206 protein-coding genes and 5 pseudogenes (2 of these 211 cut by a window edge) are annotated in these 226964 nt (G+C 60.3%); 117 read left to right on the forward strand and 94 right to left on the reverse strand.

The features are described 5' to 3' along the window. Window positions 1–1419 carry the 5' portion of a cardiolipin synthase gene (gene cls / locus AB4N47_RS23215; protein WP_460154355.1) on the reverse strand. Its footprint begins 21 nt before the window's first position, so the window shows 1419 of its 1440 coding nt (coding positions 1–1419); the start codon lies at window positions 1417–1419; its stop codon lies off the left edge, out of view. Window positions 1420–1550: 131 nt separating this feature from the next. On the opposite strand from cls, the gene AB4N47_RS23220 reads away from it, so the two are divergent. Next, entirely contained in the window at window positions 1551–2069 is a 519-nt protein-coding gene (locus AB4N47_RS23220) for a DUF3617 domain-containing protein (protein WP_016772436.1), read from the forward strand. 83 nt (window positions 2070–2152) lie between these two features. On the opposite strand, the gene AB4N47_RS23225 is transcribed toward AB4N47_RS23220, so the two are convergent. The 5 genes from AB4N47_RS23225 to AB4N47_RS23245 all read right to left on the reverse strand — a co-directional run bounded on the left by AB4N47_RS23225 (window position 2153) and on the right by AB4N47_RS23245 (window position 5931). Continuing rightward, entirely contained in the window at window positions 2153–3028 is an 876-nt protein-coding gene (locus AB4N47_RS23225) for a metal ABC transporter substrate-binding protein (RefSeq protein WP_130903159.1), read from the reverse strand. A gap of 11 nt (window positions 3029–3039) precedes the next feature. Next, window positions 3040–3909, reverse strand: a complete 870-nt coding sequence (locus AB4N47_RS23230; protein WP_024014863.1) for a metal ABC transporter permease — start codon at window positions 3907–3909, stop codon at window positions 3040–3042. After that, window positions 3909–4577, reverse strand: coding sequence for a metal ABC transporter ATP-binding protein (locus tag AB4N47_RS23235; protein ID WP_341638218.1), 669 nt, complete (start codon window positions 4575–4577; stop codon window positions 3909–3911). The genes AB4N47_RS23230 and AB4N47_RS23235 overlap by 1 nt, the downstream gene beginning before the upstream one ends. Next, window positions 4574–5470: a GTP cyclohydrolase FolE2 gene (folE2, locus tag AB4N47_RS23240; protein WP_123441888.1), complete on the reverse strand. Its 897-nt coding sequence runs from the start codon at window positions 5468–5470 to the stop codon at window positions 4574–4576. The genes AB4N47_RS23235 and folE2 overlap by 4 nt, the downstream gene beginning before the upstream one ends. Window positions 5471–5553: 83 nt before the next feature. Further along, window positions 5554–5931, reverse strand: a complete 378-nt coding sequence (locus AB4N47_RS23245) for a glutamine synthetase (protein WP_341638217.1) — start codon at window positions 5929–5931, stop codon at window positions 5554–5556. Window positions 5932–6140: 209 nt separating this feature from the next. Between AB4N47_RS23245 and zigA the strand changes: the two genes are divergently transcribed. Beyond that, window positions 6141–7346, forward strand: a complete 1206-nt coding sequence (zigA, locus tag AB4N47_RS23250) for a zinc metallochaperone GTPase ZigA (RefSeq protein ID WP_460154356.1) — start codon at window positions 6141–6143, stop codon at window positions 7344–7346. Next, a complete protein-coding gene (locus AB4N47_RS23255; RefSeq protein ID WP_341638215.1) occupies window positions 7346–7996 on the forward strand; it encodes a DUF1826 domain-containing protein in 651 nt (216 codons plus the stop codon). The genes zigA and AB4N47_RS23255 overlap by 1 nt, the downstream gene beginning before the upstream one ends. Window positions 7997–7999: 3 nt before the next feature. Here AB4N47_RS23255 and AB4N47_RS23260 read toward each other — a convergent pair whose 3' ends face one another. Continuing rightward, window positions 8000–8356: an NADH:ubiquinone oxidoreductase gene (locus AB4N47_RS23260; RefSeq protein WP_341638214.1), complete on the reverse strand. Its 357-nt coding sequence runs from the start codon at window positions 8354–8356 to the stop codon at window positions 8000–8002. Window positions 8357–8396: 40 nt separating this feature from the next. On the opposite strand from AB4N47_RS23260, the gene AB4N47_RS23265 reads away from it, so the two are divergent. Beyond that, window positions 8397–9368 carry a CobW family GTP-binding protein gene (locus AB4N47_RS23265; RefSeq protein ID WP_341638213.1) on the forward strand — a complete coding sequence of 324 codons (972 nt, stop codon included), beginning with the start codon at window positions 8397–8399 and terminating at the stop codon, window positions 9366–9368. 68 nt (window positions 9369–9436) lie between these two features. On the opposite strand, the gene AB4N47_RS23270 is transcribed toward AB4N47_RS23265, so the two are convergent. Beyond that, window positions 9437–9850: a DUF3301 domain-containing protein gene (locus AB4N47_RS23270; RefSeq protein WP_038861179.1), complete on the reverse strand. Its 414-nt coding sequence runs from the start codon at window positions 9848–9850 to the stop codon at window positions 9437–9439. A gap of 117 nt (window positions 9851–9967) precedes the next feature. Here AB4N47_RS23270 and pdxY point away from each other — a divergent pair, with 117 nt between their 5' ends. Continuing rightward, window positions 9968–10840, forward strand: coding sequence for a pyridoxal kinase PdxY (gene pdxY / locus AB4N47_RS23275; RefSeq protein WP_042608042.1), 873 nt, complete (start codon window positions 9968–9970; stop codon window positions 10838–10840). Between the two features lie 105 nt (window positions 10841–10945). Here the strand turns inward: pdxY and AB4N47_RS23280 are convergent, their stop codons facing one another. Continuing rightward, window positions 10946–11428, reverse strand: coding sequence for an acyl-CoA thioesterase (locus AB4N47_RS23280; protein ID WP_016772447.1), 483 nt, complete (start codon window positions 11426–11428; stop codon window positions 10946–10948). Window positions 11429–11706: 278 nt separating this feature from the next. Here AB4N47_RS23280 and AB4N47_RS23285 point away from each other — a divergent pair, with 278 nt between their 5' ends. Beyond that, window positions 11707–13470: a cation:proton antiporter gene (locus AB4N47_RS23285; protein WP_110599748.1), complete on the forward strand. Its 1764-nt coding sequence runs from the start codon at window positions 11707–11709 to the stop codon at window positions 13468–13470. Between the two features lie 21 nt (window positions 13471–13491). Here the strand turns inward: AB4N47_RS23285 and AB4N47_RS23290 are convergent, their stop codons facing one another. From AB4N47_RS23290 to uvrD, 3 genes are all read right to left on the reverse strand, one after another. After that, window positions 13492–13899 (reverse strand): SMI1/KNR4 family protein, encoded by a 408-nt coding sequence (locus AB4N47_RS23290; RefSeq protein ID WP_038359443.1) that lies wholly within the window; start codon window positions 13897–13899, stop codon window positions 13492–13494. Between the two features lie 136 nt (window positions 13900–14035). Then, window positions 14036–14911 carry a Tim44 domain-containing protein gene (locus tag AB4N47_RS23295; protein ID WP_122506273.1) on the reverse strand — a complete coding sequence of 292 codons (876 nt, stop codon included), beginning with the start codon at window positions 14909–14911 and terminating at the stop codon, window positions 14036–14038. A gap of 239 nt (window positions 14912–15150) precedes the next feature. Next, window positions 15151–17334 carry a DNA helicase II gene (gene uvrD, locus AB4N47_RS23300; protein WP_016772450.1) on the reverse strand — a complete coding sequence of 728 codons (2184 nt, stop codon included), beginning with the start codon at window positions 17332–17334 and terminating at the stop codon, window positions 15151–15153. A gap of 256 nt (window positions 17335–17590) precedes the next feature. On the opposite strand from uvrD, the gene AB4N47_RS23305 reads away from it, so the two are divergent. The 3 genes from AB4N47_RS23305 (at window position 17591) to AB4N47_RS23315 (ending at window position 21893) form a co-directional block, all read left to right on the forward strand. Beyond that, complete coding sequence (locus AB4N47_RS23305; RefSeq protein ID WP_341638212.1) at window positions 17591–20464, forward strand: EAL domain-containing protein; 2874 nt, start codon at window positions 17591–17593, stop codon at window positions 20462–20464. A gap of 127 nt (window positions 20465–20591) precedes the next feature. Next, entirely contained in the window at window positions 20592–21458 is an 867-nt protein-coding gene (gene hexR, locus AB4N47_RS23310; protein WP_007962240.1) for a transcriptional regulator HexR, read from the forward strand. 231 nt (window positions 21459–21689) lie between these two features. Further along, entirely contained in the window at window positions 21690–21893 is a 204-nt protein-coding gene (locus AB4N47_RS23315; protein ID WP_082530340.1) for a PA3496 family putative envelope integrity protein, read from the forward strand. On the opposite strand, the gene AB4N47_RS23320 is transcribed toward AB4N47_RS23315, so the two are convergent. Then, window positions 21835–22797, reverse strand: a complete 963-nt coding sequence (locus AB4N47_RS23320; RefSeq protein WP_122612790.1) for a LysR family transcriptional regulator — start codon at window positions 22795–22797, stop codon at window positions 21835–21837. The two genes, AB4N47_RS23315 and AB4N47_RS23320, sit on opposite strands and share 59 nt — an antisense overlap. A 190-nt stretch (window positions 22798–22987) precedes the next feature. Between AB4N47_RS23320 and AB4N47_RS23325 the strand changes: the two genes are divergently transcribed. Beyond that, a complete protein-coding gene (locus tag AB4N47_RS23325) occupies window positions 22988–24403 on the forward strand; it encodes an acetyl-CoA carboxylase biotin carboxylase subunit (RefSeq protein ID WP_024014853.1) in 1416 nt (471 codons plus the stop codon). Between the two features lie 101 nt (window positions 24404–24504). Continuing rightward, window positions 24505–26313 carry a sodium-extruding oxaloacetate decarboxylase subunit alpha gene (oadA, locus tag AB4N47_RS23330; RefSeq protein ID WP_122506268.1) on the forward strand — a complete coding sequence of 603 codons (1809 nt, stop codon included), beginning with the start codon at window positions 24505–24507 and terminating at the stop codon, window positions 26311–26313. A 212-nt stretch (window positions 26314–26525) separates the two neighbouring features. Here the strand turns inward: oadA and AB4N47_RS23335 are convergent, their stop codons facing one another. After that, window positions 26526–28763 carry an autotransporter outer membrane beta-barrel domain-containing protein gene (locus tag AB4N47_RS23335; RefSeq protein WP_460154357.1) on the reverse strand — a complete coding sequence of 746 codons (2238 nt, stop codon included), beginning with the start codon at window positions 28761–28763 and terminating at the stop codon, window positions 26526–26528. Between the two features lie 368 nt (window positions 28764–29131). Here AB4N47_RS23335 and AB4N47_RS23340 point away from each other — a divergent pair, with 368 nt between their 5' ends. Next, the gene (locus AB4N47_RS23340) at window positions 29132–30481 is read left to right on the forward strand and encodes a HipA domain-containing protein (protein WP_130911481.1); all 1350 of its coding nucleotides are present in this window, start codon (window positions 29132–29134) and stop codon (window positions 30479–30481) included. Next, on the forward strand, window positions 30478–30756 hold the full coding sequence (locus tag AB4N47_RS23345; protein WP_341638210.1) for a helix-turn-helix domain-containing protein: 279 nt from the start codon (window positions 30478–30480) through the stop codon (window positions 30754–30756). Before AB4N47_RS23340 ends, AB4N47_RS23345 begins: the two co-directional genes overlap by 4 nt. Window positions 30757–30763: 7 nt before the next feature. On the opposite strand, the gene AB4N47_RS23350 is transcribed toward AB4N47_RS23345, so the two are convergent. Then, entirely contained in the window at window positions 30764–31600 is an 837-nt protein-coding gene (locus tag AB4N47_RS23350) for an amino acid ABC transporter permease (protein ID WP_041476583.1), read from the reverse strand. After that, window positions 31597–32415 (reverse strand): ABC transporter substrate-binding protein, encoded by an 819-nt coding sequence (locus AB4N47_RS23355; protein ID WP_341638209.1) that lies wholly within the window; start codon window positions 32413–32415, stop codon window positions 31597–31599. Before AB4N47_RS23355 ends, AB4N47_RS23350 begins: the two co-directional genes overlap by 4 nt. Window positions 32416–32528: 113 nt before the next feature. Here AB4N47_RS23355 and AB4N47_RS23360 point away from each other — a divergent pair, with 113 nt between their 5' ends. Further along, the gene (locus tag AB4N47_RS23360) at window positions 32529–33431 is read left to right on the forward strand and encodes a homocysteine S-methyltransferase family protein (RefSeq protein ID WP_460154358.1); all 903 of its coding nucleotides are present in this window, start codon (window positions 32529–32531) and stop codon (window positions 33429–33431) included. A 120-nt stretch (window positions 33432–33551) separates the two neighbouring features. Here AB4N47_RS23360 and AB4N47_RS23365 read toward each other — a convergent pair whose 3' ends face one another. From AB4N47_RS23365 to AB4N47_RS23375, 3 genes are read right to left on the reverse strand one after another with little or no spacing between them, the layout of a single operon-like run. Further along, window positions 33552–34223, reverse strand: a complete 672-nt coding sequence (locus AB4N47_RS23365; protein WP_341638207.1) for a GNAT family N-acetyltransferase — start codon at window positions 34221–34223, stop codon at window positions 33552–33554. Between the two features lie 12 nt (window positions 34224–34235). After that, a complete protein-coding gene (locus tag AB4N47_RS23370) occupies window positions 34236–34682 on the reverse strand; it encodes a GNAT family N-acetyltransferase (protein ID WP_341638206.1) in 447 nt (148 codons plus the stop codon). A 10-nt stretch (window positions 34683–34692) separates the two neighbouring features. Beyond that, on the reverse strand, window positions 34693–35316 hold the full coding sequence (locus AB4N47_RS23375; protein ID WP_341638205.1) for an FMN-binding negative transcriptional regulator: 624 nt from the start codon (window positions 35314–35316) through the stop codon (window positions 34693–34695). A gap of 93 nt (window positions 35317–35409) precedes the next feature. Here AB4N47_RS23375 and pdxR point away from each other — a divergent pair, with 93 nt between their 5' ends. After that, the gene (gene pdxR, locus AB4N47_RS23380; protein ID WP_341638204.1) at window positions 35410–36960 is read left to right on the forward strand and encodes a MocR-like pyridoxine biosynthesis transcription factor PdxR; all 1551 of its coding nucleotides are present in this window, start codon (window positions 35410–35412) and stop codon (window positions 36958–36960) included. Here pdxR and AB4N47_RS23385 read toward each other — a convergent pair. The 7 genes from AB4N47_RS23385 to aspA form a co-directional block, all read right to left on the reverse strand. Beyond that, window positions 36917–41521, reverse strand: coding sequence for a dermonecrotic toxin domain-containing protein (locus tag AB4N47_RS23385; RefSeq protein WP_341638203.1), 4605 nt, complete (start codon window positions 41519–41521; stop codon window positions 36917–36919). The genes pdxR and AB4N47_RS23385 overlap by 44 nt on opposite strands. 142 nt (window positions 41522–41663) lie before the next feature. Next, window positions 41664–42758, reverse strand: a complete 1095-nt coding sequence (locus AB4N47_RS23390; protein ID WP_341638202.1) for a polyamine ABC transporter substrate-binding protein — start codon at window positions 42756–42758, stop codon at window positions 41664–41666. Then, entirely contained in the window at window positions 42755–43780 is a 1026-nt protein-coding gene (locus AB4N47_RS23395; protein WP_197889925.1) for a histone deacetylase family protein, read from the reverse strand. Before AB4N47_RS23395 ends, AB4N47_RS23390 begins: the two co-directional genes overlap by 4 nt. Window positions 43781–43935: 155 nt before the next feature. Further along, window positions 43936–44931 carry an AraC family transcriptional regulator gene (locus AB4N47_RS23400; protein WP_122705513.1) on the reverse strand — a complete coding sequence of 332 codons (996 nt, stop codon included), beginning with the start codon at window positions 44929–44931 and terminating at the stop codon, window positions 43936–43938. A gap of 172 nt (window positions 44932–45103) precedes the next feature. Next, window positions 45104–46108 carry an asparaginase gene (locus AB4N47_RS23405; protein WP_071171384.1) on the reverse strand — a complete coding sequence of 335 codons (1005 nt, stop codon included), beginning with the start codon at window positions 46106–46108 and terminating at the stop codon, window positions 45104–45106. A 109-nt stretch (window positions 46109–46217) separates the two neighbouring features. Continuing rightward, on the reverse strand, window positions 46218–47666 hold the full coding sequence (locus tag AB4N47_RS23410) for an alanine/glycine:cation symporter family protein (protein ID WP_016772471.1): 1449 nt from the start codon (window positions 47664–47666) through the stop codon (window positions 46218–46220). A gap of 559 nt (window positions 47667–48225) precedes the next feature. After that, entirely contained in the window at window positions 48226–49650 is a 1425-nt protein-coding gene (aspA, locus tag AB4N47_RS23415) for an aspartate ammonia-lyase (RefSeq protein ID WP_016772472.1), read from the reverse strand. 180 nt (window positions 49651–49830) lie between these two features. Here aspA and AB4N47_RS23420 point away from each other — a divergent pair, with 180 nt between their 5' ends. From AB4N47_RS23420 to AB4N47_RS23440, 5 genes are all read left to right on the forward strand, one after another. After that, window positions 49831–50739, forward strand: a complete 909-nt coding sequence (locus AB4N47_RS23420; RefSeq protein ID WP_341638201.1) for a LysR substrate-binding domain-containing protein — start codon at window positions 49831–49833, stop codon at window positions 50737–50739. 290 nt (window positions 50740–51029) lie between these two features. Further along, window positions 51030–51521: a 5-(carboxyamino)imidazole ribonucleotide mutase gene (gene purE / locus AB4N47_RS23425; RefSeq protein ID WP_007920220.1), complete on the forward strand. Its 492-nt coding sequence runs from the start codon at window positions 51030–51032 to the stop codon at window positions 51519–51521. 10 nt (window positions 51522–51531) lie between these two features. Then, window positions 51532–52614 carry a 5-(carboxyamino)imidazole ribonucleotide synthase gene (locus tag AB4N47_RS23430; RefSeq protein WP_341638200.1) on the forward strand — a complete coding sequence of 361 codons (1083 nt, stop codon included), beginning with the start codon at window positions 51532–51534 and terminating at the stop codon, window positions 52612–52614. Between the two features lie 111 nt (window positions 52615–52725). After that, the gene (locus tag AB4N47_RS23435) at window positions 52726–52971 is read left to right on the forward strand and encodes a GlsB/YeaQ/YmgE family stress response membrane protein (protein ID WP_016772475.1); all 246 of its coding nucleotides are present in this window, start codon (window positions 52726–52728) and stop codon (window positions 52969–52971) included. A 93-nt stretch (window positions 52972–53064) separates the two neighbouring features. Continuing rightward, on the forward strand, window positions 53065–53601 hold the full coding sequence (locus AB4N47_RS23440) for a DUF3299 domain-containing protein (protein WP_341638199.1): 537 nt from the start codon (window positions 53065–53067) through the stop codon (window positions 53599–53601). A gap of 213 nt (window positions 53602–53814) precedes the next feature. Here AB4N47_RS23440 and AB4N47_RS23445 read toward each other — a convergent pair whose 3' ends face one another. Next, complete coding sequence (locus AB4N47_RS23445; protein ID WP_341638198.1) at window positions 53815–54714, reverse strand: D-hexose-6-phosphate mutarotase; 900 nt, start codon at window positions 54712–54714, stop codon at window positions 53815–53817. A 57-nt stretch (window positions 54715–54771) separates the two neighbouring features. After that, window positions 54772–55176: an acyl-CoA thioesterase gene (locus AB4N47_RS23450; protein WP_003229628.1), complete on the reverse strand. Its 405-nt coding sequence runs from the start codon at window positions 55174–55176 to the stop codon at window positions 54772–54774. A 377-nt stretch (window positions 55177–55553) separates the two neighbouring features. On the opposite strand from AB4N47_RS23450, the gene AB4N47_RS23455 reads away from it, so the two are divergent. The 8 genes from AB4N47_RS23455 to AB4N47_RS23490 all read left to right on the forward strand — a co-directional run bounded on the left by AB4N47_RS23455 (window position 55554) and on the right by AB4N47_RS23490 (window position 66342). Continuing rightward, window positions 55554–56852, forward strand: a complete 1299-nt coding sequence (locus AB4N47_RS23455; protein WP_073470879.1) for an MFS transporter — start codon at window positions 55554–55556, stop codon at window positions 56850–56852. 234 nt (window positions 56853–57086) lie between these two features. Beyond that, a complete protein-coding gene (locus AB4N47_RS23460; protein WP_016772480.1) occupies window positions 57087–58085 on the forward strand; it encodes a phosphate ABC transporter substrate-binding protein PstS in 999 nt (332 codons plus the stop codon). 220 nt (window positions 58086–58305) lie between these two features. Further along, window positions 58306–60591, forward strand: a complete 2286-nt coding sequence (locus AB4N47_RS23465; RefSeq protein WP_341638197.1) for an ABC transporter permease subunit — start codon at window positions 58306–58308, stop codon at window positions 60589–60591. Window positions 60592–60607: 16 nt separating this feature from the next. Continuing rightward, a complete protein-coding gene (pstA, locus tag AB4N47_RS23470; RefSeq protein WP_016772481.1) occupies window positions 60608–62278 on the forward strand; it encodes a phosphate ABC transporter permease PstA in 1671 nt (556 codons plus the stop codon). 114 nt (window positions 62279–62392) lie between these two features. Then, the gene (pstB, locus tag AB4N47_RS23475) at window positions 62393–63226 is read left to right on the forward strand and encodes a phosphate ABC transporter ATP-binding protein PstB (RefSeq protein ID WP_016772482.1); all 834 of its coding nucleotides are present in this window, start codon (window positions 62393–62395) and stop codon (window positions 63224–63226) included. A gap of 119 nt (window positions 63227–63345) precedes the next feature. Further along, window positions 63346–64107 (forward strand): phosphate signaling complex protein PhoU, encoded by a 762-nt coding sequence (gene phoU / locus AB4N47_RS23480; protein ID WP_016772483.1) that lies wholly within the window; start codon window positions 63346–63348, stop codon window positions 64105–64107. A gap of 177 nt (window positions 64108–64284) precedes the next feature. Then, window positions 64285–65238, forward strand: a complete 954-nt coding sequence (locus AB4N47_RS23485) for a response regulator (RefSeq protein WP_341638196.1) — start codon at window positions 64285–64287, stop codon at window positions 65236–65238. 207 nt (window positions 65239–65445) lie between these two features. After that, window positions 65446–66342 (forward strand): peptidoglycan DD-metalloendopeptidase family protein, encoded by an 897-nt coding sequence (locus tag AB4N47_RS23490; RefSeq protein ID WP_130901929.1) that lies wholly within the window; start codon window positions 65446–65448, stop codon window positions 66340–66342. Window positions 66343–66514: 172 nt separating this feature from the next. On the opposite strand, the gene AB4N47_RS23495 is transcribed toward AB4N47_RS23490, so the two are convergent. The 3 genes from AB4N47_RS23495 to phoB form a co-directional block, all read right to left on the reverse strand. Then, window positions 66515–67855 (reverse strand): hemolysin family protein, encoded by a 1341-nt coding sequence (locus AB4N47_RS23495; RefSeq protein WP_039757308.1) that lies wholly within the window; start codon window positions 67853–67855, stop codon window positions 66515–66517. A gap of 123 nt (window positions 67856–67978) precedes the next feature. Beyond that, a complete protein-coding gene (phoR, locus tag AB4N47_RS23500; RefSeq protein ID WP_341638298.1) occupies window positions 67979–69265 on the reverse strand; it encodes a phosphate regulon sensor histidine kinase PhoR in 1287 nt (428 codons plus the stop codon). A gap of 138 nt (window positions 69266–69403) precedes the next feature. Continuing rightward, on the reverse strand, window positions 69404–70093 hold the full coding sequence (phoB, locus tag AB4N47_RS23505; protein WP_007896474.1) for a phosphate regulon transcriptional regulator PhoB: 690 nt from the start codon (window positions 70091–70093) through the stop codon (window positions 69404–69406). A gap of 151 nt (window positions 70094–70244) precedes the next feature. Between phoB and AB4N47_RS23510 the strand changes: the two genes are divergently transcribed. Continuing rightward, window positions 70245–70628: a COG4315 family predicted lipoprotein gene (locus AB4N47_RS23510; RefSeq protein WP_041476600.1), complete on the forward strand. Its 384-nt coding sequence runs from the start codon at window positions 70245–70247 to the stop codon at window positions 70626–70628. A 101-nt stretch (window positions 70629–70729) separates the two neighbouring features. Here the strand turns inward: AB4N47_RS23510 and ubiA are convergent, their stop codons facing one another. Together ubiA and AB4N47_RS23520 are read right to left on the reverse strand one after the other, a co-directional pair. Then, entirely contained in the window at window positions 70730–71620 is an 891-nt protein-coding gene (ubiA, locus tag AB4N47_RS23515; protein WP_341638195.1) for a 4-hydroxybenzoate octaprenyltransferase, read from the reverse strand. Next, window positions 71620–72180, reverse strand: coding sequence for a chorismate--pyruvate lyase family protein (locus tag AB4N47_RS23520; protein WP_341638194.1), 561 nt, complete (start codon window positions 72178–72180; stop codon window positions 71620–71622). Before AB4N47_RS23520 ends, ubiA begins: the two co-directional genes overlap by 1 nt. 201 nt (window positions 72181–72381) lie before the next feature. On the opposite strand from AB4N47_RS23520, the gene AB4N47_RS23525 reads away from it, so the two are divergent. The 3 genes from AB4N47_RS23525 (at window position 72382) to AB4N47_RS23535 (ending at window position 74184) form a co-directional block, all read left to right on the forward strand. Further along, window positions 72382–72549, forward strand: coding sequence for a rubredoxin (locus tag AB4N47_RS23525; protein ID WP_003177199.1), 168 nt, complete (start codon window positions 72382–72384; stop codon window positions 72547–72549). 20 nt (window positions 72550–72569) lie between these two features. Continuing rightward, window positions 72570–73718 carry an NAD(P)/FAD-dependent oxidoreductase gene (locus AB4N47_RS23530; protein ID WP_341638193.1) on the forward strand — a complete coding sequence of 383 codons (1149 nt, stop codon included), beginning with the start codon at window positions 72570–72572 and terminating at the stop codon, window positions 73716–73718. A 190-nt stretch (window positions 73719–73908) separates the two neighbouring features. Next, entirely contained in the window at window positions 73909–74184 is a 276-nt protein-coding gene (locus AB4N47_RS23535) for an HU family DNA-binding protein (RefSeq protein WP_003213368.1), read from the forward strand. Window positions 74185–74281: 97 nt separating this feature from the next. On the opposite strand, the gene AB4N47_RS23540 is transcribed toward AB4N47_RS23535, so the two are convergent. Beyond that, window positions 74282–74638: a hypothetical protein gene (locus AB4N47_RS23540; RefSeq protein ID WP_071172084.1), complete on the reverse strand. Its 357-nt coding sequence runs from the start codon at window positions 74636–74638 to the stop codon at window positions 74282–74284. Between the two features lie 672 nt (window positions 74639–75310). Here AB4N47_RS23540 and tssA point away from each other — a divergent pair. The 28 genes and pseudogenes from tssA to AB4N47_RS23680 all read left to right on the forward strand — a co-directional run bounded on the left by tssA (window position 75311) and on the right by AB4N47_RS23680 (window position 109779). Then, window positions 75311–76873 (forward strand): type VI secretion system protein TssA, encoded by a 1563-nt coding sequence (gene tssA / locus AB4N47_RS23545; RefSeq protein WP_056790892.1) that lies wholly within the window; start codon window positions 75311–75313, stop codon window positions 76871–76873. Window positions 76874–76905: 32 nt separating this feature from the next. Then, on the forward strand, window positions 76906–77409 hold the full coding sequence (gene tssB, locus AB4N47_RS23550; RefSeq protein WP_016772498.1) for a type VI secretion system contractile sheath small subunit: 504 nt from the start codon (window positions 76906–76908) through the stop codon (window positions 77407–77409). A gap of 25 nt (window positions 77410–77434) precedes the next feature. Then, window positions 77435–78910 carry a type VI secretion system contractile sheath large subunit gene (gene tssC, locus AB4N47_RS23555; RefSeq protein ID WP_016772499.1) on the forward strand — a complete coding sequence of 492 codons (1476 nt, stop codon included), beginning with the start codon at window positions 77435–77437 and terminating at the stop codon, window positions 78908–78910. Window positions 78911–78919: 9 nt separating this feature from the next. Beyond that, on the forward strand, window positions 78920–79327 hold the full coding sequence (tssE, locus tag AB4N47_RS23560) for a type VI secretion system baseplate subunit TssE (RefSeq protein ID WP_007920274.1): 408 nt from the start codon (window positions 78920–78922) through the stop codon (window positions 79325–79327). A gap of 11 nt (window positions 79328–79338) precedes the next feature. Continuing rightward, window positions 79339–79842, forward strand: coding sequence for a PAAR domain-containing protein (locus tag AB4N47_RS23565; RefSeq protein WP_341638192.1), 504 nt, complete (start codon window positions 79339–79341; stop codon window positions 79840–79842). A gap of 5 nt (window positions 79843–79847) precedes the next feature. Then, window positions 79848–80699, forward strand: a complete 852-nt coding sequence (locus AB4N47_RS23570; RefSeq protein ID WP_341638191.1) for a hypothetical protein — start codon at window positions 79848–79850, stop codon at window positions 80697–80699. Continuing rightward, window positions 80696–81073: a hypothetical protein gene (locus AB4N47_RS23575; RefSeq protein ID WP_076564579.1), complete on the forward strand. Its 378-nt coding sequence runs from the start codon at window positions 80696–80698 to the stop codon at window positions 81071–81073. The genes AB4N47_RS23570 and AB4N47_RS23575 overlap by 4 nt, the downstream gene beginning before the upstream one ends. Before the next feature lie 108 nt (window positions 81074–81181). Beyond that, entirely contained in the window at window positions 81182–82969 is a 1788-nt protein-coding gene (gene tssF, locus AB4N47_RS23580; RefSeq protein ID WP_024014825.1) for a type VI secretion system baseplate subunit TssF, read from the forward strand. Next, a complete protein-coding gene (gene tssG, locus AB4N47_RS23585) occupies window positions 82933–83940 on the forward strand; it encodes a type VI secretion system baseplate subunit TssG (protein ID WP_056790879.1) in 1008 nt (335 codons plus the stop codon). Before tssF ends, tssG begins: the two co-directional genes overlap by 37 nt. 11 nt (window positions 83941–83951) lie before the next feature. After that, window positions 83952–86609, forward strand: a complete 2658-nt coding sequence (tssH, locus tag AB4N47_RS23590) for a type VI secretion system ATPase TssH (protein WP_341638190.1) — start codon at window positions 83952–83954, stop codon at window positions 86607–86609. Between the two features lie 10 nt (window positions 86610–86619). Next, window positions 86620–88140: a sigma-54 interaction domain-containing protein gene (locus AB4N47_RS23595; RefSeq protein ID WP_341638189.1), complete on the forward strand. Its 1521-nt coding sequence runs from the start codon at window positions 86620–86622 to the stop codon at window positions 88138–88140. A gap of 297 nt (window positions 88141–88437) precedes the next feature. Next, window positions 88438–88578 (forward strand): hypothetical protein, encoded by a 141-nt coding sequence (locus AB4N47_RS23600; protein WP_003229566.1) that lies wholly within the window; start codon window positions 88438–88440, stop codon window positions 88576–88578. A gap of 18 nt (window positions 88579–88596) precedes the next feature. Next, complete coding sequence (gene tagH, locus AB4N47_RS23605) at window positions 88597–89793, forward strand: type VI secretion system-associated FHA domain protein TagH (RefSeq protein ID WP_016772508.1); 1197 nt, start codon at window positions 88597–88599, stop codon at window positions 89791–89793. Between the two features lie 5 nt (window positions 89794–89798). Then, window positions 89799–90298, forward strand: a pseudogene (gene tssJ, locus AB4N47_RS23610) (type VI secretion system lipoprotein TssJ). A 2-nt stretch (window positions 90299–90300) separates the two neighbouring features. Further along, window positions 90301–91632 (forward strand): type VI secretion system baseplate subunit TssK, encoded by a 1332-nt coding sequence (tssK, locus tag AB4N47_RS23615; RefSeq protein ID WP_016772510.1) that lies wholly within the window; start codon window positions 90301–90303, stop codon window positions 91630–91632. Window positions 91633–91637: 5 nt separating this feature from the next. Further along, window positions 91638–92513 (forward strand): type IVB secretion system protein IcmH/DotU, encoded by an 876-nt coding sequence (icmH, locus tag AB4N47_RS23620; RefSeq protein ID WP_341638188.1) that lies wholly within the window; start codon window positions 91638–91640, stop codon window positions 92511–92513. Between the two features lie 14 nt (window positions 92514–92527). Continuing rightward, complete coding sequence (gene tssM / locus AB4N47_RS23625; RefSeq protein ID WP_400499930.1) at window positions 92528–96067, forward strand: type VI secretion system membrane subunit TssM; 3540 nt, start codon at window positions 92528–92530, stop codon at window positions 96065–96067. After that, the gene (locus AB4N47_RS23630; protein WP_041476618.1) at window positions 96067–96795 is read left to right on the forward strand and encodes a PP2C family protein-serine/threonine phosphatase; all 729 of its coding nucleotides are present in this window, start codon (window positions 96067–96069) and stop codon (window positions 96793–96795) included. The genes tssM and AB4N47_RS23630 overlap by 1 nt, the downstream gene beginning before the upstream one ends. Then, window positions 96792–97793: a serine/threonine-protein kinase gene (locus AB4N47_RS23635; RefSeq protein ID WP_071172095.1), complete on the forward strand. Its 1002-nt coding sequence runs from the start codon at window positions 96792–96794 to the stop codon at window positions 97791–97793. Before AB4N47_RS23630 ends, AB4N47_RS23635 begins: the two co-directional genes overlap by 4 nt. Before the next feature lie 28 nt (window positions 97794–97821). Next, on the forward strand, window positions 97822–99858 hold the full coding sequence (locus tag AB4N47_RS23640; RefSeq protein WP_341638186.1) for a type VI secretion system Vgr family protein: 2037 nt from the start codon (window positions 97822–97824) through the stop codon (window positions 99856–99858). A gap of 38 nt (window positions 99859–99896) precedes the next feature. Beyond that, on the forward strand, window positions 99897–100898 hold the full coding sequence (locus tag AB4N47_RS23645) for an SEL1-like repeat protein (RefSeq protein ID WP_460154359.1): 1002 nt from the start codon (window positions 99897–99899) through the stop codon (window positions 100896–100898). Next, on the forward strand, window positions 100898–103960 hold the full coding sequence (locus AB4N47_RS23650; RefSeq protein ID WP_341638184.1) for a glycoside hydrolase family 19 protein: 3063 nt from the start codon (window positions 100898–100900) through the stop codon (window positions 103958–103960). The genes AB4N47_RS23645 and AB4N47_RS23650 overlap by 1 nt, the downstream gene beginning before the upstream one ends. Next, on the forward strand, window positions 103957–104751 hold the full coding sequence (locus tag AB4N47_RS23655; protein WP_460154360.1) for a hypothetical protein: 795 nt from the start codon (window positions 103957–103959) through the stop codon (window positions 104749–104751). The genes AB4N47_RS23650 and AB4N47_RS23655 overlap by 4 nt, the downstream gene beginning before the upstream one ends. A gap of 846 nt (window positions 104752–105597) precedes the next feature. Then, window positions 105598–106962 carry a lysozyme inhibitor LprI family protein gene (locus AB4N47_RS23660; protein WP_341638182.1) on the forward strand — a complete coding sequence of 455 codons (1365 nt, stop codon included), beginning with the start codon at window positions 105598–105600 and terminating at the stop codon, window positions 106960–106962. A 137-nt stretch (window positions 106963–107099) separates the two neighbouring features. Beyond that, on the forward strand, window positions 107100–107555 hold the full coding sequence (locus AB4N47_RS23665) for a cell division protein (protein WP_341638181.1): 456 nt from the start codon (window positions 107100–107102) through the stop codon (window positions 107553–107555). 4 nt (window positions 107556–107559) lie between these two features. Beyond that, complete coding sequence (locus AB4N47_RS23670) at window positions 107560–108147, forward strand: lysozyme inhibitor LprI family protein (RefSeq protein ID WP_341638180.1); 588 nt, start codon at window positions 107560–107562, stop codon at window positions 108145–108147. A 4-nt stretch (window positions 108148–108151) separates the two neighbouring features. Further along, a complete protein-coding gene (locus AB4N47_RS23675; RefSeq protein WP_460154361.1) occupies window positions 108152–108592 on the forward strand; it encodes a hypothetical protein in 441 nt (146 codons plus the stop codon). A 167-nt stretch (window positions 108593–108759) separates the two neighbouring features. After that, window positions 108760–109779 (forward strand): hypothetical protein, encoded by a 1020-nt coding sequence (locus tag AB4N47_RS23680; RefSeq protein ID WP_341638178.1) that lies wholly within the window; start codon window positions 108760–108762, stop codon window positions 109777–109779. Window positions 109780–109841: 62 nt separating this feature from the next. Here AB4N47_RS23680 and AB4N47_RS23685 read toward each other — a convergent pair whose 3' ends face one another. Further along, window positions 109842–110204 carry a DUF6124 family protein gene (locus AB4N47_RS23685; protein ID WP_341638177.1) on the reverse strand — a complete coding sequence of 121 codons (363 nt, stop codon included), beginning with the start codon at window positions 110202–110204 and terminating at the stop codon, window positions 109842–109844. Between the two features lie 431 nt (window positions 110205–110635). Between AB4N47_RS23685 and AB4N47_RS23690 the strand changes: the two genes are divergently transcribed. Continuing rightward, window positions 110636–111019 carry a helicase gene (locus AB4N47_RS23690; protein WP_016985803.1) on the forward strand — a complete coding sequence of 128 codons (384 nt, stop codon included), beginning with the start codon at window positions 110636–110638 and terminating at the stop codon, window positions 111017–111019. Window positions 111020–111169: 150 nt separating this feature from the next. On the opposite strand, the gene AB4N47_RS23695 is transcribed toward AB4N47_RS23690, so the two are convergent. The 6 genes from AB4N47_RS23695 to exbB form a co-directional block, all read right to left on the reverse strand. Beyond that, window positions 111170–112570, reverse strand: a complete 1401-nt coding sequence (locus AB4N47_RS23695) for an aminoacyl-tRNA deacylase and HDOD domain-containing protein (protein WP_041476626.1) — start codon at window positions 112568–112570, stop codon at window positions 111170–111172. A gap of 79 nt (window positions 112571–112649) precedes the next feature. Continuing rightward, a complete protein-coding gene (recG, locus tag AB4N47_RS23700) occupies window positions 112650–114725 on the reverse strand; it encodes an ATP-dependent DNA helicase RecG (RefSeq protein WP_341638176.1) in 2076 nt (691 codons plus the stop codon). Between the two features lie 9 nt (window positions 114726–114734). Further along, window positions 114735–115664: a hydrogen peroxide-inducible genes activator gene (locus AB4N47_RS23705; protein ID WP_024014805.1), complete on the reverse strand. Its 930-nt coding sequence runs from the start codon at window positions 115662–115664 to the stop codon at window positions 114735–114737. Between the two features lie 276 nt (window positions 115665–115940). Continuing rightward, window positions 115941–116687, reverse strand: a complete 747-nt coding sequence (locus AB4N47_RS23710; protein ID WP_024014804.1) for a TonB family protein — start codon at window positions 116685–116687, stop codon at window positions 115941–115943. Next, window positions 116684–117112 (reverse strand): TonB system transport protein ExbD, encoded by a 429-nt coding sequence (gene exbD, locus AB4N47_RS23715; protein ID WP_016772535.1) that lies wholly within the window; start codon window positions 117110–117112, stop codon window positions 116684–116686. The genes AB4N47_RS23710 and exbD overlap by 4 nt, the downstream gene beginning before the upstream one ends. 6 nt (window positions 117113–117118) lie before the next feature. After that, window positions 117119–118072, reverse strand: a complete 954-nt coding sequence (gene exbB, locus AB4N47_RS23720) for a tonB-system energizer ExbB (protein WP_024014803.1) — start codon at window positions 118070–118072, stop codon at window positions 117119–117121. Window positions 118073–118260: 188 nt separating this feature from the next. Between exbB and AB4N47_RS23725 the strand changes: the two genes are divergently transcribed. After that, window positions 118261–119118 carry an SDR family oxidoreductase gene (locus tag AB4N47_RS23725; protein WP_341638175.1) on the forward strand — a complete coding sequence of 286 codons (858 nt, stop codon included), beginning with the start codon at window positions 118261–118263 and terminating at the stop codon, window positions 119116–119118. Window positions 119119–119257: 139 nt separating this feature from the next. On the opposite strand, the gene AB4N47_RS23730 is transcribed toward AB4N47_RS23725, so the two are convergent. The 6 genes from AB4N47_RS23730 to AB4N47_RS23755 all read right to left on the reverse strand — a co-directional run bounded on the left by AB4N47_RS23730 (window position 119258) and on the right by AB4N47_RS23755 (window position 124559). Next, on the reverse strand, window positions 119258–119998 hold the full coding sequence (locus AB4N47_RS23730; RefSeq protein WP_125927416.1) for a hypothetical protein: 741 nt from the start codon (window positions 119996–119998) through the stop codon (window positions 119258–119260). A 65-nt stretch (window positions 119999–120063) separates the two neighbouring features. Further along, window positions 120064–120444 carry a RidA family protein gene (locus AB4N47_RS23735; RefSeq protein ID WP_014340863.1) on the reverse strand — a complete coding sequence of 127 codons (381 nt, stop codon included), beginning with the start codon at window positions 120442–120444 and terminating at the stop codon, window positions 120064–120066. A 24-nt stretch (window positions 120445–120468) separates the two neighbouring features. Continuing rightward, entirely contained in the window at window positions 120469–122574 is a 2106-nt protein-coding gene (gene spoT / locus AB4N47_RS23740) for a bifunctional GTP diphosphokinase/guanosine-3',5'-bis pyrophosphate 3'-pyrophosphohydrolase (RefSeq protein WP_007920338.1), read from the reverse strand. A gap of 57 nt (window positions 122575–122631) precedes the next feature. Continuing rightward, window positions 122632–122895: a DNA-directed RNA polymerase subunit omega gene (gene rpoZ, locus AB4N47_RS23745; RefSeq protein ID WP_008030604.1), complete on the reverse strand. Its 264-nt coding sequence runs from the start codon at window positions 122893–122895 to the stop codon at window positions 122632–122634. Between the two features lie 168 nt (window positions 122896–123063). Then, entirely contained in the window at window positions 123064–123684 is a 621-nt protein-coding gene (gmk, locus tag AB4N47_RS23750; protein WP_039757364.1) for a guanylate kinase, read from the reverse strand. A gap of 11 nt (window positions 123685–123695) precedes the next feature. Further along, window positions 123696–124559 (reverse strand): YicC/YloC family endoribonuclease, encoded by an 864-nt coding sequence (locus AB4N47_RS23755; RefSeq protein ID WP_016770639.1) that lies wholly within the window; start codon window positions 124557–124559, stop codon window positions 123696–123698. A 268-nt stretch (window positions 124560–124827) separates the two neighbouring features. Between AB4N47_RS23755 and rph the strand changes: the two genes are divergently transcribed. The 3 genes from rph (at window position 124828) to gltS (ending at window position 127522) form a co-directional block, all read left to right on the forward strand. After that, entirely contained in the window at window positions 124828–125550 is a 723-nt protein-coding gene (gene rph, locus AB4N47_RS23760; protein WP_024014799.1) for a ribonuclease PH, read from the forward strand. Window positions 125551–125574: 24 nt separating this feature from the next. After that, window positions 125575–125943 carry a DUF4870 domain-containing protein gene (locus AB4N47_RS23765; RefSeq protein ID WP_016772541.1) on the forward strand — a complete coding sequence of 123 codons (369 nt, stop codon included), beginning with the start codon at window positions 125575–125577 and terminating at the stop codon, window positions 125941–125943. Window positions 125944–126313: 370 nt separating this feature from the next. Next, window positions 126314–127522, forward strand: coding sequence for a sodium/glutamate symporter (gene gltS / locus AB4N47_RS23770; RefSeq protein WP_341638174.1), 1209 nt, complete (start codon window positions 126314–126316; stop codon window positions 127520–127522). 65 nt (window positions 127523–127587) lie between these two features. Here gltS and AB4N47_RS23775 read toward each other — a convergent pair whose 3' ends face one another. Beyond that, entirely contained in the window at window positions 127588–128367 is a 780-nt protein-coding gene (locus AB4N47_RS23775) for an exodeoxyribonuclease III (protein ID WP_016772543.1), read from the reverse strand. A gap of 82 nt (window positions 128368–128449) precedes the next feature. Here AB4N47_RS23775 and pyrE point away from each other — a divergent pair, with 82 nt between their 5' ends. Continuing rightward, entirely contained in the window at window positions 128450–129094 is a 645-nt protein-coding gene (gene pyrE / locus AB4N47_RS23780) for an orotate phosphoribosyltransferase (protein WP_076564544.1), read from the forward strand. Between the two features lie 140 nt (window positions 129095–129234). Here the strand turns inward: pyrE and AB4N47_RS23785 are convergent, their stop codons facing one another. The 6 genes and pseudogenes from AB4N47_RS23785 to coaBC all read right to left on the reverse strand — a co-directional run bounded on the left by AB4N47_RS23785 (window position 129235) and on the right by coaBC (window position 134849). Further along, window positions 129235–129618 (reverse strand): hypothetical protein, encoded by a 384-nt coding sequence (locus AB4N47_RS23785; protein WP_110599844.1) that lies wholly within the window; start codon window positions 129616–129618, stop codon window positions 129235–129237. Beyond that, window positions 129605–130177 carry a hypothetical protein gene (locus tag AB4N47_RS23790; protein ID WP_341638173.1) on the reverse strand — a complete coding sequence of 191 codons (573 nt, stop codon included), beginning with the start codon at window positions 130175–130177 and terminating at the stop codon, window positions 129605–129607. Before AB4N47_RS23790 ends, AB4N47_RS23785 begins: the two co-directional genes overlap by 14 nt. A gap of 436 nt (window positions 130178–130613) precedes the next feature. Then, a complete protein-coding gene (gene argB, locus AB4N47_RS23795; RefSeq protein WP_341638172.1) occupies window positions 130614–131519 on the reverse strand; it encodes an acetylglutamate kinase in 906 nt (301 codons plus the stop codon). A 17-nt stretch (window positions 131520–131536) separates the two neighbouring features. Beyond that, window positions 131537–132940, reverse strand: a pseudogene (locus tag AB4N47_RS23800) (phosphomannomutase/phosphoglucomutase); the annotation flags it as partial. 239 nt (window positions 132941–133179) lie between these two features. Beyond that, complete coding sequence (gene dut, locus AB4N47_RS23805) at window positions 133180–133635, reverse strand: dUTP diphosphatase (protein WP_016772550.1); 456 nt, start codon at window positions 133633–133635, stop codon at window positions 133180–133182. 5 nt (window positions 133636–133640) lie between these two features. Further along, window positions 133641–134849, reverse strand: a complete 1209-nt coding sequence (coaBC, locus tag AB4N47_RS23810; RefSeq protein ID WP_016772551.1) for a bifunctional phosphopantothenoylcysteine decarboxylase/phosphopantothenate--cysteine ligase CoaBC — start codon at window positions 134847–134849, stop codon at window positions 133641–133643. A 133-nt stretch (window positions 134850–134982) separates the two neighbouring features. On the opposite strand from coaBC, the gene radC reads away from it, so the two are divergent. Further along, a complete protein-coding gene (radC, locus tag AB4N47_RS23815) occupies window positions 134983–135657 on the forward strand; it encodes a RadC family protein (protein WP_016772552.1) in 675 nt (224 codons plus the stop codon). A gap of 91 nt (window positions 135658–135748) precedes the next feature. Here the strand turns inward: radC and AB4N47_RS23820 are convergent, their stop codons facing one another. Beyond that, complete coding sequence (locus tag AB4N47_RS23820) at window positions 135749–137338, reverse strand: ABC transporter substrate-binding protein (RefSeq protein WP_122751214.1); 1590 nt, start codon at window positions 137336–137338, stop codon at window positions 135749–135751. 446 nt (window positions 137339–137784) lie between these two features. Here AB4N47_RS23820 and rpmB point away from each other — a divergent pair, with 446 nt between their 5' ends. Both rpmB and rpmG read left to right on the forward strand, forming a co-directional pair. Continuing rightward, the gene (rpmB, locus tag AB4N47_RS23825; protein WP_007920377.1) at window positions 137785–138018 is read left to right on the forward strand and encodes a 50S ribosomal protein L28; all 234 of its coding nucleotides are present in this window, start codon (window positions 137785–137787) and stop codon (window positions 138016–138018) included. Window positions 138019–138029: 11 nt separating this feature from the next. Next, window positions 138030–138185: a 50S ribosomal protein L33 gene (gene rpmG, locus AB4N47_RS23830; RefSeq protein ID WP_016772554.1), complete on the forward strand. Its 156-nt coding sequence runs from the start codon at window positions 138030–138032 to the stop codon at window positions 138183–138185. A 162-nt stretch (window positions 138186–138347) separates the two neighbouring features. Here rpmG and AB4N47_RS23835 read toward each other — a convergent pair whose 3' ends face one another. After that, entirely contained in the window at window positions 138348–138710 is a 363-nt protein-coding gene (locus AB4N47_RS23835) for a cupin domain-containing protein (protein WP_071172114.1), read from the reverse strand. A gap of 236 nt (window positions 138711–138946) precedes the next feature. Here AB4N47_RS23835 and AB4N47_RS23840 point away from each other — a divergent pair, with 236 nt between their 5' ends. After that, complete coding sequence (locus AB4N47_RS23840; protein ID WP_341638171.1) at window positions 138947–140440, forward strand: aldehyde dehydrogenase; 1494 nt, start codon at window positions 138947–138949, stop codon at window positions 140438–140440. A 263-nt stretch (window positions 140441–140703) separates the two neighbouring features. Continuing rightward, window positions 140704–141849, forward strand: a complete 1146-nt coding sequence (locus AB4N47_RS23845; RefSeq protein ID WP_341638170.1) for an MFS transporter — start codon at window positions 140704–140706, stop codon at window positions 141847–141849. Between the two features lie 104 nt (window positions 141850–141953). On the opposite strand, the gene AB4N47_RS23850 is transcribed toward AB4N47_RS23845, so the two are convergent. After that, complete coding sequence (locus tag AB4N47_RS23850) at window positions 141954–143522, reverse strand: phospholipase D family protein (protein ID WP_150742914.1); 1569 nt, start codon at window positions 143520–143522, stop codon at window positions 141954–141956. Between the two features lie 61 nt (window positions 143523–143583). Further along, entirely contained in the window at window positions 143584–145005 is a 1422-nt protein-coding gene (locus tag AB4N47_RS23855; RefSeq protein ID WP_341638169.1) for an aminotransferase-like domain-containing protein, read from the reverse strand. Between the two features lie 175 nt (window positions 145006–145180). On the opposite strand from AB4N47_RS23855, the gene AB4N47_RS23860 reads away from it, so the two are divergent. Then, a complete protein-coding gene (locus tag AB4N47_RS23860) occupies window positions 145181–145423 on the forward strand; it encodes a DUF1127 domain-containing protein (RefSeq protein WP_073470922.1) in 243 nt (80 codons plus the stop codon). Between the two features lie 120 nt (window positions 145424–145543). On the opposite strand, the gene AB4N47_RS23865 is transcribed toward AB4N47_RS23860, so the two are convergent. Then, on the reverse strand, window positions 145544–146854 hold the full coding sequence (locus AB4N47_RS23865) for an NAD(P)/FAD-dependent oxidoreductase (RefSeq protein WP_341638168.1): 1311 nt from the start codon (window positions 146852–146854) through the stop codon (window positions 145544–145546). A gap of 146 nt (window positions 146855–147000) precedes the next feature. On the opposite strand from AB4N47_RS23865, the gene AB4N47_RS23870 reads away from it, so the two are divergent. After that, window positions 147001–147354, forward strand: coding sequence for a YkgJ family cysteine cluster protein (locus AB4N47_RS23870; RefSeq protein WP_253497169.1), 354 nt, complete (start codon window positions 147001–147003; stop codon window positions 147352–147354). Window positions 147355–147397: 43 nt separating this feature from the next. Here the strand turns inward: AB4N47_RS23870 and AB4N47_RS23875 are convergent, their stop codons facing one another. Next, a complete protein-coding gene (locus AB4N47_RS23875) occupies window positions 147398–147886 on the reverse strand; it encodes an Lrp/AsnC ligand binding domain-containing protein (RefSeq protein WP_010465173.1) in 489 nt (162 codons plus the stop codon). 153 nt (window positions 147887–148039) lie between these two features. On the opposite strand from AB4N47_RS23875, the gene dadA reads away from it, so the two are divergent. From dadA to AB4N47_RS23905, 6 genes are all read left to right on the forward strand, one after another. Beyond that, the gene (gene dadA / locus AB4N47_RS23880; RefSeq protein WP_206421386.1) at window positions 148040–149344 is read left to right on the forward strand and encodes a D-amino acid dehydrogenase; all 1305 of its coding nucleotides are present in this window, start codon (window positions 148040–148042) and stop codon (window positions 149342–149344) included. Then, a complete protein-coding gene (locus AB4N47_RS23885) occupies window positions 149316–149669 on the forward strand; it encodes a RidA family protein (protein WP_016772564.1) in 354 nt (117 codons plus the stop codon). The genes dadA and AB4N47_RS23885 overlap by 29 nt, the downstream gene beginning before the upstream one ends. Before the next feature lie 92 nt (window positions 149670–149761). After that, the gene (gene alr / locus AB4N47_RS23890) at window positions 149762–150835 is read left to right on the forward strand and encodes an alanine racemase (RefSeq protein WP_051600813.1); all 1074 of its coding nucleotides are present in this window, start codon (window positions 149762–149764) and stop codon (window positions 150833–150835) included. An 88-nt stretch (window positions 150836–150923) separates the two neighbouring features. After that, window positions 150924–151472, forward strand: a complete 549-nt coding sequence (locus AB4N47_RS23895) for a cupin domain-containing protein (protein WP_016772566.1) — start codon at window positions 150924–150926, stop codon at window positions 151470–151472. A 181-nt stretch (window positions 151473–151653) separates the two neighbouring features. Beyond that, window positions 151654–152067: a c-type cytochrome gene (locus AB4N47_RS23900; protein WP_341638297.1), complete on the forward strand. Its 414-nt coding sequence runs from the start codon at window positions 151654–151656 to the stop codon at window positions 152065–152067. A gap of 169 nt (window positions 152068–152236) precedes the next feature. After that, window positions 152237–154159: an acetyl-CoA hydrolase/transferase C-terminal domain-containing protein gene (locus AB4N47_RS23905; protein ID WP_341638167.1), complete on the forward strand. Its 1923-nt coding sequence runs from the start codon at window positions 152237–152239 to the stop codon at window positions 154157–154159. A 130-nt stretch (window positions 154160–154289) separates the two neighbouring features. On the opposite strand, the gene AB4N47_RS23910 is transcribed toward AB4N47_RS23905, so the two are convergent. Both AB4N47_RS23910 and rep read right to left on the reverse strand, forming a co-directional pair. Beyond that, entirely contained in the window at window positions 154290–154862 is a 573-nt protein-coding gene (locus tag AB4N47_RS23910) for a xanthine phosphoribosyltransferase (protein ID WP_016772573.1), read from the reverse strand. A 57-nt stretch (window positions 154863–154919) separates the two neighbouring features. Further along, window positions 154920–156929 carry a DNA helicase Rep gene (gene rep, locus AB4N47_RS23915; protein ID WP_016772574.1) on the reverse strand — a complete coding sequence of 670 codons (2010 nt, stop codon included), beginning with the start codon at window positions 156927–156929 and terminating at the stop codon, window positions 154920–154922. A gap of 272 nt (window positions 156930–157201) precedes the next feature. On the opposite strand from rep, the gene AB4N47_RS23920 reads away from it, so the two are divergent. After that, window positions 157202–158875 carry a putative bifunctional diguanylate cyclase/phosphodiesterase gene (locus AB4N47_RS23920; RefSeq protein WP_460154362.1) on the forward strand — a complete coding sequence of 558 codons (1674 nt, stop codon included), beginning with the start codon at window positions 157202–157204 and terminating at the stop codon, window positions 158873–158875. A gap of 128 nt (window positions 158876–159003) precedes the next feature. Here the strand turns inward: AB4N47_RS23920 and AB4N47_RS23925 are convergent, their stop codons facing one another. Continuing rightward, window positions 159004–160398 (reverse strand): NorM family multidrug efflux MATE transporter, encoded by a 1395-nt coding sequence (locus tag AB4N47_RS23925; protein WP_341638166.1) that lies wholly within the window; start codon window positions 160396–160398, stop codon window positions 159004–159006. 159 nt (window positions 160399–160557) lie between these two features. Here AB4N47_RS23925 and AB4N47_RS23930 point away from each other — a divergent pair, with 159 nt between their 5' ends. The 3 genes from AB4N47_RS23930 (at window position 160558) to AB4N47_RS23940 (ending at window position 165051) form a co-directional block, all read left to right on the forward strand. Continuing rightward, window positions 160558–161478 (forward strand): LysR substrate-binding domain-containing protein, encoded by a 921-nt coding sequence (locus AB4N47_RS23930; RefSeq protein WP_071172126.1) that lies wholly within the window; start codon window positions 160558–160560, stop codon window positions 161476–161478. A 187-nt stretch (window positions 161479–161665) separates the two neighbouring features. Further along, complete coding sequence (locus AB4N47_RS23935) at window positions 161666–163642, forward strand: methyl-accepting chemotaxis protein (RefSeq protein ID WP_016772578.1); 1977 nt, start codon at window positions 161666–161668, stop codon at window positions 163640–163642. Window positions 163643–163836: 194 nt separating this feature from the next. Continuing rightward, window positions 163837–165051 (forward strand): aldose 1-epimerase family protein, encoded by a 1215-nt coding sequence (locus AB4N47_RS23940; RefSeq protein ID WP_341638165.1) that lies wholly within the window; start codon window positions 163837–163839, stop codon window positions 165049–165051. On the opposite strand, the gene AB4N47_RS23945 is transcribed toward AB4N47_RS23940, so the two are convergent. After that, window positions 165048–166541: a YifB family Mg chelatase-like AAA ATPase gene (locus tag AB4N47_RS23945; RefSeq protein ID WP_341638164.1), complete on the reverse strand. Its 1494-nt coding sequence runs from the start codon at window positions 166539–166541 to the stop codon at window positions 165048–165050. The genes AB4N47_RS23940 and AB4N47_RS23945 overlap by 4 nt on opposite strands. Window positions 166542–166925: 384 nt before the next feature. Next, on the reverse strand, window positions 166926–167390 hold the full coding sequence (locus tag AB4N47_RS23950; RefSeq protein ID WP_073470953.1) for a hypothetical protein: 465 nt from the start codon (window positions 167388–167390) through the stop codon (window positions 166926–166928). A 252-nt stretch (window positions 167391–167642) separates the two neighbouring features. On the opposite strand from AB4N47_RS23950, the gene AB4N47_RS23955 reads away from it, so the two are divergent. Next, window positions 167643–167912: a HigA family addiction module antitoxin gene (locus tag AB4N47_RS23955; protein WP_130928432.1), complete on the forward strand. Its 270-nt coding sequence runs from the start codon at window positions 167643–167645 to the stop codon at window positions 167910–167912. A 209-nt stretch (window positions 167913–168121) separates the two neighbouring features. Here AB4N47_RS23955 and AB4N47_RS23960 read toward each other — a convergent pair whose 3' ends face one another. After that, the gene (locus AB4N47_RS23960) at window positions 168122–168382 is read right to left on the reverse strand and encodes an accessory factor UbiK family protein (protein WP_007920416.1); all 261 of its coding nucleotides are present in this window, start codon (window positions 168380–168382) and stop codon (window positions 168122–168124) included. 394 nt (window positions 168383–168776) lie between these two features. Here AB4N47_RS23960 and glnK point away from each other — a divergent pair, with 394 nt between their 5' ends. From glnK to sutA, 4 genes are all read left to right on the forward strand, one after another. Then, entirely contained in the window at window positions 168777–169115 is a 339-nt protein-coding gene (gene glnK, locus AB4N47_RS23965) for a P-II family nitrogen regulator (protein WP_002555808.1), read from the forward strand. Between the two features lie 36 nt (window positions 169116–169151). After that, window positions 169152–170489, forward strand: a complete 1338-nt coding sequence (locus AB4N47_RS23970) for an ammonium transporter (RefSeq protein WP_341638163.1) — start codon at window positions 169152–169154, stop codon at window positions 170487–170489. Between the two features lie 214 nt (window positions 170490–170703). Further along, window positions 170704–171129 (forward strand): secondary thiamine-phosphate synthase enzyme YjbQ, encoded by a 426-nt coding sequence (locus AB4N47_RS23975; protein WP_024014775.1) that lies wholly within the window; start codon window positions 170704–170706, stop codon window positions 171127–171129. A gap of 101 nt (window positions 171130–171230) precedes the next feature. Then, entirely contained in the window at window positions 171231–171557 is a 327-nt protein-coding gene (gene sutA / locus AB4N47_RS23980) for a transcriptional regulator SutA (protein ID WP_016772583.1), read from the forward strand. Window positions 171558–171746: 189 nt separating this feature from the next. Here the strand turns inward: sutA and AB4N47_RS23985 are convergent, their stop codons facing one another. From AB4N47_RS23985 to lptM, 6 genes are read right to left on the reverse strand one after another with little or no spacing between them, the layout of a single operon-like run. After that, window positions 171747–172454, reverse strand: a complete 708-nt coding sequence (locus AB4N47_RS23985; RefSeq protein WP_341638162.1) for an HAD family hydrolase — start codon at window positions 172452–172454, stop codon at window positions 171747–171749. After that, entirely contained in the window at window positions 172451–173350 is a 900-nt protein-coding gene (xerC, locus tag AB4N47_RS23990; protein ID WP_024014773.1) for a tyrosine recombinase XerC, read from the reverse strand. Before xerC ends, AB4N47_RS23985 begins: the two co-directional genes overlap by 4 nt. 2 nt (window positions 173351–173352) lie before the next feature. Further along, window positions 173353–174078, reverse strand: coding sequence for a DUF484 family protein (locus AB4N47_RS23995; RefSeq protein ID WP_024014772.1), 726 nt, complete (start codon window positions 174076–174078; stop codon window positions 173353–173355). 13 nt (window positions 174079–174091) lie between these two features. Next, entirely contained in the window at window positions 174092–174922 is an 831-nt protein-coding gene (dapF, locus tag AB4N47_RS24000) for a diaminopimelate epimerase (protein WP_016772587.1), read from the reverse strand. A gap of 3 nt (window positions 174923–174925) precedes the next feature. After that, complete coding sequence (gene lysA / locus AB4N47_RS24005) at window positions 174926–176173, reverse strand: diaminopimelate decarboxylase (RefSeq protein WP_056791636.1); 1248 nt, start codon at window positions 176171–176173, stop codon at window positions 174926–174928. Between the two features lie 9 nt (window positions 176174–176182). Further along, window positions 176183–176353 (reverse strand): LPS translocon maturation chaperone LptM, encoded by a 171-nt coding sequence (lptM, locus tag AB4N47_RS24010; RefSeq protein WP_016772589.1) that lies wholly within the window; start codon window positions 176351–176353, stop codon window positions 176183–176185. Window positions 176354–176677: 324 nt separating this feature from the next. On the opposite strand from lptM, the gene cyaY reads away from it, so the two are divergent. From cyaY to rnk, 3 genes are all read left to right on the forward strand, one after another. After that, window positions 176678–177010 (forward strand): iron donor protein CyaY, encoded by a 333-nt coding sequence (gene cyaY, locus AB4N47_RS24015; RefSeq protein ID WP_041476930.1) that lies wholly within the window; start codon window positions 176678–176680, stop codon window positions 177008–177010. 3 nt (window positions 177011–177013) lie between these two features. Then, on the forward strand, window positions 177014–177232 hold the full coding sequence (locus tag AB4N47_RS24020) for a DUF1289 domain-containing protein (RefSeq protein WP_122698693.1): 219 nt from the start codon (window positions 177014–177016) through the stop codon (window positions 177230–177232). 259 nt (window positions 177233–177491) lie between these two features. After that, window positions 177492–177911, forward strand: coding sequence for a nucleoside diphosphate kinase regulator (rnk, locus tag AB4N47_RS24025; protein ID WP_341638161.1), 420 nt, complete (start codon window positions 177492–177494; stop codon window positions 177909–177911). Between the two features lie 9 nt (window positions 177912–177920). Here the strand turns inward: rnk and AB4N47_RS24030 are convergent, their stop codons facing one another. From AB4N47_RS24030 to AB4N47_RS24040, 3 genes are all read right to left on the reverse strand, one after another. After that, entirely contained in the window at window positions 177921–180764 is a 2844-nt protein-coding gene (locus AB4N47_RS24030; RefSeq protein ID WP_341638160.1) for a class I adenylate cyclase, read from the reverse strand. Window positions 180765–180945: 181 nt separating this feature from the next. Next, window positions 180946–181191: a TIGR02647 family protein gene (locus tag AB4N47_RS24035; RefSeq protein WP_007951883.1), complete on the reverse strand. Its 246-nt coding sequence runs from the start codon at window positions 181189–181191 to the stop codon at window positions 180946–180948. 196 nt (window positions 181192–181387) lie between these two features. Then, on the reverse strand, window positions 181388–181678 hold the full coding sequence (locus AB4N47_RS24040) for a hypothetical protein (RefSeq protein ID WP_122698690.1): 291 nt from the start codon (window positions 181676–181678) through the stop codon (window positions 181388–181390). A gap of 123 nt (window positions 181679–181801) precedes the next feature. Between AB4N47_RS24040 and AB4N47_RS24045 the strand changes: the two genes are divergently transcribed. Next, window positions 181802–182461 (forward strand): glutathione S-transferase family protein, encoded by a 660-nt coding sequence (locus AB4N47_RS24045; protein WP_125925381.1) that lies wholly within the window; start codon window positions 181802–181804, stop codon window positions 182459–182461. A 128-nt stretch (window positions 182462–182589) separates the two neighbouring features. Here the strand turns inward: AB4N47_RS24045 and argH are convergent. Next, window positions 182590–183983, reverse strand: a pseudogene (gene argH / locus AB4N47_RS24050) (argininosuccinate lyase). 311 nt (window positions 183984–184294) lie between these two features. Here argH and AB4N47_RS24055 point away from each other — a divergent pair. The 8 genes and pseudogenes from AB4N47_RS24055 to AB4N47_RS24090 all read left to right on the forward strand — a co-directional run. Further along, a pseudogene (locus tag AB4N47_RS24055) lies at window positions 184295–184456 on the forward strand (sensor histidine kinase); the annotation flags it as partial. Next, on the forward strand, window positions 184453–185199 hold the full coding sequence (locus AB4N47_RS24060; RefSeq protein ID WP_016772598.1) for a LytR/AlgR family response regulator transcription factor: 747 nt from the start codon (window positions 184453–184455) through the stop codon (window positions 185197–185199). The pseudogene AB4N47_RS24055 and the gene AB4N47_RS24060, both read left to right, overlap by 4 nt. 137 nt (window positions 185200–185336) lie before the next feature. Then, window positions 185337–186278, forward strand: a complete 942-nt coding sequence (gene hemC, locus AB4N47_RS24065) for a hydroxymethylbilane synthase (protein ID WP_016772599.1) — start codon at window positions 185337–185339, stop codon at window positions 186276–186278. Further along, window positions 186275–187021: pseudogene (locus AB4N47_RS24070) on the forward strand (uroporphyrinogen-III synthase); the annotation flags it as partial. The gene hemC and the pseudogene AB4N47_RS24070, both read left to right, overlap by 4 nt. Window positions 187022–187057: 36 nt before the next feature. Beyond that, window positions 187058–188200: a uroporphyrinogen-III C-methyltransferase gene (locus tag AB4N47_RS24075; RefSeq protein WP_341638296.1), complete on the forward strand. Its 1143-nt coding sequence runs from the start codon at window positions 187058–187060 to the stop codon at window positions 188198–188200. Next, window positions 188197–189435, forward strand: coding sequence for a heme biosynthesis protein HemY (locus tag AB4N47_RS24080; RefSeq protein WP_076564516.1), 1239 nt, complete (start codon window positions 188197–188199; stop codon window positions 189433–189435). The genes AB4N47_RS24075 and AB4N47_RS24080 overlap by 4 nt, the downstream gene beginning before the upstream one ends. Before the next feature lie 216 nt (window positions 189436–189651). Beyond that, the gene (locus AB4N47_RS24085; protein WP_016772601.1) at window positions 189652–190203 is read left to right on the forward strand and encodes a disulfide bond formation protein B; all 552 of its coding nucleotides are present in this window, start codon (window positions 189652–189654) and stop codon (window positions 190201–190203) included. Between the two features lie 181 nt (window positions 190204–190384). Further along, window positions 190385–190843: an Rsd/AlgQ family anti-sigma factor gene (locus AB4N47_RS24090; protein WP_016772602.1), complete on the forward strand. Its 459-nt coding sequence runs from the start codon at window positions 190385–190387 to the stop codon at window positions 190841–190843. Window positions 190844–190901: 58 nt separating this feature from the next. On the opposite strand, the gene AB4N47_RS24095 is transcribed toward AB4N47_RS24090, so the two are convergent. Beyond that, window positions 190902–191567 (reverse strand): FKBP-type peptidyl-prolyl cis-trans isomerase, encoded by a 666-nt coding sequence (locus AB4N47_RS24095; protein ID WP_341638159.1) that lies wholly within the window; start codon window positions 191565–191567, stop codon window positions 190902–190904. 192 nt (window positions 191568–191759) lie between these two features. Between AB4N47_RS24095 and AB4N47_RS24100 the strand changes: the two genes are divergently transcribed. After that, complete coding sequence (locus AB4N47_RS24100) at window positions 191760–192950, forward strand: AlgP family protein (RefSeq protein ID WP_341638158.1); 1191 nt, start codon at window positions 191760–191762, stop codon at window positions 192948–192950. Here AB4N47_RS24100 and AB4N47_RS24105 read toward each other — a convergent pair. Next, the gene (locus tag AB4N47_RS24105) at window positions 192947–193408 is read right to left on the reverse strand and encodes a TIGR02444 family protein (RefSeq protein WP_341638157.1); all 462 of its coding nucleotides are present in this window, start codon (window positions 193406–193408) and stop codon (window positions 192947–192949) included. The genes AB4N47_RS24100 and AB4N47_RS24105 overlap by 4 nt on opposite strands. Before the next feature lie 50 nt (window positions 193409–193458). Here AB4N47_RS24105 and AB4N47_RS24110 point away from each other — a divergent pair, with 50 nt between their 5' ends. The 3 genes from AB4N47_RS24110 to AB4N47_RS24120 all read left to right on the forward strand — a co-directional run bounded on the left by AB4N47_RS24110 (window position 193459) and on the right by AB4N47_RS24120 (window position 196729). Continuing rightward, complete coding sequence (locus tag AB4N47_RS24110) at window positions 193459–195369, forward strand: ATP-binding cassette domain-containing protein (RefSeq protein ID WP_460154363.1); 1911 nt, start codon at window positions 193459–193461, stop codon at window positions 195367–195369. Continuing rightward, window positions 195369–195950 carry a mechanosensitive ion channel family protein gene (locus tag AB4N47_RS24115; RefSeq protein WP_130889081.1) on the forward strand — a complete coding sequence of 194 codons (582 nt, stop codon included), beginning with the start codon at window positions 195369–195371 and terminating at the stop codon, window positions 195948–195950. The genes AB4N47_RS24110 and AB4N47_RS24115 overlap by 1 nt, the downstream gene beginning before the upstream one ends. Window positions 195951–196096: 146 nt before the next feature. Next, complete coding sequence (locus AB4N47_RS24120) at window positions 196097–196729, forward strand: LysE family transporter (RefSeq protein WP_460154364.1); 633 nt, start codon at window positions 196097–196099, stop codon at window positions 196727–196729. A gap of 171 nt (window positions 196730–196900) precedes the next feature. On the opposite strand, the gene AB4N47_RS24125 is transcribed toward AB4N47_RS24120, so the two are convergent. The 5 genes from AB4N47_RS24125 to AB4N47_RS24145 form a co-directional block, all read right to left on the reverse strand. Further along, on the reverse strand, window positions 196901–197644 hold the full coding sequence (locus tag AB4N47_RS24125; protein ID WP_341638154.1) for a penicillin-binding protein activator LpoB: 744 nt from the start codon (window positions 197642–197644) through the stop codon (window positions 196901–196903). Between the two features lie 3 nt (window positions 197645–197647). Further along, entirely contained in the window at window positions 197648–198235 is a 588-nt protein-coding gene (gene lpoB, locus AB4N47_RS24130) for a penicillin-binding protein activator LpoB (RefSeq protein ID WP_186530889.1), read from the reverse strand. Window positions 198236–198271: 36 nt separating this feature from the next. Continuing rightward, on the reverse strand, window positions 198272–198643 hold the full coding sequence (locus AB4N47_RS24135) for a YcfL family protein (protein WP_016772611.1): 372 nt from the start codon (window positions 198641–198643) through the stop codon (window positions 198272–198274). Window positions 198644–198659: 16 nt separating this feature from the next. Beyond that, a complete protein-coding gene (locus tag AB4N47_RS24140) occupies window positions 198660–200054 on the reverse strand; it encodes a COG3014 family protein (protein WP_341638152.1) in 1395 nt (464 codons plus the stop codon). Between the two features lie 206 nt (window positions 200055–200260). Beyond that, window positions 200261–201667 carry a COG3014 family protein gene (locus AB4N47_RS24145; RefSeq protein WP_341638151.1) on the reverse strand — a complete coding sequence of 469 codons (1407 nt, stop codon included), beginning with the start codon at window positions 201665–201667 and terminating at the stop codon, window positions 200261–200263. A 251-nt stretch (window positions 201668–201918) separates the two neighbouring features. Here AB4N47_RS24145 and AB4N47_RS24150 point away from each other — a divergent pair, with 251 nt between their 5' ends. Together AB4N47_RS24150 and AB4N47_RS24155 are read left to right on the forward strand one after the other, a co-directional pair. Further along, window positions 201919–203817, forward strand: a complete 1899-nt coding sequence (locus AB4N47_RS24150) for an FTR1 family protein (RefSeq protein ID WP_460154365.1) — start codon at window positions 201919–201921, stop codon at window positions 203815–203817. Between the two features lie 102 nt (window positions 203818–203919). Next, window positions 203920–204375: a YaiI/YqxD family protein gene (locus AB4N47_RS24155; protein ID WP_186569443.1), complete on the forward strand. Its 456-nt coding sequence runs from the start codon at window positions 203920–203922 to the stop codon at window positions 204373–204375. 104 nt (window positions 204376–204479) lie between these two features. Here AB4N47_RS24155 and elbB read toward each other — a convergent pair whose 3' ends face one another. Together elbB and AB4N47_RS24165 are read right to left on the reverse strand one after the other, a co-directional pair. Next, window positions 204480–205148: an isoprenoid biosynthesis glyoxalase ElbB gene (gene elbB / locus AB4N47_RS24160; protein ID WP_016772616.1), complete on the reverse strand. Its 669-nt coding sequence runs from the start codon at window positions 205146–205148 to the stop codon at window positions 204480–204482. A 167-nt stretch (window positions 205149–205315) separates the two neighbouring features. Then, complete coding sequence (locus tag AB4N47_RS24165) at window positions 205316–205975, reverse strand: DedA family protein (RefSeq protein WP_056791681.1); 660 nt, start codon at window positions 205973–205975, stop codon at window positions 205316–205318. Window positions 205976–206182: 207 nt separating this feature from the next. Between AB4N47_RS24165 and hemB the strand changes: the two genes are divergently transcribed. After that, entirely contained in the window at window positions 206183–207196 is a 1014-nt protein-coding gene (gene hemB, locus AB4N47_RS24170; protein WP_341638149.1) for a porphobilinogen synthase, read from the forward strand. 18 nt (window positions 207197–207214) lie between these two features. Further along, window positions 207215–209440 carry a polyphosphate kinase 1 gene (gene ppk1, locus AB4N47_RS24175; RefSeq protein WP_016772619.1) on the forward strand — a complete coding sequence of 742 codons (2226 nt, stop codon included), beginning with the start codon at window positions 207215–207217 and terminating at the stop codon, window positions 209438–209440. Window positions 209441–209611: 171 nt separating this feature from the next. Here ppk1 and ppx read toward each other — a convergent pair whose 3' ends face one another. The 5 genes from ppx to AB4N47_RS24200 all read right to left on the reverse strand — a co-directional run bounded on the left by ppx (window position 209612) and on the right by AB4N47_RS24200 (window position 214168). Then, window positions 209612–211114: an exopolyphosphatase gene (gene ppx / locus AB4N47_RS24180; protein ID WP_341638148.1), complete on the reverse strand. Its 1503-nt coding sequence runs from the start codon at window positions 211112–211114 to the stop codon at window positions 209612–209614. Between the two features lie 207 nt (window positions 211115–211321). Then, window positions 211322–212059, reverse strand: a complete 738-nt coding sequence (locus AB4N47_RS24185) for an amino acid ABC transporter ATP-binding protein (protein ID WP_007911148.1) — start codon at window positions 212057–212059, stop codon at window positions 211322–211324. Next, window positions 212046–212696, reverse strand: a complete 651-nt coding sequence (locus tag AB4N47_RS24190) for an amino acid ABC transporter permease (protein ID WP_016772621.1) — start codon at window positions 212694–212696, stop codon at window positions 212046–212048. Before AB4N47_RS24190 ends, AB4N47_RS24185 begins: the two co-directional genes overlap by 14 nt. Beyond that, on the reverse strand, window positions 212693–213361 hold the full coding sequence (locus AB4N47_RS24195) for an amino acid ABC transporter permease (RefSeq protein WP_341638147.1): 669 nt from the start codon (window positions 213359–213361) through the stop codon (window positions 212693–212695). The genes AB4N47_RS24190 and AB4N47_RS24195 overlap by 4 nt, the downstream gene beginning before the upstream one ends. 21 nt (window positions 213362–213382) lie before the next feature. Further along, complete coding sequence (locus AB4N47_RS24200) at window positions 213383–214168, reverse strand: transporter substrate-binding domain-containing protein (RefSeq protein ID WP_076564506.1); 786 nt, start codon at window positions 214166–214168, stop codon at window positions 213383–213385. Window positions 214169–214424: 256 nt separating this feature from the next. On the opposite strand from AB4N47_RS24200, the gene AB4N47_RS24205 reads away from it, so the two are divergent. The 7 genes from AB4N47_RS24205 to AB4N47_RS24235 all read left to right on the forward strand — a co-directional run bounded on the left by AB4N47_RS24205 (window position 214425) and on the right by AB4N47_RS24235 (window position 222550). Beyond that, window positions 214425–215132, forward strand: coding sequence for a FadR/GntR family transcriptional regulator (locus tag AB4N47_RS24205; protein ID WP_341638146.1), 708 nt, complete (start codon window positions 214425–214427; stop codon window positions 215130–215132). A gap of 120 nt (window positions 215133–215252) precedes the next feature. Continuing rightward, a complete protein-coding gene (gene trxA / locus AB4N47_RS24210) occupies window positions 215253–215582 on the forward strand; it encodes a thioredoxin TrxA (RefSeq protein WP_003206727.1) in 330 nt (109 codons plus the stop codon). A 247-nt stretch (window positions 215583–215829) separates the two neighbouring features. Next, window positions 215830–217089, forward strand: a complete 1260-nt coding sequence (rho, locus tag AB4N47_RS24215) for a transcription termination factor Rho (protein WP_003229334.1) — start codon at window positions 215830–215832, stop codon at window positions 217087–217089. Between the two features lie 138 nt (window positions 217090–217227). Beyond that, complete coding sequence (locus AB4N47_RS24220; protein ID WP_341638145.1) at window positions 217228–219183, forward strand: acyltransferase family protein; 1956 nt, start codon at window positions 217228–217230, stop codon at window positions 219181–219183. An 80-nt stretch (window positions 219184–219263) separates the two neighbouring features. Next, entirely contained in the window at window positions 219264–220730 is a 1467-nt protein-coding gene (ubiD, locus tag AB4N47_RS24225; protein ID WP_122612309.1) for a 4-hydroxy-3-polyprenylbenzoate decarboxylase, read from the forward strand. Further along, a complete protein-coding gene (locus tag AB4N47_RS24230; RefSeq protein ID WP_341638144.1) occupies window positions 220730–221698 on the forward strand; it encodes a CDP-6-deoxy-delta-3,4-glucoseen reductase in 969 nt (322 codons plus the stop codon). Before ubiD ends, AB4N47_RS24230 begins: the two co-directional genes overlap by 1 nt. Window positions 221699–221881: 183 nt before the next feature. Beyond that, complete coding sequence (locus tag AB4N47_RS24235; protein WP_024014748.1) at window positions 221882–222550, forward strand: gamma-glutamylcyclotransferase; 669 nt, start codon at window positions 221882–221884, stop codon at window positions 222548–222550. On the opposite strand, the gene glpT is transcribed toward AB4N47_RS24235, so the two are convergent. Together glpT and AB4N47_RS24245 are read right to left on the reverse strand one after the other, a co-directional pair. After that, window positions 222526–223875, reverse strand: coding sequence for a glycerol-3-phosphate transporter (glpT, locus tag AB4N47_RS24240; RefSeq protein WP_024014747.1), 1350 nt, complete (start codon window positions 223873–223875; stop codon window positions 222526–222528). The two genes, AB4N47_RS24235 and glpT, sit on opposite strands and share 25 nt — an antisense overlap. Window positions 223876–224131: 256 nt before the next feature. After that, a complete protein-coding gene (locus AB4N47_RS24245; RefSeq protein ID WP_217864900.1) occupies window positions 224132–225109 on the reverse strand; it encodes an NADPH:quinone oxidoreductase family protein in 978 nt (325 codons plus the stop codon). A 150-nt stretch (window positions 225110–225259) separates the two neighbouring features. Between AB4N47_RS24245 and AB4N47_RS24250 the strand changes: the two genes are divergently transcribed. Further along, complete coding sequence (locus tag AB4N47_RS24250) at window positions 225260–225667, forward strand: flagellar basal body-associated protein FliL (RefSeq protein WP_039757432.1); 408 nt, start codon at window positions 225260–225262, stop codon at window positions 225665–225667. A gap of 140 nt (window positions 225668–225807) precedes the next feature. On the opposite strand, the gene AB4N47_RS24255 is transcribed toward AB4N47_RS24250, so the two are convergent. Continuing rightward, on the reverse strand, window positions 225808–226260 hold the full coding sequence (locus AB4N47_RS24255) for an EVE domain-containing protein (RefSeq protein ID WP_125916769.1): 453 nt from the start codon (window positions 226258–226260) through the stop codon (window positions 225808–225810). Between the two features lie 197 nt (window positions 226261–226457). Between AB4N47_RS24255 and AB4N47_RS24260 the strand changes: the two genes are divergently transcribed. Further along, the gene (locus AB4N47_RS24260; RefSeq protein WP_024014743.1) at window positions 226458–226613 is read left to right on the forward strand and encodes a hypothetical protein; all 156 of its coding nucleotides are present in this window, start codon (window positions 226458–226460) and stop codon (window positions 226611–226613) included. Window positions 226614–226648: 35 nt separating this feature from the next. Here AB4N47_RS24260 and AB4N47_RS24265 read toward each other — a convergent pair whose 3' ends face one another. After that, window positions 226649–226964 carry the 3' portion of a 5-formyltetrahydrofolate cyclo-ligase gene (locus tag AB4N47_RS24265; RefSeq protein WP_125925392.1) on the reverse strand. The gene runs 290 nt beyond the window's last position, so only the last 316 of its 606 coding nucleotides appear in the window; the start codon falls outside the window, past its right edge — the gene reads right to left on this strand; its stop codon occupies window positions 226649–226651.

Raw genomic sequence — 226964 nt, forward strand, 5'->3', positions numbered from 1 at the left:
CCGGGCGATCCGCATGCCGACCTGTTGCATGCGGTGGATCTCCCGGCTTTCTTCTTTGGCCACTTCATCGGCCAGGGCGAAATCGTCATTGAGCATGTGTTCCACGGCGGCGGCGAACTGGCTGTCGACGGTCAGCAACATCACTTCGAAATTCAGACGGAACGAGCGATTGTCCAGATTGGCGCTGCCGATGGCGCTGATTTCGCTGTCGATCAGCACCACTTTCTGATGCAGAAAACCCGGACGATAGCGGAACACCCGCACGCCGGCACGCACCGCCTCGAAGGCATACAGGCTGGACGCGGCATAGACGATGCGGTGATCAGGCCGCGACGGCAACAGCAGTCGAACATCGATCCCGCGTAACACTGCCAGCCTCAGCGCGGCGAATACGGCTTCGTCAGGCACGAAGTAAGGGCTGGTGATCCATACCCGCTGCGTCGCTGCGTGAATGGCTTCGACGAAAAACAGCGAGCAGGTTTCATAAGCATCGGCCGGACCGCTGGCAAGCAATTGGCAAAGCACGCCATCCTCCGGATACGCATCCGGAAGGATCAACGGCGGCAGAGTACGAGCAGCCCAGAACCAATCTTCGGCGAACGATTCCTGCATGCAGGCCACCACCGGCCCGCGGACTTTCACGTGGGTGTCACGCCACGGCGCCAATGGTGGCTTCTCACCCATGTATTCATCGCCGACGTTATGCCCGCCGACAAAGCCGACTACGCCATCGACCACAACGATTTTGCGGTGGTTGCGGAAGTTGACTTGAAAGCGGTTGAGCCAGCCGCTGCGCGTGGCAAAGGCTTTGACCTCGACGCCGGCATCACGCAGCGCCTGCACGTAATGATGGGGCAGGGCATGGCTGCCGATGCGGTCGTAGAGCAAATGAATCGACACGCCTTCGGCGGCTTTCTTCAACAGCAAATCACGCAAGCGCCGGCCGAGCCGATCGTCGTGAATGATGAAGAACTGGACCAGCACTGCTTCCCTGGCTTGTTCGATCGCCTGAAATATTGCATCGAAGGTCGCGGTGCCGTTCACCAGCAGTTGCACCTCGTTGTTCGCCAGGCACGGCATGCGCCCCAGTTTCGGCATCGCGCGCAATGAGGCATAGGCACTCGACGCGCGAGCGGCCAGGGCTTCTTCAACCCATGGGCGCCAGTTCAATTCGGAAATGGCCAAGCGCATCTGCTCGTTGGCCTGGCGCCGCGCCTTGATGTAGCCATCGAAGGTGCTGCGACCAAAGACCAGATACGGAATAAGCGTGAGGTAGGGAATGAAGATCAGCGACAATGCCCAGGCGATCGAGCCCTGCGCTGTGCGCACGGTGAGCACCGCATGGATCGCAGCGATCGAACCGAGTGTGTGCAACAGGGCGATCAGATAACCGAAAATGTGCGGTCCGAAAAAATCCATGGGGCAGCCTTGCTCCGTGAGATGCAATGCTTAACAGACCATGTTCTGCGGCGAATGTCTCTATTTAATCGGCGCATGAACCGACACAATCGGCCGGCGTCTAACGGCCACAACTGATCAGGAGTTACTCGATGAACGTTCGTCTGCTGGGTTTGGCGCTGGGCCTGGGTTTGGCATTGCCGGTGGTTGCGCAGGCGCAAATGCTGCAGCCGGGGTTGTGGGAAATGTCTTCGAGCAATCTGAAGGTCGATGATCAGGCCATGGATGTGCAATCGATCCTTGGCCAGATTCAAGGCCAGATCACCCCGCAGCAGCGCGCGGCGCTGGAGAAGAACGGCATCAACATCGGCGGCAAAGGCATCCGCGCTTGCCTGACGCCGCAGCAGGTGGCGACCAACGACATCCCGCTGGCCGATCCGCAATCGGGCTGCAAGCAGCAGATCACCGAGCGCACCGGCAACCAATGGAAATTCCGCTTCAGCTGCCCGAAAGCCCAGGGCACAGGCGTGGCGACATTCCTCAGTGACCGCGAATTCACCACCGTCGCCAATGGCACCTTCAACGCTATCGGCATCAACCAGAAGGGCAGCCTGGAAACCCGGGCAGTCTGGCTGGGTCAGGATTGCGGCACGGTAAAACCCCGCGCTTGAAACCTCTGTGACGCCCACAGTTGGAAGCCATTCTAACTGTGGGAGCGAGCCTGCTCGCGAATAGATCGAAAGCGCACCTCAGGTCATGGCTGACTCAACGCCTTGTACAGCGTATTAAGGTTGTACTCGAACAGCCCGGTAAAAGTGCTCGCAGGCCCGGTGGAAGCCAGTGCATCCGAGTACAGCGTGCCACCGATGTGTGCGCCGCTTTCATCCGCGATCTGCTTGAGCAGACGCGCGTCCTTGATGTTTTCCATGAACACCGCCTTGACCTTGGCCTGGCGAATCTGCGTGATCAGCGCAGCGACTTCGGCGGCGGAGGGTTCGCGTTCGGTGGATAAACCCTGTGGCGCGATAAAGTCGATGCCATAGGCCTGACCCAGATAGCCAAAGGCATCGTGGCTGGTGACGATCTTGCGATTACCCGGCGGCAGCGCGCCGAGTTTGTTTTTGGCTTCGGCGAGCAGGGCATAGATCTGCTTGAGGTAGGTCTGGCTGTTGCGCTCGTAGTCAGCCTTGTTGGCCGGGTCGGCGGCGATCAGCGCCTTGGTGATGTTGGCGACGTACAACTCAGCGTTCGCCAGATTGTGCCAGGCGTGTGGATCCGGAACGGTTTCGCCATCTTCATCGAGCGAACGTGGAATCACCCCGCGACTGGCACTGATCACCGTTGCCTTGCTGTCGGTGCTGGTCACCAGGCGATCCAGCCAAGGTTCGAAACCGAGGCCGTTCTTGATGATTACTTTGGCTTTGAGCAACGCCTTGGCATCGTCCGGTGTCGGCTCGTAGGTGTGCGCATCAGCGTCCGCGCCGACCATGTTGGTGATCTCAACGTGCTCGCCGCCGACCTGATGAACCATGTCGGCAAGGATGCTGAAGCTGGTCACCACCGGCAGTTTTTCGGCGGCTGACAAGGACATCGACAGCATCAGGCTGAACAGCACGAGTAGAGCGCGCATCGGGAAACACCTCATTGGGATGTGAGCAAAGGCGGGCGGCGCAGCAAACCGTGAACCGGTCCGAACACCACCGACAGCAGATAGCCGACCCCCGCGACCAGCACGATGGCCGGGCCGCTGGGCAGCGAGTAGTAGAACGACAGCAGCAAGCCGAGCCACACAGACACGCAGCCCATGACCGCGGCGATGGCGATCAGTAGCGGTAGGCGGCGACTCCAAAATCTCGACGCAGCAGCCGGAAGCATCATCAGGCCGACAACCATCAGTGCGCCGATGGCCTGAAAGCCGATCACCAGATTCAGCACGACCAGAGTCAGGAACACGCCATGAGCCAGTGGTCCGAGACGACTGACCGTGCGCAAGAACAATGGGTCCAGTGTGTCCAGCAGCAGAGGTTTGTAGATCGCCGCCATCGCCATGAGGCTGACCGCCGAGACCCACAGCATGCCGGTCAGTGTCGGCCCGTCTACGGCCAACGCTGAGCCGAACAGCAAGTGCAGAAGGTCGAGGCGCTTGCCGGCGATGCCAAGGATCAAAACGCCGCTGGCCAGTGAGATCGGATAGATCGCGGCGAGGCTGGCATCTTCTCGCAACCCCGTTCGCCGGGTGATCCAGGCCGCGAGTCCGGCCATGCTCAGCCCGGCTCCCAAGCCACCGAGGGTGAGTGCGGGAAGACTCAAACCGGCAAACCAGAATCCCAGCGCTGCACCAGGGAGAATGCCGTGCGCGACGGCGTCACCGATCAAGCTCATACGTCTAAGAATCAAAAAAACACCCAAGGGCGCCGTGCTGCATGCCAGCACCAGGCCGCCGAGCAAGGCGCGGCGCATGAACACGAATTCGCTGAACGGCTGCCAGAAATGGCTGACGGTGGCGAGCATCAGGCGACCTGCATGTGCGGTGTTGGCTGGATCAGTTCTCGGCTGGTTCCGTACACGCAGTGGCCGTTTTTGATCAGCAGGGTATGCGAAATGTGTTGGCGGACAGCCGCCAGGTCATGGCAGACCACAAGCAGTGTCCGGCCTTCGGCGTGCCAGTGGTGAATGTGCTGCCAGAGCAATTGCTGGCCGAGTTCGTCGAGTGCGGCGTGCGGTTCGTCCAGCAACAGCACCGGGGCGTCAGCAAGGCTCAGTCGCGCGAGCAGGGCACGTTGTAGCTCACCGCCGGACAGGGCCATCAACGGGCGCTGTTCGAGTCCACTCAAATGCCAGTCTTCCAATGCGTTTTTCAGTCGCTGCGTGCGCAGCTGTGTCGAGAGCCGACGGCCCCAGAAACCTGCGGCGATGAGCTCTTCGAGGCTGATTGGAAACTGCCGATCCAAATGTTGCTGTTGCGGCAGAAAGGAAATGCCGCTTTGGCGTGGAACAGCCATTTCCACCTTGCCGGCCAAGGGCTTCTGCAAACCGGCGATGACTTTCAGCAGACTGCTTTTGCCGCAGCCGTTGGCGCCGATGATTGCGGTCAGGCTGGCGCTTTCGAACTCAAGACTCAAAGGCGTCGTCAGCGGTTGGCCGGGTGCGCCCCATACCAAGGATTGGCAGCGGATCATTTTTGCTCCCGTCGCCAGCTGCTTTCGGCGACGGCGTCATGGGCATGCAGGCTTTCGGCGTGGATCACGCGGATGTGGAATTGGTTGATGCCGGGCGTGCGCTGCAGTGCCAGATTGAGGCGGCGCGCGGCGTCTTCACAGAACATAAGGTTTTGCCCATTGGCGAGTGCGAAGGCTTGCTCGTCGGGGCGCTTTACTGCGGTCTGCACGGCGGTGCCGAGGGCTGCTTCAGCGTCATTGATGATCGCGGTCAGCGGTAGCTCGTCGATGAAATTGTCGAGATGCAGGTGCAGTTGCGCATAGCTGCGCTGGCTGTGCGGAGTGGCTACGATCCCTTTGGTTGAGCCAAGCCATGCCAAAACATCTGCGTGTTGCAGAGCCTTGTTGGCGAAATCGTCGACGAATTGCTGCTGGATCAATTGCCTTGCCAAGGCTGCGGAGCATGGGCACGTCGAGGAATAGGGCAGTTCAATTTTTAGTTCCACGTGGAACATTTGCTGTTTCAGGCTCGCTGAAATGGACGCCGGATAGGATTTCCAGCCGGCCAAGGGGCTGACCAACGCGGGTCGTTTCAGCAACAATTCGGTGTGAATATTCAGATACGCGCAGGCGGATAGACCTTGATGGCTTGTCAGAAAACACTTGAGTACCTGATGCAGCAAAGCGGGAGAAAGGCTTCGCTGTTCGAGGGTTTCGAGTGCCAGATACAAGCGCGACATGTGAATACCACGCGCTTCACCATCATCGAGACTCACGCCAGCGTCGACTCTGGCGCTGAGGCATTGGCCTTCAAGCACAACGGGTAGAGCAATCCCACGCATGCCTACCCAGTCGAGGGGCAGTGCCAAGCGTGCAGATTGGGCGGCGATATCCGGGAGAGTAAGAGCATTCATGGTTGAGACCGTCGTATTGATCTCTATTTACGTTACATTATAACAATCCATTCAGCGATGCTTTTTTCATGAAAAGGATTTCACTAGCAGCCCGTCATCCGGCTGCAAGTGAACCTTGCGCTGCTCCCTCCCGAGCTGGAGAAGCGGTTGATGGTTGTCCAGCCGACACGGCGGGTATAGCCAACCCAAGCCTCGCCATCGGAGGCAATACCGGTAAAAAAGGTTAATTGGCCGAAGCGGCTGTTGGTCTGCGCCCAATAGCGATGGTCGTCCTTCTCGAATCCGCGCAGGTAAAGCGTGGTGCCTACCGTATTGACGCTATAGGCATTGCCGTCGACGTCTACACACGCCAGCAGATTAGCGCTGCGTGTGCAGTGCGCCGGCCCCGGCATGTGCGCCTGTGCTTGGCTGGCCAGCGACATGGCAAAGCTCAAAAGCAGGCATTTCAACCCCTTGTTCATTGCGAGTTTCCACGATCGGTGGTGCAGCAATTTGCGAAATCTTCTGTGTCGGACTGGCAAACTTAGGTTGTTATACTATAACATAAATCGCAACCAGCCTGAGCTGCCGATCACAATCGTATGCCTTCTTTGACCCGGTTAAATGAAGCGCAACACGCCAAGCGCACACCTAAAAGCGTAAATCGGCTGCCATTTATGAGGATTATCCAATGTCAGCCAAATTGCCCGTCACCGTACTTTCAGGATTTCTCGGCGCCGGAAAAAGTACACTTTTGAATTACGTACTACGTAACCGAGACGGCTTGCGCGTAGCGGTGATCGTCAACGATATGAGCGAGATGAACATCGATGGCAGTGAAGTCCAGCGCGATGTCAGCCTGAACCGCGCTGAGGAAAAACTCATCGAAATGAGCAATGGCTGTATCTGCTGTACGTTACGTGAAGATTTACTGGAAGAAGTCAGCAAACTTGCCCGTGAGGATCGTTTCGATTACCTGCTCATCGAATCAACCGGCATTTCCGAACCGCTTCCGGTCGCTGAAACCTTCACCTTCCGCGATGAACAGGGGCAAAGCCTCGCCGACATCGCTCGCCTCGATACCATGGTCACCGTGGTCGACGGTGTGAATTTCCTGGTGGATTACCAGGCGGCCGAAAGCCTTGCCTCTCGCGGCGAGATTCTCGGTGAAGAAGACGAGCGCTCCATCACCGATCTGTTGATCGAACAGATCGAGTTCGCCGACGTCCTGCTGATCAGCAAAATCGACATGATCAGCCAGCACGAGCGTGAAGAACTCACCGCCATCCTCAAGCGCCTCAATGCTCAGGCTGAAATCATTCCAATGGTGATGGGCGAAATCCCCCTGGAGAAAATTCTCAACACCGTTCGTTTCGATTTCGAGAAAGCCGCACAAGCCCCGGGATGGCTGCAGGAATTGCGCGGTGAGCACGTCCCGGAAACACAGGAATACGGCATCGCCTCGACGGCCTACCGCGCCCGCCGGCCATTTCACCCGCAACGTTTTTTCAGCTTCATCGATCGGCCTTGGCTGAACGGCAAGCTGCTGCGCTCCAAAGGCTTCTTCTGGCTCGCCAGCAAACCCACCGACGCCGGTAGCTGGTCCCAGGCAGGCGGCTTGATGCGGCATGGATTCGCCGGTCGCTGGTGGCGTTTTGTGCCAAAGAATCAATGGCCCGAAGATCAGGAAAGCGTCCAGGCGATCATGGGAAACTGGATTCCAAGCGTAGGAGATTGCCGGCAGGAACTGGTATTCATCGGTCAAAACATAGATTTCCTAAAACTGTCCGCCGAACTCGATGCCTGCCTTTTGACCGATGAAGAAATGGCCATGGGTGTAGAAGGCTGGCGTTTGCTGCCTGATCCATTCGGCCCGTGGCACGAAGAGGCCGCCTGATGCTCGTACTCAAGGATCGGCCGCTTCTTGCCCGTCATCAGTACCAGGGCCTGACACCGCAAACGTTGACGCGAATCTTGGAAGACCAGACCAATCTCGCGGTCTGGCAACGCCGGCTGCCCGTGCACATCGCCGATTTTGCGCAATTGGTGCTGTCGCTCAACGAGCCCTTGGCCGAGTCGCTTTGCCTGGAATTGGCTGACGAGGACGCTGAGCCGGATCTCGCCGGTCTGGCTGCAGGGCTGCGTGATCTGCAAGGTTTCGAAGGTTTCATGAGCGATCTTAAATGGCTGATCAGTGCCTTCGCCTGCCTGCTCGGTGCGCGGCGTATCGGCGTGCGTTTGCGTGTGCTGGACAAGGCCATGTGTCCGCGTTTCCACGTCGATCACGTGCCGGTGCGCTTGATCACTACTTACGCTGGCATCGGCAGCCAATGGCTTGAGGAGGGCGCGATGGATCGCCTGCAACTTGGCCAGGCCGATGCCGAACCGCAAGGTGCAGCGTCGATTCGCCAGCTCAACAGCGGCGACGTCGCGTTGCTCAAAGGCGAAAAATGGCACGGCAATGAAGGCTTCGGCCTGATCCATCGTTCGCCGCAACCGGCGCCCGGTGAGCGCCGTCTGCTGCTGACCCTCGACTGGCTCGGCTGAAATTCAGGGCTTGCGCCAGGCGCCCTGGCTCTGGCCTTCGCAATACGGCTTGAGATACGCCGCATCAGTGGCCACGCCGTAATAGTGGATATCCTGGCGATAGGGCATATTGGCGACTTGCGCGTTGCTGCACACGCCGAAAGCGCCGCTGGGGCACTGATCGACGTATTGCACCTCGACTATCTGCCCGGCCAGCGTCGGTTGGCAGAAGCCGTCATTGAACAATTTCTGCGGAATCGTCCTGTTCTGCTGACAGACTTTGACGTCGAGCCGTTCGCCCTGTGTGTGCACCACGCAGGCCTGAGCCCACGCTTCACTCGACAGCAGCGCCAACAGCAACGACCATCCCGACCAGCGCATCTTCGATCTCCTCAATAACTGTCCGCAGAAAGTACCCGCCATGTTGCAGAACATTCCGACCCACGTCATCGCCGGCCCGTTGGGCGCCGGCAAGACCAGCCTGATTCGCCAGTTGCTGGCGCAACGGCCTGCGGATGAACGCTGGGCGGTGCTGATCAACGAGTTCGGCCAGATCGGTCTCGACGCTGCACTGCTGACGAATGACGCCGATGGTATCGCACTGGGTGAGGTGGCCGGGGGCTGCCTGTGTTGCGTCAATGGTGCTCCATTCCAGATCGGCCTCGGCCGCCTGCTGCGCAAGGCCAGACCGGATCGACTGTTTATCGAGCCATCCGGGCTGGGCCATCCGGCGCAGTTGCTCAAGCAATTGAACGAGGCGCCGTGGCTGGGCGTGCTGGCGGTTCAGCCCTGTGTGCTGGTTCTGGACGCTCAGGCATTGCACGCGGGTAGAACCCTGCCGGACGCCCAGCAGCAAGCGTTGGCCAGCGCGGGTTTGCTGCTGTTGAACAAAGCGGAAGATCTCGATGAAACGGTTCGAGAGAAAATCGCCAGCCAGTTGCCGCCCGTCAGGCTGATCTGGACGCAGCAAGCGCAACTGCCTCTGAGCAAGCTTCCGGGGCTGAAAGCAAAAGCAAAAGCGAACGAAGGCGCAGGGCATCTGCCGCTGCCGACTGGATTGGCACAGCTGCCAGCGGTCTGGAGCGATCCGGCCGAACCGATTTGCCTGAGTCAGGCACAGGAGGGTGGGTGGAGCATCGGTTGGCGCTGGCATCCGCGGCAGGTCTTTGATCAAGCTCGCATCGCCGATTGGCTGAGCTCACTCGACTGGAAGCGGGCGAAACTGGTTATCCACAGCACGGATGGCTGGGTTTCGGGGAATGCGCTGGAGCATGCCGGGCTGGAATGGCAGGTAAGTGAATGGCGAAGAGATTCGCGGATCGAGCTGATTTTCAGTGGTCTTGAGGAAGTTGAAGTGCTTCAGGCGGGCCTCGCTGCTTGCCGCAAGCTTTAGGAAGCAAAAGATCGCAGCCTTCGGCAGCTCCTACAGGACTTGGATGTACGCGCCGGTGTTGTGGCGTTTCAAGGCTTCCACTTGGTATGTTCCTGGCGCCACTGGCTCAGCTCGATGACTTCCGCCCGAGGCTTGTGCACTTCGACCACCGGCGGCGTGTCGTCGAACGGCGCCGGGTAGGGTGCCAGCTCAATCTGCGCACTGTGCGCGCCGAACTGGGTGACGGTGCCGTTGTGGCGGCTTTCGCCAGTCACGGTGAACTCGAAGTTGTAGACCCGCGCCAGTCGTCGGCGACCGTTGGCATCCCTGATCAGACCGATCTTTTTCAGCGCGACGTTACCGTCCAGCAATTCCACGCCAACGTTGGTGCAATGTTGCTTGACCCGCTCCAGCGCGCGCTCGCGCAAGCCGTGGTTGTGCCATAGCCAGGCACCAGCGGCGGCGAACAGCATCAGCACGAAGATGTTTTCCAGGGTCAGCATCTACATCGAACTCCAAATGATGGCGTCAGCTTAACTGTCTCGCCGGTCTGTCGTACAGGCTGTGTTTCGTCGCATACTGCGCGGCTTGAATTTCAATCGTTTTACGGAATGACCCGAATGAAACGTACGCCTCATCTGCTCGCCATCCAGTCCCACGTGGTGTTTGGCCACGCCGGCAACAGCGCTGCGGTTTTTCCGATGCAGCGCGTCGGGGTCAATGTCTGGCCGCTCAACACCGTGCAGTTCTCCAACCACACCCAGTATGGTCAGTGGGCCGGTGAAGTGCTGGCGCCGCAGCAGATTCCCGAGCTGATCGAAGGCATCGCCGCAATTGGCGAGCTGGGCAATTGCGACGCGGTGCTGTCCGGCTACCTCGGCAGCGCCGCGCAGGGACGGGCGATTCTCAGCGGTGTGGCGCGGATCAAAGCGGTCAATCCGAAGATGCTGTATCTGTGTGATCCGGTCATGGGTCATCCGGAAAAGGGTTGCAGCGTGCCCACCGAGGTCAGCGATTTCCTTCTTGATGAGGCCGCGGCCGTGGCGGACATCATGTGCCCGAACCAGTTGGAGCTGGACAGTTTTTCCGGGCGCAAGCCGCAGTCGCTGTTCGATTGCCTGGCGATGGCACGGGCGCTGCTGGCGCGCGGACCGAAAGCGGTACTGGTCAAGCATCTGGATTATCCGGGCAAACCGGCGGATGGCTTCGAAATGCTGTTGGTGACCGCCGAGGGCAGCTGGCATCTGCGCCGTCCGTTGCTGGCGTTTCCACGTCAGCCAGTGGGCGTCGGCGATCTGACCTCTGGTCTGTTCCTGGCGCGGGTGTTGCTGGGCGACAGCCTGCTGGCAGCGTTCGAATTCACCGCAGCGGCAGTGCATGAGGTGTTGCTGGAAACCCAGGCATGCGCCAGTTACGAGCTGCAACTGGTGCGGGCGCAGGATCGCATTGCGCATCCGCGGGTGAAGTTCGAGGCTACCGCGATCAGTCTGTAATCTCGTCGTTGTTCGAAAAAGATCGCAGCCTTCGGCAGCTCCTACATGGGTTTGCATTCCAAAATGTAGGAGCTGCCGAAGGCTGCGATCTTTTGCTTTTTGGTCTCAGGCGTCGCCCTTGATCTCCTGATAACGCTTCTCCAGTTCCTGACGAATCTGCCGGCGCTGTTGCGCCTGCATGAAGCGGCGCTTGTCTTCGCTGTTCTGCGGTTGCAGCGGCGGCACGGCGGCCGGTTTGCGCTGGTCATCCACCGCGACCATGGTGAAGAAGCAGCTGTTGGTGTGGCGCACCGAGCGTTCGCGGATGTTTTCGGTGACCACTTTGATGCCGACTTCCATCGACGTGTTGCCGGTGTAGTTGACCGAGGCCAGAAACGTCACCAGTTCGCCGACATGAATCGGCTCGCGGAAAATCACCTGATCCACCGACAGGGTCACCACGTAGCGCCCGGCATAACGGCTGGCGCAGGCGTAAGCCACTTCGTCGAGGTATTTGAGCAGGGTGCCGCCATGGACATTGCCAGAGAAGTTGGCCATGTCGGGGGTCATCAGTACCGTCATCGACAGCTGGGCGTTTCCGGGTTCCATAACGTTCTCACGGATCAAGGCTGATTGCAGGAAGCGCCTCTGCGGGCACCTGGTGGCTTTTCAAAAAGCACCGTTATCGGGACGCCGCGCGGCGGGCCGCCGTAACGCCGGTAGCGATCTGTTTCCATATATTGCACCGGCTTCCAGAGCGAAGTCGCGGTGTTAACCTGCAAAAGCCCTGCCCAAGGGCAATTCCTACATTAAAAGCGGATTTTTACCCTGCTCGCGCAGAACGGCTGACGTCTGTCAGCGCGCCTCGTCATCAAGGAGCCCACGCCATGCATGCCATCAGTTTCATTCAGGATCTGGCAGTGATCATGCTGGTCGCAGGCGTGGTAACCGTGCTGTTTCATCGTTTCAAGCAGCCGGTGGTGCTCGGCTACATCGTCGCCGGCTTCATCATCGGCCCGCATACGCCGCCGTTCGGCCTGATTCACGACGAAGAAACCATCAAGACCCTGGCCGAACTCGGGGTGATCTTCCTGATGTTCTGCCTTGGCCTGGAGTTCAGCCTGCGCAAGTTGTTCAAGGTTGGGGCAACGGCGTTCATTGCCGCGTTTCTCGAAATCATCCTGATGATCTGGATCGGCTACGAAATCGGTCGCTGGTTCGACTGGAACACCATGGATTCGTTGTTCCTCGGCGCGATTCTGGCGATCTCCTCCACCACCATCATCGTCAAAGCGCTGAATGACCTGAAGATGAAGAACGAGCGCTTTGCGCAGTTGATCTTCGGCGTGCTGATTGTCGAGGACATCCTTGGCATCGGCATCATCGCGCTGCTGTCGAGCATCGCCGTCAGCGGCACGGTGAGCTCGGGGGAAGTGTTTTCCACGGTCGGCAAGCTGTCGCTGTTCATGATCGTCGCGCTGGTCATCGGCATTCTGTTGGTGCCGCGTCTGCTCGCTTATGTGGCGAAATTCGAAAGCAACGAGATGCTGCTGATCACCGTACTCGGCCTGTGTTTCGGCTTCTGCCTGCTGGTGGTCAAGCTTGAATACAGCATGGTGCTCGGCGCTTTCCTGATCGGCGCGATCATGGCCGAGTCGCGGCAATTGCTGAAAATCGAACGGCTGGTCGAGCCGGTTCGCGACCTGTTCAGTGCGATCTTTTTTGTCGCCATCGGGCTGATGCTCGACCCGCTGATTCTCATCGAATACGCCTGGCCGATTGCGGTAATTACCGTGGCCGTAGTGCTCGGGAAGATGTTGTCCTGCGGCCTCGGTGCGTTCATCGCCGGCAATGACGGACGGACCTCACTGCGGGTCGGCATGGGTCTGTCACAGATCGGCGAATTTTCCTTCATCATCGCCGCGCTGGGCATGACCTTGCAGGTCACCAGCAACTTCCTCTATCCGGTCGCTGTAGCCGTGTCGGTGATCACCACCCTGCTGACGCCGTACCTGATTCGCGCGGCGGATCCGTTGTCGATCAAGCTCTCGGCCGCTGTGCCCAAGCGGCTCGGGCGGGTGCTCGGCATGTATGGCGAATGGTTGCGCAGTATTCAACCGCAGGGCGAGGGTGCGCTGCTGGCGTCGATGATCCGGCGGATCCTGTTGCAGGTCGGGGTCAATCTGGCGCTGGTGATTGCGATCTTCTTTGCCGGCGCATACTTCGCCGAGCGCATGTCGTTGTGGCTGCAGGACTGGATCAGCGATCCGAGCTGGCAGAAGGCATTGATCTGGGGCGGAGCGTTGTTGGTCTCGCTACCATTTCTGATCGCGGCTTATCGCAAGCTCAAGGCGCTGTCGATGCTGCTGGCGGAGATGGGCGTCAAGCCGGAGATGGCCGGGCGTCACACGCAGCGAGTGCGCCGGGTGATCGCCGAAGTGATCCCGATTCTCTCGCTGTTGGTGATTTTCCTGCTGTTGGCAGCCTTGTCGGCCAGTATCCTGCCGACCAACAAGCTGCTGGTGCTGATCGCCGTCGTGGCGGCCGCCGTAGCGGCGCTGCTGTGGCGCTGGTTCATCCGCGTGCATACGCGCATGCAGGTGGCGCTGCTGGAAACCCTCGACAATCACAAGGAGTCGTCGGGGCATTGACCTGCCGGGGCGTGTGGCGGATCAGCTTTCCAGCCAGACGTCCCGCGCCCAGTGCCACACCGATTCCCAGGTTTCTTCGGCAATCAGTTCTTCTTCGGCCTGCCACAGCACCACGGTGCCGTCTTCTTCGACACAGTAGTAGTCATCGCCGTCCTGACAGATCGGGATCAAGCTGCGATCAACACCCACATCCCATGCATTGGCTGCCACGTCCGGCAGGTAGGTGTGCGATTGCGGATCAGTGACGGTCACCGGCTCGAGGCTGCCGTAGACCACATCGCTGACGGTCAGCAAAAATTCTTTGAAGACGAACGGAATGTCGATGAACAGTTGTTCTTCGATTTCTACCAGTAGGTCTTCGTCAGGCAATTCCAAAGGAACCGGTACGGGTTCGTTGGCTTCGCGCAGTTGTTCGATGATTTCTTCCACGTCCGGGATCCTCTTGCTTGAATGGCGCGGTTTATATGGGCCGGTTTATACAGTAGCTCGCCATAGATGCAACCGTGAAATGAAAAACCCCGGCCGAGGCCGGGGTTCTGTTACCGCAAGTGAAGCGCAGCAGGGATCAGCCGTTCTGGCGGATACCGGCGACCAGCCAAGGCTGGTTGTCGCCCTGCGGACGTTCCATGTTCCAGCTTTCGCTGAACACTTCGCCCTGGTCGAAACGCGAGGTTTTCGACACGCCGGTAAAGGTCAGGGTGGCGATGGTCTTGTCGGCACGATCGTCGACGCCGTCCAGCTGCACCTGCAGGTTGTCGATGTAGGTCGACTGGAAGCCGTCGCCCAGATCCGCACGCTCACGCTTGAGGAACTCAAGCATTTGCGGGGTCACGAACTCGGCGATCTTGTCCATTTCGTTGGCGTCCCAGTGCTGCTGCAGCGACTGGAAGTGGCTGCGCGCAGCTTCAAGGAAGCGCTGTTCGTTGAACCAGGCCGGTGCATTGATCACCGGACGGGCAGCAGCCGGAGCGGCCGAACCACCGAAGATCGAACCCATGGCGGCAGGCTTCTGCTCGAACACTTCACGCTGCATCGGCGCGCCGGCCGGAGCGAATTGCTCCTGCTGCTTGCGACGACGGGCGGCGATGAAGCGGAAGATCACGAACGCGATCAGGGCCATGATCAGGATGTCGAAGATCTGCATGCCCTGGAAGCCGTCGCCCATGAACATCGACGCGAGCAGACCACCGGCGGCGATGCCCGCCAGTGGGCCGAGCCAGCGCGAAGCACCGCCGGCCTTGGCCGCGGCGCCAGCAGCACCGGCAGCGCCAGCGGTCGCTGCTGCGCCGCCCACGCCTGGAGAAGAAGGAGCCATCTGGCTGGTCTGGTGCGTCGGCGCAGCGCCGGCGCTTTTGCCACCACCAAAGCGCTTGGCGTTGGCGTCGAGGCTCATCGTCAGGCCGATGCACAACGCCATGGCGATGCTAAGAAAACGTTTCATAAAGGGTATTCCCGTTTTGTGGAGACACGCGCGCCATGTTGCACAGCTGAAGTGTTACTGGCTAGCGAGAGAGTGTTTCGGGCTTTTGCCTGACAGGTCGCGTTCAGCTTGGCGAGGCAATCAGCCGATGTACTTTTGTCTGTAGGAAAAGGCGATAGGTTCAGAGGGATTGATGCACTTGCGCCGCATAACCTGTGGGAGCGAGCAGGCTCGCTCCCACATGGGTTCAGTGCCGGTGGTTAGATCGCTTCCAGCTTGGCATAGCCGAGCATCAGCCACTTGCTGCCTTCGCTGAAGTTCACCTGCACCCGGGCCTGGGCGCCGGAACCTTCGAAGTTGAGGATCACCCCTTCGCCGAAGATCGAGTGACGTACGGCCTGACCGAGCACAAAACCGGTTTCCGGAATCTCGCTGCCGCTGAACAGGCTGCTGCCGCTCATCGACTGGTTGCCGCCGAACGGTCGGCTGACGCTGTTGGACAGGCGCACTTCCTGAATCAGGCCTTTGGGCACTTCGCGGACGAAACGCGACACCTTGTTATAGGTTTCGCTGCCGTACAGGCGCCGGGTTTCCGCGTAGGTCATGACCAGATTCTGCATCGCCCGGGTGATACCGACGTAAGCCAGACGCCGTTCCTCTTCAAGACGCCCCGGTTCTTCCAGGCTCATCTTGTGCGGGAACAGGCCTTCTTCCATGCCCACGAGGAACACGTAAGGGAATTCCAGGCCTTTGGCGCTGTGCAGGGTCATCAGCTGCACGCTGTCTTCGTGCTCGTCGGCCTGAGTGTCGCCGGCCTCCAGCGATGCGTGGCCGAGGAACGCCGCCAGTGGCGTCAGTTCTTCGTCTTCTTCGGTGTTCTCGAAGTTGCGTGCGGCGCTGACCAGTTCCTCAAGGTTTTCTACCCGGGCCTGGCCTTTCTCACCTTTTTCCGCTTCGTGATAAGCGATCAGGCCGGACTGCTCGATGACGGTTTGCGTCATCAGGTGCAGCGGCATCTCGGCGCACTTGGCGGCGAGGTTCTCGATCAGCTCGATAAACGCACCGAGCGCACTCGCTGCGCGACCGGTCAGACCTTTGTTGGCCACCAGTAGGCGCATCGCTTCCCACATCGACACGTCGCTGTGTCGCGCATGCTCGCGAATCGCTTCGACGGTTTTCTCGCCGATGCCCCGGGCCGGCACGTTGATCACCCGCTCCAGCGCCGCGTCGTTGCCGCGACCCTCAAGCAAACGCAGATACGCCATGGCGTTCTTGATTTCCGCGCGTTCGAAGAAGCGCTGCCCGCCATAGATGCGGTACGGGATGCGCTCGCGCAGCAGGGCTTCTTCAAGCACCCGCGACTGGGCGTTGGAGCGGTACAGAATGGCGATATCGCTACGGGCCAGACCGGTTTTCAGCGCGCTTTCGATGGTTTCTACCACGTAGCGCGCTTCGTCATGCTCGTTGAACGCGGCGTACAGATTGATCGCTTCGCCGTCGCCACCGTCGGTCCACAGCTCTTTACCGAGACGCCCGGTGTTGTTGGCGATCAGCGCGTTGGCGGCTTTGAGGATGCCGGCAGTGGAGCGGTAGTTCTGCTCCAGTCGAATCGTCTCGGAGTCCGGGAAGTCGGAAGAGTACTGATGGATGTTCTCGATCTTCGCCCCGCGCCAGCCGTAAATCGACTGGTCGTCGTCGCCGACCACCATCAGGCTGTCGCCGCCCTTGCCGAGCAGGCGCAACCAGGCGTACTGCACGGCGTTGGTGTCCTGGAACTCGTCGACCAGAATATGCCGGAAGCGCTTTTGGTAGTGCGCCAGCAGGCCCGGGTGATCGCGCCATAGATCGAGCGCGCGCAGCAGCAGTTCGGAGAAGTCGATCACGCCAGCCCGCAGGCACGCCGCCTCGTAGGCTTCGTAGATGCCGCGCATGGTGGCCAGGAACAGGTCGCCGCTGGCCTGAATGTGTTGCGGCCGCAGACCTTCGTCTTTCTGGCCGTTGATGAACCACTGCGCCTGACGCGCCGGCCAGCGTTGCTCGTCCAGGCCCAGCTCGCGGATCACCCGCTTGACCAGACGCTGCTGGTCATCGCTGTCGAGAATCTGGAAGGTCTGGCTCAGGCCCGCTTCCTGCCAGTGCGCCCGCAGCAAGCGGTGCGCGAGGCCGTGGAAGGTGCCGACCCACATGCCGGCCGGGTTGATGCCCAGCAACTGCTCGATGCGATGGCGCATCTCGGCAGCGGCCTTGTTGGTGAAGGTCACCGACAGGATGGAGTGAGGCGAGGCGTTTTCGACCTGGATCAACCAGGCGATACGGTGCACCAGCACTCGGGTTTTACCGGAACCGGCGCCGGCCAGGACCAACTGACGACCAACGGGGGCTGCTACGGCCTGGCGTTGGGCATCGTTGAGGGAGTTCAGCAGAAGGGAGAGATCATCGCGCATCGGGGCATTCTAGGGTGCGCCGCAGGCCCGGGCAAACCGTGCGTTGCATTAGCCGATGAAAGTGCTGCCGATGACGACCGGTCGGTCACTGGCTGCAGGCTTCGGCCCGTCTCGCCTGAGGGGTTGCAGCGGTGCGCAAGCGGCGGGAAATTCCCCCTCAATTGTGATCGGCAGCAGTTTGGCATCGGGATCGGCTTGTGTATGCTCCGTCCACGTTTCGGGCGCACGCCCTCCTATAAGAACAAGAACGTTGCCCATGATCCTCAGTGCCGAACTGTCGGGGCCCTCCGTGGACCCCCGGGTGATCCGCAAGCACTATGCCGTCGAAATGGCGGTGGAGCGCACGCGTCTGCTGTATCAGGGCTCTTTGTTGCCCACGCTGTTCATGTTGATCAATGGTCTGGTCTGCGCCGCTTTGCTCTGGAGCCCGCAGCGCTACTTCGTGGTCAGCGTCTGGCTGGTGTGGCTGCTGTCGCTGGTCGCGCTGCGAGTGATTCAGGTAGCCGCGTTCGATTCGGCGATTCCTGATCGTCAGGCCCAGCCGATCTGGTTCCGCATGTTCCTGCTCGGTTCGACCATGACCGGCCTGACGCTGGCCGGAGCCGGCATCGCTCTGGTACCCGCTGACAACTTCATGCAGCAAGCCTGGGTGTTCGGCCTGATCGGCGCGGCAACGCTGTCTGCCAGTGTCGCCTACGCGGTGAGCCTGCCGGCGTTCCTCTCGTTTACCTTGCCGTGCCTGCTGCCAGCGATCGGCTACCTGTTCTGGGGCGGCGACGATCAGGCACGGGGCTGGGGCTGGCTGGGGCTGATCCTGCTCGGTTCGCTGAGTGTGGTGGCATGGCAGGTCAATCGGCTGATCGACCGTGGATTGCTTCGGCGCTTCCAGAATCAGCACCTGATCGAGCATTTGCAGCAAGCGCAAACGCGCAGCGAACAACTCAATCAGGAGCTGGGCAAAGAGATCGAACAGCGCCGCTGTGCCGAGGCGCAGTTGCGTGAAGCCCAGGTCGATCTGGAAGATCGCGTGGCCCAGCGCAGCCGCGAACTGGATGCCGCCAATCAGGCCCTGAGCAAAAGCGAAGCGCGCCTGGCGCTGGCGCTCAAGGCCAGTGAACTCGGATTGTGGGACTGGAACCTGCAGACCGACGAGGTCCATCACACGCAGATTCAGGAACTGTTCGGCCTCGCCCCGGAATACGTCACCGCGCTGCTGCGCGACCTCAAGCCACGACTGCATCCTGAAGATGTGCCGTCACTCAAGTTCGCCCTGGTCGAGCATCTGAAGGGGCGCACCGAGGATTATCAGGTCGAATATCGCCTGCGCCACGGCGACGGCCATTGGGTATGGATCGAGGACCGTGGCCGCGCCGTAGAACGCAGCGCCAACGGCCGGGTGATCCGCATGGTCGGCACTCGCCGCGATATCAGCGCCAGCAAAAGCCTCGAAGAGCAGCAGCGGCTGGCGGCGACGGTGTTCGAAGCGGCCAGCGAAGGCATCGTGATTCTTGACCCGGAATACGCGCTGATCGCGATCAACCAGGCTTTCAGCCGGGTTACCGGTTACGAGATAGACGACATGCTCGGGCGCAACGTCGTCGAGTTGCCGTGCAGCCGCGATGCCCGTCGTCACTACGTGGCGATCCGTCATGCGCTGGAGCAGTACGGCAGTTGGCAGGGCGAACTCGTGGAAACCCGCAAGAACGGCGAGCTGTATCCGCAGTGGCTGCAACTCAATGCCGTGCGTGATAGCCGTGGCAATGTCAGCCATATCGTCGGCTTCTTCGCCGATCTCTCGGCGCGGCGGGCCTCGGAAGAACGCCTGCGCTATCTGACCCATTACGACGAGCTCACCGGCCTGGCCAACCGTTCACTGTTCCGCGAACGCCTGCACGAAGCCCATCAGCGGGTGCGCCAGGGCGGGCGCCGCAGTCTGGCGTTGCTGCACATCAATCTCGATCGTTTCAAATTGCTCAATGACAGCCTCGGCCATGAAGTCGCCGATCAGCTCCTGCAGAAGATGGCCCGGCGGCTGGTCAATGCCTTGCCGGAAGCCGACACCATTGCGCGCCTGTCCGGTGACGAATTTGCCGTGCTGTTCGATGCCTACGGCAATCTGTCGAGCCTCGCACGGGTCGCGACGCGGTTGTCGGCCAAGCTGCGTTTGCCGCTGAGCGTTGACGGGCATGAACTGGTGGTCAGCGCTTCGATGGGCATCAGCCTGTTGCCGGACAACGCGCGTGAGATCTCGGCGCTGGTCAGCCAGTCGAACATGGCCATGCAGCATGCCAAACATCTGGGCGGCAACAATTTCCAGTTCTTCACCGACAGTCTGCAAGCCAGCACACTCGAACGTTTGCAGCTGGAAAACCACCTGCGCAGAGCCATTGAAGAACAGCAACTGACGGTGTTCTACCAACCGAAACTGTGCCTGCAAACCGGCCGCATGAATGCCGCTGAAGCGCTGGTGCGCTGGGATCATCCGAGCATGGGCCAAGTGCCGCCGGCGGACTTCATTGGCCTGGCTGAAGAGACCGGTCTGATCGGGCCGATCGGCGAATTCGTTTTGCGCCAGGCGTGCTGGCAAGCGTGCGAATGGCAGCGCCAGGGCCTGGCGCCGATCCGCGTGTCGGTGAACCTGTCGGTGCATCAGTTGCGTCAGGGCAAGCTGGTCAGTCTGGTCCGGCAGGTGCTGGAAGAAACCGGGCTGGCGCCGCACTACCTCGAGCTGGAGCTGACCGAAAGTCATTTGCTCGACAGCGTCGAACACATCATTGCGACGTTCCAGCAACTGCGCGATCTGGGAGTGAAACTGGCGATCGATGATTTCGGTACCGGGTATTCGTCGTTGAGTTACCTCAAGCGCATTCCGGTGGATTACGTGAAGATCGATCAGGCGTTCATTCGCGGCTTGAGCGAGGGCAGTGCGGACGCAGCGATCACTCGCGCGATCATCGCCATGGCCCACGGGCTGGCCCTGAAAGTCGTGGCCGAGGGCGTCGAGCGTGAGGATCAACTGGCATTTCTGCGCGCCGAACACTGCGACGAAGTGCAGGGTTATCTGATCAGCCGGCCGGTAGACGCTGCTTGTCTGGCCGGGCTTTTGCGTGATCAGAAAAATCCGCAGTAAGGGCTACATGCTCCTCAGCGTGCCTGACGCCGGGACATCGAGTTACGCATTGAGCAGGCAAAATGCCCATTCATGTAGTATAACTACAAGCTTGCTACATCCTTGCCCACAAGAAGAGTCCAGCCCCTTGAATCTGCTGCAACACATTGCCCAGTCACGTCACCTGTTACGCAAGTCGGAGCTCAAGGTCGCCGACCACGTGCTGCTTGACCCTGCGGCAGTGATGCACAGTTCCATGGCCGACCTGGCTCACAGCGTCGGCATCAGCGAGCCGACCATCGTGCGCTTCTGCCGCGCCATCGGTTGTTCCGGCTTTCAGGATCTCAAACTGAAACTGGCGCAAAGCCTGGCCGCCGGCGCCAGCTTCGGCCAGTTCGCGATCCACGAAGATGACTCCGTCGCCGACTACAGCCTGAAGATTTTCGACACCACGCTGCACACCCTGATGGAAGTGCGCGAGAAGCTCGACCCGGTCGAGTTGCAGCGTGCGGTGACGTTGATGTCCCAGGCGCAGCGTGTCGAGTTCTACGGCTTCGGTGCTTCCGGTGCGGTGGCCGCGGATGCACAGCACAAGTTCTTCCGTTTGCTGCTGACCGCAGCGGCGTATTCCGATCCGCATATGCAGGCGATGTCGGCTGTGACGCTGAAGCCTACCGATGTGGCGATCTGTATTTCCCAGTCGGGGCGCTCCAAGGATTTGCTGATCACCGCTAACCTCGTTCGCGAAAGCGGGGCGTCGTTGATCACCCTGTGCCCGAGCCAGACGCCGTTGGCCGAACTGTCGACCGTCAATCTGGCGATCGATGTGCACGAAGACACCGAGATCTACACGCCGCTGACCTCGCGAATCGCCCACCTGGTGGTGATCGACGTGCTGGCGATGGGCGTGGCCATGGCGCGCGGGCCGAGCCTGGTCAATCACCTCAAGAGCGTCAAGCGCAGTCTGCGCAGTTTGCGTTTGTCGCCCAAGGCCGTGAAAGCGCTGGATGACTGAGCAAGGTCGTTCCGACCTTGTTCGCGAGCAGGCTCGCTCCCACAGGGGATCTCCTGAGAACATAAATTCTGGGTCATAACGGGATCAAATGTGGGAGCGAGCCTGCTCGCGAAGGCGCACCTGCAAACACCGCACATTTGAAATTTTCATCAGTCTGTAACCCTGACGCAGCCAAACCGTCATCCTCGACGCCTATCGTGAAACTCCCGTACTCGCCCTGGGAGACTCGAAATGGCTCAGCCCTACGAAGAACGCAACAGCGCCGCGAAAACCCGTCGTCAGCAGGAAGATCAGCGCCGCATGGAATTCCGCCGCGCAATCGAAGATCGCTTCGAACTTCGCCAGCTTCAGGCTGAGATCGGCGATTTTCCCGAGATCACGCACTGGCAGGCGACGCCCGCAGCTTCCCGTCGAAACGCTCAACCAGCGCAATAATCTGCGCCCGCTCGCTGCGGATGAACGCCAGGAAGGCGTGCGCCACCGGTGACAGCCGCTTGGCTTTGGCCTGCACCAGACACCAGCTGCGCAGCAGCGGCAACTCTTCGACCGGCAACTCGACCAGGCCGCCGGTCGCCAGCTCCAGGTTCAGGGCGTGGCGCGTCAACAGCGCCAGGCCCAGACCCGCCACCACGCATTCGCGCTGGGCTTCGGCGGACGCTACTTCCTGGGTCTGGGTGAAATGCACGCGCTTTTCCTTGAAATATTCTTCGCAGGCCAGACGCGTGCCCGAGCCCGGCTCGCGGATCAGCAGCGTATACGGCTCCAGATCCTGCAAGCGCAGCGGGCCCATGTGCGCCAGCGGGTGATCCGGGCGCGCCACGGCGACAATCGGATTGTTGAGAAACGGCAGAAATTCCAGGCCCATGTCCTGCGGCACCATCGACATGATCACCAGATCATCGCGGTTGTCCGAGAGGCGGCGGATGACCTGGCCACGGTTGACCACAGTCAGCTGCAAATTGACTTCCGGATGCTGGCGCTTGAACGCAGCAAACAAATGCGGCACGAAATATTTCGCGCTCGATTCCACTGCCAGTTTCAGCTGACCCTGCAGCGAACCCTGCATGTCCGACAGTTGCATATCGAGGTTTTCCAGCCGCCCGAAAATGTCGCGACTGGCACGTTGGAGCGCTTCCGCCGCCTCGGTCATGTAGAGTTTTTTGCCGACATAGTCGAACAGCGGCTGACCGATCAGCTCTTCAAGCTGACGAATCTGTAGGCTCACCGCCGGCTGTGTGAGGGACATTTCCTCGGCGGCGCGGCTGTAGGAGCGTAAATCACACACCTCATTGAAGATCTGCAACTGACGCAATGTCATACGCATCAATGACTTACGCATTTTATTCAGGCTCTCACGGCACACGGATGTTCAGACTATAAGTGTTTACTTATGCCTGACCCAATTTTTATTCATTTTTGTTAATCCCTCAGCAGCGCTAGTGTGGACCTGCGACTGAATTGAAACATTTGGTCACGCGTCGACCTGGCTCCAGCAGGTCGTGGTGCCACCGGCTCAAGGGAATTTCCAAGTGATAAAAAAGATCCTGATCGCCAACCGTGGTGAGATTGCCGTACGCATCGTACGAGCCTGCGCCGAAATGGGCATTCGCTCGGTTGCGATTTTCTCCGATGCCGATCGCCATGCCTTGCATGTAAAGCGTGCGGACGAGGCCCACAGCGTCGGTGCCGAGCCACTGGCCGGTTACCTGAACCCGCGCAAGCTGGTGAACCTCGCCGTGGAAACCGGCTGCGATGCGCTGCACCCCGGCTACGGTTTCCTGTCGGAAAACGCCGAGCTGGCGGAAATCTGCGCTGAGCGCGGCATCAAATTCATCGGCCCGTCGGCGGAAGTCATCCGGCGCATGGGCGACAAGACCGAAGCGCGGCGCAGCATGATCAAGGCCGGCGTACCGGTGACGCCCGGCACCGAGGGCAACGTCTCCGGCATCGAAGAAGCCTTGGTTGAGGGCGACCGCATCGGTTACCCGGTAATGCTCAAGGCCACCTCCGGTGGTGGCGGTCGCGGTATCCGTCGCTGCAACAGCCGCGAAGAACTCGAACAGAACTTCCCCCGGGTCATCTCCGAAGCCACCAAGGCGTTCGGTTCGGCGGAAGTGTTTCTGGAAAAATGCATCGTCAATCCCAAGCACATCGAAGCGCAGATCCTTGGCGACAGCTTCGGCAACGTCGTGCATCTGTTCGAGCGTGACTGCTCGATCCAGCGCCGCAATCAGAAGCTGATCGAGATCGCGCCGAGTCCGCAGCTGACCCCGGAACAACGCGCCTACATCGGCGACCTGTCGGTGCGTGCGGCCAAGGCAGTGGGTTATGAGAATGCCGGTACCGTGGAGTTCCTGCTCGCCGAGGGCGAGGTGTACTTCATGGAAATGAACACGCGGGTGCAGGTGGAACACACCATCACCGAAGAAATCACCGGCATCGACATCGTCCGCGAGCAGATTCGCATCGCTTCCGGCCTTCCGCTATCAGTGAAGCAGGAAGACATCCAGCACCGTGGCTTTGCGTTGCAGTTCCGTATCAACGCCGAAGACCCGAAGAACAACTTCCTGCCGAGCTTCGGCAAAATTACCCGTTACTACGCCCCCGGCGGCCCGGGCGTGCGCACCGACACGGCGATTTACACCGGTTATACCATTCCACCGTTCTACGACTCGATGTGCCTGAAATTAGTGGTCTGGGCGCTGACTTGGGAAGAGGCGATGGACCGTGGTCTGCGGGCGCTGGACGACATGCGTCTGCAGGGCGTGAAGACCACCGCCGCCTACTACCAGGAAATCCTGCGCAACCCGGAATTCCGTAGCGGCCAGTTCAACACCAGCTTCGTTGAAAGCCACCCGGAACTGACCAACTACTCGATCAAGCGCAAACCCGAAGAGCTGGCCCTAGCCATCGCCGCCGCCATCGCCGCCCACGCAGGCCTATGAATGAAGCAGCTGCGAGCTTTCAGCTGCAAGCGGCAAGTAAAAGCAGATTGGCTTTTTCTTGCTGCTCGTAGCTTGAAGCTTGCCGCTATGAGGAGATACCAATGACTAAGAAGATCTTCGTTACCGACACCATCCTGCGCGACGCTCACCAATCGCTGCTCGCCACCCGCATGCGCACCGAAGACATGCTGCCGATCTGCGACAAGCTCGATAAGGTCGGCTACTGGTCGCTGGAATGCTGGGGCGGCGCGACGTTCGACGCCTGTGTGCGCTTTCTCAAGGAAGACCCGTGGGAGCGCCTGCGCCAACTGCGCGCTGCACTGCCCAACACCCGTCTGCAAATGCTCCTGCGCGGGCAGAATCTGCTCGGCTATCGCCACTACAGCGATGATGTGGTCAAAGCCTTCGTCGCCAAAGCAGCGGTGAACGGCATCGACGTGTTCCGCATTTTCGATGCGATGAACGATGTGCGTAACCTGCGCGTGGCCATCGAAGCGGTGAAGGCTGCCGGCAAACACGCACAGGGCACCATCGCCTATACCACCAGTCCGGTGCACACCATCGAGGCCTTCGTCACCCAGGCCAAGCAAATGGAGTCCATGGGTTGCGACTCGGTGGCGATCAAGGACATGGCCGGTCTGCTGACTCCATACGCCACCGGTGAACTGGTGCGCGCGTTGAAAGCCGAGCAGTCGCTGCCGGTGTTCATCCACTCCCACGACACCGCTGGCCTGGCCGCCATGTGCCAGCTCAAGGCGATCGAAAACGGTGCCGACCACATCGACACCGCGATCTCCAGCTTCGCCTCGGGCACCAGCCACCCGGGCACCGAATCAATGGTCGCTGCGCTCAAGGGCACCGAGTACGACACCGGCCTGAATCTGGAGCTGCTCCAGGAAATCGGCCTGTACTTCTATGCCGTGCGCAAGAAGTACCACCAGTTCGAAAGCGAATTCACCGCCGTCGATACCCGTGTGCAGGTCAACCAGGTGCCGGGCGGGATGATTTCCAACCTCGCCAACCAGTTGAAAGAGCAGGGCGCTCTGAACCGCATGAGCGAAGTGCTCGCAGAAATCCCGCGCGTGCGTGAAGACCTTGGCTTCCCGCCGCTGGTGACTCCAACCTCGCAGATCGTCGGCACCCAGGCATTTTTCAACGTACTGGCCGGCGAGCGCTACAAGACCATCACCAACGAAGTGAAGCTGTATCTGCAGGGCGGCTACGGCAAGGCACCGGGCGTGGTCAATGAAAAACTGCGCCGTCAGGCGATCGGCAGCGAAGACGTCATCGACGTGCGCCCGGCCGATCTGCTCAAGCCGGAAATGACCAAGCTGCGTGCCGATATCGGTGCACTGGCCAAGTCCGAAGAAGACGTACTGACCTTCGCCATGTTCCCGGACATCGGCCGCAAGTTCCTCGAAGAGCGTGCCGCCGGCACCCTCACGCCGGAAGTGCTGTTGCCAATCCCGGAAGCGGGCGCCGTTGCTTCGGCGGGCGGCGAAGGCGTGCCGACCGAGTTCGTCATCGACGTCCACGGCGAGACCTATCGCGTCGATATCACTGGTGTCGGCGTCAAGGCTGAAGGCAAGCGCCACTTCTATCTGTCCATCGACGGCATGCCGGAAGAAGTGGTGTTCGAGCCGCTCAACGAATTCGTTGGCGGCGGCAGCAGCAAACGCAAACAGGCCTCGGCACCAGGCCATGTCAGCACCACCATGCCGGGCAACATCGTCGACGTGCTAGTCAAGGAGGGCGACACCGTCAAGGCTGGCCAGGCGGTACTGATCACCGAAGCGATGAAGATGGAAACCGAAGTCCAGGCCGCCATTGCCGGCAAGGTCACCGCGATTCATGTGGCCAAGGGCGACCGGGTCAACCCGGGCGAAATCCTCATCGAGATCGAAGGCTGAGATAACAGTCGCGATCCAACGCTTTAAACCTCGGGGGAGCATGTGCTCCCCTTTTTTTTTGCCTGTGATTTTCCGACCTTGTCAGGTCATTGCCAGGGATCACATGTGGGAGCGAGCCTGCTCGCGAATGCGTCAAGTCAGCCAACATCATCTTCGAGTGTTCCACCGCTTTCGCGAGCAGGCTCGCTCCCACAGGAGTGGTGTTCAGCCCGTCAGAACGCCATGCGCCATTGACCCGCTACGCCATACGTTCGGCTGTCATTACCCAGCTCACCTGTTAAGCCCACGCCCAGTGTGTGCGCCGCCGAAAGACCAAGGTCGAGCCCCGCATCCACCGACAGTGCGTTCCGATCCAGTGCCGCGCCGGTTACTTCGAAGCGCCTGCCGCCCTTGCGCAGTTGCTGGCGGGTGTCACTGTCGATGTCACCGTAGGTATGTTTCCAGCCTGCGCTCAAGCGCGGGGTCAAATGCATGCCGTTATCCAGCGTATTGACCTGCGCAAGCCGCAGACCGAAGGTGCTGCTGATGTTGTCGCGAGTCTGCCCGAAGACTTTCAGCGCCGCATCGCCGCCCTTTTCGTTGTAGCTGTCGCGTTGATAGCGCTGATAGCCGAGGCTGGCGTAGGGCTCGAGGGTTACGCTATCCCGGCCCAGATTGAATCCGGCTTCGGCGAATGCCTGTTGAGTATTGGCGTCGTAGTTGCCCTTGAGACGATCGCTGAAACCCTTGAACGCCACCCTCCGTGTGCTGCTGCCGTCATGGCTGGCGTAGGTCGCGCCGAGACGCAGCGACAGCGGGCCGTCCTGACGCACGGCATAGGCGCCAAGATGCCAGCTATTGAGATCGCCGTCGTACTGGCGGGCATCGAGTTTGGTCTGCGATTTGCCGCCAAGCAGGCCGACATGCCAGTGCTCGTCGAGTCGCCAGTCAGCGCCCACGACCAGCCCTTGCGTGGCATGTCGGAGGATGCCGTCAGCGTCGCGGTCAACCTTGCCACCGTGGCCCAGCGCCTGAATCCACACCCGCCCGGAGTCTTCGCTGCCTGCGGCCTGACGCGGTGAACTGCGCGAGCCGTAGGTCGAGGCGGAATGATTGTCCAGCTGCCGCATCGCCGAAAGCATGCTCGCACTGACGGGTGTGACACTGCTCAGCGTGGCTTTGGCGAGGCTGGCGTTGCTGCCGGCGGCAAGTTGATCGAGGGCGATGGGCGCGGTGGTTTTATCGCTGGTCAGCAGTGCGGCGACGGCCCTGTTGGTGCCGATATCGAAAGCTCGAGTGGAAGCCCCTCGATTATCCAAGCTCTGCGCAATCGAACGAGCACTGCGCGTTCGGGCCAGTTGTTCGAACCCTACATCGTTGCGCACGTAGTGCAGGTTCACCGCGTTTGGCTCATAGGAGAGCGTTGGTGCCATGTAGGCCAGATTGGTGGTGACCTCACCGAACTCGCCATCAATGACGTTTGCAGACAACAGCCGATACTCATTGGTACGAGCGTAGTCGCCCGGTACGCCATAAATCTCGACACGCGCACCTCCCAGGCTCGCGGTGCCCTGAACATGCACGGGATCTGAGCCGCGGTCGGCAGATACGGCGTAAGAAAACACAGCGTCCTGATGGAGCGTCAGATTTCCTTTGATATTGGGAGAGCCGTGTTGCTGGCTGGCAAGCAGGGTTCCTGCGACATATAGCCCCGTCACGTGTCCATAACCGCCAAAAACCGCTCCCGGGTCGACATCGACACCATTGATCGATGCGTAGTTGAGCAGCACGGCGTCGGCTTTGACGTCAGCATCACCCTCGAAAGCGTGACGCAGGGTCCACTGTCCACGTGCGATACGCATGGCTGAGAAATTGCGCGTCTCACCGATCTCGCCGCCTTCTACGGCATTGAACAGCAGCCCGTTCGCACCTTTGCCACCGTCCAGGCGACCGTCCCAACGGGCGCCCTTATTGATCACCAGCAGGTCATCTCCATCGCCCAGTTGCAGGGATACGCCGTCGATATTCTCGAGCGGGCTCGAGACAAAGGAGCGCTGCGTCGTGATCGCCAACATGTCGCGTTCAAACGGGTCGACGAGATCGAATTCCTCATCGCCGGTTTCCTCCACCACGAACTCTGGAAACTCCAGCCCTTCATAAAAGGCCGGACTGAAATCCTCGATCGCAACCGTCGCGCGTATGGCATCGACCGAAGGCGCCTCAGAGGCCTGCCCGGGCGACGGAGAAGTGTGCTCCAGCGGGCCGATGAATTCCTTGATCGCAAACAAGTCATCAGGATCCACTTTCGGTGTGGGTGTTTTCTTCTTTCGAGGCTTGGCGGTTTTGTCTTCGCTGATCTGCGCAGAAACCTGGACGTCGGGCAGCTGTTCGATGGACGCCTCGGCAGATCCGATCGTCAGCGCGATCGCCAGAGCGAGGTGATGGGGACGGTATTTGTGTAGGGCAGGCATCGAGTTCAACCTCCTTGTATGAAAGGCTCAACTCTATTACTGCGTTGAAAAAAACGATGTCGGTCGGTTCCTGATGCTGTGCAGGCGACGTCGGATCGTTCTGTCGAAAATCCTCACGGGATTTCGCAAACAGAGCTTTTACGCAGCATCGCCGGTTCTTTTTCCTACGGCTTGGTACTGTTGGCGCATTCTTATCGGAGTGAGGTCAGGCGCTTACCTGCATTATTTTGCATGCACCTTGCCAATGGCTAAGATAGAACTGCATTTTGTTGCAGATATCCTGCAACTGAAACTCCGCGAATGCACTATATTGCATTTATTGACGGTTTTCTCTCGTCCAGCTGCATTTAAATGCATACGGAATCAACATGTACAACCTGACACTCCAGATCTTCACCGCCGGGCAATGGCACGACGCGATGATTCTTGACTTCGATGATCCGGAAAAAGGCTTCGAAAGCCGCTGCAGTTTTGGCTATGAAGCGGACTATCTGGTGGAAAACATCGAGTTGATCGGGTCGCCTTTTTCCCAAGCCGTGAGTGCCCTGTATCCGCTGGATTGGGAAGGTCGGCGCGCGAAGACACCAGCCTTTGTCCACGACATCGCACCGGCCGGCGCAGCCAAGCGGTTTCTGCTCGCCCGCCTGGGTCAGGAAAGACCCGCCGAGATCAGCGCCGATCTGTTTCTGCTGGGGCGCAGTACACCGGCTCCCATTGGCAACATGCGAATAAAGGAATCGGCGGAAGCAGTCGATGAGAGGAAGCCGATCGGATTCAAGCGCGAGGAGGTCATTAGCCGCGACAACCGCTTTCTTGAATATGCCTACGAGCTAGGCGCGGCCATCGGTGGCGCGACGGGGGCAGGTGGGGAAGCTCCGAAGCTATTACTGGCAGAAAACAGCGCCGGGCTTCTGTATCCCGATGCAGTATTGGACGATGAAGAAGTGCGACAGCACTGGTTCGTGAAATTCGCCAGAAACAGGGGCGGGCAGACCGACCAGGACATCCTGCGCAGCGAATTCCATTACTACAAAGCGCTGCAGACATTAGGCATCGAAACGGTCGCGGCAGAAGGCTTGGCCTTGGAAGAGGCGAACAAACCGAGTTTGTGGATGCGGCGTTTTGATCGACAAGTGAAAGATGGGGCGGTGTCGCGTTTTGCCGTCGAATCGATTTATTCGCTGGCAGAAGTGACGACGCCAGGCAGCGCCATGAATCATCTGGAAGTGATCCGCATGCTCGCCGGGCTCTGGCGCAAAGCGGGTCAGGCCAGCCAGATTCCCGGCCTCGTCGCCGATTATCTGCGTCGCGACCTGATCAATAAAATCCTCGGAAACTCAGATAACCACGGTCGTAACACGGCGATCATCCGGCAAGAGAACGCTTTCCAACTCGCGCCGATTTATGACCTCGCTCCGATGGTCATGGATGACGAAGGCGTGACTCGTACGACCAAATGGCCAAGAGAATTGGAGCGGGCGGGAGATGTCGATTGGCGAGGTGTCTGCCGCGTATTGGCCGATAGCGCAGATCCGCACGATTCGTTGGCGGGGCTGGATGCCTCGGCGCTGTTCGAAGGCCTGCGCGCGGATGCCCGCCGTCTGGCCGCACTGCCGGATATTCTTGCCGCCAGCGGTTTGCCCGCCAGAACCATGAATCACCCGAGCGTTCATCTGAAAAACCTTGAGCAACGTTTGAAAGAGTGGGACCTGCAATGAGTCTGACCGTCCTCGAGCGCACGGCGCTCATCGAAAGCATTCAGCAAGCGCTGGCCGAAGGTACTCTGGAAATCGGTGACGCCGTGCGCCGTTTACGGGTCGAAGTCACCGGTCTGCATCAGACTCAGTTCTCGAAGATGTGCAAGATTTCAGTGCGCACGCTGGTGCATATCGAACATGGCGAAGGCAATCAGACCCTGAAGTCGCTGAACGCGGTGTTCCGCCCATTCGGCATGAAAATGGGCGTAGTGCGGATTCGCCGGGACACCATTTGAATGCACCTCAACTACGGCGCACATACGCCTTGCCGTAATGCCGCTCCATCCGTGCCTGAATCAGCTCCAGCCCGATCGACATCAGCCAGTAGATGATCGCCGCCGTGGTGAGCATTTCGATGTAGCGATAGCTTGAGCGCCCGTAGGACTGGGCGAGAAACATGACTTCCCAGACACCCATCACCGAGATCAGCGACGAGTCCTTGAGCATCGAGATGAACTGGTTGGTAGTCGGCGGGATAATCGTGCGCATGGCCTGGGGCAGGGTGATGCGCCAGAAGATCACGCTTTCGCGCAGACCCAGCGCCAGGGATGCTTCGCGTTGGCCGTGATCGACGCCGAGGATGCCGGCGCGGAAGATTTCGCTCAGGTAGGCGCCATAGTTCAGCGACAGGGCAATGATGCCGGCGACGATGGCGCCGGGGACGATGCCCAGTTGCGGCAGTCCGAGGTAGATCAGCAGGATCTGGATCAGCAGTGGCGTGCCGCGAAAGAACGAGGTGTAGAAACTGGCGATGCCAAACGCCACGGCGCTGTTCGACAGGCGCGCCAGCGCGGTGATGAAACCGAGCAGCGACGAGGCGATGATCGAGCAGGCGCAGAGAAACAGGGTCAGCGCTGCGCCTTGCAGGAAGCCGTTAGGCGCCAGCTTCAGGCCAACGAGGTTGGGCAGCTTGTCGAGGATGATCGCGAACTTCAGGTCGAAGCTGAGAAAGAATCCGGCGAACAGGCAGAACAGCGCAGCCCAGGTCAGATACAGGCGCGTACGGAAACCGAAGAGCTTTTGCAGGCGAGTTTCAGCCACCGGTTGCGGTGGCTGGGGCGGGGTCGGAAAAGAAGTCATTGGCTGATATCGGCGCCGATCCATTTCTGCGACAGCTTGCTCAGAGTGCCGTCCTGTTTTAGTTGTGCGAACACCTCGCGCACCTTGGCGTCCCACTGCGGGTCACCCTTTTCGATGGCTACCGAATTGGGCTCCGAGTACAGCGGTTCGCCGGCCAGTTTGAAACGGTGGTCCTGATTCAGGCGCGGCTGCGCGGTGACCAGATTGGTGAGGATCGCATCCAGGCGCACGCCGGCACCCAGGCCCAGATCCTGGAAGGCGACGTTGTCGGTGTCGTACGGAGCGATCTGCACATCCTCGAACGGATACTCCAACTGGGTATCCTCGGCGCCTTCGATGATCAGATTCTTGTTCAGGTAGCTTTCGTAGCTGGAGGCGCTGGTCAGACCGACCTTTTTGCCGCTCAGGTCCTTGGCACTGTGGATGCGATCGTCCTTGGCATTGACCACGATTACCGCTGGCGACGCGTAATACTCGACCGGGAAGTCGAACACCTCCGCGCGGGCCTTGCTCGGGGTCATCGAGCAGATGCAGATGTCGTAGCGTCCGCTCCAGCGGCCGGCGGCGATCACGTCCCAGGACGGCGTTTCCAGACGCAGTTTGACGCCAAGCTTGTCCGCCACCGCTTTGGCAACGTCGACATCGAAACCGTCGAGTTGATTCTGCTCATTGAGAAACGAGAAGGGCGGATAGCTTTCCATGAGCACGCCGACCAGCTCTTTTTTCTGCTCGACGCGGTCCAGCGTCGCGCCGCCGAAGGCTTGGGTGGAGGCCAGAATGGTCAGGCCCAGGGCCAATAGCGGTTGGAGTTTCACAGTCGCTTCCTGTTGAAAAAAGAGGTTGTTATTAACTGAGTGGTGCGTATTAAATAGTTATAAGAACGACTCTGATAGTGAGTTATTTTCATAAGCATATGAGTGAAAAGCATATGGGCGCAGCGAACAGGGTCATTCTCGACGGCGGCATGGGACGCGAGTTGCAACGCGCCGGCGCGCCGTTTCGCCAACCGGAGTGGTCGGCACTGGCGCTGAGTGAAGCGCCGCAGGCGGTCGAAGCGGTGCATGCCGCGTACATCAACAGCGGCGCCGACGTGATCACCAGCAACAGTTACGCGGTGGTGCCGTTTCACATTGGCGAGGCGCGCTTTGCGGCTGAGGGCCAAGCGCTCGCGGCACTGGCGGGGGAGTTGGCACGGCGGGCGGTGCAGGCATCGGGCAAACCAGTGCGTGTTGCCGGTTCGTTGCCGCCGCTGTTTGGTTCGTATCGTCCGGATCTGTTCGAAGCGGATCGCGTGAGCGAGCTGCTGACGCCGCTGGTCAATGGGCTGGCCTCGCATGTTGATCTGTGGCTGGCGGAAACCCAGAGTTCGATTATCGAGGCGCGGGCCATTCACGCCGGGTTGCCGAAGGACGGCAAACCGTTCTGGCTGTCGTTCACCCTCAAGGATGAAGACACCGATGAAGTGCCACGCCTGCGCTCCGGTGAGCCGGTAGCCGAAGCGGCTGCGCTGGCGGCTGAACTTGGCGTCGAGACCCTGCTGTTCAACTGCAGTCAGCCCGAAGTGATTGGCGCGGCCATCGACGCGGCGCGCGCAACCTTTGAGCGTCTCGGCGTCACGATCAACATCGGCGCGTATGCCAATGCCTTTCCTCCGCAACCGAAGGAAGCCACGGCCAACGACGGGCTCGACCCGTTGCGCGATGATCTCGATCCGCCGGGGTATCTGCACTGGGCGCTGGACTGGCAACAGCGCGGCGCCAGTCATCTGGGGGGTTGCTGCGGGATCGGCCCGGAGCACATTGCGGTGCTGGCGCAAGAACTGCGTCGTTAAGAAAGAACCCGCCAATTGTGGGAGCGAGCCTGCTCGCGAAAGCGGTCAGTCAGTCAATATTTCAGTGACTGACACAGCGCCTTCGCGAGCAGGCTCGCTCCCACAGGGGCTTTGTGACGATCAGCTACGGCACTCGGCCAAGCCTTTCACCTGGCCACCAGGCGTCTGGTTTTCATTGCTCAGCCAGCGCTCGAACCCGGCACCAATCGCTGGCCATTCCCCATCCAGAATCGAATACCACGCGGTGTCGCGGTTCTGCCCCTTGACCACCATGTGCTGGCGAAACACCCCTTCGAAACTGAAGCCCAGACGCTCCGCCGCGTATTTGGAGCGGGCGTTGCCGTTGTTGCACTTCCATTCCAGGCGCCGGTAACCCAGCTCGAACGAATACTTGGCCAGCAGGTACACCGCCTCGGTGCTTTTCGGCGAGCGCTGCATTGGAGCACCGAAAGTGACGTGGCCGATTTCGATGCGGCCCTGCGCCGGGACGATCGACATCAGGCTGAGGATGCCTTGGACCTGACCAGTCGCGCGGTCGATGACGCTGAAGAAATACGGGTCGCTGTTGGCCGCATGATTGTTCAGCCAGTCGTTGAACGCGCTGCGCTCGCGAAACGGACCGTAAGGCAAGTAATCCCAGAGCTTCGGATCGGCACCCGGCCCTTCGAGGGCGGCGTACAGTTGCTCGGCATGCCGCGCCGGGTCGAGTTTTTCCAGACGAATGAAACGGCCCTCGAGCAGGGTGGCGGAGGGGGCGGGGACGCCTTTCCAGTCAGCGAGTGAAGCGGTCATGTGCGCGTCTCCTTAAAGGACTTTACGAAACTGGATGAATCCCGGACGTTCGGCAATGCGCTCGTAGAGCTGGATCGCCGTGGCGTTGGTTTCATGGGTCAGCCAGTGGACTTTGCAGCAACCATCAGCCTTGGCGGTAGCGTAGACATGCTCGATCAACAGCCGACCGACACCGGTGCCACGGGCTTCCGGCACCACCAGCAGATCCTGCAGATAGCAGGAATTCTCGATGCTCCAGTTCGAGCGATGATAGATGTAATGCACCATGCCCAGCGCTTTGCCTTCAGCCCAGGCGAGGGCGGCGTGGGTCGGTTCATTCGGGTCGAGAAAACGCTGCCAGGTGCTCTGGGTGACGACGTCCGGCAGTTCCGTGTTGTAGAAGCGCAGGTACGCCTGCCACAGCGGCAGCCAAGCGGCGTGGTCGTTGGCGCTGACCGGGCGAATGTCGATCTCAGTCATGGCGATTTCCTTAGCGCATCAGGCGGGCGAGGGTTTGATCGTTGGCGTCGGGGCTGGCGGCGAGGCCTTCGCGCACCCCGGCGATATCTTCGGCGCTGCGGTTCTGGCTGAGCTTGCGTTTGCCTTCGAGGCGGTCGATGGGAATGGCAAACCCGACGATGGCCCTGAGCATGCCGTCGATGTAATCGGCAGGTGCATCTTCGACCGACCATGGCTGGGCGCGGCCCGCTTCGTGACGGTCAGTGAGGGTGCTGACGATGTCGAGCAGGCGCCCGCCATCGCTGAAAGTCTCGGCATGACCGTAGGCGTGCACGGCGATGTAGTTCCAGGTCGGCACGACCTTGCCGTGCTCGGCCTTGCTCGGATAGAAGCCGGGGCTTACGTAGGCGTCCGGGCCGGCGAAGATCAGCATGGCTTCGGCGCCGTCACGCAGGTCTTTCCACTGCGGATTGGCTTTGGCCAGATGGCCGTAGAGCGTGCCGTATTCGCCCTGTTCACGATGCAGCAGCACCGGCACGTGGCTGGCTTGCAGGCCGCTGTCACCGTGGCTGACCAGAATGGCCAGGCGCGTGGCGAGGATCAGTTCGTGCAATTGGGACAAGTCTTCGATGGCAAAGGCGCGTGGCGTGTACATGGACAGATTTTCCTTGGCGAATGCGTGCATCCTAGGCAGGCTATTGGTCCGTTGTAAGAGCCATTGCTGAGCCATTTCATAGGTCCATTCGCCATGCCTGATCTGCCACCCTTGTCGATGCCTTTCAATCCGGCCGGTATCGAACTTGATCGCCGTCAGGGCCTGAGCCGCCAGCTCTATCAGGCTCTGCGCCTGCGGGTGCTGGATGGACGTCTGGCCAGTGGCACGCGATTGCCGGCCAGCCGAGACCTGGCCTCGGCGCTGGGCATTTCCCGCAACAGCGTGGTGCGCGCCTACGATCAGTTGTATGCCGAGGGCTTTATCGAAGGGCGCGTCGGCGACGGTACTTACGTGGCGCAATTGGCTCATGCGTCCACGCCTGAGAAAAAACTATCCACAAATTCATCCACAGGCTTTTCAACAAGCTTACCCACAGCCTTATCCACAAATTGGCTGGATTTACCTGTGAATTCATCCAGCGAAGTTATCCACAGCGACGGATTTTCCCGCATTGAAAAGCATCATTTGCCGCGACCACCGAGCGGTCCGCCGCGCGCTTTTCGGGTGGGAGTGCCGGCCTTCGATCTGTTTCCGTTCGAGGTCTGGGCCAAGCTCAACGCGGCTTTCTGGCGTAAACCGGATCTGCAGCAACTGTGTTACGGCGACCCGGCCGGTGACGCGCGGCTGCGCGGCATGATTGCTGCGTATTTGCGCAGCTCGCGCGGCATGCAGTGCACGGCTGAGCAAATTGTGATCACCAGTGGCGCGCAGCAGGGCATCAGCCTTTGTGCACAGCTGCTGGTCGAGCCGGGGGACGGCGTGGCGATCGAGAATCCGGGCTATCGCGCCGCCGGGCATGCCTTCGCTGTAGCGGGGGCGCAATTGCATGGGGTGGCGGTAGACAGCGACGGCATCGATTGCAGCACCATGGCTCAGCTCAGCGATTGTCGGGTGGCTTACGTCACGCCGTCTCATCAGTACCCGACCGGTGTGGTGATGAGCCTGGCCCGGCGTCTGGAGCTGCTCGCCTGGGCCGAACGTGTCGGCGGCTGGATCGTCGAGGATGATTACGACGGCGAGTATCGCTACACCGGCGCACCGCTGGCACCGTTGGCGGCACTTGATCGTCAGGGGCGTGTGCTCTACGTCGGTACGTTCGGCAAGGTCGCGTTTCCGGCGTTGCGCCTGGGCTATCTGGTGCTGCCGCCCGCGCTGGTCGAGGCGTTCGCGCAACGCCGCGCCGTCGATGTGCGGCACTCGGAGGTCAGCACGCAAGCGGTGATGGCCGAATTCATGGCCGCCGGGCATTTCCAGCGGCATATCCGCCGCATGCGCCGGGCTGCGCTGAGCCGACGCAACTGCCTGCTCGAAGGCTGGCCGACGGTCGCCGGCGTCGGTCAACTGCCCGCCGTGCCGGCCGGGCTGCACTTGACCGTCGCCGTGGACAGCATCGAGCGCGAGCAGCAATTGATCGCTCAGGCCGCTGAGGTCGATGTAGAAATCAACGGCCTGAGCAGCTACTGGCTCCCCGATTCGACTACGCCCATGGATAAGCGCGCCGGCCTGGTGCTGGGTTTCGCTGCTGTACCAGAGCCAGCAATCAAAGCGGCGCTGTCGCGTCTGCGGCAGGCTTGGCGAGATTGAAGAACAGCGTTTCGGCGCTGCGACTGGAAATTTCGCTGCGATGGATTTCAATCAGTCTCTGATTATCCACATCGGTTATTTCAGAGGTGCCTCCGAGGCGGTGCTGGGCAACTGTCTTCATGTGTCCACGCAAAAATGCGCCATCGGGCGCGTCGGCGCTGCTGTAATGGAAATGCGCATAGCAGAGGACCTTGTCGGTATGCGCATCACGAATCTGATACTCGTCGAGGAAGTCATTCTTATGGCGCCTCAGGCGCCGTCGGGTCAGGGTTTTCGAAATGTTCACTTCGCCCTTGTCCTTGAGCCACTCGACCCCGGCGGCTGTTGGTAGTTGTTGCTTGACCAGACGGATTCGCGTGCTGGTGCCCTTTTCCTCCAGCGTCGTAGCCGCAGCATCGAGCTTGTGGTTGAGCGTTTCGGACGGTTCATGCAGAGCAGCGGTGAGGTTACTCGCCGTCAACGCTTCATCGATGGCGGCACCGGCCTTGCGCAACAGGGCGGCGTGATTGTGGTATTCCTCTTCGACTTCCACCGGAATGCGCGAGCCGCGTTTGAGGCGCGCCTCGATGCGCCGATGAAACGCCGCCAGCCCGTCGATCAAAGCCTGCCCTGCGCTGATGCTGTTGTTGAGGTTGGGCCCGGCTTTTGGCGACGGTGCCGGCCGTGCGCTCTGCTCGACCCAGATACCCGGCGACTCCTCCTTGAATGTCGCGATGACTCTCGTCAGTACTGTACTGACTTCGACCAGATCGGTGTCTTTGCCGTCGATGCTTTTTTTCCGTTCGCCGACCAGGATGCCCTTGTTGCGCGTCTTGATGATCTGCCGATTCGAAGATGACGTGGAAGGTCTCGACGGACCGGCTTGCGGCACCAGTAAATGCCGGTAGCGCAACAGATCGGCGAGTCGATTGTCGGCGCTTGCCTTGAATGCGGCCACGCGCGCCTGCAACTGCTTGAGTCGCTCCGTGTGTATGTGTTCGGAATATTCACTCGCCAGGTCATCGAATCGCTTGTCCACGGAAGCAAACTGTTCGCTCACCTGGCTCAGGGCGTCGATGCGCATGCGCAGATCACTGAGGCTTTCATCGGCGCTCAGGTCCCGTGAACTCTGAACGTTCAGTGCGGCATCTTCGAACAGACCGGCCAGCGCTTGTTGTGCCTCGACATGAGCGGTGGAATCGCCGGGCTTGATGCAAGTGTACTGGCCGAGACTGATTTGCAGAGTCTTCAGATCATCCAACGAATAGGGCGCCAGGCTGATGTTGTATTTCTGCTTTATCTCCACGCCATCCGCTCCCAGCTTGGTCAGTTCCTCCATGCAGGCTTCAGCCGACTCCATTTTCTCGATAGTGGATTGAGTGACATCATTCAACTGCTCGAACGCAGAGCTGACTGCCTGCGATTCGCCGCGCAGTGCGTCGTCCAATATCGCCTGCACCGCCAGTAGCCGCTGCTGGTAATCCGAAGCGTTATTACTCAGCCACTCCTGTCCCAGAAACAACTGCATGTCCAACCGCTCCGGCATTACCGTGCGGTAGTTGGGAATCGACTGCTTGCGGTTGAGTTTCTTGATCAGCTTAATGTTTGCGGCATATTCGTTGTGCTGTGAATCGAGCGTGGCAAGGTACTGCGCAAGCGCTTGCTCGCGTGCCTGCGCAGGGGCATCGTGCAAGCTGTTGCGGTCTGCATCGAGACGGCTCCCTTTGCTCTCCATCGTCAAATCGAACGCAGTAATCTGCTCGGCCAATACGGCCACCTCCTTGTTTCTTATGTCTTGCGCAGCTTGGCGACCTTCTTCCAATCCGCCGCCGCGCAGACGCAGGCGCAGATCGATTACCCACTGGCCGTCGGCGGTATAGGCCAGCCTGGGCCCGGCAGGTCGGATGGGCTGACGCGTATCGACGATGTGCACATCGCCATGCGGGTTGCGCGCGACTTCGAACCAGCGCTCACCGACGCGGGCGTACCATTTGTCTGCGTGGGCGTAGAGGCCTCGCTGCGCACCCTCCCTGGTGGCAGCGCCAAGCGCTTTGGGCTTGCCGACCTTGAACGTATCCAACAGCTTGGCGAGGGCCAACGGAGATCGTTTCAGCGCCGTGATGCTGTCGATCGATGTGCCATGGGCTTCGGTCAATTGCGGGCCGGTGATGTCCGGCTGGCGCAGCGCTTTGACGATTCTGGCGGCAGGTTTGCTCGTCGCTGTGTCCTCTTCGAGCGTTGTGGCCACGGGCGTCGATGGCGCATCACCGATTGCCGCACGATGGGCGAGCACCATGCCCAGCGCCAGGAGGATATCGGCGATGGCCGTCCAGGCGACTTTCGCCGATTGCTCGTTGGCGCCGTCGGTGATTTCCTGCAGATCATCCATGATCTGCCAGATCCACGCCGCTGTGCCTACGCTGCGGCCCAGAAACGGCAGTGCGGCATTGAGCATCACCCAGCCGCCCTGTTTCAGCGAGGCCCAGCGTGCTTCTGCATCGGAGACCGATTGCCGGTCGGCTTGAGTGACAAGCGCCTTGACGTTGCGTTCGTGCAGGGTGGCGAGGACATCGCTGGCGATCACCTGAGTGCCCAGCGCGACCGCGCCTGACATGTCCAGTGCTGTGGTCGGGTTGATCATCAGTTGCGGGATCGTCCACACCGAGGGCAGCCTGGCGGTGAAGACGAACTGGCTGTAATTGAAGCGCACATCGTCCGGCAACCAGGCCAGTACCGAATCGCGCAGATGTCGCGAATGCTGGATCGCAAAGAGCAGATTGGCAAATCCCGGATATTGCAGCAGAGCCTTGTCGAACAACGGTCGATACAGCACGCACGGCCCTTTGTCGGCATCGCGCGGGCCGATGACATACATGTTGTCGACAGTGTCTGCGGTGGAGCGGCTGCGATGGGCCACGAACGCCAAAGGGCGAATGACGATTTCCTCGCCATCGACGTAGCGTTCTGCGTCAGTCGTGGCCAATGCGGCAACCACGTATCGATAACCCGACTCGTCAATGCCGGCTCTGCCCTGGATCTTGTGCTGCAATGCCAGCAATGGCAGCTCGACGCGTAGCTGACTGGTATAGAGCCTTTCCAACCGTGACGCTTGCACTGAGTCGTCTATGAGTACGGCCTTGAGATGCGCCGGGTAGGTCTTGCCGATGTCGACCGTGCTGACCAGCTTCTCCAGAAAAGTCGCGCTCATCCACTCGGGTACGGGGCTGCCATCCTTGTACCGCACAGTCTTGTTGCCCAAGGGCAGGCCTGCGAGGTTTTGCAGGGCAAGCTCGGTCAGCGTCCATGTCTGAGTCTGAGTATTTCCCGGCAACACAAACGTGCCCCAGACCACGAGACTGGTGATGGTGATTTCGATGTTGTCGATGTCCAGGTCTTTGGCGTCGGGCTGCTCCTTGAGAATCTGTTTGATCAGCGCTGCCCGAGTGAACGCCTGCAGGCTGGTGATTTCGTTCTGAAAGGATTTGCCGTTGTTCTCGTGCTGCAGCGTCGTCAGGTCCAGCAGGTGCCGGCTGTAACGTGTCTGATCGATGGGCAGGGCGTCGTTCAGCCAGTCCGGAAGCATCGGCTGCAAACGCTCGAAGTGCGCTTCGAGGCGCGGTGTCGGTTGTGCGGGTTTGCCGGCCGTGCCGGTATGCGGATAGACGCGTTTATCAGGGGAGTCCTGAAAAAAACTGATTTTGCCCAAGGCATCCGCTTCCAGGGAAATCAGGGTGCAGGCCTGCTGGTCGAAGAAATTGCCCTGGGGTTCGACCAGCCGCCACTTGAGATCTTCGCCCGAGGCGTTTGCGCCATATATCCGCAGCAGAGCCTCGCCGAGTTCATCCAGTGAATCGAAACGCTGAAAGCCCTGAGTAATCGCGTGGGTGAGAATCAATGTACGGTCTGCGATGCTGCCGACCAACACTGCGGCGTCGAGCAGGGTCAAGTGGCTTTGCGTGTCGGCGTTCCCCCGATCGAGATCAATCAGATATGCCTTTGCCGAGTACGGGTCGGGGGCCAGGCGTTGTTGCGGGTCGGGCTGTTTGAAAATCGCCTGGGCCATGGCGATTTCATCGGCATCCCAGCCGACGCTGGCATCGACGTTCCACAGGTTGCGCAGTGCCTCGGACAATTGCTGCCAGCGCGGTTGCCCGGGATAGGTGAACTCGTCCCAGTAGTCGACGTGCTGCTCCTTGTAGGCGATGAACAGCAGCGGTGCCAGTTCGTTGAGCAACAGGCCGATCGCATCGATCTTCACCGGCAGATGCGCAGGGGCGGGCACGCCGGGTTGCAGGGTCAGATAATGCTCGCCATCGAGGTACGTCACCGTGGTACCGGACAGGCCGAGCCGCACCAGGGCGTTGGTCAGCGATCCAGCCTGATACCCGTCGGGTACCACTCGACCATCCACAATGGCCCAGGCGGGTTGCACGACCATCGCCAGACGCGGGTCAATGTCGAGATTCGGATACAACGTCTTGAGGGCTTCGCGCAGCGTTTTTGATGCGACTTCTTGCAGCGAGGGGCCGGTAACCAGCTGAGTCACGATATCGACGGCACTGGCTTTGGGAATGGCGGTCATGGTGGTTTCCTGCTCTGTCGGGACGCCGCAAGGGCGGCGGAGCAGAGCAAGTTAAAAGGCGCGACGGTGACCCGTGCGGTAGATAAAGCTGCCAGGCAAAAAAAAGACCCGCCGAGGCGGGTCTTGAGCAAACGAGGCGGTTTCAGGTCCCGGACTTGATTTTCGTCCAGGCCCGCGTGCGTGCGCGTTCGGCATCCCGAGGCAGCGGCTGCAAGGTGTAGAGCGTGCTCATTGCCGCGTCGGTCGGGTACAGGTTCGGGTTGTTGCGAATGGCTGGATCGACCAGGCCGGTGGCGTCCTTGTTCGGGTTTGGATAACCGACAAAGTCGCTGACCGGGGCAATCACCGCAGGTTGCAGCAGATAGTTGATGAAGGTGTAGGCGTCTTCGGTGTTCTTCGCGCCCTTGGGAATCGCGAGCATGTCGAACCAGATCGGTGCGCCTTCTTTGGGCAAGCGCATATCGACCACCACGCCGTTTTTCGCTTCCTTGGCGCGGTTGGCCGCTTGCGAGAAGCTGCCGGAATAACCGACGGCCACGCAGATGTCGCCGTTGGCAATGTCAGCCATGTACTTGGAGGAATGGAAGTACGTCACGTAAGGGCGGATCTTCATCAGCAGCGCTTCGGCCTTGGCGTAATCCGCTGGCTTCTTGCTGTTGGGGTCGAGGCCGAGGTGTTGCAGAGCCAGCGGCAGAATTTCCGACGGCGAGTCGAGCAGGGCGACGCCGCACTGCTTGAGCTTGCTGATGTTCTCCTCTTTGAAGATCAGATCCCAACTGTCCACGGGCGCGTTGTCGCCCAGCGCCGCCTTGATCCTGGCCGGGTTGAAACCAATCAGGATGGTGCCGTACATGTATGGCACGGCGAACTTGTTCCCCGGGTCGTTGGCCTCGATCAGCTTCATCAGTTTCGGATCAAGGTGATTCCAGTTCGGCAGTTTGCTGCGATCCAGCGGCTGGAACACCCCGGCCTCGATCTGCTTGGCGAGGAACACGTTGGACGGCACCACCACGTCGTAGCCGGAATTGCCGGTGAGCAGCTTGGCCTCGAGTGCTTCGTTGGTGTCGAAGATGTCGTAGATCAGTTTGGTCTGGGTGTTCTGTGCCTTGAAGTCGTCCAGCGCCTTGGGCGTGATGTAGTCGAACCAGTTGTAGACGCGCAGCGTGCGTTCTTCGGCGTGGGCACCAGCGCTCAGCAGGACCGCGCACAGCGCCGAGACGATCAGTCGCTTTTTCATTGTTCAAAACCTTCCAGCACGTTCACTGCGTTGATGCCGATTTCTTCTACCGCGTAGCCACCTTCCATGACGAACAGGGTCGGCTTGCCGAGTGCGGCGATGCGTTTGCCCATAGCCAGATAATCCGGGCTGTCGAGTTTGAACTGCGAGATCGGGTCGTCCTTGAACGTGTCGACGCCGAGGGAGACGACGATGATGTCCGCGCCATAGCGATCGATCTCGTCGCAGGCCTGATCCAGCGCCGCGCTCCAGACATCCCAGCCGGAACCGGCCGGCAGCGGATAGTTGAAATTGAAGCCTTCACCGGCACCTTCGCCGCGCTCGTCGTCGTAGCCGAGGAAGAACGGAAACTCCGCTTCCGGGTGGCCGTGGATCGAAGTGAACAGGACGTCGCTGCGTTCGTAGAAAATCGACTGAGTGCCGTTGCCATGGTGGTAGTCGACGTCAAGAATCGCGACTTTCTTGTGGCCCTGATCGAGAAAGGCCTGAGCGGCGATGGCGGCGTTGTTGAGGTAGCAATAACCGCCCATCAAGTCGCTGGCGGCGTGATGTCCCGGCGGACGGCACAGGGCGAAGGCCGCGCGTGCGCCACGCTGGATTTCTGCTTGTGCGGTCAGGGCCACTTGCGCCGCGCTGTAGGCCGCTTGCCAGGTGCCGGCGGTAATCGGCGCGCCGCCGTCGAAGCTGTAATAACCGAGCTGGCCATGCAGGCTGGTCGGTTTGATCGCACGCAGCGTGCGCGCCGGCCAGGTGTAGGGCAGCAAGTCGCCGTCGGTGTTGAACTCGGTCCAGCGCTGCCACGCACCTTTGAAAAATTCCAGATAGTCACGGCTGTGAATGCGCGCGATCGGCTCCAGGCCGAAATCCTTCGGCGCTTCGACCGCACCGAGGTTTTGCTTGTGCACGCGTTGCAGCACATGGTCGGCACGCGACGGCATCTCGAAGCACGGCTTGAGCTGGCCATCGATAAGTTCGCAGCGGCCATGGTGCAAGTGGTGATCGTCTGAGTAGATCGTCAGCATTTGTTGTTCTCCGCAAGGCTGATTCGGTGGCCTTCAGTGTTGCGGCGCAACTTGAATCGGAGAACGTCGGGAGCGGCCAAAAGGGGATCGATATGGCCAAAACCTCTGACCGCAATTCGCCCCTTGTTCATGCAGGCTCATGCCTGGAGCAGCCATCAATGCGGTCGGAACTGACTCGGCGCCACGCCGCTCCAGCGCACAAACGCATGGCGAAAACTCGCGGTCTCGCTGAAACCCAAAGTTTCGGCGATGCGGTAGATCGGCAACTGGTCCTCACACAACATCTGCTTGGCCCGTTCGAAGCGCAGTTCATCGAGCAGCTCCTGATAGCTGCTGCCCATGTCTTTCAAATGCCGGCGGAGGGTGCGCGGTGAGCACTTCATCTGCTGCGCCAGCCCCTCCAGCCCCGGCGCGGCATTCAATTGCGCGCTGAGCAACTGCCGAATCCGCCCCAGCCAGGCCTGGCGTCCGGTGAACTCCAGATTCTGCTTGCGGCAGCGCTCTGCCATGGCCTGATGGGTGATCGCGTCGGCCAGCGGCAGCGGCTGATCGAGCCAATGGCGGTCGAAGGCGAAGGCGTTGTCCTTGGCCGAAAAGTGCAGCGGCGAGTCGAAGGGTTCGGCGTAGCTGTCGCGATAGTCCGGCGCTGCATGTTCGAAGCGCGTGGCGCGCAGCGGCAGCGGATGGCCGAGCAAGTCGTCGCAGATGACTTTCAGTGACACCAGACAGAATTCGGCGTTGAACACCGCCATCGCCGGGCTTTCACGGTAATCAGCAGCGACGAACCAGACCTGCTCGCCATCGTCTTCCAGGCTCAGTTCGAACAACGTGCCCAACAGCGCCGGATAACGGATCGCCAGACGCAAAGCGTCACCGAAGGTGGCACAGGTCAGCAGGGCGTAACCGAGCATGCCGTAACAGGACACGTGCATGCGCCGGCCCAATTCGAGACCGATGTCACGCTTGAGCGCGACTGCGTTGGTGCAGACCTGCATCTCTTGATGGGTGGTGATGCGCGTATCGGCACGCTGCAGATCCGCCGCCACGATGCCGCTGCCAGCCAGCAGCGCCTCGCTCGACAGACCTTCGGCCTTGAACGTGTTGAGGATCAGCGAGACCGCGTTGAGGGTGGTGAGGTGGGAGTGGAGCATGGGATCTTCCAGCCTGGAGGTGGCTGGAACGCAGCAATTTATATGCCGTACAAAAATCCCTGGTGGGAGCGAGCCTGCTCGCGAAAGCGGTGTGTCAGCCACACGGATGCCGAATGTGTCATGGCTTTCGCGAGCAGGCTCGCTCCCACAGGGGGATTTGCGTTGTGACAGATCAGCTCAGTTCGCCGCAGAGATCCAGCTCAATCAGTCGGCGCACTTCAGCCGTTTCCAGCCCGGCCCCCAGCAACCCATGCAACTTGCCAAACGCTGCTTCCCGGGTCATACCGCCACCGGACAACACGCCAACACCGCGCAAGCGGCTGCCGGCCTCGTAGACATCCAGCTCGACCCCACCTTCATGGCATTGCGTCACTGCAACCACCACCACGCCGTTATCCCGTACGCGGGCAAGGCTGGCGAGGAACTCGGGGTTATCGCTCGGCCCGGTCCCGCTGCCGTAGCATTCCAGCACCAGACCTTGAATGCCGCTGTCGAGCAGACCGTCGAGAACCTCGGCACTGATCCCGGGAAACAGCGGCAACACCGCCACTTTCGCCAGTTGCTTCGGCTGGTTGTAGTTCAGCGCGACTGGGATCGACGGCGCCTTCACACCACCGCCCTGACGCTCCAGGCGTTTGAACGGATGGCGGCCGAAGCTGCGCACTTTCGCGCAGCGCGTCGGCGCCAGCAGTTCGCCGTGGAAGTACAGGTGCACGCCCGGCGCCAGGCCCTGGCCGAGGGCGACCAGCGCGCCGCCGAGGTTTTCCCAGGCATCGCTGTCAGTCACACCCGCCGGCAGCATCGAGCCGGTGAAACACACGCGGGCATGCAGGCCGAGCAACTGAAAACTCATGGCCGCCGCGCTGTACGCCAGCGTGTCGGTGCCGTGCAGGATCAGCACGCTGTCGCAGCCTTGCACGTCCACGGCATCGACCACCGCTTCGCGCAGTTGCTGCCAGTAGGCCGGGGTCATGTTGGCGCTGTCGATCAGCGGCGACATTTCCCGAAACTGCCACTGCGGCACTACCAGCTCAGGCTGGCTGTGCAGGTAGTCGCGCATCCGCGCTTCGAAACCGGACGCCGGGGCCAGACCATTGGCGCTGGCCTGCATGCCGATGGTGCCACCGGTGTAGAGCACCATGACGTGTTGAGCGGCGGGGTAGGTCGACGAGCTCATAGGATTCTCCGAAACGATGAGGGCCTTGCAGGAGCGAGCAGGCTCAATCCTGCAGGTTATTGCATCACAATAACTGACGGGCGCGGGGGATGCGCCCGTCATTCACCTGTCAGCGTTGCGCTGCAGGTACGCCTTGCGGCGCAGTTTCAGTCTGGCCCGCCGCTGCTGGCGGATTGACCGGCCAGGCGTTGCGATCCAGATCCAGGTCGGCGAATTTGCTCGAGTCGAACACTGGCTGTTTGACGCCGGCGCGACGCTGCTCGTCGTAGTCGCGCATTACCCGCAGGCCGACCTTGAACAGCATGGCCAGGGCCACCAGGTTGACGAAGGCCAGGCAGGTCATGGTGATGTCGGCGAAGGCGAATACCGTCGTCAGGTCCTGCATCGAACCCCACACCACCAGCGCCAGCACCAGGCCGCGGAACAGCATCAGCAGGGCGCGGTTGCGGCTGAGGAACTGCAAGCTGTTCTCGCCCAGGTAGTAGTTGTAGAGGATGCAGGTGAAGACGAACAGCGACAGCGCGACGCTGACGAACATGCGACCCCAGTCACCGACCACGGCGGCCAGCGAGTTCTGGGTCAGGACGATGCCGTCACCTTCGAAGCCCGGGGTGTAGAAGCCCGACAGCAGAATCAGCAGCGCGGTGCAGGTGCAGATCACGAAGGTGTCGAGGAACACGCTGAAAGCCTGAACCACGCCCTGCGCGCCCGGGTGTTTCACCGCAGCCACAGCGGCGACGTTCGGCGCACTGCCCAGGCCCGCTTCGTTGGCGAACACGCCACGCTTCACGCCCATGACAATGGCGCTGCCGAGCAGACCGGCAAAGGCCGGGTCGAGGCCGAAGGCGCTCTTGAAGATGGTTTCCAGCATGGCCGGTACGTGTTCGATCTGGGTGCCGATCACGTACAGGGTCACGCCGATGTAGGCCAGGGTCTTGATCGGTACCAGCAGGTCGGAGACCGAAGCGATGCGCTTGATCCCGCCGATAAAGGTGATGGCCAGCAGCACCGCGAGGACGATCCCGGTGTGTTGTGGGTTGAAGTCAAAGGCGTTCTGCAGCGAGTGGGTCACGGTGTAGGACTGCAGGCCGATGAAGGCGAAGCCGTAGGTGACCAGCAGCAGAACGGAGAAGACTATCGCCATGCCCTTGAGCTTGAGCCCGTGCTGGATGTAATACGCCGGGCCACCACGGTACAGGCCGTCGCCATCGGCGCGCTTGTAGACCTGGGCCAGGGTGCACTCGAAGAAGCTGCTGGACATACCGACCAGTGCGGTCACCCACATCCAGAACACCGCACCAGGACCACCGAGGGTCACGGCGATGCCGACACCGGCAATGTTGCCTGCACCGACGCGGCCGGCGAGGCTGAGCATCAAGGCCTGAAACGAGCTGAGCTGCCCGGCGCTGCCTTTGAGGCTGTCGCGGAAAACCGCGAACATGTGGAAGAAATGACGCAGTTGAACGAAACGCGAGCGAATCGTGAAGTAGCTACCGAGCCCGACAATGAGCACGATCAGTACTTTCCCTGAGAGGAAGTCGTTGATGACTTCGAGCATGGATTTATCCTCGCTGTTTTTTGTGGGTGCAAATGCTGGAGCGGAGAAACATCGTGTTACACCGGTCTGCGCGCGGCACGACGGGTGAGGCGAAGGTTTCGTCCCGGATCCATATCGCGGGTTTTGTTATTAGTTCGGGTTTCGCATGGGTTATGGCCTCGTTACCGACGACCGCTCACGCGAAGAGGGGCGGCACTATACCGATCAGTGGCGCGCCCGTCTGCACGGTAGTGGTGCAAGCGACGAAACGAAGCTTTGAAACACTTGGCGTTTGTGGCGAGGGGATTTATCCCCGTTCGGCTGCGAAGCAGTCGTAAACCATTGCACGCGGTGTTTCTGGTACATCTTTATTGTTGGTATCGGGGCCGCTTCGCAGCCCAACGGGGATAAATCCCCTCGCCACAAGGGCTCACCTCCATATTGTTCAGTCCCCCTACGTTCGGGTCTCAGGATCAAACAGTTAAAAAAAAGGGCCCGGGGACAAAATCCCCAAGCCCTCAAAAGGTGAGAGGTGTCTAGTCCCTCGACCTGGTGAGCGGTGCTACAAGTTCGCGTCGGCTCAGGCTTTGAGCGGAACCAGACGCGGGGCAATCATGTTTTCCGGGCGCAGGATGTCGGCGAGCATGGCTTCGTCGAGCAGACCTTCTTCGCGCACCAGTTCCAGCACGCCGCGGCCGCTTTCAAGGGCGATACGGGCGATGCGGGTGGCGTTTTTGTAGCCGATGTACGGGTTCAGTGCGGTGACCAGACCGATCGAATGCTCGACCAGTTCGCGGCAGCGCGCTTCGTTGGCGGTGATGCCGACGATGCAGTGCTCGCGCAGCATGTCCATGGCACGTTGCAGCAGGCGGATCGAATCGAGGATCTTGAAAGCGATCAGCGGCTCCATCACGTTCAGTTGCAGCTGGCCGCCTTCGGCTGCCATGGTCAGCGCCAAGTCGTTACCGATGACCTGGAACGCGACCTGGTTCACGGCTTCCGGGATCACCGGGTTGACCTTGCCGGGCATGATCGAGCTGCCTGGCTGACGCGCCGGCAGGTTGATTTCATTGATGCCGGTGCGTGGGCCGCTGGACAGCAGACGCAGGTCGTTGCAGATCTTCGACAGCTTGACCGCGGTGCGCTTGAGCATGCCGGAGAACAGCACGAAGGCGCCCATGTCGGAGGTCGCTTCGATCAGGTCGGCGGCCGGTACCAGCGGTTGGCCGCTGATCAAAGCCAGACGTTGAACAGCCAGTGCCTGATAGCGCGGGTCGGCGTTGATGCCGGTGCCGATCGCGGTGCCGCCGAGGTTGACTTCGGTCAGCAGTTCCGGGGCCAGCGTCTTCAGTCGCGCGAGGTCTTCGCCCATGGTGGTGGCGAACGCGCGGAATTCCTGGCCGAGGGTCATCGGCACGGCGTCTTGCAGCTGGGTACGGCCCATTTTCAGGACGTGGTCGAACTCTTTGCCCTTGGCCGCGAAGGCCTGGATCAGGCTGTCGAGGCTGGCCAGCAGCGCGTCGTGGCCGAGCAGCAGACCCAGACGGATCGCCGTCGGATAGGCGTCGTTGGTCGACTGCGCCATGTTCACGTCGTCGTTCGGGTGCAGGTACTGGTATTCGCCTTTCTCGTGGCCCATCGCTTCCAGAGCAATGTTGGCGATCACTTCGTTGGCGTTCATGTTGGTAGAGGTGCCGGCGCCACCTTGAATCATGTCGACCACGAACTCTTCGTGGTAATCGCCGCGGATCAATCGCGCACAGGCTTCGCTGATGGCAGCGTGCTTGGCTTCGCTCAGGTGACCCAGCTCGCGGTTGGCGTCAGCGGCGGCCTGTTTGACCATCGCCAGGCCCACAACCAGTTTCGGGTAATGCGAAATCGGAACGCCCGAGAGGCGGAAGTTGTTCACCGCTCGCAGGGTCTGGATGCCGTAATACGCATGGGCCGGTACTTCGAGGGCGCCAAGCAGGTCGGTTTCTGTGCGGAAAGATGCAGCGGAGGACATGATAGAAATCATCTCGATAAGGACCCGGTCTGTGCCGGAACGCTGCGAATGCTAGGCTTGTGGGGATTTTTGGGCCAATGCTGTTCAGCACTGCCCTATGCACATTCGGCATAATGCCCATGTGACGCCGCCTGTGCGGCAGACGTGTGACCTGTTTTGGTGCGTGTCCGGGAGGACGTGATGAATCTGGAAAGCAAATGGCTCGAGGACTTCAGTGCCCTGGCCGCCACCCGCAGCTTCTCGCAGGCGGCCGAACGGCGCTTCGTGACCCAGCCGGCATTCAGTCGGCGGATCCGCAGCCTCGAAGCGGCGCTGGGGCTGACCCTGGTCAATCGCTCGCGCACGCCGGTCGAACTGACGGCGGCGGGGCAGTTGTTCCTGGTGACCGCGCGCACCGTGGTCGAACAACTTGGTGAAGTGCTGCGCCATCTGCATCATCTGGAAGGCGGGCAGGGCGAGGTGATGCAGGTGGCGGCGGCACACTCGCTGGCGCTGGGCTTTTTTCCGCGCTGGATCGCCCAGTTGCGTAACGAAGGGCTGAACATCGCCACACGGCTGGTGGCGACCAACGTTGGCGACGCCGTGCACGCTTTGCGAGAAGGTGGCTGCGATCTGATGCTGGCGTTCTACGATCCGGATTCGGCGATGCGGATGGACCCGGAAATCTTCCCGTCGCTGCATTTAGGCCAGACCGAGATGCTGCCGGTGTGCGCGGCAGATCTGGATGGCAAACCGCTGTTCGATCTGGAAGGCGAGGCGAGTGTGCCGTTGCTGGCGTACAGCGCCGGGGCGTTTCTCGGCCGTTCGGTGAATGGATTGTTGCGCCAGCGCCAGTTGCGCTTCACCACGATCTACGAAACCGCCATGGCCGACAGCCTGAAAAGCATGGCGCTGGAAGGCCTCGGCATCGCCTGGGTGCCGCAACTGAGCGTACGCGCAGAGCTGGCCCGCGGTGAACTGGTGGTGTGCGGCGGCCCGCAATGGCATGTGCCGCTGGAGATCCGCCTGTACCGCTGCGCCCTGGTACGCAAGGCCAACGTGCGGTTGCTGTGGCGCAAGCTTGAGGGCGGCGCTGCGCAAGCCTCCTGAAAAGATCGCAGCCTTCGGCAGCTCCTACATTGGAATGCATATCCCTGTAGGAGCTGCCGAAGGCTGCGATCTTTTGATCTTTTTGGCTGACCTTCAGGTCAATAAAACCGGGCTTTTGCGGCAGATGACAGATGGTCGTTTCGGGGGCTGTTTATTGCTTTCTTTGCGGTATACTGCGCGGCCTTCGGCCGGCACGTCCGGCCATTTTTCGTACAATCAAGCCACGCAACCTGCGTGGCTTGTTGTTTTATGACGCGCCTGCGGGCGCTCCAGAGAGAAGAGGCGCGACGATGAGTGCACTGGTTGGCGTGATCATGGGCTCCAAGTCCGATTGGTCCACCCTTAGCCACACCGCCGATATGCTGGAAAAGCTCGGCATCCCGTACGAGGTCAAGGTGGTCTCTGCCCACCGCACCCCGGATCTGCTGTTCCAGTACGCCGAAGAGGCTGAAAGCCGCGGCATCGAGGTGATCATCGCCGGTGCCGGTGGCGCAGCCCACCTGCCAGGCATGTGTGCGGCCAAGACCCACCTGCCGGTGCTGGGCGTGCCGGTGCAGTCGGCCATGCTCTCGGGCGTCGATTCGCTGCTGTCGATCGTGCAGATGCCGGCGGGCATTCCGGTTGCCACCCTGGCCATCGGCAAGGCTGGCGCGATCAACGCCGCCCTGCTCTCGGCGAGCATCCTCGGCGCCAAGCACCCGCAATTTCACGCGGTACTGAAAACCTTCCGTGCCGAGCAGACAGACAGCGTCCTGGACAATCCAGACCCACGTATTGCCTGAGGTTGTTGAAATGAAGATCGGTGTAATCGGTGGCGGCCAGTTGGGTCGCATGTTGGCCCTGGCGGGCACTCCGCTGGGGATGAACTTCGCTTTTCTCGACCCTGCGCCGGACGCCTGTGCGGCCGCGCTGGGCGAACACCTGCGGGCCGATTACGGCGATCAGGATCATCTGCGCCAACTGGCCGATGAAGTCGATCTGGTGACCTTCGAATTCGAAAGCGTCCCAGCCGAAACCGTGGCGTTTCTTTCGCAATTCGTGCCGGTGTACCCGAGCGCCGAAGCCCTGCGCATCGCTCGTGATCGCTGGTTCGAAAAGAGCATGTTCAAGGACCTCGGCATTCCGACCCCGGCCTTCGCCGACATCCAGTCACAAGCCGACCTGGACGCCGCCGTCGCTTTGATCGGTCTGCCGGCCGTGCTGAAAACCCGCACCCTGGGTTACGACGGCAAGGGCCAGAAAGTCCTGCGCAAGCCGGAAGATGTTGCCGGTACTTTCGCCGAACTGGGCAGCGTTGCCTGCCTGCTGGAAGGCTTCGTGCCGTTCACCGGCGAAGTGTCGCTGATCGCCGTGCGTGCCCGCGATGGTGAAACGAAGTTCTATCCACTGGTGCACAACACCCACGACAGCGGCATCCTCAAGCTGTCGGTGGCCAGCACCGATCACCCGTTGCAGGAGCTGGCGGAAGATTATTCCAGCCGTGTGCTCAAACATCTCGACTACGTCGGCGTGATGGCTTTCGAGTTCTTCGAAGTCGACGGTGGCCTGAAAGCCAACGAAATCGCCCCGCGCGTGCACAACTCCGGGCACTGGACCACCGAAGGTGCCGAGTGCAGCCAGTTCGAAAACCACCTGCGTGCCGTGGCCGGCCTGCCGCTGGGTTCGACCGCCAAGGTCGGCGAGAGCGCGATGCTCAACTTCATCGGCGTAGTGCCGCCGGTGGAAAAAGTCATCGCCATCGAAGACTGCCATCTGCATCACTACGGCAAAGCTTTCAAGGCCGGGCGCAAGGTCGGCCATGCCAACCTGCGCTGCGCCGACATGGCCACGCTGCAAGCGCAGATCATCAAGGTCCAAGCGCTGATCGCCGAGTAAACCAGTTTCATGTGGCAGCGGCGGAACCATTCAGGGGCCGCCGTTCTCTCATGGCAGGATGCCAAAGTCTGTCTAGGCTTTGGCATATCTACCAAATCAGAGGGAAATGCCATGGGAATTATCGGAACCATCTTTATCGGCTTGATCGTCGGCCTGCTGGCTCGGTTCCTGAAACCGGGCGATGACAGCATGGGCTGGATCATGACCATCCTGCTCGGTATCGGCGGTTCGCTGGCAGCCACCTACGGCGGCCAGGCTCTGGGCATCTATCAGGCGGGCGAGGGCGCGGGTTTCCTCGGCGCACTGGTCGGCGCTGTCGTGTTGCTGGTGATCTACGGTCTGATCAAAAAGAACTGATCGAAAGCGACCAAGCCCTCTCGGCCAGCGCGGCCGGGAGGGCTAGAATGCACGGCGACTCACCGTCCATTCCTTTGCCTGCCGAGCACCTTCATGCGCCGTCTTCTGTTGACTCTCCTCTTACTGGGCAGCTATCTCGCCCACGCCGGCGAACTGCCGGAAACCGACTGGCTGGAACTGATGCCCAAGTCGGATCAAAAGGCCCTCGAGGCCATGCCGGAAATCGACCACAACTCCCCCGAAGCCACCAGCACCTTCACCGAGAAAGGCGGGATGAAGCAGGCCAAAGGTCTGCCGGCGGTGATGTATTCGACGAAAACCGTGGCGTCGATGAACGACAAGCACATCCGCATCGGTGGTTACCCGGTGCCGCTGGAGTCCGATGCCAAGGGCCGCAGCACGTTGTTCTTCCTCGTGCCGTATCCGGGCGCCTGCATCCACGTACCGCCACCGCCGCCCAATCAACTGGTGCTGGTGCGATATCCGAAGGGTTTGAAGCTGGACGATATCTACACACCGCTGTGGGTGACCGGCACGCTGAAGATCGAGAAGGTCAGCAATGACCTCGCTGATGCGGCGTATGCGCTGGAGGCGGAAAAGGTGCGGGTGGTGCAGGAGGCTGACCTCTAAAGCGCGCCGCACATAAATTTAGGAGCGAGCCTTTTTGGTGAGGGGATTTATCTGTGGTGAAGGGATTTATCTGTGGCGAGGGGATTTATCCCCGCTGGACTGCGCAGCAGGCCCCAGCTTTTGATTTAAAAAAAGCGGGGGCCTGCTGCGCGACCCAGCGGGGATAAATCCCCTCACCACAGGGCTCTTTGCCCTTTTGTATGGTGCTAGAGCTTAGAGCGGCGTAGCAGCTACGCTGACACCCATCGTATGGCTCGCCCCCGACGCCAGAGTCACCAGATCATCCATCACATTCGCCGTTTCGATGCACAGCATGCGCTGCCAGCCATCGTTGTCCATGTCCGGCAGGGCGGCGGCGCGGTCGATCCACGGGTTCCAGATCACCGCCGTGCGCGAGCCGGTAGAGGTCAGCACGATGCGTCGTTCCCAGGTTGGATCAACGATGGTCAATTGCGGCGGAACGTCGAGGTAGATGCGGTCGGTCTCGCCGGCGAAATGCAGATCGCCGCTCTGGCTGGCCGTGTTCCAGTCATCCAGGGTCTCGATGTAGTTGAGCCCGGCCACGCCGTCGACATGCACATTGCGCACGTCACTCACGGCGAAATAGGTGTGCAGCGCCTGACTCAGCGTGACGCTGTCAGTACCACGGTTATGGCTGGTCAGGCTGTAATGCAGTTGATCCGCCAGATGCAGGGTCAGGGTCAGATCGACTTCGTGGGGCCAGCCCGGTAGGCCACCTTCCGGATAGGGCAGCTTGAACTCGACTTTGATGCCGTCAGCCTCTGATTCGATGTTGCCCAACTGCCAATCCATCGCCCGCACCAGACCGTGCGCGGGAGCCGGTTGCGCGCCGGTGTACATGGCCTGCACGCTGCTCGGATTGCGTTCGAATTTGCCAAACCACGGCCAGCACACCGGCACGCCGGCGCGGATGCTTTTGCCGGTCTTGAACTCGGCCTTGTCGTTGAGCCAGATGATCGGCGGCTGGCCGTCGATCTGATAACTGAGGATGTGCGCGCCTTGCTGGGCCACCAGCACTTCGGCCTTGCCGTGGCGGATGCGCCAGCAGTTCAGTTCATCCTGTTTCACGGCTTCAACGTTGGGCGTGTTCATGGGCAACTCTCGATCAGACACTGGGGACGACTATCGACCGCAAAACGGCCGCGAGGTTTAACGCGCGCGTGGCGGCACCGAACGGGTGCGACCGCTGCCGTCGATGGCGACGAAAACGAAAACCGCTTCGGTGACCTTGCGCCATTCGCTGGACAGTGGGTCATCGCTCCACACTTCGACCATCATCTGGATCGAGCTGCGGCCGATTTCCAGGGTCTGGGTATAAAAGGACAACTGCGCGCCGACCGCGACCGGGACGAGGAACGCCATGCGGTCGATGGCGACAGTGGCAACGCGGCCGCCGGCCACCCGGCTGGCCATGGCAGTGCCGGCCAGATCCATCTGCGCGACCAGCCAGCCGCCGAAAATATCGCCAAAGCCGTTGGTTTCGCGGGGAAGTGCGGTGATTTGCAGGGCCAGGTCGCCCTGTGGGATCGGATCTTCTTGTTCGAGCTCTATCATGCCGAGGGGCCTCTGACCCGTGACTCTTCGTGGGTATTGCGGGTGGTAGCCGTCTTCAAGAAAAACGATTCAACACCGAACACACTGCGTTCGTCACGTTTTCCATCAGGCGCCTAAAGGGAAACTCTGCGAAAAAGGCTAAATCCCGAGCAAAGGACGGGCCAACAACGTTTTCGCACAGCAACCTCTTACAAATCCTGCGCAGGTGGCGAGTATATCGGTCGATAGACCCCGCGACGACCACCCGGTTCTGATTTCGACCGTCAATTACGCGCCTCTATGTGCTTTTTCGAACAATTTGCTATGGTGCCGAACCTGTCCGAGCCACCGCCAGCGTTGTTGTGGCGACAGATTCGACTATAAGAGAAGCCCTTGCCATGACCACAGCGCCTTCGAGCCTCGCGCAGCCCGAGCAACCCGCACGACCGTTGACCCGCAATGACTACAAGACTCTGTCGCTGTCCGCCCTCGGCGGGGCGCTGGAGTTCTACGATTTCATCATCTTCGTCTTCTTCGCCACCGTCGTCGGCAAGCTGTTCTTCCCGGCCGACATGCCCGAGTGGCTGCGCTTGATGCAGACGTTCGGCATCTTTGCTGCCGGCTATCTGGCGCGCCCTTTGGGCGGCATCGTCATGGCGCACTTCGGTGACCTGCTGGGGCGCAAGAAAATGTTCACCCTGAGCATTTTCATGATGGCCGTGCCAACCCTGATCATGGGCCTGCTGCCGACCTACGCGCAGATCGGCATCTGGGCGCCGATCCTGTTGCTGCTGATGCGGGTGATCCAGGGCGCGGCGATTGGCGGCGAGGTGCCGGGAGCGTGGGTCTTCGTTTCCGAACACGTACCGCAAAAGCACATCGGTTATGCCTGCGGCACGCTCACCAGCGGTTTGACTGCCGGGATCCTCCTCGGCTCGCTGGTCGCCACGGCGATCAACAGCATTTATACGCCAGCCGAAGTGTCGGATTACGCCTGGCGGATCCCGTTCCTGCTCGGCGGCGTGTTCGGCCTGTTCTCGGTATACCTGCGTCGCTGGCTGCACGAAACTCCGGTGTTCGCCGAACTGCAACTGCGCAAGGCACTGGCAGAAGAAGTGCCGTTGCGCGCGGTGCTGCGGGATCATCGCGGCGCCATCGCCATTTCGATGCTGCTGACCTGGCTGCTGTCGGCCGGCGTCGTCGTAGTGATCCTGATGACCCCGACCGTGCTGCAAACGGTCTACCACTTCTCGCCGACCACGGCGCTGCAAGCCAACAGCCTGGCCATCGTCTTCCTCAGCCTCGGCTGCATTGGCGCCGGCGCACTGGCTGATCGCTTCGGCGCCGGTCGCGTATTCGTGTTCGGTTGCCTGGGCCTGCTGATCAGCTCCTGGACCTTCTACCACAGCCTCGCCGACCACCCGGACTGGCTGTTCCCGCTGTACGCACTGACTGGTTTGCTGGTCGGCACCATCGGCGCGGTGCCGTACGTGATGGTCAAAGCGTTCCCGCCGGTGGTTCGCTTCAGTGGCTTGTCGTTCTCGTACAACGTCGCGTACGCGATCTTCGGTGGCTTGACGCCGATGGTGGTGAGCCTGCTGCTGAAGGAAAGCGCGATGGGGCCGGCTTACTATGTTGCGGTGCTGTGCGGGATGGGGATTGTGGTAGGCGCCTGGCTCTGGAAGAAGGGGCGCTAAAGCCCAGGATCTACTCCACCAATACCGGCCACTTCGCGAGCAGGCTCGCTCCCACAGTTGGAATGCATTTCAATTGTGGGAGCGAGCCTGCTCGCGAATGGGGACGCCACAAATCATCCAGCAAAACCCGATGCTGGCCTTTCATCCAATTGTCATATTTCAGCCATAGAGTGTTCACATGGCCTGCTGATACTTGGCCCCGACTTAACACACCCTATCTGCTAGGAGTAAGGCATGAAACTGAAGCGTTTGATGGCGGCAATGACTTTCGTCGCTGCTGGCGTTGCGACTGCCAACGCGTTCGCCGCTGTTGACCCTGCTATCCCGAGCTACACCAAGACCACTGGTGTGTCGGGCAACCTGTCCAGCGTCGGTTCCGATACCCTGGCCAACCTCATGACCCTGTGGGCTGAGAACTACAAAAAAGAATACCCGAACGTCAACATCCAGATTCAGGCTGCCGGTTCTTCCACCGCGCCACCTGCACTCACCGAAGGCACCGCCAACCTGGGCCCGATGAGCCGCAAGATGAAGGACAACGAGCTACAGGCTTTCGAACAGAAGTACGGCTACAAGCCGACCGCAATCCCGGTTGCCGTCGATGCCTTGGCGGTGTTCGTGCACAAGGACAACCCGATCAAGCACCTGACCATGGCTCAAGTAGATGCGATCTTCTCCTCGACGCGTCTGTGCGGTGCCAAAGCTGACGTCAAGACCTGGGGTGACCTGGGCGTGACCGGTGACCTGGCCAACAAGCCAGTCCAGCTGTTCGGCCGTAACTCGGTGTCCGGCACCTACGGCTACTTCAAGGAAGAAGCCCTGTGCAAAGGCGACTACAAGCCTAACGTCAACGAACAACCAGGTTCGGCGTCGGTGGTGCAGTCGATCAGCAGCTCGCTTAACGGCGTCGGCTACTCGGGCATCGGCTACAAGACCGCCAGCGTGAAAACCGTCGCCCTGGCCAAGAAAGAAGGCGGCGAGTTCATCGAAGACACCGAAGAAAACGCCCTGAACGGCAAGTATCCGCTGTCGCGCTTCCTCTACGTTTACGTCAACAAAGCCCCGAACAAGCCTCTGGCTCCGCTGGAAGCCGAGTTCGTGAAACTGGTGCTGTCGAAGCAGGGCCAGGAAGTGGTAGTGAAAGACGGCTACATCCCGCTGCCAGCCAAGGTTGCCGCCAAGGCACTGGCTGACCTCGGTCTGCAGGAAGGCGGCGCTGTCGCCAAGAAGTAACACCCTGAGGCCGGCCTGAAGCCGGACTCCTGTGGGAGCGAGCCTGCTCGCGAAGGGGGGTCACATGCTCTATCGATGTGACTGAACCCGACGCCTTGGCGAGCAGACGCGCTCCTGCAACCACCAAATTTTCGACTCCGCTGCCGGACTTCCGGCTGGCGGATTTGCTGCGTCACTGCACTGTCATCTTTCTGTCATACAGGATCGCTAGGGTGTGCGCATGAATGATCTGGCCAATTCCCCAATGACTACGTCTTCCCCTCCCAAGCGCATTGATTTCAATACGCCTGAGCTGCAACGCAAGCGCCGCATCCGCGCGCTCAAGGATCGCTTCACCCGCTGGTACGTCCTCGTTGGCGGCCTGGCGGTGCTCGCGGCCATCACCCTGATCTTCTTCTTCCTCGCTTACGTTGTAGCGCCGTTGTTTCAAGGTGCCGACCTGACCGCGAAAGACTCGATCACCCCGGCCTGGATGCAGGACGCGGGCAAGCCGCTGATGATCTCGCTCGAAGAGCAGAATCAGGTGGCCATGCGTGTATCCGACAAGGGCCAGGCGCTGTTCTTCGATCTCGACAGTGGCGCTGAATTGAGGCGTGTCGATCTGCCGCTGCCAGCGGGCGCTACCGTGACATCTATTGGCGAAGACCAGCCGGGTCATCCGCTGGTGGCCGTGGGGCTGTCCAACGGTCAGGCGCTGGTGTTCCGTCACACCTATAAAGTCAGCTACCCCGATGGCAAGAAAACCATCAGCCCGGCCATCGAATATCCCTATGGCGAGGCACCGATCGCGCTGAACGAAAGCGGCGGTGCGCTGGAGCATGTCAGCCTCAATGCCACCGACTCGACGCTGATGCTGGTCGGCTCCACTGGCTCACAACTCAACGTGCTGTCGCTGACCAGCGAAGAAAACATGATGACCGGCGAAGTCACCAACGAGCAGACGCGCATCGATCTGCCGCAGATGACTGAGCCTGTGAAAAACATCTTCGTCGACCCGCGCCAGCAGTGGCTGTACGTGGTCAACGGTCGTGCCCAGGCCGACGTGTTCAGCCTGCGCGACAAGAGCCTCAACGGGCGCTACAAACTGCTGGAAAATGCCGACGCCCAAGTCACTGCCACCGCGCAGCTGGTCGGCGGTATTTCGCTGATCATCGGCGATTCCAAGGGCGGTCTGGCCCAGTGGTTCATGGCCCGCGATACCGATGGCGAGCAGCGTCTGAAGCAGATCCGCACCTTCCAGATGGGCACCACGCCGATCGTTGAAATCGCTGCCGAAGAGCGCCGCAAAGGCTTCCTCGCCCTCGATGCCAGTGGCAAACTCGGCGTGTTCCACAGCACCGCACACCGCACGTTGCTGGTCGATCAGGTGGTTGAAGGCCAAGGCCTGTTCGGTCTGTCGCCACGCGCCAACCGAGTGATCGTCGAAGCCGGCGGCAAGCTGCAACCGCTGCTGCTCGACAACCCGCACCCGGAAGTATCGTGGAGCGCGCTGTGGAGCAAGGTCTGGTACGAGAACTACGACGAGCCTAAATACGTCTGGCAATCGACTGCGGCCAACACTGATTTCGAACCGAAACTGAGCCTCTCGCCACTGACCTTCGGCACTCTGAAGGCCGCGTTCTACGCCATGCTGCTGGCCGCGCCACTGGCCGTCGCTGCGGCGATCTACACCGCGTACTTCATGGCCCCGGGCATGCGCCGCAAGGTCAAACCGGTGATCGAGCTGATGGAAGCGATGCCGACGGTGATCCTCGGTTTCTTCGCCGGTCTGTTCTTGGCTCCATATGTAGAAGGGCATCTGCCGGGCATCTTCAGCCTGCTGATGTTGCTGCCGATCGGCATTCTGGTCGCCGGCTTCACCTTCAGCCGCCTGCCCGAATCGATCCGCCTGAAAGTCCCGGACGGTTGGGAAAGTGCGCTGCTGATTCCGGTGATCCTGTTTGTGGGCTGGCTCTCGCTGTACATGAGCCCGTTCATGGAGAACTGGTTCTTCGGCGGCGACATGCGCATGTGGATCTCCCATGACCTGGGCATCACCTACGACCAGCGCAACGCTCTGGTGGTCGGTCTGGCCATGGGTTTTGCGGTGATCCCGAACATCTACTCGATCGCCGAAGACGCCGTGTTCAGCGTGCCGCGCGGTCTGACCCTGGGTTCGCTGGCCCTCGGTGCGACGCCATGGCAGACCATGACCCGCGTGGTGATCCTGACCGCCAGCCCGGGCATCTTCTCGGCGCTGATGATCGGCATGGGCCGCGCGGTCGGCGAAACCATGATCGTGCTGATGGCCACCGGCAACACCCCGGTCATGGAGATGAACCTGTTCGAAGGCCTGCGCACCCTGGCCGCCAACGTCGCGGTGGAAATGCCCGAGTCGGAAGTCGGCGGCAGCCACTACCGCGTGCTGTTCCTCTCGGCGCTGGTGCTGCTGTTGTTCACCTTCGTCATGAACACCCTGGCAGAACTGATTCGTCAGCGTCTGCGCAAGAAATACTCGTCGCTTTAAGCAAAGGTAGAAGTCTGTGAAACAGAACTCCCTGAAAGGATGGTTCAAGAGCGGCGCCCCGGGCGTCTGGATCAGCGGTGGCGCGGTGTCCATCGCGGTCATCATGACCATTGGCCTGTTGGCGGTGATTGCCGTGCGCGGTCTCGGTCACTTCTGGCCGGCGGACCTGATCCACGCCCATTACGACGTACCGGGCCAGGCCAATCACCTGGTGATCGGCGAAGTGGTGCAGAAAGAAGAAGTACCGCGCGCGCGTCTGAAGAGCGCCGGTCTGCCGGTGCCTGACGAAGGCCCGGAATTCATGACCCGCGAGCTGATCAAGGTCGGCAACCGTGACCTGAACGGCAACGACTTCACCTGGATCGTCGGCGAGTGGCTGACCAAGCAGACCACACCGCCAGAATTGATGGCGATCGAGCGTCGCGAGTGGGGCAACTTCTACGGCTATCTGGTCAACGTCAAACAGGATGGCAAGGTCATCGCCGAGGGCGAGGCCGCATGGCCTGAACTGCAAGCGCGCATCGATCGGGTGAACGATCTCGCGGCTCAACTGAAGACGCTGGAAAAAACCGACATCGGCGCGATCAACGCCGGTCTTGAACGCATCCGATTGCATGGGCGCAAACTCGAGCTGGAAGGCAAACTCGACGCCACCGCACAAGCGGACATGGAATCCGAGCGCGCCGAACTGGACGCGCGCTACAAGGACATCGAAGCACGTCTGTCTGATTTGCATGCACAGTTCAACCGCGACGCCTTGACCGCCCGTGACGCCAACGGCAAGGAAATCGAAATCGGTCTGGGCAAAGTCGTGCATGCCTACCAGCCAAACGGCATGAGCACCTTGACCAAGGTTGGTTTCTACTTCAGCAAGATCTGGGAATTCCTCTCCGACGACCCGCGTGAAGCGAACACCGAAGGCGGGATCTTCCCGGCGATCTTCGGCACCGTGATGATGACCCTGATCATGGCGATGATCGTCACCCCGTTCGGCGTGCTGGCAGCGGTGTACCTGCGCGAATACGCCAAGCAGAACACCCTGACTCGCGTTATTCGCATCGCGGTGAACAACCTCGCCGGCGTACCGGCGATCGTTTACGGCGTGTTCGGTCTGGGTTTCTTCGTTTACGTACTCGGTGGTTCGGTGGACCGCTTGTTCTTCCCTGAAGCTCTGCCGGCGCCGACGTTCGGTACGCCGGGCCTGCTCTGGGCTTCGCTGACCCTCGCGCTGCTGGCAGTGCCGGTGGTGATTGTGGCGACCGAAGAAGGTCTGGCGCGGATTCCCCGCACCGTGCGTGAAGGTTCGCTGGCCCTCGGTGCGACCAAAGCGGAAACGCTGTGGAAAATCGTTATCCCGATGGCCAGCCCGGCCATGATGACCGGGATGATCCTCGCCGTGGCCCGTGCCGCCGGTGAAGTGGCGCCGCTGATGCTTGTGGGTGTGGTGAAACTGGCGCCGTCGCTGCCGGTGGACGGCAACTACCCGTACCTGCACCTGGACCAGAAGATCATGCACCTGGGCTTCCACATCTATGACGTCGGCTTCCAGAGCCCCAACGTCGAAGCAGCCCGCCCGCTGGTGTACGCCACCGCGCTGCTGCTGGTGCTGGTGATCGCGACGCTGAACCTGTCGGCGGTGTATATCCGCAACCACCTGCGCGAAAAATACAAAGCACTGGATAGCTAACTCATAAGCCACAAGCGGCAAGCTACAAGCGGCAAGAAAGTGCTGCTTGCCGCTTTGCTCAAAACTTGCAGCTTGCAGCTTGAAGCTTGCAGCTACGAACGGAGTGAGAACCCCATGCAGCACGAAACACACAGCCACGGCATCAACATGTCTGCCCTGGGCCGCGACAAGCAGAGCCTGGACCTGGCGCAGGAAACCGTTGCCATCGAAGTACCGGGCCTGAGCCTGTACTACGGCGAGAAGCAGGCCCTGTTCGACGTCAGCATGAACATCCCCAAGCAGCGCGTGACCGCGTTCATCGGCCCGTCCGGCTGCGGCAAGTCGACGCTGCTGCGTACCTTCAACCGGATGAACGATCTGGTCGACGGCTGCCGCGTCGAGGGCGCGATCAACCTGTACGGCAACAACATCTATCGCAAGGGCGAAGACGTGGCCGAGCTGCGTCGTCGCGTCGGCATGGTGTTCCAGAAGCCCAACCCGTTCCCGAAGACCATCTACGAAAACGTGGTCTATGGCCTGCGCATCCAGGGCATCAACAAGAAGCGCATCCTCGACGAGGCCGTTGAGTGGGCGTTGAAAGGCGCAGCACTGTGGGACGAGGTCAAAGACCGTCTGCACGACTCGGCCCTCGGCCTTTCCGGCGGTCAGCAACAGCGTCTGGTAATCGCGCGCACCATCGCGGTCGAGCCGGAAGTGCTGCTGCTCGACGAACCGTGCTCGGCTCTCGACCCGATCTCGACGCTGAAAGTCGAAGAGCTGATCTACGAGCTGAAGTCCAAGTTCACCATCGTCATCGTTACCCACAACATGCAACAGGCGGCACGGGTGTCCGACTACACCGCGTTCATGTACATGGGCAAACTGGTGGAATTCGGCGACACCGATACCCTGTTCACCAATCCGGCGAAGAAGCAGACCGAAGACTACATCACCGGTCGCTATGGCTGATTGGGGCAGCTGCAAGCCGCAAGCTTCAAGCGGCAAGAAAGAATTGGTGCGATATCAGGACTTACACATAACTGCTTGAAGCTTGCAGCTTGAAGCTTGCAACTTTCGCGGAGCGAACAATGATTTCCAAAGAAGGCCTTACCCATCACATTTCCGCGCAGTTCAACGCCGAACTGGAGGAAGTGCGCAGCCACCTCCTTGCCATGGGCGGGCTGGTCGAGAAGCAGGTCAACGACGCGGTCACGGCGCTGATCGAGGCCGACTCCGGCCTGGCTCAGCAGGTGCGTGAGATCGATGACCAGATCAACCAGATGGAACGCAACATCGACGAAGAATGCCTGCGCATTCTCGCCCGTCGTCAGCCGGCAGCCTCCGACCTGCGTTTGATCATCAGCATTTCCAAGTCGGTGATCGACCTTGAGCGTATCGGCGACGAAGCCACCAAGATCGCCCGTCGTGCCATCCAGTTGTGCGAAGAAGGCGAAGCGCCGCGCGGTTACGTCGAGGTTCGTCACATTGGCGACCAGGTGCGCAACATGGTGCGTGATGCGCTGGACGCCTTCGCGCGTTTCGACGCCGATCTGGCCTTATCGGTGGCGCAGTACGACAAGATCATCGACCGCGAATACAAAACCGCCTTGCGTGAGCTGGCCACCTACATGATGGAAGACCCGCGCTCTATCTCGCGGGTGCTGAGCATCATTTGGGTTCTGCGTTCGCTGGAGCGCATCGGCGATCATGCGCGCAACATCTCCGAACTGGTGATCTACCTGGTGCGCGGCACCGACGTGCGGCACATGGGCCTCAAGCGCATGAAAGAAGAAGTTGAAGGCACCAGCGCCGAAACCGCTAATGTTCCGGGCGAAGCTGACGATAAGTAAGATTGCCTGAGAAAAGCGCCCGGCCCTTTGGCCGGGCGTTTTTGTTTGTGCTTTTCATAGGTACAACCGAATTAAAAAGCAGCACCCGCGAACGAAAAGTCCCGGCGTGACTGAAGAGTTTTGGCAATGTGCCATCAGCCAGCGTTATGCTTGCCGGGATTTTAATAGGGGTGTTGGATGAGCAAGATCAGTGTGTTGGTCGTGGACGATGCTTCGTTCATTCGTGACCTGGTGAAAAAGTGCCTGCGTAATTACTTCCCGGGGATCCGCACCGAGGACGCCGTGAACGGTAAAAAGGCCCAGGCCATGCTGGCCAGAGAAGCCTTCGACCTGGTGTTGTGCGATTGGGAAATGCCGGAAATGTCCGGCCTCGAATTGCTGACCTGGTGCCGCGAGCAGGACAATCTCAAGACCATGCCGTTCGTCATGGTGACCAGCCGGGGCGACAAGGAAAACGTCGTTCAGGCGATTCAGGCCGGCGTTTCCGGCTACGTCAGCAAGCCGTTCACCAACGAGCAACTGCTGACCAAGGTCAAGCAGGCACTGAACAAGGTCGGCAAGCTCGACACCCTGATGAACAGCGCGCCGACCAAGATGAATTCGGCGTTCGGCAACGACTCGCTGAGCGCACTGACCGGCGGCAAGCCTGCCGTGGTCGGTGGTGCTCCGGCTGCTGCGGCGGCCAATCCGTTTGCCAAGCCTGCCGCTGCAGCTGCGGCAGCCGCTGCGCCATCGCGCGGTTTGCTCAACAGCCCACCAGTTCAGGCACCCGGTGCATCCAAGGCGCCGGTGGGCGGTCGCGGTCAGGGCCAGTTGCGCCTTCCAAGCGGTACTCAGCAATGCGTGATCAAGGCCTTGAGCATCAAAGAGGCGCTGCTGGTAGTGAAACGCACCGAGACCCTGCCGCAGATTCTCGACAGCGCCGTGCTCGATCTGGAGCAGGGCGACAACGCCGAGATCGCGCGCCTCAACGGTTACCTGCACGCCATCGTCGCCCACGAGCAGAAAGCCGACAGCGACTGGCTGCAACTGACCTTCCGCTTCGTCGACCAGGACGCGCAGAAGCTCGACTACATCTCGCGCCTGATCGCTCGTGGCACGGCCCAGAAGCACTTCGTACCCGGCGCGTGATCTTCATCGCCTGATAGGCCGCCTTCGCGAGCAGGCTCGCTCCCACCTTGGAACGCATTCCAAATGTGGGCGCGAGGCTGCTCGCGAAGGGCCAGCCGAAACACCACCCATCTCCCGCGCTGGCCATTTTGAAACATCTGTCGACTAGCCTGGTCTGTCTCAGCTGCTAGGCTGATTCCCAGGCCTTCCTTCGACAGACTTTTGCCCATGCTCGCGCGCCTGCTGTTTTTCTGCGGTCTCTGCCTGGCCTCCCAGCTGGCGATGGCCATGACCATCTACAAATCCACCGACGCCAACGGCGTGGTCTCGTACAGCGACCGCCCGAGCAAAGGCGCGAAAGTGTTCGTGTTTCAGGACCGCATGGTCGAGCGCCTCGACCGCCAGGTGTACCTGGACATCAAGAAGCAGAAGGGCGTCGACGTAGTGTTTGCGCGCAACGATCTGTACGCGCCGGTCGAGGTTGCCCTGGCCTTCATCGGCACGAGCAATGTGCGTGGCGCGCCGTCGCGAGCGATCCGTCGTGTGCTGCCACCGCGCAGCAACACGCGGCTGGCGCTGCTGACGGCGATCAGTCGTGACCAGCCGCTGGTGTATTCGCCGCAGTTCCAGTATTCACTGGGCGACCCCGCAGGCACCGCACAGAGCTATCGCTATCCGCTGCCCTGGCGTGGCGGGCCGTTTCGCCTGAGCCAGGGCGCCAACGGCCAGTACAGCCACTACGGGCCGAAAAACCGCTACGCCATGGACATCGCCATGCCGGTGGGCACGCCGATCATCGCCGCGCGAGCGGGAGTGGTAGTCAAGACCGAGAACTCCCAGAGCGGACGCGGCACCGATGCCTCCGGCAATTTCGTGCGGGTGCTGCACGACGACGGCACCATGGGCGTATACCTGCATCTGAAACAGGGTTCGGTGAGCGTGCGCGAAGGCCAGCGGGTCAAGGTCGCCAGCCCGCTGGCGCTGTCCGGCAACACCGGCAACAGCAGCGGCCCGCACCTGCATTTCGTGGTGCAGCGCAATACCGGCGAAGGGCTGGTGTCGATTCCCTATCAGTTCAACCAGCCGCTGGGGGCGTTGCCCAACTTTGCGCTGGGCAAGCAGTAGGCGCGATAGGATGTTGAGGGTTTTTGTGGCGAGGGGATTTATCCCCGTTGGGCCGCGAAGCGGCCCCAAATATTGCAACACTGTACTAACTGACTGCATTCAATGGTTTTGGGACGGCTGCGCCGTCCAACGGGGATAAATCCCCTCGCCACAAGAGCCCCCCAAACTCCCATCAATCCAGCATCAACACCTTGGCCAGGACAATCTTCGGCCCTTTCATCTTCTTGATGATGATCCGCAGGCCTTCGACTTCCAGCACTTCTTCCTCTTCCGGCACCCGTTTCAGAGTTTCGTAGACCAGCCCGGCGAGGGTTTCCGCTTCGATGTGGTCCAGATCGATGCCGAGCAGGCGCTCGACCTTGAACAACGGCGTATCGCCACGCACCAGCAACTTGCCCGGCTGATAGGCGAGGATGCCGCGTTCAGCCTTGCGGTGTTCGTCCTGAATATCGCCAACCAGCACTTCCAGCACGTCTTCCATGGTCAGGTAGCCGATGATGTTGCCATCAGCCTCCTCGACCACGGCGAAGTGCGAGCCGCCCTTGCGGAACTGCTCCAGCAGCTGCGACAGCGGCATGTGCCGCGATACGCGCTCCAGCGGGCGGGTCAGCTCGGCCAGGTTGAACGACTCGGGAATGTGGTCCAGTGCGGCCAGTTCCAGCAGCAGATCCTTGATGTGCAGCAGGCCGACGAACTCCTGGCGCTCGCTGTCGTACACCGGATAACGGCTGAACTTGTGGCGACGGAACATCGCCAGGATTTCCTTCAGCGGCGCGTTGAACTCCAGGGTGATCAGGTCTTCGCGGGAGTTGGCCCAGTCGACCACTTCCAGCTCGCCCATTTCCACTGCCGAGGCCAATACGCGCATGCCCTGATCGCTGGGATCCTGGCCACGGCTGGAGTGCAGGATCAGTTTCAGTTCTTCGCGGCTGTAATGGTGTTCATGGTGCGGGCCGGGTTCACCTTGCCCGGCGATACGCAGAATCGCGTTGGCGCTGGCGTTGAGCAGGTAGATCGCCGGGTACATCGCCCAGTAGAACAGGTACAGCGGCACTGCCGTCCACAGCGACAACAGTTCCGGTTTACGGATTGCCCACGACTTCGGCGCGAGTTCACCGACCACGATATGCAGATAGGAAATGATGAAAAAAGCGGTGAAAAATGAGACGCCTTTGATGATTTCCGGCGAATCGACGCCGACTGCGCTCAACAGCGGCTCGAGGATGTGCGCGAATGCCGGCTCGCCGACCCAGCCCAGGCCGAGGGAGGCGAGGGTAATACCCAACTGGCACGCCGAGAGATAGGCATCGAGCTGACTGTGCACGGTGCGCAGAATGTGGCCGCGCCAGCCGTGCTGCTCGGCGATGGCTTCGACCCGGGTCGAGCGCAGTTTGACCATGGCGAATTCCGCCGCAACGAAAAAGCCGTTGAGCAACACCAGGATCAGAGCAAAAAGAATCATGCCGAAGTCGGCGAAAAGGGTAGCGAGGGACAAGCCAGGGGAAGGGTCCATGATGGAGTTTTGCAGGTTCCGTGTGATTCGAAAGTAAGGGAAAGCAGCGCCTGAAAGGCAGGCGCAAGTCAGCCAATGTAGCGGCTGACTGGGCAATTGCCTAGTGGCGTGTGCCGGGCGGCATCACTCTGCGGCGCTGATGGCCCGTGTGCTGGCCACCTGGGCGGGGGCGAAATGGCAGGTGAACGTGCTGCCGTGGCCGGGCACGCTGCTGATCTCCATGCGTGCGCGGTGGCGCAACAGCACGTGTTTGACGATGGCCAGGCCGAGGCCGGTGCCGCCGGTGTTGGAGTTGCGGCTGGAATCCACACGATAGAAACGTTCGGTCAGGCGCGGCAGGTGTTTGCTGTCGATACCGATGCCCGAATCCTGCACGCTCAGGTGCGCGCCCTGATCGTCGCCCCACCAGCGAATCCGAATGTTGCCCTCGGCCGGTGTGTACTTGACCGCGTTAAACACCAGATTGGAAAACGCACTGCGCAACTCCGCTTCGCTGCCCTTGAGCAGCACGCCGGCATTGGCTTCCAGCGTGATGTGCTGATTCTTCGCGCCCGACAATTGCTGAGCGTCGCTGGTGATCGACTGCAGCAGTGTATCGATCTGCACTGGCTGGTTGTCCGACGGGTAATCGGTGGCTTCGAGCTTGGCCAGCAGCAGCAAGTCGTTGAGCAGCGTCTGCATGCGCCCGCCCTGTTGCTGCATCTGCTGCAGGGCACGGCTCCAGCGCGGGTTCACTTCTTCGACATTGTCGAGCAGGGTTTCCAGATAGCCGCAGATCACCGTCAGCGGTGTGCGCAGCTCGTGGGAGACGTTGGCGATGAAGTCCTTGCGCATCTGTTCCAGCTGATGAATGCGCGTCACGTCGCGGACCAGCATCAGGTGTTCATTGTTGCCGTAGCGGGTCAGGTACAGCTGAATGCGCACGCGATCGTTTGTCGGCGAAGGGATTTCCAATGGCTCGGCGAAGCTGTCCTGCTCGAAGTATTCCTTGAAGCGCGGATGGCGCACCAGGTTGGTCACCGGTTGGCCGCTGTCCTGCGGAGTCTTCAGGCCGAGCAGGGTTTCGGCGGCGCGGTTCCACCATTCGAGATTGCCGTCGCTGTCGAGCATGATGACTGCATCTTTCAGCGCGGCGGTGGATTCCTGCACCCGGTCGATCACCGCTTGCAGACGCCCGCGCACCCGTTGGTCGCGGCGTTGCAGGTGATAGATGCTGTCGAACACCTCGCCCCACAGACCATAGCCATCGGGCGGTGCTTCGTCGGGTTGATGCTGGCGCAGCCATTCGTGCAGACGCAGCAATTGCTTGAGCGTCCAGGCCAGATAAAGTCCCAGACCCGCCGCGAGGCTCCAGCCGTAATAGCCGGTGATCAGGCCGATCACCAGGCAGGCGGTGACCAGCAACAGCATGTGGCGAATCAGGGTGCCATGCCAGTTTTGATTCACAGAGGCGTCCTTAGCCGCAGCTTCAAGTTTCAAGCCGCAAGCTCCAAGCTAAAACGGATCGGCTTTCACTTGCCGCCTGTAGCTGGAAACTTGCAGCTGCTTTTACGCTTTTGTGGAGAACCGATAACCGGTGCCGCGCACGGTTTGTACCAGATTTTCGTAAGCGTCGCCGAGGGCCTTGCGCAGGCGGCGGATGTGCACGTCGACGGTGCGCTCTTCGACATAGACGTTGCCGCCCCAGACCTGGTCGAGCAACTGGCCACGGGTGTAGGCGCGTTCCTGATGGGTCATGAAGAATTGCAGCAGGCGGTACTCGGTCGGGCCCATCTCGGCGGGTTTGCCGTCGATGGTCACGCGGTGGCTGATCGGGTCGAGCAGGAGGCCGCCGACTTCGATCGGCGCTTCGCCATCGGTCGGTCCGGCGCGGCGCAGCACTGCCTTGAGGCGGGCGACCAGTTCACGCGGCGAAAACGGTTTGGTGATGTAGTCGTCGGCGCCGACTTCCAGGCCCTGGATCTTGTTGTCCTCTTCGCCCTTGGCGGTGAGCATGATGATCGGGATGTCCCCGGTCAGCTCGTCACGCTTGAGGCGCCGGGCCAGTTCGATGCCCGAGGTACCGGGCAGCATCCAGTCGAGCAGGATCAGGTCCGGTTTGCGGTCGACGATGATGGCATGCGCCTGCTGCGAGTTCTCTGCCTCGAGGCAGTCATAGCCGGCCATTTCCAACGCCACGGCGATCATTTCGCGAATGGGCGCTTCGTCGTCGACGATCAGAATGCTCCTGCCAACCATGCCTTAATCCTCTTGTCATTTAACTGTCTTGCGCCGCATTAGATAACGGAATTATTGCAGTCGTGTGACAGTATTTCAGGCGCGCAACATTTGCACCCATCCTCGACTAAGCTCTAAGTCCGAATCCTGACAACCACAAAAGAAGGTTTCCATGACTCAGATGACTGCTTCGTTCAAAGCCCTGCTGCTGGCCGCCGCCCTGACAATACCGGGGCTGGCCATGGCGGCCGATCCGGCGATGGAGAAGGACGGCATGTACACCGACCACAAGGGCATGACCCTGTACACCTTTGCCAAGGACTCCGCTGGCAAGTCCGCGTGCAATGACAAGTGCGCGGCAAACTGGCCGCCGCTAATGGCGCAGGCAGGTGACAAATCCATGGGCGACTGGACGGTGATCAAACGCGACGACGGCACGATGCAGTGGGCCTACCAGGGCATGCCGCTGTACACCTTCGTGATGGACAAGAAGGCCGGCGACATGACCGGCGACGGCAAAATGGACGGCGCGTGGAAAGTCGCCAAGGCCAAATAACCACGGTCCAAAACCCTGTGGGAGCGAGCCTGCTCGCGAAGCGGTGTATCAGTTATCGCAGAGGTGACTGACATGGCGCCTTCGCGAGCAGGTGTCATGCATTAGCGCAGTGCGTAATCCAGCACGATCCCGACAAAGATCGCCAACCCGGCCCAGTGGTTATGCAAAAACGCCTGGAAGCAACGCATGCGGTCCTTGCTGCGTGTGTACCAGAACTCCCACGCATAACATCCCGCAGCCACCAGTAAACCGAGGTGGAACCAGATCCCCAGCTCGAACTTCGACCCGGCCAGGATCAGACAGCCCAATGACAGCGCCTGCAAGCTGAGGATGATCACCCGATCCGCCTCGCCAAACAGAATCGCCGTGGATTTCACGCCGATCTTCAGATCGTCATCACGATCGGTCATCGCGTAGTAAGTGTCGTAGCCCACCGTCCACAGCAGGTTGGCAATCCACAGCAGCCACGCCGCCGCTGGCAACTCGCCGGTCTCGGCGGTAAAGGCCATCGGCATGCCCCAGGAGAACGCCGCGCCCAGCACCACTTGCGGGTAGTAGGTGTAGCGCTTCATGAACGGATACGTGAATGCCAGCGCCAAGCCGCCGAGCGACAGCCAGATCGTCGGCGCATTGGTGCACAGCACCAGCAGAAAACTGATGCCCATCAGCACGGCAAAGAACACCAGCGCTTCTTTCGAACTGATCCGGCCGCTGGCCAGCGGTCGTTGTGCGGTGCGTTTGACGTGGCCGTCGACCTTGCGGTCGGCCCAGTCGTTGATCACGCAGCCGCCGGCGCGGGTCAGCACCACGCCGAGGACGAAAATGACGATGTTGGCCAGCGACGGTGAACCCTTGCCGGCAATCCACAGCGCCCACAGTGTCGGCCACAGCAACAGGTAAATACCGATCGGCTTGTCCATGCGCGTCAACTGCACGAAATCCCAGGCGCGCGGGTTCAGACGGTTGAGGGACTTGAGCAGGCTCTGATACATCAGCAGTTCTCCGGATGGGCGCGGGCGGCGTCCCACAGGCTCGGCAGGAAGATTTCCGCGACCAGCACGCTCAGCGCACCACGGTCGAAACGCGAACGCCGGCCCCACAATTCAGGGGCTTGCACCGCTGGCGGCAACCATTGTTCAGGGTAGTGGCAGACTTCAATTGCGCGGCGCTGGAACGCCTGATCACAAAACAACAGTTCACCCAGCGAGCGACTGCCCAGTTCATCCATGTGCAAACCATCACCTTGCAGGGCCGCCCGCGAGGCGACGCTGCGGGCAAACACCCAGGCTTCGCCATGACCACGCAAATACACCTCACGCACCCAGCCTTCGCTGCCCTCGGCCAGCTCCAGTGCCGCGCATTCATCAGCGCGCAAGGTGTCCCAGCCTTCGAACAGCGGCGACACGCTGAAGCCATCCTCGGACAAACGGGTCAAACGGCGGGTCAGCGAACCTTCGTCGAGCAGCCAGTCGAGGGTCAACGGATCGGGGCGGGGCGTCAGGCGGTTTTGGGTCAGCCAGAGCGGGGCGGGGCAGGCATTTGAATGTTGCACAATGAGTCATTATTGGCCGCAAGTGAGGCGGCGAGCTTACCATGGCGGGCGACAGGATTGAGCGGCGCCGGCCGCCGTTGCGCCGAACAGGCTTGCATCTGCGCGGCACCCTCAGTACAAAACGCCCTGAGCCGGATGGCAACGCAGCACCCATCGACCGTCCGCGCCGGCATTACGCCTGAACCCTGAGGAAGTACCTGAATGAAGAAGTGGCAATGTATCGTCTGTGGCCTGATCTATAACGAAGCCGATGGCTGGCCGGATGACGGCATCGCGCCGGGCACCCGCTGGGAAGACGTACCGGCAGACTGGCTGTGCCCCGACTGCGGCGTCGGCAAGATGGACTTCGAAATGATCGAAATCAACTAAGCAAATCAGAGGAGTAAGGCATGAGCGCACCAGTCGTCATCATCGGCACCGGGCTTGCGGGCTACAACCTGGCCCGCGAGTTTCGCAAGCTCGACAGCGAAACCCCGCTGCTGCTGATCACCGCCGATGACGGCCGCTCTTACTCCAAGCCGATGCTCTCCACCGGTTTCGGCAAGAACAAGGACGCCGACGGCCTGAGCATGGCCGAACCCGGCGCCATGGCCGAGCAGTTGAACGCCGAAGTGCGCACCCACACGCGCATCAGCGGTATCGACGCCGGCCACAAACGCTTGTGGATCGGTGAAGAAGCCGTGCCCTATCGCGACCTGATTCTGGCCTGGGGCGCGGAAACCGTGCGCGTGCCGATCGAAGGCGACGGCGCGGAACTGGTGTTCCCGATCAACGATCTCGAAGACTACGCGCGCTTCCGTGCCGCAGCGGCGGGCAAGCGTCGGGTGTTGTTGCTCGGCGCCGGGTTGATCGGCTGCGAATTCGCCAATGACCTGATTCTCGGCGGCTACGAAGTGCAACTGGTCGCGCCGTGCGAACAGGTCATGCCGATGCTCTTGCATCCCGCCGCTGCGGCGGCCGTGCAGGCCGGGCTGGAAAGTATCGGGGCGAAGTTTCACCTCGGCCCGGTGCTGACCCGGCTGGAGAAAGTCGCCGATGGCATGGAAGCGCACCTGTCCGACGGTCAGATCATCCCGTGCGATGTGGTGGTCTCGGCGATCGGTCTGCGCCCGCGCATCGATCTGGCAGCGGCTGCCGGCGTGCAGGTCAATCGCGGCGTGATGGTCGATCGTTACCTGAAGACCTCCCACGCCAACATCTACGCCTTGGGCGACTGCGCCGAAGTCGACGGGCTCAATCTGCTCTACGTGATGCCGCTGATGAGTTGCGCGCGCGCGTTGGCGCAAACCCTCGCAGGAAACCCGACCCCGGTCAGCTACGGGCCGATGCCGATCACCGTGAAAACCCCGGTGTGCCCGCTGGTGGTTTCGCCGCCGCCACGGGGCAGCGAAGGCATTTGGAGCGTCGAAGGGCAGGGCGCCGACATCAAAGCGCTGTGCCACAGTGCCGACGGTCAGTTGCTCGGTTACGCCCTGACCGGCGGGGCGGTCATGGAAAAACTGGCCCTGAACAAACAGCTGCCGCCGCTGCTGGCGTAAATGCCGGTCGTTCTGTCGTAAACACCGCTCTTTTGCCCCGACAAAGGTCTTGGGGAGACTGGCGCCGCCGTTGGCGGCGTGCCATTCTCACTCCCGTCTGCCGCAGAGTAGAGCCTGCGGCGCCTTGGGCGCTGTTCCAACGAGAACAGCACGGACATAACAACAAAAAACCGTCAAAGGGGCTTCACTAATGCGTAAACCAGAACTCGCCGCTGCAATCGCCGAAAAGGCAGACCTGACCAAAGAACAGGCCAATCGCGTCCTCAACGCCGTCCTCGAAGAAATCACCGGCGCCCTGCACCGCAAGGACAGCGTGACGCTGGTCGGCTTCGGCACCTTCCTGCAACGCCACCGCGGCGCCCGCACCGGCAAAAACCCGCAGACCGGCGAACCGGTCAAGATCAAGGCCAGCAACACCGTGGCGTTCAAGCCAGGCAAATCGTTGAAAGACAGCGTCAATCCTTGATGGCGGCGTGCTCCCCTGAATGACGGGGAGAACCGCAAATGAGAAATGGGCACACCGATTGCGGTCGGGTGCCCATTTTTTGTGGCTGTCTGTTGGCTTACTGGCGTCGGAAGCAGGCCTTGCCGTTGCCGAAATCCACGGCCAGGCAGTTTGGCTCGATCGCCAGTTGCAGGTCCTGGAACAGTCCGCCCAGATCGCTGTTGGAGGCAGGCTTGGTTTTGCTTTCCAGCACTACTGTCTGGTTCTCGACTTTCCAGGTGCCTTTGGCAAAGCCATCGGCGCTACCATACGCCACACCGGCATCAAAGGTGCCGTCCTTTCGCAACAGCAACTCGGCGCCCATTTCCATTGCGCCGGTCAGGTAGTAATGGCCGTCCAATGGTGGGGTTTCCGCTGACGCGTGGGTGATGGGCAGCCACATGAGCGCGGCGAAAAACAGTGGTTTCAGTTCCATGAAGTAAAGCTCCAGACCTGCGTTTCAAGGGGATTTGCTTGGGCTCGGATCTTTAACCAAGCCTGCAGGATATGAATTATGTAAGAAGTATCCCTGAGTTTTGTCAGAGTATTTTCTGGCATGAGGTGAAGGCACTGCCGGGGAAAAGTACATCAATAACTATCGAGTTCGCTGTGGAGCGGCGTATATGTTGAACATACAAGTTTCAATTATGTGAAATGCCATCATTTTGCTAGCACTTTTTTCGATGCTCGTTGTCGTCTGCGAAAGGTTAAAAGATGCCGGTCTTTATTCAGAAGTGTCCTACTTCTATTTTTTTCCGGATTTGTCATGCTGCACGCCGCTCAAGGACATGAGCGTCCGGTAAACTCGCCCGTCTGCAACGGGAGGCTCTGGATCAATGGTTTCGCAGGACCATGGTGAATGCGCTGTATATCAATCGGCCTCAGGGAAACCCCTGCGACATATAGGGCGATCTCCTACAGACCGCAATGAACAGTTCGTCTTGTTGTTTAATCAGATGCTTGCTAGTGGCCATCATAGTGATTACGATGCGCCCACTTGAAAGAGCACATCTCAATTGGATGAGTCGCTGAACTGCTCTTCGATACTGTCCCGCGTTGCTGAAACTCCATTCGCGCGCATGACTGTAATCCTTAATAAAGGCCATGGATGTCCTACTCAAGCAAACTTTCCGCCCATTACCTCGAACTCGCAAAAGTCTCTGTTTCCAAAGAGAATTTCGCGGGCGAAGACGTTCGTTTTTCGAGCGAGTTCGAGGCGCTGGAAAGTGAGCTGGCCAAGGCTTCGTCGATGCACGAAAGCGGGCAGATCGACTGGCTGAAAATCCGCGAAAACAGCGAAAATCTGCTGCGTACCCAATCCAAGGATCTGCGTGTCGGCGCCTGGCTGACCTGGTCGCTGTACCAGCGCGAATCCTTCCCCGGGCTGCTCGCCGGCCTCGGTCTGCTGCACCATCTGTCGGAAAACAACTGGGCCGACGTTCACCCGCTCAAACCCCGCACCCGTGCCGCCGCGATCGGCTGGCTGGTGCCGCGTCTCGAGCAGGTCATCACCGAAAACATTGCGATCAAAGAGCAGTTGCCGATGTTCCGGCAGCTCTCCGAGCACCTGGCCGGCCTTGAGGCCGCGTGCACTGAGCATCTGGGCGATGACGCGCCGCTGCTGCTGCCGATCTCCCGCCGCCTGAAAACCATGATTCAGCGCGCCGCCGACAACCAGCCGGCGCCCGGCGTGGTGGGCGCGGCGGTGGCGCAGGTCAAGCAGGCCGCGACCCAGCTGCTCACCCCCGGCGCGCCGATCGACAACGAGCGGGATGCGCACAAAGCCCTGCGCGCCCAGCAGGACAGCGCCCGGCCATTGTGTGCCTGGTGGCTGAAACAGAAAGCCACCGACCTGCGTGCCCTGCGCCTCAATCGCACGCTGCTGTGGATGACCATCGACGCGGTGCCCGAGCGCAACGCCGAGCAGATCACCGTGCTGCGCGGTCTGCCGCTGGAAAAGCTCAAGCTCTATCAGGACCGTTTCGATCAGGGCAAATACGCCGACCTGCTGGTGGAATTGGAGGCGAGCCTGGCGAAGGCGCCGTTCTGGTTCGATGGCCAGAGGATGGTCTGGGAATGTCTCCAGAACCTCAACGCCGAGCTGGCCATGCGCGAAGTGGAAATCCACTTCGCGCTTTTGATTCAGCGCCTGCCGGGCATCATCGAATTGCGCTTCCATGACGGCGCGCCGTTTGCCGATCCGTCCACCCGGGCGTGGATCGCCGCCAACGTCATGCCGCACCTGCAAAGCGCCAGCGCGCCGCGCAAGGTCGAAAGCGAGAACGTCGAAACCCAGCCGGCCTGGGAAAAAGCCCTCGAGGAAGTCCAGCCGATTCTGCGCAAGGAAGGTTTGAAGCCGGCCGTGCAGATTCTCAAGCAGGGTCTGCAATCGGCCCACGGTGGCCGTGAACGCTTCTTCTGGCAGTTCACCCTCGCGCGGCTGTGTTTCCTGGCCAAGAAATACGAACTGGCCAAGAACCAGCTGGAAACCCTCGATCAGACATTACAGGACTCAGGCCTGCACGCCTGGGAGCCCGATCTTGCATTGCAAGTGCTGCACCTGCTGCACAGTTGCTGCGAGTTGTTGCCGCAGAACCACGCCGTACGTGAAAGCAAGGAAGAGATTTATCGCAGGCTGTGCCACCTCGACCTCGAAGTGGTACTCGAATAGGCCCCAGGGCCACAACCGCAAGGAGAAAAGCCATGGCCAAAGAAGGCTCGGTAGCCCCCAAGGAACGCATCAACGTCACCTTCAAACCCGCCACCGGCGGAGCTCAGGAAGAGATTGAACTGCCGCTGAAGCTGCTGGCAATCGGTGACTACACCCACCGCAAGGACGATCGCAAAATCGAAGATCGCAAGCCGATCAGCATCGACAAGATGACCTTCGACGAAGTGTTGGCCAAGCAAGAGCTGGGTCTGACGCTGAGCGTGCCGAACCGTCTGCAGGAAGATGGCGAGGCTGAAGAGCTGGCCGTGCAATTGCGCGTCAATTCGATGAAGGACTTCAACCCGGCCAGCCTGGTCGAGCAAGTGCCTGAGCTGAAAAAACTGATGGAACTGCGCGATGCGCTGGTGGCCCTCAAAGGCCCGCTGGGTAACGCACCTGCGTTCCGTAAAGCGATCGAAGGCGTGCTCGCCGACGACGAATCCCGCGGTCGCGTACTCGGTGAGCTGGGCCTGAACGCCGCAGCCCCGGACGCCTGAGACTCTTGCCAAGGAAGCCAACACAATGAGCACTAGCGCAGCACAAGAGAAGAGCGCCGCCAGCGGCGAATACAGCATTCTCGACAGCATCATCGCCGAAACCCGTCTGACCCCGGACGACGAAGCCTACGACATCGCCAAGCGTGGCGTGTCGGCGTTCATCGAAGAGCTGCTCAAGCCGCAGAACAACGGTGAGCCGGTCAAGAAAGCCATGGTTGACCGCATGATCGCCGAGATCGATGCCAAGCTCAGCCGTCAGATGGACGAGATCCTGCACCACCCGGATTTCCAGGCGCTGGAATCGTCGTGGCGTGGTCTGCAGTTGCTGGTCGACCGCACCAACTTCCGCGAAAACATCAAGATCGAAATCCTCAACGTCTCCAAAGAAGACCTGCTGGACGATTTCGAAGATTCGCCGGAAGTCATGCAGTCGGGCCTGTACAAGCACATCTACACGGCTGAATACGGCCAGTTCGGTGGTCAGCCGGTGGGCGCGATCATCGCCAACTACTACATGTCGCCAAGCTCGCCAGACGTCAAGCTGATGCAGTACGTGGCCAGCGTTTCGTGCATGTCCCACGCGCCGTTCATCGCTGCTGCCGGGCCGAAATTCTTCGGCCTGGAAAGCTTCACCGGCCTGCCGGATCTGAAAGATCTGAAAGACCACTTCGAAGGCCCGCAATTCGCCAAATGGCAGAGCTTCCGTACCTCCGAAGACTCCCGCTACGTTGGCCTGACCGTGCCGCGTTTCCTGCTGCGTAACCCGTACGATCCGGAAGAAAACCCGGTCAAGTCGTTCGTGTACAAGGAAACCGTTGCCAACAGCCACGAGCACTACCTGTGGGGCAACACCGCTTACGCGTTCGGCACCAAGCTGACCGACAGCTTCGCCAAATTCCGCTGGTGCCCGAACATCATCGGCCCGCAGAGCGGTGGCGCGGTTGAAGACCTGCCGTTGCACCACTTCGAAAGCATGGGCGAAATCGAAACCAAGATCCCTACTGAAGTTCTGGTTTCCGACCGTCGTGAATACGAACTGGCCGAGGAAGGCTTCATCTCCCTGACCATGCGCAAAGGCTCCGACAACGCGGCGTTCTTCTCCGCAAGCTCGGTGCAGAAGCCGAAGTTCTTCGGCATCAGCGCAGAAGGCAAGGCGGCAGAGCTGAACTACAAGCTCGGCACCCAACTGCCGTACATGATGATCGTCAACCGTCTGGCTCACTACTTGAAAGTGCTGCAGCGCGAGCAACTCGGTTCGTGGAAAGAGCGTACCGACCTCGAGCTGGAACTGAACAAGTGGATCCGTCAGTACGTTGCCGACCAGGAAAACCCGAGCGCCGAAGTGCGTGGCCGTCGTCCGCTGCGCGCTGCGCAAGTGATCGTCAGCGACGTTGAAGGCGAGCCGGGCTGGTACCGCGTGAGCTTGAATGTGCGTCCGCACTTCAAGTACATGGGTGCCGATTTCACCCTGTCGCTGGTTGGCAAGCTGGACAAAGAGTAAGAGCGACTCATGGACGGATACGGCAGCCTGTTCGAACGCCTCAACGGCGACGCACAACTACGCAAGGGCAACAGCCTTGAGGCTTGTGCCATGGCGTCAGTGGCTGCCCATCTGGCCAAAATGCTCAGCACCCGGGCCGGCAGCGTGCAAACGCTGGCCGACTACGGGTTGCCCGATCTCAATGACATGCGCCTGAGCCTGCACGACTCCCTGAGTCAGGCCCGCCTGGCCATCGAAAACTTCATCGAAGCCTACGAGCCACGCCTGAGCAATGTGCGTGTCATTTCCCTGCCGCGTGACCACGATCAACTTCGCCTGGCCTTCAGTATCGAAGGCCTGCTGGAAGTCGAGGGTTTCAAGCGTCAGGTCAGTTTCTCCGCGCGCCTGGATGGCAGCGGTCAAGTCAAGGTCACCTAAGGAGATCCCCGATGTCTGGCAAACCCGCAGCACGCGTATCCGACCCCACCGCTTGCCCGCTCCCCGGCCACGGCACCAACCCGATCGCCGCCGGTTCCGGCGACGTGTTCTTCGACGGCCTCGCGGCCGCCCGCCAAGGCGATGTCTCGGCGTGTGGTGGTGCGATGGTCGGCGATCTTGCGACAACCGTGTTGATCAACGGCAAACCGGCTGCGACCGTAGGTTCGGTTGGATCTCACGGCAATAAGGTCACGGCCGGATCCGGGACGGTGATTATTGGCAATTCGCATACGTCGGCGCCGTTTGTGCCGCCGGAGCCGGTCATCATTCCTGGAATATTCAATCGTGTCTTTGAATTCAAAACCGCAGATGGAAGAACGGTTGAAAATTTAAACTACATCATGCGCTCTGATAGCGGGATTGAGAAAACAGGCTCAACGTCAACAGGCATGTCAGGTGGTTTTTCAACTGGAAAGACGGCAGAGCCTGTAACTATATATATTTCGGCGGACTAGTAGGTATGGAGACCGTAATCAACATCGATGGTGTCGCTTACACGTTTGTGACTCAGGACGAGGTGACTACACTTAAAGTTCTTACCGAAACAACTGAGAGCAAGGATACAAAGCCTAAGAAAGTTGACCTTCCGTTGGCCTGGATTATTACACGAAAAAGTGGTGTGCCGCTCTTCGCCTTGAAACCGGGTAAGGATGACTCTGCATTCAGAATTATTACTGCGGAGAAACTATACGCAGAAAAGGGTCAGTGGTTCGAACCGTTGGCCAGATATTATAGAGAGCTTGTCTGGATCAACCCGGAAACAACGCAGGCCGGATCAGAATCGCATGCGGCTTATAAACATGTTACTTGGCAGGAGCTGATCGACTTCGCAATCGTCGACCGGTTTTCATTCACTTTTCACTCTGGAATGCCGGGTGACTGGAAATTCCGTGCCGTGGGCGGTGCTGAGTTCTTGATGGTGTTCATGGAGGATAAACCGTATTGGACTGATGGCATTGGCCAGGTGCCGTTTGCGGTTAACACCTATAGAAAATATCTGCGAGAAACAAAGCAGGTAGAACTCGCAATAAAGCTGGCTGGTGAAACGGGTGTGACCTGGGGCGACGGCAAAGCCTATACCGGAGCAGAGCGAGGACCGAAAGACGTTTACGATAACTTCATCATATTGCGAGGGATATTGTGGGCAAAAGAAAACTGCAAGTTGGTTGTGAAAAAAGACACGGTATACGATAAAGGTATCCCGCACACAATTGAACTTACTGACGCACCTTATGTGCCTGTATCGAATGCGAAGTTAATAAATCCAATTTCGCAAGGCGATATGGATCAGTACGGGGCATGGAATAAATGAAAGCTCGTCGCTTAGTTGCCTGTATTCCACACCTGATAGTATGTGCCCTGTATATTCCTTTGCATAACTACGGTGTCGACGTATATATCGATATGTATGGCGGGTTGACATCGAGAGGTATCGGCATCGGTATGACGCCGGATCTAATGGTTCAGTATTTTGTGGTGATGAACGCTATAGCGTTTTTTGTCCCCAAGCTGAAATTAAAGGTCCTGTCTGTCTCATTAATGCTGGGACTTATTTTGTACTATTTTTTGCCTCACTACCCCGTCCGTGCGATGGCTTACACCTCGATGGGTGGTGTCCTGACTTTTGCGGCGATATTTGCTGGCCAATTGATTGATCGCGTTTTTTTTTTCAAATCGAGAAGTTAAAGCATGACTGTTGGGCGTTATGGCCGACATTGCCCGCGGGGAGTTTCTTACCCGCATGAACTGTTCTGCTGTTTTTTTAAATGAGTTCCACTACCAGGCAGGTACCCCGTGTCCTTTAACCACTACTACCAAAGCGAACTCACCGCACTGCGCCAGCTCGGTCGCCGTTTCGCCGAGCGTAGTCCGGCGCTGGCGCCGTATCTGGGGCAGGCCGGGCGGGATCCGGATGTAGAGCGGTTGCTCGAAGGCTTTGCATTCCTCACCGGGCGCCTGCGCCAGAAGCTCGATGACGAACTGCCGGAGCTCAGCCATTCGCTGATGCAGTTGCTGTGGCCGAACTACATGCGCCCGCTGCCGGCGTTCAGCATTTTGCAGTTTGATCCGCTCAAGCGTTCCGGGCCGGCGCTGCTGGTCGAGCGCGATACGCCGATCGAGAGCAAGCCGATAGAAGACGTGCGCTGCCGTTTCCGCACCTGTTACCCGACCGAAGTCTTGCCGCTGGATCTGGCCGCACTGAATTACTCGGTGAAGGGCGATGGCTCGCTGCTCAGCCTGCGCCTGGAAATGAGCGCTGACGGCCACCTCGGCGAATTGGAGCTGAGCAAGTTGCGCCTGCACTTTGCCGGTGAGCGCTACATCAGCCAGATGCTCTACCTGAGCCTGCTGCGCAACCTCGACGGCATCGAACTGATCCCGCTCGACGGCGCCGGCAAGCCGATTGATGGCGTCAGCGGCAAGCCGATGGCGTTCAAGATTCCCGGTGACCGGGTGAAACCGGTGGGCTTTGCCGAAGAAGAAGCGTTGATCCCGTATCCGCTGAACACCTTTCGTGGCTATCGCTACCTGCAGGAATACTTCGCCTTCCAGGACAAGTTCCTGTTCGTCGACGTCAACGGTCTGGACATTCTCAAGGCGCTGCCGGAAGACACCCTCAAGCAGATGCGTGGCCTCGAATTGCGTTTCGACATTCGCAAGAGCGGCATCATGCGCATGCGCCCGACCCTCGATAACGTGAAGCTGTTCTGCACGCCGATCGTCAATCTGTTCGAGCACGACGCGCTGCCGATCCGTCTCGACGGCAAGCAGGACGAGTACCTGTTGCTGCCGGCGGAATACGACCTGGAAAACTGCGGTGTGTTCTCGGTGGAAACCGTCACTGGCTGGAAGCCCGGCGGTCTCGGTTATCAGGAATACGTGCCGTTCGAATCCTTCGAGCACGACCCGAGTTTCGACGTGCCCAACAGCCGTCCGCATTACAGCATTCGCCAGCGTTCGTCCTTGTTGCATGACGGCCTCGACACTTACCTGAGCTTCGGCATCCGCCACACCGAAGCCCACGAAACCCTGTCGATCGAGCTGATGTGCACCAACCAGAACCTGCCGAAAAAGCTCAAGCTCGGCGACATCTGCATGGCCAGCGAGCAGACCCCGGAATTCCTCAGTTTCCGCAACATCACCCCGGCCACTCCGAGCTTCGCGCCGCCGCTGAACCGTGACTTCCTGTGGAAGCTGATCAGCAACATGTCGCTTAACTATCTGTCGCTGGCGGACGTCAATGCGTTGAAGGTGATACTGGAAACCTACGACCTGCCGCGCTACTACGACCAGCACGCGGAGAAGGTCAGCAAGCGCCTGCTCGGCGGCCTCAAGCACATCAAGCATCACCACGTCGACCGCCTGCATCGCGGTCTGCCGGTGCGCGGTTTGCGCACCGAGTTGACCATCGACCCGGAAGGCTATATCGGCGAGGGCGACCTGTTCGTCTTCGCTTCGGTTCTCAACGAGTTTTTCGCGCTTTACGCCAGTCTCAATTCATTCCATGAGCTGCGGGTAAAAAGCACACAGGGAGAGGTGTACCAATGGACACCACGTATGGGCCTGCAGCCCCTGCTTTAAGCGGGCTGACCAAGGTAATACGCGAGTACTCGCTGTTTCAGGCCGTGCTGCTGGTGATCGACCGGCTGCGCGAGGCACACCCGCATCTGAGCGAAGACGATCTGTACGATCAGGTCGAGTTCCAGGCCAACCCGAGCCTGGGCTTTCCGCGCAGCGACGTCGATCGCGTCGAGTTTTTCGAAGAACACGGCAAGATGCGCGCGCGCATGCGCTTCAACCTGATCGGTCTGGTCGGCTCCGGTTCGCCGCTGCCGGCGTTCTATGGCGAACAAGCCCTGGGCGACAGCGAGGACGGCAACCCGACGCGCAATTTCCTCGACCTGTTCCACCATCGCCTGCAACGGCTGATGCTGCCCATCTGGCGCAAGTACCGCTACCGCGCGAGCTTCCAGAGCGGCGCGATCGACCCGTTCTCGGCGCAGCTGTTTGCGCTGATCGGCCTGGGCGGCGACGAGATCCGCAAGGCCAAGGAACTCAACTGGAAACGCTTGCTGCCGTACCTCGGCCTGCTCAGTTTGCGCGCGCACTCGGCGGCACTGATCGAAGCCGTGCTGCGTTACTACTTCAAGCACGAAGACCTGGTCATCGAGCAGTGCATCGAGCGCCGCGTGGAAATTCTCGACGAGCAGCGCAATCGTTTGGGCCGCGCCAACAGCGTACTCGGCGAAGACCTGGTACTGGGCGAGCACGTGCGCGATCGCAGTGGCAAATTCCGCATTCACATCACCGAACTCGACTGGCAGCGATTCCATGAATTCCTGCCGATCGGTTTCGGTTACCAGCCACTTTGCGCGCTGGTGCGGTTCACCTTGCGTGACCCGCTCGATTACGACATTCGCCTGGTCCTGCGCCAGGAAGAAATCCGCGAACTGCGCATCGGTGAGCAGAACGCCTGTCGCCTCGGTTGGACCAGTTGGCTGGGCCGCGAAAAAGCGGACGGCGTGGTGACCCTGGGCAGCAAAATTCATTAAGGACGTGAGCCATGATCAACGTAGACCTGCAACAACTCATCCAGGCGCTGGACGCCGAAACCCGTCGTGATCTGGAACGTTCGGCCGAGCGTTGCGTCGCCCGTGGCGGCAGCAAGATCCTCGTCGAAGACTTGCTGCTGGGCTTGCTCGAGCGCCCGAACGGCTTGCTGTCGCGCGCGCTGCAAGATGCTGACGTCGACGCCGGTGAACTGACCGCTGCATTGCAGTCGCGGGTCGAGCACAGCGCTTCGCGCAACCCGGTGTTCGCCCCGGAACTGGTGCAATGGCTGCAAGACGCGCTGCTGGTGGCCAACCTCGAGCTGGGCCAGGCCCAGGTCGAAGACGCCGCGCTGATCCTGGCGTTGCTGCGCAACCCGATGCGTTATGCCGGCAGCCGCTATCAACCGCTGCTCGCCAAACTGAACATTGATCGCCTGAAGGAATTTGCCCTGTCGCAACAGGAGCAACCGGCGGCCAACGGCAAGCCGGCGGCGCAAGGCGAATCGCTGTTGCAGCGCTTCACCCACAACCTGACCCAACAGGCCCGCGACGGCAAACTCGACCCGGTGCTGTGCCGTGACGGCGCGATCCGGCAGATGGTCGACATCCTCGCCCGTCGCCGCAAGAACAACCCGATCGTCGTCGGTGAAGCCGGTGTCGGCAAGACCGCGATCGTCGAAGGTCTGGCCTCGCGCATCGCTGCCGGTGAAGTACCACAAGTGCTCAAAGGCGTTGAACTGCTGTCGCTGGACATGGGCCTGTTGCAGGCCGGCGCCAGCGTCAAAGGTGAATTCGAGCGTCGTTTGAAAGGCGTGATCGACGAAGTCAAAGCCTCGCCGAAACCGATCATTCTGTTCATCGACGAAGCCCACACGCTGATCGGCGCGGGCGGCAATGCCGGCGGTTCCGACGCGGCCAACCTGCTGAAACCGGCGCTGGCCCGTGGCGAACTGCGCACCATCGCCGCGACCACCTGGGCCGAGTACAAGAAATACTTCGAGAAAGACCCGGCGCTGGCCCGTCGTTTCCAGCCCGTGCAACTGCACGAACCGACTGTCAGCGAAGCAGTGACCATTCTGCGTGGTCTGGCTCAGGTCTACGAGAAGAGCCACGGCATCTATCTGCGCGATGACGCGGTGGTGTCCGCTGCTGAATTGTCCGCGCGTTACCTGGCCGGTCGGCAACTGCCGGACAAGGCCGTCGACGTCCTCGACACCGCGTGCGCCCGCGTGCGCATCAGCCTCGCTGCGGCCCCGGAAAGCCTCGAGCGCCTGCGTGGCGAACTGGCTGAAGGCGGCCGTCAGCGTCAGGCCCTGCGCCGCGATGCCGAGGCCGGTCTGCTGATCGACCACGAAGCGCTGGAAGCACTGGAAGCGCGGCTGGACGAAGCCGAAAGCGAAATGCTCGCGCTGGAATCCCTGTGGACTGAGCAGAAAGAGCTGGCCGAGCGTCTGCTGGAACTGCGTCAGCAACTGGCCAAGGCCCGTGAAGCCGCAGCCGTCGAGCCGACCGTCAGCGTTGAAGAAGACGCCGAAGGCACCGTGATTGAAACTGTGGTCGCCGAAGTCGAAGAAGGCCAGAGCGTCGAAGCGCTGGAAGCTCAGCTGCATGAAACCCACGCCGCGTTGACCGCTGCGCAAGTCAAAGAACGTCTGGTCAGCTTCGAAGTGTGCCCGCGTCTGGTCGCCGAAGTGATCAGCGCCTGGACCGGTGTGCCGCTGGCGCAACTGGCCCGCGAGCACAACGCCAAGGTCGCCAGTTTCGCCACCGATTTGCGCACCCGCATCCGTGGTCAGGAACAAGCCGTGCACGCGCTGGATCGTTCGATGCGCGCCACCGCTGCCGGCCTGAACAAGCCTGATGCACCGGTCGGTGTGTTCCTGCTGGTCGGGCCGAGCGGCGTCGGCAAGACCGAAACCGCGCTGGCCCTGGCTGACCTGTTGTACGGCGGCGACCGCTTCATCACCACCATCAACATGTCCGAGTTCCAGGAAAAGCACACCGTCTCGCGTCTGATTGGCGCGCCACCGGGCTACGTCGGTTACGGCGAGGGCGGCATGCTCACCGAAGCGGTGCGTCAGAAGCCGTATTCGGTGGTGTTGCTCGATGAAGTCGAGAAGGCCGACCCGGACGTGCTCAACCTGTTCTACCAAATCTTCGACAAAGGCGTGGCCAACGATGGCGAAGGTCGCGAGATCGACTTCCGCAACACGTTGATCCTGATGACCTCGAACCTCGGTAGCGACAAGATCAGCGAACTCTGCGAAGACGGCGCGCGGCCGACCGCCGAAGTGCTCGAAGAAACCATTCGCCCGGTACTCAGCAAACACTTCAAACCGGCGCTGCTGGCGCGGATGAAAGTGGTGCCGTACTACCCGGTGGGCGGGCCGGTGCTGCGCGAGCTGATCGAAATCAAACTCGGCCGTCTCGGCGAGCGCCTGAACCGTCGTCAGCTGGACTTCAGCTGGTGCCAGAACCTCGTCGATCACCTGTCCGAGCGTTGCACGCAAAGCGAAAGCGGCGCGCGCCTGATCGATCATCTGCTCGATCAACACGTGCTGCCGTTGGTGGCCGACCGTCTGCTCGACGCGATGGCGACCGGCGAGAGCCTCAAGCGTGTGCATGCCACGCTTGACGGCAACTCCAGCGTGACCTGCGAGTTCGTCTGAGGTGGGCGTGATGTTCACTCAAGTGCCGCAGCCACTGGTCTATGCCGAAGCGTTGCTGGCGCAGTTCGCCAGTCTGTCGCGGGCGGCGGACAGTGCTGCGCTGCTGGGTGAATTCGTCCGTGGCCTGGCCGAACTGAGTGGCTGCGAACTGACGCAGCTGTATCTGCTCGACGCCACCCACACCTGCCTGGGGATGAATGCCGAGTGCCTCGACGGCGCGCTGCAACCGCGTCAGGCGGCGAGCCTGCCGGCGGATTACAACGGTGAGCAACTGCTGCAATTCGCCCTGTGCCAGAACCGCGTGGTGTGCCTCGACGACCTGACCGGCAGCCTGCACGAAACCAGTTTTCTGCCGGCGACGAGCACGCCGTGGCAGTCGCTGTTGTGCGTGCCGCTGGTCAATCAGCACAAGTCGGTTGAGGGCTTGTTGCTGTGTGCCAGTCGTCGTCGCACTGATTTGCAGGGTTTCGCTGACTCCCTTGGCCAGCTCGGCTCGTTCGTGCTCGGCCAACTGCATCTGCTGCAACGCCTGCGTCAGCCAGCCGCCGAATCGGCCACCGTCACTCGCATTGTGCCGAGCATCAGCGGCTACGGCCTGATCGGTAAAAGCGCGGCGATGCGCCAGACCTACTCGCTGATCAGCAAGATCCTCCACAGCCCGTACACCGTGCTGTTGCGTGGCGAGACCGGCACCGGCAAGGAAGTGGTGGCGCGGGCAATTCACGATTGTGGTCCGCGTCGCTCCCAGGCGTTCATCGTGCAGAACTGCGCGGCGTTCCCGGAAAACCTGCTGGAAAGCGAACTGTTCGGCTATCGCAAAGGCGCCTTCACTGGTGCCGATCGCGATCGGGCCGGCCTGTTCGACGCGGCCAATGGCGGCACGTTGCTGCTCGATGAAATCGGCGACATGCCGTTGTCGCTGCAAGCGAAGATTCTGCGCGTGTTGCAGGAAGGCGAGATCCGTCCGCTGGGTTCCAACGACACGCACAAGATCGACGTGCGCATCATCGCCGCGACGCACCGTGATCTGGCGGCGCTGGTCAGCGAAGGCAAGTTCCGCGAGGACTTGTACTACCGCCTCGCGCAGTTCCCGATCGAGCTGCCGGCCCTGCGTCAGCGCGAAGGCGACATCCTCGATCTGGCCCGGCATTTCGCCGAGAAGACCTGCACGTTTTTGCAGCGTGATCCGGTGCGCTGGTCGGATTCGGCGCTGGAGCATCTGTGCGGCTACAACTTCCCCGGCAACGTTCGCGAACTCAAGGCACTGGTCGAGCGCGCGGTGTTGCTCTGCGAGGGCGGCGAGTTGCTCGCCGAGCATTTTTCCCTGCGTCTGGAAGCGATGCCCGAGGACAACAGCGGCCTGAATCTGCGCGAACGCCTGGAGCAGGTCGAGCGCACTTTGCTGCTCGATTGCCTGCGCAAGAACGACGGCAACCAGACCCTCGCGGCCCGCGAACTGGGCCTGCCACGGCGCACGCTGCTGTACCGCCTCGGGCGCCTGAATATCAATTTGGGTGACTTTGATGGTTGAGCTACAGCACTTCTCCGAACCCAACACATACCCTGTGGCGAGGGGATTTATCCCCGTCCGGCTGCGCAGCACTCGCAGTCCGGCAAATACGGTTTCACTGAGAAATCGCGCTGGCAGGTTATGGGGGCGCTGCGCACCCCAACGGGGACAAGTCCCCTCGCCACGGGAGGTCGCCGTACCTCCAGGCTATGGCGCAAGGCCCCGATCTAGAGGCTTTGAGCCCACCTCAAAAACTTATTTCAGCGCCGCCCGCAAGGGTCGGCGCTTTGTGCTTTGTCTACACCTGGAGACCCTCTGATGTCTGTTCGTCACTGGCACGCTGTCCTGCTGACCCTCGTCGTTCTATGCGGCCTTGGCGGCTGTAGCGGCAATTACAAATTCAACGACAACGACTATCGCCCGTTGGGTGATCCGCAAGCGGTCAATCGCGGCAAGTGACCGCAAGGAGCATCAAACATGGAATTGGTTTTCGAAATGCTGAACACCAAGCAGTTCGTGCCCACCGAGCTGTGCCAGCGGACCTTCAAACAGGCCGGTGGCGTGATCGGGCGCGGCGAGGACTGCGACTGGATCATCCCTGACCGCAAGCGTCACCTGTCCAATCACCACGCGATTGTCAGCTACCGCGAGGGCTCGTTCTTCCTTACCGACACCAGCAGCAACGGTGTCCAGGACGGCAGCAGCGGCGCGCGCCTGCACAAGGGCGAGCCGGTGCGCATCGAGCACGGCAGCACGTACATTCTCGGCGACTTCGAGATCCGTGCGCGGCTGGTTCGTGACCCGGCGACCTTTGACGGCGAAGTCGGCCGCCCGCGCGCCGCTGGCAGCATCATTCCGGACGACGCGTTCCTCGACCTCGACCCGCTCAACGCCCTCGAACAGCAAGAGCGCGTGTACTCGGAAATCGACGAGCTGCTGTCGCCCACCGCCAAGCCGGAAGACTCACGTCAACGTGCCGACTACGCGCGCATCGACATGGAAAGCCTGATGGTCCCGGAGCTGATTGCCGCCCCGGTCGAACCTGAGCCGGCGCCTGCGCCGAAAGCCGTTGAGCGTCAGAGCGAAGGTTTCTGGGAGCACTTCGGCGCGGCGCTGGGCGTCGACGTCAAAGGCCTCAGCCACGACGAACGCGAAGCGCTGGCGCTGAACGCTGCGCGGCTGCTGCGCCAGAGCATCGGCGGTTTGCAGCAAAGCCTGCGTACCCGCTCCGAGCTGAAAAACGAACTGCGTCTGGCGCAGACCACCGTGCAAGGCACCAACAAGAACCCGCTGAAATTCGCCGTCGATCCGAGCGAAGCACTGCAGATTCTGTTGCAGCCAAGCAAGCCTGGCCATCTGCCCGCCGAGCAAGCGATCTCCCGTGCATTCCGCGACCTGCAGGCGCATCAAGTGGCACTGCTGACCGCCAGCCGCGCCGCCGTGCGCGGCACGCTGGAGCACTTCTCGCCAGAGCAACTGACCCTGCGTTTCGAGCGTGACAGCAAGCCGTTGATCGCCACCTCGGGCGGGCGCTGGAGAGCGTTCGGCCGTTATCACCAGGCCCTGCGTCAGGACGATGACTGGAGCGAGCGTCTGCTGGCCCGCGATTTCGCCCAGGCCTACGAAGAACAGATCCGCCTGATCTCCACCCTCCACACCGACCACCAAGGATGATGCGCATGTCTCGCCGCTCGACCGCTTTTTCAAGACGCTGACTGCGCTCACCGTGCTGGTGCTGCTTGCCGGTTGCTCGTCGCTGTCGCCGTACTCGAAAGTGACCAAGATCAATCTGAAACTGACCGGCAGCGATCAGCTCAACCCGGACCTCAATGGTCGGCCGTCGCCGATCGTCGTGCGCCTGTTCGAACTCAAGCACCCGGTGACCTTCGAGAACGCTGATTTCTTCAGCCTCTACGAGCGCGCCAAGGAATCCCTCAACCCGGATCTGGTGGCCAGCGAAGAACTCGAACTGCGCCCGGGTGAAACCGTGGAACTGAAACTCAGCGTGGAGGAGGGCAGCCGTTACGTGGGCATCCTCGCTGCCTATCGCGACCTGCCGGATACGCAATGGCGCCACACCGTGCAGATCACTCCGCTGGAACTCACCGAGGCTGATCTGACCCTCGATCAGGCCGGTATCCGCAACACCCAACAAGTGCTCGCCAAGGCGGATGACTGATCATGAACACCCATAAAGTCATTTGGCAGGAAGGCATGCTGCTGCGACCGCAGCACTTCCAGCACAACGATCGTTACTACGATCACCAGATGAAAACCCGCACGCAATTGCTCGGTGGCTACACCTGGGGTTTTCTCAATCTGGAAATCGACTTGCAGTTCCTCAACATGGGCAAACTGGTGATCAGTGAAGCCTCGGGGATTCTGCCGGACGGCAGCCTGTTCGAACTCGGTGGCAACACCGAGCCGCTGGCGCTGGACGTGCCGCCGAACACCGGCAACACGCCGATCTATCTGGCGCTGCCGCTGGTCACCGGCAACCACATCGAGGCCCGGCGCCCGGAGCAATCCGACGTGCTCGCGCGCTACACCGCGTATGACGCCGAAGTCGCCGACTCCAACGCCGGCGATGATTCCGCCAGTCAGGTCAGCTGCGGTCGTCCGGACTTCAAACTGTTGCTCGGCGAGCAGCAGAGCGATCAGGCCTACGTGAAGCTGAAAATCTGCGACGTGCTCGACACCACGCCCGACGGCGTGATCAGCCTCGACCCGGATTTCGTCCCGACCTACATTCAGGCCCACGCCTCCAGCTACCTGCTGTCGTGCCTGAAAGAAGTCATCAGCATGCTCAGCCACCGTGGCGACACCATCGCCGAGCGAATTCGCTCCAACGGCAAGGTCGGCGGCGCTGAAGTCGGCGACTTCATGATGCTGCAACTGATCAACCGCACCGAACTGCTGCTGCGCCATTACCTCGGTCTGGAACAAGTGCACCCGGAAGAGTTGTACCGCACGCTGCTGACCATGCTCGGCGATCTGGCGACCTTCTCCGGCGAGAGCAAACGCCCGCGTCTGGACAGCCGCTATTCCCACGCCGATCAGGGCGCAAGCTTCCGCAAACTGATGGAAGCGATCCGTCAGGTGCTGTCGATGGTGCTCGAACAGCACGCCATCGAGTTGATCCTGCAGGCGCGTCAGTACGGCATCATCGTCTCGCCGTTGCACGATCACAAACTGCTCGGCTCGGCCTCGTTCGTGCTGGCAGCCAGTGCCAACTGCGACTCCGAAGAACTGCGTCAGCGTTTGCCGCAGCACCTCAAGGTCGGCCCGGTGGAGCGCATCCGCCAACTGGTCAACCTGCACTTGCCGGGGATCAAGGTCAAACCGTTGCCGGTGGCCCCACGGCAGATCGCGTTCCACTCGAACAAAACCTATTTCATCCTCGAACTCAGTTCCGAAGACCTGGCACAACTCGAACGCTCCGGCGGTTTCGCGTTCCACGTGTCCGGCGAATTCGCCGAGCTTGAACTGAAATTCTGGGCCATCAGGAACTGACCGACATGATCAAGGAAACGGATTACAACCAGGACGACAAAACCGTCCTGCTCGATCGTCAAGGCCACGGACCGGCATCGAGTCCGCTGACCGACTTCGCCGCGCCGCCGCGTTTCGAGCAACTGGAAGAACGCATGATCTACGCCGCGCGCCTGCGTCCGGCGGAGGCGTTCAACATCAGCCTCAACTCGCTGGTCGCGGCCTCGTCCGATCTGCTCTCGGAAGTGGTGCGTCTCAAGCACAGCGAAACCCGCGAAGACCTGTATGCGCTGAATGAGCGGCTGACTGCCGGGCTGAAATTGTTTGAAGTACGCGCCCTGCACAACGGTGCCGAAAGCAGCCAGGTGATGGCCGCGCGTTACGTGCTCTGCACCGTGGTCGACGAAGCCGTCGTGACCACGCCGTGGGGCAACGAAAGCGAGTGGTCGCAGATGAGCCTGCTGAGCAGCTTCCACAACGAAACCTTCGGCGGCGAGAAGTTTTTCCAGCTGCTTGATCGGCTGTCGAAAAACCCGGTCAAGCATCTGCCGATGCTCGAACTGATGTACCTGTGCCTGTCCCTCGGTTTCGAGGGCAAGTACCGCGTCCAGGCGCGCGGCATGCTTGAGCTTGAAGGCATCCGCGACGCCTTGTACCGGCAGATCCGTCAGTTGCGTGGCGACGTGCCGCGCGAGTTGTCGCCGCACTGGGAAGGCCTCAACGATCAGCGCCGCAACCTGGTGCGCATCGTGCCGGCGTGGATGGTGGTGCTCTTTACTCTGGTCTGCCTGGTGGTGATGTATTCGGGCTTCGCCTGGGTCCTGAGCGAACAACGCGACACCGTTCTGCATCCTTATCAGCCGCTTGATCCAGCCGCGGTGCGACCGCAGGCGCAGCCGTAAAACAGGGACGTGTGATGAAAAAGTTTTTCAAGAAAGTCGGCGCCTTCCTGCGCCAGACCTGGGTGTGGACTTTGCTGCTGGTGCTGTTCGTGGCGCTGCTGGTGTGGTTCGTCGGCCCGTTGTTGGCGGTCGATGATTACAAGTTCTGGGAAAGCGCGACCTCGCGCCTGCTGACAATCAGCGTGCTGTTCCTGATCTGGGGCCTGACCATGGTCTTCGTCAGCTGGCGCGCGGGTATCCGCAAGAAAGTCGAGGAGGAAAGCGAGGACGGCCAGGACCGTATCCGCCGCGAAGAGCTGATCGACGAAGAACAGAAAGAGTTGAAGGCGCGGTTCAAGGACGCGCTGAAAACCCTGAAGACGTCGAGCCTGTATCGCGGTCGCAGCGAGCGCTGGCGCAGTGACTTGCCGTGGTACCTGCTGATCGGTCCGCAGGCCTCGGGTAAGACCAGCCTGCTGGACTTTTCCGGTCTGGAATTCCCGATCAACAAGATCGACCGCAAGCTGACCCGCGACACCCTCGGCACCCGTCATTGCGACTGGTATTTCGCCGATCACGGTGTACTGATCGACACCGCCGGGCGCTACACCACTCAACCGGACGCGGAAGTCGACGGCAACGCCTGGACCACCCTGCTGGAGCTGCTGCGCAAGCGTCGTCGCGGCCGTCCGTTGAACGGCGTGCTGGTGACCATTCCGGTGGAAACCCTCACCGGCGGCAGCGAGCAGGACATCGAGACTCTCGCACGCCAGGTGCGCAGCCGTCTGCAGGACGTGCATCAGAAACTGCACGTCGACGTGCCGGTGTATCTGGTCCTGAGCAAGGCTGACAAGCTGCTCGGCTTCGACGAGTTCTTCGATCAACTGACCCGCGAAGAAAGCGATCAGGTGCTCGGCACCAGTTTCCGCAAGGATCAGGTCGGCACCGACGTCACGGTCCTGCGCAACGAGTTCGAAGAGCTGCTGCGCCGCCTGAACAGCCAAGTGATCATGCGCATGCACTCCGAGCGCGATACTCAGCGCCGTGGCCGCATTCTCGATTTCCCGCATCAGTTGGGGCAGATCGGCGAGCGTCTGTGCCTGTTCGTCGACATGGCGTTCACCGGCAACCGTTATCAGCGCGCCACGCAACTGCGCGGCTTCTACCTGACCAGCGCACCGCACCTGACCCAGGAAATGGATTCGACCACCGCCGGCATCGGCGCCAGCCTGGGCATGAACGCCGGCGTGCTGCCGACTCTGCGCAGCGGCCGTTCGCGGTTCATCCACCACTTGCTCAGCCAGGTGATTTTCCCCGAAGCCGATCTGGCCGGTCTGGACAAGCGCGAGCGCAGCCGCATTCATTGGGGCCAGCGGGCGCTGTACGTCGGTGCACTGGCGGCACTGGCACTGTTCGGCATGCTCTGGGCCGGTGGTTTCTCGGCCAACTACGAGCGGCTGGAAAACCTGCGCACGCTGGCGCAGAACTGGACCCAGCAACGCTCGGCCGTCACGCCGCGCGATGACGCCATGGGCGTGCTGAAAGTGCTCGACACCAGCTACGCTGCGACCCAGGTGTTCCCGAGCAAGGGCGACGTCTCGTACCACGAGCGTGGCGGCCTGTATCAGGGCGAAGAGATCAACCCGGTGGTGAAAACCGCCTACGAGCGCGAGCTGGAAGCGCAGTTGCTGCCACGGGTGGCGACCATGCTCGAAGGGCAGATCCGCGCCAACATGAAGGACCGCGATCGCCTGCTCAACAGCCTGCGTGCGTACCTGATGCTGAACATGAAGGATCGTCGCGACGCGGCGTGGCTCAAGGACTGGGTCGCCACTGACTGGTCGCAGCGCTACACCGGCAACACCGCGGTGCAGAACGGTCTGAACACGCACCTCGAACGTTTGCTCAAGCAGCCGTTCATCTACCCGCTGAACGATCAACTGGTGACGCAGGCGCGTCAGGTCCTGCGCAGCGAATCGTTGGCCAACGTGGTTTACCGCATGCTCCGCGAGCAGGCGCGCAACCTGCCGGACTATCGCTTCAGCCAACACCTCGGCCCACAAGGCTCGCTGTTCATCGGCACTGAATACGTGATCCCGGGTTTCTACACCCAGCAGGGTTATCAGCAGTATTTCTCGGTGCAGGGCGCCGCGCTGGTCACCGACATCTTGCGTGACAACTGGGTGCTGGGCGAAGGCGCGGGCATCAGCGACATGGACTTGCGTCGCCTGATGGTCGAGCTTGAGCAGCTGTACTTCCGCGACTACGCCAACTACTGGAGCGAAGCCGTTGGCCAGGTCGCACTCCCACCAATCAGCGACGCCGGCGAAGGCGCCGAGCAACTGGCGGGCCTGACGTCGGCCAACTCGCCGGTTCTCGCATTGCTCACCGAAGTACGTGAAAACACCCGCTTCGAAGCCGCTGCTGATCCGGTCGATGAAGCCGGCGAAGCTGCCGATGCGCTGGCCGGACAGAAAGGCAAACTGGGCAAGGTCGGCAAACTCGCCGCCGCTGCCGCCGACAAGGCTTCGGCGCTGAACGTGGCGAAGAACCTGCCGGACACCGCGAAGAAATCCCTGCAACGCCGCTTCGAACCGCTGCATCGTCTGCTCGATGACAACAACGGCCCGGGCGCTGACCTGACGCCAGCGTTCAGCGCGCTCAACGACCTGCAACTGCAACTCGCCGGTCTGGCCCGTTCCAGCACGCCGGAGCAAGCCGCGTTCGAGATGGCCAAGACGCGCATGAGCGGCCAGCGTGATGCGCTGACCAACCTGCGCAATGCCTCCGGTCGTCTGCCGCGTCCGCTCAGCGTGTGGTTCAACGTGCTGGCCGAGGACTCGTGGCGTCTGGTGCTCAACGATGCCTATCAATACCTGAACGGCCGTTATCAGAACGAGCTGTACAGCGTGTATGGCAAAACCATCAGCAAGCGCTATCCGTTCAGCGCCAGCAGCACCAGCGACGTGGCGATCAGCGATTTCCGCGAGTTCTTCCGCGCTCAGGGTACCGTCGACCGTTTCTTCGACAGCTACATGCGTCCGTTCGTCAGCGGCGATCCGGGCAACTACCGCATGCGCAGCGTCGACGGTCACAGCCTGCCGGTATCGAAGGTCTACCTCGATCAGATGGCGGCGGCGCAGACCATTCGCCAGAGCTTCTTCTCGATCAACCCGGCCGAGCCGACCGTGCAGTTCAAGCTTGAGCCGTACACCCTCGATCCGGCGGTCAGCCGCTCCGAATTCAAGTTCGGCGACAAGACCATGGAGTACCGTCACGGCCCGATCCTGCCAATGACCTTCAAGTGGCCGACCGATGCTGAAGACGGTCGCACCAGCCTGGTCATGGACAAGATGGCCGGGCGTCCGATCGGTATCGAGAAGAATTCCGGCCCATGGTCGCTGTTCCGTCTGTTCGACCTGATGCAGACCGAGTACCTGAACGGTCGTGACGTGCTGGTACTGAAAGCCGACGTGGGCGGCCTGCGCGCCAACTATCTGCTGACCAGCCAGCGCACGCCGAACCCGTTCGACATGGGCGTGCTGCGCACCTTCCGTATGCCGGTGCAGCTCTGATGCTGGTGGCCAGTCCCTGGCGCAGCGCGGCGCGTACCGACCCGGGCAAGGTGCGGGCGCGCAACGAAGATGCCTTCCTCGACTCGCCGCAGCATGGGCTGTGGGTGGTCGCGGACGGCATGGGCGGTCATCAGGGTGGCGACATCGCCAGCCAGTTGATCGTCGCCAGCCTGGCTGAGTTGCCGCAACACGAGGACTTCGACGAACGCCTCAAAGCCATCCGCCAGTGCCTGCACTGGCTGAACCGGCGACTGGGGCAGGAGTTGACCGTCACTGCCGGGCGTCACGACAGCATCATGGGCAGCACCGTCGTCGCGCTGCTGGTGGAAGGCAATCGCGCGGCCTGCATCTGGGCCGGCGACAGCCGATGCTACATGTGGCGCGGGCAGCGGCTGTATCAGCTGTCCAAGGACCATTCGCTGCAACAGCAGCTGATCGACGAGCAGCAAATGAGCGTCGAACAGGCGGCAGCGCACCCGGCGGCTCAGGCACTCACCCGAGCCGTCGGCGCCGCCGACACACTGACCCTGGATGTGCTGGAACTCGAGGTCTATCCGGGCGATGTGTTCTTGCTCTGCAGCGATGGTTTGTATCAGGGCCTGAGCAGCGATGCCCTCGGCAACGCCCTCAGCCTCAGCGCGCCGCACGTGGCGCTGGAACGTTTGTTCGACGGCGCTCTGCGGGGCGCCGCGCGCGACAACCTGACTGCCGTGGTGATCCGCCAATGAGTGAACTCGAATCGCCCATCGATGACCTGCTGATCAGCGAAGAGCAGGCCAGCAACCTGACCTACTTCGCCTTCGCCAAGGGCAACAAGGCCGAACCGTTGCTGGCGCCGACCAAGGCCAGCATCGGTGCGCTGCCGGATGTACTCGCCGGTCGCTACCACCTCGAGCGTCTGCTCGGGGCCGGTGGCATGGGCGCCGTTTACCGGGCGCGGGATCTGCTGCACGAACAGTTCGGCGATCCCGACCCTTACATTGCGCTGAAAATCCTCAGCGAAGAATTTGCCGAATCGCCGGACGCCAGTGCCTTGCTCTACAGCGAGTTCGCCCTGACCCGGCGTCTGCGCCACGACAACGTCGTACGTGCGCACACCTTTGAAGTCGACACCGACTGCCAGCGGGCCTTCATCACCATGGAATACATGCGTGGCCTGACCCTGGACAAATTGCTCTGCGAGCGGCCCCTCGGCCTGCCGTGGCAAGAACTGCGCGACATCGTCCTGCCGCTGCTCGACACGCTGGCCTACGCCCACCGTCGCGGCGTGCTGCACGGTGATCTGAAACCGAGCAACGTCATGCTCAGCGAAGACGGCCTGCGCCTTTTCGACTTCGGTCTGGGACAGGCAGAGGAGGGCACCTTGCCCGGCCTGCCGCACCTGAGCCGCGAGCGCTTCAATGCCTGGACCCCGGGCTACGCCGCCCCCGAACTGCTTGAGGGCCAACCGTTGTCGGCCAGCGCGGACGTGTACGGCGTGGCCTGCGTGATCTATGAACTGGCGGGCGGCAAACACCCGTTCCGCCGCTTGCCCTCGACCCAGGCCCGCGACGAGCACCTGGAGCGCGAGCTGCGCGCCCCAGCGAATCTACCCCAGCACGGCTGGCAAGCGCTGCGAACCGCGCTGAGCTTCAACCCGGCAGAACGCACCATCACTGCCCAACAATTGCGTGACGCCTTGGGCGCCACTTCGTCCTGGCTGCAACGTCTGCGACTTCGGGCGTAACGGATGACATTCGAACAGGGAGCACACGATGTTCAACTCAGCTAACGAAACCCACTTCAGCCTCAAGGTCGAAGACTACGTCGGCGACCTGCAAGTGCTGTCGTTCACCGGCACCGAAGGCATCAGCCAGGCGTATCGCTTCGACCTCGAACTGGTCAGCGAAAACCCGGATCTGGATCTCGAACAACTGCTGCACAAGCAGGCGTTTCTGGCATTCGATCCACAGGGCTCGGGCATTCACGGGCAGATCTACCGCGTCGCCCAGGGCGATGCCGGCAAGCGCCTGACCCGCTACAAAGTCTCGATCGTGCCGCAACTGCAATACCTGCATCACCGCACCAACCAACGCATCTACCAGCAGATGTCGGCGCCGAAGATCATCGCGCTGATCCTCGAAGAACACGGCATCAAGAGCAACGCCTACAGCTTCCAGCTCAGCCAGCCGTGCCCGGATCGCGACTACTGCGTGCAGTACGACGAAACCGACCTGCATTTCGTCCAGCGTCTGTGCGAAGAGGAAGGCATTCACTACCACTTCCAGCACAGCGAAAAAGCCCACCTGCTGGTGTTCGGCGACGACCAGACCGTGTTCCAGAATCTCGGTCAGCCGACTGCGTACGTGCAGGGCAGCGGTATGGTCGCCGACGAGCCGGTGATCAAAGCCTTCAAACTGCGTCTGGAAACCCGCACCACGCGCACCACGCGCCGCGACTACGATTTCGAAAAACCGCGCCTGCGAATGGAAGCCGCATACAAACCTGACGGCGAGAGCACTGAGCCAGATCTCGAAGACTACGACTACCCCGGCCGCTTCATCGACCGCGCGCGCGGCAAGTTCCTCAGCCAGCGCGCCCTCGAACGCCACCGCGCCGACTACCGCCAGGCCGAAGGTCGCGGCGACCAGACCAAACTGGTCAGCGGCCACTTCATGGAAATGTCCGACCACCCGCGCAGCGAGTGGAACGACCTCTGGCTGCTCACCGAAATCTTCCACGAAGGCAAACAACCGCAAGTCCTCGAAGAAGGCGTGACCAGCGACACCACCGACAACAAGGACGACTTCCACCAGGGCTATCGCAACACCTTCCTCGCCACCCCGTGGGACGTGTTCTACCGCCCGGCCCTCGAACACCCGAAACCGCGCGTACTCGGCAGCCAGACCGCCATGGTCACCGGCCCAAAAGGCGAAGAAATCCACTGCGACCAATACGGCCGCATCAAAGTGCAATTCCACTGGGACCGCGAAGGCCTGGCCGACGACAAAACCAGCTGCTGGCTGCGCGTCTCCAGCTCCTGGGCCGGCGACCGCTACGGCGCCATCTCCATCCCGCGCATCGGCATGGAAGTCCTCGTCACCTTCCTCGAAGGCGACCCCGACCAACCGCTGGTGACCGGCTGCCTGTACCACAAGGAAAACCCGGTGCCGTACGCACTGCCGGCGAACAAGACTCGCAGCGTGTTCAAAACGCTTAGCTCACCGGGTGGCGGTGGGTACAACGAACTGCGCATCGAAGACAAGAAAGGCGCGGAGCAGATCTACATTCATGCGCAGCGTGACTGGGATGAGAACGTTGAGCACGACCAGAAGATTCGGGTCGGCAATGAACGTCATGACACGGTGGTGAAGAACACTTACACCGAGCTGAAGGCTGAAGAACACCGCACCACGATCTCCGACCGCAAGATCGAAGCGAAGCTGGATGATCACCTGACGGTTGGGAAGAACCAGCATGTGAAGCTGGGGACTGCGCAACTGACCAGTGTGGGGAAAGAGATACACCTCAAGGCTGGGGACAAGATCGTTATTGAGGCGGGGGCGGAGCTGACCATTCTTGGGGGTGGGAGCTTTATCAAGCTGGATGGCGGTGGAGTGACGGTGGTTGGGCCGGTGATCAAGATCAATGCGGGTGGTTCTGCGGGATCGGGGACTGGCATCGGGATTAAACCGCCGGTGCTGCCGGGGGCGGCGGATAAGGATAAAGCGGGGAGTTTGATGGATCAGGCGTTGTTGAATGCGCCGCCTGAGAAGGTTAAGCCGAAGGCTTTTTTTGTGTTTTCTGAGTGATTAGTGTCGTGATGACAACAAACAGGTACGTAAGGCAGATGAAGTGGTTTTCGATTGTTTTGTTGAGCTGGGGGATGACTTCGGGGGCCTTTGCCTCTTCGTCCAGCACCGCCCAATGCCCAAGCGGCAATTTTGCTGATTTCGTAAAAGTTTTTGCATCTGAGCCAGAGACACAGAAAGCGTTTATTGCGTCTCCTCTGAAGCATGTTCACGTGATAGCTGATGGGAAAATACCGAAGGTTGTCGAACGGAGCTTGGGCTCGATTTCCGCCGATGAGTTGAAGGTGCTGCTTCCGGAAAATGCTGCCAAATCAGGTCTCACTATTGAAACCCAGGAGCCTGACAGGGTGGTCGTCCGTGATGAGGCGGGCCATTTTTTGAAGATTTTCGTTTTTAAACACAGTGATTGCTGGGCTCTGACTCGAGTGGAGGACTGGGCAATCGATGCGGTGATGGAAGAGATCACTCAGTCTGAGAAACTAACGCCCGGTGAGGTAGAACTCAAAAAAGGCGTCATATTTGACAGGCTGGTCAATAAAGCGTCTCCCGAATCAGGAATCTATTTATACGCCGCGGCATTGGATAGCTATTTAGATGGTGCCCGGAAGGGTTCGGCGCAAGCAGCATTTGCTGCTGCGGGAATCAGTCTTTCTGGGCAGGCGCCACGCTTGGAGAATTCCAGAATCGTGGCGTTATTGATTCAAGCTTCAGAGCAAGTGCCGGATGCCGGCTTGACTCTCGCAGATTTTTATTGCGATGAAGGTGAATACGACGAAAGTCACGGTTGTATTAATCCCAGAGAATCAATAGCGACATTGGAGCGTGCCGCCCGCCTAGGTTCGACTAACGCACTGATTCGATTAGGTGAAGTGTACGAAGCGGGAGCCCTCGTAGCGGCTGACTTGCCACGCGCGATGGCGTGTTACCGCAATATTCAGAAAACCGATCCTAAGACGGCTGTCGCTTTGGTTGAGCGCTTGGCAGTCCGAGGCGTCGTCAGCGATAACTCTATTCAATGTTTTGAAGCAGGAAGCTTTTGATGAGCACAGGACTACTTGAACAAAGGCAGCAATATCGCACTGGTTACGAGTACGGCCCTTTCAAGGGCGAGACTGACCATGATAACGATGGCAAGAAGGAAATCGACTGCTCCGGGCTTCTGTATCGAATGCTGAAGGATGCGGGGTATACGATCCCTTACCTCACAACATCAGGGTTGAATACCGACACTACTTATTTTGATGTGATCCCGCTTGCGGAAGTACAGCCTGGCGATATTGCGCTGTGGATAAACTTTCATGGACACACGGGGGTCATCGAAGACATCTCTGGGGCGCCTGTTCGAAATAGGGGAAATTTTTTCGGTTCACAGTCTTCAAGTGGACCGAAATCTGCCAAATATGGGGCGGGTAGTGGTTACTGGCCAATGCCTGAAAAGTTTTTACGCCCGAAGCCCCAATTCAGAGGCGCACAACCAGCCCCCGCACCCACTCCTGCGCCGGCCCCTGCACCGGCAGGCCCAGCTCCGCTGATGAGTTTCCAATATCCATTCAGAAAAGCTGACGGTAAGCAGTTTTCTGATGCGGATGAGATTTACAAGGCTCTCGAAAACGAGAGTGCCGGGCATTATTTGCTTGGCAGCAACAAGTTCTGGCACGGTGGCATTCACATCAGCAATGCCAGCGCTCCTCAATGCATTTTGAATGAACCGATTCGCTGCATGGCCGACGGCGAGGTCGTGGCATATCGTCTTAATGAAGATTATTTGGAGTCGACCTTCGGTGAAGCCGAGAAAAAACTGAAGTATTCAAACTCGTTTTGTCTGGTTCGGCATGAATACAAATCGGCGCCGAATCCGGAGGAGGGACCTAACAAGGGTAAACAAAATAAGCTGACCTTTTTTAGCCTGTATATGCATTTGCTGCCTTTCAAACGCTACCCCTTGTCCGACAGCGAAATACCAAAAACCAAAGTGACCATGAAGGTTAGCGACTTCAAGGCTTACGATGACTTTCCCGCAACCAGCAGCGTTCAGGATGTAGGGAAGTTGTTCGCCGGTACCAAACTCGAGATCCTTGAACAGAAAGATGTGGACAACCTCACCTACGCGAAAGGGAAAATCCTTTCTGGTAGCGTGAAGAAAAACTCCCATAAGGTCCGGGAAGTCGGGCAAGAAGTGTGGTTCGTATATTTAAAAGATGGAGAGCCCTACAAAAACTCGAGACCTGCTCGTATATGGCTGGCAGACCCGATCCCGGAGCGAACCAAACCGAAATACTGGCAGGGTAAGGTAAAGGGCACTGCAGTCAAAAAGCTGGATCTGTATCAGGATCCAGCCGCACCGCAAAATGGCCAGCCTGCAGGCGCTAGAATGGGAACGATGCAGCTCACACAGGGTAGTGTCGTTGAGTTTGATAGCAAGGACGTTTTGAACCTCAGCATCTCTGGGGCGACTCGCCGAATGGCGAAATGCACCAGCAGTGGCAGCTTGGCTGGGGCGGGAAACCTTCCTCCCAGCTTCTGGGCAATTGTGGAGAATGAATCCGTTGTTTGGGATGTAACCCCTGCCAGCTTTGATTCGGTTGTATCAGCCAGCACTGGAATCAAGGCCGGTGACCCGATAGGGTATCTCGGATTGACTGACAATCTGACGGGTGAAGATGGAAATGTTACGAGCAAATATCAAGCACATATAGAGATTTTTACTGACGAGGCTACCGTCAAAGAGTTTCTGGAAAACACAGCTGGTTTAAAGATCGGCAAACAATACCTACATCTTGTCGCGGGCTCCGAGCTGAAGAAAGAGTCTCCTGCCACAGGGAATATCACACTCTCAAGAAACCACGCTGTCGACTTGGGTAAGGCGCCAGTTGTTAAGGTAGGGAATGAAGACTATTACCAGGTTAATTTAGTCGACGACGGAGTTGCAGTCAGTGGTCTGATGGGGAAAACGCTGGGAGCCGTAATTACTCAGCACGATTGGCAAAAGCTCGGTTTCCAAATTGTCGAAGAGACTAACGAAACTGCTGATGGCTTTCTTGATCCTCAGGACACTCCAAAATTTTTTAAAGATCTTTTTGCCAAGATCGATACTAACCAAGACGGTAATGTTGACGCGGCAGAACTCGTCGAAGCCCTTAAGAGTAATGAAAAGAGAGACGAATGGACGAAGCTTGTTGCATATCATCCGACTGAATGGAAGGAGACGGCAGATGCCGCTAAGTGGCTAAAGCTTGATGAGTTGCTGGAGTCGTCCCCTAAAACCCTGAAGCATGAAAAGGAACGTATCAGCAAATACGTTTTTTGGAACGAGCTGTCTGGAAAAGCGGCGATGGCAACTAGCAAGATCTGGCACTTTCATCCGGTAGCCTTCATTGACAACTTCCTAGGTGCTGGATGTTGTGAATTGAATCTTGATAATTTCAAAAGGATCTTTGGTGGCGCCCCTCTTTTTACCGCCCCGAATATGCCGGCTGGATGTGACGCCCATAACGTCGATCCGCAAAAATTCATTCTGTTGCTTAACGCTGCCTTCAAAGCAAATGGTTTTGATAAGTGCATTCATAAGGCGCATTTCCTAGCGCAGTGCTATCACGAAAGTGACCATTTCAGAACCACAAAGGAATATGCTAGTGGTAACGACTACGACCTGAGCGTCCATCCCGCAAGTGTGTGTATTACCGAAGGGCAGGACAGCCGCACTTGCAAGCGCCACCACCAGATCATGCAGGAAGGTAACACCGCTATTGGCGATGGTCCGAAGTATAAAGGTAAGGGGCTAATTCAGATTACGTGGAAGAGTGCTTATCAAAAATATAAGCAGCATAGCGGCGTAGATTGCGTGGCAAATCCAGAAATCCTCTCACAAAGTATTGAACACGCAGTCAACGTGTCTTTCTGGTTTTGGACAATTTTCAAAGGCGAGAGCTTAAATAAGAAAATCGACCGCTTTTATCAGGAGCTTAATGCGCAAGGCAATCTCACAATAGAGCAAATCGATGATGAGGTGGTAAGGAAGGTAACCAAGGTAGTTAATGGTGGATCTAACCATCTCGCTGAAAGACAGGCGTTATTCAAAAAGATAAAAGGGGAGTTGAAATGAAGATCTCTGCGAGATTTCTTTTTTGCATCGTTTGTTTATCCGTGGCGGCGCAAGCGAGTTTTAAGACCGTTATGCTTGAGCCTGAGAGCGAAATATCATTACCGGTCACCTGCCAAGGCTCCGACAGTAGAGTTCAGCTTAAGGATGATCAAGTGACCGTCATTAGTGCGTCTGGTCGATCCTATAGTCTGAATCTTGATGAGCAGTCGGAAGGACTGCCGATCATGATAGGCTCGAGTGGAGAGGCGGGTAAATGCGTGCTTGCAATCAAGTATGCTGAAAATGATGTGAATGAAAGTTTTTCTTTATTTGTTTTCGATGATCAATCGGGAAAATACAAAAAATCGGCCATTTCCACTATCACCAATCCTGAGTTCTCTGCTGGGAAAATTTCGAGCAATTACCGAGACGGCCCGGTCACTCATAACGATACTCTGTGTTTTTCTGTAAAGAGGAACGACTATTATGTTTGCGAAGCACGAGAGCAATTCGCTGAAAGTATAGAGAAGAAACAAACGTGTGATGAATCTTCATGCTCTGAGTCGGAGATCGTCAGGGAGAGTGGGGCTGATCCTGTCAGCGCTGTTTTAGTTTCCGAAAAAACGTATTTATTAAACAGGAATGATGACCTCACCTTCTCGCAACGAAAGGCCTATCTGGTGAGGGGGGATAAAGTGTTGTTGAGTGATTATTATAAGAGTGATGGCGGGATGTATTACAAAATCACTTACGAAGGTAAGGCTAAGGCCATTGGTTGGGTGCCCGAAAGTTCGCTAAAGATTGATCGTTAGTAAGAGTTTTAGGGGTGAGGATAGCAAAGTCGAATTTTGTTTTCCTCATCCTAAGCGGGAATAAATATATAGCGCTATCGTCATTTTTTCGTGAGCCTCTGCGAGCCAGGGTACTATTTTTTCGTATATCTGACATTTCCATTCTTCCTTTGAAACGCCAAAGGGCGGCGGTCTTATTATTGAATTTAATCAAGAAGTCATTTGTATGGCCCGTTTCCTCATACCGGTATTAGCTCTTTTTTGGCGAACTCCAGCAGCGCACAAGATGCCGACTATCTTCAGGGTCAGGTGGTACAGGGCCGTTTAAAACTAATGTTATAAAAGGGCATGAGTTATCGTTCCGGCAGACGAGGAGCGAGGAGTTTCCGGTTTCTTTGGTTTTTGATGTTGAAGTCGACGGTAAAAAAACAGGAGTCTTGTCGATAAGTACGATGTGGCTGGGTCAGATCCAAAAATTAAGTCGATTTTCTTTTATCCAGTTAGGGGTAGGAAAAATGTGCTTGTTTTGGTTTCGTGGGAAATTACGAGCAGAGGAATTGGAACATATGGGACCCTTTATCAAGTTTACGGGTATGAAAAAAGTGCGGACAATAAATTGGTTGTGAATAAGCGTGTCAGGTTTGATAAAAACTTGAGTGGGGTGGAAGGATATCAACAGGGTGAAGAGCAACCTTATGTTAATGCAGGGTTAATAAAATCTTATATCAAAAAAGAATAAATGGCGCTAAGTAGCGATGGCTGCCAATGGTTTGCCTTTAACAGGACAGACCACGCTTTATTATGCGCGAACGTGGTTTGGCCCCGGCTCGCCAAGCACAAAGCCTGAATGACTCAAGGATGAACACAGTGAACCGTTTTGTTTTTACCCTGCTGGCCGTGCTGCTGCCGGCTTCAGCTGCCTATGCGCAGGACGACTGCAGCCATGTCACCTCAAGCCTGGAAATGGTGCCCTGCTCGGAGGCGGCAAAGAAGGCTGCTGATACGCAGTTGAATGTCAGCTACAAGCAGTTGATGTCGCGACTTGGGTCTGACTATCGAGCAGATCCGGCATTGGGTGCGGAATACGCAGCGAAGGTTAAAGAGTCGCAACGTGCGTGGTTGAAGTTGCGCGATGCGAACTGCCCGTTGGAGGCGTTCGAGATCGAGACGGGAATGCCGGCGCATGTGGTCGCCGTTAACTCGTGCATCGCCAGAATGAGTCGCGAGCGCTCGGCGTATCTGGACAAGATTGTCCCTGCGCTTGCATCCGACAAGAGCGCTTCGACGTCGCCAATCAGCGATAACTGTCCCTCGGAGGAGTTCGCGCCTTTCCTGACGGCGTTTTCCGCTAACAGCGAATCACAACGCCGCCTCACTGCGATGACGGTTAAGTCGCTGGTTTTGAAACCGGTGACGGGGAAGGATCGAATGACCTTTGAGCCTTCGACCTCGGGTGCCAGTGGAACAACGTTCACCTATCCGCTGATGGCTGCAATCACACCCGGCAAAACACCTGGAGTTGAAATCCAAGAGGTCGACGACAGTCACGTCAACGTCGTGGATAAGCGAGCGGGCAACAGCAATGTGAAAATCTTCAACTTCTCTCGCCAGGCGTGCTGGGTGCTAGAGGGTATAGAGGACTGGTCGATCAGTGAGAAGGATTTGGTCGCAACACGTAACCCCGGAATGAGCCGCGCTGAAAATTTCTGTGAACAACGTGCTGAAGCTTTAGGAGGGCTGGGATTTCTTGAGCAATATCCGCTGACAGCGGAATTGATTGAGGCGTCTCTGGAAAATTATGTATGTGCCGCGGAGTCGGGTGATGCACAGGCGAGCCTGTCGGCGGCACGCCTGAGTCTTTCGCAAATGGCATCTCAGTTGGAAACCCCTAAGGTTGAGGCTTTGTTCAAAGCGGCTTCGAAAATACCGAGCGGCGCGTTGGCCTATGCCACGTTTTTCTGCATCGGAAACTCCACCGACTATAACGGTCCTTGCCTTCATCCCAAGCAGGCAGAGGAGCAGGTCATCCGCGCCATTGAGATGGGTTCAACGGACGCTATGGTTTATCTGGCTTCTACGTTCGAGGCTGGAGAGTTGGGAACAAAAGATCTGTCACGCGCACTGGCTTGTTATCAGATGGCGGCGGATAAAGATGAGCCCCGCGCGATTGAGCAGTTAAAACGTCTGGACTCGCATGGCCCGGAGCCAATCAAGGCCAGTCACTGTATTTGAAACCGGATCATGCTTGATGCTTTTTCGCACGCATAGAGCCTGAATGGGACAGGGTAAAACGTTTAATTTTCGAGCATCAGACACATCCGGTTTTCATTTAAACTCCCCACCCCCAAGGAACGCGCTCAGGCCACGGAATGCCAGCCTCTTCTTCCTCGCTTCGCCCAGCGTTGGTGCTCTGGCTATACGCCGCTGCGATCACGCATATCCTCGCCGGTCTTACCCTGACCTGGGCCGGTGACTCCGGCTTGCTCGATGGCTACCTGCAAGTCCTCGAACTGTCGTTCTGGGGTGCCGATGCGGTTCCCACCGCCGGCCACGAACAACAAGTCTGGTGGCTCGCGCTGTTCGGCGCGACGTTGCAAAGTTATTCGCTGTACATGCTCGCGCTGGTGCATCTGGGCAATCGCTTGAAAATCCCGGCAGTGTGGGGCTGGTTGATCGCCGGCATCCTGTTATGGGCGCCGCAAGACATGTGGCTCTCGGCGCAACAACAGGTCTGGTCGCACGTGTGGCTCGATGGTTTTGCTCTGTTGGTGTTGTTGCCGCCGCTGTTTTGGCTGTACAGACATGACTGTCAAGGGAAGGAGTAACAGCGTGAAAGTATTTTCGATTCTTCTCGGTTGCTTGCTCTCTGCTGCTTCATCCGCATTGTTTGCTGGAGAAGCGTGCAACCCAGACAGTTTGTCCAACCCGGACTTGATCACCTGCGGCCAGCAAACCTTCAAGAAAGTCGATGGTGTCTTGAACGAGCAATACAAAAAAGCGCTGTCGACTCTGGCTCCTGCGGAGCAAAGCCACCTGAGAGATGTGCAAAAGAACTGGGTGCGCTTCAAAGAGTCGTTTTGCGAAGAGCTTTATCAAGCTGCGTTGCCGGGTGCTGAGGCGCCAATCGAGAGGCTTGGGTGTCTGGCGCAGACGACCAATGCTCGGCTGGGAGAGTTGATCGCTCTACAGACGGGTTTACTGCTGGATGGTTTTTACAAAGCGGCATCCGCGATTGCAGGGAAGGATCGTGAGAGAAATTTAGCGGCCTCAATCGAGCGGCTGGGAGGGGATCAATTCGATGATCCGCTTTGGAAGAAGTACGCAGAAGGGCACTGCCAGATGGCTAGCCGTCTGTTGCGTGAAGACGTCGCCTACTGCGTGGTGAGGATGCGCTTTCAATTACCCATGAACCGCTAAAGGAATGTTCGGTTTGAAATTCTCGTCTGCATTGTTTTCCGCGATGCTCGTTTTCGTTCCTCTGGCGGCTCATAGCGAGGTCACGACCGAGGTTTTTTGCTTCCGCTCCTACGAAGGCAAACCTATAAATTTTGAATTCAGAACCTATTACGATTCTGTCGCCAAATGGAGCGGTGCTGGCGTCAAGTACAGCAAGTCGAAAAAGGCTATCGGGCTGGTTCATCGCAGTACTGAACAAGAAGAACTCGTGTATGGCCGGCCTTACCAGTACACGACAACTTGGGTTGAAGTAGTTGATGGTGCACTGACAGGTGAGTATCAGATGGTCACTCAGGGTGGCCGGGTTGATGCGATGTCGTATACGAATTACAAATCTGCGAAGAAGTATTCGTTTGAAAACGATTACAACGTGGATTCGAAGCCTGAAACAGGTTGCCAGTGGTGAGACAGGGAATACTCACGTTGGGAGGCTTAACGCCCGTTTTTTCATATTCAATCAGGCTCTTGAATCATCAGCGGGGAGGCGAGTTGAAAAGATTAGCTTTGGTCGCGTTATTGCTGTGCTCTTTCTCTGTGGCTGCGGGGCCAATGTTCCCGTCCCTTAAGTCCTGCATGGACGCGGACAGCGGCTGTGCGTTGGCGTTGAAAGAAAACCTTCTAGTGGACGCAAAATCCGGGCAACGTCTCTCCGACGAGGCGGAATCGGCCGGAGCAATGAGTGGTTTCTGGCTGTATCGAGATGGCGAGCGTTACATTCTGGAGAACGAAAACTACTCTCAGGCAAAGACGCGTCGTTGGCTGGTTTTTACTTACAACGGCGGAAAAGTAGTACTCGATGGCGCCTATATTTTTTCAATAGACGTTAATCCGGAGACTGGTCCCTACTGGCACGGTTACGACTGCCGGGGTGATGCTCAGCCGTTGGCAGTACCCACAAAAGAACCCTTCAGTGACGTCGCTTTGGAGGCGTTGTGCGGTGGCGCTGAAGGTTGGGTCGTCTCAGGAAAAGATAAGGCAGTGCCCGTTTCAGCCAAGGGGCTGGCTGTCAGTGTTCCCGTTTACCACGCTCGCAACCGTGATGGTTCCGCGACGTACCTGTTTACTGAAAGCGATGTTCCGGATCTTTCGAAGCTGGTGTGTTTGTCCAATTGCGCCGATGTCACTCAAATATCAGAACGCGTCTCGCAAGAAACAGCGCCATTGAAGGGCAGGCAGGATGCAACGTTGTGTTCGGATGATGAAGACATTTACTTCAGTTGCCCGTTGGAGGGTGGTAAGACGGTTTCCGTTTGTGCACGGGGAAACAATAAGCCCACGGCCGGTTTTGTTCAGTACCGTTACGGCGTGCCGAGCAAAATAGAGATGATCTATCCGAAGGCGGCTTTGCCACCCAAGGGCAAATTCTTTGTCGTGAACGCTTCTGAAGGCAGCGTGAACTTGAACATCATCAGGTTCAAAAACGGTGCTTATACCTACCTCGTTAATCAAGCCTTTCTGAGTTATCTGACGGTGCTCAAGGACGACAAGGCGGTGTTCCGGCAGTATTGCGGTGAGGGAGGGAATGCCTACATAAACCGGGCGGCGCTCCGGGGGTTGGAAGCGCGCCCAAAAAGCGCAGAGGACTTTCGCTAGTTTTTGTTATCGAGATTTCGAAAGGGGACTTAACGTCCCCCTTTTTTCATCCGCAAATCCCGCTATGGCTTCGCCGCCGCGCTCTTCACCTCAATATGATCAAGCGTCCCTTCCACCATCAATCGCACCCCGTCCGCCATCCTGCTCAGGGCCAGTGCCACAGAACGGCGTGAGCCGTGGAGGTCGTCGGCGAGGTCGCAGGCGATGACGCTGATGGACAGGAGGTCTTCGGAGGCGTTGGCCATGAGGGCTTCGGCGTCGGTGCCGGGGGAGAGTTTGAAGAGGCCGGTTTCGCGCTTGGGGTGCGGTTCGGTGGGCGGTTTGAAGTGGTGGTCGAGGGCGCGTTCGGCGACTTCGTGGAATTTCTTCGAATTGGAGGATTCGTAGGGCGAGGTTGCTTCGGCGCTGAATGTTTCATCGGTCATCGGTGTAAATCCTGAGCAGTTAATTGATTTCCCCGAATTCGGACTTGCACATCCGGCCACCGATTTTGCGGCGACCCACAGAGCCTATCCCCACCGCACCAACTCGCCTAGTTCATGGACAGCACCGCACTTCGCAGGAAATTTCCCATAGATTCGCGGGCCGGAAGATCAAAAGATCGCAGGCTTCTCCAGCTCCTACAGGGATGTGTTTCAACAGGTGTAGGAAAGGTGAGTGGTGAGACGCGGAGCGTCTTGGGATGCATTCCCACGCGGAGCGGGGGAACGATCAGTGGGCGAGCGCTGAATCGTGACTTGGTGGTCATCGTGCGGGAAATGGTCTGCATCCTCTTCCAACAGTGTCAGATACTGGCGTTATCGTCCGAATCCCTTACACTGCCCCGGCCGTTCATTTTCCTTTTGAGGCTGTGCGCATGAAATTTCGTTTTCTCCTGTGGATGATGGGTTTGTTGATGGGTAAGGCCAGCCGGACCAATCCTGCGTTCCAGCAGCAGCTGGGTGACAAGGATCTGGTGTTTCAGTTGCAGACGCTGGATGGGAAAGTGGCGCGGCATTTCGTGGTCAAGGATCAGCGCATCACCAGCAAGTCTGGGGTGGTGGCAGAACCGGCGTTTGCGATTGCTTTTAAAGATGCCGGTTATGGCTTTGCGACGATGCAGGCGAAGAACAAGCAGTTGGCGTTTATGCAGGGGATTCAGGACAAGTCGATTCAACTGAAGGGGAATCCGGCGCTGGTGATGTGGTTTCAGGGGTTGATGAAGTATTTGGTGCCGAGGAAGGCTAAGCCTAAGGCTTGAGCCTTTGGTGACGCGGAGCGTCACGGGATGCATTCCCACGCGGAGCGTGGGAACGATCAGGGGCGGTCTGGTAGACCGAGTTGGATTCTTCGCGAGCAGGCTCGCTCCCACAGGGATTTGGTGATCCTTGGGGAGCGGGCCTGTTTCGTTTTAGGCCTGGCTGAACTGCGATGCCAGTTCGCGCAGCAGCACTTCAGCCTCAAGCACTTTGCTGACGACATCGTTGGCCTTGTCGCGGCTCAGGCCGACGCGTTCAAGCAGGGCATCCGGAATATCTTCATCCGGCCCGGAGCCAATCCCGCGGCTACGCAGCAGGCGCACGGCCAGGCAGACGAGGTTAGGGTATTCGGCGTAGGCGCCGTCGTAGCTTGGGTCGTGCTGGAAGCGCAGGGCGGTGGCCAGTTCGTCGGGCATGTCCCAGTAGCGCATCAGCCACGAGCCGATCTGTTCGCGGCTGATACCGAGCAGGTGTTGCTCGATGTAGCTGTGGCACAGGTGCGGGTTGACCTCCAGGTGGCGGCAGATCAGTGAGAAGTGCGGCGGGAACACGTGGGCCAGCAGCAGGTAACCGAAGTTGTGCAGCAGACCGGCGAGGTAGGTCAGGCCGGCTTCCGGGCGCTGGGCGCGCGGCATGGCGCGGGTCAGGCCTTCGATGACGGCGGCGGTGTAGATCGACTGCTGCCAGTACGGCGTGGTGTGTTGCGGGTGGTCTTTGGGCAGGCTCAGGGTCTTGCCGAGGGCCAGGCCCAGCGCGAGGTTGATCACCAGATCGAAGCCCAGTACGCGGACGATCGCGTCTTCCACCGAACGGATCTTGCCCGGCGAGGCGTAGTACGGCGACGCCGCCCAGCTCACCACTTGTGCGGCCAGCGCCGGATCGGTTTCGACCACGCCGGTGATGTCGTCAATGGTGGCGTTGGGGTCGACGCGCAGCTTGATGATTTTTTGCGCAGTTTCAGCAAGCGGCGGAATCTCGATGGTCGCTTCCAGACGCTGCTGAATGCGCCGCGCCGTGAACGCCTGCACGGCCTGGGTGATTTCCTCGCGGTCATCGTCCGGGCGGTCGAGGTTCGGGCGAATGCTGCTCAGGGCTTCGCCGAAGTTGGCGGCGCTGGCCTTGGTCAGCATCGATTTGAAGTCTTCGCTGCTGATTTCCAGCAGCAGGCCCGGCTCGCCGGAGTTGATCAGCAGCTTCGGCTCGCGCAGCAGGCTTTCTTCGTAGAGGCACGGCGAACTGGTCAGCGCCGGCAGGCCCGGCAGCAGGCTCAGATTATGTTTGCCGAGCATCTTTTCCAGGCGCTCGGTGGACACGGCTGTGAGGCGGCGACCAGTGAGTTCGGCGAGGCGATTGAGATCCAGCAACTGGCTCTGTGGAAACAGCACCATCAACGCGCCCACGGCGTCATCCAGCAACACCGCCTGCACTTTGCGCGAGGCATTGAGGCCGTGGTGGTCGAGCACTTCTTCGTAGGCAACGCCCAGCTTGTTGAGCAGCAGCCGAATAACAGACGGAGCTTGCGGAGATTCGGGGACGAGAGCAGCTTCGGTCATGGTCTGTATCCGTTTTTGAAACAATGGCAGGAGTATAACCACCTCTGCCGGAACGAGCTGTCGGAAACTGCGACAGTGCTCACACTTGGCCGTATTGCTGCCCATGGCGCAGCCAGCGATCAAGCAACGGGCTGACGTGGGTCGGCCAGCGCTCCAGCAGGGCTTGCGCAGCGTCGCGCACGGCGGGCAGCAGGTCGGCGTCGCGCATCAGGTCGGCGACCTTGAATTGCAGCAGGCCGGTCTGACGGGTGCCGAGCATTTCCCCGGGGCCACGCAGTTCGAGGTCTTTTTCGGCGATGACGAAACCGTCGTTGGTCTCGCGCATGATGCCCAAACGCTGACGGCCGATCTGCGACAGCGGCGGGTGGTAGAGCAGCACGCAGTGGCTGGCGGCGCTGCCCCGGCCGACGCGACCACGCAACTGGTGCAGTTGCGCGAGGCCGAGGCGCTCGGGGTTTTCGATGATCATCAGGCTGGCGTTGGGCACGTCGACGCCGACTTCGATCACCGTGGTCGCGACCAGCAGTTGCAGGTTACCGGCCTTGAACTCGGCCATCACTGCGGCTTTCTCGACCGGCTTCATGCGCCCGTGAATCAGCCCGACCTTCAATTCGCCGAGGGCGGCGGTGAGGTCTTCGAACGTGGTTTCGGCGGCTTGGCAGGTCAGCTCTTCGGATTCTTCAATCAGCGTACACACCCAATAGGCCTGACGACCTTCGGCGCAAGCGCTGCGCACCCGTTCGATGACTTCGACGCGGCGGGTGTCAGTGACCAGCACGGTGTTGACCGGCGTTCGCCCGGGCGGCAATTCATCGAGGATCGAGGTGTCGAGGTCGGCGTAGGCACTCATCGCCAGCGTTCGTGGAATCGGCGTGGCGGTCATGATCAGTTGATGTGGGCACATGCGCCCGCCGACGCCTTTCTGCCGCAGCGCCAGACGCTGCTGCACGCCGAAGCGGTGCTGTTCGTCGATGATCACCAGAGCGAGGTTCTTGAACTGCACTTCGTCCTGAAACAGCGCGTGGGTGCCGACCACCATTGGCGTGCCGCTGGCAATCTGTTCCAGAGCGGCGACGCGGTTCTTGCCCTTGAGCTTGCCGGCCAGCCACGCGACTTCAATGCCCAGCGGTTCGAGCCAGCGCTTGAAAGTGATGAAGTGTTGTTCGGCAAGAATTTCGGTCGGCGCCATCAGCGCAACCTGGTAACCGGCCTCCAGCGCTTGCAGTGCGGCGAGGGCGGCAACCACGGTCTTCCCCGCGCCAACGTCACCCTGAATCAGGCGCAACATCGGTTCGTGCTGACTGAGGTCGTAGGCGATTTCGTTGCCGACTCGCTGTTGCGCGCCGGTGGGGTTGAAGCCGAGGTTCTTCAGGTATTTCGGCGGCAGCCTGGTGGCTTTCGGCATCGCTGGCGCGCGCAGGGAACGCATGCTTTCGCGCAGACGCTGCTGCGACAGTTGATGAGTCAGTAGCTCTTCGAAAGCCAGACGATGTTGCGCCCAGTGATGGCCGAGGGCGAGTTCGTCAACGTCGGCATCAGCGGGTGGGTTGTGCAGGTAGCGGATCGCGTCGGCCAGCGGCGCCAGTTGGTAGTCGCGGGCCAGTTCGGTCGGCAGCCAGTCGGGCAGGGTGCTCGGCTTGAGCAGCGTCAGGGTCTGCATGCACAACTGGCGCAGGCGCTGTTGGGTCAGGCCTTCGGTGAGCGGGTAGACCGGGGTCAGGGTTTCATCGACTGGCGGCGGTTCATCGCCGGTGATCGCGCGGTATTCCGGATGATAGATTTCCAGGCCTGAGGCGCCGGGCCGGGCTTCACCGTAGCAGCGAACTCGCGTGCCACGCTTGAGGCCTTCTTTCTGCGCATTGCTGAAATGGTAGAAGCGCAGACTCAGCCCGCCGGTGCCGTCCTGCAAGCGCACGACCAGGCTGCGGCGGCGACCCATGACTACATCGGCGCCGCTGACGGTGCCTTCGACCACGGCGTCCTGTCCCGGCCGCAACGCACCGATCGGCACCACGCGGGTGCGATCCTGATAACGCAGCGGCAGGTGGAACAGCACGTCCTGCAGATTCTCCAGGCCGACCTTGGCCAGTTTCTCGGCCATGGCCTCGCCGACACCCTTGAGTGCCGTCACCGACACTTGCGACAGCTCCGTCATGACGCTCGCTTAACCGGCCGTAACCGGCGCGGCAGGCTTGGCCACCGAGCACAGGCGAATGGAGTCGGCGAGGATCTCGATGGCTTTCGGCCGTGGGAAGCTCGCACGCCATGCGATCGCCACGGTGCGGAACGGCACCGGAGCGGTCAGTGGACGCACTTCGATCACGCCCGGGGCGTAGTGATGGCTGTCCACCGCGGACAGCGGCAGGATCGAGATGCCCAGGCCGGACGCGACCATGTGGCGAATGGTTTCCAGCGAGCTGGATTCCACCGTGGTGTGCTTGGCGCCGTCGTTGCCCTTGGTCAGGGTCGGGCAGGCTTCGAGCACCTGATCGCGGAAGCAGTGGCCTTCACCGAGCAGCAGCAGGCTCTTGTCGTTGAGCAGGCCGGCGTCGATGGACTCTTTCTTGGTCCACGGATGCTGGGCCGGCATCAGGACGTAGAACGGCTCGTCGTAAAGCGGCAGGGTCAGCACGTCGGCTTCATTGAACGGCAGGGCGATGATGATCGCGTCGAGCTCGCCGTTGCGCAGTTTGTCGCGCAGCACGTGGGTGAAGTTTTCTTCGATGTACAACGGCATCTGCGGGGCAACCCGGTGCAGTTGTGGAATCAGATGCGGGAACAGGTACGGGCCGACGGTGTAGATGGCGCCGACTTTCAGCGGCGCGGTCAGCTGATTCTTGCCGGCCTGGGCCAGTTCGCGAATGCCTTGGGCCTGTTCCAGGACTTTTTGCGCCTGGGCGACGATGCCTTCGCCGACCGGGGTCAGGCGCACGGCGCTTTTGCTGCGCTCGAAAATCAGCACACCGAGTTCGTCTTCAAGTTTCTTCACGCCCACCGACAGCGTCGGCTGACTGACGTGGCAACGCTCGGCGGCATGGCCGAAGTGCTGCTCTTGGGCGAGGGTAACGATGTAGCGTAATTCTGTGAGGGTCATAGCAAGCGTCCATGAAGATGCGCGCCAAGCATACCGGCTGCAATCGATAGACGCACGTTATCAGACTGCGGGCTGAGTGCGACACCGGTCGAGGTAGGTTTGCCGCTGGCAGATACGCAAAAGGCACCTTTCGGTGCCTCTTGGCTGGATCGACTGGTTAGCACATCACTTTGTGGGAGCGAGCTTGCTCGCGAATGCGGTATGTCAGACGAAACTGCTCTGACTGACCTGGCGCCTTCGCGAGCAAGCTCGCTCCCACAGGTATTGCGGTGTTGCTTAACGGCGACGTTCCAGCGAATAAACAAACGGCGCAACAATTTCGATCGAGCCGTTGTTGAGCATGTCGGCCGGAGGCTTGGGCAGCGGTTGCGCGCGGCGGATCATGTCCAGGGTGGCCCGGTCCAGATCAGCGTTGCCAGAGCGGCCCACCAGCTCGAACGACAGTACATTACCTTCGCCATCGACCACGAAGCGCAGACGATTCAAGCCCTCCTTGCCCCGCGACTGCGCACTCTGCGGGTACTTCTTGTACTTCTGCAGATGCGCGAGCAGGGCGCCTTGCCAACTGGCCTTGGCCGCCACTTGAGCTGGCGATGGGCCCGGTGCCGGCTGGGCGGATTTCTCCGTCGGTGCCTGTGTCGGTTGCGTATCGGCCGGTTTTTCCTCGGAAGGTTTTTCCTTCGGCGGCTCGGGCAGCTTTTTCTCGACCGGCTTCGGCGGTTTCGGCTTGGGCTTCGGCTTGGGTTTGGGTACCGCGATTTCCGCTTTCGGTGCTTCAGCCAGTTTCGGAATCGGCAATTCTTCCACCGGAGCCGGTGGCTGCGGCGGTGTGACGACTTTCGGCGGAGCCGGCGGTGGCGGGGCAGGCAACGGGGCCAGCTCGACCATCATTGCCTGCGGCGGCAATTCGATGGGCGGGCGGGCAGTCCAGTTCAGCGCCAGCGCGATGGCCAGCGCATGCACGCCCAGCACCACGGCCAGGCTACCGCTGTAACGCGTCAGCTTATGGCGCGTCGTGATCATTTCTTGGCTGCCGTCTCGAGACCTACCAGACCGACCTTCAGGTAACCGGCGGCGCGCAGGCTGTCCATCACGCTCATCAGGTCACCGTAATCCACGCCTTTGTCAGCCTGGAAGAAGATGGTGGTGTCTTTCTTGCCCTGGGTCTTGGCGTCGAGGGTAGCGCCGAGGGTTTCGGCTTTCACTTCGTCGTCACCGAGGAACAGGCGCTGGTCAGCTTTCACACTGAGGAACACCGGTTTCTCCGGCCGCGGCGCCGGTTTGGCGGTCGAGGCGGGCAGGTCGACTTTGATGTCCACAGTGGCCAACGGCGCGGCCACCATGAAGATGATCAACAGCACCAGCATCACGTCGATGAACGGCGTGACGTTGATTTCGTGGTTCTCGGCCAGATCGTCGTCTGCGCCTTCTTTCAAATGCAGGCCCATGGCCGATTACCCCACTTTAACCATGTGCGGCTGCGAGCTGCGCTCAGGCTGGTGGTCGAGATCGCGGCTGACCAGCAGCAGGACCTCTGCCGAGGCATCGGAGACCTGCGCCTTGTAACCGGCGATGGAGCGGGCGAAGACGTTGTAGATCACTACCGCAGGGATCGCCGCAACCAGACCCAGTGCAGTGGCCAGCAGGGCTTCAGCGATACCCGGTGCGACAACGGCGAGGTTGGTGGTCTGGGTTTTGGCGATGCCGATGAACGAGTTCATGATGCCCCACACGGTACCGAACAGACCGACGAACGGTGCGGTCGAACCGATGGTGGCGAGGACGCCGGTGCCGCTGCTCATGTTGCGACCGCAGGCCGCTACGAGGCGCTCAAGGCGGAAGCTGACGCGTTCCTTGATACCCTCTTTCTCGCGGCTGTTGACCGACAGGCGCATCTCTTCGAGCGCGTCGTGCACCAGCAGGTTGGCGAGGGTGCCTTCTTTACCAGCGGTGGCGCTGGCTTCCTTGAGTGTGGTGGCTTTTTTCAGTGCGGCGATTTCGCCACGCAGACGACGCTTGGCGCCCATCAGCTCGAAGCCTTTGGCGATCCAGATAGTCCAGGTGATGATCGATGCGATGGCCAGACCGATCATCACGATTTTCACGATGATGTCGGCGTTCTGATACATGCCCCACGGCGACAGGTCGTGGGCCATGCCCAAGGTGTTGTCGGCTTCGAGGACTTCAGGTGCGTCGGCCGCGTCGACAGCCTGCACCGGATCGGTGGCGGCCGGTGCAGCCGGAGCGGCAGCGGGTGCGCTCTGCTCGGTGGCGGCTGGGGTGGCGGGCGCTTGAGCGTCGGCGAAGGCGGCGGTCGGTGCCAGCATCAGGCTGAGCAACAGAGCCGCGACGGCGCTCCAGGCGCGAGGTCGAGTGGTTGGCGAAGCGGGAGTTTGATTACGTGTCATGCTGGCCGGACCTGAGATAGAAAAACGTTGTTGCTCTTCCAGGCCTCGTGAGGCCGAGAACAAAAGTGGCGTGCATTATTGCAAGTAATTCTTGTTAACAAAAGTAATAGAGTAACTTTTTTTCCTTCATTGCTAGCCGTTCGTCCTGTGCCAGAGCTAGTCTGTGCCTTTCTGATGGGAGTTTTCTGATGTCCGCGCCTTCTGTTTTGATTGCCGGTTGTGGTGATGTCGGCAGTCGTCTGGCCACGCAATTGCTGGCGGCTGGCTGGCAAGTCCATGGCCTGCGCCGCGACGTTTCCAAGCTGCCGGAGGGTGTCATCGGCGTCGCCGGTGATCTGTTCAACGAAGAATGCCCGGCGACCTGGCCGGTGGGTGCCGTGGATTATCTGGTGTATTGCGCTGCGGCCACCGATCACGACGAAGAGGGCTATCGCAAAGCTTATGTGCAGGGTTTGCAGAATGTGCTGAGCTGGCTGGGTGACTATGGGCAAGTGCCCGAGCGGCTGATCTTCGTGTCGAGCAGCAGCGTGTACGGCCAGCAGGATGGAGCATGGGTGGATGAGACCTCCGAGACGGTCGCGGCCGGTTATTCAGGTCGCTTGATGCTCGAGGCCGAGCAGGTCGCGCTCAATAGCGGCATTCCGGCAAGTGTGCTGCGGCTGACCGGCATTTACGGCCCGGGCCGCGAGTGGCTATTAACCCAGGTGCGTCGTGGTTATCGCGTGGCGATTGATCCGCCGCTGTATGGCAATCGGATTCATGCCGATGATGCGGCGGGGCTGCTGGCGTTCTTGCTGGAAAAAGACCGCGAGGGCGTCAAGCTGGACCAGCTCTATATCGGTGTGGATGACGCGCCGGCACCGTTGGCTGAGGTGGTGGGCTGGTTGCGCGAGTATCTGGGCGTGACTGAATGGGCGGACGACGCCAGTGTGCGGCGCACTGGCAGCAAGCGTTGCAGCAATGCGCGGGCGAAAGCGTTGGGCTGGGTGCCGAAGTATTCGAGTTATCGCGAAGGCTATGCAGCGATTCTTGAAGGTAAGTGCTGAATTTTCAGCAACACAAAAACCACTGTGGGAGCGAGCCTGCTCGCGAATGCGGTATGTCAGTCATTATCAGTTGACTGACCCACCGCGTTCGCGAGCAGGCTCGCTCCCACATTTGATCTTCTGAGATTTCGGAGGCAGGTTACTGCTTCTCCAGCAACCACTTGCGCTCACCTGCGGCGAACTGCGGTTGCTCATCCGCCAGCGCAGCGTTCACTGCCTGCAGAATCTCCAGCTCCTTGCCCTTGCGCACAAAGATCCAGTTGTTGCCCTGGCCATTGAGTTGCAGCCACATGCTGTCGTTGCCATTGCTCATGGACGCGCAATCGCCGGCCAGACACAAGGCATAACGATCAACGCCCGGCAGGCCGGTCACCTGGCCGTCGGCCTGGAACTGCACGGTGCCGCCTTCACCCTGGCCGCTGGCGATGGTCCAGTTGCCGCCCAGATACGCTGAATACAGAGCGCGTTCGAAGCTCGCACCGATTGGTGCGCCTTCCGGCACCGGGATCTGTGCGCGATCGAAAAGCTGCTCGGGCTCGTTGTCGCTGGCAGCTTGCTGCAAACGTCCACCGTCGCGTTTCAGTTCGCTGGCGGAGCTGCCATAGAAGTCGACTTTCCAGGCGCCGGACTCTTCGCCCAGCAGCCGTCCTTCGACGTTCTCAAAACCGTTGGTGTAGCGGGCCTGACCGGCCTTGGTGTTGACATCCCATTCCAGATTCGGGCCGTAAGCCTGCAGCGCTTCACGCAGGGGACCGCCCTTGGCGGCGGCATCGATCGCCACCTGGTTGATCCAGGTGCCGCTGATGTCACGGTCGGCAGGGTCGCTGGCGCAGCCGCCGAGAAACAGGGCGAGCAGCGAGAGAGCTAGCGCTTTGCGCATGGTGGAATCCTTTCAAAACCTTTTCTTGCAGCAGTCGGCGCGGCGTGAAGGCCGCGCCGTGCGCATCACTCGATGACCAGAATGGCATCCATTTCAACCTGCGCACCCTTCGGCAGGGCGGCCACGCCAATGGCGGCGCGGGCAGGGTATGGCTGGTCGAAGTACTTGCCCATGATCTCGTTGACCTTGGCGAAGTGGCTCAGGTCGGTGAGGAAGATGTTCAGTTTGACGATGTCCTTGAACGAACCGCCGGCGGCTTCGGCCACGGCTTTGAGGTTCTCGAAGACCTGGACGGTCTGGGCTTCGAAGCCTTCGACCAGTTCCATGGTTTTCGGGTCCAGAGGAATCTGGCCCGACATGTAAACGGTGTTGCCTGCCTTGATCGCCTGGGAGTAAGTGCCGATGGCGGCCGGGGCCTTGTCGCTGGTGATGACGGTTTTGGTCATGTAGGACTCCTTGTAATAGGCAGGTTATGCACGCATGCGGGTGATGCGGATCACCCCGGTCAAAGCGCGCAGTTTCTTGATCACGCGGGCCAGGTGCACACGGTCGTGAACGCTGACCACCAACTGCACGACGCTGATGCGACCATCGCGTTCGTCCATGCTGATTTTCTCGATGTTGCCGTCGGCCGCGTTGACGCTGCTGGCCAGCAGGGCGATCAGGCCACGCTGATGTTCCAGCTCGACCCGCAGCTCGACGTTGAATTCGCCGGTGACATCCTTGGCCCACGAGAGCTGGATGCATTTTTCCGGGTTGTGCCTGATTTCGCTGATGTTGCGGCAGTTGTCCAGGTGCACGACCATGCCTTTGCCCGCCGACAGGTGCCCGACAATCGGGTCGCCCGGGATCGGCGTGCAGCACTTGGCGTAGCTGAGCACCAGGCCTTCGGTACCGCGAATTGCCAGCGGACCTTCCGGGCTCGGCAGCTGCTCGCCTTCGCCAAGCAGGCGGCGGGCGACCACGTAGGCCATGCGGTTGCCCAGGCCAATGTCTTCGAGCAGGTCTTCGATCAGTTCGAGGCGGTACTCGGTAAGCATTGCCTTGACGCGCTCTGCCGGGATCTTCTCCAGCGAGCTGTCGAAACCGTTGAGCACCTTGTTCAGCAGGCGTTCGCCGAGGCTGATGGACTCGGAGCGGCGTTGTAGCTTCAGCGCATGACGAATGTGCGTGCGTGCCTTGCCGGTAACCACAAAGTTGAGCCACGCCGGGTTCGGCCGTGCGCCGGGGGCGCTGACGATTTCGACCGTGGAGCCGCTTTGCAGCGGTTCGGACAGCGGCGCGAGACGACGGTTGATGCGGCAGGCGATGCAGCTGTTGCCGACATCTGTGTGCACTGCGTAGGCAAAGTCGACCGCCGTGGAGCCTTTTGGCAGCTCCATGATCCGGCCTTTGGGCGTGAACACGTAGACCTCGTCCGGGAACAGGTCGATCTTCACGCTTTCGATGAATTCCAGCGAGTTGCCGGCGCGTTGCTGCATTTCCAGCACGCCTTTGACCCACTGGCGGGCGCGTGCGTGCGTGCCTTTCGGCTGCTCGTCGCCGCTGGATTTGTACAGCCAATGGGCGGCGATGCCGTTGTTGGCCATTTCTTCCATTTCGCGGGTGCGGATCTGGATCTCGATCGGTACACCGTGCATGCCGAACAGCGTGGTGTGCAGCGACTGATAGCCGTTGGCCTTGGGGATCGCGATGTAATCCTTGAAGCGTCCTGGCAACGGTTTGTACAAATTATGCACAGCACCCAATACGCGGTAGCAGGTATCGACCTTGTCGACGATGATCCGGAACGCGTAGACGTCCATGATTTCGTTGAAGGCCCGACGCTTGCCGCGCATTTTCTTGTAGATGCCGTAGAGGTGTTTCTGTCGACCGCTGACTTCGCCCTGGATGCCGTCGATGGCGAGGCAGTGACCAAGGGATTCTTCGATCTTGTTGACGATTTCCTTGCGGTTGCCCCGGGCGCGTTTGACCGCTTGGTAGATCCGCGCGGAACGCATCGGGTGCATGGCCTTGAAGCCGAGGTCTTCGAATTCGATGCGGATCGCGTGCATGCCCAGCCGGTTGGCGATGGGTGCGTAGATCTCGAGGGTTTCCTTGGCGATGCGCCGGCGCTTTTCGCCGGACAGCACTTCCAGCGTGCGCATGTTGTGCAGACGGTCGGCGAGCTTGACCAGGATCACCCGGATGTCGCGCGCCATGGCCATGGCCATTTTCTGGAAGTTTTCCGCCTGGGCTTCGGCCTTGGTCTCGAAATTCATCTGGGTCAGTTTGCTGACCCCGTCGACCAGTTCGGCCACGGTTTCACCGAACTGCGCTTGCAGCGCTTCCTTGGCGATACCGGTGTCTTCGATCACGTCATGCAGCATCGCGGCCATCAGGCTCTGATGGTCCATGTGCATGTCGGCAAGAATATTGGCCACGGCAAGAGGATGCGTGACATACGCCTCGCCGCTGCGACGGCGTTGACCGTCATGGGCTTGTTCGGCGTAGAAATACGCTCGGCGGACCAGGTTGACCTGGTCGTTGCCGAGGTAGGTCGATAAGCGATCGGCGAGGGCGTCTATGCTCGGCATGATGATTCCTGCCGAAAGCTGTGACCCCGCGCCGTGCTACGTCGACCAGGCATAGGCTTAGACGGCCTCGTTCGACTCGTCCTCGAACGCTGCGAACAGCGGTTCATCCTGGACGATTTCCTGCTCGGCGATGAACTCGTAGCTCATCAGGCCTTCAGCAATTTCACGCAGCGCGACAACGGTCGGCTTGTCGTTTTCCCACTGCACCAATGGCTCTTTGCCGCCGGTGGCCAGTTGACGGGCACGCTTGGTAGAGAGCATGACCAGCTCAAAGCGGTTTTCCACGTGTTCTAGGCAGTCTTCAACGGTTACGCGGGCCATGGTATTCCTCGGAGCGAATGCAATATGCGCGCTGCCCGGTTGGGCGAGCGGACTGAGCAGTTTAAAAAATCACCAGCGATTAGGGAAGCGCTGATTTTTTGACCAGACCCTTCAACGCGCTGCAAGCACCAATGTAAAGCGCTTGCAGGCGTTTTGGGAAGTGCTGTTTCAGCCGAGCAATTCAGCCAGTAATTTGCCGAAACGCACTTGCTGGCGTTTCTGTTGCAGCTGATTGGCGCGGAAAATCGCTTTCAGATCGTCCAGCGCGTGGGCGAAATCGTCGTTGATGATCAGGTAATCGTAATCGACGTAATGGCTCATCTCGCTGACCGCTTCGCGCATGCGGCCGTCGATGATCTCGTCGCTGTCCTGGCCGCGGTTGGTCAGGCGCTGGTGCAGGGCTTGCAGCGATGGCGGCAGGATGAAGATCGAGCGCGCTTGCGGCATCAGCTTGCGCACTTGCTCGGCGCCTTGCCAGTCGATTTCCAGAATCAGGTCGTGACCTTCGTCCAGGGTTTGCTGCAGGCGGCTTTGCGAGGTGCCGTAGAAGTTGCCGAAGACTTCGGCGCGTTCAAGGAAGTCGCCGTGCTCGCCCATCTTCACGAACTCTTCGCGGGTCACGAAATGGTAGTTCACGCCATCCACTTCGCCCGGGCGCATGGCGCGGGTGGTGTGCGAAACGGAAACGCGAATCTCCGGATCGGCGTCGGTCAACGCCTTGACCAGACTGCTCTTGCCCGCGCCCGATGGCGCGGAAATGATGTACAGGGTGCCGGTGTGTTGGGTCATGTCAGGTAGCCTTACTCAATATTCTGCACTTGTTCGCGCATCTGCTCGATCAACACCTTGAGGTTGACGGCGGCCTGGGTGCTGCGCGGGTCGAAGGCTTTGGAGCCCAGTGTGTTGGCCTCGCGGTTGAGCTCCTGCATCAGGAAGTCCAGACGCCGCCCGGCGGCACCACCGGACTTGAGCACCCGGCGAACTTCGATGATGTGAGTGCTCAGGCGATCCAGTTCTTCGGCCACGTCGCTTTTTTGCGCGAGGATGACCATTTCCTGTTCCAGGCGCTGCGGGTCGAGCTCGGCCTTCATGTCGGCGAAGCGGTCGAGGACCTTCTGGCGCTGGGTGGCGAGCATCTGCGGCACCAGTTCTCGCAGGGTCACGACGTCTTCTTCGATGGACGTCAGGCGGTCGTTGATCAAGCGAGCCAGCTCCGCGCCTTCGCGCTCGCGGCCAGCCTTCAGATCCTTCAAGCCCTGATTGAACAGCGCCAGCGCTTCGGCGTTCAGCGCTTGCGGGTCGGTCGCATCGGCCACCAGCACGCCGGGCCAGGCCAGCACTTCCAGCGGATTCAGCGCGGCGGGATTCTTGATCAGCCCGGCCACGGTTTCCGCAGCGGCCACCAGTTGCGCGGCGCGCTCGCGGTCCACTTGCAGCGGTTTGCCGGTGCTTTCTTCGGTGAAGCGCAGCGTGCATTCCAGTTTGCCCCGCGACAGGCCCTGACGCAGCGCTTCACGTACGGCGCCCTCGAGGTCGCGAAACGATTCGGGCAAGCGCAGGTGCGGTTCCAGATAGCGGCTGTTGACCGAGCGCAGTTCCCAGCTCAGGGTGCCCTGAACGCCGGCTTTCTCGACGCGGGCGAAGGCGGTCATGCTGTGCACCATGGCGGTGACCTCGCAATGCAGATCGGCGCGAAACGCTGTTTCGCAGGCGCGATTTCAATGAATTTAAGCCGACTGGCAGCAAAGGCGCAGGATTGTAGCGCAGTGCGGCGAATGCGCCCAAACACACGGTGTGACAAAGCGCTGCAGCCCGTCGGTTATGCGCGCTTGAGGGGCTTCGGTCGTCGGCCGGCGGTTTTAACCAGTGCCCACTCGCGGTGCAGCACTCTATAATGCTCGGCAGTTTTCCGTCCTCAGTACAGGTATCCCTATGAAACGTCCAAGTGGTCGCGCTGCCGATCAGCTCCGCTCGATCCGCATCACCCGCAACTACACCAAACACGCCGAGGGATCCGTACTGGTCGAATTCGGTGACACCAAAGTCATCTGCACTGTCAGCGTCGAGAACGGCGTGCCGCGCTTCCTCAAAGGCCAGGGCCAGGGCTGGTTGACTGCCGAGTACGGCATGCTGCCACGCGCCACCGGCGAGCGTAACCAGCGTGAAGCCAGTCGTGGCAAGCAGGGCGGTCGTACTCTGGAAATCCAGCGCCTGATCGGCCGTTCCCTGCGCGCAGCGCTGGACATGTCCAAGCTCGGCGACGTGACCCTGTACGTCGATTGCGACGTGATCCAGGCCGATGGCGGTACTCGCACCGCGTCCATCACCGGCGCCATGGTTGCGCTGGTCGATGCCCTGAAAGTGATCAAGAAGCGCGGCGGCCTGAAAGGCGGTGACCCGCTCAAGCAGATGATCGGTGCGGTCTCGGTCGGCATGTACCAAGGCGAGCCGGTGCTGGATCTGGACTATCTTGAAGATTCTGCAGCTGAAACCGACCTGAACGTGGTGATGACCAGCACCGGCGGCTTCATCGAAGTGCAGGGCACCGCTGAAGGCGCGCCGTTCCAGCCTGATGAGCTCAATGCCATGCTGGAACTGGCCAAGCAGGGCATGAACGAAATCTTCGAATTGCAGAAGGCTGCGCTGGCCGACTGAGATTTTGACCACAAGGAGGACGTGATGAGTGACGAGCAAGAGTTGCTGCCCAAACCGAGCCAGGAGGTTCGTCAGTGGGCGATGTTCTGTCACTTGTCCGCCTTGCTGGGGATCTGGATTCCGTTCGGCAATCTGATCGGGCCGCTGATCCTTTGGCAGATGAAGCGCGAGAAGGACCCGTTCATCGATGCACAGGGCAAAGAAGCACTGAATTTTCAGATCACGGTGGCGATAGCCTCGATGATCTGCTTCCTGCTCATGCTGCTGATCATTGGTTTCTTCCTCTTTGGCTTGCTGGCGATAGCGGCACTGGTCCTGACGATCATTGCAGGGGTCAAAGCCAACGAAGGTTTCCCGTACAGATATCCGTTCACTTGGCGACTGATCAAGTAACAGTCTGTTGTATCGCAATATGAGAATGCCCCGGCTTATCGGGGCATTTTTATTTGTGCAACTCAATAATTGGTTTTTGTTGTAGGACTAGTCTGTTGTCGATGTGCGGTTTGGCATTTATTTATTGATATTTCTCCATTACATCTTTGGTCACAACTGATCGAGCAAGTGCTTATTCCCGTTCTTGTTATTGACGCGAGCGGGTTGTTAAAGTTGCCCGATGCAATGTTTCGATTGAAACATTTCGATATGTTCAAGCCATCGATGGCACTTGAATTCCCCAGTAATCAGTGTTGATAAAATCAGCCGGTTCACCCGTCGAGCCCAGGTAAACGCTCGCCTCGTGAATACTTAGCCAAGAATAATCCACATGATTGAGCTCGATTTCTACGGCACGCTCGTGGCCGCTTCTTTAGTACTACTGCTCGGACGCGGGCTTGTTACGCGTGTCGGCTTTCTGCGAAGTTACAATATCCCTGAACCGGTAGCGGGCGGCCTGGTGGTGGCCGTGCTCCTGTTGATATTGCGCACTTTCGATATTGAAGTCCGCTTTGATACATCATTGCAAACACCGTTGATGTTGGCTTTCTTCGCCACGATTGGCTTGAGCGCGGACCTCGCCAGCCTGAAAAAGGGTGGCCGCGTTGTCGGCGTCTTTCTGCTGGCGGTCATTGGCTTGCTGGTGGTGCAGAACGCCATGGGCATCGGGTTGGCGACCCTGCTCGGGCTCGATCCGTTGATGGGCTTGCTCACGGGCTCGATCACGTTGGCCGGCGGCCACGGTACTGGCGCTGCGTGGGGCGCGGTGTTCAGCGAGAAATATGGCCTGGCGTCGGCTTCGGAGCTGGCGCTGGCCTCAGCGACGTTCGGTCTGGTGCTTGGTGGTCTGATCGGTGGGCCCGTCGCGCGGTTGCTGATCAAGCGCGTGCAAGTGCCAGGTTGCAATCCGCAACAAGCGCCGCGACTGCCAAGAGGTTTTGAACAGCCGAACAAGGAACGCTCGATCACGCCGTTTTCTTTCGTCGAAACGCTGGCGCTGATTGCCGTCAGCCTGCTCGCTGGCAATCTTTTGAATGGTTTGCTGCAAGGCACTGCTTTCGAGCTGCCGACGTTTGTTTGCGTGCTGTTTGTGGGTGTGGTTTTGCGCAACAGTCTGTCAGCGCTTGGCTTGTATCAGGTATTCGAGCGCGAAGTTTCCGTGCTCGGCAATGTCAGCCTCTCGCTGTTTCTGGCAATCGCGCTGATGTCGCTGAAGTTGTGGGATCTGGCGGCCCTGGCATTGCCGATCTTCATCATTCTGGCCGTGCAGGCTCTGGTCATGGCGCTGTTCGCGATTTTCGTAACGTTCCGGGTGATGGGCGCCAACTACGATGCCGCAGTGCTGGCTGCGGGACATTGCGGCTTCGGTCTGGGCGCCACGCCGACGGCGATTGCCAACATGCAAGCGGTGACGCAGCGCTATGGGCCATCGCAGATCGCGTTTCTGGTGGTGCCGATGGTAGGAGCGTTCTTCATCGATATCGTCAACGTCATTGTGATCAAGCTGTACCTGACCTTGCCATTCTTCGCTGCCGTCTAGAAAGCACGGCGCATAAAAAATGCCCGCATCTCACGATGCGGGCATTTTTTTGGCTGCGAGGACGCTTAGATGGTCAGCGTCCAGTCGTAGTCGACGATCAACGGCGCGTGCTGCGAAAACCGTGGCTGACGCGGCAGGCGTGCACTGCGCACCGAGCGACGCAGGCCCGGGGTCAGGATCTGATAATCGAAACGCCAGCCCAGATTGAGCATCTCGGCCTGTTCGTTATCCGGCCACCAGCTGTACTGATCGCCTTCACGACTGACTTCGCGCAGCGCATCGACATAGCCCATGTTGCCGACAATCTCGTCCATCCAGGCGCGTTCCGGCGCCAGGAAGCCTGGAGATTGCTGGCTGTCGCGCCAGTTCTTGATGTCGAGTTTCTGCTGCGCAACGTACAGCGAGCCACAATAAATGTACTCGCGACGTTTGCGTCGCTGTTTGTCCAGGTACTTGCCGAAATCGTCCATGAGCTTGAACTTCTGGTTCAAGTCCTCATCGCCGTTCATCCCCGAAGGAAACAGCAAGGTGGCAATACTGACTTTGTCGAAATCTGCTTGCAGGTAGCGCCCGTAGCGGTCGGCCGTCTCGAAACCGAGACCGCTGATGACAGCCTTCGGTTGCAACCGCGAATACAAAGCCACGCCGCCTTGGGCAGGGACTTCAGCATCGCAGGCATAAAGGAAGTAGCCATCCAGTTGGAAGGCTGGGTCATCCAGTTCAAAGGCGGAGGCACGGGTGTCCTGCAGGCAGATGACGTCGGCATTCTGGGCTTGCAGCCAACTGAGCAAACCGCGCTCGACTGCCGCCTGAATACCATTGACGTTCACACTGATGATCCGCATAAATGGCCCCAAAAATCGCGTGCGTGTATGATACACGGCGTCAAGCTAATTAGCTAAATCCGTGGTATTTGGGGTTTTTTTCATGCAAGCGTATCAGCGCGATTTCATTCGTTTTGCCATCGATCGCGGCGTTTTGCGCTTCGGTGAGTTCACCCTGAAGTCCGGGCGCACCAGTCCCTACTTCTTCAATGCCGGCCTGTTCAACTCCGGTTCGGCCTTGGCGCAGCTGGGACGTTTTTACGCCGCAGCCATCGCCGAAAGCGGCATCTCCTTCGATGTCCTGTTTGGCCCGGCCTACAAAGGCATCCCGCTGGCAGCAACCACTGCCGTTGCGCTGGCCGAGCATCACGACCGTGACCTGCCGTGGTGCTTCAACCGCAAGGAAGCCAAGGCCCACGGCGAAGGCGGCAGCCTGGTCGGCGCACCGTTGACTGGCGACGTCTTGATCATCGACGACGTGATCACCGCCGGCACCGCCATTCGTGAAGTGATGCAGATTATTGCTTCCCAGGACGGCGCCAAGGCTGCCGGTGTGCTGATCGCACTGAACCGCCAGGAGCGTGGCAACGGCGAGTTGTCGGCCATCCAGGAAGTCGAGCGTGACTTCGGCATTCCGGTGATCAGCATCGTCTCGCTGAATCAGGTGCTGGAGTTCCTTGCCGACGATCCGCAGCTCAAGCAGCATCTGCCAGCCGTGGAGGCGTACCGCGCGCAATTTGGCGTGTGACCAATGTGGGAGCCAGCCTGCTCGCGAATGGCCGCCACACTGAACGATGTGAGGCGAATACCGCTTTCGCGAGCAGGCTCGCTCCCACAATAAGAAGACCCGGTTCAGGCAGGCTGAACCGGGTCTTTTTTTGTTGGCGATCAACGCAGATTTCGCCATTTCATCAGCAGTCTCAGCGCCAATGCAGCGTTCACTAGCGCAAACACCAGCAGCGCTACAACCACCATCACGTACAACGTGCGATCCACATCGAAATCCCAAAGGTCCAGCGTGCTGCTGCGCATGATCCCGACTGCTGCCGGCAAGTTAACGTAAAACAGCGCCACGAAAGCGCACGTCAATGGCAATGCTCGCCAGTAGAAAGCAGCCATCACCTTGTCTCGACTGCGCTTGCGGGCCTGCGAACCTTTTTGAAATTCATCCTCAGCCAGCGCTTCATTGAGCGCCGGCCACGCCAGATTGAACATGAACGTGGTCAGGGTCAGCAGCAGGCCACTGACCGCGACGATGTCACTGAACGGCATTCAGACCCAGCGTTGCACAGAGCAATGCGTGGGAATCTTCGCTGATCTCGAATTGCCCGGCGCTGCCCTTGCGTTTGGTGATGGGTTTGAAGGTCGGCTCGTTCTGGGTGATGAGCATGTTCAATTCATCGCGGATCACGTCCGAGCTGATCACCACCAGAAACACGTTTTGCGCATGCTCGGCGGACTGGATTACGGCGCGCATGCTGTGCTGCAGGATGTCGTCGAGCTGGTTGCGAAAACGCGAAACGGTGTTTTTCAGCAGGGTTTTGCTTTGGCTCTGGGTCAGCTGAAAGATTGTCGAGATCTGCGATTCGGTCGGCAGGGTTTGCCCGAAGTAACTCTGAATCAGATACAGCAGGCGATCCTGCTTGGCTTCGTCGGCCCGGCTGGGCATGCCGCCCTCGACCAGCATTTTCAGGTATTCGGTCAGGCTGGCTTTGGCGATGCGCTCCAGCGCATGGGCGATTTCGTCGTCGCCGATGCGCAAGGTCTTTTTCACCGGTTCCTTCTGTTCCTGCTCGAAAGCGTCAGCGTCGATCGTGAACGAGATCTGCATGAGTCGCCGCTCCGGTTATTTGTCGCTGGCGGCTGGGTAGGGATCCTGGGGTGCATCTCCCTGGCCGGTGAGCACTTTCCAGCCCTTGAGTGGGTGAGAGGCTTCGGTGAAGTCAGGGCAGGGCGGCATCGAAGTCTGCGAAGGGGCTGAATACTCTCGGCCGCAGTCCACACAGGCGTAGGTGCCAGCTGAAATGTCACTGCCGTAAGGAACGCTGTTTTTTTGCATGGGAAGATCTCCGTTGGATGAGGGGAAGATCCTATGGAGATTTATTCTGAAGGGATGTCGGACGTTTCGCTGTGTGGAGTCAGGCTTTTCCTGCGCACAAAAAAAGATCGCAGCCTTCGTCAGTTCCTGCAAAAGCGGATTCTCGCGTGTGCGAAATCCCTGTAGGAGCTGTTGAAGGCCGCGATCTTTTCCTTTCAGCTATTAGCGATCAAGGACGCTTGCGATTGCTGATCAGCGTGCCCACGCCGGTATCAGTGAAGATTTCCAGCAGAATCGCGTTCGGCACACGACCGTCGATGATCAACGAGCTGCCAACCCCACCCTGAACCGCTTCCAGTGCGCAGCGGATCTTCGGCAGCATGCCGCCGTATATCGTGCCGTCGGCAATCAGATCGTCGACCTGCTGCGTGCTCAGGCCGGTCAACACGGTGCCCGACTTGTCCATCAGGCCGGCAATGTTGGTCAGCAGCATCAGCTTTTCAGCTTTCAGTGCTTCGGCAACCTTGCCCGCCACCAGATCGGCGTTGATGTTGTACGACTCACCGTTCTCACCGACGCCAATCGGTGCGATGACCGGGATGAAGTTGCCTTTGACCAGCAGGTTCAGCAGTTCGGTGTTGATGCCGACGACTTCGCCAACGTGGCCGATGTCGATGATTTCCGGCTGGGTCATCGCCGGGTTCTGGCGGGAGACGGTGAGCTTCTTCGCCCGGATCAGCCCGGCATCTTTACCGGTCAGGCCGATGGCGCTGCCGCCATGGCGGTTGATCAGGTTGACGATGCTTTTGTTGACCTGACCGCCAAGGACCATTTCCACCACGTCCATGGTCGCCGCGTCGGTGACGCGCATGCCGTCGACGAAATGGCTTTCGATCGACAGGCGCTTGAGCAGATCACCGATCTGCGGGCCGCCACCGTGCACGACCACCGGGTTGATGCCCACGGCTTTCATCAGCACGATGTCGCGGGCGAAGCCGGTTTTCAGCTCCTCGCTTTCCATCGCGTTGCCGCCGTATTTGATCACCAGGGTCTTGCCGACATAGCGTCGGATGTAAGGCAGCGCTTCGGACAGGACCTTGGCAGTGTTGGCGGCGGCTTCGCGTTCGAGGGTCATTCAGGGCTCCGGGTGGATCAGAACGGTAGTTGGAGATCAGGTGCAACGCGTTTCAGTTGGGCGTGGAACACATCCTTGATGCGCTGCAATTCAGCCTCGTCATCGGCCTCGAAGCGCAGCACCAGCACCGGTGTGGTGTTGGACGCGCGCACCAGGCCCCAGCCTTTGGCGTAATCGACCCGCACGCCGTCGATGGTGGTCAGGCCGGCGCCTTCGCCCCACTGAGCATCGTGCAGTGCATCAATGATGCTGAATTTGCTCTCTTCGGTCACATGGATATTGATTTCCGGCGTGGAAATATCGTTCGGGAAGGTCGCAAACAGCTCTTCCGCAGTGGATTTTTCCTTGCTGAGGATCTCCAGCAGACGTGCGGCGCTGTAGATGCCGTCGTCGAAACCGAACCAGCGCTCCTTGAAGAAAATGTGCCCGCTCATTTCGCCGGCCAACAGCGCGCCGGATTGCTTCATTTTCTTTTTGATCAACGAGTGACCGGTCTTCCACATTAGCGGCCGACCGCCGTATTCCTTGATCAGCGGCACCAAACGGCGAGTGCATTTAACGTCGAAGATGATTTCCGCGTCCGGGTTACGCGCCACTACGTCGCGAGCGAACAGCATCAGCAGACGATCCGGGTAGACGATACTGCCGGTGTTGGTCACCACGCCGACGCGGTCGCCGTCACCGTCGAAGGCCAGGCCGATATCGGCGTTGGTTTCCTTGACCTTGGCGATCAGGTCGACAAGGTTTTCCGGTTTGCCCGGGTCCGGGTGATGGTTAGGGAAGTTGCCGTCGACTTCGCAGAACAGCGGGATGACTTCGCAGTTCAGCGCTTCGATCAGTTGCGGGGCGATCACGCCGGCCGCGCCGTTGCCGCAGTCGACCACGACTTTCAGGCGACGAGCGAGTTTGATGTCCTGGACGATTTCGGTGTTGTAGCGGTCGAGGATTTCGACTTGGGTGACGCTGCCCTGGCCAGTGCTCAGGTCGTTGTTCTTGATGCGCTCGTGGAGCACCTGAATCTGCTCGTTGGCGAGGGTGTCGCCGGCGATGACGATTTTGAAACCGTTGTAGTTCGACGGATTGTGGCTACCGGTGAGCATTACCCCGGACTTGCCGGCCAGCACGTTGGCGGCGTAATACAGCGCTGGCGTTGGCACCAGACCGACATCGCTGACGTGGCAACCGCTCTCGGCGATGCCGCGAATGAGTTCCGCGACCAGCTCCGGGCCGGACAGGCGGCCGTCGCGACCGACCGACACATTCGGTTCGCCCTGGGCCAGGCTCTGCGAGCCGATGGCACGGCCGATCCAGTAGGCGGTTTCGCCGTTGAGGAATTCCGGCACGGTGCCACGAATGTCGTAGGCGCGGAAAATGCTGTCAGGTAGCGTCGGGGCGATCTTGGCGGGGGTGCTCATCTGTGGACATGCTCCATCTCGAAAAGGGCGGGACAGGCCGGCGAAAGATTCGACGGCAGGCTCAAACTGAAGGGTATGACGGCGTTTTCCACAGAGAGTTCGTGCTATGAAAGGGCCATGACGCCCCGGCTGGCGTGGCTTTCGGCCGGCAAAACCTTGATTTATGGTGTTAAAACCTGCTGCCGATGTAGCGCATTTTTTGTGGTGAGGGGATAAACCCCCTCACCACAATATTTTCTATCCGGTTATTTGGTGCCGGTATGGCCAAAACCACCGGTACCGCGCTCGGTCTCGACAAACTCTTCAACCATTTCGAAATGCGCCTGCACCACCGGTACCAGCACCAATTGCGCCAGGCGTTCGCCCACGGTCATGGTGAAGTCGCTCTGGCCGCGGTTCCAGCAGGAAACCATCAGCGGGCCCTGGTAATCGGAGTCGATCAGGCCCACCAGATTGCCCAGCACGATGCCGTGTTTGTGGCCCATGCCCGAGCGCGGCAGGATCAGCGCGGCGAGATTCGGGTCGCCGATATAGACCGACAGGCCGGTGGGAATCAGCACGGTTTCACCCGGTTTGATCACGATGTCCTGTTCCAGCATGGCGCGCAGGTCGAGGCCGGCGGAGCCCGGAGTGGCATATTGCGGCAGCGGGAATTCGGTGCCGATGCGTGGATCGAGGATCTTGGCTTGCAAAGCGTGCATGTAAATTAAACCTGGTTCAGACGTTCGGCGATAAAAGTGACCAGTTGACGAGCGATCTTGCTCTTGCTGGTCTGGGCGAAAACCGTGGCGTGCAGCTCACGGTCGATGACGCTGCAGGCGTTTTCTTCGCTGTTGAAACCGATGCTCGGGTTGGCGACGTCGTTAGCGACGATCAGATCGAGATTCTTGTCCTTCAGCTTGCGTGCAGCGTAGTCGAGCAGGTGTTCGGTTTCGGCAGCGAAGCCGACACTGAACGGACGGTCGGGACGGGTCGCGATGGTGGCAAGGATGTCCGGGTTGCGCACCATTTGCAGGACGAAGCCGTCACCGCTCGTAGGATCTTTCTTGAGTTTATGCGGGGCGACGACTTCCGGGCGGTAGTCCGCCACCGCTGCCGACGAGATGAAAACGTCACAAGGCATGGCCGATTCGCAGGCGGCGAGCATGTCGCGGGCGCTGACCACATCGATCCGCGTCACGCGATCAGGCGTCGGCAAGTGCACCGGGCCGCTGATCAAAGTGACACGGGCGCCGGCTTCCACGGCTGCTTCGGCGAGGGCAAAGCCCATTTTTCCCGAGCTGTGGTTGGTGATGTAGCGCACCGGGTCGATGTTTTCCTGGGTCGGGCCGGCGGTGATCACCACATGCTTGCCGGTCAATGCCTGGCGCTGGAAGCAATCGGCGGCGAGCAGTGCCAGATCGGTGGCTTCCATCATGCGGCCCATGCCGACGTCGCCGCAGGCCTGGCTGCCCGAGGCAGGGCCGAAAGTCTTCAGGCCACGGCTCTCCAACAGTTGCAGGTTGGCCTGGGTCGCCGGGTCGCGCCACATCGCCTGGTTCATCGCTGGCGCGACAGCAACCACGGCGTCGGTGGCCAGCACCAAGGTTGTCAGCAGATCGTTGGCGATGCCTTGGGCCAGACGGGCGATCAGGTCGGCGGTGGCCGGGGCGATCAGTACCAGATCGGCCCATTTCGCCAGCTCGATATGGCCCATGGCGGCTTCGGCGGCAGGGTCGAGCAAGTCGAGGTGAACCGGGTGGCCCGACAGGGCCTGCATGGTCAGCGGGGTAATGAATTCGGCGCCGCCATGGGTCATGACCACGCGCACTTCGGCACCCTGGTCGATCAGGCGGCGAACCAGATCGGCGCTCTTGTAGGCCGCAATGCCGCCGCCGACGCCCAGAACGATGCGTTTCCGATACAGCCGCTGCATAGGTCTGCCTTTCATTTCGTTGATGACGGCGGCGCGATACCCCTCCCCAGGGTTGAATCGACCGCCAAAAAGATGGGCTACGATATCACAGCGACCGCTACGGAACAGCGGCGCCCACAGACAAGGAGGTGCTATGAGTATTCGCGATTGGCCGGCGGCGGAACGGCCGCGGGAAAGGCTGTTGGAACACGGCGCAGGGAGTCTTTCGGACGCTGAGTTGTTGGCGATTTTTCTGCGCACCGGATTGCCCGGAAAAAGCGCTGTCGACCTTGCCAGACATCTGCTGACGCAATTCGGTGGCCTGCGTTTGCTGCTTGAGGCCGATCAGGACGCATTCAGCAAACAAATGGGCCTCGGCCCGGCCAAGTTCGCCCAGCTGCAAGCCGCGCAGGAAATGAGCAAGCGCCATCTGGCCGAGCGCTCACGACAAAAGCCGGCACTGGAGAACCCTCAGGTCGTCCGCGATTACCTCAAGGCGATGCTGCGGCACGAGCCGCACGAGGTGTTCGGCTGCCTGTTTCTCGATTCAAAGCATCAGGTGCTGAATTTCGAGGCGCTGTTTCGCGGCTCGATCGACAACACCAGCGTGCACCCCCGGGAAGTGGTGAAGCGCGCGCTGGCCAATAACGCTGCAGCGGTGATCCTCTGTCACAACCACCCGTCCGGCAACACCGATCCGAGTCAGGCCGATCGGCTGCTGACCAAGCGCCTGCAGAAAGCGCTGGAGCTGATTGACGTGCGAGTGCTCGATCACTTCATCGTCGGAGACGGCGAACCGCTGTCGATGGCGGAGTGTGGCTGGATGTAAAAGAGCAGCGGCAAGCCTCTAGCTGCAAGCGGCAAGCTGGAGCCGCGCGTGGAGTGCTCTAGCTTGCCGCTTGCCGCTTGCCGCTTGCCGCTTAGGGCTTGAGGCTGATCTTGGAATAATCCTGCCGGCCGAACGGGCTGACGGAATAACCCTGAACATCCTTGCGCGTCAAAGCGTAGGCCGTCGGGTGCGCCAGTGGCAGCCACAACGCCTGCTGCTGGATCTGTGCCTGTGCCTGTTCATACAGCTTGGTGCGCACGCCTTGCTCGCTGGTGGTCTTGCCGGCGCTGATCAGCTTGTCCAGATCGGCGTTGCAGTACCGCGCGAAGTTGGTCCCGGACTTCACTGCTGCGCAGGAAAACTGCGGAGTGAGGAAGTTGTCCGGGTCGCCGTTGTCGCCGGCCCAGCCCATGAACAGCAGATCATGCTCGCCGGCCTTGGCGCGACGAATCAGCTCGCCCCATTCGATCACACGAATTTCTGCCTGGATGCCGATCTCGGCCAGATCCGACTGCAGCATCTGCGCGCCGAGGCTTGGGTTCGGGTTGAGCAGGCTGCCCGACGGACGCGTCCAGATTGTGGTCTGGAAGCCATCCTTCAAGCCGGCCTTGGCCAGCAGCGCCTTGGCCTTGGCCACGTCGTGCGGATAGCCTGGCAGGTTCTTCGCGTAGCTCCAGGTGTTCGGCGGGTACGGGCCGTTGGCCGCTTCGGCGGTGTCTTCGAACACGGCTTTGATGTAGTTGGCCTTGTCGAAAGCGAGGTTGATCGCCTGGCGCACTTCCGGCTTGTCCAGTGGCGGATGCTGGCTGTTGATGCCCACGAAAGCGGTCATGAACGCGTCAGTCTTTTCGACTTTCAGCGTCGGCTCCTTCAGCGCAGCCTGTACGTCCAATGGTTTTGGCGACAGGGCAATCTGGCATTCATTGCGCCGCAGCTTTTGCAGGCGCACGTTGGCGTCCGGCGTGATGGCGAAAATCAACGGGTCGACGGCAGGCTTGCCACGGAAATAGTCCGGATTGGCCTTGTAGCGAATCGCCGCGTCTTTCTGGAAGCGATTGAACACGAACGGGCCGGTGCCGATCGGCTGGCTGTTGAGTTTGTCGGTGGCGCCGGCCTTCATCAGTTTGTCGGCATATTCGGCGGAATAGATCGAGGCGAAACCCATGCTCAGCGTCGCGAGGAAGGTCGAATCCGGATGGTCGAGGGTAAAACGCACGGTCAGCGGGTCGAGGGCGTCGATCTTCTTGATCAGGGTCGGCAGTTGCATCGACTGCGCATGGGGGAAGCCGCTCTGGGCGACTTTGTGCCACGGGTTGGCCGGGTCGAGCATGCGGTCGAAGCTGAACTTGACGTCTTCGGCACTCAGCTCGCGGCTCGGCTTGAAATAATCGGTTGTATGAAATTTCACCTGCGGGTGCAGCTTGAACACGTAGGTTAGGCCGTCGGTGCTGACTTCCCAGCTATCGGCGAGGCTCGGGATGACCTTGCCACTGGCGGTGTCGAAATCCACCAGGCGGTTCATCAGTACGTCAGCCGAAGCATTGGTGGTGGTCAGCGAGTTGTACTGCACCACGTCGAACCCTTCGGGACTGGCCTCGGTACACACGCTCAACGCGGCGGCCTGGGCGAGGGGGCTCAGCAACAGCGGAGCGAGTAACAGGGGTAGGGCAGCGAGGCGCATGGTCGGTTTCCTTTACAGATCGAAGGCCCATCTGCAAGTGCAGTCTGGAAAAGTCCTACCCTAGAGCTCTGAATTGCAAATGACTATCCCCTTTTTGCATTTTCAGGCGCACTCTTGCGCGGTTTCGAGCGTGGGCAGCCAGATGAAAAGTCTGAATCGGCTGTAGGGCGGGATTTCTGCGACGAGTGGTCAAAACTGGCCGCAGCCTTTGTCCAAGGCGTCTGCGGCGGAAAAAATCGCCCTTTTGCCGATTGATTGCACACCGATTGTTGTTGCACCCCGGTCTTTCTGGTATAAAGCAGCGCTCTTTTCTAGGGGCCCGGTTCCTTCACTGTAGGTGTAGCCGGTAAGACCTCTAAAGAAACGCGGCGCCTGGCGCCAAATGACTGAGAGATTAAGCGGCCAACCCATGCCGGGTTGGGCATGTGGTTTTAGAGGGCTGAGGCATGTCGAGAGTATGTCAAGTTACCGGTAAGGGTCCGGTGACTGGGAATAACATTTCCCACGCAAACAACAAAACCCGTCGTCGTTTCCTGCCGAACCTGCAGCATCACCGCTTCTGGGTTGAAGAAGAGAAACGTTTTGTGCGTCTGCGCGTATCTGCCAAAGGCATGCGTATCATCGACAAGCGTGGCATCACTGTCGTGCTCGCCGAACTTCGCCGCGATGGCAAGATTTAAGGGAGCTAATCATGCGTGAATTGATTCGTTTGATCTCGAGCGCCGGTACTGGTCACTTCTACACTACCGACAAGAACAAGCGTACTACCCCGGACAAAATCGAGATCAAGAAATATGATCCGGTTGTTCGCAAGCACGTGATGTACAAGGAAGGCAAAATCAAGTAATTGATTTTTCCTGACTGCGAAAAAAGGCCCGTATCGTGAGATACGGGCCTTTTTTGTTTGCCGTGGATTTGGTGTTGCCTGTCCTGCGCTCCCACAATGGAATGCGTTCGAATGTGGGAGCGAGCCTGCTCGCGAAGAGGCCGGTGAAATCAGCGCAAAGACTCAAGCCTTCTGTTCAAAGATCACATAAACCTTGCGGCAAGCCTCCAGCACTTCCCAGGTTCCGCGAAACCCCGCCGGAATCACGAAGCGATCACCAACGCGCAAGGTCTTGGCATTGCCATCGCTGTCACGCAATACCGAAACCCCCTGCAGAATCTCGCAGTACTCATGCTCGGTGTAATTCACCGTCCACTGACCCACCGCGCCTTCCCACACACCCACGCCCATTTGCCCACAAGGGCTTTCGTATTGATGAAACACCGCCTGCTCAGGATCGCCCTTTAGCACTTTCGCCGGGTCCGGCCGATAGCGCTCGGCTTCGCTGCTGGCGAGGCTGATGTCGACGACGTTCTGGATGTTCATTGTTGTTTTCTCCGCTAGTGACGGCGCATTGGCTGGAATGGGCCAAAGTCTATGTTTATTAAAATGAACACCGCAAGGCCGTATGGCCAGCTTATGTCAAATATATTGAAACAAACCCGGTCGCTGGTTTAGGGTGGCGGGTGCCTCGGGCCGAAAGTGCAGGCTGGCCGGGCAGAATTCTTGAACAGCGCCGCAGTGCTTGCGGTGCTCGTATTCAATAAGAGGAGGACACCCGAATGACCACCCTGACTCGTGCCGACTGGGAACAACGCGCCCGCGATCTGAAAATCGAAGGCCGCGCCTTCCTGAATGGCGAATACACCGACGCCGTTTCCGGCGAAACCTTCGAATGCATCAGCCCGGTCGATGGCCGCCTGCTCGGCAAGATCGCCAGCTGCGACGCCGCCGATGCTGACCGTGCTGTAGAAAACGCCCGCGCCACCTTCAACTCCGGCGTCTGGTCGCGCCTGGCGCCGACCAAACGCAAAGCCACCATGATCCGCTTCGCCAGCCTGCTGAAACAGCACGCCGAAGAACTGGCACTGCTGGAAACTCTCGACATGGGCAAGCCGATAAGCGATTCGCTGTACATCGACGTGCCGGGCGCGGCGCAGGCGCTGAGCTGGAGCGGAGAGGCGATCGACAAGATCTACGACGAAGTCGCCGCGACTCCACATGATCAACTGGGGCTGGTGACTCGCGAGCCGGTAGGCGTGGTCGGCGCTATCGTGCCGTGGAACTTCCCGCTGATGATGGCTTGCTGGAAACTCGGCCCGGCGCTGTCGACCGGTAACTCGGTGATCCTCAAGCCGTCGGAGAAGTCGCCGCTGACCGCCATCCGCATCGCTGCGCTGGCCATTGAAGCCGGGATTCCCAAAGGCGTGCTCAACGTGCTGCCGGGCTATGGCCACACCGTCGGCAAGGCGCTGGGTCTGCACAATGATGTCGACACGCTGGTGTTCACTGGTTCGACCAAGATTGCCAAGCAACTCATGGTCTATGCCGGCGAATCGAACATGAAGCGCGTCTGGCTGGAAGCCGGCGGCAAGAGCCCGAACATCGTCTTCGCCGATGCGCCGGATCTGCAGGCCGCCGCTGAATCCGCCGCCAGCGCCATCGCCTTCAACCAGGGCGAAGTGTGCACCGCCGGTTCGCGCCTGCTGGTCGAGCGTTCGATCAAGGACAAATTCCTGCCAATGGTGATCGAGGCGCTGAAAGCCTGGAAGCCGGGCAATCCGCTGGACCCGGCGACCAACGTCGGTGCGCTGGTCGATACCCAGCAGATGAACACCGTGCTGTCGTACATCGAATCCGGCCATAGCGATGGCGCCAAACTGGTCGCCGGCGGCAAGCGCATCCTCCAGGAGACCGGTGGCACTTACGTCGAGCCAACCATTTTCGATGGTGTGAGCAACGCGATGAAGATTGCCCAGGAAGAGATTTTCGGCCCGGTGTTGTCGGTGATCTCTTTCGACAGCGCCGAAGAAGCCATCCAGATCGCCAACGACACGCCATACGGTCTGGCCGCAGCGGTGTGGACCCAGGACATCTCCAAGGCGCACCTGACCGCCAAGGCCTTGCGCGCCGGTAGCGTGTGGGTCAACCAGTACGATGGCGGCGACATGACCGCGCCGTTCGGTGGCTTCAAGCAGTCGGGCAACGGTCGCGACAAATCGCTGCATGCCTTCGACAAGTACACCGAGCTGAAGGCGACGTGGATCAAGCTGTAAGGCGCTGATGGGAGCCCGCTCACTCCGGGCTTCCTGACCAAACAGAGATCCCCTGTGGGAGCGAGCCTCTGTGGTGAGGGGATTTATCCCCGTTCGGCTGCGAAGCAGTCGCTAAACCATTGCACGCGATGTACCTGGTACATCGTGGTTGCAGGTTTTGGGGCCGCTGCGCGACCCAACGGGGATAAATCCCCTCGCCACAGGGGCTCGCTCCCACAGTGTTTTGGTTGAAAACAAAAAGAATATCCACAGGAGCGTGGAACATGCGGTGGGCGACGTATTTCGCCGTGTTGGCGTCTGTCTTGAGTGTCGGTCTGGCCCTGGGGGTCAGCATGCCGCTGGTGTCGTTGCGTCTGGAGGGCTGGGGCTACGGCTCGTTCGCCATCGGTGTGATGGCGGCGATGCCGGCAATAGGCGTGCTGCTCGGGGCGAAGATTTCCAGCCATCTCGCCGCGTATTTCGGCACGGCGAACCTGATGCGTCTGTGCCTGTGGGCCGGGGCATTGTCGATCGGCCTGCTGGCGCTGCTACCGAGTTACCCGATCTGGTTGCTGCTGCGCCTGCTGATCGGGGTGATCCTGACCATCGTGTTCATCCTCGGCGAGAGCTGGATCAATCAACTGGTGGTCGAGCAGTGGCGCGGGCGTCTGGTAGCGCTGTATGGCAGCAGCTATGCGCTGAGCCAACTGTCTGGTCCGTTGCTGCTGGGGGCGCTCGGTACCGAGCATGATTACGGTTTCTGGGTCGGGGTCGGCCTGCTCACGCTCTCGCCCCTTCTGCTGCTGGGGCGCAGCGGTGCGCCGAGCAGTGAAGCCAACAGCGTGACCTTTGGTGATCTGTGGGGCTTCGCCCGCGAGTTGCCGGCGATTGCCTGGGCGGTGTCGTTGTTCGCCGCCTTCGAAGCGATGATTCTGACGCTGCTGCCGGTGTACTGCCTGCAACAGGGGTTCACCGCCGAAATCGCGCTGGCCATGGTCAGTACCGTGGTGGTCGGCGATGCGCTGCTGCAATTGCCGATCGGCGCATTGGCTGATTACCTGTCCCGGCGCACGCTGTTCGCCGGATGCGCGGTGGTGTTGATGCTGTCGAGTCTGGCCATTCCGATGTTGCTCGACACGCTGCTGATCTGGCCGTTGTGGGTGCTGTTCGGCGCCAGTGCCGGCGGCTTGTTCACCCTGTCGCTGATTCTGATTGGCGAGCGTTATCGAGACGATGCGCTGGTTCGCGCCAATGCGCATATCGCGCAGTTGTGGGGTGTCGGTTGTCTGGTCGGGCCGTTGGCGGCAGGGGCGGGCGGTCAGTGGATCAATGGGCATGCGTTGCCACTGTTGATGGCGGCGGGGGCGTTTGGCCTGGTGCTTTTGTTGTTGCGCCAAGGGGCCTTTGGCACAACGGCGGAAGCAGCCTGAGCGCATTCTTGTGGGAGCGAGCCTGCTCGCGAAAGCGGTGCACCAGTCAGCTCATTTGCTGGATGTGAAACCGTTTTCGCGAGCAGGCTCGCTCCCACAAAGGATTACAACATCCGCTCCAGGCCAACGCTGGTGCTGAACCATGAGTTGAAGCGCCGCCACCAGCTCCCCGGTTCCTTGGTCAGGGTATGCATCTGGCCGTTGTCTTCGGTGACCCAGACGACCTTGCCGTCCTCGAGTTTCGCCTGATAACTCAAGGTCGGCGCCATGCCTTGCAGTGCCAGTGCGCGGACGTGTTCGGCCAGTTCCGGGCTGTCCACGAGCACGCCGACTTCGGTGTTCCACAGCACCGAGCGCGGGTCGAAGTTGAACGAGCCGATAAACGATTTGCGCCGGTCGAAGATCATCGCCTTGCTGTGCAAACTCGAATCCGAACCGCGAAACGACTTGCTGTAGAACACTCGCGGCCCGCTGCCGTAGTTATCCCCAGGCTGGCGGCGCAGTTCATAGAGTTTCACGCCGTGTTCAAGCAGCGCCTTGCGATAGGGCGCGTAACCGCCATGCACCGCCGGAACGTCAGTGGCCTCCAGCGAATTGGTCAGCAGACTTACGGAGACCCCGGCATCGGCGCGCCCGGTCAGGTAGACCAGCCCCGGCTGGCCGGGCACGAAGTACGCGGAAATCATGATCAGCTCTTTGCTGACACCGGTCAGTTCCGGCGCCAGTTGTGTGGTCAGCAACAGATGCGGATCGGGTTCGCCCTTGGACAGGACCTTGCTCGGTGCATCCCATAGTGCCTGGTTCCAGGCCCAGATCAGCTCCTTGCGCCAGATGTCCATGCGCGGGTCGGTGGTGAATTTCATCAACTGTTGATACAGCGCGTGGTTCTGCTTGCGGGTTTCTTCCAGCGATTCTTCCAGGCGCGTGCGCGTGTTTTGCAGGTCGACGGCGGTCGGTTGGCTGGAGAGGAATTCGTCGATCGGCTTGCTCAGCGCGCTGTTCCAGTACTGGTCGAAACTGTGCCCGAGCTGCTCGGCCACCGGGCCGATGCTGAGCATGTCGATGTCGGTGAAATTCAGGTTGGCTTCGGCATCGAAATATTCATCGCCCAGATTGCGCCCGCCGACGATGGCCGCGCTGTTGTCCGCCAGCCACAACTTGTTATGCATGCGCCGGTGCTGCACGGACAGATTGAACAGTCGCCCGGCCGCGCGTGTTACGCCGGTGCTGCGCCCGAGATGCAACGGATTGAACAAACGAATCTGGATCTGCGGATGTGCCGCAAGGGTCGCGATGATCTGGTCGAGGCCGTCGCTGGTGGTGTCGTCGAGCAGGATGCGCACGCGCACGCCACGGTCGGCCGCCTTGAGCACTTCCTCCACCAGCATTCGCGTGCTGATGCCGTCATGGACGATGTAGTACTGCAAATCGAGGCTGACCTGCGCATGACGAATCAGCTCGGCGCGGGCGGTAAATGCCTCGCCGCTGTCGGAGAGCAGGCGAAACCCCGACTGCCCTTTGTAGGGCGCGGCCTGAGCCTGAATCGAACGGCCGAAGCTGGAGTCCGACGCCGGCAGGGCCTGGCTTGGTTCGCGCGGCACATCAAGGCTGGCGCAGCCGCTGAGGAACGAGGCGAGTATCAGTAAAGCGAGTAAGGGCTGTCTGAAGCTCACGTAGGGTCGTTCCGGTTGGCGGCTGAGGTCGGCATTTTGGACGCCGGGTGCGCAAAAAAGGTCAGTCGGTCTCAGCGAGTAATTTGATTGCCGCATCGCCGACCTTGCGCACCGCTTCTTCGATCTGCGCTGTTGGTTTGGCAGCGTAGTTCATCCGCAGACAATTGCGGTACTTGCCCGAGGCGGAAAAGATGCTGCCGACAGCAATCTGTACGCCCTGATCGTGCAGCGCGCGATTCAGCTTCAGCGTGTCGAAACCTTCCGGCAGCTCCACCCAGAGCATGAAGCTGCCCTGCGGGCGACTGGCGCGGGTGCCGGCCGGGAAATAGCGCGTCACCCAGTCGATCATCGCGTCACGATTGCGCTGGTACTGCATGCGCATACGCCGCAAGTGCGGCTCGAAATGGCCGGCCTTGATGAATTCGGCGATGGCGATCTGCGGTTGCGGCGCGGTGGATCCGGTACTGATGTATTTCATGTGCAGCACCCGCTCGAGATATCGGCCCGGCGCCACCCAGCCGATGCGCAGCCCCGGCGCCAAGGTTTTGGAGAACGAGCTGCACAGCAACACGCGGCCGTCTTCATCGAAGGATTTGATCGTGCGCGGGCGCGGGTAGGTATAGGCCAGTTCGCCATACACATCGTCTTCAATGATCGCCACGTCGAAACGCTGGGCGAGCGTCAACAGCGCGCGTTTGCGCGACTCGGGCATCACGTAGCCGAGCGGGTTGTTGCAGTTGGGGGTGAGCTGAATGGCCTTGATCGGCCACTGTTCCAGCGCCAGTTCAAGGGCGTCGAGGCTGATCCCGGTGAGCGGGTCGGTGGGAATCTCCAGGGCTTTCATGCCCAGGCCTTTGAGGGTCTGCATGGCGCCGTGGAAACTTGGCGAGTCCACCGCGACGATGTCGCCCGGCTCGCAGATCGCGTGGATGCTGGTGGACAGCGCTTCGTGGCAGCCAGTGGTGATCACCAGATCGCTGGCGCTCAACTGGCAGCCGGAATCGAGCATCAGCCGTGCGATCTGTTCGCGCAGTTCGAGGTTGCCGTGGATGTTGTCGTAATACAGACCGGGCATGTCCTGCCGCCGGCTGATTCGCGCCAGTCCGCGCAGCAGCGGCTTCATGGTCGGCGAGCCGACATCGGGCATGCCACGGCCCAATTGCACGACGTCCTTGCGCGGTACCGCGCGAATGAGTTCCAGCACCTGATCCCATTGCGAAATCTCTACCGGCCGTTGCGCGGGGCGGCCTACTGCGGGCAGCTCCGGCAACTCGCGGCCGACTGGGACAAAGTAGCCAGACTTGGGTTTCGGCGTGGCGAGGCCGCTGTCTTCAAGCACGCGATAGGCCTGCTGCACCGTGCTCAAACTGACTCCGTGCTCGACGCTCAAGGCGCGCACCGACGGCAAGCGATCGCCAGGACGATAGAAGCCTTGTTCGATGCGGGTGCCGAGCAATTCGGCGAGGTTTACATACAGAGTCATGGCAGCCTCGGTGCGTCTTGGTGGAAACCAGTACAGATGCGGAAAAAATCAATCATTCAGTCAGCAAATTGGCAAATCTGTATGGAGTTAATACAGGTTCGTTGAGTCTGTAATGGTTTTGCTCGCCCGCGCATCATGGAATCTCTGGCTACCCAAGTAAACAGGAGCAACGAAAATGAACGGCTTGAGCGATGTGCGGCTGACGTTACACAGTCAGGAACTGGCGGCAGGGCAGAAGGACAGCGCGCGCAATCTGCTGCGTAACGCACCGTCCGGCCTCAGTCGCTGGGGTCTGTTCTGGCATCGTCTGCACACGCGCAAGGCGTTGCTAGGCCTGACACCGGAGCAACTCAGGGATGTCGGGTTGACGCTGGAGCAGGCAAGGGAGGAGGGGTTGAAGCCGTTTTGGCGGATATGAATACCACAGAGCGTTCCCACGCTCTGCGTGGGAACGCCGCCCCGCACGCTCTGCGTCCGCTGTGACGCAGAGCGTCACTGGATGCATTCCCACGCGGAGCGTGGGAACGATCCTGATTCGTCAGACCAACTCTTTCAGCCGATGCCACAACATCCCCAACGCCAACAACGGCGAGCGCAAATGCTTGCCGCCGGGGAAGGTGATGTGCGGCACCTTGGCGAACAGATCAAAGCCGCCGCTGTGCTGCCCGCTGATTGCTTCGGCAAGCAGCTTGCCGGCCAGGTGTGTGGCATTCACTCCGTGGCCCGAATACGCCTGGGCGTAATACACGTTCGGCTGCTCGGCGAGCCGGCCAATCTGCGGCAGGCGGTTGGCACCGATGCCGATCATTCCGCCCCACTGATAATCGATTTTCACCCCGGCCAGTTGCGGGAACACTTCAAGCATCTTCGGCTGCATATAGGCGCCGATGTCTTTCGGATCGCGTCCCGAGTAATGACACGCGCCGCCGAACAGCAAACGTCGATCCGCCGAGAGCCGGTAGTAATCCAGCGCCACCCGCTGGTCGCAGACCGCCATGTTCTGCGGCAGCAGGTTGTGCGCCTGCTCTTCGCTCAGCGGTTCGGTGGCGATGATGTAGCTGCCGGCGGGCAGGACCTTGCCGCTCAGTTGCGGGTTGAGGTCATTGAGATAGGCATTGCAGCCCAGCACCAGAGTTTTGGCCCGCACCGAGCCTTGGGCGGTGTGCACCTTCATTTCGGGGCCGTAATCGATGCGCGTCACGGCCGAACGCTCGAACAACTGCACGCCCAGTTGCTGCGCCGCTGCCGCTTCGCCCAGCGCCAGATTCAGCGGATGCAGATGTCCGGAGCCCATGTCGATCAAGCCGCCGACATAGCGCTTGGAACCGACCACGGTGTGCATTTCACTGGCCTGCAACAGACGGGTTTCGTAGCGGTAACCGAGGCCGCGCAACTCTTCGGCATCTTCGGCAAAACCGTCGAGATCGGAAGGCTTGTTGGCGAGGTCGCAGTAGCCCCAGGTCAGGTCGCAGGCAATGCCGAAACGCTCGACGCGCCGGCGGACAATCTCCACCGCTTCCAGGCCCATGAGTTTCATCTCGCGCACGCCTTCGGCACCGATGACATTGGCGAACTGATCAAGGCCGTGACCGACACCGCGAATCAACTGCCCGCCGTTGCGACCGCTGGCGCCCCAGCCGATCCTGTGCGCTTCCAGCAACACCACGCTGAAACCGCGTTCGGCGAGTTCCAGCGCGGTATTCAGCCCGGAAAAGCCACCGCCGACCACGCAGACATCCGCCACCACCTCGCCTTGCAGCACGGGATGGTCAGGCTGCGGCAGGCTGCTGGCGGCGTAATAGGAGGCAACGTGGGGTTGGCTCGCGGTGGTCTGGGCGCGGGCGGTCATGGGCATCATCCAACGGCTGAGTGTCGAGAAAATTTGACGGAGCATAAGCCGCACGCCCGAACGTGGGCAACATCGGTCGGCCTGCGGTGTCTGGATCCGGGCTTTTGCGGCACAATCATCAGCCCGCCACTTTGGTCACCGTTTCGATGAGCTGCAACAGCCAGAAAATCCGCACCCTGCGTCAGCAGATCCCCACGTTCGACTGCGTGCCGGGCTGCCACGACTGCTGCGGGCCGGTGACCACTTCGCCCGAGGAAATGGCCCGGCTGCCGCGCAAGACCCGCGCCGAGCAGGATGCGGCTCTGGAAGAACTCAACTGTGTGCATCTGGGGCCGAATGGCTGCACGGTGTATGAAGAGCGACCGCTGATCTGCCGCTTGTTTGGTACGACCAAGACGCTGCCATGCCCGAACGAGCGGCGGCCGGTGGAGCTGATTCATCCGCGGGTGGAAAAGCAGATATTCGAGTACATGGCGGCGAATCGGCAGGTGTTGGTGTAAGCGATCGTTCCCACGCAGAGCGTGGGAACGATCATTGCGGTGATCAATCCGGAATCGGCAGGCACAGGCTCTCTTTCACCTCTTCCATGACGATATAGCTCTTCGATTCACGCACATGCGGCAGCTTCAACAGAATGTCGCCCAGCAGTTTGCGATACGACGCCATCTCGGAAATCCGCGCCTTCACCAGATAGTCGAAATCCCCTGACACCAAATGGCACTCCAGCACATGCGGCAGCTTCAGCACCGCGCGTCGGAACTCTTCGAATGTGTCACCGGATTTGTAGTCGAGGCTGATCTCGACGAATACCAGCAGGCTACCCTTCAAATGCTGGGGGTTGAGCCGGGCGTTGTAGCCCATGATGATTCCTTCGCGCTCCAGACGCCGCACGCGCTCGGTGCAGGGCGTGGTCGAGAGGCCGACCTTTTCCCCCAGTTCGGTGAAGGAAATCCGCCCGTCCGCCTGGAGGATGCGCAAGATGTTGCGGTCGATCTTGTCCAGCTCACGTTTGGTCTGAGTGTTGGTACGCATAGGGGATGCGCCTCCGTGAAAAGGGTTTTTGCCGAGAATTGTCGCCAAATATAGGCGCTTATATAGTGAAAAGCACTGGCATTTCTTTTTTACACTGCGCCCATCATTGCTCTAACAAACAGTTCGGCGAAAAGCCGCGATGAGGGATTGAAAATGCGCGTCATGGTCTTGGGTAGCGGCGTCATCGGTACCGCCAGTGCTTACTATCTGGCCCGTGCCGGGTTTGAAGTGGTGGTGGTCGACCGGCAGCCTGCTGCGGCCATGGAGACCAGTTTCGCCAACGCCGGCCAGGTCTCGCCGGGTTACGCCTCGCCGTGGGCCGCGCCGGGCGTACCGCTCAAAGCGATCAAGTGGCTGCTTCAACGCCATGCGCCATTGGCGATCAAGGCCACCGCCGATATCGACCAATACCTGTGGATGGCGCAAATGCTGCGCAACTGCACCGCCAGCCGTTACGCGGTGAACAAGGAGCGCATGGTGCGTCTGTCCGAGTACAGCCGTGACTGCCTCGATGAATTACGCGCCGAAACCGGTATCGCCTACGAAGGCCGCAGCCTCGGCACCACGCAGTTGTTCCGCACTCAGGCGCAACTGGATAACGCCGCCAAGGACATCGCCGTGCTGAAGGAATCCGGCGTGCCGTTTGAAGTTCTCGACCGCGCCGGTATTGCCCGCGTCGAGCCGGCGCTGGCAGGCGTGACCGACATTCTCGCTGGCGCGCTGCGTCTGCCCAACGACCAGACCGGCGACTGCCAGATCTTCACCACCCGTCTCGCCGAAATGGCGCGCAAGCTCGGTGTGGAATTCCGTTTCGGCCAGGACATCCAGAAGCTCGATTACGCCGGTGACCGCATCAACGGCGTGTTGATTGACGGCAAGCTGGAAACCGCTGATCGCTACGTGCTGGCGCTCGGCAGCTACTCGCCGCAACTGCTCAAGCCGTTGGGCATCAAGGCCCCGGTGTATCCGCTCAAGGGCTACTCGCTGACCGTGCCGATCACCAATCCGGACATGGCGCCGACGTCGACCATTCTCGACGAGACCTACAAGGTCGCGATCACCCGTTTCGACAACCGCATCCGCGTCGGCGGCATGGCCGAGATCGCCGGTTTTGACCTGTCTCTGAACCCGCGTCGGCGCGAAACCCTGGAGATGATCGTCAACGACCTTTATCCTCAGGGCGGCAATCTGGCCGAAGCGAGTTTCTGGACCGGCCTGCGCCCGACCACGCCGGACGGTACGCCGATCGTTGGCGCCACGCCGTTCAAGAATCTGTTCCTCAACACCGGTCACGGTACGCTCGGCTGGACCATGGCCTGTGGTTCCGGCCGTTTGCTCGCCGACCTGATGGCGAAGAAAAAGCCGCAGATCAGCGCTGAAGGCCTCGATATTTCCCGTTACGGCAACCAGACCCAGGAGTCCGCAAAACATGTCAATCCAGCGCCAGCTCACCAATGAGCGCATGAGTCAGATCGTCAGCCACAACGGCACTGTGTATCTGGCCGGGCAGGTCGGCGACGACTTCGACGCCGGAATTGAACAGCAGACCCGCGACGTGCTCGCCAATATCGAACGTCTGCTCGATCTGGCCGGGACGGACAAACAGCATCTGTTGTCGGCAACGATCTATTTGAATGACATCGAAGCGCACTTCGCCGGAATGAACGCGGTGTGGGACCAGTGGCTGCCCAAAGGCGCCGCGCCGGCCCGCGCCACCGTCGAAGCGAAGATGGCCAAGCCGAGCATTCTGGTGGAGATCTCCATCGTCGCCGCGCTGCCATAACGTTCCCAAGATCCCTCTCCCGGTGCTGTTGGCGGTTCACGTCGTCAGTCAGCGCCGGTTTTTCTTCCCATGACCGCCCAGAAGTTGCCGCCATGCGTCCTGCCCGTGCCCTGATCGACCTTCAAGCCCTGCGTCACAACTACCGAATTGCCCGTGAAGTCACCGGCGCCAAGGCGCTCGCCGTGATCAAGGCGGACGCCTATGGCCATGGAGCGGTACGTTGCGCCCAGGCGCTGGAAGCCGAGGCTGACGGATTTGCGGTGGCCTGCATTGAAGAAGCACTGGAGCTGCGTTCCGCCGGGATTCGCGCACCGGTATTGCTGCTGGAAGGCTTCTTCGAAGCTGACGAGCTGGCGTTGATCGTCGAGCATGATTTCTGGTGCGTGGTGCATTCGCTGTGGCAGCTCGAAGCGATCGAGCAGGCAGTCCTGAGCAAACCGATCACGGTGTGGCTCAAGCTCGATTCCGGCATGCACCGCGTCGGCCTGCATCCGAAAGACTACCCAGCGGCCTATCAGCGTCTGCTGGCCAGCGGCAAGGTGGCGAAAATCGTGTTGATGAGCCATTTCGCCCGCGCTGATGAACTCCATGCGCAGAGCAGCGCCGAGCAGGTCGCGGTGTTCGAAGCGGCGCGTCAGGGGCTGGCGGCGGAAGTCAGCCTGCGCAACTCGCCAGCCGTGCTCGGTTGGCCAGAAATTCAAAGCGATTGGGTACGCCCGGGCATCATGCTCTACGGCGCGACCCCGTTCGAAGAAGCCAACGCCGTCGCTGAACGCCTGCAACCGGTAATGACCCTCGAGTCGAAAGTCATCAGTGTGCGTGAATTGCCGGCCGGCGAGCCGATCGGCTATGGCGCCAGATTCATCACCGACAAGCCGATGCGCATCGGCGTGGTCGCCATGGGCTACGCCGACGGCTACCCGCGCCAGGCACCGACCGGCACACCCGTGCTGGTGGCGGGCAAACCCAGCCGCCTGCTGGGGCGCGTGTCGATGGACATGCTCTGCATCGATCTGACCGACGTAGCGGAAGCGGGGCTTGGTTCAACTGTCGAGCTGTGGGGTAAAAACATCCTCGCCAGCGACGTGGCAAAGTGGGCCGATACCATCCCGTATCAGATCTTCTGCAACCTGAAACGGGTGCCAAGGCTCTATTCCGAGGGTTAACGCCGCTGCGGGGGCCAGCTGTTGTAAATACTGAACGCTGTCGCCATGATAACGCTCAATATTCTTACAACATCAGGAGGCTCCCGCCTTGGACGTCGGTGAACGACTGCAATCGATCCGCAAGCTCAAAGGGCTTTCCCAGCGTGAACTCGCCAAACGCGCGGGCGTCACCAACAGCACCATTTCGATGATCGAAAAGAACAGCGTCAGCCCATCGATCAGTTCGCTGAGAAAGGTGCTCGGCGGCATTCCCATGTCGATGGTCGAGTTCTTTTCCGAAGAGATCCTGCAGGACCAACCGACCCAGATCGTCTACAAGGCCAATGAGCTGATCGACATCTCCGACGGCGCCGTGACCATGAAACTGGTCGGCCGCGCCCACCCGAGCCGGGCCATCGCCTTCCTCAACGAAATCTACCCGCCGGGCGCGGACACCGGTGAAGAAATGCTCACCCACGAAGGCGAGGAAACCGGGATTCTGGTGGAAGGTCGCCTCGAACTGGTGGTGGGGCTGGAAACTTTTATCCTCGAAGCCGGCGACAGCTACTATTTTGAAAGTACCAAGCCGCATCGTTTCCGTAACCCGTTCGACGTGCCGGCGCGACTAATCAGCGCAGCCACGCCGGCGAATTTCTAAGCAGAAGGCGCCAGGCCATGGCGGCGAAGGTGCCCGAACCGATTTACCGATGGGCAACAAGACCCCTCTAACCATGGGGTTGTTTCAGTACAGCGGCCTACCCGCTATACTTGCGCCCGCCTGCGAACCGTGGCCGCAGGCGTGAATAGCCACCATTGAGGGTGAACGCGTGAACCTAATTATGAAAATGCTGGCTGCACCAGCAACCGTACTGGCCCTCTGGGCTGTCAGCGCTCAAGCTGCGACAAATGACGACATCGCCAAACGCCTCGAGCCGGTCGGACAGGTGTGTGTGCAAGGGCAGGAATGCAAGGGTATGGAAGTGGCCGCGACGGCTGGCGGCGGTGGCGGCGCGAGAACCCCGGACGAGGTGATTGCCAAGCACTGCAACGCTTGCCACGGTACCGGCCTGTTGGGCGCGCCGAAAATCAATGACACTGCAGCCTGGAAGGAGCGCGCTGACCATCAGGGTGGCCTCGACGGCATCCTCGCCAAAGCCATCACCGGCATCAACGCCATGCCGCCAAAAGGCACCTGCGCCGATTGCTCCGATGAAGAGCTCAAGGGCGCGATCAAAGAGATGTCCGGTCTGTAATCAGCGCCGGCTTTGAAAAAAACCGTCTTCGGACGGTTTTTTTGTGTCTGTGGTTTCTGGTTTCCGATTCATTCAGGCCCTGATCCCTCCAAACCAAATGCTGTCCTTTGCAGCAAACTCAAGGCAATCTCGGTCTACCCCTATCAACGGAACGGGCGGGAGGCTTCAGATGGTGCAGTTGTGTTCGATCGAACAGGCGGTGGACGACGTGCTGGCGCGTTTGCCTGCGCACATCCACATGGGCCTGCCGCTGGGGCTGGGGAAGCCGAATCACTTCGTCAACGCGCTGTATCGGCGGATCAAGGAGCTGCCCGAGCGGCAGCTGACGATCTATACCGCGCTGTGCCTCGGTCGGCCGAATCTGGGCGATGGCTTGCAGAAGCGCTTTATCGAGCCCTTTGTAGAGCGGGTGTTTGGTGATTATCCGGAGTTCGATTTCCTCGCCGATCTGCAGCGCGACAGCCTGCCCGCCAACATCCGCATTCAACAGTTTTTCATGCAGCCGGGCAGTCTGCTCAACAGCGCGCCGGCGCAGCAGGATTACGTCAGCAGCAATTACAGCCATGCCGCTCGCGACATCAACGCAGCGGGTCTCAATCTGGTGGCGCAATTGCTCGCCAGCAGCAGCGAACACCCTGATCGCTTAAGCCTGAGCTGCAACCCGGACATCACCCTCGACCTGTTGCCGATGATCGCCAAGCGCCGCGAGGCGGGGGAGACCATTGTGCTGGTCGGCCAGGTGCATACGGATCTGCCGTACATGCCCGGCGATGCGGAAGTCGACATCGACACGTTTGATCTGCTGATCGACGAGAAGGACAGCAGCACGCTGTTTTCCACGCCGAACATGCCCGTGGGCTTTCAGGATCATTTCATTGGCTTGCACGCCAGTACGCTGGTGCGCGATGGCGGTACATTGCAGATTGGTATCGGTTCGATGGGGGATGCGTTGACTGCTGCGCTACTTGCCCGTCAGGCCGATAACGCCGGTTATCAGGCGTTGCTCGATGACATCAACCTCAGCCAGTGGGCGCAGTTGATCCAGCGCGAGGGCGGCACCGCGCCATTTGCCAAAGGCCTTTACGGTTGCAGCGAGATGTTCGTCAACGGGCTGTTGGTATTGGCGGATGCCGGGATCATTCGGCGCAAGGTCTATCCGGATGTGCCGACTCAGGAGCAGGCCAACGCCGGTACCCTCGACGAAGCCGCGCAGCCCGACGGTATCTCGGTGCACGGCGGCTTCTTCCTTGGCCCGCGCAGTTTTTATGAGCGGCTGCGCGAGTTGCCGCAAAGCAAGCTGCTGGAATTCAACATGACCCGCATCAGCTACATCAACGAGCTGTACGGCCAGGAAGAGCTCAAGCGCTTGCAGCGCATTGATGCGCGCTTCATCAACACCGTGTTCACCATGACTCTGCTCGGCGCCGGCGTGGCTGATCAATTGGCAGACGGACGCGTGCTCAGCGGTGTTGGCGGCCAGTACAACTTTGTTGCTCAGGGTCACGCGCTGGAGGGCGCGCGATCGATGTTGATCCTGCGCAGCTGGCGCGAGTCCGGCGGCGAGGTCAGCTCCAATATCGTCTGGGACTACGGCCACTGCACGATCCCGCGGCACTTGCGCGACATCGTCGTCACCGAGTACGGCATCGCTGATCTGCGCGGTAAATCCGACGCGGCGGTGATCGAAGCGTTGCTCAACATCAGTGATTCTCGCTTCCAGCCGGGGCTGATCGAGCAGGCGCAGAAAGTCGGCAAGCTGCCGAAGGATTTTCGTCTCGATCCACGGTTTGCCGACAACACACCGCAACGCTTGCAGGCGATTGCCGCGCGGCATCCGAACCTGTTTCCGGAGTATCCGCTGGGCTGTGATTTCACCGCCATCGAACGGGATCTGCTGCGGGCGCTGAACTGGCTGAAGAGCAAGTTCAAGCTGACCGAGATTCTCGACTTGGGCAAGGCAGCGCTGGATGCGCCGGAGGCCTCGGCGTTCCCGGAACATCTTGAGCGGATGCAACTGACGAATCCGGAGGGCCTGAAGGAGGACCTTTTCCAACGCCTGCTGCTCACAGGCCTGAAAGCTACCGCGCAATAACTGCCCACACCAGAACCCACTGTGGGAGCGAGCCTGCTCGCGAAAGCGGTGTGTCATTCACTCAACAGGGTGACTGACACAATGCATTCGCGAGCAGGCTCGCTCCCACAGGGTAACTCGGTGCCGCTGGTTATTCGATAAAGGTGACGACGCCATCCTTCAGCGATTGCACGCGGGCCAGGGATTCAACGCGGTAGCCCTGCGAGTCCAGTTCGGCGCGGCCGCCCTGGAACGACTTCTCGATGACGATGCCCAGACCGGCAACGGTGGCGCCGGCCTGTTTGATGATCGAGATCAGCGCTTGCGAGGCCTTACCGTTGGCCAGGAAGTCGTCGATGATCAGCACGCGGTCGCTGCTGGTCAGGTGGCGCGGGGAGATGGCCACGGTGCTTTCGGTCTTCTTGGTGAACGAGTAGACGGTCGCCGAGAGCAGGTTTTCAGTCAGGGTCAGTGACTGTTGCTTGCGGGCGAAGATCACCGGCACGCCGAGGTTCAGACCGGTCATGATCGCCGGGGCGATGCCCGAAGCTTCGATGGTGACGATCTTGGTGATCCCGGAATCCTTGAACAGCGCGGCGAATTCGTCACCGATCAGCTTCATCAGGGCCGGGTCGATCTGGTGGTTCAGGAAAGCGTCGACTTTCAGGACCTGATCGGAAAGCACGATGCCTTCTTCGCGGATTTTTTTGTGCAGTGCTTCCACAACAGCTTCCTCTGTTGGCGCGATGGGCGCCGAAGGTAGATTAAAAAGTAGTCGATTCTAGCGCTTTAACATCGCGCGTATGTCGGCCAATGCGCTATTGCCACGCACGGCTTTGACTTCAGTCGGGGTGTCGTCGTTGCCTTCCCAGGCCAGATCGTCCGGCGGCAGCTCATCCAGAAAGCGACTCGGCGCGCAGTCGATGATTTCGCCGTACTGCTTGCGCTTGGCAGCAAAGGTGAACGCCAGGGTCTGGCGGGCGCGGGTGATGCCCACGTAGGCCAGGCGGCGTTCTTCTTCGATGGTGTCGGCTTCGATGCTGGAACGGTGCGGGAGGATTTCCTCTTCCATGCCCATGATGAACACGTAGGGGAATTCCAGGCCTTTGGAGGCGTGCAGCGTCATCATTTGCACGCCTTCGGCGCCGTCCTCTTCCTCCTGCTGGCGCTCGAGCATGTCGCGCAGCACCAGTTTGCCGATGGCGTCCTCGACGGTCATTTCGCCGTCTTCGTCTTTCTCGAGGGTGTTTTTCAACGCCTCGATCAGGAACCAGACGTTGCCCATGCGGTAGTCCGCCGCCTTGTCGCTGGAGCTGTTGGTGCGCAGCCAGTTCTCGTAGTCGATGTCCATGACCATGCTGCGCAGCGCCGAGATCGGATCTTCGCCGGCGCACTGCTCGCGGACCTTGTCCATGAAGCGCTTGAAACGCGCCAGGCGATCAGTAAAGCGGCTGTCGAGATGTTCGCCGAGGCCAATTTCGTCGGTGGCGGCGTACATCGAGATCTTGCGCTCGGTGGCGTAGTTGCCGAGCTTTTCCAGGGTGGTCGAGCCGATCTCGCGGCGCGGCACGTTGATCACGCGCAGGAAGGCGTTGTCGTCATCCGGATTGACGATCAGGCGGAAGTAAGCCATCAGGTCCTTCACTTCCTGGCGACCGAAGAAGCTGTTGCCGCCGCTCAGGCGATACGGCACCTGGTGGTGTTGCAGCTTCAACTCGATCAGCTTGGCCTGATAGTTACCGCGATAAAGAATGGCGAAATCGCTGTACGGGCGGTCGGTGCGCAGGTGCAGGCTGAGGATTTCCATGGCCACGCGCTCGGCTTCGGCGTCCTCGTTGCGGCAGCGGATCACGCGGATCTCGTCGCCGTGGCCCATCTCGCTCCACAGCTGTTTTTCGAATTCGTGCGGGTTGTTCGAGATCAGTACGTTGGCGCAGCGCAGGATGCGGCTGGTGGAGCGGTAGTTCTGCTCGAGCATCACCACTTTCAAGGACGGGTAGTCGTCCTTGAGCAGCATCAGGTTTTCCGGGCGCGCGCCACGCCAGGCGTAGATCGACTGGTCATCGTCGCCGACCACGGTGAACTGGTTGCGCTTGCCGATGAGCATCTTCACCAGCAAATACTGGCTGGCGTTGGTGTCCTGGTATTCGTCGACGAGCAGGTAACGGACCTTGTTCTGCCACTTTTCGAGAATGTCGGCGTGTTCTTCGAAGAGCTTTACTGGAAGCAGGATCAGGTCATCGAAGTCCACCGCGTTGAACGCCTTGAGCGTGCGCTGATAGTGGGTGTAGACGATGGCGGCGGTCTGCTCCTTGGGGTTGCGCGCGTTTTCCAGGGCCTGGGCGGGCAGGATCAGGTCGTTTTTCCAGGCGCCGATCATGTTCTTGATCTCGTCGACGCCGTCGTCGCCTGCGTATTCCTTCTGCATGATGTCGGTCATCAGGGCTTTGACGTCGGTCTCGTCGAAGATCGAGAAACCGGGTTTGTAGCCCAGCCGCGCATGCTCCTTGCGGATGATGTTCAGGCCCAGGTTGTGGAAGGTGCAGACGGTCAGGCCGCGCCCTTCGCCGGCACGCAACAGGGTGCCGACCCGCTCTTTCATTTCGCGCGCGGCCTTGTTGGTAAAGGTCATGGCGACGATGTACTGGGCGCGGATGCCGCAGTTCTGGATCAGGTGCGCGATCTTGCGCGTGATCACGCTGGTCTTGCCGGAGCCAGCACCGGCGAGCACCAATAGAGGGCCGCCGACGTAGTTCACGGCTTCTTGCTGCCGGGGATTGAGTCGGGACATACGAAAATTCGGGAGTCGTTGACGAAATGGGCCGGCATTTTAACAGGCTCAGCGATTTCTGCTGCTCTGTCCGACTTGTGACGCAGCACGCGATTCAGATTTGCCGCTTTTGTTACTTTCACGCAGGATACGCGGGGATTTTGCGGCTAATGTTCTCATTCGTGACACAAAATAACGTTTCGATGCCGTTGTCATCAGACAACGCATTGGTCATTGTTCAGCACAACGGCATAATGCCCCGCCTACATCATTGCAGAGTCTAGGGAGTCAGCTTGTCTACGCCTGTCGAACCCTTGCGTTTGCTGCTACTCGCCGAAGAGCCAGCGTGGACAGCGTTGTTGCGTGAGTGTCTGGCTCCGATGGGGAGCGCGGCGGTGCTGATCAGCGCGCCGAACTGGGATTCGGTCAGCCGCCTGTTCGAGGACAACCGCCACGCGGTATTACTGACTCTGCCGGCGTTGCAACCGCCGCCCGGGCGTTGCAGCCTGCCGACCGTTCTGCTGCTGGAGCACGAACCGGCCACCGCGCCGGTCGGTGTCAGCGACTGGCTGGTGTTCGACGCCCTCGACGCCGGCATGCTCCAGCGTTGCCTGCGCCATGTGCGCGAGCGCGGCGTGCTGGAAAACACTCTTCAGCGCCTCGCCGAACAGGACCCGCTGACCGGTATCGCCAACCGTCAGGGCTTCCAGACCCTGCTCACGGCGCGCCTTGCCGAAGGCGACGGTCGCGGCCTCGCCCTCGGCCATCTCGATCTCGACAACTTCCGCCATGCCAACGACGCTCTCGGTCATCAGGCCGGCGATCGCTTGATCCTGCAAGTGGTCGCGCGGCTGAAAAGTCAGCTGGAGGCCGGCGATCAACTGGCACGGCTGGGCAGCGATGAATTCGCTCTGCTGATCGATACCCGTCGTGCACCGCAACGCGCCGAGTGGATGGCCGAACGCATTACTGAGGCGTTGGCCGAACCTTACTGGGTTGACGGCGAAAGCCTGCTGATCGGTTCCAGCCTCGGCATCGCCCATGCCCGCGCCAATGGCGGTGCCGATCCACTGATGTGGCACGCCCATATCGCCATGCAGCAGGCCAAGAGCACGCAGGGCTGCACTTTTCATATCTTCAACGAACGCATCAACCGCAACGCGCGCAGCATGGCCGACCTCGAAAGTGAACTGCGCCGTGCCCTGCGCCGCGATGAGCTGGAGCTGCATTACCAGCCACGCCTGAATCTTGAAGACGGCCAGATTGTCGGCCTCGAAGCGCTGGTGCGCTGGCGTCATGGCGAGCGCGGTCTGTTGCCACCGAGTGAATTTGTGCCGCTGGCCGAGCAGAGCGGTCTGATCGTGCCGCTGGGCTACTGGGTCATTTCCCGCGCCTTGCGCGATATGCAGGCGTTGCGCGAGCAGGGGCTGCCGGCGCTGCACATGGCGATCAACCTGTCGTTCCGCCAGTTTCAGGACAGCCAGTTGCTGCCGACGCTCAGCCGCCTGATTGCCGAGCGTGGCGTCGAGGCGCAGTGGCTGGAATTCGAACTGACCGAAACCGCGGTTATGCGGCGCAGCGATCTGGTCAAACAGACCATGGATGCGCTCGGCCGCCTCGGTGTGCGCTTCTCGCTGGACGATTTCGGCACCGGGTTTTCGTCGTTCGTGCACCTCAACAGCTTGCCGATTACATTGCTGAAGATCGACAAGAGTTTTGTCGGCGGCATGGAACAGCGCGATGAGAACCGCAAACTGGTGCACGCGATGATCAACCTCGCGCACAACCTGCACCTGGAAGTAGTCGCGGAAGGGGTCGAGACGCCGGAGCAACTGGAGTTGCTGCGCGGGTTCGGCTGCGATCAGGTACAGGGTTATCTGATCAGCCGACCGTTGCCGCTGGATGAGTTGGTGGAATATCTGACGTCGGGGTCGAACCAGCAGCCGGCTCTGGAAATCGTCGGTTGATCACGATTGTTGCGGCTGGCACAAACCCCCGTGGGAGCGAGCCTGCTCGCGAAGGCGTTATGTCAGCTGAATGATCTGGGCCTGACACTCGGTCTTCGCGAGCAGGCTCGCTCCCACAAAGGAAACCCTCATTCGGCCTGGGGGATGTTGAAACCTTGAGATTGCGGCTCGCGTCGAATCATCCGCTGCATCTTCCATTCGAACGCCAGCGTCAGGCTCACCGCCGCGCACGCCAAGCCCAGCGCCAGACCCCACCAGACACCCGTCGGTCCCCAATTGAGATGGAAAGCCATCCACCACGCCGCCGGCGCGCCAATCAGCCAATAGCAAGCGAGCCCCACGAGAAACGTAGTCTTGGCATCCTTGAGCCCGCGAATACAGCCCATGGCAATCGTCTGCGTGCCATCGAACAGCTCGAACCACGCCGCTACGGCCAGCAGGCTCACCGCCAGACGGATCACTTCGGCAAAAGCCGGATCGTTGTGGTCAAGGAACAGGCCGACCAACTGGTTGGGCCACAGCCAGAACACCAGGGCAAAGCCGAGCATCACCACGGCGCCGAAGGCGATGCCGACACGCCCGGACATGCGCGCATCGACCAGTTGCCCGGCGCCGTAGTGTTGGCCGACGCGCATGGTGATGGCGTAAGACATCCCGGCCGGGACCATGAAGGCCACCGACACGATCTGCAGGGCGATCTGATGCGCACCCATTTGCGTGCTGCCCATTGTGCCCATGCACAGCGCAGCGAAAGCGAACAACCCGACCTCTACCGCATAGGTGCCGCCAATCGGCAGACCCAGGCGCCACAACTCTTTCAGGTATTGCCGGTTCGGCCGCGCCAGGCCGGCGCGCAACGGATAAGCGTCATACGCCGGATGCCGGCGGATATGCCAGGCCAGCGCCAGTGCCATGCAGTTGGCGACAATCGCCGTGACCAGACCGATACCGGTCAGGCCCAGTTGTGGCAGGCCGAACATGCCGGTGATCAGCGCGTAGTTGAGCAGGAAGTTGGCCAAGGTGCCGGCGAGGCTGATGACCATCACTGGCGTCGCCCGGCCAATCGCACTGGTAAAACCGCGCAGGGCCATGAAGCTCAGGTAACCGGGCAGGGCGAAGGGCAGGGCGATGAGAAATTGCCCGGCGGCGTTGACGTTGGTTTCGGTTTGGCCGAACAGCAGCAGCACGGGTTTGAGGTTCCACAACAACAGCCCGGCGCCGAGGGCCATCAGCCAGGCCAGCCACAGTCCGGCCTGGGTCAGGCGTGCGGCACCGATGATGTCGCCGGCACCCTGACGGATTGCCACCAGTGTGCCGACCGCTGCAATCACGCCGATGCAGAAAATCGACACGAACGAGTAGCTCGCGGCACCGAGGCCGCCACCGGCCAGCGCTTCGGGGCTGAGGCGCGCCATCATCAGGGTGTCGGTCAGCACCATCAGCATGTGCGCCAACTGCGAAGCAATCAGCGGCCCCGCCAGCCGCAGAATGGCCCAGAGTTCGGTACGCACAGGATGCTGCATGGTCATCACCACCCAAATATCAGAGGAAGCATAAGAGCGTCGATTCTCGGCGCTTGGCAGGCTTTGCACAAAGGGATAAAAAGGATGGGTGGCATGATTAATACTCATCCTTAATCGTCCTGCCGAATTGGCTGAATCCCCGCTATTGGAGCTTTGTGTATGTCCCGACGCCTTCCGCCGTTGTATGCCCTGCGCGCATTCGAAGCGGCAGCGCGACACAGCTCGTTCACCCGCGCGGCGGAAGAACTGTCGATCACCCAGAGCGCGGTCAGTCGGCACATGCGCACTCTTGAAGAACACTTCGCCTGCCGGCTGTTTCACCGCAGCGGGCGCAATTTGCAACTGACCGAATCGGCGCGGCTGCTGCTACCCGGTATCCGCGAAGGCTTCGCCGCCCTTGAGCGCGCCTGCAATACCTTGCGCGCCGAGGACGACATTCTGCGCATGAAAGCGCCATCGACCCTGACCATGCGTTGGCTGCTGGCGCGGTTGAGTCGCTTCCGCCATTTGCAGCCGGGCAATGAGGTGCAACTGACCAGCGCATGGATGGATATCGATTCGGTGGACTTCAATAACGAACCTTTCGATTGTGCGGTGTTGCTCAGTGACGGGCATTTCCCGCCGGACTGGGAAGCGAGCCTGCTGTTTCCCGAGGAATTGATTCCGGTCGGAGCGCCGAACCTGCTCAATGACCAACCTTGGGACGTAGCGCGTCTGGCGGCTGCTGAACTGCTGCACCCGACCCCGGATCGCCGCGATTGGCGCAGTTGGCTGGAGCGCATGGGCCTGTCCGAGCAAGTTTCGCTTAAGGGCGGGCAAGTGTTCGATACGCTGGAGCTGGGCATGATCGCCGCGGCGCGCGGCTATGGCGTTTCGATGGGTGATCTGTTGATGGTTGCCGAAGACGTTGCGCAAGGACGCTTGAGCCTGCCGTGGCCGACCGCCGTCGCCAGTGGCCTGAATTATTACCTGGTGTGGCCGAAACCGCGTCCGGGAGGTGAACGTTTGCGCCGCCTCAGCGATTTTCTCCAAGGCGAAGTCCGCGCCATGCAATTGCCGGCGGTAGAGCGCTTGAGCTGAAACGTTCGAGCCGGCACAATGCCACTACTGCGCCATACCCACGCAAAGTGCTCAAGTATTCGGATTTTCCGCCGACTACGAGCATGTGGAACTGTCGTGCCGGTTCCGCGCTACCCCCATTATTAGAATATTTTCCGGGCAATTACCGCGATCAAGGAGGATTCGGTGGCTCGGCCAGGAGCTGTTCATGTCTCAACCTCGTGCTCGGATCGCCTCGCAGCTGGGCCTTGCCCTTGCTGTGATACTGGCGATAGTCATCAGCGGCAGTACGGTGTTCGCCTTGCGTTCGCTGGATTCCGCCAACCTCGCCACCCGTGAAGAGCATCTGGCCAGTGAGGCCCGGCTGCTGGCCGATCAACTGAGTACCTTTCACGGTACGCTGCGCGAAAGCACCCTGCGCCTGAGCGGGCTGTTCGAAAAGCGCTTCGGCAGTGGTTTGAGTGTGCACCCCGATCAGCCAGTGACCGTGGCCGGCGTGCAGACTCCGGGCTTGCATCTGGGCAACGAGGTGCTGAACAACAACTTCAAGGAAGTTGACGAGTTCAAGCAGATGACCGCTGGTGTGGCCACGGTATTCGTGCGCAGCGGCGAAGACTTCATTCGCGTCAGCACCAACGTCAGCAAGCAGGACGGCACCCGTGCCATCGGCACCGTGCTCGATCATGCCAACCCGGCGTACGCGAAGTTGATGGCCGGGCAAAGCTATGTCGGCCGCTCGCTGTTGTTCGAACGCTACTACATGTCCCAGTACACGCCGGTGCGCGATGCGGGCGGCAAGATTATCGCCGTGCTGTACGTCGGGTTCGACTACACCGACGCGCAGAACGCGCAGTTCGCTAATCTCAAGCGCTTCCGCATCGGCAAGACCGGCTCGCTGGCCTTGCTTGACGAGCAGAACAAATGGCTGGTGCCGATTGCCGGCGTCGAAAACCTGGATCAAGCCGCCCCGACCATCAACAACCTGGTGAAAACCCCGGGCAAGGGTGAGTTCTGGAGCGACAAGGGTGAGGACTTCTACAGCATCGCCGTGCCGTTCGAAGGTGGCCCGTGGTCGGTGGTGGCGAGCATGCCGAAAGCCGAGATTCGCGCGGTGACCTGGAGCGTCGGTACGCAACTGGCGATCGGCAGCCTGCTGGCGATGTTGCTCGCGGTCGGTTCCGTGGTCTGGCTGCTGCGTAGCAAACTCGCACCGCTGGGCGATCTGGTGCGTCAGGCCGAAGCCTTGGGCGCGGGTGATCTGAGTGTGCGGCTGAACGTATCGAGCCACGATGAAATCGGTCAGCTGTCCCGCGCGTTCAACCAGATGAGCCAGGCGCTGTCGACCATGGTCGAGCACATCCGCCGCGCTTCGGAAGAGGTCAACAGCCGCGCGCAGGCGCTGTCCGGTTTGTCCGGCGGTGCGTATGAAGGCATGGAGCAACAGTCGGGCGAAATCACCAGCATGGCCGGCGCCGTGGAAGAGTTTAGCGCCACCTCGCTGAACATTGCCGACAACATGGGCGCGACCCAGCGCCTGGCGCAAGAAAACGCTCAGCAGACCCAGATCGGCCGCAGCTCGATGGAAGAAGCGTCGTCGTCGCTGGAACAGATCGCTGGCGCGCTGAACAGCACCGCCAGCGTGATCAACACGCTGGGGCAGCGCTCGCAGGAAATCGGCGGGATTGTCGGCGTGATCACCTCGATCGCCGAGCAGACCAACCTGTTGGCGCTCAACGCTGCCATCGAAGCCGCTCGTGCCGGTGAGCAGGGGCGCGGTTTTGCCGTGGTCGCGGACGAAGTGCGCAGCCTCGCCTCGCGTACCCGTCAGGCGACCGATGAAATCTCCAGCATGATCCACAGCATCCAGCAGGAAACCGGCAACGCGATCAGCACCATGGAACAGGGCAATGTGCTGATGCAGGAAGGCCTGTCGCGCAACGCCAATGTCGCCTCGGCGCTGGCGCGGATTGATGAGCAGAGCCGTTCGGCAGGCCAGCAGTTCGCCGCGATCACCACCGCCACTCAGGAGCAAAGCAGCACTGCGACGTTGCTGAGCAGCAATTTGCAGAGCATCGCCTTGGCCAACAGCGAGCAGCGTGAGGTGGTGTCGAACCTGGCTGTCACCGCGAAAGAGCTGGAGAAGCTGGCGGCGGATCTGCGTTCCGAGGTTGATCGCTTCCGTTGATGCATCTTTGAAACAGCTATCGCGAGCAGGCTCGCTCCACAGTAGTCGGCGTAATTCACAAATATTGTGAAGGCCCGATGTCCCTGTGGGAGCGAGCCTGCTCGCGAATGCTTTTCTCCCACCGCTTCTTTGGACTTGCTGAAACGTTTCCGCAGCGCTATAAAAATGGCACAACTCCAATAAAGGCTGCTGCCATGACCCCGCTCAAGCTCCTCGTCGCCCTCGGCGCATTCTCTGCCGCTTCCCACGCCATGGCCTGGGACTATGTTCTGCTCGACGCCAACACTCCGGCAAAAGACCGGACGATCACCAGCGAGCAACTCGGTGTAAAAACCGCCAAACCGTTCTCCGTGACCCTGCGTACTCTGCATGGCGGTCGTCAGGAGGGCGTCAGCATTGTCGATATCGATAACGGCACGATGAAGCTGTCGGTCGTGCCGACCCGTGGCATGAATGTGTTGCAGGCTTCGGTGGGCGACGTGCGGATGGGCTGGGATTCGCCGGTCAAGGACGTGGTCAACCCGGCGTTCATCGAACTCAACGGTCGCGGTGGCCTGGGCTGGCTCGAAGGTTTCAATGAACTGGTCACCCGTTGCGGTTACGAGTGGGTTGGCCATCCCGGCATGGACAACGGCGAATTGCTGACCTTGCACGGTCGCGCCGCCAACATCCCGGCCAGCACCGTCACTTTGCACATCGACGAGAAGCCGCCGTATGCCATCACGCTGCGTGGCGAGCTGAAAGAGCAGGCATTCAAGAAAGTCGATTTCTCGGTAGCGACCCAACTGATCACCGAACCGGGCAGCGCCAGCTTCGCCCTCAACGACACCCTGACCAACAACGGCGACTATGCGAAGGAATATCAGGCGCTGTATCACAGCAATTTCAGCACGCCGTTTCTCGAGCAGGGCGCAAAGTTCGCAGCGCCGGTGAAGCAGGTTTCGCCGTTCAACGAGAAGGCCAAGGGAGATCTGCCCGACTGGCAGACCTATCGCGCGCCAACCAAGGACTACGACGAAACTGTCTACAACGTCGTGCCGTATGCGGACGCCAAAGGAGATACCTTGACCGTGCTGCACAACAAGGCCGGTAGCCTCGGCGTATCCGTTGGCTTCAATACTCAGCAACTGCCAGTTTTTTCGCTGTGGAAAAACACCGACTCCCAAGGGCAGGGCTACGTCACCGGGCTGGAGCCGGGAACCAGTTTTTCCTACAACCGTCGCTATCAGCGGCCGTTGAGTCTGGTGCCGACCATTGCGCCGAAAGAACATAAACAGTTCCAGATCAGCTACAGCCTGCTGGCGGACAAAGGGGCGGTGGACAAGGCCCTCAAGCGCGTGACCGAAATTCAGGCCGGGCGCGATACTGAAGTGCGCCAGGCACCGCTGGTTGATCTGACTGAGCATTAAGGTGTCGCCGGCCGGTATTGCAGTGCCTCGGCCAGATGCTCGCGGGTAATCGCATCGGCCTGTTCAAGATCCGCCAGCGTGCGCGCGACCTTGAGCAGGCGATGCGCCGAGCGCAGCGACAGGATCAGTCGCTCGCAGGCCGCCTCCAGCCATTTCTCGTCAGCTGTGGATAACTTGCAGTGACGCTTGAGCCCCGGCAGATCGAGAAACGCATTGGCACAGCCCTGACGTTTCTGCTGACGCTCCCGCGCTTCGGCGACCAACGCCGCAGCGCTGGCGCTGTCCTCGCCGGGCTTGGCTGCCGGATTCAACGCGGTTGCCTCACGCGCCACGGTCAGGTGCAGATCGATCCGGTCCAGCAGCGGCCCTGACAGCTTGTTGCGATAGCGCTGGACCATGTCCGGTGTGCACGAGCATTTGCCGCTCGGTTCGCCAAGATATCCACAGGGACACGGATTCATCGCTGCCACCAGTTGAAAGCGTGCGGGGAAACGTACGCGATCCTTGGCCCGAGCGATGACGATATGCCCGGATTCCAGCGGCTCGCGCAGAACCTCGAGAACCTTGCGATCAAACTCCGGCAATTCATCAAGAAACAGCACGCCGTGATGGGCGAGGGTGATTTCGCCGGGTTGCGGCTTTGAACTGCCACCGACCAGCGCTGGCCCGGAAGCGGAGTGGTGCGGTTGGCGGAAGGGGCGTTGCGGCCAATGAGTCAGAGGCACACCACTGGCGACCGATTGAATCGCTGCCACTTCCAGCGCTTCACACTCGGATAGCGGCGGCAATAATCCTGGCAGACGACTGGCCAGCAGCGTCTTGCCGGTTCCCGGTGGCCCGCTGAACAACAAATTGTGAGCTCCCGCTGCGGCAATCAGCAGTGCGCGTTTGGCGGCCGTCTGCCCCTGCACTTCGTTGAGGTCGGGATAGGGCTTGGCAGCGTGCATCAAACCATCGGATACGTAAGGCTCGACCGGCGTGTGCCCATTGAAATGCGCCACCGCCTCCAGCAAGTGATCGACCGCAAACACCTTCAGCCCGGATGCCAGACACGCCTCTTCCGCATTCGCCCGTGGCACCACCAACGCCCTCCCGGCCTTGCGCGCCGCCAGTGCCGCCGGCAGCACGCCACGCACCGGTCGCACGGCGCCAGACAGCGCCAACTCACCCAGACACTCCACCTCGTCCAGCGTCAGACACGGCACCTGCACACTGGCCGACAAGATCCCCAAGGCAATCGCCAGATCGAAGCGCCCACCATCCTTGGGCAGATCCGCCGGCGCCAGATTCAAGGTGATCCGCCGTGCCGGAAATTGCAGCCCGGAATTGATGATCGCGCTGCGCACCCGATCCTTGCTCTCCTTCACCGCCGCTTCAGGCAGGCCGACCATGGTCAGCGACGGCAGACCGTTGGCCAGATGGACTTCGACGGTGACAGCGGGGGCTTCCACGCCTATCTGGGCGCGACTGTGGACAATGGAGAGGGACATGGTCGTTCCTTGAGCTGAATCGGGGAGCCGCTTCCTGCGGGTTTTTGAAGGGTAGTTGAGCCGGGCTTCAGTGCTGAAATAGAGGTTTACAAGACGTATCCAGACCCGATTGGCTGTCACTGCTTGCCTGAAAATGAAGCGTTGACTCTCGCCCGGCATTGAAGGATCATCCCATTCGAGGACTGCAACTGCGCATTCGTCGGGACTGGGCACCAGTAAAAGCTCCCCCGCATTTTTGGCAGCAGAGAAAGCTGGTTTCTCTGAAGTAGTGACGACGGGCTAGCCTGTCGGATTCTGAACCCAAGGCCGTGAAGCCAGGAGCTAAAGAATCGCTGCGACTACTCCTCAAAAAATACTTAAAAGGCGTCCATCGGACGCCTTTTTTTATTTCTGATTTGGTGGTGCTCGTGGTATCTGCCCCACTAACGTGCCATGTGCACGTTTTTGCGGGTACCAAGTCACCACGAAGTAACCAAATCCTGTGGCGCGCTCGTGTCGCGGTTCAAGAATCAGTGTTCCCATAGATGTCCTCAGTACCGCGACCCTGTTTCCACATCGCTGTTCTTTGAACTCACAATAGATTTGTGCCCCCGGGACGATCATTTTCGCAACAATCGCTGCTACCCCATCGGCAGTCTGGCAACCATGCTTGAGCAAGTCTGCACTATGGGCTTCCCAAATGTGCACTACGCCAAAACCACTATTCGCTCGACGGTGAATACCTACCCGCAGATAAATCTTCCCGCCTGGCAAGCCGAATTTTGGCATATCGGGGATCGTGCCAAAGATGTAACCACCATCTGGATGCTGAACCAGCGTGTTTTCTTTAAGCTTGAGCAAATGAGACAAGAGGGATCCAGAACCAGAGTGTCTGGCGATCAATGTGTATCGCCTGGAACTCGACGAATAGGATCGACCAGCGCAGGCGAAAGCCACCAGCCTAATCACAGCCAAGAACTCACGGAATCAGGCGCAGACGCTGATTCTCGTAGGGTTATGCCCTATTAGTTGTAGGACGCCGGCCAAACGGTTTTGATGGTCTTGTTTTCCTGAATCGGATGCTCCAGTTTGGTCACTCAACGCAGCCTCTGGAGGCGAAAAATGAACCGCAATGGTATGCGCCCGATTCATCCGGGCGAGGTTCTGAATAAGGAGTTCATGGAGCCGTTGGGCATGACTGTCATGGATCTGGCCATGCCCACGAACTGGCCCGAAAGTGAGATCGAAAAGCTTGTGAAATGCCAGCTCAGGATCTGCGCCGATCTGGCAATCAGCCTTGCCACTCATCTCAACACTACGCCTGAGTTCTGGATGAATCTCCAATCGACTTACGATTTGCGCAGGGCCCAGCTCCGGCATGCGAGTTTATAGCGATTGCAGCATCCGCGAAGCTCTTTTCCACCAAGGCCCTGCCCGGGTCGCCAAACCCGCTGCTGAACATTCAGCATCAGATGAGCTTAGAAACCTGGGCTTTTTGGCGCAATCGGACGGCGGTCATAAAGGTTGTAGGACGTTGCGGGGATGGTTGAAGGGCTGAAGATCAAAAGATCGCAGCCTTCGGCAGCTACAGGGGACGCGAATTATTCAGCGGGCGGTGTCAGCTTCGCTTCCATCTCGGCGACTTTGGCTTCAAGACTCTCAAGCCGTGCCCGCGTGCGCGCCAACACCACCATCTGACTATCAAACTCTTCCCGGCTGACCAGATCGAGTTTGCTGAAGGCACTTTGCAGCAGCATCTTGAACTGGCTTTCGATTTCGGCTTTCGGCAGTGGCGTGTCGCCGCTGAACAGGCGGGAGGCGGTGCCGCTCAGGGCGTCGAGGAAGTCTTTGGGCGCGAGCATGGGGAATGTCCTGGAAACAATGGCCGGCAGTGTATCACGCAGTGTCTATAGTCAATCCCGTTGCACGGATGCACGCTTTTCGCGCAGGGGGACGGACGGTGGCGCACCGTTGTTGTGCGTATCGGCAAAAGCTTTTCTGCCCGAGCGCGTGCAACAGGGGCCAAGAGATTGAAATGCAGGGTTTTTGCCGAGCTGGCAAGGTTTCTGCTTAGTCACCCTCGACCCATGCACTGATGCAGTCGCTGTGACGAATGCAGTGCGGCAGACGAAGCGGGGAGTTTCGTCTGATGCGGTTAGCTGGCGTCAACGATGCGTTACAAAGCCAGGCACTGCGCTTAGACTTGAGACGGGTTTGTTTTCCTGGGGCAAGTCCACCAATTCGGGAGAGAGTTTCATGAAGCTAGTCACTGCCATCATCAAGCCGTTCAAGTTGGACGACGTGCGCGAGTCGCTGTCCGAAATCGGCGTGCAGGGCATTACCGTTACTGAAGTCAAAGGCTTCGGCCGGCAGAAGGGTCACACGGAGCTGTATCGCGGCGCGGAATATGTGGTCGATTTTCTGCCCAAGGTGAAAATCGACGTGGCCATCGACGACAAGGATCTGGATCGGGTTATCGAGGCGATAACCAAAGCGGCCAACACCGGCAAGATCGGTGACGGCAAGATCTTCGTGGTCAATCTGGAACAGGCGATCCGCATCCGTACCGGCGAAACCGATACCGACGCGATCTAAGCGCCGCCACAAACCCAACGCCCCAGGAGAAACAATATGACTCTGCGTAAATTCGCAGGGCTAGGCGCCCTGTTGTCCATCGTAATGCCCGGCATCGCCATGGCGGCAGACGAAGTGGCAGCGCCAGTCCTCAATTCCGGCGACACCGCCTGGATGCTCACCTCGACAGCGCTCGTGCTGTTCATGACCATCCCCGGGCTGGCGCTGTTCTACGGCGGTATGGTTCGCTCGAAAAACATTCTTTCCGTGCTGATGCAGTGCTTCGCCATTACCGGTCTGATCAGCATCCTGTGGGTCATTTATGGCTACAGCATTGCCTTCGACACCACCGGCATGGAGCAGGGCGTCGTCAACTTCAATTCGTTCTTCGGCGGCATGGGCAAGGCGTTCCTCGCCGGTGTCACGCCTTCGAGCCTCACCGGCCCGGCGGCGCTGTTCCCTGAGGCAGTGTTCATCACCTTCCAGATGACCTTCGCGATCATCACCCCGGCGCTGATCGTCGGTGCGTTCGCCGAGCGCATGAAGTTCTCCGCGATGCTGATCTTCATGGGCGTCTGGTTCACTCTGGTTTATGCACCGATCGCGCACATGGTCTGGTCCGGTAACGGCGGCCTGATGTGGGACTGGGGCGTGCTCGACTTCGCTGGCGGCACCGTGGTGCACATCAACGCCGGTATCGCCGGTCTGGTCGCGTGCCTGGTGCTGGGCAAGCGCAAAGGCTTCCCGACCACACCGATGGCTCCGCATAACCTCGGCTACACGCTGATGGGCGCGGCGATGCTGTGGGTCGGCTGGTTCGGCTTCAACGCCGGTTCCGCTGCTGCTGCCAACGGCACTGCCGGTATGGCCATGCTGGTTACCCAGATCGCCACTGCCGCTGCGGCGCTGGGCTGGATGTTTGCCGAGTGGGTCACCCACGGCAAGCCAAGCGCACTGGGCATTGCTTCGGGTGTGGTCGCCGGTCTGGTCGCGATCACTCCGGCTGCTGGCACCGTGGGCCCGATGGGTGCATTGGTGATCGGTCTGGCCGCAGGCGTGGTGTGCTTCTTCTGCGCCACCACCCTGAAACGCAAACTCGGCTATGACGATTCCCTGGATGCCTTCGGCGTGCACGGTATCGGCGGTATTCTCGGCGCGATCCTCACTGGTGTTTTCGCAGCGCCGGCGCTGGGCGGCTTCGGCACCGTGACTGACATCGGCGCGCAGGTCTGGATTCAGATCAAAGGCGTCGGCTTCACGGTGATCTACACCGCGATCGTCACCTTCATCATCCTCAAGGTGCTGGACGCCGTCATGGGTCTGCGCGTAACCGAGGAAGAAGAGTCGGTCGGCCTCGATCTGGCACAACACAACGAACGCGGCTACAACCTGTAAGTACGCGCGATAAAAAATTGCCCGGTTCGCCGGGCATTTTTTTGTCCGGGATTTGTCATTCAGGGAGCGGCTGAAAGGATTTTTCTTACGGCTTTGGTCGTCTTTACGACGAGGCTTTTTCTGCGGGCAATCGCTTACATCGCTGCAGGAATATTAGGGCCTTTGTTTTTTTTCAGAGCACGCTAGAATGCGCCCCGAACGAGCGGAGAACTGTATGTGGCAACAGACTCTGATAACCCTGCGGGCAAGGCCCCGGGGCTTTCATCTGGTAACCGACGAGTTGCTCGCAGGCTTGCCTGAACTCAAGACCTGTCGGGTCGGTCTGTTGCATTTGTGGCTGCAGCACACGTCGGCGTCGTTGACCATCAACGAGAACGCCGATCCGGCAGTTCGTCGCGACTTCGAACGATTTTTCAATCGTCTGATCCCACAAGGAACAGACGGCTACGAGCACAACGACGAAGGCCCGGATGATCTCCCGGCGCACTTCAAGGCCAGCGTGCTTGGTTGCCAGATCAGTCTGCCGGTTGCGGCAGGGCGGCTGGCCCTGGGTACTTGGCAAGGGATTTATCTGGGCGAGCACCGTGATCATGGCGGTGCCCGTAAAGTCCTCGCCACCTTGCACGGTGAACAGGCATGAGCCGCTGCCGGGCAGCGGCAGAAGATTTTTCAACGGCGGCTTCGACAGCCGCCAAAGCTGGTCTATAACTAATCTGCTTTTGGCAAGTCATGAGGTAGAACATGAGCGACGATGATCTGGAAAACGACGACCTCGAAGTAGGCGACGAAGACGAGGCCGAGGAAGGCCTGGAAGCGGCAGCGGAAGACGTTGCCGAAGACGATGGCGGTGACGACACGCCGGCCCCGGCTGCCAAAGGCAAAGCCAAGGCTGCGGTCTCGGTCGACGAGTTGCCGAGCATCGAAGCCAAGAACAAGGAGCGTGACGCCCTGGCCAAGGCCATGGAAGAATTCCTTGCGCGCGGCGGCAAGGTGCAGGAAGTGGAGGCCAATGTGGTCGCCGATCCGCCCAAGAAGCCGGACAACAAGTACGGCAGCCGCCCTATCTGAGGCGCGTCGCTCGCTTGCTGAAAAAGCCCGCCGTCGCTGCGGGCTTTTTCATGCCTGAAATAAATCCGTTGAAAACAAATGCAGTCCCCGGTGTCAGCGAGCCTGCTCGCGAAGAGGGCATTTCAGCCGACATACATGTTGAATGACACAGCGCATTCGCGAGCAGGCTCGCTCCCACAGGGCTGTAGATTAGTTCGAGGAAGCATTCCAGCGGGAGAGGACGGCGGGCAATTCGGTCAGGCTGCGAATCTCGGCGTCCGGCAAGCGCTCCGCCTCCCAGACCTTGCCCGTCGGGTTGAACCACACCGCGCGTAATCCCGCCTGTTGCGCGCCGGCAATGTCATCGCCAGGATGATCGCCGACATGCACCGCCGCTGCGGGGCTTACACCACCGCGCTGCAACGCTTCATGAAACAGCCGCGCATCCGGTTTGGCGATGCCGATGTCTTCGGCGCACAAGGCGAACTTGAAGTAATCCGCCAGCCCCAACCGACGCACGTCGGCATTGCCATTGGTGACCACGCCGAGGGCATAGTGATTGGCGAGCAGCTCCAGCAGCGGCTCGACTTCCGGGAACACTTCGATCTGATGCCGAGCGTGCAGGAATACTTCAAAAGCCTTGTCAGCCAGATCCGACGCTTCGCCGTGGGCATATCCGGCTTCTTCCAGCGCATGGAACAGCACACGTCGGCGCAGCGCGCTGATGCGGTGTTTGAGGCCCGGTTCGCCCGCCAGCACTCGCTCGCGAATCGACCACAAATGCTCCACCGGCACCGCGCCCAGGTTCGACGCATGTTCGCTCAGCCATTCGCGCAACACGGTTTCGGCGCTGGCGATCACCGGAGCGGTGTCCCACAGAGTGTCGTCGAGGTCGAACGTGATCAACTGAATGCTCATGAATCATCGCCTTTCATGCGTTTGGCCCGGGGATGGGCGCTGTCGTAGACCGCCGCCAGATGCTGGAAGTCGAGGTGGGTATAGATCTGTGTGGTTTTGATATCAGAGTGACCGAGCAATTCCTGCACCGCGCGCAAGTCCTGCGAGGACTCGAGCAAATGGCTGGCGAACGAGTGCCGCAGCATGTGCGGATGCAGGTTCTGCCCCAGTTCGCGCTCGCCAGCCAGTTTGACCCGCACCTGAATCGCCCGCGGGCCGAGGCGTCGGCCTTGCTGGCTGACAAATACCGCATCGTCCGCCGGGTTGGTCATGGCGCGCAGCGGCAACCAGTGTTCAAGGGCTTCGCGGGCCTTGGTGCCAACCGGCAACAGCCGGGTCTTGCTGCCCTTGCCGAGCACCTGAACCATGCCGTCGGCGAGGTCGAGTTGATCGAGATTGAGCCCGGTCAGCTCGGACAGGCGCAGGCCAGAGGAATAGAACAGCTCGAGAATCGCCTGATCGCGCCGGGCGAGAAAATCGTCCTCGACCGCACCTTCCAGCAGCTGCAATGCGCGGTCGGTATCAAGGGTTTTCGGCAGGCGCCGTTCGCCTTTCGGCGGGGCCAGGCCGGTGGCCGGGTCGTGGTCGCACAGGCCTTCGCGATTCAAGTAGTGATAGAGCCCGCGCACCGCTGAGAGCAGGCGGGCGAGGCTGCGCGAGGACTGGCCTTGCGCATGCAACCGGGCGATCAGGCTGCGCAGGCGCTGGATGTCCAGCGCGGCCCAGCTGCCGATGTTCTGCTTGATGCACCAGCCGAGGACTTTATCGAGGTCTCGGCGATAAGCCGACAGGGTGTGCGGCGACACCTGTCGCTCACTGCGCAGATGTTCGCAGTAAGCGTCCAGTTGTCGTTCCATGGTCAGCGTACCGAGCGCAGCGAGCTGTTGACCCGTGGCAGCACGCGGCCCATGACCTCGGCGATGTAACTGAGGAACAGCGTGCCGACCGAGCTCTTGTAGTGCTGCGGGTCACGGCTGGCGATGGCCAGAATGCCGTGAATGCCCTGATGGCTGACGGCAACCACGGCGGTCGAGCCGATCTGCTGGCGCTGTTCTTCGCCGAAGAGGAAGTCCAGCTCATGTTCACGCAGGCTGCCGCTGACGCTTTTGCCTTCGGTGAGCAGGCCGCCAATCGCGGTTTGCGCATCGGCGTGGGTTACCCAGCGGCCGACCGGGGCCGGGTTGTCGCCGAGCAGGATCAGGCTGACGAAGGGCACCTGGAAATCCTGACGCAGGCTGTCTTCAACGCTGATGACCACGTCTTCCAGGGTCGATGCATCCATCAGCGCGAGAATCAGGCGGCGGGTTTTTTCGAACAGGCGATCGTTGTCGCGGGCCACGTCCATCAGATGCGAAAGGCGATGGCGCATCTCGATATTGCGATCGCGCAGGATGGTCATCTGCCGCTCGACCAGCGATACGGTGTCGCCCCGTCGGTGCGGAATGCGCAGCGACGGCAGCAGCTCTTCGTGCTCGACGAAGAAGTCCGGATGAGCCTCCAGGTAGGCGGCAACCGCGGCTGCCTCGAGGCTCTCGGACGCTGATTCGTCGACTGGTCGGGCGGGTACCTGTGGCTTGTCGGTCATGATTTCTGCTCGCTCAAAGACGCACTTGTCCTTCGTATACACGCACTGCCGGACCGGTCATCAACACCGGTTCGCCCGGGCCGGCCCACTCGATGGACAGACGCCCGCCGGGCAGGTCGATCAACAGCGGCGAATCCATCCACCCCTGACTGATGGCCGCCACCGCCGCCGCACAGGCGCCGGTGCCGCAGGCCTGGGTTTCCCCGGCGCCGCGTTCCCAAACACGCAGTTGCGCGCGATGGCGGTCGATGACCTGAAGGAAGCCGACATTGACCCGCGCCGGAAAGCGCGGATGGTGCTCGATCTTCGGCCCCAATTCATGCACCGGTGCGCTGTTGATGTCGTCCACGCGGATCACCGCATGGGGATTGCCCATCGACACGGCGGCCAGTTCGACCGTGGTGCCATCGACGTCCAGCGAATAGCTGCTGGCCTGCGCTGGCGCCTGGAATGGAATGTCCGCCGGCACCAGCCGCGGCGCGCCCATGTTGACGCCGATCTGGCCGTCGTTACGTACGTCCAGTTCGATGATGCCGCCCTTGGTCTCGACCCGGATCTGCCGCTTGGCAGTCAGACGCTTGTCGAGCACGAAGCGGGCGAAGCAGCGCGCACCGTTGCCGCACTGCTCCACTTCCGAACCGTCGGAGTTGAAGATCCGGTAGCGGAAATCCACATCCGGGTTGCTCGGCGCTTCGACGATCAGCAACTGGTCGAAACCGATCCCGGTGTGGCGGTCGCCCCATTGCTTGGCGTGTTTGGGCTGAATGTGCGCGTGCTGGCTGACCAGGTCGAGGACCATGAAGTCGTTGCCCAGGCCGTGCATTTTGGTAAAACGCAGCAGCATGGGTTACTCCGGCAGCAGGCTTTCGCCGGCAAACAGCTCGGCCACGGTTTCGCGGCGACGCACTTCAAAAACCTGATCACCATCCACCAGCACCTCGGCGGCACGGCCGCGAGTGTTGTAGTTGGAGCTCATGACGAAACCGTAGGCACCGGCCGAATGCACTGCCAGCAAGTCGCCCTCTTCCAGCGCCAGCTCGCGGTCCTTGGCGAGGAAGTCGCCGGTTTCGCAGATCGGGCCGACGATGTCGTACTTGCGTGCAGCGCTGTCGCGCGGTTTCACCGCGGTGACGTCCATCCACGCCTGATACAGCGCTGGGCGGATCAGGTCATTCATCGCCGCGTCGACGATGGCGAAATCCTTGTGCTCGGTGTGCTTGAGGTATTCGACCTGCGTCAGCAACACGCCGCCATTGGCAACGATGAAGCGACCCGGTTCGAACACCAGCGCCAGATCACGCCCGTCGAGACGCTCGCGCACGGCTTTGATGTAGTCGGCAGCCAGCGGCGGCTCTTCATCGCGATAACGCACGCCCAAGCCGCCACCGAGATCAATGTGGCGCAGGTGAATGCCGCAATCGCCCAAGCGGTCGACCAGATCGAGCAGGCGATCCAGGGCGTCAATGAATGGCGGCAGCGTGGTCAGTTGCGAACCGATATGGCAGTCGACACCGACCACTTCCAGGTTCGGCAGATGCGCGGCGCGCACGTACACGTCTTCGGCGTCGGCAATGGCGATGCCGAACTTGTTCTCTTTCAGACCGGTGGAAATGTACGGGTGGGTGCCGGCATCGACGTCCGGGTTCACGCGCAGCGAAACCGGGGCGCGAACACCCAGCTCGGCGGCGACTACTTGCAGGCGCTCAAGCTCATCGGTGGACTCGACGTTGAAGCAGTGCACGCCGACTTCGAGGGCGCGGCGCATGTCGTCACGGGTCTTGCCGACGCCGGAGAAAACGATCTTGTCGGCGCTGCCACCAGCGGCCAGTACACGTTCCAGCTCGCCACGGGAAACGATGTCGAAACCGGCGCCGAGACGGGCCAGGACATTCAGTACACCGAGGTTGGAGTTGGCTTTGACCGCGAAGCAGACCAGATGCGGCATGCCGGCCAGCGCATCGGCGTAGGCCAGATACTGCGCTTCGATGTGCGCGCGCGAGTAGACATAGGTGGGCGTGCCGAAGCGGTCGGCGATGGCGGACAGCGCCACACCTTCCGCGAACAGCTCCCCGCCACGGTAGTTAAAAGCGTCCATGGCGATCCCTTAGTAAACGTCGTGCTTGTGAGCCTTGGATGGCTGCTTCTGCGAAGACTGGGCTTGTTCGGCCGGGTCCTGGTCGTCATCGGGCAGGTACAGCGGGCCTTTTTGACCACAGGCCGAAACCAGGCAGGCAACCGCGACGAGCGCAGCAAGGGAAGAGATCAGGCGCTTCATGGCGAAATCCTTGAAAATGCGTTAATTGCGCCGGAGTATACCGGCCACCCGGCAGCTTGCCTATGCGAGGGGGTTCCCGTCCGGCGGGGCTTGCTGGATACCGGATGGATACCTGCAATACCTGTGGGAGCGAGCTTGCTCGCGAAGAGGTCGTCACATTCGATATGTTTGTTGCCTGACACACCGCTTTCGCGAGCAAGCTCGCTCCCACAGAGTGCGATGTTGGATGGAAACTGGTGCTTGGTCGTTAATCTTTGCAATCGGTCGGCAGCGTCCGTATCTTTCGGCGCTTGAGCCTGATCAGACATTTTTGAGGTTGCCGCAATGAGTTTGTCCGAAGCCCGTTTCCACGATCTGGTCGATGAAACCCAGGAAAAACTGGAAGACATATTTGACGAAAGCGATCTGGACATCGATCTGGAAAGCTCGGCAGGTGTCTTGACCGTCAAGTTCGAAAACGGCTCGCAGCTGATCTTCAGCCGCCAGGAGCCATTGCGTCAGCTGTGGCTGGCGGCCGTGTCCGGTGGTTTCCACTTCGACTATGACGAAGAAAGCGAGCGCTGGATGTGCGACAAGAGCGAAGAGCAATTGGGCGAAATGCTTCAGCGCCTCGTCAAGCAGCAGGCTGGCGCTGAATTCGATTTCGAAGGTCTGTGATTCGTGACGGATGCCGCGCCTGTTCGCCCGCCGAAACCGCTCTACAGCAACGTCAGCCCGGCGGTACCTTCGCCGTGCACGGGCGTATGTCGGCTGGACGAACAGAAAGTCTGTCTCGGCTGCGCGCGTCACGTCGAAGACATTCGCGAATGGCGCTCGGCCGATGATCAACGGCGCCGGGTGATTTGCCAGCAGGCTGCTGCCCGCCAAAATTCTGTTTGATACCCCATTGTGGGCGAGGGGATTTATCCCCGTTGGGTCGCGTAGCGGCCCCAGAATCTATACGGCTGCTGCGCAGCCGAACGGGGATAAATCCCCTCGCCACAAGGGTTTCACCCGGGCAAAAAGTGGGTGACTTGTATATTTTTTGAGCTGTGATAGTGTCCGCGAACGCCTCAAACCACCGAGGCACGGTGAAAACCCCGTCTTTTTTGGCGGGGTTTTGCTTTTTTTGTGCAGAAGAAAGGAGTCTGCCTGGATCATGACCGCACCTTCCATCACCCTTACCCGTCTGGACGTGCAACGTCTGGAGCGCCTGATCGACAGCCTGAGCGACAAAGACCAGGCTGCACCGGGCGTGATTGCGCTGCAAACCGAGCTGGATCGCGCCGATACCGTGGTCGGCCACGATGAAGTGCCCGCCGATGTCGTGACCATGAATTCCCGCGTGCATTGCCGCGAAGAAGGCAGTGGCAAGGATTACCACCTGACGCTGGTCTATCCCAAGGACGCCAACGCCGACAACGGCAAGATTTCGATTCTCGCGCCGGTCGGCAGTGCGCTGCTGGGTCTTAAGGTCGGTCAGCACATCGATTGGCCGGCGCCGGGTGGCAAGTCGCTGAAACTGACCTTGCTGGAAGTGGAATCGCAACCGGTCAACGGCGGCGCCTTTCCCGAATAAATCCCCGCTTCAAACCTGTTCGAGCGCTTCATTCAACGAGCGCTCCAGGTCTGCCTTGTAGCGCAGATACAGATTGCTTGGACTGTGCCCGTCACCGAGCAGCCCCGAGAGATCGAGGTCGGTGATGTAGCAGCGATAGCGTTCGGTCTCGCGGCGCTGCTCGACGATCTCCCGGGCGACCACGCTGAACAACTGGTCGCCATGCTCCAGCTCGCTGAATTCACGCTGATTGCAATACAGGGTGACCTGCACTTCGCCGGGCGCGGCTTTACCGATGATCGCCTGTACGTCATAGAACGGTTTGTTCACCGGGGTCTGCGGTGCCGGCCGGGTTTCGACCCTGCGCGAGCGCCCCGGGCCTGACGGCAACAGCTGGTAATACAAAGTCTCGGGGCTGCCCGCAGGGCCACCGTCCATCGGCAATTGCGCTTCACGGCGGTACTGGATCGATTGCAGAAAACGCTGCAGCGGCACCAGCAGACTCTGCTCGTCGTGGTACGGCAGTTGCTGCTGCCACAGCGCATTGAATTCATCCAGCACGTACAGCTCGGCCTGCTGTTCGCTGATGCGGTAGAACACCTGAATGCACTCCGGCTGACCCATCGGCAGGATCAGCGCCAGGTCATGGTCCTCCAGCGCCATCGGGTCGAGGTGCAGCGGGCTGTAGCGCGGTTGTTCTTCGCCCAGATAATCGAGCAGTGCCGGCAGAGTGGCGAGGGCGACATGGTTGACCTGGCCGGGCACCAGCTCCAGCACGTGATAGTGCTGCTGCACCTGAATCAGGTAGCGGTGATTCAACTCGCTGAGCAACAGGGTCTGCGCGGTGTCGACGATTTCTTCGACGCGGCGGGCAATGAATTGCGCGCGGTTGTGGCAGAAACAGCGCACTTTCAGCGACGGCTGCACCGGGCCGCGCGGCAGGTTGTTGAGGTAATCGCGCAGGCAGTCGAGCAGCGCATGCGGGCCGTCGAAACGATTGACCAGCACTTCGTTCCAGCTGTTGAGCGTGACCTGATCGAGGGTCAGCACCAGGTTCTCGCGCACACCGGCATAGCTCAGCGAGTCGGTGCGTTCGGTGGTCATCAGGATGTTCAGATCACGGTGATGCTTGAGCGGGTCGACGCCGACGTTGATCAGCAGCAGCACTTCGCTGGGCACAGCGGCACGTAGCAATGGCTCTTCAGCAACAGAGGGCAAGGGCAGGGCGATGCACTGCTGCAAGCTGCCGAGCAGGTTGAACAGCTCGAACTCGCTCAAGTCGCTGGTGCCCGGATGCAGGGCCAGACGTGTGCTGCTGTCGATCACGCCGTTGCGGTGGCACCAGGTCAGCAGTTCAAGCAGCTCGCGACTGCGCTTGATCGGCGCGAAGTGTTCCCACTCCAGTGCCGTCAGGCTGCCGTTGTACAGGCCCCACTGGGTCTGCCCCGGCTCCTTTTTGTTCGGCGACTGCACCAGGGTCAGGGTGTCTTCGGCCAGATCCGGGGCAATGCCCGGATTGATGAACTCGACCTTGTCGGCCTTGCGCTCGAACGCTGCGTAGAGGCGCCGGCCGAGGACATTGAGGTCGCGCTTGTTGATCAGGCTGACAGTCTGTTCGCTGCGGGCGAACTGGGTCAGAAAGCGATAGCTGTAGTTGAGTTCATTGACCAGCGCGCGGCGCTCGGCGCTGACCTGGCGGACTTTCCACTGACTGCGACTGTCGAGCAGCGCCAGTTGCCGTTGATCCCAGTGCCACTCGCCGGCCAGGCGTTCGAGCAGTGCGCGTTGCCAGCCCTGGCTGCGGCTGTTGCCGGTGAGCTTGCGGTTGACCTTCAGATACAGCGCGCGGCGCACCAGCTCAAGACGTTCCGGCTCGTTGCGGGCGATCAGGTATTCCTCGATACGCCGGTACACCACCATGTACGGGTCAAGCTCATCGAGATCGAGCTGATTGGCGAACACGGCTTTCTTGAAGCGCAGGCTCAGGCACTGCACGTGCGGGTGTTCACTGGCGTACACCTCGGTCAACAGCAGTTTGAGCACCGATTTGTAGGGCGACTCGATGCCTTTGAACAACTGCCACAACCCGGCGCCGATGAATTCTCCGGGCGGAATGGTCGCCATCGGCCCGAGATCGAGGGTTTCGTCGGCGCGAATAAAGCGTTTGGACAGCAGGGTGTGGGTGTAGGCGTCGTAGGCCGTTTCTTCATAGACCGGCACCAGCCACCAGATCGGCGTGCGCCCGGCCAGCCAGATCGCCGTGCGATAAAACTCGTCGAGCAGCAGATAGTGCTGGGTGCTGCCGCAGTTGTCCGAACTGAGCTTTGAATCGCGTTCGCCTTTGACGAAGCGCGCCGGGTCGATCAGGAAGAAATGCGCTTCGGCACCCTGGCTCGCAGCCCAGGCTTCCAGCAATTGGCACTTCTTGCTCAGCTCGGCGAGCTCGCTTTCGCTCAGATCCGGCCCATGGCAGACCCACACGTCCATATCGCTCTGATCGGCCTGGGCCAGCGTGCCGAGGCTGCCCATCAGGAACAGGCCGTGGATCGGTCGCGGCGGGTTGCTGCCGTGGCGCGGCCTGTAAGAGAACGAGCGAGTCAGGCGCTGCGCCTCGGTCAGCGCATTGGCGTCCGGCTCATAATTCGAAAGCCCCGCCGGCGTACTGCCCGAGACATAGCCGGGCAGCAACGGATGATTGACGTGAAAGAACAGCGGCAACAGCGTCAACACGCTTTGCTGGCGCGTCGACAAGCCTTCGAGAGCGCGGCCGAGGCGGCCTTCATTGAGTTTGAGAAAACGTGCGCGCAGTTGGCTGAGTACCTTGCGGTCGATGCCTTCGTCCAGGTCGGGGCGGATTTCGTGGGTGCGGGTCATGTCAGCTCAAACCGGCTTGCAGGCTCGGACGTAGAGGGTCTCGGAATGGCCGCAGTTTAGCCGCTGCGCGGCAGGACGTTTAAGCTGAATTTGTTTTTTGACGTCAGTTTTTTATCGACAGCGAGCGGGCGGGCCCGCGGAAATCCCGTGGCAGGAGTTCCCGTGGGCAAAGTCAGAGAAATCAGGCGGTTTGCTGTTCTTTCAAAATCGTCAGTACGGTCTGCACGTTTTGCGCGGCATCGCGACCGAGGCTGGTCAGATAACCGCCATCGGGCTGGTCGGTGAGTTCTTTTTCAAAGAGGCGCTGGGCGGCAGCGATATGTTTCGGGGCAGCGGTCTGGTGAATTTTCAGACCTTCCTGGGAACTGTCCAGGTTGAAGAGTGCAAGGACTTCCAGTTCGGCAACCAACTCAGGGGTAAGCGACATAAGGACTCCAGACTTTCTAGGAATTGGACGACAGCGCCTCTAAGGTGAACCCGCTGGTGCAGCATGTCCAGTGCTCGGATCAGGGGATTTTGTCTTGAGGCGAATTCCAGTGTAGTCGGGCGGCAGCAGATGGCTGGATGGATGCGTAACAAACCTTGTGGGAGCGAGCCTGCTCGCTCCCACAGGAGCAATGTGGTTACTGCTTTTCCGGTGGCAGCTCTGGCAAAGCGCGCAGTGCCGCTTCGTACCACTGGGTGTCGAACGGGCGATCTTCATCGAGCATCGCGTCAATTTCAAAAGCCAGCACGTGGGCCATCAGATTGAGGATCTCCTCACGGTCCATGCCGACCAAAGTCAGCTTGTTCAACGTCGCCTTGGCCGCCGGCGGGTTGTCGCTTTCAATCTGGTTCTCGATGGCTTCGATCAGGGTCGCTTCGGTGAATGCTTCTTCGTCGTCATCGTTGACGATATCTGTCGGCTCGCTCATGGCAGGCTCCTCAGGGAAAGGCGCCAGTTTACCCGCATTCAGCGGCGTGATGCTGCTGGCGGGAAACGCCGCGGCGATCTATAAACAGGCACTGCCCACCCCGCACGGCCTGGAGGCTCTGTGATGTTCAAGCTCTACGGATTTGCTGTCAGCAACTACTACAACATGGTCAAACTGGCGCTGCTGGAAAAAGGCCTGCCCTTCGAAGAGGTGACGTTCTACCCGGCGCAAACCCCGGAGTCACTGGCAATCAGTCCGCGTGGCAAGGTCCCGGTGCTGGGTGTCGACGCCGGTTATATCAACGAAACCGCGATCATCCTCGAATACCTCGAACAATCACAAAAGGGCACGCCGCTCCTGCCCTGCGATCCGTTCGAGCGCGCGCAGGTATTGGCGATTGCCAAGGAGATCGAGTTGTACATCGAGTTGCCGGGGCGTGCCTGCTATGGCGAGGCGTTTTTCGGTATGACATTGCCGGAGGCGATCAAGGAGAAGACCCGGACGGAACTGCTGCTGGGCTTCGCGGCACTCGGCCGCCACGGCCAGTTCGCCCCTTATGTGGCGGGTGACAGCCTGAGCATTGCCGATTTGTATTTCCTCTACAGCGTGCCGCTGGCCTGTGCGGTCGGGCAGAAGCTGTTCGGGATTGATCTGCTGGCCGAGATGCCGCAGGCGAAATCGCTGCTGGAGCGGCTTGAGCAAAATCCGCATGTGCAGAAGATCGCGGCGGACAAGGACGCGGCGATGCCGGCATTTTTAGCGATGATTGCTGCAAAGAAGTGAATTTTGTAGCGCTCTGAAGGAAGCCTTCGCGAGCAGGCTCGCTCCCACATTGAGCCGGTGGTGAACACAAATTTTGTGAACATCCAGAATCCCTGTGGGAGCGAGCCTGCTCGCGAAGCTCTTGGCTTTTAGCGGCTGGCGATTAGGGCCTGGCCGCGCGCCACCGCAGCCTTGACCTGCGCCGGTGCAGTCCCGCCGATATGGTCGCGGGCATTCACCGAGCCTTCGAGGGTCAGCACGGCAAACACGTCCTGCTCGATCTGATCGCTGAACTGACGCAGTTCTTCCAGGCTCATCTCGGCCAGATCCTTACCCGTGTCGACGCCGTATTTCACCGCGTGGCCAACGATTTCATGGCAGTCGCGGAACGGCAGGCCACGGCGCACCAGGTAATCCGCCAGGTCAGTCGCGGTGGAGAAACCGCGCAGTGCCGCTTCACGCATGATCGCGTGTTTCGGCTTGATCGCCGGGATCATGTCGGCAAACGCGCGCAGCGAATCGCGCAGGGTGTCGGCGGCGTCGAACAGCGGCTCCTTGTCTTCCTGATTGTCCTTGTTGTAGGCCAGTGGCTGGCCTTTCATCAGGGTCAGCAGGCCCATCAGCGCGCCGAACACACGGCCGGTCTTGCCGCGCACCAGTTCGGGCACATCGGGGTTTTCTTTTGCGGCATGATCGAGCTGCCGGTGCAGAAGCGATCCGGCAGATCGATGAACTGGAACTGCGCGCTGGTCCACAGCACCAGCTCTTCGGAGAAACGCGACAGGTGCATCATCGCGATGCTCGCGGCCGAGCAGAATTCGATGGCGAAGTCGCGATCGGAAACGTTGTCCAGCGAGTTGCCGCCGACGGCGTCGAAGCCCAGCAGTTGCGCGGTGTATTCGCGGTCGATCGGGTAGGTCGTGCCGGCCAGCGCGGCGCTGCCCAGCGGCATGCGGTTGGTGCGCTTGCGGCAGTCGACCAGACGCTCGTAGTCGCGGCTGAGCATTTCGAACCAGGCCAGCATGTGGTGCCCGAAGGTCACTGGCTGCGCGGTCTGCAAGTGGGTGAAGCCCGGCATGATGCTCGCCGCTTCACGTTCGGCTTGCTCCAGCAGGCCTTTTTGCAGGCGGGTGATCTCGGCGAGGATCAGGTCGATTTCATCGCGCAGCCACAGGCGGATGTCGGTGGCGACCTGGTCGTTGCGGCTGCGCCCGGTGTGGAGCTTTTTACCGGTGACGCCGATGCGGTCGGTCAGGCGTGCTTCGATGTTCATGTGCACGTCTTCGAGGTCGACGCGCCAGTCGAACTGGCCGGCCTCGATTTCGCCCTGAATGGTCTTCAGGCCATCGATGATGCTGTCGCGCTCGGCATCGGTCAGCACGCCGACCTTGGCCAGCATGGTGGCGTGGGCGATCGAGCCCATGATGTCGTGGCGATACAGGCGCTGGTCGAAAGTGACGGAGGCGGTGAAGCGGGCGACGAAGGCGTCGACGGGTTCACTGAAGCGGCCGCCCCAGGACTGATTGGTCTTGTCAGTGCTCATGAATTCGCTCGTATCGGCTTGAAGAAATGGCGTGAAACGCTGGCGCGGATAATAACAGGGTTGCCAATCCTGTCGCTGACACCGGTCGATACGTTTTTTCGCGGATGTGTCAGGCGTGTCCGGCGCGGTCTGCAAGGAATTTACAAAAGGATATTTTTTGATTGAGCAATATCGTTCCGACGAACGTCTACAGTGGACATAAGGGTCGGTGCGAATGCGGATCATGCAAAGGTCCGGCCACTGGCTATAAGAAGAGGGGGCGGGTGAGTTGTACAACGGTCACCCACCGTGAGAAACGCAGGGAACACTGGGCTCCGAGCGGTACGACCCGGACGCTGGCAAATATTGCTGGCCGACGTACGGCACTTTTTGGCGCTCGGGCTAGTCTTAGCGTGGATCGCGGTGACGGAGGTCACTACACCTGTCTACGCTATCCTTGTGCGAGACTCACGCAGGAATCCAGCGCAATATGAATGTCCTGATCGTTGATGACGAACCCCTGGCTCGCGAGCGCCTAAGCCGTATGGTGAGCGAGCTCGAGGGTTACACAGTCCTGGAGCCCAGTGCCACGAATGGCGAGGAGGCGTTAGCGCTGATCGACAGCCACAAGCCGGATATCGTGCTGCTCGATATCCGCATGCCGGGCCTCGATGGCCTGCAGGTTGCTGCCCGACTGTGCGAACGAGAGACGCCGCCGGCCGTGGTGTTTTGCACCAGTCCCGATGAATTTGCCGTGGAAGCCCTGCAGGCCAGCGCCGTGGGCTATGTGGTGAAACCTGTGCGAACCGAACACTTGAATGAAGCCCTGAAGCGGGCTGAACGTCCCAACCGGGCGCAACTCTCGGCCCTGACCCGTCCCGCTGCCGAAAGTGGCAACGGCCCACGCAGCCACATCAGCGCACGGACCCGTAAAGGCATCGAGCTGATTCCGCTGGATCAGGTGGTCTACTTCATCGCCGACCACAAGTACGTGACCCTGCGTCACGAAGCCGGCGAGGTGCTGCTCGACGAACCCCTCAAAGCCCTTGAAGACGAATTTGGCGAACGCTTTGTGCGTATCCACCGCAATGCGCTGGTCGCTCGTGATCGCATCGAGCGATTGCAACGCACGCCATTGGGACATTTCCAGTTGTTCCTCAAAGGCCTCAATGGCGATGCGCTGATTGTCAGCCGGCGGCATGTTGCCGGTGTGCGCAAGATGATGCAGGGGCTTTGACCCGGTCTTCAGCGGTCTTTTCGTGTTCTTTTATCCGGCATGGCAGGCCAGGGAGGCCGCGCCGGTTCTGATTCAGGTCAAAGCGAAATTGACTGAGCTGTTATTATCCGCCGTATCTATTCAGTACGGATTGTTCCATGTCCCCTCGCGAAATCCGCATCGCCACCCGTAAAAGTGCGCTGGCCCTCTGGCAGGCCGAATACGTCAAAGCCCGTCTCGAGGCGGCCCACCCGGGCCTGCTGGTGACGCTGGTGCCCATGGTCAGTCGCGGCGACAAGCTGCTCGACTCGCCACTGTCGAAGATCGGCGGCAAGGGTCTGTTCGTCAAGGAACTGGAAACTGCGCTGCTGGAAAACCAGGCCGATATCGCCGTGCATTCGATGAAAGACGTGCCGATGGACTTCCCGCAAGGCTTGGGTCTGTTCTGCATCTGTGAGCGTGAAGACCCGCGCGATGCTTTCGTCTCCAACACCTACGCCAGTCTTGAAGCGCTGCCTGCCGGGGCCATCGTCGGCACCTCGAGCCTGCGTCGGCAGACGCAATTGCTGGCGCGGCGTCCCGATCTGCAGATCCGTTTCCTGCGCGGCAACGTCAACACCCGTCTGGCCAAACTCGACGCCGGCGAGTACGACGCGATCATCCTCGCCGCGGCCGGTCTGATCCGCCTGGGTTTCGAAGAGCGCATCACATCGGCGATCAGTGTCGATGACAGCCTGCCGGCCGGTGGCCAGGGCGCGGTCGGCATCGAATGCCGCAGCGCCGACCACGAAATTCACGCCTTGCTCGCGCCTTTGCATCACGCCGATACCGCTTCGCGGGTGAACGCCGAACGCGCCCTCAACAAACATTTGAACGGCGGCTGCCAAGTGCCGATCGCCTGCTACGCCGTGCTTGAAGGCGAGCAGTTGTGGTTGCGCGGTCTGGTCGGCGAGCCGAGTGGTGGCAAGCTGCTCAGCGCCGAAGCCCGGGCGCCGCGCGCGGACGCCGAGACCTTGGGCGTGCAGGTCGCTGAAGACCTGCTCAAGCAAGGCGCCGACGACATTCTCAAAGCGGTGTACGGCGAGGCGGGTCACGAGTGACAGCCTGGCGCCTGCTGCTGACGCGCCCGGCAGACGACTGCGCGGCGCTGGCCGAACAGTTGGCCGGGCACGGGATTTTCAGCAGTTGTCTGCCGCTTTTGGACATCGTTCCGCTGCCGGTCTCTGACACTATTCGCCAGGCGATTTCGCGATTGCCCGCTTGCAGCGCGGTGATTGTGGTCAGCAAACCGGCGGCGCGGATTGCGGTGGATCTGCTCAAGTCCGAAGGCACGGCGCCATTGAGCATGCCGTGGTTCAGCGTCGGTGCGGCGACCGCAGGCATTCTTCGCGAGCATGGTCTCGATGTCAGCTTCCCGGCTGACGGCGATGACAGTGAAGCCCTGCTGCAATTGCCGCGTCTGCGCGAGGCGCTCGACCAGTCCGGCGCGCAGGTGATGATCCTGCGCGGCGAGGGCGGTCGTGAACTGCTCGCCGAGCGCCTGCGCGCGCTTGGTGCTAGTGTCGAGTATCTGGAATTGTATCGCCGCGACCTGCCAGCCTACCCGCCAAACGAGCTGCCACGGCGGATCGAAGCGGAACGCTTGAACGGGCTGGTGGTCAGCAGTGGACAGGGTTTCGAGCACCTGCGGCAGATGGCCGGCGATGCCTGGCCGAAGATCGCGCAGTTGCCGTTGTTTGTTCCAAGCCCGAGGGTCGCCGAGCTGGCACGTGCCGCCGGGGCTCAAACAGTTGTGGATTGCCGCGGCGCGAGTGCCGCGGCTTTGCTGACGGCGTTACGGGAATGTCCCGTGCCGTTTTCTAATGCAAAGGATGGATACGTGAGCGAAACAGCCTTGCCAAAAGATGACGTCCAGCCTGCGCTTGATGCCCAGGTTGAAACTCCACCACCGGCCAAAGAGCCGCGCCGAGGCAATGGACTGGCGATTGTCGCCTTGCTGCTCGGTGCCGCCGGTGTCGCCATCGGCGGCTGGGGTGTCTGGCAGGTGCGCCACCTGCAGAGCAACACGCAGCAACAGTCGAGTCAGGTGCAGGCGTTGAACGATCAGGCGCAGAGTCTGAAGCTCAACGAACAGCGTCTGACCGAGCGCCTGGCGCAGTTACCCGGTGCTGACGAGCTAGCCGAGCGCCAGCGTCTGGTCACGCAACTGCAGGGCGATCAACAGCGCCTCAATCAACGTCTGGAAACCGTCCTAGGCGCCAGCCGCAAGGACTGGCGTCTGGCCGAGGCCGAACACTTGCTGCGTCTGGCCAGCCTGCGCCTTTCAGCGTTGCAGGACATCAGCAGCGCCCAGGCACTGGTGCAGGGCGCCGATGAAATTCTCCGTGAACAGAACGATCCGGGCTCCTTCGCCGCGCGCGAGCAAGTGGCGAAAACCCTGGTCGCCTTGCGCAGCACCGAACAGCCGGATCGCACCGGGCTGTTCCTGCGTCTCGGCGCGCTGCGCGATCAGGTCATCGACCTCACTGAGCTGGCGCCGGAGTACAAGGATCGCGGCGAGTCACTGCTGGGCCTGACCAGCGATGGCGATGGCGCCAGTCGCTGGGCACAGTGGTGGGACAAGGTATCGCGCTATATCCGCATCGACTTCAACGCTGACAAGAACGTCAAACCGCTGCTGGCCGGACAGAGCCTGAGCCAGGTGCGCCTGGCTCTGAGCCTGGCGCTGGAGCAGGCGCAGTGGGCCGCGCTCAACGGTCAGGCGGCTGTGTACACCCAGGCGCTGGCCGAGGCGCGCGATGTGCTCAAGGGCAATTTCAATCCGGACAACCCGCAAAGCAAAGTCATGCTGGAGCAGGTCGCCGAGCTGAGCAAGGAACCGGTCACCGTCAAGACGCCGGATCTGGCCGGCACCTTGAGTGCGGTGCAGGGATATCTGGAGCGACGTAACGTCAATGCCGAGGAATCGGTGAAACCGTTCGCCAAGCCTGCCGCCAATGCTGCGCAGGAGGCGACCCCATGAAGCGCCTCTATGTAATCGTGTTTCTGGTCATCGCCGCGACGGCAGCGCTGGGCCTGGCGATTGCCGAGCATTCCGGTTACGTGCTGGTGGCGTACAAGAGCTTCCGCTACGAATCGAGCCTGTGGGCGACACTGGCGGTGATCGCGGTGCTGTGGCTGCTGTTCTGGGGCATCAAGGTGCTGGTCGAGCTGGTGATGACCTCCACCGGCGTGGTCAATCCGTGGTCGCGACGCAATCGCAGCCGCCGCGTACAAGTGGCGATCGAACACGGACAACTGGATCTGGCTGAAGGTCGCTGGGCCAGCGCGCAGCGGCATTTGACCCGCGCGGCGGAAGCCGAGCGCCAGCCATTGCTTTACTACCTCGGCGCCGCCCGTGCGGCGAACGAGCAAGGTCAGTACGAAGAAAGTGATCGTTTGCTCGAACGTGCGCTGGAGCGTCAGCCGCAAGCCGAATTGGCGATCGCCCTGAGTCACGCACAGTTGCAGACCGATCGTGGCGACACCGACGGTGCGCTGGTGACCTTGCAGGCAATGCATGAACGGCATCCGCGCAGCGCGCAGACATTGCGTCAATTGCAACGTCTGCATCAGCAGCGTGGCGAATGGCCGGCGGTGATTCGTCTGCTCCCGGAGCTGCGCAAGGACAAGGTCCTGCCGCCGGCCGAACTGGCTGAACTCGAGCGCCGCGCCTGGGGTGAAAACCTGTCCTTGGCAGCGCATCGCGAAGAAGATGGTACGGTGGGTCTGCAATCGCTCAAGCGGGCGTGGGAACAGCTGACTTCGGCGCAGCGTCAGGAAGCACCCTTGGTACTGGCCTATGCCGAGCAATTGCGCCAGCTTGGTGCTCAGGTCGAGGCCGAAGAGGTCCTGCGAACAGCGCTCAAGCGCAAGTACGACAGCCATCTGGCGCGGCTCTATGGTCTGGTTCGTGGCAGTGATCCTGCGCGTCAGTTGCAGATTGCCGAAGGCTGGCTCAAGGAGCATCCGGCCGATCCGAGCCTGCTGCTGACCCTTGGACGCTTGTGTCTGCAAACCAGCCTGTGGGGCAAGGCTCGCGACTATCTGGAAAGCAGTTTGCGCGTGCAGCGCAATCCGGAGACCTGTGCGGAGTTGGCCCGTCTGCTTGCACAGCTTGGCGATACCGAGCGCAGCAATCAGTTGTTCCAGGAAGGTCTGGGGCTGCTGGATGAACGTCTGCTCGCGGCGCCTTTGCCGGTTGCGGCGAAGGTATGAATGGCGAGGGAGTTTGCTCCCTCGCGAACTTCGATGACCGAAAATTCCCCTTCTTCGCGCTCTGGAGACAAAGTCCTACAGAGCGCTTCACCGTTTCCTATCGAGCCTGTCGGGTTTTCCCTACACCTGCGGTGAACTGTCGGCAGGCCCTTGCCTTGAAAGGCTGACACGCTTTCCTCTACCGTAACCGTCGGTCTCTACTGTTACGGAAAAGCCATGTCGTTGGCCTGCTCACGCTCCTTGTTCTTCATGGCTTTCATTGCGGGGGCCTTTGCTCTGGGAGCTTCCTATTACCTCGAATACGCGGTCGGACTGACGCCTTGCAGTCTGTGCCTGGTGCAGCGATTGTTCCTCACATTGCTGTGCATCGGCTGCGGCGTGGCGGCGGTGCATGGCCCTCGGCGCGTTGGCTTATGGTGGTACTGGCTGTTTGCACTCGGCGCCAGTCTGGGTGGAACCACCGCTGCGTGGCGGCAGGTGTTGATCCAGAGTGACTCGATGCTGCAACTGGTCAAATGCTCGCCAACCGTGGAGTCACTGTTCAGCGACCTGCCGTGGATCTGCGCCTTGCAACGGATGTTCAACGGCGGCGCCGATTGTGCGGACATCTCCTGGACACTGTTCGATTTGAGCATCCCGGAATGGAGCCTGCTGTTTTTTGTCGGCGTGTCGATCCTTGCGGTTTATCAGTTGTTGCGTCTGATCTGGAGCGCTCTGCAACGACCGGTCAGCGACGAAGCGTCGCACCACCTGCTGGTCAGGGATTAAACACTTGTATGAACTTTATCTCCTGCGTACCTTGAAGCCATAGGCGTGCGGGCATAATCTGGCCGGCACGTGTCATTGGATTTATGTTGCTCGATGACGCTCTGCCCGATCGTCCACCAGTCAAATCAGAACAGGGGCGCGGGTGTAGAGCAGCATGACCCACAAGGGAAGAGAGATCGCCATGCTCGAAAGTTGTCAGAATGCTCAGGAACGTTGGGGTGGGGTTCATCTGCTGATCGACCGCTGGTTGCAGGAGCGTGAAGAGCTGATCGGCGCCTACGACAAGCTCGGTGCGCAGCCTGAGTCGCTGTCCGAGAGCCGCAAGCCTTTGCAGGAATTCTGCGGCGTGCTGGTCGATTACGTATCGGCGGGGCACTTCGAAATCTATGAACAGCTGACTGGCGAAGCCAAGGCGTTCAACGACAAGCGCGGTCTGGAACTCGCCGAGACCATATACCCGCGCATCGACGTCATTACCGAGAAGCTGCTCGCGTTCAACGACCTGTGCGATGAAGGCAAATGCGTTGCGGAGAAATTCAAGGAATTGGGCGGCTTGCTGCATGAGCGCTTCGAACTTGAAGACTGCCTGATCGAAGTGCTGCACACGGCACACAAGGCAGAAGATCCGGTTCAGGCCTGATCCACGTCCTTCATGAAAAAACGGTGCGCCCGAAAGCGCACCGTTTTTTTATGCCTGATCAGCTCGTCGCGCCACGCAATTCCACTTCGAAAACCAGAGGCGTGAACGGCGCGATCAGGTCGCCGGCACCGTCGGCGCCATAGGCTTGATCCGATGGAATCACCAGCCGCCATTTCGCCCCCACCGGCATGTTCTGCAAGGCGGTGCGCCAACCGGCGATCACGCTGTCGAGGTTGAACCATTGCGGCTGGGTGTTCTGATCGAACACGGTGCCATCCGGCAGCTTGCCGACATACAGCACCTGCACTTTGCCGTCCGGGCCGGCCTTGGCGCCAGTGCCCGGAACCAGTTCAGTCAGGAGGATGCCATCGGCCAGTTCCTTCACCCCCGGTTTGGCTTTTTCCGCACTGAGAAAGCGTTGCTCGTTTTCCATTGCCGCGTCGCTCGATTGCCGTGATGCCTGCTCGGCATTGCGCGATTCGTGGTCGGCCAGAATCTGTTCAATACGCGCTTCACTCAGCGCCAGCGGCTTGCCCTGATACGCCTGTTGCAGACCTTCGATCAGCGCCTGGATCTGCAACTGCGGCACCTCTTGGCGCAGCCGTTCGCCGAGGCTGGCACCGAGGCTGTAAGCCAGATCATGAGCATCGTTCGGCGTGTTTTTTTCATCGGCATACGCCGTCGAAAAAAACACGCAGAGGGACAAAATAAAGTAGCGCGACATGGGCACTCTCCGACCTGGGATGCGGGGGATTATGCCAGTGCAAACGTCTGCATCGGTGAACTGCTTTTTCCCGCGCGCAGAACATTTCGGCTTCGGTGCAACGCAACGGAGCAGATACTGTCAACATGCCCTAGCGGCGGTATCAGCAGAGGTCTAGTATGAGCCGCACTCACGTCAGCCAGGAGGTAAACCATGTCGGCCACCAAGAAGCCTGTAAATACTCCGTTGCACTTACTCCAACAGTTGTCGGGCAGCCTGCTCGAGCATTTGGAAAACGCTTGCTCGCAAGCCTTGGCTGATGCTGAAAAACTGCTCGCCAAGCTGGAAAAACAGCGTGGCAAGGCGCAGGAAAAACTGCACAAATCGCGCACCAAATTGCAGGACGCCGCCACCGCCGGCAAAGCCAAGGCGCAGAACAAGGCCAAGTCTGCCGTGAAAGAACTCGAAGACTTGCTCGACGCTTTGAAAGATCGTCAGTCCGAAACCCGCAGCTACATTCTGCAGCTCAAGCGCGATGCCCAGGAAAGCCTGAAACTGGCCCAGGGTGTTGGCCGCGTGCAGGAAGCAGTGGGCAAAGTTCTGTCGTCGCGCTCGGCCAAACCCGCAGCAGCACCAGCGAAGAAAGCTGCTGCCAAGCCTGCTGCAAGCAAAGCCCCGGCGAAGACCGCTGCAGCGAAACCTGCTGTTGCGAAAACCGCCGCCAAACCAGCGGCCAAGGCGCCAGTGAAAGCGGCTGCCAAACCAGCGGCGAAAACTGCAGCGAAGAAGCCGGCGGCGAGCGCGGCAAAATCGGCGGCTAAAACCACCGCAGCCAAACCTGCTGCAGCCAAGCCAGCAGTGAAAGCCACCCCTGCCAAAGCCGCTGCAAAACCGGCCGCGAGCAAAGCTGCACCGGCGAAAACCGCAGCCGCCAGACCTGCTGCCAAAGCAGCAGCGAAACCAGCAGCAAAACCTGCTGCCAAGACTGCCGCTGCGAAGCCTGCTGCCAAGACTGCGGCCAAGCCGGCCGCCGCCAAACCTGCTGCGAAAGTGGCGGTAAAACCGGCTGCCAAACCAGCCGCAACATCGGCAGCAAAACCTGCGGCAAAAACCGCTGCGAAACCGGCCGCCAAGCCAGCTGCGAAACCCGCTGCTGCAAAGCCTGCGACCGCTGCTGCAAAACCGGCCGCCAAGCCAGCCGCAAAACCAGCGGTGAAAAAGCCTGCAGCTGCCAAGCCAGCCGCGACCAAACCGGCTACCGCTCCAGCAGCCAAGCCTGCCACTGCCTCCCCGGCTGCTCCAGCTGCGTCGGCACCGTCGTCCGCCAATCACTCGACCCCTTCGACTGCGCCAGCGCCAGCCGCTTCGTCGAACGTCAGCAGCACCCCGACCAGCGCTTCCTAAGTGCCGGTTGCCGCGACGCGCAGCACTTGCAGCGCGTCGCGGTTCAGGCTGGCGGCATTGCCGGCCAGGTCTTCCAGCCAGGTCACCGAACCTGCATCGTTGCGCGTCCACTCCTGCGCCACACCTTCGAGCCGTGACAGCAAGGTGCGCTCAGCTTCAAGCTCCAGTGATTTGATCTGCTCGCGCATGCCGGCCACCACTGCATCGTTGACGGCCCGCGCTTTCCATTGCAGGCGCAGGGTTCGCAGCGGCTGCACCACTTCGATATCCCATGGCGCGGTGAGAGCCTTGAGCAGGCGTACACGCGGTTCATCGCAGGTCACCGCGCGCTGCTCCAGCCACAAACCGCAGAGCAGCAGGCAGACATTGGCGCCCGCCGTTTGCAATTGCAGGCAGGCATCTTCCACGCCCGGCCGGGCGTAGACATCAAGGGCAAAGCTCCACAGGTCAGAGGACATCGTGCTACTCGCGCCAGTTGTGAGCGAAGCTGGTAGACTCCGCCGCCATTATGATCCGACTTCAGAACCTGACTTTACAGCGTGGCCCGCAACGTCTGCTAGAAGACGCCGAGCTGACCCTGCACGCCGGCCACAAAGCCGGCCTCATCGGCGCCAACGGTGCCGGCAAATCCAGCCTGTTCGCCCTGCTGCGCGGCGAGTTGCACCCGGACTCGGGCGACTGCCTGCTGCCGGCCGACTGGCGTATCGCGCATATGCGCCAGGAGGTCGACACTCTCGAGCGCCTGGCGGTCGATTATGTGCTCGATGGCGACCTGCGTCTGCGCGAGGTGCAACGCGAGCTTGCCGCCGCCGAGGAGGCCCACGACGGCACCGCACTGGCGCGCCTGCACGCTGAACTCGACAGCGCCGACGGCTACACCGCCGATGCGCGGGCGCGCAAGCTGCTCGCCGGCCTGGGTTTCACCAATGAGCAGATGGACCGTCAGGTAGGCGATTTCTCCGGTGGCTGGCGGATGCGTCTGAATCTGGCGCAGGCACTGATGTGTCCGTCGGATCTGCTGCTGCTCGACGAACCGACCAACCACTTGGATCTCGACGCGATCATCTGGCTCGAAGAGTGGCTGAAGAGTTATCCGGGCACCTTGCTGCTGATTTCCCACGACCGGGATTTCCTCGACGAAGTGGTCGATCACGTCGCCCATGTCGATCAGCGCAAACTGACCCTCTACCGGGGTGGCTACACCGCGTTTGAGCGCGCCCGCGCCGAGCGTCTGGCCCAGCAGCAACAAGCCTACGAGAAGCAGCAGGCGCAGCGTGCACACATGGAAAGCTACATCGCCCGCTTCAAGGCGCAAGCGACCAAGGCCCGTCAGGCGCAGAGCCGGATCAAGGCGCTGGAGCGCATGGAAGAATTGTCGGCGGTCCACGTCGATTCGCCGTTCGACTTCGTCTTCCGCGAGTCGACCAAGATCTCCAGTCCGCTGATCGACCTGTCCGATGCGCGCCTGGGTTATGGCGACAAGACCATCCTCGAGAAGGTCAAGCTGCAACTGACCCCGGGTGCGCGGATCGGTCTGCTTGGGCCGAACGGCGCGGGTAAATCGACGCTGATCAAGAACCTCGCCGGCGAGCTCGAACCGCTGGCCGGGCGCCTGACCCGTGGCGAAAACACCGTGGTCGGCTACTTCGCTCAGCATCAGCTCGACTCGCTGGATTCCAAGGCCAGCCCGTTGCTGCATTTGCAGCGTCTGGCGCCGGGTGAGCGCGAGCAGACCCTGCGCGACTTCCTCGGCGGCTTCGACTTCCGGGGCGCACGCATCGATGAGCCGGTGCTGAATTTCTCCGGTGGCGAGAAGGCCCGTCTGGCCCTCGCGCTGATCGCCTGGGAGCGGCCGAACCTGTTGCTGCTCGACGAACCGACCAACCACCTCGACCTGGAAATGCGTCTGGCGCTGACCATGGCCCTGCAGGAATTCAGCGGTGCGGTGCTGGTGGTTTCTCACGATCGGCACTTGCTCAAGAGCACCACCGACAACTTCTATCTGGTCGCCGACGGCAAGGTCGAAGAGTTCGACGGCGATCTCGAAGACTACGCACGCTGGCTGGTGGAATACCGTCAGCGCAATGCGCCGGTCAGCAACACGCCGGTCAACCCGGACAAGACCGATAAGAAAGCTCAGCGCCAAGCGGCTGCAGCGTTGCGTCAGCAACTGGCGCCGCACAAGCGCGAGGCGGACAAGCTCGAAGCCGAACTGGGCAAGCTGCACGAGAAACTGGCCAAGGTCGATGCCAGCCTGGGTGACAGCGATATCTACGAGCCGGCGCGCAAGAATGAATTGCGTGATCTGCTCGCCGAACAGGCGAAATTGAAGGTGCGTGAAGCCGAGCTGGAAGAGGCCTGGATGGAAGCGCTGGAAACCCTGGAAAGCATGCAGGCGGAGCTGGAGGCGTTGTCCTGATGGAAGCCTTCAAGCTGCCTTTCTCGGCGGTGTGGGTCGAACCGTTGTGGTTCACCGCGCAGATTCTGCTGATTCTGCTGGCCGGTTACCTGACCCAGCGTTTCGTTGCCAAAGGCCTCACTCGCCTCGGTGAGCGCTATCCGTTCCCACCGCAGTTGCTGATGCCGCTGCGTGGCGTGTTGCGCTGGTTGATCATGGGCAGCGCGCTGCTCTTCGTGCTCGAGCGCCTCGGCGTTTCGGCCACGGTGCTGTGGACGGCGCTGTCGGGATTTGTCGCGGTGGCGGCGGTGGCGTTCTTCGCCATGTGGAGCGTGCTGTCGAACCTGCTCTGCGCCATTCTGATCTTCACCGTCGGGCCGTTCCGCCTCGGCGACGTGGTCGAACTGGTCGACACCACCGACAAGCCTGGCGTCAAAGGCCGGGTGATCGCGATCAATCTGCTCTATACCACGCTGGTCGAGGCCGAAGAACTCGGCACCGGCAGCGCCATGGTGCAGGTGCCGAACAGCCTGTTCTTCCAGCGTTCGGTGCGGCGTTGGCGCGGGACCGATGTGTTGCCGTCGAGCGGGTTCGAGAAGTAGATTTTTCAGGAAGATCGCAGTCTTCGGCAGCTCCTACATTTGGAATACGATCCCTGTAGGAGCTGCCGAAGGCTGCGATCTTTTGCTTTTAGCCCCAAACAGCATTAGTTTTGACGACTTGTCACAAGCATCAGCCGAGGTGTGCGATGGAGCTTCAAACATGGCTGGCATTTTTTGCCGCCTGCTGGGTGATCAGCCTGTCCCCGGGCGCGGGCGCCATCGCGTCGATGTCCAGCGGTTTGCAATACGGATTCTGGCGCGGTTATTGGAACGCGCTGGGCCTGCAGATCGGGCTGGCGGTGCAGATCGGGATTGTCGGCGCGGGTGTTGGCGCTGTGCTCACTGCTTCGGCCACGGCATTCCATGCGATCAAATGGTTCGGCGTTGCCTATCTGGTTTATCTGGCGATCAAGCAATGGCGGGCGCTGCCCATGAACATGAGTGATGACGCCGCGGTACGGCCGATCGGCAAGCCGCTGGCCCTGGTGTTTCGCGGCTTTCTGGTGAACATCAGCAACCCCAAGGCGTTGGTGTTCATGCTCGCGGTGTTGCCGCAGTTCATCAATCCCCATGCGCCGCTGCTGATTCAGTATCTGGTGATCGGCGTGACCATGGTGTTCGTCGACCTGATTGTCATGGCCGGTTACACCGGACTGGCGTCGAAGGTGCTGCGCCTGTTGCGCACGCCCAAGCAGCAGAAACGCATGAACCGCACCTTTGCCGGGTTATTCATTGGCGCGGCGGCATTCATGGCGACGTTGCGCAAAGCGGCGGCGTAAAACGCTCGGGCACAAAAAAGGGCGACCTCAAGAGGTCGCCTTTTTCATTTCTACCGAGACATCGGGGCAAGCGAGCTTTTCTTGAATCAATAGCGAGGGCCGCTTCGCGACCCAACGGGGATAAATCCCCTCGCCACAGAGCCCTTCGCCACAAAAGTCCTCAGATCCGGCTCAGCGTAAAATCACCGGCGCCGTATCACGCGGCAGATTGTTGCGCTGCGGCGCTTCACGCGGCTGCTCATAACCGTCACCACCGAGCTGCATGCTCAGCTGCCCGGCCACGTCTTCGCCCAGGGCCTTGGACACCTCACGCACCACCCGCGGACGGTTCAGCGAGATCTTGATGTCGCGATGGTTCACCAGTTTGGTGTCCTGCGCTTCGCCCATCGCCGTGAAGGCCGAGGTGATCTCGTAGGTCTTGGTGTTGATCAGGCTGAAATCCGCCACCAGCGTCAGGCCCAGCGCCGCCGAGTAGCTGTCGGTGTGCGCCAGCTCGTTGATGTCCTGGGTGAAGTCGATATCGGACACAGTGCCGAACAGCACGTAGTCGGCGCCTTTGAAGTTGCCGGCCTTGATGCGCTTGATCACGTCATACACATCGCCTTTGGATGAGGCGGTATACGGCGTGCCCTGCACCAGCTGGAACATGCCGGTACGCAGGATTTCACCCTTGATGTCGCCGGTGAATTTGCGCAACTCGCCCTGTTCGATGTAGCTGGTGGTCGCTTCGATCTCGTTGTAGCTCGAAGAACCGCTGGCGCTGTAGTAACTCTCGCGGTGATTGCTCTGTGCCGAAACGATGTGAATGTATTGCTCCACGCGCTCCTGATACGCCAGATCCGTCACCGCCACTTTCGGGCCCGCCTGCGCGCTGAACGCGCAAGCCAGGGCCATCATGCCAATCCATGTGCGCATCGATTAACGCTCCGTGGTTTTGCGGATCTCTTTTTCGTCCATCCACTCGGCCAGACCGCTTTCGACGTCGATCAACTGCAGGCTGAATTTGTAGAAGACGTCCTTGTAGTCGCTGCTGCGCTTGACGATCGAGCTGATCGAGCCTTCGATGCGGTACTTGGCGGCAACCATGTTGCCGGTCTTGGCCACGGTGCTTTTCTTGTACAGGCCGCTCTGGTTTTGCAGCTTGAGCTGGTCAACCTGGCTCTGCATCGCATTGTTGTCGCTGGCGAAGCGCGCAACACCGGTCTTCATCAACTGAGTCTTGATGCTGGTGGTGATTTCGCGGGTGTCGATGTACTCGCTGGTCTTGTTCTTCACATCGTAGACCTGAACCACCGGACGACCCTGCAGAATGCCGGACTGGGCCAGCGAGCGGGTCATCGACTCGGCGATCATTTGCAGGTCGGTCGAACCGAATTCGTTGGTCACGGTTTCAACCGCTTTGGTGTCGCCGTAGCTGATGTTCTTGCTGCCCAGGGTCGGCGAGGTGTTGGCGCAACCGGTGGCGAGCAGGGCGATGACGGCGATGCAGGAAAAGCGTGCAAACATGAGAAAGCTCTCTCAATCAGAAATAGGGTGGCGGGTTTACGGCGTCTTGATTTCCAGACGGAAATCCACGGCTTTCGGGGTTGGCGCGATGGCCTGAATGAAGCTGGTCTGGGCGCCGTACATCATCTGGCTTTTCCACACTTCTTCTTCGGCAACCGGGAAACCTTCGGCGCCAAGCCAGGCGAAGCGGTAGTAGAAAATCTTGTTGCTGTTGAGGGTGTTGCTCAACTGCACGTTGACGGTCATGAAGCCGTTTTCACGAGCCACGCGCATGGCGCCGACGACGATGTGTTTCTGCGGGCCCATGGCCACGACTTTGCTCGCGGCGCTGCCCGGCTCCGGCGGTGGCGGGGTGGCGCAGCCTGCCAGCAAGGCGAGGGCGGCGACGGCGATGATCTTCAAGCGCATTGCAAAGACTCCGTTCTTAAGGTTGTTTGAGGCTGGCGACGTTGGTCGCGGCAGCGCTCGGCATTACGTGAGCAGCGATGCCGCCAGCGAATACCTGGTTGCCCACGGCACGCAGGCTGATCACTTGGTAGCGCTGGTCGACAGTGACCTTGACCACCGAGCCGCCGACGGCGCTCGGCAGGGTAACCTGATGCTCACCTTTTTTCAGGCGCAGACGCACCACTTGGGTGTTGTCCGGCAGGGTGCGCCATGTACGGGTATCGGCACCTTCAAGCACCGCTGAAGAAATACCCACGGCGAGACCGGCCAGCGGGTTGGTTTCGTTGATCTTCTTTTGCGCCACACCTTTGGTGATCGCGCGCACGGTGGTGCGCACGATGATCCCCGGCATGTCATCGCGCAGAGCGCGGCGGGACATGGCGGTGGTGCTGTTCAGCGCGGTCAGGTCGACCTGCTTGCCGTCGACGCCGATCTGCGCGAAAGGCGCGGTGGAGGTGTCCGGTTTGATGATCGGGAACGACAGCGGAGTGATCACCACGTTGTTGGAAATCGGCAGCGGCAGCGGCACGCGAATCGAGTCGCGGGCCGGGGCCAGACCGCTCTGCACGACGATGAGAATGTCGCTGTCATCGGATTTGGAAGGCTTGTCGAGATTGACCAGCGCCTGCTCGAGCAGCGGCGTGTTCGGACGCAGTTCGGCAGCCTTGCGATAACCCGGCGCGGCCAGATCCTTTTCGCCCAAAGCTTCGTAAACGTAACCGGCCAGGTAATGGCTGAACGCACTCTGGTAGCTGTTCTTCAGGCCGACCACTTCCGGCGCGTCGAGACTGGCCACCGGATAACCCTGCAAATCCTTGTACTGGGTCTTGATGCCTTCTTTCTCGGCCTCTTCTTCGCTCTTGAGGTATTCCTTGTCGCGCAGGTCGGCGATCACCGCTTCGCGTTCGTGGGTCTTTTTGATCGCCGTGCGGGCGCCATCGAAATCGTTGACGGCCAACAGGTTCAGGGCCATCTGCGTGGTCAGCATGACTTTCTCGTAGTCATAGCCTTCGTAGCGACGCACCTTGTCGTTGACGATAAAGCTGCCGAACTGTGCCAGGTACTTGGCCGAGTCGAGCTTGACCGCGTCTTCCCACTGACCGACCACCTGATCGGCACTGCCCCAGGCGTTCTGGCTGCCTGACAGGTCGCCCTTGGCGCGCAGCAGTTCACCTTTCTCGAAGTAATAGAGCAGGTCTTTGTCGGTACCGGTGTTGTTCTTTTCCAGCAGGGTCAGCGCGGCGTCGACGTTGCCGGAAGCCAGTTGCTGATTGGTCTGGGCCAGTTCGGAATCGTAGTTGCGAAACGCTGCGCAGCCGGACAACAGCGTGACGGCGCTGAGCGCGAGCAGCATGGGAGCGCGGAATGCCATGGGTACTTCTTCCCTGAGTAACAAAACTTGCAGCCGCGTGTGCTGGTCGGGCTGGTGTGACCTATCGACGGCGGCGCTGGCCTCCTGCCAATTCCTCATGGGTGAGGAGCTTTTGATGCCGGCTCGCTGGGCGAGGGCGCGGCATTATAAACGTGGGATGATGGCTATGTAATAGCTTTTTGGGTGCATTTTCAGATGCTGTGCCATCACTTCTCCGCAGCAGCGGGTTTATCCGACGCGGGTTTTTGATTCGGTACAAAAGCTGATCCGACGGTATAGACCTGATCCCGGAATACCCGCAGGTGCAGAATCTGGCGGTCCTGGTCGACGCGCATTTCAAAAGGGTGGTCGATGGACGCAGGCGCAAAACGGAAGGTATGCAGGCCTTTCTTCAAGCGCAGGCGGGCGACCAGCGTCTTGTCCGGCAACGCTCGCCATGTGCGGGTGTCGGCTTCTTCGAACGGATCATGCTGAGTGACGATCAACGAGGCTTTCGCCGGGTTGCGCTCGTTTTCCTGCGCTTGACCGATGGCGGCCATGTTGGCGCGGAACATCGCCCGCGAGATGATTTGCGGCATGTCGTCGCGCAGTGTGCGCATGGACATGTCAGTCACGCTGTTGATCACTACCAACGGCTGTTTGCGACCGTCTACGGTGATACTGCTGAAGTTGGGCGTAACTGCGTCCGGCACCATCACCGGAAATGAAATGGGCGCGATGATGACCAGCGTTTCGTTCAGACGAACCGGGATCGGCACTTGCACTGAGCTGCGAGCCGGAGCCAGGCCACTCTGGATAATCAGCAACACATCGCTTTCATCGGCTTTCGCTGGCGGTTTGTCGAGATTGCTCAGGGCCTTTTGCAGCAAGGGCATGTCCGGCCGCAGTTCGATCGCCTGATGATAACCGGCCGCCGCGAGGGCGCGTTCGCCGAGGGCTTCATAGGTGAATCCGGCCAGATAGTGGCTGAACGCACTTTGGTAGCCGTTTTTCAGCTCAACGACCTGCGGCGCATCAAGCAAGGCGACCGGGTAGCCTTCCAGTTCTTTGTAATGGAGAATCTTGCCCTGAGCTTTCGCCTGTTCCTCGGCCGCTTCGTATTGCTTTTCACGCTGGCGGGCGATCAATGCTTCGCGTTCGTGGGTTTTCCTGATGTCTGCGCGGGCGCCGGCAAAGTCATTGACGGATAGCTGGTTCAAGGCCATTTGCGTAGTCAACATGACCTTTTCGTAATCGTAGCCTTCATAGCGCCGCAGCTTGTCGTTGACCAGCATCGTGCCCATTTCATCACCGAACCGCGCCAGTAATTTCATCGCGCCGGACGGGTTGGCTTCCTCGCGCTGGAAGATCATCCGGTCGGCATTGCGCCAGGCGTCCTGGCTGTCGGGCAGGGCACTGCCAGCGCTGAGGATCGCGCCTTTTTCCAGGTAATACAGCAGATCCTTGTCTTCCCACGGGTTGTTCATTTCCACCAGTGCCAGAGCCCCGGTCAGATTGCCCCGGGTCATTTGCTCGGTGGTCTGCTGCATTTCAAGATCGTAGTTGCGATAGGCGGCACAACCGCTCAACTGAACAGCAACGCAAAGCAGCAAAACGAACGGAAGACTCCGCATTGAGGTTGATTCCTTGCGCGCAAATGCTCTGGGGCGGGCAGTATAAGGTGGATGGTGGCAAATGGCTGCGATCTTGATCGAACGTGTCGAGGCTCAATCGGCAGCGGGTAGTGCGGCAATACTCGACGACAAACGCTGCTGCCGTCTGCCGGGTATTTCCTGCCAATCAAAGCGAAACGCCGACAAAGCTTGAGAGAAATGTCTTCGAAGTGAACAATATGTAACTTCGCATTTCCATTTGAGATTCGTTCATGACTGCCTCGTCCCGATTGCTGGCCTGGCTGCTGTTCCCGTTATTGTCCCTGAGCAGCCTGCCGCTGCTGGCCGATACCGTGGAAGGCGCGCCGCAAGCGTTGCACCTGCTCGATTACATCAGTGCTGATTACCCGCCAACGGTCGCGGCAGGCAAAGTCATCGACGATGGCGAATACCGCGAGCAGCTGGAATTCACCCAGGTTCTGCAAGGCTTAATCACTGCATTGCCAGCCAAACCGGAAAAAGCCGCGCTGGAACAGGGCGTCGAATCTTTGCACGCCGCCATCAGTGCGAAGCAGGACGGTGCCGATGTCGCCCGTCAGGCGCGACAGCTGGGGGCGAAACTGGCGGTGGCTTATGAAGTCAGCCAGGCACCGATCATCACCCCGGACCCGACACGCGGTGCGCCGTTGTATGCGCAGAACTGCTCGGTGTGCCACGGCGACACTGGCGCTGGCGACGGCCCGGCCGGTGTCGGTCTGACCCCTGCGCCAGCCAACCTGCGCGACGCTGCGCGCATGGATCACCTGAGCCTGTACGCGATCTACAGCACCCTCGGCCAAGGCGTCGAGGGCACCGATATGCCGGCATTTGCCGATCAGCTCGATGATCGCCAGCGCTGGGATCTGGCCACCTACATCGCCGGCTTCAGTGCCGATGCGGCAGCGGCCAAGTCCGCCAAGGTCTACAACATCGCCGATCTGGCCCGCCAGACCCCGGCCGAAGTGCAGGCTGCCGAGGGCGCAGAGATCGCGGCGACATTCCGTGCCCAGCGCGCGCAACCGCCGCAGGTCAAACGTGGTCCGGCACAGTTGCTTGATTACACTGCCGCCACGCTGGACAAGAGCCTCGCGGCCTACCGCGCCGGGGAACATGATCAGGCCTATGACCTGTCGGTAGCGGCGTATCTGGAAGGCTTCGAACTGGTGGAAAGCTCGCTGGATAACGTCGATGCCAACGTGCGCAAGGACACCGAAAAATCCTTGATGGCGTATCGGCAGTCGCTGCAGGACGGCCTGCCCGTCGAGCAGGCCGAGCAGCGTCTGGACGCGGCCAAGGCCAAGCTCAAGGAATCCGCCGGCCTGTTGGGCAGCGATGGCTTGAGCTGGTCGCTGAGCTACATCTCCGGCCTGCTGATCCTGCTGCGTGAAGGCCTGGAAGCGATTCTGGTGCTGGCGGCGATCCTCGCCTTCTTGCGCAACACCGGTCAGCAGTCAGCGGTGCGCAGTGTCAACGTTGGCTGGGGCCTGGCGTTGCTGGCGGGCTTGGGCACCTGGGCACTGGCCGCGTACGTCATCGACGTCAGCGGTTCGCAGCGTGAGTTGCTGGAAGGCGCCACCGCGCTGTTTGCCAGCGTCATGGTGTTGTGGCTCGGCGTGTGGATGCATGACCGCCGTCACGCGGCGGCCTGGCAGGATTACATCAAGAGCAGCCTGGTCGGCGGCGGTGGTCGTTTCGGTTTTGCGATCCTGGCGTTCTTCTCGGTCTATCGCGAATTGTTCGAGGTGATTCTGTTCTACGAAACCCTGTGGCTGCAGGCCGGGCCTGCCGGGCACAACGCCGTGTTGGCCGGCGGTGCGACGGCGCTGGTGCTGCTGGTCGGTCTGGCGTGGGTGATCCTGCGCGGCTCGGCAAAACTGCCGCTGACGCTGTTCTTCAGCATCAACGCCGCGCTGTTGTGCGCGTTGTCGGTGGTATTTGCCGGGCATGGTGTGAAGGCCTTGCAGGAAGCCGGGATCTTCGGCACACGGCCGGTGGCGTTCTTTGAATTCGACTGGCTGGGGATCCATGCCGATGCCTATTCGCTGACCGCGCAGGTGGTGGCGATTGTGGCGATTGCTGTGCTGTATGGGCGCAGTTGGGTGGCGGAGAAGCGTCGGGTTTCGGCTGCATAAAGGCATTCGCTGCGCTCATATTCGCGAGCAGGCCCGCTCCCACAGGTTCGGTATGTATCCTTTGGGGGCGAGCCTGCTCGCGAATTTTTTGGAGGCAAGAACATGCGTGTATGGATCGATGCCGACGCCTGTCCACGGGCGGCGAAGGATCTGGTGGTGAAGTTCGCGTTAAAGCGCCAGTTCGAAGTGGTGCTGGTGGCCGGGCAGCCGCAGGTCAAGCCGGGGCTGGCGATCGTCAAATTGATTGTGGTGCCGAGCGGGCCGGATGCGGCAGATGATTATCTGGTCGAGCATGCGGTGCCGGGCGAACTGGTGATCTGCAGCGATATTCCGCTGGCCGATCGGCTGGTGAAGAAGGGCGTGGCGGCGCTGGATCCGCGCGGCAAGGAGTTCGATGCGCAGAACATGGGCGAACGCCTGGCGGTGCGTAATCTGTTCACCGATCTCAGAGAGCAGGGCCAGATGAGCGGCGGGCCGGCGCCGTTTGGCGAGCGTGAAAAGCAGGCGTTTGCCAATGCGCTGGACCGGATCCTGACCCGACTCACCCGCAAGCCCTGAAAAGATCGCAGCCTGCGGCAGCTCCTACCGGGGCGGTGTATGCCGCAATATCACGGCGCGACACGGAACCTGTAGGAGCTGCCGAAGGCTGCGATCTTTTGATTTCAAGCGTCGTTTTCGTGAGTCAGTTCGAGCACGCGGTCGACCAGTTTGTTGATTCCCGAAGCCGCTTCACTGATGGTCTGCGCCAGCATGTACGCCGGGGTGGTGACCAGTTTGCGCGCCTTGTCTTCGACGATTTCGGTCACCGCGCACTCTTCGTGGGTGGCGCCCATCTTGTTCATGGCCGCAGCGGTGTCGGCGTCGTTGCCGATGGTGCAGGTCACGCCCGGGCCATAGATTTTTGCTGCCAGCGCCGGGGAGATGCAGATCAGCCCGACCGGCTTGCCCGCTTCGGCAAATGCTTCGGCCAGGGCCAGCACTTCGGGTTGCACGGTGCAGCCGGCGCCTTCGATGGCGAAGTTCGACAGGTTCTTCGCCGCGCCGAAACCGCCGGGCACGATCAGCGCATCGAAGTCTTCGACGTCGGCGTCGCGGATATCCTTGACGTTGCCCCGGGCAATCCGCGCCGATTCCACCAGTACGTTGCGCGATTCCGGCATTTCTTCGCCGGTCAGGTGATTGATCACATGCAATTGCGCGATGTTCGGCGCGAAGCACTGCACCTGCGCGCCGCGCTGGTCGAGGCGCAGCAGGGTGATGACACTTTCCTGGATTTCGGCGCCGTCGTACACGCCACTGCCGGACAGGATCACTGCAACTTTTTTGCTCATGGGCTTCTCTCCAGATTCATGGCGCTCAATGTCCCTCAAATCGTCGCGCGTGGCCATAGGGGCATGGCTGACGCGCGCGGGGGCAGAGCGCTCTCTCAATGGATCGCAACGGCGGCGGGGTGTTCATTATTTGCCTGGGCTGCGCGTGGCAGCCGCCAGCGAATGGCTTATTCGGCTGGCGTTTTCGGTCCGGCAGGAGGGGTCGCTTCGGCCTGGCGCAACTGCTCTGCCTCGGCGGCCTTGGCGAGCTGCTCGTCCTGATAGATTTTCTTCGCCAGTTGCGCATTCTTGAAGCGGCGCCGCAGCCACAGGCCCAGCCCGAGGATCAGCAAGGCACCGAGTACCCACAGCTCGTACTTCTTGATGCTGCCAAGCATGCCTTCCAGCACTGCGCCGAAGTGGTAAGCCGCCGCAGCCAGTGCGGTGGCCCAGATCGCCGCGCCGATGCCGTTGAGCAGCAAGTAACGCCCCGGTGGATAACCGGACAGGCCGATCGCCACCGGCATCACGGTGCGCAGGCCATAAACGAAGCGGAAGCTCAGGACCCAGATGTCCGGATGTTTGCGGATGTGCTCCAGCGCACGGTCGCCCATCATCTGCCAGCGCGGTTTGCGCGCAAGCAATTTGCGCCCGTGCTTGCGCCCCAGGAAGTACCACAGCTGATCGCCGGCATAACTGCCGAAGAATGCCACGACCACCACCAGGTTGATGTCCATGTATCCACGGAACGCAAGGAAGCCTGCGAGCACCAGAATGGTTTCGCCTTCGAAGAACGTACCGAGAAACAAGGCAAAGTAGCCAAAGTCGTGCAGAAATTGTTGGAGCATTGTCTGGGTGCTGGCGAAATGAACGCGCAGCCTAACCCTTCGGGCACATTCATGAAAGTGTCCAAATGTGTCTCGACGTGAACATTTCCTACATCGACAATGGATTGCGGCTACCTGTCACAGAGCACACATAACTGTCATCTGTTGGTCATAATGGCCGTCTATAACTGTCACGCTCGCCCGTTTGCCCGGGCTCAGGAGTCTGCCGTGAGCTTTACCCCCGCCAATCGTCTGTTCCCTGCCACTCGTCTGCGCCGCAATCGTCGTGATGATTTTTCGCGGCGCCTAGTGCGTGAAAACGTATTGACGGTCGATGATCTGATTCTGCCGGTGTTCGTGCTCGACGGTGAAAACCGCCGCGAAGCCGTGGCCTCGATGCCGGGCGTCGAGCGACTGACCATTGATCTGCTGCTTGAAGAAGCGGCGAAATGGGTCGAGCTGGGCATTCCGGCGCTGGCGCTGTTCCCGGTCACCCCGCCTGAGCTGAAATCCCTCGATGCCGCCGAAGCCTGGAATCCCGCAGGCATCGCCCAGCGCGCCACTCGCGCCCTGCGCGAGCGTTTCCCGGAGCTGGGCGTGATCACTGACGTCGCGCTGGACCCGTTCACCACCCACGGTCAGGACGGCATTCTCGACGAAGACGGCTACGTGCAGAACGACATCACTGTCGATGCGCTGGTGCGTCAGGCGCTGTCCCACGCCGAAGCCGGCGCGCAGGTGGTGGCGCCGTCGGACATGATGGACGGCCGCATCCAGGCGATTCGTGAGGCGCTGGAAATTGCCGGCCACGTCAACGTGCGCATCATGGCCTATTCGGCCAAATACGCCAGCGCCTATTACGGCCCGTTCCGCGATGCGGTGGGGTCGGCGTCGAATCTCGGCAAGGCCAACAAAGCCTCGTATCAGATGGACCCGGCCAATAGCGACGAAGCGCTGCACGAAGTCGGTGCCGACTTGTCCGAAGGCGCGGACATGGTCATGGTCAAACCGGGCATGCCCTATCTGGACATTCTTTTTCGGGTCAAAGATGCCTTCAAGGTGCCGACCTTCGTCTATCAGGTCAGTGGCGAATACGCCATGCACATGGCCGCTATCCAGAATGGCTGGTTGAGCGAAGCGGTGATCCTCGAGTCACTGACCGCCTTTAAACGTGCCGGTGCAGATGGCATCCTGACTTACTTTGCCGTTCGTGCCGCTCAATTGTTACGAGAGCAGAAATAGCCCTCCCAGGAACATTCCATGAATACCGAAGGACTCACTGAAGTTGCCGTAAAAGAAGCTCAGCCGGTGGTCGAGCAAATCACCGAAACCCCGCCGGAACTGGAGCCTGCGCCACCCGCGCCGGTCGCCGAAACCGCTGTGGCGGTGCCGGCGATCGCCATTCCCGGCCTGGATGACAGCAGCCTGTACATCCACCGCGAGCTTTCGCAATTACAGTTCAACATCCGCGTGCTGGAACAGGCGCTGGACGAGTCCTACCCGTTGCTGGAGCGGCTGAAGTTCCTGCTGATCTTCTCCAGCAACCTCGACGAATTCTTCGAGATCCGCGTCGCCGGGCTGAAAAAGCAGATCACCTTCGCCCGCGAACAGGCCGGCGCTGACGGCTTGCAGCCGCATCAGGCGCTGGCGCGGATCAGCGAGCTGGTCCACGGTCACGTCGACCGCCAGTACGCGATCCTTAACGATATTCTGCTGCCCGAGCTGGAAAAGCATCAGGTGCGCTTCATCCGTCGGCGCAACTGGACGACCAAGCTCAAGACCTGGGTCCGCCGCTATTTCCGCGACGAGATCGCGCCGATCATCACTCCGATCGGCCTCGACCCGACGCACCCGTTCCCGCTGCTGGTGAACAAGAGCCTGAACTTCATCGTCGAGCTCGAAGGCATCGACGCCTTCGGGCGCGACTCCGGTCTGGCGATCATCCCCGCGCCGCGCCTGCTGCCACGGATCATCAAGGTCCCGGAAGAAGTCGGCGGTGCCGGCGACAACTATGTGTTCCTGTCGTCGATGATCCACGCCCACGCCGATGACCTGTTCCAGGGCATGAAGGTGAAAGGCTGCTACCAGTTCCGTCTGACCCGAAACGCCGACCTGGCGCTCGATTCCGAAGACGTCGAAGACCTCGCCCGCGCCCTGCGTGGCGAGTTGTTCTCGCGGCGCTACGGTGACGCGGTGCGTCTGGAAGTTGCCGACACCTGCCCTAAACACCTCTCGGACTACCTGCTCAAGCAGTTCAACCTGAGCGAGACCGAGCTGTATCAGGTCAACGGCCCGGTCAACCTGACGCGCCTGTTCAGCATCACCGGTCTGGACAGCCATCCGGAGCTGCAATACACGCCGTTCACCCCGCAGATCCCGAAACTGCTGCAGAACAGCGAAAACATCTTCAGCGTGGTCAGCAAGCAGGACATCCTCTTGCTGCACCCGTTCGAGTCGTTCACTCCGGTGGTCGACCTGTTGCGTCAGGCGGCGAAAGACCCGCACGTTCTCGCCGTTCGCCAGACCCTGTACCGCTCCGGCGCCAACTCCGAGATCGTCGATGCGCTGGTGGATGCCGCGCGTAACGGCAAGGAAGTCACGGCGGTGATCGAGCTGCGCGCGCGCTTTGACGAAGAATCCAACCTGCAACTGGCCAGCCGTCTGCAAGCGGCGGGTGCGGTGGTGATCTACGGCGTGGTCGGCTTCAAGACCCACGCCAAGATGATGCTGATCCTGCGCCGCGAGGCTGGCGAAATCGTCCGTTACGCGCACCTCGGTACCGGCAACTATCACGCCGGCAACGCCAAGCTCTACACCGACTACAGCCTGCTGACCTCCGACGATGCCTTGTGCGAAGACGTCGGCAAACTGTTCAGCCAGTTGATCGGCATGGGCAAGACGCTGCGCATGAAAAAGCTGCTGCATGCGCCGTTCACCCTGAAGAAGGGCATGCTCGACATGATTGCCCGCGAAACCCAGTTCGCCCTTGAAGGCAAACCGGCGCACATCATCGCCAAGTTCAACTCGCTGACCGATCCGAAGATCATCCGCGCGCTGTACAAAGCCAGCCAGTCGGGCGTGCGCATCGATCTGGTGGTGCGCGGCATGTGCTGCCTGCGTCCGGGCATCGCCGGGGTCTCGCACAACATTCATGTGCGCTCGATCATTGGCCGCTTCCTCGAACACACGCGGGTGTTCTACTTCCTCAACGGCGGCGACGAGCAGATGTTCCTCTCCAGCGCCGACTGGATGGAGCGCAACCTCGACAAGCGCGTCGAGACCTGCTTCCCGGTGGAAGGCAAGAAGCTGCTGACCCGCGTCAAGAAAGAGCTGGAGCTGTACCTGACCGACAACACCCACAGCTGGAGCCTGCAGTCGGACGGCCGCTACATCCGCAACACACCCACCGGCAACCAGAACCCGCGCAGTGCCCAGGCGACGTTGCTGGAGCGGTTGGGCAGCCCGATACTGCCTGTCAGCAGTTGACCGTCAGCCCAATAAAAAAGGCGATCCCTCGGGATCGCCTTTTTTCTACCTACACTGATACCGACCTGTGGCGAGGGGATTTATCCCCGTTGGGCGCGAAGCGACCCCTTGAGTCAAAATCGGGCCTGCTGCGCAGGCCAGCGGGGATAAATCCCCTCGCCACAATCAGTGTCAATGCACCGTGAGAACAATCCCCACCCGCGTCAACCAATCGGCCTCGAGGCCGAAATCCGCCTGGGTCAGCTGATTTTCATCCAGCCAGTTCTCCGGGAATTCCACATCGAGATGGTCGCCATTGGCATGCAGCGCCACCTGCGGCATCGCCTGGGTTCCGCGAATGTGGTGGAACAGAATCGCAAACCGCAGCAGCACGCACAGGCGAATCAGCTTGATGCCGTCATCGCCGAATTCGCCGAACTTGTCCTTGGGAATATTGCGCCGGTGCCCGCGCACCAATAGCGCGAGCATCTGCTGATCCTCGCGGGAGAAGCCGGCCAGATCGGAGTGCTCGATGAGGTATGCGCCGTGCTTGTGGTAGTGATAGTGCGCGATGTCGAGGCCGACTTCGTGGACTTTCGCCGCCCAGCCGAGCAGTTCGCGCCAGATGCCGTCATCCAGTTCCCAGTCGACGGCGACCTGATCGAACGCGTGCAGGGCCTTGCGCTCGACCCGCGCCGCCTGTTCCAGATCGACGTGATAGCGCTCCATCAGCGAGGTCAAGGTGCGTTCGCGCACGTCTTCGTGATGATGGCGGCCGAGCAGGTCGTAGAGCACGCCTTCACGCAGCGCGCCTTCACAATGATCCATGCGTTGCAGTTCGAGGGCGTCGAAGATCGCTTCGAGAATCGCCAGGCCCGCCGGGAAGATCGCCCGGCGGTCAGGCTTGATGCCTTCGAAATCGATCTTGTCGGCGTCGCCCAGCTTGAACAGTTTGCGCTTGAGCCACGCCAGGCCTTCGGCGTTGACCTCGCCGCTGCCGTGGCCGCCAGCCTTCAGGGCCAGGCCGATGGCGCGAATCGTACCGGAGGAGCCGATGGCTTCATCCCAGGTCAGGCGATGCAGGGCGTGCTCGATGCTCATGATTTCCAGGCGCGCCGCCGTGTAGGCCTGGGCGTAGCGCGCCGGGGTGATCTTGCCGTCCTTGAAGTAGCGCTGGGTGAAACTCACGCAGCCCATTTGCAGGCTTTCGCGCAGCAACGGCTCGAAGCGCTGGCCGATGATGAATTCGGTACTGCCGCCGCCGATGTCGGCGACCAAACGTTTGCCTGGGGTGTCGGCGAGTGTGTGCGAAACGCCGAGATAGATCAGGCGCGCTTCTTCACGGCCGGAGATGACTTCAACCGTGTGGCCGAGGATTTCCTCGGCGCGGCGGATGAATTCGCCACGGTTGCGCGCTTCACGCAGGGCGTTGGTGCCGACGATGCGCACGGCACCGAGCGGCATACCGTTGATCAATTGCGCAAAGCGCTTGAGGCAATCGAGGCCGCGCTGCATCGATTCTTCGTTGAGCTGGCGCGCGTCGTCGATGCCGGCGGCCAGTTGCACCTTCTCGCCGAGGCGCTCGAGGATGCGGATTTCGCCGTTCTGGGCCTTGGCCACGACCATGTGAAAGCTGTTGGAGCCCAGGTCGATTGCGGCGATCAGGGACAGATTCTTGGCTTGGGATTGCGGCATGGTCAGGGGGTCTCGGTCGATAACCCCGACATCGTGCCACGATCAAACGCTGGCGCCAACGCGCATGGTTCAAACCCTTGATTCAGCGCAGAAAGTCTGGGGATCGCGACGCGGCCATTCGCGAGCAGGCTCGCTCCCACAGGTGACCGCATTCCCATGTGGGAGCGAGCCTGCTCGCGAAGAGGGCATCACTGCCTCAGAAAATCTTCAGGCTGTCGCCTCCACCGTGCCAATAAAGTTCGCCAGCTCGGCCGTCTGCGGATTGGCAAACAACACCTTCGGATCGCCCACCTCATGGACTTTACCGTGGTGCATGAAGACCAATTTATCGCCGACTTCCCGGGCAAAGCGCATCTCGTGGGTGACCATGATCAGCGTCATGCCTTCCTTGGCCAATTGCCGCACCACGCTGAGCACTTCATTGACCAATTCCGGGTCCAGTGCCGAAGTGATTTCATCGCACAGCAACACCTTCGGCGACATCGCCAAAGCCCGGGCAATCGCCACCCGCTGTTGCTGCCCGCCGGACAGGCGATCCGGAAAGGCATCGAATTTCTCCCCGAGCCCGACTCGCTCAAGCATTTCCCGCGCCAGTTCGGCAGCCTTGGCCTTGGGTACTTTTTGCACCACTTGCGGCGCGAGCATGACGTTCTCCCCGACGGTCAGGTGCGGGAACAGGTTGAACTGCTGGAAGACCATGCCGACCTTCTGCCGCAGGCTGCGCAGATCAGCGCGGGCGGCGTCGAGGTATTCGCCGTCGACTTCGATCACGCCGTCGTTGATCGACTCCAGGCCATTGAGCGTGCGCAACAGGGTCGATTTGCCCGAGCCACTGCGGCCGATGATCGCCACGACCTGGCCTTCCTCGACGCTGAGGTCGATGCCTTTGAGTACGTGGTGATCGCCGTAGTATTTATGCAGGGCGGAAATTCTAAGCAGAGGCATGCAGTCTCCTTTCCAGGTAGCGCGCACTGAGGGACAAGGGGTAGCAGAGCAGGAAGTAGCCGAGGGCGACGAGCCCGTAGACCATGAACGGTTCGAACGTGGCGTTGGCGAGCATGCCGCCGGTCTTGGTCAGTTCGGTGAAGCCGATGATCGAGGTCACCGCTGTGCCTTTGACCACTTGCACCGAGAAGCCCACGGTCGGCGCCACGGCGATGCGCAGCGCTTGCGGCAGGATCACGTAGCGCAACTGCTCGAGCGGATTGAGCGCCAGGCTCGACGAAGCTTCCCACTGACCGTGGGGAATGGCCTCGACGCAACCGCGCCAGATCTCCGCCAGATAGGCGCTGGTGAACAAGGTCAAAGCGATCGCGGCGGCCATCCACGGCGAAATCTCGATCCCGGCCAGCGCCACGCCGAAGAACACCAGAAACAGCTGCATCAGCAGCGGCGTGCCCTGAAACAGCTCGATCCAGGTGCGGGCGATGCTGCTGGGCAGTGTGTTCTTGGAGATGCGCATCACCAGAATCAGCAGGCCGACGAGGCCGCCGCCGATGAATGCCACCAGCGACAGCGCCAGCGTCCATTGCAGGCCGGTGAGCAGGTTGCGCAGGATGTCCCAGAAAGTGAAATCGCTCATTGGCTGCTCCTCGCAATGAACCGGCGCCCGAACCAGTTGAGCAACTGGCGGATCAGCAGCGCCATGCACAGGTAGATCAGGGTGGTCAGCGCGTAGGTTTCAAAGGCGCGGAAGTTGCGTGACTGAATGAAGTTGGCGGCGAAGCTCAATTCTTCCGTGGCGATCTGCGAACACACCGCCGAACCGAGCATGACGATGATGATCTGGCTGCTCAGCGCCGGCCAGACCTTGCCCAGCGCCGGCAGCAGGACGACATGGCGGAACGCTTCGAAGCGGGTCATCGCCAGTGCCGCAGCCGCTTCCAGTTGCCCCCGCGGAATCGCCTGGATGCCGGCGCGGATGATTTCGGTCGAATAGGCGCCAAGGTTGATCACCATCGCCAGCACCGCCGCCTGCCACTCGGAAATCTGCACGCCGAGCGACGGCAGGCCGAAGAAGATGAAGAACAGTTGCACCAGAAACGGCGTGTTGCGGATCAACTCGACGTAGACGCCGAAGATCGCCGAGAACGGGCGGATGTTCCACGCCCGCACCAGCGCCCCGACAATCCCGACGCCGACCCCGAGCAACGCGCCGATGGCGGTCAGCTCAAGGGTGAACAGCGCCCCGCGCAGCAACAGGTCGGTGTTTTCCACCACCGGCATGAAATCGAACTGATAAGCCATGAAGGTCTCCCGCGCAGTCGATCAGAGATCGGCCGGCAGCGGCTCTTTCAGCCAAGTCTGCGAGTTCTTTTCCAGTGCGCCGTCAGCTTTGGCGGTGTTGAGGATGTCGTTGACCTTGGTCAGCAGCGCCGCTTCGTTCTTGTTCACACCGACGTAGACCGGGGAATCCTTGAGCTTCACTTTCAGCGCCGGTACGCGCTTGGGGTTCTTCTCGCTGATGGCCACCATCACCACGTTGCCGCTGGCGATCAGATCGACTTGCCCTGCCAGATAAGCAGCGATGGTCGAGTTGTTGTCTTCGAAACGTTTGATGGTCACGCCTTCGGGGGCGACTTTGCTCAGCTCGATGTCTTCAATGGCGCCACGGGTGACGCTGATGGTCTTGCCCTTGAGGTCGTCGAGGCTGGTGATCGCAGCGTCTGGCGGGCCGAACACGGCGAGGTAGAACGGCGCATAGGCGCGGGAGAAGTCGATGACCTTCTCGCGCTCGGCGTTTTTGCCGAGGCTGGAAATCACCAGATCGACTTTGCCCGTGGTGAGGAACGGGATGCGGTTGGTGCTGTTGACCGGGGTCAGTTCGAGTTTGACCTTGAGTTGGTCAGCGAGCAGTTTCGCCGTGTCGATATCCAGGCCGCGCGGCTTCATGTCCGGGCCGACCGAGCCGAACGGCGGGAAGTCCTGGGGCACGGCGACTTTGAGCGTGCCGCGTTTGACCACGTCGTCCAGACCGTCGGCGTGAGCGGGGGCCTGGCACAGCAGCAGGCCGGCAAACAGGGAAGCGAGGAGGGCGCTGTAACGCTGGGTCATGGACAATCTCCGGATCGGCGGGAAGTGGTTGCTGCGATCGGACAGAGCATGGGCCGTGCCAACAGGCGGATTTCGCCCCGGCAGGCCGCAGTAGCAGCGGCTTCGTTCGGTCTTACTGGTCTGAACAGTCAACTCGGTTTTCGCACTGCGATGGCGCATCGGCTGCACGCGCCGAACCCCGCTGGGGCACGACTTGCCGGACTCGCCGAATAGCTTTACAACTAGCCGCACCTTGGCCCTGACGCGTCCGCACATCATGAATTCGATCTCCCGCGCCGTACCCGAAGTGGCGCTGCAAGCGATCCGCAAACTGATCACCGAACAGGGCTTCGGTGCCGGCGACGCGTTGCCTTCGCAAAGGGATCTGGCGCTGCAACTGGGCGTCAGCCGGGCATCGTTGCGTGAAGCGTTGTCGTCGCTCAGTGCACTGGGCGTGGTCAGCATTCAGCCGGGCAAAGGCGTGTTCGTGCAGTCGCGGGTCGAATTGTCGCGCGGCGATAACGCGCCAGGCTGGTCGTTTGCGGCGCAGGCATCGCCGCTGGACATCTTCCAGTTGCGCTATGCGCTCGAAGGGTTTGCAGCAGGGTTGGCGGCGGTGACGTTGAGCACGTTTGATCTGGATGCACTGGAAGACAACGTCGCGGCGATGCGCGAGCACTTGCGCGGCGGCGACTTCGAAGCGGCGGCGAAACTCGACTTCGAATTTCACCGGCGCATCCTCCTCGCCAGCGGCAATCAGGCGATGCTGAGCATCCTCACCGCCAGCGCCGAGATCTTTCTCGAGAGCCAGAAACTGCCGTTCATCCGCGCCGAGCGCGCCATGGAAACCTGGCAGGAACACCGCAAGATCCTCCGTGCCCTGGCCCGCCGTGCGTCGGGAGCAGCGCAAAAAGCCATGCAGGAACATGTGCGCAACGCCGCCCTGCGCACCGGAATCGTCTTCATCGCTCCCGCCACGGCGTGAGTTGAGCTATACCCAAACTCATCAAGGGCCATAGCAACACTCAATCATCTGCGGCTTCCTGAACAAGGGAAGGGCGGCTATGATGGGCCACGTTTTTTTGCTTACAACCTGGAGAATTCCATGAGCAGCGATCTGATCAAACACGTTAGCGACGCTAGCTTCGAAGCCGACGTACTCAAGGCCGAAGGCGCTGTCCTGGTCGACTACTGGGCTGAATGGTGCGGCCCTTGCAAAATGATCGCACCGGTTCTGGACGAGATTGCCGAGACTTACAAAGGCAAGCTGACCGTCGCCAAACTGAACATCGACGAAAACCAGGAAACCCCGGCCAAGCATGGCGTGCGTGGTATCCCGACGCTGATGCTGTTCAAGAACGGCAACGTTGAAGCGACCAAGGTCGGCGCACTGTCGAAGTCGCAGCTGGCGGCTTTCCTCGACGCCAACATCTGAGCGTCGCAGTAAAACGCTGAAAAAAAGCCCCGCAAATCGCGGGGCTTTTTGCGTATTCAGGGCTAGACGCTCCGAAACTCAGGTGGTACATTCGGCCCCGCACTGGTTTCTCCAATGCCCCCTGCTAGCCGTCGCCGACGCACTCCTTTTCGAATTAGTTCGCGATCCTGTCGCCTTCTCCGCGGCGCGGCCTCATTAAGCCAAAAGCTTAATTTCCCCCCTCCATAAATGATTACGTCATTCCTATATGAATCTGACTGAACTCAAGCAAAAGCCGATTACCGAACTGCTCGAATTGGCCGAACAGATGGGCATAGAAAATATGGCCCGTTCGCGCAAGCAGGACGTGATTTTCTCCCTGCTGAAAAAGCACGCGAAAAGCGGCGAGGAAATCTCCGGTGATGGCGTGCTGGAGATTCTCCAGGACGGCTTCGGCTTCCTGCGCTCCGCAGACGCTTCCTACCTCGCCGGCCCTGACGACATCTACGTCTCGCCGAGCCAGATCCGCCGCTTCAACTTGCGCACCGGTGACACCATCGTTGGCAAGATCCGCCCTCCGAAGGAAGGCGAGCGGTATTTCGCCCTGCTCAAGGTCGACACGATCAACTTCGATCGTCCGGAGAACGCGAAGAACAAGATTCTCTTCGAGAACCTGACGCCGCTGTTCCCGACCGTGCGCATGAAGATGGAAGCCGGCAACGGTTCCACCGAAGACTTGACCGGTCGCGTGATCGACCTGTGCGCACCGATCGGCAAAGGCCAGCGTGGCCTGATCGTCGCACCGCCGAAAGCCGGTAAAACGATCATGCTGCAGAACATCGCAGCGAACATCGCCCGTAACAATCCTGAAGTTCACCTGATCGTGCTGTTGATCGACGAGCGTCCGGAAGAAGTGACCGAAATGCAGCGCACCGTGCGCGGCGAAGTGGTTGCCTCGACCTTTGACGAGCCGCCGACCCGTCACGTGCAGGTTGCTGAAATGGTGATCGAGAAGGCCAAGCGCCTGGTCGAACACAAGAAAGACGTGGTGATCCTGCTCGACTCCATCACCCGTCTGGCCCGTGCCTACAACACCGTGATCCCGAGCTCCGGCAAGGTCCTGACCGGTGGTGTCGATGCCCACGCCCTCGAGAAGCCGAAGCGTTTCTTCGGTGCCGCGCGTAACATCGAAGAAGGCGGCTCGCTGACCATTATCGCCACCGCGCTGGTTGAAACCGGTTCGAAGATGGACGAGGTGATCTACGAAGAGTTCAAGGGTACCGGCAACATGGAACTGCCTCTGGATCGCAAGATCGCCGAGAAGCGTGTGTTCCCGGCCATCAACATCAACCGCTCCGGCACCCGCCGCGAAGAGTTGCTGACCGCCGACGACGAACTGCAGCGCATGTGGATTCTGCGCAAGCTGCTGCACCCGATGGACGAAGTGGCCGCCATCGAGTTCCTGGTCGACAAGCTGAAGACGACCAAGACCAACGACGAGTTCTTCTTGTCGATGAAACGCAAATAGTACGCAGCTGATAAAAGGAGCGCTCCGCGAGGGGCGCTTTTTTTTGTCCGCGATTTATTTGTATCTGGATTGAAATTTGCGCGGCTGCTAACGTCGCGCCTTCAAGGGATTCTGTACCCAGAACAGGTAAGGTTTTTCATGCACACGTTTGGCAATCGCCGTGATATTGACGGCTTACGGGCACTGGCGGTACTTCCCGTCGTGCTGTTTCATTTCGGATTCAATACATTCAGCGGCGGCTTTGTCGGCGTGGATGTTTTTTTCGTCATCTCCGGATTCCTGATCACCTCGATCCTGTTTCGTGAAATCAGCGCCAAGCGGTTCAGCTTTGTCGATTTCTGGGCGCGCCGTGCCCGCCGCATCATTCCTGCCTTGACGGTGGTCATGCTGGTGACGCTGGCGCTGGGTTGGCTGCTGCTGACGGCGAAGGATTTCTCCGAACTTGGCCGAACGGTGCGTTATCAGTCGCTGTTCATCTCCAATATTCTTTTCATGCGCGAGGACGGCTACTTTCAGCCGGCCTCCGATCTGAAGCCGTTATTGCACACCTGGTCGCTGGCGGTTGAAGAGCAGTACTACATTTTCTTCCCGTTACTGATGGCGGTGCTGGTTCGCTATTTCAGACACTGGCGCTGGATGTTGCTGGGATTGCTGCTGATTTCCTTTGGCCTGAACATCGCCTGGATTGAGCACAAGCCGGAATTCACTTTTTTTGCCTTGCCGACTCGTGCCTGGGAATTGTTGTGCGGGGCGATGCTCGCGGTAATGCCTGCGCCGAGACAGGCCGTACGACCGTGGCTGTACCAGATGGTCGGCATTGCCGGTCTGGCGGCGGTGCTGGTCGCCGTATTCACGTTTGACCGCTCAACAGTGTTTCCTGGATGGGCGGCGTTGCTGCCGGTATTGGGCACCACTGCACTGATCTGGTCAGGCGCTCAGGGCCCGAGCTGGGCCGCGCGACTGTTGAGTCTGCGGCCGCTGGTCTGGATCGGCCTGCTGTCCTATTCGCTGTACCTGTGGCACTGGCCGATTTACGTGTACGCCAACGCCATTTCCATCGACGGTATCCAGCCGCTGGAGGCGCTCGCCTGGATTGCGCTGGCGCTAGCGCTGGCGTGGCTGAGCCTGCGCTACGTCGAATTGCCATTTCGGGAAAAGCGTTTGCTGGGTGAACGTAAATCGATACTGGCGGGGGCAGTGGTGGCGATTGCTGTACTGGTCGCGGTCGGTTCGGCGATTCGCTCGGCCGACGGTATCCCCGGGCGCCTGAGCGGCAAGGCTCTGGAATATGCCCAGGCCCGCGAGTGGCGCGCCGGGCAAATGAAATGCATGGTGGTGACGCAAGACAAATCGATCGACAAGGCCTGTCTGGTCGGCGGCGAACAGGACACGCCGCCGACCCAGGCGTTCTGGGGTGACAGCCATGCTGCTGCGTTGATGCCGGCCATCGAGACCAATGCCCGCCGCGACGGTCGTTCGGTGTGGCTGTTCAGTATGAGCGCCTGTCCGCCGATTCTCAGCGACGAGCCGCGCCAGCGGTGCAAGGACTTCAATCAGCAGACCATGGACAAAGTGCTCAGCCTTGGCATCAAGGACGTGGTATTGGCGTCCAATTGGAGTCTATACGTCTATGGTCGCGAGGATGGCGACAAGAAGGTTTTGCTCAACGCCCATGACGATACCGCCCAGGCTGAGCAACGCATGGCCGCCGCGTTGCGCGCGCGGGTGGCGGCCTTGCGCGCAGCCGGCGTGCAGGTCTGGCTGTTCAAGGAGGTGCCGCTGCAACGCAAGGGCACCATTAACCGCCTGACCAGTCTGGCAAGAGTCGGCCGTTCCGCCGAGGGGCTGGGTCGTCCGCTTGAGGAACACCTGGCGCGTCAGCATTTTCTCGGCAGCTTGTTCACGTCCATGAGCGAAGCCGATCCGGGTGTTCACGTTATCGATCCGACGCCGATGATGTGTGCTGACGGGGTCTGCAGCATCGAGGTCAACGGCCACTCGCAGTACAAGGATGAGGACCATCTCTCGGACATTGGCAGCGCCAGACTGAGCCCGCTTTTTGCTCCGGTATTGCTGGGCACAAACCGGCATTGAGTACTGTCGGACTCTGACGGGCTGCTGTTTGCCCGTCAGAGCAGGTAGGATGTACGCCTATTTTGAGGGTGCCATCGTCAATGAAATTCAAGGATCTTCGGGATTTCGTGCAGCAGCTTGAGCAGCGCGGAGAGTTGAAACGCATCCAGATTCCCGTCTCGCCGGTGCTGGAGATGACTGAGGTGTGCGATCGCACGTTGCGGGCCAAAGGCCCGGCGCTGCTGTTCGAAAAACCCACCGGTTACGACATTCCGGTGCTCGGCAACCTGTTCGGCACGCCCGAGCGCGTGGCCATGGGCATGGGCGCCGAGTCGGTCAGCGAGCTGCGCGAAATCGGCAAGCTGCTGGCCTTCCTCAAAGAGCCGGAGCCGCCGAAGGGCTTGAAGGACGCCTGGTCGAAACTGCCGATCTTCCGCAAGATCATTTCGATGGCGCCGAAAGTGGTCAAAGACGCGGTGTGCCAGGAAGTGGTCATCGAAGGCGATGACGTCGATCTGGCGATGTTGCCGGTGCAGACCTGCTGGCCCGGCGACGTCGGTCCGCTGATCACTTGGGGCCTGACGGTCACCAAAGGGCCGAACAAGGAACGCCAGAACCTCGGTATCTACCGCCAGCAAGTGATCGGCCGCAACAAGGTGATCATGCGCTGGCTCAGCCATCGTGGCGGCGCTCTCGACTTCCGCGAGTGGTGCGAGAAGCACCCGGGCCAGCCGTTCCCGGTGTCCGTGGCCCTTGGCGCCGATCCGGCGACGATTCTCGGTGCCGTGACGCCGGTGCCGGACAGCCTCTCGGAATATGCTTTTGCAGGGCTCTTGCGCGGTAACCGCACCGAACTGGTCAAGTGCCGTGGCAACGATCTGCAAGTGCCAGCCACCGCCGAAATCATTCTTGAAGGCGTGATTCATCCGGGCGAAATGGCCGACGAAGGCCCGTATGGCGACCACACCGGTTACTACAACGAAGTCGACAGCTTCCCGGTGTTCACCGTCGAGCGCATCACCCACAGGGTCAAACCTATCTATCACAGCACTTACACCGGCCGTCCGCCGGATGAGCCGGCGATTCTCGGCGTGGCGCTGAACGAAGTGTTCGTGCCGATCCTGCAGAAGCAGTTCCCGGAGATCACTGACTTCTACCTGCCGCCGGAAGGCTGCTCGTACCGCATGGCCGTGGTGACGATGAAGAAGTCGTATCCGGGGCATGCCAAGCGCGTGATGCTCGGCGTCTGGTCGTTTTTGCGACAGTTCATGTACACCAAGTTCGTTATCGTCACTGACGACGATATCAACGCCCGCGACTGGAACGACGTGATCTGGGCCATCACCACGCGCATGGACCCCAAGCGCGACACGGTGATGATCGACAACACGCCGATCGACTACCTCGACTTCGCCTCGCCGATTTCCGGCCTGGGCTCGAAAATGGGCCTGGATGCCACCCACAAGTGGCCGGGCGAAACCACTCGCGAGTGGGGCCGCGTAATCGTCAAGGACGACGCCGTCACCCAACGGATCGATGCCATCTGGAATCAGTTAGGAATAGATTGATGCGTGTAACCCTGCAGCCTTCCGGAGCCGTGCTCGAGATCCAACCCGGTGAGCGGATTCTCGACGGCGCGCGGCGCCTGGGCTATGACTGCCCGCAAAGCTGCCGCAACGGCAATTGCCACGTGTGTGCAGCGCTGCTGGTGGAGGGCCGCGTCGAGCAGGCCGGCAAAGTCCACGATCATGGCGAGTTCTACACCTGCATCGCCGTACCGCTGGAAGACTGCGTGCTGCTGTGGGATGGCGTGCTCGCGCTGGGTGAGCTGCCGGTGCGCAGCCTGTCGTGTCAGGTCATCGAGTGCCGCGAGGTCGGCGGCGACACTTGGCGCGTGCGCCTGCGGGCGCCAGCAGGCAAGCCGCCGCGCTATCACGCTGGGCAATATTTGATGATCGAGCGCGAGAGCGGTGAGAAGTCGGCGTTCTCCATGGCTTCGGCACCCCACAGCGGACGTGATCTGGAAATCCATGTGCTGGCGCGCGAAACCAGTGCGTTGAGCCTGATCGAGCAGCTGCAACGCAACCCGATGGTGCGTGTCGAGCTGCCCTTTGGCGACACCCATCTTGCGGAGCTGCCCGACGGTCCGCTGGTGTTGATCGCCGCCGGCACCGGCATGGGCCAGATTCACAGTCTGATCGAACATTGCCGCGCCGAAGGCTTCAAGCATCCAGTGCATCTGTATTGGGGCGTACGCCGCCCGGAAGATTTTTATCAGATCGAGCACTGGGACGAATGGCTGAAGCTGCCCAATCTGTTCCTGCACAAAGTGGTCAGCGACCAGTGCGGCTGGGAAGGGCGCTGCGGGATGCTGCACGAGGCGGTTTGCGAAGATTTCCCTGATCTGAAGGCGCTGCACGTCTATGCCAGCGGTTCGCCAGCGATGGTTTACGGCACCTTGGACGCGCTGGTCGAGGCGGGCATGGATGCGCATCAGATGCGCGCCGATGTGTTCGCCTACGCGCCGCGCTCCTGATTCTTATAACTTGGCATATAGCCGATCGGTATTTATCTAATTAGGCAAATACCGCTAGGTTATATATCAATCAGGCAATTAAGCAGTGGCACTTGATTTGCCTAAAACATATGTGCCTTATTGTTACAGCGGTGCGTTCTATTAAGTAATTCTTCACCCGCGGGGAGCTGAACGCTATTCGCCATGAGCGCCATTGAAAACGCAATTCTGAACCTGGCTTACCCTCCGCGGCTCGATCTTGGGCCGCAGCTGACGCACGAACAACTTCTCGCTTCCATGCAATCGACCATGGCGCGCCACAAGGGCGGGCCGGTGTGGCTGTTCGCGTATGGTTCGCTGATCTGGCGCCCGGAATGCACGGCAGTCGAGCGCATGCGCGGTCGCGTGCATGGCTACCATCGCGGCTTGTACCTGTGGTCCCACGAGCATCGGGGTACGCCGGAAATGCCCGGCCTGGTGTTCGGTCTGGATCGCGGCGGTTCGTGCAGTGGCTTTGCCTACCGCTTGCCGGAAGACAATCTCGATACCGCGCTGTATGCCCTGTGGAAACGTGAGATGCCGTTTCCGTCGTATCGCCCGCACTGGCTCAATTGCCGGCTCGAAGATGGCACTCAGGTGCAGGCCTTGGGATTCGTGCTGGAGCGTCACCTGCCGAGCTATGCCGGCAACTTACCGGATCATGTGCTCAGCCAGGTATTCGCCAGCGCCAGCGGGCGCTACGGCACCACTCGCGATTATGTCGAGCAGACCGCGCATGCCCTGCGCAGCCACGCCATGCCGGATCGAAATCTGGAGGCGCGGCTCAAGCGCTGTAAATCACACAGCGATCAGGCGACCGCTTCACGGCTCTGACTGGCGACTTGCTTGTGCCACAGCGTTGGCGCAAGGAAGGCCATCGCCAGCAGGCAAGCGCCGACCAGCAGCACGAAACCGCCATCCCAGCCGAAGTGGTCAACGGTGTAGCCCATCGCCGCACTGGCCGCGACCGACCCCCCCAGATAACCGAACAGACCGGTGAAGCCCGCTGCGGTACCTGCGGCTTTCTTCGGTGCCAGTTCCAGCGCTTGCAGACCGATCAGCATCACCGGGCCGTAGATCAGGAAGCCGATCGACAACAGGGCGATCATATCGACCATCGGGTTGCCGGCCGGATTCAGCCAGTACACCAGAGTCGCCACAGTCACCAGGGCCATGAACACCATGCCGGTCAGGCCACGGTTGCCACGGAAGATCTTGTCCGACATCCAGCCGCACAGCAGCGTGCCCGGGATGCCTGCCCACTCGTAGAAGAAATAGGCCCACGAGGTCTTATCCACAGTGAAGCCCTTGGCTTCCTTCAGGTACGTCGGCGCCCAGTCCAGCACGCCGTAGCGCAGCAAGTAGACGAAGACATTGGCCAGAGCGATGTACCAGAGCATTTTGTTGCGCAGCACGTATTTGACGAAGATTTCCTTGGCGCTGAATTCGTCTTCGTGGCTGGCGTCGTAGCCTTCCGGGTAATCGTTCTTGTACTGCTCGATCGGCGGCAGGCCGACTGATTGCGGGGTGTCACGCATGGTGATGAAGGCGAACACCGCTACGCCCAGTGCGACTGCTGCCGGGACGTAAAAAGCCGCGTGCCAGTCGTTGAACAGGCCCATGCCGATCAGGAACAGCGGGCCGATCAGACCGCCGCCGACGTTATGCGCCACGTTCCACACCGAGACCACGCCGCCGCGTTCCTTCTGCGACCACCAGTGCACCATGGTCCGCCCGCTCGGCGGCCAGCCCATGCCCTGCGCCCAGCCGTTGATGAACAGGAGAATGAACATCATCGTCACGCTGGACGTTGCCCACGGCGCGAAACCGAAAATGAACATCACCCCGGCCGAGACCAGCAGACCGAACGGCAGGAAGAAGCGCGGGTTGGAACGGTCGGACACCAGGCCCATGAGGAACTTCGACAGACCGTAAGCGATGGCGATCGCCGACATCGCCAGACCGAGGTCGCCACGGCTGTAGCCTTCATCGATCAGGTACGGCATGGCCAGGGAGAAGTTCTTGCGCAGCAGGTAGTAACCGGCGTAGCCGATAAAGATACCGGCGAAGATCTGCCAGCGCAGGCGGCGGTAGGTGCTGTCTATTTTTTCTTCAGGCAATGGAGCCTGATGTGCGGCAGGACGAAAGAAAGCAAACATTCAAGAGCTCCAGTTTTCTTGTTTTGACTGCGGATGCGAATGTTACAGTTTCGTTACCGAAAATAGCATCGCTTCACGTCGGCAAAACAGCGGAAATTTGGGCAGATGAGCGTTCCTTTATGAACATGTCGCTCTGAGATAAGAAGGCGGCGCTGAGGGGATGGTGGCTCGGGTGGGTTTCTGCGGTTTAACGCAGGGAAGAGGCAGACCTCAAAGGTAAAGCGATCCGGATTGCTCCTCCGGATCGCTCCGTGTTTCAACGAACCTGAACGACAACCTTGCCCACAGCCTTGCGCTGGCCGAGATCATCGATCGCCTGCGCGGCATTGCTCAGCGGATACACCTGGGATACCAGTGGCTTGAGCTTGCCCTCGGCAAACCAGGCGAACAGCTGCTGAAAGTTGGCTGCGTTGTCCTGGGGCTGGCGCTGGGCAAAGGAGCCCCAGAACACGCCGAGCACCGCCGCGCCTTTGAGCAGTGCGAGGTTGACCGGCAGTTCCGGGATGCGTCCGCTGGCGAAGCCGACTACGAGCAGGCGGCCGTTCCAGGCGATGGCGCGGATGGCCTGGTCGAACAGGTCGCCGCCGACCGGGTCGTAGATCACGTCGGCGCCCTGGCCGTCGGTGAGGCGTTTGATCTCGTCCTTGAGGCTGGCTTCGCTGTAGTTGATCAGTTCATCGGCGCCGGCAGCCTTGGCCACCGCGAGTTTTTCGGCGCTGCTGGCGGCGGCGATCACCCGGGCGCCCATGGCTTTGCCAATCTCCACGGCGGCGAGGCCGACGCCGCCCGATGCGCCGAGCACCAGCAGGGTTTCGCCCGGCTGCAGTTGGGCGCGTTGCTTGAGCGCGTGCATCGACGTGCCGTAGGTCATGCTGAATGCAGCGGCGATGTTGAAATCCATCGACGGCGGAATCGGCAGGACGTTGTAGCCCGGCACCGCAACCTGCTCGGCAAAACTGCCCCAGCCAGTCAGGGCCATGACCCGGTCGCCGACTTTCAGATGGCTGACCTTTTCCCCGACTTCGCGCACCACGCCCGCCGCTTCACCGCCCGGCGAGAACGGGAAGGGCGGTTTGAACTGGTACTTGCCCTCGATGATCAGCGTGTCCGGGAAGTTGACCCCGGCGGCGTGCACGTCCAGCAGGATTTCATTCTTCTTCAGGGCGGGGCTGGCGACGTCTTCCAGCACCAGCGATTCGGCAGGGCCGAAGGCTTTGCACAGCACGGCTTTCATCAGGGCTATTCCTTTGGGAGTGATGGCCGATAAGTGTAGGTGTGTGAATCAACGGGTCAACGAGCATGCCCGGCCCTGATAGTCAGCCATAAGCTTGTGCTTGCGCGGCGGGTCGTTATGCTAGGCCGCAAACCGGATAAGGAGCGAATTGTGAAAGCGTGGATCATGTTGTTGCTGGCCCTGTCTCTGCCTGTGGCAGCACTGGCCGAAGAAGCCAAAGAAGGCGAGGCGCCGAAGGTCAATTACATCACCCTGAGCCCGCCGTTTGTCGGCAACTATGGCCTCGACGGCACCGCCAAGCTCAAGGTCTACAAGGCCGATGTGGCCCTGCGCGTAACCGGCGAAGAGGCGACCAAACTGGTCAAGGCCAACGAGCCGCTGATCCGCAATCAGCTGGTGGCGCTGTTCACTCAGCAGACCACCGAGGCGATGGGCAGCATCGAGGGCAAGGAAAAGCTGCGTCAGGAAGCGTTGAAGCAGACCCAGCAAGTGATGAATGACGAGACCGGCAAGCCTGTTGTTGAGGATCTGTTGTTCAACAACCTGATCATTCAGTAAGTCATTCGCTGTCCGGGCAAGCCCCATCGCTGGCAAGCCAGCTCCCACAGGTTTTTCGGGTGGTCACAAAATATGTGTCCACTGAAATCCCTGTGGGAGCTGGCTTGCCAGCGATTGCATTTTGGCAGGCGCCAAATTAATCAGGGTTTAAGGGCAAGCACCGCCGCCCACTGTTCTGGTGTAACCGGCATCACCGACAACCGCGAGCCCTTCTGCACCAATGGCATCTCTGCCAGCGCCGTGTGCTGCTTCAGATAATCCAGCTTCAACACCCGTTTGAACGTCTCGACATGCTCGACATCGATCGCGCTCCACGCGTTTTTCTCCGGCGTAGCTTTCGGATCGAAGTAATGGCTGTCCGGCTCCAGCGCCGTCGGATCGGGATACGCTGCTTCGATAATTTTGCCAATCCCGGCAATCCCCGGCTCGGGGCAGCTGGAATGGTAGAAAAAGAACTCGTCACCGACCGCCATCGCCCGCAGGAAGTTGCGTGCCTGATAGTTGCGAACCCCGTCCCAGCGCGCCTTGCCGAGCTTTTCCAGACCCTTGATCGAGAGTTCGTCGGGCTCTGATTTCATCAGCCAGTAGGCCATGTGGTGTGCTCCTGAAGCGGTCATTGGGCAGGTTGTCGGGCAATTTTATGACAAACCGACAGTCGGTTGACGTCAGCGTTTGCGCACAGGTTCACGTTGCCGCAAAATGCCGGCCTTTAAAGCTTGACGCTGCTGCACGGCCTACGAACGGAAACCGCTGCTGTCATCGTGATGATGTGCCTTGAGGGGGGCAATCGATGAAACGCAAACCGGATTTGCTATGGACTTTGGTAATTTTGTTTGGCCTGGGCGTGGTAACCACCGGTTACGCGCAGAGCCTGTGGGCGAACAAGACCGACGCGCCGATTGAAGTGGCGCAACAGGTGCAACAGTCGACCGCTTTCAAACGCTAAACCTGTCTCTTCGACGCCGCTGTTCCATGCGGCGTCTACTCTGCGAAATACCACGCCTTGTCGGTAACCGTGCCTTGTAACGGCACATCCCAACTCGCCTGCGCCAGACGTTCGACCTTCTGACACTCATGGGCCAGGCCCAGCAGCGTCGGCTTGCGCCAGTTCTTGCGCCGGGCCAGATAGGCGAGGCTGCGATCATAAAACCCGCCGCCCATGCCCAAGCGTCCGCCGACATCGTCAAACCCCACCAGCGGCAACAGCACCAGATCCAGCGTCCAGACCTTGCGTTGCCGAGCCAGATTGGCCCGGGGCTCGAGGATGCGGAAACGATTGGGCGTGAGCTTTTCGCCG

This window comes from Pseudomonas sp. S3_G06 (assembly GCF_054667565.1).

Excerpts from the sequence above, each read along its gene's own strand:
- AB4N47_RS23220 (WP_016772436.1), top strand. The coding sequence starts at position 1,551 with ATGAACGTTCGTCTGCTGGGTTTGGCGCTGGGCCTGGGTTTGGCATTG.
- AB4N47_RS23225 (WP_130903159.1), bottom strand. The coding sequence starts at position 3,028 with ATGCGCGCTCTACTCGTGCTGTTCAGCCTGATGCTGTCGATGTCCTTG.
- AB4N47_RS23230 (WP_024014863.1), bottom strand. The coding sequence starts at position 3,909 with ATGCTCGCCACCGTCAGCCATTTCTGGCAGCCGTTCAGCGAATTCGTG.
- AB4N47_RS23235 (WP_341638218.1), bottom strand. The coding sequence starts at position 4,577 with ATGATCCGCTGCCAATCCTTGGTATGGGGCGCACCCGGCCAACCGCTG.
- folE2 (WP_123441888.1), bottom strand. The coding sequence starts at position 5,470 with ATGAATGCTCTTACTCTCCCGGATATCGCCGCCCAATCTGCACGCTTG.
- AB4N47_RS23245 (WP_341638217.1), bottom strand. The coding sequence starts at position 5,931 with ATGAACAAGGGGTTGAAATGCCTGCTTTTGAGCTTTGCCATGTCGCTG.
- zigA (WP_460154356.1), top strand. The coding sequence starts at position 6,141 with ATGTCAGCCAAATTGCCCGTCACCGTACTTTCAGGATTTCTCGGCGCC.
- AB4N47_RS23255 (WP_341638215.1), top strand. The coding sequence starts at position 7,346 with ATGCTCGTACTCAAGGATCGGCCGCTTCTTGCCCGTCATCAGTACCAG.
- AB4N47_RS23260 (WP_341638214.1), bottom strand. The coding sequence starts at position 8,356 with ATGCGCTGGTCGGGATGGTCGTTGCTGTTGGCGCTGCTGTCGAGTGAA.
- AB4N47_RS23265 (WP_341638213.1), top strand. The coding sequence starts at position 8,397 with ATGTTGCAGAACATTCCGACCCACGTCATCGCCGGCCCGTTGGGCGCC.
- AB4N47_RS23270 (WP_038861179.1), bottom strand. The coding sequence starts at position 9,850 with ATGCTGACCCTGGAAAACATCTTCGTGCTGATGCTGTTCGCCGCCGCT.
- pdxY (WP_042608042.1), top strand. The coding sequence starts at position 9,968 with ATGAAACGTACGCCTCATCTGCTCGCCATCCAGTCCCACGTGGTGTTT.
- AB4N47_RS23280 (WP_016772447.1), bottom strand. The coding sequence starts at position 11,428 with ATGGAACCCGGAAACGCCCAGCTGTCGATGACGGTACTGATGACCCCC.
- AB4N47_RS23285 (WP_110599748.1), top strand. The coding sequence starts at position 11,707 with ATGCATGCCATCAGTTTCATTCAGGATCTGGCAGTGATCATGCTGGTC.
- AB4N47_RS23295 (WP_122506273.1), bottom strand. The coding sequence starts at position 14,911 with ATGAAACGTTTTCTTAGCATCGCCATGGCGTTGTGCATCGGCCTGACG.
- uvrD (WP_016772450.1), bottom strand. The coding sequence starts at position 17,334 with ATGCGCGATGATCTCTCCCTTCTGCTGAACTCCCTCAACGATGCCCAA.
- AB4N47_RS23305 (WP_341638212.1), top strand. The coding sequence starts at position 17,591 with ATGATCCTCAGTGCCGAACTGTCGGGGCCCTCCGTGGACCCCCGGGTG.
- AB4N47_RS23315 (WP_082530340.1), top strand. The coding sequence starts at position 21,690 with ATGGCTCAGCCCTACGAAGAACGCAACAGCGCCGCGAAAACCCGTCGT.
- AB4N47_RS23320 (WP_122612790.1), bottom strand. The coding sequence starts at position 22,797 with ATGCGTAAGTCATTGATGCGTATGACATTGCGTCAGTTGCAGATCTTC.
- oadA (WP_122506268.1), top strand. The coding sequence starts at position 24,505 with ATGACTAAGAAGATCTTCGTTACCGACACCATCCTGCGCGACGCTCAC.
- AB4N47_RS23335 (WP_460154357.1), bottom strand. The coding sequence starts at position 28,763 with ATGCCTGCCCTACACAAATACCGTCCCCATCACCTCGCTCTGGCGATC.
- AB4N47_RS23340 (WP_130911481.1), top strand. The coding sequence starts at position 29,132 with ATGTACAACCTGACACTCCAGATCTTCACCGCCGGGCAATGGCACGAC.
- AB4N47_RS23345 (WP_341638210.1), top strand. The coding sequence starts at position 30,478 with ATGAGTCTGACCGTCCTCGAGCGCACGGCGCTCATCGAAAGCATTCAG.
- AB4N47_RS23350 (WP_041476583.1), bottom strand. The coding sequence starts at position 31,600 with ATGACTTCTTTTCCGACCCCGCCCCAGCCACCGCAACCGGTGGCTGAA.
- AB4N47_RS23360 (WP_460154358.1), top strand. The coding sequence starts at position 32,529 with ATGGGCGCAGCGAACAGGGTCATTCTCGACGGCGGCATGGGACGCGAG.
- AB4N47_RS23365 (WP_341638207.1), bottom strand. The coding sequence starts at position 34,223 with ATGACCGCTTCACTCGCTGACTGGAAAGGCGTCCCCGCCCCCTCCGCC.
- AB4N47_RS23370 (WP_341638206.1), bottom strand. The coding sequence starts at position 34,682 with ATGACTGAGATCGACATTCGCCCGGTCAGCGCCAACGACCACGCCGCT.
- AB4N47_RS23375 (WP_341638205.1), bottom strand. The coding sequence starts at position 35,316 with ATGTACACGCCACGCGCCTTTGCCATCGAAGACTTGTCCCAATTGCAC.
- pdxR (WP_341638204.1), top strand. The coding sequence starts at position 35,410 with ATGCCTGATCTGCCACCCTTGTCGATGCCTTTCAATCCGGCCGGTATC.
- AB4N47_RS23385 (WP_341638203.1), bottom strand. The coding sequence starts at position 41,521 with ATGACCGCCATTCCCAAAGCCAGTGCCGTCGATATCGTGACTCAGCTG.
- AB4N47_RS23390 (WP_341638202.1), bottom strand. The coding sequence starts at position 42,758 with ATGAAAAAGCGACTGATCGTCTCGGCGCTGTGCGCGGTCCTGCTGAGC.
- AB4N47_RS23395 (WP_197889925.1), bottom strand. The coding sequence starts at position 43,780 with ATGCTGACGATCTACTCAGACGATCACCACTTGCACCATGGCCGCTGC.
- AB4N47_RS23400 (WP_122705513.1), bottom strand. The coding sequence starts at position 44,931 with ATGCTCCACTCCCACCTCACCACCCTCAACGCGGTCTCGCTGATCCTC.
- AB4N47_RS23405 (WP_071171384.1), bottom strand. The coding sequence starts at position 46,108 with ATGAGCTCGTCGACCTACCCCGCCGCTCAACACGTCATGGTGCTCTAC.
- AB4N47_RS23410 (WP_016772471.1), bottom strand. The coding sequence starts at position 47,666 with ATGCTCGAAGTCATCAACGACTTCCTCTCAGGGAAAGTACTGATCGTG.
- aspA (WP_016772472.1), bottom strand. The coding sequence starts at position 49,650 with ATGTCCTCCGCTGCATCTTTCCGCACAGAAACCGACCTGCTTGGCGCC.
- AB4N47_RS23420 (WP_341638201.1), top strand. The coding sequence starts at position 49,831 with ATGAATCTGGAAAGCAAATGGCTCGAGGACTTCAGTGCCCTGGCCGCC.
- purE (WP_007920220.1), top strand. The coding sequence starts at position 51,030 with ATGAGTGCACTGGTTGGCGTGATCATGGGCTCCAAGTCCGATTGGTCC.
- AB4N47_RS23430 (WP_341638200.1), top strand. The coding sequence starts at position 51,532 with ATGAAGATCGGTGTAATCGGTGGCGGCCAGTTGGGTCGCATGTTGGCC.
- AB4N47_RS23435 (WP_016772475.1), top strand. The coding sequence starts at position 52,726 with ATGGGAATTATCGGAACCATCTTTATCGGCTTGATCGTCGGCCTGCTG.
- AB4N47_RS23440 (WP_341638199.1), top strand. The coding sequence starts at position 53,065 with ATGCGCCGTCTTCTGTTGACTCTCCTCTTACTGGGCAGCTATCTCGCC.
- AB4N47_RS23445 (WP_341638198.1), bottom strand. The coding sequence starts at position 54,714 with ATGAACACGCCCAACGTTGAAGCCGTGAAACAGGATGAACTGAACTGC.
- AB4N47_RS23450 (WP_003229628.1), bottom strand. The coding sequence starts at position 55,176 with ATGATAGAGCTCGAACAAGAAGATCCGATCCCACAGGGCGACCTGGCC.
- AB4N47_RS23455 (WP_073470879.1), top strand. The coding sequence starts at position 55,554 with ATGACCACAGCGCCTTCGAGCCTCGCGCAGCCCGAGCAACCCGCACGA.
- AB4N47_RS23460 (WP_016772480.1), top strand. The coding sequence starts at position 57,087 with ATGAAACTGAAGCGTTTGATGGCGGCAATGACTTTCGTCGCTGCTGGC.
- AB4N47_RS23465 (WP_341638197.1), top strand. The coding sequence starts at position 58,306 with ATGAATGATCTGGCCAATTCCCCAATGACTACGTCTTCCCCTCCCAAG.
- pstB (WP_016772482.1), top strand. The coding sequence starts at position 62,393 with ATGCAGCACGAAACACACAGCCACGGCATCAACATGTCTGCCCTGGGC.
- phoU (WP_016772483.1), top strand. The coding sequence starts at position 63,346 with ATGATTTCCAAAGAAGGCCTTACCCATCACATTTCCGCGCAGTTCAAC.
- AB4N47_RS23485 (WP_341638196.1), top strand. The coding sequence starts at position 64,285 with ATGAGCAAGATCAGTGTGTTGGTCGTGGACGATGCTTCGTTCATTCGT.
- AB4N47_RS23490 (WP_130901929.1), top strand. The coding sequence starts at position 65,446 with ATGCTCGCGCGCCTGCTGTTTTTCTGCGGTCTCTGCCTGGCCTCCCAG.
- AB4N47_RS23495 (WP_039757308.1), bottom strand. The coding sequence starts at position 67,855 with ATGGACCCTTCCCCTGGCTTGTCCCTCGCTACCCTTTTCGCCGACTTC.
- phoR (WP_341638298.1), bottom strand. The coding sequence starts at position 69,265 with ATGCTGTTGCTGGTCACCGCCTGCCTGGTGATCGGCCTGATCACCGGC.
- phoB (WP_007896474.1), bottom strand. The coding sequence starts at position 70,093 with ATGGTTGGCAGGAGCATTCTGATCGTCGACGACGAAGCGCCCATTCGC.
- AB4N47_RS23510 (WP_041476600.1), top strand. The coding sequence starts at position 70,245 with ATGACTCAGATGACTGCTTCGTTCAAAGCCCTGCTGCTGGCCGCCGCC.
- ubiA (WP_341638195.1), bottom strand. The coding sequence starts at position 71,620 with ATGTATCAGAGCCTGCTCAAGTCCCTCAACCGTCTGAACCCGCGCGCC.
- AB4N47_RS23525 (WP_003177199.1), top strand. The coding sequence starts at position 72,382 with ATGAAGAAGTGGCAATGTATCGTCTGTGGCCTGATCTATAACGAAGCC.
- AB4N47_RS23530 (WP_341638193.1), top strand. The coding sequence starts at position 72,570 with ATGAGCGCACCAGTCGTCATCATCGGCACCGGGCTTGCGGGCTACAAC.
- AB4N47_RS23535 (WP_003213368.1), top strand. The coding sequence starts at position 73,909 with ATGCGTAAACCAGAACTCGCCGCTGCAATCGCCGAAAAGGCAGACCTG.
- AB4N47_RS23540 (WP_071172084.1), bottom strand. The coding sequence starts at position 74,638 with ATGGAACTGAAACCACTGTTTTTCGCCGCGCTCATGTGGCTGCCCATC.
- tssA (WP_056790892.1), top strand. The coding sequence starts at position 75,311 with ATGTCCTACTCAAGCAAACTTTCCGCCCATTACCTCGAACTCGCAAAA.
- tssB (WP_016772498.1), top strand. The coding sequence starts at position 76,906 with ATGGCCAAAGAAGGCTCGGTAGCCCCCAAGGAACGCATCAACGTCACC.
- tssC (WP_016772499.1), top strand. The coding sequence starts at position 77,435 with ATGAGCACTAGCGCAGCACAAGAGAAGAGCGCCGCCAGCGGCGAATAC.
- tssE (WP_007920274.1), top strand. The coding sequence starts at position 78,920 with ATGGACGGATACGGCAGCCTGTTCGAACGCCTCAACGGCGACGCACAA.
- AB4N47_RS23565 (WP_341638192.1), top strand. The coding sequence starts at position 79,339 with ATGTCTGGCAAACCCGCAGCACGCGTATCCGACCCCACCGCTTGCCCG.
- AB4N47_RS23570 (WP_341638191.1), top strand. The coding sequence starts at position 79,848 with ATGGAGACCGTAATCAACATCGATGGTGTCGCTTACACGTTTGTGACT.
- AB4N47_RS23575 (WP_076564579.1), top strand. The coding sequence starts at position 80,696 with ATGAAAGCTCGTCGCTTAGTTGCCTGTATTCCACACCTGATAGTATGT.
- tssG (WP_056790879.1), top strand. The coding sequence starts at position 82,933 with ATGGACACCACGTATGGGCCTGCAGCCCCTGCTTTAAGCGGGCTGACC.
- tssH (WP_341638190.1), top strand. The coding sequence starts at position 83,952 with ATGATCAACGTAGACCTGCAACAACTCATCCAGGCGCTGGACGCCGAA.
- AB4N47_RS23595 (WP_341638189.1), top strand. The coding sequence starts at position 86,620 with ATGTTCACTCAAGTGCCGCAGCCACTGGTCTATGCCGAAGCGTTGCTG.
- AB4N47_RS23600 (WP_003229566.1), top strand. The coding sequence starts at position 88,438 with ATGTCTGTTCGTCACTGGCACGCTGTCCTGCTGACCCTCGTCGTTCTA.
- tagH (WP_016772508.1), top strand. The coding sequence starts at position 88,597 with ATGGAATTGGTTTTCGAAATGCTGAACACCAAGCAGTTCGTGCCCACC.
- tssK (WP_016772510.1), top strand. The coding sequence starts at position 90,301 with ATGAACACCCATAAAGTCATTTGGCAGGAAGGCATGCTGCTGCGACCG.
- icmH (WP_341638188.1), top strand. The coding sequence starts at position 91,638 with ATGATCAAGGAAACGGATTACAACCAGGACGACAAAACCGTCCTGCTC.
- tssM (WP_400499930.1), top strand. The coding sequence starts at position 92,528 with ATGAAAAAGTTTTTCAAGAAAGTCGGCGCCTTCCTGCGCCAGACCTGG.
- AB4N47_RS23630 (WP_041476618.1), top strand. The coding sequence starts at position 96,067 with ATGCTGGTGGCCAGTCCCTGGCGCAGCGCGGCGCGTACCGACCCGGGC.
- AB4N47_RS23635 (WP_071172095.1), top strand. The coding sequence starts at position 96,792 with ATGAGTGAACTCGAATCGCCCATCGATGACCTGCTGATCAGCGAAGAG.
- AB4N47_RS23640 (WP_341638186.1), top strand. The coding sequence starts at position 97,822 with ATGTTCAACTCAGCTAACGAAACCCACTTCAGCCTCAAGGTCGAAGAC.
- AB4N47_RS23645 (WP_460154359.1), top strand. The coding sequence starts at position 99,897 with ATGAAGTGGTTTTCGATTGTTTTGTTGAGCTGGGGGATGACTTCGGGG.
- AB4N47_RS23650 (WP_341638184.1), top strand. The coding sequence starts at position 100,898 with ATGAGCACAGGACTACTTGAACAAAGGCAGCAATATCGCACTGGTTAC.
- AB4N47_RS23655 (WP_460154360.1), top strand. The coding sequence starts at position 103,957 with ATGAAGATCTCTGCGAGATTTCTTTTTTGCATCGTTTGTTTATCCGTG.
- AB4N47_RS23665 (WP_341638181.1), top strand. The coding sequence starts at position 107,100 with ATGCCAGCCTCTTCTTCCTCGCTTCGCCCAGCGTTGGTGCTCTGGCTA.
- AB4N47_RS23675 (WP_460154361.1), top strand. The coding sequence starts at position 108,152 with ATGTTCGGTTTGAAATTCTCGTCTGCATTGTTTTCCGCGATGCTCGTT.
- AB4N47_RS23680 (WP_341638178.1), top strand. The coding sequence starts at position 108,760 with ATGGACGCGGACAGCGGCTGTGCGTTGGCGTTGAAAGAAAACCTTCTA.
- AB4N47_RS23685 (WP_341638177.1), bottom strand. The coding sequence starts at position 110,204 with ATGACCGATGAAACATTCAGCGCCGAAGCAACCTCGCCCTACGAATCC.
- AB4N47_RS23690 (WP_016985803.1), top strand. The coding sequence starts at position 110,636 with ATGAAATTTCGTTTTCTCCTGTGGATGATGGGTTTGTTGATGGGTAAG.
- AB4N47_RS23695 (WP_041476626.1), bottom strand. The coding sequence starts at position 112,570 with ATGACCGAAGCTGCTCTCGTCCCCGAATCTCCGCAAGCTCCGTCTGTT.
- recG (WP_341638176.1), bottom strand. The coding sequence starts at position 114,725 with ATGACGGAGCTGTCGCAAGTGTCGGTGACGGCACTCAAGGGTGTCGGC.
- AB4N47_RS23705 (WP_024014805.1), bottom strand. The coding sequence starts at position 115,664 with ATGACCCTCACAGAATTACGCTACATCGTTACCCTCGCCCAAGAGCAG.
- AB4N47_RS23710 (WP_024014804.1), bottom strand. The coding sequence starts at position 116,687 with ATGATCACGACGCGCCATAAGCTGACGCGTTACAGCGGTAGCCTGGCC.
- exbD (WP_016772535.1), bottom strand. The coding sequence starts at position 117,112 with ATGGGCCTGCATTTGAAAGAAGGCGCAGACGACGATCTGGCCGAGAAC.
- exbB (WP_024014803.1), bottom strand. The coding sequence starts at position 118,072 with ATGACACGTAATCAAACTCCCGCTTCGCCAACCACTCGACCTCGCGCC.
- AB4N47_RS23725 (WP_341638175.1), top strand. The coding sequence starts at position 118,261 with ATGTCCGCGCCTTCTGTTTTGATTGCCGGTTGTGGTGATGTCGGCAGT.
- AB4N47_RS23730 (WP_125927416.1), bottom strand. The coding sequence starts at position 119,998 with ATGCGCAAAGCGCTAGCTCTCTCGCTGCTCGCCCTGTTTCTCGGCGGC.
- AB4N47_RS23735 (WP_014340863.1), bottom strand. The coding sequence starts at position 120,444 with ATGACCAAAACCGTCATCACCAGCGACAAGGCCCCGGCCGCCATCGGC.
- spoT (WP_007920338.1), bottom strand. The coding sequence starts at position 122,574 with ATGCCGAGCATAGACGCCCTCGCCGATCGCTTATCGACCTACCTCGGC.
- rpoZ (WP_008030604.1), bottom strand. The coding sequence starts at position 122,895 with ATGGCCCGCGTAACCGTTGAAGACTGCCTAGAACACGTGGAAAACCGC.
- gmk (WP_039757364.1), bottom strand. The coding sequence starts at position 123,684 with ATGACCCAACACACCGGCACCCTGTACATCATTTCCGCGCCATCGGGC.
- AB4N47_RS23755 (WP_016770639.1), bottom strand. The coding sequence starts at position 124,559 with ATGGTGCACAGCATGACCGCCTTCGCCCGCGTCGAGAAAGCCGGCGTT.
- rph (WP_024014799.1), top strand. The coding sequence starts at position 124,828 with ATGAAACGTCCAAGTGGTCGCGCTGCCGATCAGCTCCGCTCGATCCGC.
- AB4N47_RS23765 (WP_016772541.1), top strand. The coding sequence starts at position 125,575 with ATGAGTGACGAGCAAGAGTTGCTGCCCAAACCGAGCCAGGAGGTTCGT.
- gltS (WP_341638174.1), top strand. The coding sequence starts at position 126,314 with ATGATTGAGCTCGATTTCTACGGCACGCTCGTGGCCGCTTCTTTAGTA.
- AB4N47_RS23775 (WP_016772543.1), bottom strand. The coding sequence starts at position 128,367 with ATGCGGATCATCAGTGTGAACGTCAATGGTATTCAGGCGGCAGTCGAG.
- pyrE (WP_076564544.1), top strand. The coding sequence starts at position 128,450 with ATGCAAGCGTATCAGCGCGATTTCATTCGTTTTGCCATCGATCGCGGC.
- AB4N47_RS23785 (WP_110599844.1), bottom strand. The coding sequence starts at position 129,618 with ATGCCGTTCAGTGACATCGTCGCGGTCAGTGGCCTGCTGCTGACCCTG.
- AB4N47_RS23790 (WP_341638173.1), bottom strand. The coding sequence starts at position 130,177 with ATGCAGATCTCGTTCACGATCGACGCTGACGCTTTCGAGCAGGAACAG.
- argB (WP_341638172.1), bottom strand. The coding sequence starts at position 131,519 with ATGACCCTCGAACGCGAAGCCGCCGCCAACACTGCCAAGGTCCTGTCC.
- dut (WP_016772550.1), bottom strand. The coding sequence starts at position 133,635 with ATGCACGCTTTGCAAGCCAAGATCCTCGATCCACGCATCGGCACCGAA.
- coaBC (WP_016772551.1), bottom strand. The coding sequence starts at position 134,849 with ATGCAGCGGCTGTATCGGAAACGCATCGTTCTGGGCGTCGGCGGCGGC.
- radC (WP_016772552.1), top strand. The coding sequence starts at position 134,983 with ATGAGTATTCGCGATTGGCCGGCGGCGGAACGGCCGCGGGAAAGGCTG.
- AB4N47_RS23820 (WP_122751214.1), bottom strand. The coding sequence starts at position 137,338 with ATGCGCCTCGCTGCCCTACCCCTGTTACTCGCTCCGCTGTTGCTGAGC.
- rpmB (WP_007920377.1), top strand. The coding sequence starts at position 137,785 with ATGTCGAGAGTATGTCAAGTTACCGGTAAGGGTCCGGTGACTGGGAAT.
- rpmG (WP_016772554.1), top strand. The coding sequence starts at position 138,030 with ATGCGTGAATTGATTCGTTTGATCTCGAGCGCCGGTACTGGTCACTTC.
- AB4N47_RS23835 (WP_071172114.1), bottom strand. The coding sequence starts at position 138,710 with ATGAACATCCAGAACGTCGTCGACATCAGCCTCGCCAGCAGCGAAGCC.
- AB4N47_RS23840 (WP_341638171.1), top strand. The coding sequence starts at position 138,947 with ATGACCACCCTGACTCGTGCCGACTGGGAACAACGCGCCCGCGATCTG.
- AB4N47_RS23845 (WP_341638170.1), top strand. The coding sequence starts at position 140,704 with ATGCGGTGGGCGACGTATTTCGCCGTGTTGGCGTCTGTCTTGAGTGTC.
- AB4N47_RS23855 (WP_341638169.1), bottom strand. The coding sequence starts at position 145,005 with ATGACTCTGTATGTAAACCTCGCCGAATTGCTCGGCACCCGCATCGAA.
- AB4N47_RS23860 (WP_073470922.1), top strand. The coding sequence starts at position 145,181 with ATGAACGGCTTGAGCGATGTGCGGCTGACGTTACACAGTCAGGAACTG.
- AB4N47_RS23865 (WP_341638168.1), bottom strand. The coding sequence starts at position 146,854 with ATGACCGCCCGCGCCCAGACCACCGCGAGCCAACCCCACGTTGCCTCC.
- AB4N47_RS23870 (WP_253497169.1), top strand. The coding sequence starts at position 147,001 with ATGAGCTGCAACAGCCAGAAAATCCGCACCCTGCGTCAGCAGATCCCC.
- AB4N47_RS23875 (WP_010465173.1), bottom strand. The coding sequence starts at position 147,886 with ATGCGTACCAACACTCAGACCAAACGTGAGCTGGACAAGATCGACCGC.
- dadA (WP_206421386.1), top strand. The coding sequence starts at position 148,040 with ATGCGCGTCATGGTCTTGGGTAGCGGCGTCATCGGTACCGCCAGTGCT.
- AB4N47_RS23885 (WP_016772564.1), top strand. The coding sequence starts at position 149,316 with ATGTCAATCCAGCGCCAGCTCACCAATGAGCGCATGAGTCAGATCGTC.
- alr (WP_051600813.1), top strand. The coding sequence starts at position 149,762 with ATGCGTCCTGCCCGTGCCCTGATCGACCTTCAAGCCCTGCGTCACAAC.
- AB4N47_RS23900 (WP_341638297.1), top strand. The coding sequence starts at position 151,654 with ATGAAAATGCTGGCTGCACCAGCAACCGTACTGGCCCTCTGGGCTGTC.
- AB4N47_RS23905 (WP_341638167.1), top strand. The coding sequence starts at position 152,237 with ATGGTGCAGTTGTGTTCGATCGAACAGGCGGTGGACGACGTGCTGGCG.
- rep (WP_016772574.1), bottom strand. The coding sequence starts at position 156,929 with ATGTCCCGACTCAATCCCCGGCAGCAAGAAGCCGTGAACTACGTCGGC.
- AB4N47_RS23925 (WP_341638166.1), bottom strand. The coding sequence starts at position 160,398 with ATGCAGCATCCTGTGCGTACCGAACTCTGGGCCATTCTGCGGCTGGCG.
- AB4N47_RS23930 (WP_071172126.1), top strand. The coding sequence starts at position 160,558 with ATGTCCCGACGCCTTCCGCCGTTGTATGCCCTGCGCGCATTCGAAGCG.
- AB4N47_RS23935 (WP_016772578.1), top strand. The coding sequence starts at position 161,666 with ATGTCTCAACCTCGTGCTCGGATCGCCTCGCAGCTGGGCCTTGCCCTT.
- AB4N47_RS23940 (WP_341638165.1), top strand. The coding sequence starts at position 163,837 with ATGACCCCGCTCAAGCTCCTCGTCGCCCTCGGCGCATTCTCTGCCGCT.
- AB4N47_RS23945 (WP_341638164.1), bottom strand. The coding sequence starts at position 166,541 with ATGTCCCTCTCCATTGTCCACAGTCGCGCCCAGATAGGCGTGGAAGCC.
- AB4N47_RS23955 (WP_130928432.1), top strand. The coding sequence starts at position 167,643 with ATGAACCGCAATGGTATGCGCCCGATTCATCCGGGCGAGGTTCTGAAT.
- AB4N47_RS23960 (WP_007920416.1), bottom strand. The coding sequence starts at position 168,382 with ATGCTCGCGCCCAAAGACTTCCTCGACGCCCTGAGCGGCACCGCCTCC.
- glnK (WP_002555808.1), top strand. The coding sequence starts at position 168,777 with ATGAAGCTAGTCACTGCCATCATCAAGCCGTTCAAGTTGGACGACGTG.
- AB4N47_RS23970 (WP_341638163.1), top strand. The coding sequence starts at position 169,152 with ATGACTCTGCGTAAATTCGCAGGGCTAGGCGCCCTGTTGTCCATCGTA.
- AB4N47_RS23975 (WP_024014775.1), top strand. The coding sequence starts at position 170,704 with ATGTGGCAACAGACTCTGATAACCCTGCGGGCAAGGCCCCGGGGCTTT.
- sutA (WP_016772583.1), top strand. The coding sequence starts at position 171,231 with ATGAGCGACGATGATCTGGAAAACGACGACCTCGAAGTAGGCGACGAA.
- AB4N47_RS23985 (WP_341638162.1), bottom strand. The coding sequence starts at position 172,454 with ATGAGCATTCAGTTGATCACGTTCGACCTCGACGACACTCTGTGGGAC.
- xerC (WP_024014773.1), bottom strand. The coding sequence starts at position 173,350 with ATGGAACGACAACTGGACGCTTACTGCGAACATCTGCGCAGTGAGCGA.
- AB4N47_RS23995 (WP_024014772.1), bottom strand. The coding sequence starts at position 174,078 with ATGACCGACAAGCCACAGGTACCCGCCCGACCAGTCGACGAATCAGCG.
- dapF (WP_016772587.1), bottom strand. The coding sequence starts at position 174,922 with ATGCTGCTGCGTTTTACCAAAATGCACGGCCTGGGCAACGACTTCATG.
- lysA (WP_056791636.1), bottom strand. The coding sequence starts at position 176,173 with ATGGACGCTTTTAACTACCGTGGCGGGGAGCTGTTCGCGGAAGGTGTG.
- lptM (WP_016772589.1), bottom strand. The coding sequence starts at position 176,353 with ATGAAGCGCCTGATCTCTTCCCTTGCTGCGCTCGTCGCGGTTGCCTGC.
- cyaY (WP_041476930.1), top strand. The coding sequence starts at position 176,678 with ATGAGTTTGTCCGAAGCCCGTTTCCACGATCTGGTCGATGAAACCCAG.
- rnk (WP_341638161.1), top strand. The coding sequence starts at position 177,492 with ATGACCGCACCTTCCATCACCCTTACCCGTCTGGACGTGCAACGTCTG.
- AB4N47_RS24030 (WP_341638160.1), bottom strand. The coding sequence starts at position 180,764 with ATGACCCGCACCCACGAAATCCGCCCCGACCTGGACGAAGGCATCGAC.
- AB4N47_RS24035 (WP_007951883.1), bottom strand. The coding sequence starts at position 181,191 with ATGTCGCTTACCCCTGAGTTGGTTGCCGAACTGGAAGTCCTTGCACTC.
- AB4N47_RS24040 (WP_122698690.1), bottom strand. The coding sequence starts at position 181,678 with ATGAGCGAGCCGACAGATATCGTCAACGATGACGACGAAGAAGCATTC.
- AB4N47_RS24045 (WP_125925381.1), top strand. The coding sequence starts at position 181,802 with ATGTTCAAGCTCTACGGATTTGCTGTCAGCAACTACTACAACATGGTC.
- AB4N47_RS24060 (WP_016772598.1), top strand. The coding sequence starts at position 184,453 with ATGAATGTCCTGATCGTTGATGACGAACCCCTGGCTCGCGAGCGCCTA.
- hemC (WP_016772599.1), top strand. The coding sequence starts at position 185,337 with ATGTCCCCTCGCGAAATCCGCATCGCCACCCGTAAAAGTGCGCTGGCC.
- AB4N47_RS24080 (WP_076564516.1), top strand. The coding sequence starts at position 188,197 with ATGAAGCGCCTCTATGTAATCGTGTTTCTGGTCATCGCCGCGACGGCA.
- AB4N47_RS24085 (WP_016772601.1), top strand. The coding sequence starts at position 189,652 with ATGTCGTTGGCCTGCTCACGCTCCTTGTTCTTCATGGCTTTCATTGCG.
- AB4N47_RS24090 (WP_016772602.1), top strand. The coding sequence starts at position 190,385 with ATGCTCGAAAGTTGTCAGAATGCTCAGGAACGTTGGGGTGGGGTTCAT.
- AB4N47_RS24095 (WP_341638159.1), bottom strand. The coding sequence starts at position 191,567 with ATGTCGCGCTACTTTATTTTGTCCCTCTGCGTGTTTTTTTCGACGGCG.
- AB4N47_RS24100 (WP_341638158.1), top strand. The coding sequence starts at position 191,760 with ATGTCGGCCACCAAGAAGCCTGTAAATACTCCGTTGCACTTACTCCAA.
- AB4N47_RS24105 (WP_341638157.1), bottom strand. The coding sequence starts at position 193,408 with ATGTCCTCTGACCTGTGGAGCTTTGCCCTTGATGTCTACGCCCGGCCG.
- AB4N47_RS24110 (WP_460154363.1), top strand. The coding sequence starts at position 193,459 with ATGATCCGACTTCAGAACCTGACTTTACAGCGTGGCCCGCAACGTCTG.
- AB4N47_RS24115 (WP_130889081.1), top strand. The coding sequence starts at position 195,369 with ATGGAAGCCTTCAAGCTGCCTTTCTCGGCGGTGTGGGTCGAACCGTTG.
- AB4N47_RS24120 (WP_460154364.1), top strand. The coding sequence starts at position 196,097 with ATGGAGCTTCAAACATGGCTGGCATTTTTTGCCGCCTGCTGGGTGATC.
- AB4N47_RS24125 (WP_341638154.1), bottom strand. The coding sequence starts at position 197,644 with ATGCGCACATGGATTGGCATGATGGCCCTGGCTTGCGCGTTCAGCGCG.
- lpoB (WP_186530889.1), bottom strand. The coding sequence starts at position 198,235 with ATGTTTGCACGCTTTTCCTGCATCGCCGTCATCGCCCTGCTCGCCACC.
- AB4N47_RS24135 (WP_016772611.1), bottom strand. The coding sequence starts at position 198,643 with ATGCGCTTGAAGATCATCGCCGTCGCCGCCCTCGCCTTGCTGGCAGGC.
- AB4N47_RS24140 (WP_341638152.1), bottom strand. The coding sequence starts at position 200,054 with ATGGCATTCCGCGCTCCCATGCTGCTCGCGCTCAGCGCCGTCACGCTG.
- AB4N47_RS24145 (WP_341638151.1), bottom strand. The coding sequence starts at position 201,667 with ATGCGGAGTCTTCCGTTCGTTTTGCTGCTTTGCGTTGCTGTTCAGTTG.
- AB4N47_RS24150 (WP_460154365.1), top strand. The coding sequence starts at position 201,919 with ATGACTGCCTCGTCCCGATTGCTGGCCTGGCTGCTGTTCCCGTTATTG.
- AB4N47_RS24155 (WP_186569443.1), top strand. The coding sequence starts at position 203,920 with ATGCGTGTATGGATCGATGCCGACGCCTGTCCACGGGCGGCGAAGGAT.
- elbB (WP_016772616.1), bottom strand. The coding sequence starts at position 205,148 with ATGAGCAAAAAAGTTGCAGTGATCCTGTCCGGCAGTGGCGTGTACGAC.
- AB4N47_RS24165 (WP_056791681.1), bottom strand. The coding sequence starts at position 205,975 with ATGCTCCAACAATTTCTGCACGACTTTGGCTACTTTGCCTTGTTTCTC.
- ppk1 (WP_016772619.1), top strand. The coding sequence starts at position 207,215 with ATGAATACCGAAGGACTCACTGAAGTTGCCGTAAAAGAAGCTCAGCCG.
- ppx (WP_341638148.1), bottom strand. The coding sequence starts at position 211,114 with ATGCCGCAATCCCAAGCCAAGAATCTGTCCCTGATCGCCGCAATCGAC.
- AB4N47_RS24185 (WP_007911148.1), bottom strand. The coding sequence starts at position 212,059 with ATGCCTCTGCTTAGAATTTCCGCCCTGCATAAATACTACGGCGATCAC.
- AB4N47_RS24190 (WP_016772621.1), bottom strand. The coding sequence starts at position 212,696 with ATGAGCGATTTCACTTTCTGGGACATCCTGCGCAACCTGCTCACCGGC.
- AB4N47_RS24195 (WP_341638147.1), bottom strand. The coding sequence starts at position 213,361 with ATGGCTTATCAGTTCGATTTCATGCCGGTGGTGGAAAACACCGACCTG.
- AB4N47_RS24200 (WP_076564506.1), bottom strand. The coding sequence starts at position 214,168 with ATGACCCAGCGTTACAGCGCCCTCCTCGCTTCCCTGTTTGCCGGCCTG.
- AB4N47_RS24205 (WP_341638146.1), top strand. The coding sequence starts at position 214,425 with ATGAATTCGATCTCCCGCGCCGTACCCGAAGTGGCGCTGCAAGCGATC.
- trxA (WP_003206727.1), top strand. The coding sequence starts at position 215,253 with ATGAGCAGCGATCTGATCAAACACGTTAGCGACGCTAGCTTCGAAGCC.
- rho (WP_003229334.1), top strand. The coding sequence starts at position 215,830 with ATGAATCTGACTGAACTCAAGCAAAAGCCGATTACCGAACTGCTCGAA.
- AB4N47_RS24220 (WP_341638145.1), top strand. The coding sequence starts at position 217,228 with ATGCACACGTTTGGCAATCGCCGTGATATTGACGGCTTACGGGCACTG.
- ubiD (WP_122612309.1), top strand. The coding sequence starts at position 219,264 with ATGAAATTCAAGGATCTTCGGGATTTCGTGCAGCAGCTTGAGCAGCGC.
- AB4N47_RS24230 (WP_341638144.1), top strand. The coding sequence starts at position 220,730 with ATGCGTGTAACCCTGCAGCCTTCCGGAGCCGTGCTCGAGATCCAACCC.
- AB4N47_RS24235 (WP_024014748.1), top strand. The coding sequence starts at position 221,882 with ATGAGCGCCATTGAAAACGCAATTCTGAACCTGGCTTACCCTCCGCGG.
- glpT (WP_024014747.1), bottom strand. The coding sequence starts at position 223,875 with ATGTTTGCTTTCTTTCGTCCTGCCGCACATCAGGCTCCATTGCCTGAA.
- AB4N47_RS24245 (WP_217864900.1), bottom strand. The coding sequence starts at position 225,109 with ATGAAAGCCGTGCTGTGCAAAGCCTTCGGCCCTGCCGAATCGCTGGTG.
- AB4N47_RS24255 (WP_125916769.1), bottom strand. The coding sequence starts at position 226,260 with ATGGCCTACTGGCTGATGAAATCAGAGCCCGACGAACTCTCGATCAAG.
- AB4N47_RS24260 (WP_024014743.1), top strand. The coding sequence starts at position 226,458 with ATGAAACGCAAACCGGATTTGCTATGGACTTTGGTAATTTTGTTTGGC.